General features: G+C 66.6%; 204 protein-coding genes, 3 rRNA genes, 1 pseudogene and 1 riboswitch (2 of these 209 cut by a window edge). Of the genes and pseudogenes, 118 read left to right on the forward strand and 90 right to left on the reverse strand.

What is annotated here, in order from left to right:
• The 3 genes from NSQ78_RS01895 to rrf (NSQ78_RS01905) all read left to right on the forward strand — a co-directional run.
• A 23S ribosomal RNA gene (locus NSQ78_RS01895) occupies nucleotides 1-908 on the forward strand (it extends 1,972 nt beyond the left edge of the window).
• A 126-nt stretch (nucleotides 909-1,034) separates the two neighbouring features.
• Nucleotides 1,035-1,149, forward strand: a 5S ribosomal RNA gene (gene rrf / locus NSQ78_RS01900).
• A 133-nt stretch (nucleotides 1,150-1,282) separates the two neighbouring features.
• A 5S ribosomal RNA gene (rrf, locus tag NSQ78_RS01905) occupies nucleotides 1,283-1,397 on the forward strand.
• Between the two features lie 317 nt (nucleotides 1,398-1,714).
• Here rrf (NSQ78_RS01905) and NSQ78_RS01910 read toward each other — a convergent pair.
• A complete protein-coding gene (locus tag NSQ78_RS01910; protein WP_064237502.1) occupies nucleotides 1,715-3,424 on the reverse strand; it encodes a M28 family metallopeptidase in 1,710 nt (569 codons plus the stop codon).
• An 85-nt stretch (nucleotides 3,425-3,509) separates the two neighbouring features.
• On the reverse strand, nucleotides 3,510-4,172 hold the full coding sequence (locus NSQ78_RS01915) for a hypothetical protein (RefSeq protein ID WP_049471493.1): 663 nt from the start codon (nucleotides 4,170-4,172) through the stop codon (nucleotides 3,510-3,512).
• 176 nt (nucleotides 4,173-4,348) lie between these two features.
• Here NSQ78_RS01915 and NSQ78_RS01920 point away from each other — a divergent pair, with 176 nt between their 5' ends.
• Both NSQ78_RS01920 and NSQ78_RS01925 read left to right on the forward strand, forming a co-directional pair.
• The gene (locus NSQ78_RS01920) at nucleotides 4,349-5,569 is read left to right on the forward strand and encodes a peptidoglycan DD-metalloendopeptidase family protein (RefSeq protein ID WP_339208629.1); all 1,221 of its coding nucleotides are present in this window, start codon (nucleotides 4,349-4,351) and stop codon (nucleotides 5,567-5,569) included.
• 108 nt (nucleotides 5,570-5,677) lie between these two features.
• Nucleotides 5,678-7,126: a S41 family peptidase gene (locus NSQ78_RS01925; protein WP_064237504.1), complete on the forward strand. Its 1,449-nt coding sequence runs from the start codon at nucleotides 5,678-5,680 to the stop codon at nucleotides 7,124-7,126.
• An 83-nt stretch (nucleotides 7,127-7,209) separates the two neighbouring features.
• On the opposite strand, the gene NSQ78_RS01930 is transcribed toward NSQ78_RS01925, so the two are convergent.
• Entirely contained in the window at nucleotides 7,210-7,902 is a 693-nt protein-coding gene (locus NSQ78_RS01930; RefSeq protein ID WP_049471500.1) for a rhomboid family intramembrane serine protease, read from the reverse strand.
• Between the two features lie 226 nt (nucleotides 7,903-8,128).
• On the opposite strand from NSQ78_RS01930, the gene NSQ78_RS01935 reads away from it, so the two are divergent.
• The 3 genes from NSQ78_RS01935 (at nucleotide 8,129) to NSQ78_RS01945 (ending at nucleotide 11,329) form a co-directional block, all read left to right on the forward strand.
• Nucleotides 8,129-9,556 carry an outer membrane protein transport protein gene (locus NSQ78_RS01935; protein WP_088476392.1) on the forward strand — a complete coding sequence of 476 codons (1,428 nt, stop codon included), beginning with the start codon at nucleotides 8,129-8,131 and terminating at the stop codon, nucleotides 9,554-9,556.
• Nucleotides 9,557-9,669: 113 nt separating this feature from the next.
• Nucleotides 9,670-10,269 carry a nicotinamide riboside transporter PnuC gene (pnuC, locus tag NSQ78_RS01940; protein ID WP_053461970.1) on the forward strand — a complete coding sequence of 200 codons (600 nt, stop codon included), beginning with the start codon at nucleotides 9,670-9,672 and terminating at the stop codon, nucleotides 10,267-10,269.
• Entirely contained in the window at nucleotides 10,256-11,329 is a 1,074-nt protein-coding gene (locus NSQ78_RS01945) for an AAA family ATPase (RefSeq protein WP_064237506.1), read from the forward strand. The genes pnuC and NSQ78_RS01945 overlap by 14 nt, the downstream gene beginning before the upstream one ends.
• Nucleotides 11,330-11,431: 102 nt before the next feature.
• On the opposite strand, the gene putA is transcribed toward NSQ78_RS01945, so the two are convergent.
• A complete protein-coding gene (putA, locus tag NSQ78_RS01950) occupies nucleotides 11,432-14,650 on the reverse strand; it encodes a bifunctional proline dehydrogenase/L-glutamate gamma-semialdehyde dehydrogenase PutA (protein WP_339207720.1) in 3,219 nt (1,072 codons plus the stop codon).
• A gap of 274 nt (nucleotides 14,651-14,924) precedes the next feature.
• Between putA and NSQ78_RS01955 the strand changes: the two genes are divergently transcribed.
• Genes NSQ78_RS01955 through NSQ78_RS01980 form a run of 6 tightly spaced genes read left to right on the forward strand, consistent with a single transcriptional unit; the run spans nucleotide 14,925 to nucleotide 19,754 of the window.
• Nucleotides 14,925-15,401, forward strand: a complete 477-nt coding sequence (locus NSQ78_RS01955; protein WP_049471508.1) for a DUF2244 domain-containing protein — start codon at nucleotides 14,925-14,927, stop codon at nucleotides 15,399-15,401.
• An 11-nt stretch (nucleotides 15,402-15,412) separates the two neighbouring features.
• Nucleotides 15,413-16,366 (forward strand): cytochrome c oxidase subunit II, encoded by a 954-nt coding sequence (coxB, locus tag NSQ78_RS01960; protein WP_057494747.1) that lies wholly within the window; start codon nucleotides 15,413-15,415, stop codon nucleotides 16,364-16,366.
• Nucleotides 16,367-16,425: 59 nt separating this feature from the next.
• The gene (ctaD, locus tag NSQ78_RS01965) at nucleotides 16,426-18,033 is read left to right on the forward strand and encodes a cytochrome c oxidase subunit I (protein ID WP_049465376.1); all 1,608 of its coding nucleotides are present in this window, start codon (nucleotides 16,426-16,428) and stop codon (nucleotides 18,031-18,033) included.
• 8 nt (nucleotides 18,034-18,041) lie between these two features.
• Entirely contained in the window at nucleotides 18,042-18,278 is a 237-nt protein-coding gene (locus tag NSQ78_RS01970) for a hypothetical protein (protein ID WP_064237508.1), read from the forward strand.
• On the forward strand, nucleotides 18,275-18,865 hold the full coding sequence (locus NSQ78_RS01975; protein WP_049465371.1) for a cytochrome c oxidase assembly protein: 591 nt from the start codon (nucleotides 18,275-18,277) through the stop codon (nucleotides 18,863-18,865). The genes NSQ78_RS01970 and NSQ78_RS01975 overlap by 4 nt, the downstream gene beginning before the upstream one ends.
• Nucleotides 18,866-18,878: 13 nt before the next feature.
• Nucleotides 18,879-19,754, forward strand: coding sequence for a cytochrome c oxidase subunit 3 (locus NSQ78_RS01980; protein ID WP_053505029.1), 876 nt, complete (start codon nucleotides 18,879-18,881; stop codon nucleotides 19,752-19,754).
• 17 nt (nucleotides 19,755-19,771) lie between these two features.
• Here NSQ78_RS01980 and NSQ78_RS01985 read toward each other — a convergent pair whose 3' ends face one another.
• Nucleotides 19,772-19,990 carry a twin transmembrane helix small protein gene (locus NSQ78_RS01985; protein WP_005412025.1) on the reverse strand — a complete coding sequence of 73 codons (219 nt, stop codon included), beginning with the start codon at nucleotides 19,988-19,990 and terminating at the stop codon, nucleotides 19,772-19,774.
• A gap of 57 nt (nucleotides 19,991-20,047) precedes the next feature.
• Between NSQ78_RS01985 and NSQ78_RS01990 the strand changes: the two are divergent.
• The 4 genes and pseudogenes from NSQ78_RS01990 (at nucleotide 20,048) to cyoE (ending at nucleotide 23,512) form a co-directional block, all read left to right on the forward strand.
• Nucleotides 20,048-20,763, forward strand: a pseudogene (locus NSQ78_RS01990) (SURF1 family protein).
• A gap of 107 nt (nucleotides 20,764-20,870) precedes the next feature.
• Complete coding sequence (locus NSQ78_RS01995) at nucleotides 20,871-21,440, forward strand: hypothetical protein (protein ID WP_049465364.1); 570 nt, start codon at nucleotides 20,871-20,873, stop codon at nucleotides 21,438-21,440.
• A gap of 10 nt (nucleotides 21,441-21,450) precedes the next feature.
• A complete protein-coding gene (locus NSQ78_RS02000) occupies nucleotides 21,451-22,614 on the forward strand; it encodes a COX15/CtaA family protein (RefSeq protein WP_053505031.1) in 1,164 nt (387 codons plus the stop codon).
• A gap of 4 nt (nucleotides 22,615-22,618) precedes the next feature.
• Nucleotides 22,619-23,512: a heme o synthase gene (cyoE, locus tag NSQ78_RS02005; RefSeq protein ID WP_049465359.1), complete on the forward strand. Its 894-nt coding sequence runs from the start codon at nucleotides 22,619-22,621 to the stop codon at nucleotides 23,510-23,512.
• 115 nt (nucleotides 23,513-23,627) lie between these two features.
• On the opposite strand, the gene NSQ78_RS02010 is transcribed toward cyoE, so the two are convergent.
• From NSQ78_RS02010 to rpsU, 6 genes are all read right to left on the reverse strand, one after another.
• Nucleotides 23,628-24,599: a bile acid:sodium symporter family protein gene (locus NSQ78_RS02010; RefSeq protein WP_064237510.1), complete on the reverse strand. Its 972-nt coding sequence runs from the start codon at nucleotides 24,597-24,599 to the stop codon at nucleotides 23,628-23,630.
• 28 nt (nucleotides 24,600-24,627) lie between these two features.
• Entirely contained in the window at nucleotides 24,628-25,128 is a 501-nt protein-coding gene (locus NSQ78_RS02015) for a sulfur transferase domain-containing protein (RefSeq protein WP_053461981.1), read from the reverse strand.
• A 27-nt stretch (nucleotides 25,129-25,155) separates the two neighbouring features.
• Nucleotides 25,156-26,895: a DNA primase gene (gene dnaG, locus NSQ78_RS02020; protein WP_049465355.1), complete on the reverse strand. Its 1,740-nt coding sequence runs from the start codon at nucleotides 26,893-26,895 to the stop codon at nucleotides 25,156-25,158.
• A gap of 61 nt (nucleotides 26,896-26,956) precedes the next feature.
• On the reverse strand, nucleotides 26,957-27,877 hold the full coding sequence (locus NSQ78_RS02025) for a YihY/virulence factor BrkB family protein (protein WP_064237511.1): 921 nt from the start codon (nucleotides 27,875-27,877) through the stop codon (nucleotides 26,957-26,959).
• 105 nt (nucleotides 27,878-27,982) lie between these two features.
• Complete coding sequence (locus NSQ78_RS02030) at nucleotides 27,983-28,426, reverse strand: GatB/YqeY domain-containing protein (protein ID WP_005415013.1); 444 nt, start codon at nucleotides 28,424-28,426, stop codon at nucleotides 27,983-27,985.
• Between the two features lie 133 nt (nucleotides 28,427-28,559).
• Nucleotides 28,560-28,775, reverse strand: a complete 216-nt coding sequence (gene rpsU / locus NSQ78_RS02035; protein ID WP_002808376.1) for a 30S ribosomal protein S21 — start codon at nucleotides 28,773-28,775, stop codon at nucleotides 28,560-28,562.
• A 166-nt stretch (nucleotides 28,776-28,941) separates the two neighbouring features.
• Here rpsU and tsaD point away from each other — a divergent pair, with 166 nt between their 5' ends.
• The 5 genes from tsaD (at nucleotide 28,942) to NSQ78_RS02060 (ending at nucleotide 35,100) form a co-directional block, all read left to right on the forward strand.
• Nucleotides 28,942-29,967: a tRNA (adenosine(37)-N6)-threonylcarbamoyltransferase complex transferase subunit TsaD gene (tsaD, locus tag NSQ78_RS02040; protein WP_057494754.1), complete on the forward strand. Its 1,026-nt coding sequence runs from the start codon at nucleotides 28,942-28,944 to the stop codon at nucleotides 29,965-29,967.
• Nucleotides 29,968-30,391: 424 nt separating this feature from the next.
• Nucleotides 30,392-30,745 carry a dihydroneopterin aldolase gene (folB, locus tag NSQ78_RS02045; RefSeq protein WP_049465349.1) on the forward strand — a complete coding sequence of 118 codons (354 nt, stop codon included), beginning with the start codon at nucleotides 30,392-30,394 and terminating at the stop codon, nucleotides 30,743-30,745.
• Between the two features lie 90 nt (nucleotides 30,746-30,835).
• The gene (locus tag NSQ78_RS02050; protein ID WP_064237512.1) at nucleotides 30,836-32,107 is read left to right on the forward strand and encodes a mechanosensitive ion channel domain-containing protein; all 1,272 of its coding nucleotides are present in this window, start codon (nucleotides 30,836-30,838) and stop codon (nucleotides 32,105-32,107) included.
• 128 nt (nucleotides 32,108-32,235) lie between these two features.
• Nucleotides 32,236-34,410 (forward strand): glycoside hydrolase family 3 N-terminal domain-containing protein, encoded by a 2,175-nt coding sequence (locus NSQ78_RS02055; RefSeq protein ID WP_064237513.1) that lies wholly within the window; start codon nucleotides 32,236-32,238, stop codon nucleotides 34,408-34,410.
• A gap of 129 nt (nucleotides 34,411-34,539) precedes the next feature.
• Nucleotides 34,540-35,100, forward strand: coding sequence for a hypothetical protein (locus NSQ78_RS02060; RefSeq protein ID WP_064237514.1), 561 nt, complete (start codon nucleotides 34,540-34,542; stop codon nucleotides 35,098-35,100).
• 1,102 nt (nucleotides 35,101-36,202) lie between these two features.
• On the opposite strand, the gene NSQ78_RS02065 is transcribed toward NSQ78_RS02060, so the two are convergent.
• Nucleotides 36,203-37,372 carry a PQQ-dependent sugar dehydrogenase gene (locus NSQ78_RS02065; protein ID WP_064237515.1) on the reverse strand — a complete coding sequence of 390 codons (1,170 nt, stop codon included), beginning with the start codon at nucleotides 37,370-37,372 and terminating at the stop codon, nucleotides 36,203-36,205.
• 168 nt (nucleotides 37,373-37,540) lie between these two features.
• On the opposite strand from NSQ78_RS02065, the gene yiaA reads away from it, so the two are divergent.
• A complete protein-coding gene (gene yiaA / locus NSQ78_RS02070) occupies nucleotides 37,541-37,993 on the forward strand; it encodes an inner membrane protein YiaA (RefSeq protein WP_064237516.1) in 453 nt (150 codons plus the stop codon).
• Between the two features lie 44 nt (nucleotides 37,994-38,037).
• Here yiaA and NSQ78_RS02075 read toward each other — a convergent pair whose 3' ends face one another.
• From NSQ78_RS02075 to NSQ78_RS02100, 6 genes are all read right to left on the reverse strand, one after another.
• Complete coding sequence (locus NSQ78_RS02075; protein WP_049468574.1) at nucleotides 38,038-38,361, reverse strand: hypothetical protein; 324 nt, start codon at nucleotides 38,359-38,361, stop codon at nucleotides 38,038-38,040.
• 110 nt (nucleotides 38,362-38,471) lie between these two features.
• Nucleotides 38,472-39,773 carry an amino acid permease gene (locus tag NSQ78_RS02080; protein ID WP_049468572.1) on the reverse strand — a complete coding sequence of 434 codons (1,302 nt, stop codon included), beginning with the start codon at nucleotides 39,771-39,773 and terminating at the stop codon, nucleotides 38,472-38,474.
• The gene (locus NSQ78_RS02085; RefSeq protein ID WP_064237517.1) at nucleotides 39,770-40,531 is read right to left on the reverse strand and encodes a L,D-transpeptidase family protein; all 762 of its coding nucleotides are present in this window, start codon (nucleotides 40,529-40,531) and stop codon (nucleotides 39,770-39,772) included. The genes NSQ78_RS02080 and NSQ78_RS02085 overlap by 4 nt, the downstream gene beginning before the upstream one ends.
• A 15-nt stretch (nucleotides 40,532-40,546) precedes the next feature.
• Nucleotides 40,547-41,395: a MurR/RpiR family transcriptional regulator gene (locus NSQ78_RS02090; protein ID WP_053461992.1), complete on the reverse strand. Its 849-nt coding sequence runs from the start codon at nucleotides 41,393-41,395 to the stop codon at nucleotides 40,547-40,549.
• Nucleotides 41,396-42,008: 613 nt separating this feature from the next.
• The gene (locus NSQ78_RS02095; RefSeq protein WP_014645715.1) at nucleotides 42,009-43,103 is read right to left on the reverse strand and encodes a dipeptide epimerase; all 1,095 of its coding nucleotides are present in this window, start codon (nucleotides 43,101-43,103) and stop codon (nucleotides 42,009-42,011) included.
• Nucleotides 43,104-44,540 (reverse strand): SH3 domain-containing protein, encoded by a 1,437-nt coding sequence (locus NSQ78_RS02100; RefSeq protein WP_064239594.1) that lies wholly within the window; start codon nucleotides 44,538-44,540, stop codon nucleotides 43,104-43,106.
• Nucleotides 44,541-44,672: 132 nt separating this feature from the next.
• Here NSQ78_RS02100 and NSQ78_RS02105 point away from each other — a divergent pair, with 132 nt between their 5' ends.
• The 9 genes from NSQ78_RS02105 (at nucleotide 44,673) to NSQ78_RS02145 (ending at nucleotide 55,541) form a co-directional block, all read left to right on the forward strand.
• Nucleotides 44,673-46,145, forward strand: a complete 1,473-nt coding sequence (locus NSQ78_RS02105) for a transglutaminase-like domain-containing protein (protein ID WP_064237518.1) — start codon at nucleotides 44,673-44,675, stop codon at nucleotides 46,143-46,145.
• Nucleotides 46,146-46,196: 51 nt separating this feature from the next.
• Complete coding sequence (locus NSQ78_RS02110) at nucleotides 46,197-49,196, forward strand: TonB-dependent receptor (protein WP_049468634.1); 3,000 nt, start codon at nucleotides 46,197-46,199, stop codon at nucleotides 49,194-49,196.
• A 23-nt stretch (nucleotides 49,197-49,219) separates the two neighbouring features.
• Complete coding sequence (locus NSQ78_RS02115) at nucleotides 49,220-50,770, forward strand: serine hydrolase domain-containing protein (protein ID WP_064239596.1); 1,551 nt, start codon at nucleotides 49,220-49,222, stop codon at nucleotides 50,768-50,770.
• Nucleotides 50,703-51,416: a M15 family metallopeptidase gene (locus NSQ78_RS02120; RefSeq protein WP_223224828.1), complete on the forward strand. Its 714-nt coding sequence runs from the start codon at nucleotides 50,703-50,705 to the stop codon at nucleotides 51,414-51,416. The genes NSQ78_RS02115 and NSQ78_RS02120 overlap by 68 nt, the downstream gene beginning before the upstream one ends.
• Before the next feature lie 225 nt (nucleotides 51,417-51,641).
• Nucleotides 51,642-52,013 carry a hypothetical protein gene (locus NSQ78_RS02125; protein ID WP_049468636.1) on the forward strand — a complete coding sequence of 124 codons (372 nt, stop codon included), beginning with the start codon at nucleotides 51,642-51,644 and terminating at the stop codon, nucleotides 52,011-52,013.
• A 232-nt stretch (nucleotides 52,014-52,245) separates the two neighbouring features.
• Nucleotides 52,246-52,656, forward strand: a complete 411-nt coding sequence (locus tag NSQ78_RS02130) for a calcium-binding protein (RefSeq protein ID WP_064237519.1) — start codon at nucleotides 52,246-52,248, stop codon at nucleotides 52,654-52,656.
• Nucleotides 52,657-52,750: 94 nt separating this feature from the next.
• Nucleotides 52,751-53,503, forward strand: a complete 753-nt coding sequence (locus NSQ78_RS02135) for an HAD family hydrolase (protein ID WP_049468641.1) — start codon at nucleotides 52,751-52,753, stop codon at nucleotides 53,501-53,503.
• A gap of 31 nt (nucleotides 53,504-53,534) precedes the next feature.
• The gene (locus NSQ78_RS02140) at nucleotides 53,535-54,023 is read left to right on the forward strand and encodes a hypothetical protein (RefSeq protein ID WP_064237520.1); all 489 of its coding nucleotides are present in this window, start codon (nucleotides 53,535-53,537) and stop codon (nucleotides 54,021-54,023) included.
• 153 nt (nucleotides 54,024-54,176) lie between these two features.
• A complete protein-coding gene (locus NSQ78_RS02145; RefSeq protein WP_339207742.1) occupies nucleotides 54,177-55,541 on the forward strand; it encodes a VOC family protein in 1,365 nt (454 codons plus the stop codon).
• A gap of 146 nt (nucleotides 55,542-55,687) precedes the next feature.
• Here the strand turns inward: NSQ78_RS02145 and NSQ78_RS02150 are convergent, their stop codons facing one another.
• Nucleotides 55,688-57,202 (reverse strand): acetyl-CoA hydrolase/transferase family protein, encoded by a 1,515-nt coding sequence (locus NSQ78_RS02150; RefSeq protein ID WP_339207745.1) that lies wholly within the window; start codon nucleotides 57,200-57,202, stop codon nucleotides 55,688-55,690.
• A 450-nt stretch (nucleotides 57,203-57,652) separates the two neighbouring features.
• Here NSQ78_RS02150 and glnE point away from each other — a divergent pair, with 450 nt between their 5' ends.
• Entirely contained in the window at nucleotides 57,653-60,448 is a 2,796-nt protein-coding gene (gene glnE / locus NSQ78_RS02155; protein WP_064237522.1) for a bifunctional [glutamate--ammonia ligase]-adenylyl-L-tyrosine phosphorylase/[glutamate--ammonia-ligase] adenylyltransferase, read from the forward strand.
• A 98-nt stretch (nucleotides 60,449-60,546) separates the two neighbouring features.
• Here the strand turns inward: glnE and NSQ78_RS02160 are convergent, their stop codons facing one another.
• From NSQ78_RS02160 to NSQ78_RS02180, 5 genes are all read right to left on the reverse strand, one after another.
• Nucleotides 60,547-61,107: a queuosine precursor transporter gene (locus tag NSQ78_RS02160; protein WP_064237523.1), complete on the reverse strand. Its 561-nt coding sequence runs from the start codon at nucleotides 61,105-61,107 to the stop codon at nucleotides 60,547-60,549.
• A gap of 75 nt (nucleotides 61,108-61,182) precedes the next feature.
• Nucleotides 61,183-61,698 (reverse strand): hypothetical protein, encoded by a 516-nt coding sequence (locus NSQ78_RS02165; RefSeq protein ID WP_053462000.1) that lies wholly within the window; start codon nucleotides 61,696-61,698, stop codon nucleotides 61,183-61,185.
• A 31-nt stretch (nucleotides 61,699-61,729) separates the two neighbouring features.
• Nucleotides 61,730-62,233 carry a hypothetical protein gene (locus NSQ78_RS02170; protein ID WP_064239597.1) on the reverse strand — a complete coding sequence of 168 codons (504 nt, stop codon included), beginning with the start codon at nucleotides 62,231-62,233 and terminating at the stop codon, nucleotides 61,730-61,732.
• Between the two features lie 19 nt (nucleotides 62,234-62,252).
• On the reverse strand, nucleotides 62,253-63,104 hold the full coding sequence (locus NSQ78_RS02175) for a DUF2145 domain-containing protein (protein WP_064237524.1): 852 nt from the start codon (nucleotides 63,102-63,104) through the stop codon (nucleotides 62,253-62,255).
• A gap of 205 nt (nucleotides 63,105-63,309) precedes the next feature.
• The gene (locus NSQ78_RS02180) at nucleotides 63,310-64,269 is read right to left on the reverse strand and encodes a mitochondrial fission ELM1 family protein (RefSeq protein ID WP_064237525.1); all 960 of its coding nucleotides are present in this window, start codon (nucleotides 64,267-64,269) and stop codon (nucleotides 63,310-63,312) included.
• A gap of 126 nt (nucleotides 64,270-64,395) precedes the next feature.
• On the opposite strand from NSQ78_RS02180, the gene NSQ78_RS02185 reads away from it, so the two are divergent.
• Together NSQ78_RS02185 and NSQ78_RS02190 are read left to right on the forward strand one after the other, a co-directional pair.
• Entirely contained in the window at nucleotides 64,396-64,986 is a 591-nt protein-coding gene (locus NSQ78_RS02185; RefSeq protein ID WP_064237526.1) for a malonic semialdehyde reductase, read from the forward strand.
• Between the two features lie 86 nt (nucleotides 64,987-65,072).
• Complete coding sequence (locus NSQ78_RS02190) at nucleotides 65,073-65,780, forward strand: YceI family protein (RefSeq protein WP_005415047.1); 708 nt, start codon at nucleotides 65,073-65,075, stop codon at nucleotides 65,778-65,780.
• Nucleotides 65,781-65,963: 183 nt separating this feature from the next.
• On the opposite strand, the gene NSQ78_RS02195 is transcribed toward NSQ78_RS02190, so the two are convergent.
• Nucleotides 65,964-66,365, reverse strand: coding sequence for a hypothetical protein (locus tag NSQ78_RS02195; protein WP_064237527.1), 402 nt, complete (start codon nucleotides 66,363-66,365; stop codon nucleotides 65,964-65,966).
• 207 nt (nucleotides 66,366-66,572) lie between these two features.
• On the opposite strand from NSQ78_RS02195, the gene NSQ78_RS02200 reads away from it, so the two are divergent.
• Nucleotides 66,573-67,394 carry a hypothetical protein gene (locus NSQ78_RS02200; protein WP_064237528.1) on the forward strand — a complete coding sequence of 274 codons (822 nt, stop codon included), beginning with the start codon at nucleotides 66,573-66,575 and terminating at the stop codon, nucleotides 67,392-67,394.
• A gap of 73 nt (nucleotides 67,395-67,467) precedes the next feature.
• On the opposite strand, the gene NSQ78_RS02205 is transcribed toward NSQ78_RS02200, so the two are convergent.
• Together NSQ78_RS02205 and NSQ78_RS02210 are read right to left on the reverse strand one after the other, a co-directional pair.
• Nucleotides 67,468-68,265 (reverse strand): siderophore-interacting protein, encoded by a 798-nt coding sequence (locus NSQ78_RS02205; protein WP_064237529.1) that lies wholly within the window; start codon nucleotides 68,263-68,265, stop codon nucleotides 67,468-67,470.
• A 58-nt stretch (nucleotides 68,266-68,323) separates the two neighbouring features.
• On the reverse strand, nucleotides 68,324-68,884 hold the full coding sequence (locus NSQ78_RS02210; RefSeq protein ID WP_053505056.1) for a PadR family transcriptional regulator: 561 nt from the start codon (nucleotides 68,882-68,884) through the stop codon (nucleotides 68,324-68,326).
• Nucleotides 68,885-69,372: 488 nt separating this feature from the next.
• Here NSQ78_RS02210 and aceE point away from each other — a divergent pair, with 488 nt between their 5' ends.
• From aceE to NSQ78_RS02230, 4 genes are all read left to right on the forward strand, one after another.
• Nucleotides 69,373-72,060: a pyruvate dehydrogenase (acetyl-transferring), homodimeric type gene (aceE, locus tag NSQ78_RS02215; RefSeq protein WP_308306453.1), complete on the forward strand. Its 2,688-nt coding sequence runs from the start codon at nucleotides 69,373-69,375 to the stop codon at nucleotides 72,058-72,060.
• Nucleotides 72,061-72,810: 750 nt separating this feature from the next.
• The gene (locus tag NSQ78_RS02220) at nucleotides 72,811-73,725 is read left to right on the forward strand and encodes a hypothetical protein (protein WP_339207754.1); all 915 of its coding nucleotides are present in this window, start codon (nucleotides 72,811-72,813) and stop codon (nucleotides 73,723-73,725) included.
• Between the two features lie 3 nt (nucleotides 73,726-73,728).
• Nucleotides 73,729-74,019, forward strand: coding sequence for a hypothetical protein (locus tag NSQ78_RS02225; protein ID WP_149901999.1), 291 nt, complete (start codon nucleotides 73,729-73,731; stop codon nucleotides 74,017-74,019).
• Nucleotides 74,020-74,453: 434 nt separating this feature from the next.
• A complete protein-coding gene (locus tag NSQ78_RS02230; protein ID WP_080473093.1) occupies nucleotides 74,454-75,083 on the forward strand; it encodes a transposase in 630 nt (209 codons plus the stop codon).
• A gap of 151 nt (nucleotides 75,084-75,234) precedes the next feature.
• On the opposite strand, the gene NSQ78_RS02235 is transcribed toward NSQ78_RS02230, so the two are convergent.
• The 7 genes from NSQ78_RS02235 to NSQ78_RS02265 all read right to left on the reverse strand — a co-directional run bounded on the left by NSQ78_RS02235 (nucleotide 75,235) and on the right by NSQ78_RS02265 (nucleotide 81,342).
• A complete protein-coding gene (locus NSQ78_RS02235) occupies nucleotides 75,235-76,101 on the reverse strand; it encodes an NgoMIV family type II restriction endonuclease (protein ID WP_064237530.1) in 867 nt (288 codons plus the stop codon).
• On the reverse strand, nucleotides 76,098-77,054 hold the full coding sequence (locus tag NSQ78_RS02240; protein ID WP_080473094.1) for a DNA cytosine methyltransferase: 957 nt from the start codon (nucleotides 77,052-77,054) through the stop codon (nucleotides 76,098-76,100). The genes NSQ78_RS02235 and NSQ78_RS02240 overlap by 4 nt, the downstream gene beginning before the upstream one ends.
• A 349-nt stretch (nucleotides 77,055-77,403) precedes the next feature.
• Nucleotides 77,404-78,270 (reverse strand): NaeI family type II restriction endonuclease, encoded by an 867-nt coding sequence (locus NSQ78_RS02245; protein WP_064237531.1) that lies wholly within the window; start codon nucleotides 78,268-78,270, stop codon nucleotides 77,404-77,406.
• 94 nt (nucleotides 78,271-78,364) lie between these two features.
• Nucleotides 78,365-78,784, reverse strand: a complete 420-nt coding sequence (vsr, locus tag NSQ78_RS02250; RefSeq protein ID WP_080473095.1) for a DNA mismatch endonuclease Vsr — start codon at nucleotides 78,782-78,784, stop codon at nucleotides 78,365-78,367.
• A 96-nt stretch (nucleotides 78,785-78,880) separates the two neighbouring features.
• Nucleotides 78,881-79,684: an HNH endonuclease gene (locus NSQ78_RS02255; protein WP_064237532.1), complete on the reverse strand. Its 804-nt coding sequence runs from the start codon at nucleotides 79,682-79,684 to the stop codon at nucleotides 78,881-78,883.
• Between the two features lie 574 nt (nucleotides 79,685-80,258).
• Nucleotides 80,259-80,642, reverse strand: coding sequence for a hypothetical protein (locus tag NSQ78_RS02260; RefSeq protein WP_064237533.1), 384 nt, complete (start codon nucleotides 80,640-80,642; stop codon nucleotides 80,259-80,261).
• A 484-nt stretch (nucleotides 80,643-81,126) separates the two neighbouring features.
• A complete protein-coding gene (locus NSQ78_RS02265) occupies nucleotides 81,127-81,342 on the reverse strand; it encodes a hypothetical protein (RefSeq protein WP_188238358.1) in 216 nt (71 codons plus the stop codon).
• 213 nt (nucleotides 81,343-81,555) lie between these two features.
• Here NSQ78_RS02265 and NSQ78_RS02270 point away from each other — a divergent pair, with 213 nt between their 5' ends.
• The 8 genes from NSQ78_RS02270 (at nucleotide 81,556) to NSQ78_RS02305 (ending at nucleotide 89,023) form a co-directional block, all read left to right on the forward strand.
• Nucleotides 81,556-82,155: a hypothetical protein gene (locus NSQ78_RS02270; protein WP_064237535.1), complete on the forward strand. Its 600-nt coding sequence runs from the start codon at nucleotides 81,556-81,558 to the stop codon at nucleotides 82,153-82,155.
• Nucleotides 82,156-82,159: 4 nt separating this feature from the next.
• Nucleotides 82,160-83,134: a lytic enzyme gene (locus NSQ78_RS02275; RefSeq protein ID WP_194434286.1), complete on the forward strand. Its 975-nt coding sequence runs from the start codon at nucleotides 82,160-82,162 to the stop codon at nucleotides 83,132-83,134.
• Between the two features lie 155 nt (nucleotides 83,135-83,289).
• On the forward strand, nucleotides 83,290-84,216 hold the full coding sequence (locus NSQ78_RS02280; protein ID WP_064237536.1) for an XVIPCD domain-containing protein: 927 nt from the start codon (nucleotides 83,290-83,292) through the stop codon (nucleotides 84,214-84,216).
• Nucleotides 84,213-84,848, forward strand: a complete 636-nt coding sequence (locus tag NSQ78_RS02285) for a hypothetical protein (protein ID WP_049470216.1) — start codon at nucleotides 84,213-84,215, stop codon at nucleotides 84,846-84,848. Before NSQ78_RS02280 ends, NSQ78_RS02285 begins: the two co-directional genes overlap by 4 nt.
• 2 nt (nucleotides 84,849-84,850) lie before the next feature.
• Nucleotides 84,851-85,864, forward strand: a complete 1,014-nt coding sequence (locus tag NSQ78_RS02290) for an XVIPCD domain-containing protein (protein WP_064237537.1) — start codon at nucleotides 84,851-84,853, stop codon at nucleotides 85,862-85,864.
• 184 nt (nucleotides 85,865-86,048) lie between these two features.
• Nucleotides 86,049-87,194: a YncE family protein gene (locus tag NSQ78_RS02295; RefSeq protein WP_049470210.1), complete on the forward strand. Its 1,146-nt coding sequence runs from the start codon at nucleotides 86,049-86,051 to the stop codon at nucleotides 87,192-87,194.
• Between the two features lie 145 nt (nucleotides 87,195-87,339).
• Nucleotides 87,340-87,915: a hypothetical protein gene (locus NSQ78_RS02300; protein ID WP_064237538.1), complete on the forward strand. Its 576-nt coding sequence runs from the start codon at nucleotides 87,340-87,342 to the stop codon at nucleotides 87,913-87,915.
• A 37-nt stretch (nucleotides 87,916-87,952) separates the two neighbouring features.
• Entirely contained in the window at nucleotides 87,953-89,023 is a 1,071-nt protein-coding gene (locus tag NSQ78_RS02305; protein WP_049470205.1) for an XVIPCD domain-containing protein, read from the forward strand.
• A gap of 63 nt (nucleotides 89,024-89,086) precedes the next feature.
• On the opposite strand, the gene NSQ78_RS02310 is transcribed toward NSQ78_RS02305, so the two are convergent.
• Nucleotides 89,087-89,503, reverse strand: a complete 417-nt coding sequence (locus NSQ78_RS02310; RefSeq protein ID WP_049470202.1) for an XVIPCD domain-containing protein — start codon at nucleotides 89,501-89,503, stop codon at nucleotides 89,087-89,089.
• A gap of 75 nt (nucleotides 89,504-89,578) precedes the next feature.
• Nucleotides 89,579-90,058 (reverse strand): nuclear transport factor 2 family protein, encoded by a 480-nt coding sequence (locus tag NSQ78_RS02315; protein ID WP_049438956.1) that lies wholly within the window; start codon nucleotides 90,056-90,058, stop codon nucleotides 89,579-89,581.
• A 227-nt stretch (nucleotides 90,059-90,285) separates the two neighbouring features.
• Here NSQ78_RS02315 and NSQ78_RS02320 point away from each other — a divergent pair, with 227 nt between their 5' ends.
• Entirely contained in the window at nucleotides 90,286-91,098 is an 813-nt protein-coding gene (locus NSQ78_RS02320; RefSeq protein ID WP_064237539.1) for an alpha/beta hydrolase, read from the forward strand.
• 9 nt (nucleotides 91,099-91,107) lie between these two features.
• Nucleotides 91,108-91,281, forward strand: coding sequence for a hypothetical protein (locus NSQ78_RS02325; RefSeq protein ID WP_005415066.1), 174 nt, complete (start codon nucleotides 91,108-91,110; stop codon nucleotides 91,279-91,281).
• 110 nt (nucleotides 91,282-91,391) lie between these two features.
• On the opposite strand, the gene NSQ78_RS02330 is transcribed toward NSQ78_RS02325, so the two are convergent.
• Nucleotides 91,392-92,072, reverse strand: a complete 681-nt coding sequence (locus NSQ78_RS02330) for a hypothetical protein (RefSeq protein WP_064237540.1) — start codon at nucleotides 92,070-92,072, stop codon at nucleotides 91,392-91,394.
• Between the two features lie 133 nt (nucleotides 92,073-92,205).
• On the opposite strand from NSQ78_RS02330, the gene NSQ78_RS02335 reads away from it, so the two are divergent.
• A complete protein-coding gene (locus NSQ78_RS02335) occupies nucleotides 92,206-92,850 on the forward strand; it encodes a hypothetical protein (protein ID WP_149901996.1) in 645 nt (214 codons plus the stop codon).
• 71 nt (nucleotides 92,851-92,921) lie between these two features.
• Nucleotides 92,922-93,890 (forward strand): polysaccharide deacetylase family protein, encoded by a 969-nt coding sequence (locus NSQ78_RS02340; protein ID WP_057494957.1) that lies wholly within the window; start codon nucleotides 92,922-92,924, stop codon nucleotides 93,888-93,890.
• Nucleotides 93,891-93,893: 3 nt separating this feature from the next.
• On the opposite strand, the gene NSQ78_RS02345 is transcribed toward NSQ78_RS02340, so the two are convergent.
• The 3 genes from NSQ78_RS02345 to NSQ78_RS02355 form a co-directional block, all read right to left on the reverse strand.
• Nucleotides 93,894-94,736 carry an MnmC family methyltransferase gene (locus NSQ78_RS02345; protein WP_064237542.1) on the reverse strand — a complete coding sequence of 281 codons (843 nt, stop codon included), beginning with the start codon at nucleotides 94,734-94,736 and terminating at the stop codon, nucleotides 93,894-93,896.
• Nucleotides 94,737-94,860: 124 nt separating this feature from the next.
• Entirely contained in the window at nucleotides 94,861-95,184 is a 324-nt protein-coding gene (locus NSQ78_RS02350) for a hypothetical protein (RefSeq protein ID WP_064239599.1), read from the reverse strand.
• A gap of 69 nt (nucleotides 95,185-95,253) precedes the next feature.
• Nucleotides 95,254-95,670 carry a hypothetical protein gene (locus tag NSQ78_RS02355; RefSeq protein WP_064237543.1) on the reverse strand — a complete coding sequence of 139 codons (417 nt, stop codon included), beginning with the start codon at nucleotides 95,668-95,670 and terminating at the stop codon, nucleotides 95,254-95,256.
• A 90-nt stretch (nucleotides 95,671-95,760) separates the two neighbouring features.
• Here NSQ78_RS02355 and NSQ78_RS02360 point away from each other — a divergent pair, with 90 nt between their 5' ends.
• Entirely contained in the window at nucleotides 95,761-96,045 is a 285-nt protein-coding gene (locus NSQ78_RS02360) for a hypothetical protein (protein ID WP_064237544.1), read from the forward strand.
• A 37-nt stretch (nucleotides 96,046-96,082) separates the two neighbouring features.
• Here NSQ78_RS02360 and dmeF read toward each other — a convergent pair whose 3' ends face one another.
• Entirely contained in the window at nucleotides 96,083-97,063 is a 981-nt protein-coding gene (dmeF, locus tag NSQ78_RS02365) for a CDF family Co(II)/Ni(II) efflux transporter DmeF (protein ID WP_064237545.1), read from the reverse strand.
• Between the two features lie 55 nt (nucleotides 97,064-97,118).
• Here dmeF and NSQ78_RS02370 point away from each other — a divergent pair, with 55 nt between their 5' ends.
• The gene (locus NSQ78_RS02370; protein WP_049466065.1) at nucleotides 97,119-97,403 is read left to right on the forward strand and encodes a metal/formaldehyde-sensitive transcriptional repressor; all 285 of its coding nucleotides are present in this window, start codon (nucleotides 97,119-97,121) and stop codon (nucleotides 97,401-97,403) included.
• Nucleotides 97,404-97,485: 82 nt separating this feature from the next.
• Here NSQ78_RS02370 and NSQ78_RS02375 read toward each other — a convergent pair whose 3' ends face one another.
• Entirely contained in the window at nucleotides 97,486-97,872 is a 387-nt protein-coding gene (locus NSQ78_RS02375; protein WP_064237546.1) for a MerC domain-containing protein, read from the reverse strand.
• A gap of 68 nt (nucleotides 97,873-97,940) precedes the next feature.
• Here NSQ78_RS02375 and NSQ78_RS02380 point away from each other — a divergent pair, with 68 nt between their 5' ends.
• Nucleotides 97,941-99,266 (forward strand): GTP-binding protein, encoded by a 1,326-nt coding sequence (locus NSQ78_RS02380; RefSeq protein WP_064237547.1) that lies wholly within the window; start codon nucleotides 97,941-97,943, stop codon nucleotides 99,264-99,266.
• An 80-nt stretch (nucleotides 99,267-99,346) separates the two neighbouring features.
• Here the strand turns inward: NSQ78_RS02380 and NSQ78_RS02385 are convergent, their stop codons facing one another.
• Both NSQ78_RS02385 and NSQ78_RS02390 read right to left on the reverse strand, forming a co-directional pair.
• Entirely contained in the window at nucleotides 99,347-100,954 is a 1,608-nt protein-coding gene (locus tag NSQ78_RS02385) for an ATP-binding cassette domain-containing protein (RefSeq protein WP_064237548.1), read from the reverse strand.
• A gap of 211 nt (nucleotides 100,955-101,165) precedes the next feature.
• Nucleotides 101,166-102,065, reverse strand: coding sequence for a LysR family transcriptional regulator (locus NSQ78_RS02390; protein WP_053462037.1), 900 nt, complete (start codon nucleotides 102,063-102,065; stop codon nucleotides 101,166-101,168).
• A gap of 228 nt (nucleotides 102,066-102,293) precedes the next feature.
• On the opposite strand from NSQ78_RS02390, the gene NSQ78_RS02395 reads away from it, so the two are divergent.
• Nucleotides 102,294-103,472: a serine hydrolase domain-containing protein gene (locus NSQ78_RS02395; protein ID WP_064237549.1), complete on the forward strand. Its 1,179-nt coding sequence runs from the start codon at nucleotides 102,294-102,296 to the stop codon at nucleotides 103,470-103,472.
• On the forward strand, nucleotides 103,469-104,653 hold the full coding sequence (locus NSQ78_RS02400) for an MFS transporter (RefSeq protein WP_064237550.1): 1,185 nt from the start codon (nucleotides 103,469-103,471) through the stop codon (nucleotides 104,651-104,653). Before NSQ78_RS02395 ends, NSQ78_RS02400 begins: the two co-directional genes overlap by 4 nt.
• A 54-nt stretch (nucleotides 104,654-104,707) precedes the next feature.
• Here the strand turns inward: NSQ78_RS02400 and NSQ78_RS02405 are convergent, their stop codons facing one another.
• Nucleotides 104,708-106,324: an EAL domain-containing protein gene (locus tag NSQ78_RS02405; RefSeq protein WP_049466080.1), complete on the reverse strand. Its 1,617-nt coding sequence runs from the start codon at nucleotides 106,322-106,324 to the stop codon at nucleotides 104,708-104,710.
• 230 nt (nucleotides 106,325-106,554) lie between these two features.
• Here NSQ78_RS02405 and cycA point away from each other — a divergent pair, with 230 nt between their 5' ends.
• Both cycA and NSQ78_RS02415 read left to right on the forward strand, forming a co-directional pair.
• Nucleotides 106,555-107,928 carry a D-serine/D-alanine/glycine transporter gene (cycA, locus tag NSQ78_RS02410; RefSeq protein WP_064237551.1) on the forward strand — a complete coding sequence of 458 codons (1,374 nt, stop codon included), beginning with the start codon at nucleotides 106,555-106,557 and terminating at the stop codon, nucleotides 107,926-107,928.
• Between the two features lie 203 nt (nucleotides 107,929-108,131).
• A complete protein-coding gene (locus NSQ78_RS02415) occupies nucleotides 108,132-108,908 on the forward strand; it encodes a lytic transglycosylase domain-containing protein (protein ID WP_049467499.1) in 777 nt (258 codons plus the stop codon).
• Nucleotides 108,909-108,986: 78 nt separating this feature from the next.
• Here NSQ78_RS02415 and NSQ78_RS02420 read toward each other — a convergent pair whose 3' ends face one another.
• Nucleotides 108,987-110,507, reverse strand: a complete 1,521-nt coding sequence (locus NSQ78_RS02420; RefSeq protein WP_064237552.1) for a hypothetical protein — start codon at nucleotides 110,505-110,507, stop codon at nucleotides 108,987-108,989.
• A gap of 167 nt (nucleotides 110,508-110,674) precedes the next feature.
• Here NSQ78_RS02420 and NSQ78_RS02425 point away from each other — a divergent pair, with 167 nt between their 5' ends.
• A complete protein-coding gene (locus tag NSQ78_RS02425) occupies nucleotides 110,675-112,756 on the forward strand; it encodes a gluconolaconase (RefSeq protein ID WP_149901993.1) in 2,082 nt (693 codons plus the stop codon).
• Here the strand turns inward: NSQ78_RS02425 and NSQ78_RS02430 are convergent.
• Nucleotides 112,734-113,141 (reverse strand): YciI family protein, encoded by a 408-nt coding sequence (locus NSQ78_RS02430; protein ID WP_049467505.1) that lies wholly within the window; start codon nucleotides 113,139-113,141, stop codon nucleotides 112,734-112,736. The two genes, NSQ78_RS02425 and NSQ78_RS02430, sit on opposite strands and share 23 nt — an antisense overlap.
• 704 nt (nucleotides 113,142-113,845) lie before the next feature.
• On the opposite strand from NSQ78_RS02430, the gene NSQ78_RS02435 reads away from it, so the two are divergent.
• From NSQ78_RS02435 to NSQ78_RS02495, 13 genes are all read left to right on the forward strand, one after another.
• Nucleotides 113,846-114,259 carry a YciI family protein gene (locus tag NSQ78_RS02435; RefSeq protein WP_064237554.1) on the forward strand — a complete coding sequence of 138 codons (414 nt, stop codon included), beginning with the start codon at nucleotides 113,846-113,848 and terminating at the stop codon, nucleotides 114,257-114,259.
• Between the two features lie 66 nt (nucleotides 114,260-114,325).
• A complete protein-coding gene (locus tag NSQ78_RS02440) occupies nucleotides 114,326-114,748 on the forward strand; it encodes a VOC family protein (RefSeq protein WP_064237555.1) in 423 nt (140 codons plus the stop codon).
• Between the two features lie 34 nt (nucleotides 114,749-114,782).
• Nucleotides 114,783-115,193, forward strand: a complete 411-nt coding sequence (locus NSQ78_RS02445) for a VOC family protein (protein WP_053462047.1) — start codon at nucleotides 114,783-114,785, stop codon at nucleotides 115,191-115,193.
• Between the two features lie 24 nt (nucleotides 115,194-115,217).
• Nucleotides 115,218-115,574: a DUF1428 domain-containing protein gene (locus tag NSQ78_RS02450; protein WP_053462048.1), complete on the forward strand. Its 357-nt coding sequence runs from the start codon at nucleotides 115,218-115,220 to the stop codon at nucleotides 115,572-115,574.
• Nucleotides 115,575-115,619: 45 nt separating this feature from the next.
• A complete protein-coding gene (locus tag NSQ78_RS02455) occupies nucleotides 115,620-116,882 on the forward strand; it encodes a sigma-70 family RNA polymerase sigma factor (RefSeq protein WP_064237556.1) in 1,263 nt (420 codons plus the stop codon).
• A gap of 106 nt (nucleotides 116,883-116,988) precedes the next feature.
• Nucleotides 116,989-118,185 carry a hypothetical protein gene (locus NSQ78_RS02460; protein ID WP_053462049.1) on the forward strand — a complete coding sequence of 399 codons (1,197 nt, stop codon included), beginning with the start codon at nucleotides 116,989-116,991 and terminating at the stop codon, nucleotides 118,183-118,185.
• On the forward strand, nucleotides 118,176-119,276 hold the full coding sequence (locus NSQ78_RS02465) for a hypothetical protein (RefSeq protein ID WP_049464579.1): 1,101 nt from the start codon (nucleotides 118,176-118,178) through the stop codon (nucleotides 119,274-119,276). Before NSQ78_RS02460 ends, NSQ78_RS02465 begins: the two co-directional genes overlap by 10 nt.
• 101 nt (nucleotides 119,277-119,377) lie before the next feature.
• A complete protein-coding gene (locus tag NSQ78_RS02470) occupies nucleotides 119,378-120,055 on the forward strand; it encodes a hypothetical protein (RefSeq protein ID WP_049464577.1) in 678 nt (225 codons plus the stop codon).
• Between the two features lie 16 nt (nucleotides 120,056-120,071).
• On the forward strand, nucleotides 120,072-121,724 hold the full coding sequence (locus tag NSQ78_RS02475; protein WP_064237557.1) for a CsgG/HfaB family protein: 1,653 nt from the start codon (nucleotides 120,072-120,074) through the stop codon (nucleotides 121,722-121,724).
• A 262-nt stretch (nucleotides 121,725-121,986) separates the two neighbouring features.
• Complete coding sequence (locus NSQ78_RS02480; protein WP_057494261.1) at nucleotides 121,987-123,636, forward strand: M28 family metallopeptidase; 1,650 nt, start codon at nucleotides 121,987-121,989, stop codon at nucleotides 123,634-123,636.
• A 175-nt stretch (nucleotides 123,637-123,811) separates the two neighbouring features.
• On the forward strand, nucleotides 123,812-125,071 hold the full coding sequence (locus tag NSQ78_RS02485; RefSeq protein WP_049439164.1) for a histidine kinase: 1,260 nt from the start codon (nucleotides 123,812-123,814) through the stop codon (nucleotides 125,069-125,071).
• The gene (locus tag NSQ78_RS02490) at nucleotides 125,061-125,831 is read left to right on the forward strand and encodes a LytTR family DNA-binding domain-containing protein (RefSeq protein ID WP_049464569.1); all 771 of its coding nucleotides are present in this window, start codon (nucleotides 125,061-125,063) and stop codon (nucleotides 125,829-125,831) included. Before NSQ78_RS02485 ends, NSQ78_RS02490 begins: the two co-directional genes overlap by 11 nt.
• A gap of 35 nt (nucleotides 125,832-125,866) precedes the next feature.
• Nucleotides 125,867-126,211 (forward strand): hypothetical protein, encoded by a 345-nt coding sequence (locus NSQ78_RS02495; protein WP_057494263.1) that lies wholly within the window; start codon nucleotides 125,867-125,869, stop codon nucleotides 126,209-126,211.
• Between the two features lie 39 nt (nucleotides 126,212-126,250).
• Here NSQ78_RS02495 and NSQ78_RS02500 read toward each other — a convergent pair whose 3' ends face one another.
• Entirely contained in the window at nucleotides 126,251-126,865 is a 615-nt protein-coding gene (locus NSQ78_RS02500; RefSeq protein ID WP_049464567.1) for a hypothetical protein, read from the reverse strand.
• A 309-nt stretch (nucleotides 126,866-127,174) separates the two neighbouring features.
• Here NSQ78_RS02500 and NSQ78_RS02505 point away from each other — a divergent pair, with 309 nt between their 5' ends.
• Nucleotides 127,175-128,104: an oxygenase MpaB family protein gene (locus NSQ78_RS02505; protein WP_064237558.1), complete on the forward strand. Its 930-nt coding sequence runs from the start codon at nucleotides 127,175-127,177 to the stop codon at nucleotides 128,102-128,104.
• Nucleotides 128,105-128,275: 171 nt separating this feature from the next.
• Here NSQ78_RS02505 and NSQ78_RS02510 read toward each other — a convergent pair whose 3' ends face one another.
• Entirely contained in the window at nucleotides 128,276-130,387 is a 2,112-nt protein-coding gene (locus tag NSQ78_RS02510; protein WP_064237559.1) for a M13 family metallopeptidase, read from the reverse strand.
• A 176-nt stretch (nucleotides 130,388-130,563) separates the two neighbouring features.
• On the opposite strand from NSQ78_RS02510, the gene NSQ78_RS02515 reads away from it, so the two are divergent.
• Nucleotides 130,564-133,626, forward strand: coding sequence for an EAL domain-containing protein (locus tag NSQ78_RS02515; RefSeq protein ID WP_064237560.1), 3,063 nt, complete (start codon nucleotides 130,564-130,566; stop codon nucleotides 133,624-133,626).
• Nucleotides 133,627-133,720: 94 nt separating this feature from the next.
• On the opposite strand, the gene NSQ78_RS02520 is transcribed toward NSQ78_RS02515, so the two are convergent.
• On the reverse strand, nucleotides 133,721-134,602 hold the full coding sequence (locus tag NSQ78_RS02520; protein WP_064237561.1) for a LysR family transcriptional regulator: 882 nt from the start codon (nucleotides 134,600-134,602) through the stop codon (nucleotides 133,721-133,723).
• 96 nt (nucleotides 134,603-134,698) lie between these two features.
• Here NSQ78_RS02520 and NSQ78_RS02525 point away from each other — a divergent pair, with 96 nt between their 5' ends.
• From NSQ78_RS02525 to NSQ78_RS02535, 3 genes are all read left to right on the forward strand, one after another.
• Nucleotides 134,699-135,109: a DoxX family protein gene (locus tag NSQ78_RS02525; protein ID WP_064237562.1), complete on the forward strand. Its 411-nt coding sequence runs from the start codon at nucleotides 134,699-134,701 to the stop codon at nucleotides 135,107-135,109.
• Between the two features lie 31 nt (nucleotides 135,110-135,140).
• Nucleotides 135,141-135,929 carry a class III extradiol ring-cleavage dioxygenase gene (locus NSQ78_RS02530; RefSeq protein ID WP_064237563.1) on the forward strand — a complete coding sequence of 263 codons (789 nt, stop codon included), beginning with the start codon at nucleotides 135,141-135,143 and terminating at the stop codon, nucleotides 135,927-135,929.
• Between the two features lie 117 nt (nucleotides 135,930-136,046).
• Entirely contained in the window at nucleotides 136,047-137,696 is a 1,650-nt protein-coding gene (locus NSQ78_RS02535) for a Na+/H+ antiporter (RefSeq protein ID WP_005415111.1), read from the forward strand.
• Between the two features lie 49 nt (nucleotides 137,697-137,745).
• On the opposite strand, the gene NSQ78_RS02540 is transcribed toward NSQ78_RS02535, so the two are convergent.
• Nucleotides 137,746-137,994 carry a DUF3297 family protein gene (locus NSQ78_RS02540; RefSeq protein ID WP_005415112.1) on the reverse strand — a complete coding sequence of 83 codons (249 nt, stop codon included), beginning with the start codon at nucleotides 137,992-137,994 and terminating at the stop codon, nucleotides 137,746-137,748.
• A 90-nt stretch (nucleotides 137,995-138,084) separates the two neighbouring features.
• On the opposite strand from NSQ78_RS02540, the gene NSQ78_RS02545 reads away from it, so the two are divergent.
• On the forward strand, nucleotides 138,085-138,627 hold the full coding sequence (locus tag NSQ78_RS02545; protein WP_032959249.1) for a hypothetical protein: 543 nt from the start codon (nucleotides 138,085-138,087) through the stop codon (nucleotides 138,625-138,627).
• Between the two features lie 181 nt (nucleotides 138,628-138,808).
• Here NSQ78_RS02545 and NSQ78_RS02550 read toward each other — a convergent pair whose 3' ends face one another.
• From NSQ78_RS02550 to msrB (NSQ78_RS02570), 5 genes are all read right to left on the reverse strand, one after another.
• Nucleotides 138,809-139,084, reverse strand: coding sequence for a DUF4031 domain-containing protein (locus tag NSQ78_RS02550; protein WP_064237564.1), 276 nt, complete (start codon nucleotides 139,082-139,084; stop codon nucleotides 138,809-138,811).
• Between the two features lie 13 nt (nucleotides 139,085-139,097).
• Nucleotides 139,098-139,592: a hypothetical protein gene (locus NSQ78_RS02555; RefSeq protein WP_064237565.1), complete on the reverse strand. Its 495-nt coding sequence runs from the start codon at nucleotides 139,590-139,592 to the stop codon at nucleotides 139,098-139,100.
• Nucleotides 139,593-139,688: 96 nt separating this feature from the next.
• Nucleotides 139,689-140,627, reverse strand: coding sequence for a flagellar motor protein MotB (gene motB / locus NSQ78_RS02560; RefSeq protein ID WP_064237566.1), 939 nt, complete (start codon nucleotides 140,625-140,627; stop codon nucleotides 139,689-139,691).
• Between the two features lie 3 nt (nucleotides 140,628-140,630).
• Nucleotides 140,631-141,485 carry a flagellar motor stator protein MotA gene (gene motA, locus NSQ78_RS02565; RefSeq protein ID WP_014645799.1) on the reverse strand — a complete coding sequence of 285 codons (855 nt, stop codon included), beginning with the start codon at nucleotides 141,483-141,485 and terminating at the stop codon, nucleotides 140,631-140,633.
• 91 nt (nucleotides 141,486-141,576) lie between these two features.
• On the reverse strand, nucleotides 141,577-142,044 hold the full coding sequence (gene msrB, locus NSQ78_RS02570; RefSeq protein WP_064237567.1) for a peptide-methionine (R)-S-oxide reductase MsrB: 468 nt from the start codon (nucleotides 142,042-142,044) through the stop codon (nucleotides 141,577-141,579).
• Between the two features lie 139 nt (nucleotides 142,045-142,183).
• Here msrB (NSQ78_RS02570) and NSQ78_RS02575 point away from each other — a divergent pair, with 139 nt between their 5' ends.
• Together NSQ78_RS02575 and NSQ78_RS02580 are read left to right on the forward strand one after the other, a co-directional pair.
• Nucleotides 142,184-142,558, forward strand: a complete 375-nt coding sequence (locus NSQ78_RS02575; RefSeq protein ID WP_064237568.1) for a hypothetical protein — start codon at nucleotides 142,184-142,186, stop codon at nucleotides 142,556-142,558.
• A 133-nt stretch (nucleotides 142,559-142,691) separates the two neighbouring features.
• Nucleotides 142,692-142,871, forward strand: a complete 180-nt coding sequence (locus NSQ78_RS02580) for a hypothetical protein (RefSeq protein ID WP_053462060.1) — start codon at nucleotides 142,692-142,694, stop codon at nucleotides 142,869-142,871.
• Nucleotides 142,872-142,982: 111 nt separating this feature from the next.
• Here the strand turns inward: NSQ78_RS02580 and NSQ78_RS02585 are convergent, their stop codons facing one another.
• On the reverse strand, nucleotides 142,983-143,462 hold the full coding sequence (locus NSQ78_RS02585; RefSeq protein ID WP_049464533.1) for a winged helix-turn-helix transcriptional regulator: 480 nt from the start codon (nucleotides 143,460-143,462) through the stop codon (nucleotides 142,983-142,985).
• A 149-nt stretch (nucleotides 143,463-143,611) separates the two neighbouring features.
• On the opposite strand from NSQ78_RS02585, the gene NSQ78_RS02590 reads away from it, so the two are divergent.
• Together NSQ78_RS02590 and alr are read left to right on the forward strand one after the other, a co-directional pair.
• Nucleotides 143,612-144,916 carry a D-amino acid dehydrogenase gene (locus NSQ78_RS02590; RefSeq protein ID WP_064237569.1) on the forward strand — a complete coding sequence of 435 codons (1,305 nt, stop codon included), beginning with the start codon at nucleotides 143,612-143,614 and terminating at the stop codon, nucleotides 144,914-144,916.
• Entirely contained in the window at nucleotides 144,895-145,965 is a 1,071-nt protein-coding gene (gene alr / locus NSQ78_RS02595; RefSeq protein ID WP_064237570.1) for an alanine racemase, read from the forward strand. Before NSQ78_RS02590 ends, alr begins: the two co-directional genes overlap by 22 nt.
• Nucleotides 145,966-146,035: 70 nt before the next feature.
• On the opposite strand, the gene NSQ78_RS02600 is transcribed toward alr, so the two are convergent.
• On the reverse strand, nucleotides 146,036-146,602 hold the full coding sequence (locus tag NSQ78_RS02600) for a DUF3016 domain-containing protein (protein WP_064237571.1): 567 nt from the start codon (nucleotides 146,600-146,602) through the stop codon (nucleotides 146,036-146,038).
• A 244-nt stretch (nucleotides 146,603-146,846) separates the two neighbouring features.
• Here NSQ78_RS02600 and NSQ78_RS02605 point away from each other — a divergent pair, with 244 nt between their 5' ends.
• Together NSQ78_RS02605 and NSQ78_RS02610 are read left to right on the forward strand one after the other, a co-directional pair.
• Nucleotides 146,847-148,835, forward strand: coding sequence for an ATP-binding protein (locus tag NSQ78_RS02605; RefSeq protein ID WP_057494275.1), 1,989 nt, complete (start codon nucleotides 146,847-146,849; stop codon nucleotides 148,833-148,835).
• A 43-nt stretch (nucleotides 148,836-148,878) separates the two neighbouring features.
• Entirely contained in the window at nucleotides 148,879-149,169 is a 291-nt protein-coding gene (locus NSQ78_RS02610; RefSeq protein WP_053462065.1) for a DUF3247 family protein, read from the forward strand.
• Between the two features lie 82 nt (nucleotides 149,170-149,251).
• Here the strand turns inward: NSQ78_RS02610 and NSQ78_RS02615 are convergent, their stop codons facing one another.
• Nucleotides 149,252-149,515 carry a hypothetical protein gene (locus tag NSQ78_RS02615; protein WP_005407925.1) on the reverse strand — a complete coding sequence of 88 codons (264 nt, stop codon included), beginning with the start codon at nucleotides 149,513-149,515 and terminating at the stop codon, nucleotides 149,252-149,254.
• Nucleotides 149,516-149,672: 157 nt separating this feature from the next.
• Here NSQ78_RS02615 and NSQ78_RS02620 point away from each other — a divergent pair, with 157 nt between their 5' ends.
• The 3 genes from NSQ78_RS02620 to NSQ78_RS02630 are packed head-to-tail and all read left to right on the forward strand — an operon-like array spanning nucleotide 149,673 to nucleotide 152,115.
• Nucleotides 149,673-150,737 carry a class I SAM-dependent methyltransferase gene (locus NSQ78_RS02620; RefSeq protein ID WP_064237572.1) on the forward strand — a complete coding sequence of 355 codons (1,065 nt, stop codon included), beginning with the start codon at nucleotides 149,673-149,675 and terminating at the stop codon, nucleotides 150,735-150,737.
• Nucleotides 150,734-151,435 carry a pseudouridine synthase gene (locus NSQ78_RS02625; RefSeq protein WP_049464521.1) on the forward strand — a complete coding sequence of 234 codons (702 nt, stop codon included), beginning with the start codon at nucleotides 150,734-150,736 and terminating at the stop codon, nucleotides 151,433-151,435. The genes NSQ78_RS02620 and NSQ78_RS02625 overlap by 4 nt, the downstream gene beginning before the upstream one ends.
• Entirely contained in the window at nucleotides 151,432-152,115 is a 684-nt protein-coding gene (locus NSQ78_RS02630; protein WP_064237573.1) for an HAD family phosphatase, read from the forward strand. Before NSQ78_RS02625 ends, NSQ78_RS02630 begins: the two co-directional genes overlap by 4 nt.
• Before the next feature lie 60 nt (nucleotides 152,116-152,175).
• Here the strand turns inward: NSQ78_RS02630 and fabB are convergent, their stop codons facing one another.
• Complete coding sequence (fabB, locus tag NSQ78_RS02635) at nucleotides 152,176-153,384, reverse strand: beta-ketoacyl-ACP synthase I (protein ID WP_064237574.1); 1,209 nt, start codon at nucleotides 153,382-153,384, stop codon at nucleotides 152,176-152,178.
• Nucleotides 153,384-153,899 (reverse strand): 3-hydroxyacyl-[acyl-carrier-protein] dehydratase FabA, encoded by a 516-nt coding sequence (gene fabA, locus NSQ78_RS02640; protein ID WP_049464516.1) that lies wholly within the window; start codon nucleotides 153,897-153,899, stop codon nucleotides 153,384-153,386. The genes fabB and fabA overlap by 1 nt, the downstream gene beginning before the upstream one ends.
• Nucleotides 153,900-154,090: 191 nt before the next feature.
• On the opposite strand from fabA, the gene dinB reads away from it, so the two are divergent.
• Entirely contained in the window at nucleotides 154,091-155,188 is a 1,098-nt protein-coding gene (dinB, locus tag NSQ78_RS02645; RefSeq protein ID WP_064237575.1) for a DNA polymerase IV, read from the forward strand.
• Nucleotides 155,189-155,367: 179 nt separating this feature from the next.
• Here the strand turns inward: dinB and NSQ78_RS02650 are convergent, their stop codons facing one another.
• The 3 genes from NSQ78_RS02650 to NSQ78_RS02660 all read right to left on the reverse strand — a co-directional run bounded on the left by NSQ78_RS02650 (nucleotide 155,368) and on the right by NSQ78_RS02660 (nucleotide 158,512).
• On the reverse strand, nucleotides 155,368-156,615 hold the full coding sequence (locus NSQ78_RS02650; protein ID WP_339207800.1) for a hypothetical protein: 1,248 nt from the start codon (nucleotides 156,613-156,615) through the stop codon (nucleotides 155,368-155,370).
• Between the two features lie 255 nt (nucleotides 156,616-156,870).
• On the reverse strand, nucleotides 156,871-157,782 hold the full coding sequence (locus NSQ78_RS02655) for an MBL fold metallo-hydrolase (RefSeq protein ID WP_064237576.1): 912 nt from the start codon (nucleotides 157,780-157,782) through the stop codon (nucleotides 156,871-156,873).
• A 91-nt stretch (nucleotides 157,783-157,873) separates the two neighbouring features.
• Nucleotides 157,874-158,512 (reverse strand): NAD(P)H-binding protein, encoded by a 639-nt coding sequence (locus NSQ78_RS02660; protein ID WP_043398852.1) that lies wholly within the window; start codon nucleotides 158,510-158,512, stop codon nucleotides 157,874-157,876.
• Between the two features lie 108 nt (nucleotides 158,513-158,620).
• Between NSQ78_RS02660 and NSQ78_RS02665 the strand changes: the two genes are divergently transcribed.
• The 3 genes from NSQ78_RS02665 (at nucleotide 158,621) to gph (ending at nucleotide 161,065) form a co-directional block, all read left to right on the forward strand.
• On the forward strand, nucleotides 158,621-159,550 hold the full coding sequence (locus tag NSQ78_RS02665) for a LysR family transcriptional regulator (RefSeq protein ID WP_049465043.1): 930 nt from the start codon (nucleotides 158,621-158,623) through the stop codon (nucleotides 159,548-159,550).
• Complete coding sequence (locus tag NSQ78_RS02670) at nucleotides 159,547-160,338, forward strand: class I SAM-dependent methyltransferase (protein ID WP_049465045.1); 792 nt, start codon at nucleotides 159,547-159,549, stop codon at nucleotides 160,336-160,338. The genes NSQ78_RS02665 and NSQ78_RS02670 overlap by 4 nt, the downstream gene beginning before the upstream one ends.
• 64 nt (nucleotides 160,339-160,402) lie before the next feature.
• On the forward strand, nucleotides 160,403-161,065 hold the full coding sequence (gene gph / locus NSQ78_RS02675; RefSeq protein WP_064237577.1) for a phosphoglycolate phosphatase: 663 nt from the start codon (nucleotides 160,403-160,405) through the stop codon (nucleotides 161,063-161,065).
• A 151-nt stretch (nucleotides 161,066-161,216) separates the two neighbouring features.
• On the opposite strand, the gene btuB is transcribed toward gph, so the two are convergent.
• Nucleotides 161,217-163,058, reverse strand: a complete 1,842-nt coding sequence (gene btuB / locus NSQ78_RS02680; protein ID WP_064237578.1) for a TonB-dependent vitamin B12 receptor — start codon at nucleotides 163,056-163,058, stop codon at nucleotides 161,217-161,219.
• A 114-nt stretch (nucleotides 163,059-163,172) separates the two neighbouring features.
• Nucleotides 163,173-163,397: riboswitch (cobalamin riboswitch) on the reverse strand.
• A 142-nt stretch (nucleotides 163,398-163,539) separates the two neighbouring features.
• Here btuB and NSQ78_RS02685 point away from each other — a divergent pair.
• Nucleotides 163,540-164,118, forward strand: a complete 579-nt coding sequence (locus tag NSQ78_RS02685) for a histidine phosphatase family protein (protein ID WP_049465051.1) — start codon at nucleotides 163,540-163,542, stop codon at nucleotides 164,116-164,118.
• A 90-nt stretch (nucleotides 164,119-164,208) separates the two neighbouring features.
• Here NSQ78_RS02685 and NSQ78_RS02690 read toward each other — a convergent pair whose 3' ends face one another.
• Nucleotides 164,209-164,571 (reverse strand): TfoX/Sxy family protein, encoded by a 363-nt coding sequence (locus NSQ78_RS02690; protein WP_049410464.1) that lies wholly within the window; start codon nucleotides 164,569-164,571, stop codon nucleotides 164,209-164,211.
• Nucleotides 164,568-165,050, reverse strand: a complete 483-nt coding sequence (locus NSQ78_RS02695) for a GAF domain-containing protein (RefSeq protein ID WP_032959222.1) — start codon at nucleotides 165,048-165,050, stop codon at nucleotides 164,568-164,570. The genes NSQ78_RS02690 and NSQ78_RS02695 overlap by 4 nt, the downstream gene beginning before the upstream one ends.
• A 68-nt stretch (nucleotides 165,051-165,118) precedes the next feature.
• Here NSQ78_RS02695 and bioD point away from each other — a divergent pair, with 68 nt between their 5' ends.
• Nucleotides 165,119-165,802, forward strand: a complete 684-nt coding sequence (gene bioD, locus NSQ78_RS02700) for a dethiobiotin synthase (protein ID WP_064237579.1) — start codon at nucleotides 165,119-165,121, stop codon at nucleotides 165,800-165,802.
• A gap of 75 nt (nucleotides 165,803-165,877) precedes the next feature.
• On the opposite strand, the gene NSQ78_RS02705 is transcribed toward bioD, so the two are convergent.
• The 4 genes from NSQ78_RS02705 to msrB (NSQ78_RS02720) form a co-directional block, all read right to left on the reverse strand.
• Nucleotides 165,878-167,326, reverse strand: a complete 1,449-nt coding sequence (locus tag NSQ78_RS02705; RefSeq protein WP_049465057.1) for a PLP-dependent aminotransferase family protein — start codon at nucleotides 167,324-167,326, stop codon at nucleotides 165,878-165,880.
• 210 nt (nucleotides 167,327-167,536) lie between these two features.
• Complete coding sequence (msrA, locus tag NSQ78_RS02710) at nucleotides 167,537-168,274, reverse strand: peptide-methionine (S)-S-oxide reductase MsrA (protein WP_064239600.1); 738 nt, start codon at nucleotides 168,272-168,274, stop codon at nucleotides 167,537-167,539.
• Between the two features lie 14 nt (nucleotides 168,275-168,288).
• The gene (locus tag NSQ78_RS02715; RefSeq protein ID WP_064237580.1) at nucleotides 168,289-170,058 is read right to left on the reverse strand and encodes a cytochrome c biogenesis protein DipZ; all 1,770 of its coding nucleotides are present in this window, start codon (nucleotides 170,056-170,058) and stop codon (nucleotides 168,289-168,291) included.
• Between the two features lie 2 nt (nucleotides 170,059-170,060).
• Nucleotides 170,061-170,633, reverse strand: coding sequence for a peptide-methionine (R)-S-oxide reductase MsrB (gene msrB / locus NSQ78_RS02720; protein WP_064237581.1), 573 nt, complete (start codon nucleotides 170,631-170,633; stop codon nucleotides 170,061-170,063).
• A gap of 144 nt (nucleotides 170,634-170,777) precedes the next feature.
• Between msrB (NSQ78_RS02720) and NSQ78_RS02725 the strand changes: the two genes are divergently transcribed.
• Both NSQ78_RS02725 and NSQ78_RS02730 read left to right on the forward strand, forming a co-directional pair.
• A complete protein-coding gene (locus NSQ78_RS02725; protein WP_053462082.1) occupies nucleotides 170,778-171,497 on the forward strand; it encodes a response regulator transcription factor in 720 nt (239 codons plus the stop codon).
• Nucleotides 171,494-172,963, forward strand: a complete 1,470-nt coding sequence (locus NSQ78_RS02730; RefSeq protein ID WP_053506601.1) for a HAMP domain-containing sensor histidine kinase — start codon at nucleotides 171,494-171,496, stop codon at nucleotides 172,961-172,963. Before NSQ78_RS02725 ends, NSQ78_RS02730 begins: the two co-directional genes overlap by 4 nt.
• Here NSQ78_RS02730 and NSQ78_RS02735 read toward each other — a convergent pair.
• The gene (locus NSQ78_RS02735; protein ID WP_064239601.1) at nucleotides 172,960-174,306 is read right to left on the reverse strand and encodes an ATP-binding protein; all 1,347 of its coding nucleotides are present in this window, start codon (nucleotides 174,304-174,306) and stop codon (nucleotides 172,960-172,962) included. The genes NSQ78_RS02730 and NSQ78_RS02735 overlap by 4 nt on opposite strands.
• The gene (locus tag NSQ78_RS02740) at nucleotides 174,303-174,992 is read right to left on the reverse strand and encodes a winged helix-turn-helix domain-containing protein (RefSeq protein WP_010484092.1); all 690 of its coding nucleotides are present in this window, start codon (nucleotides 174,990-174,992) and stop codon (nucleotides 174,303-174,305) included. The genes NSQ78_RS02735 and NSQ78_RS02740 overlap by 4 nt, the downstream gene beginning before the upstream one ends.
• A gap of 349 nt (nucleotides 174,993-175,341) precedes the next feature.
• Between NSQ78_RS02740 and asnB the strand changes: the two genes are divergently transcribed.
• Nucleotides 175,342-177,243: an asparagine synthase (glutamine-hydrolyzing) gene (gene asnB, locus NSQ78_RS02745; protein WP_149901989.1), complete on the forward strand. Its 1,902-nt coding sequence runs from the start codon at nucleotides 175,342-175,344 to the stop codon at nucleotides 177,241-177,243.
• A 996-nt stretch (nucleotides 177,244-178,239) separates the two neighbouring features.
• Here the strand turns inward: asnB and NSQ78_RS02750 are convergent.
• The gene (locus NSQ78_RS02750) at nucleotides 178,240-178,587 is read right to left on the reverse strand and encodes a phasin family protein (RefSeq protein WP_049466358.1); all 348 of its coding nucleotides are present in this window, start codon (nucleotides 178,585-178,587) and stop codon (nucleotides 178,240-178,242) included.
• Between the two features lie 116 nt (nucleotides 178,588-178,703).
• Entirely contained in the window at nucleotides 178,704-179,066 is a 363-nt protein-coding gene (gene queD, locus NSQ78_RS02755; RefSeq protein WP_053462085.1) for a 6-carboxytetrahydropterin synthase QueD, read from the reverse strand.
• 191 nt (nucleotides 179,067-179,257) lie between these two features.
• Between queD and NSQ78_RS02760 the strand changes: the two genes are divergently transcribed.
• Together NSQ78_RS02760 and NSQ78_RS02765 are read left to right on the forward strand one after the other, a co-directional pair.
• On the forward strand, nucleotides 179,258-181,897 hold the full coding sequence (locus NSQ78_RS02760; RefSeq protein WP_064237582.1) for a TonB-dependent receptor: 2,640 nt from the start codon (nucleotides 179,258-179,260) through the stop codon (nucleotides 181,895-181,897).
• Nucleotides 181,898-181,970: 73 nt separating this feature from the next.
• Nucleotides 181,971-184,565, forward strand: a complete 2,595-nt coding sequence (locus NSQ78_RS02765; RefSeq protein ID WP_064239602.1) for a M14 family zinc carboxypeptidase — start codon at nucleotides 181,971-181,973, stop codon at nucleotides 184,563-184,565.
• A 197-nt stretch (nucleotides 184,566-184,762) separates the two neighbouring features.
• Here the strand turns inward: NSQ78_RS02765 and NSQ78_RS02770 are convergent, their stop codons facing one another.
• On the reverse strand, nucleotides 184,763-186,181 hold the full coding sequence (locus tag NSQ78_RS02770; RefSeq protein WP_057494090.1) for a DEAD/DEAH box helicase: 1,419 nt from the start codon (nucleotides 186,179-186,181) through the stop codon (nucleotides 184,763-184,765).
• A gap of 893 nt (nucleotides 186,182-187,074) precedes the next feature.
• Here NSQ78_RS02770 and NSQ78_RS02775 point away from each other — a divergent pair.
• Together NSQ78_RS02775 and maiA are read left to right on the forward strand one after the other, a co-directional pair.
• Nucleotides 187,075-188,064: a fumarylacetoacetate hydrolase family protein gene (locus tag NSQ78_RS02775; protein ID WP_057494091.1), complete on the forward strand. Its 990-nt coding sequence runs from the start codon at nucleotides 187,075-187,077 to the stop codon at nucleotides 188,062-188,064.
• 14 nt (nucleotides 188,065-188,078) lie between these two features.
• Nucleotides 188,079-188,747, forward strand: a complete 669-nt coding sequence (maiA, locus tag NSQ78_RS02780; RefSeq protein WP_064237583.1) for a maleylacetoacetate isomerase — start codon at nucleotides 188,079-188,081, stop codon at nucleotides 188,745-188,747.
• Between the two features lie 44 nt (nucleotides 188,748-188,791).
• On the opposite strand, the gene NSQ78_RS02785 is transcribed toward maiA, so the two are convergent.
• The 3 genes from NSQ78_RS02785 to NSQ78_RS02795 form a co-directional block, all read right to left on the reverse strand.
• Nucleotides 188,792-190,252, reverse strand: a complete 1,461-nt coding sequence (locus NSQ78_RS02785) for a UdgX family uracil-DNA binding protein (RefSeq protein ID WP_064237584.1) — start codon at nucleotides 190,250-190,252, stop codon at nucleotides 188,792-188,794.
• Nucleotides 190,233-191,516 (reverse strand): putative DNA modification/repair radical SAM protein, encoded by a 1,284-nt coding sequence (locus tag NSQ78_RS02790; RefSeq protein ID WP_064237585.1) that lies wholly within the window; start codon nucleotides 191,514-191,516, stop codon nucleotides 190,233-190,235. The genes NSQ78_RS02785 and NSQ78_RS02790 overlap by 20 nt, the downstream gene beginning before the upstream one ends.
• A gap of 130 nt (nucleotides 191,517-191,646) precedes the next feature.
• Nucleotides 191,647-192,774: a PilT/PilU family type 4a pilus ATPase gene (locus tag NSQ78_RS02795; protein ID WP_049416904.1), complete on the reverse strand. Its 1,128-nt coding sequence runs from the start codon at nucleotides 192,772-192,774 to the stop codon at nucleotides 191,647-191,649.
• A 121-nt stretch (nucleotides 192,775-192,895) separates the two neighbouring features.
• Here NSQ78_RS02795 and NSQ78_RS02800 point away from each other — a divergent pair, with 121 nt between their 5' ends.
• The 12 genes from NSQ78_RS02800 to NSQ78_RS02855 all read left to right on the forward strand — a co-directional run bounded on the left by NSQ78_RS02800 (nucleotide 192,896) and on the right by NSQ78_RS02855 (nucleotide 207,048).
• Nucleotides 192,896-193,261, forward strand: coding sequence for a DUF4398 domain-containing protein (locus NSQ78_RS02800; RefSeq protein ID WP_019660954.1), 366 nt, complete (start codon nucleotides 192,896-192,898; stop codon nucleotides 193,259-193,261).
• On the forward strand, nucleotides 193,258-194,142 hold the full coding sequence (locus NSQ78_RS02805; RefSeq protein ID WP_080473096.1) for an OmpA family protein: 885 nt from the start codon (nucleotides 193,258-193,260) through the stop codon (nucleotides 194,140-194,142). Before NSQ78_RS02800 ends, NSQ78_RS02805 begins: the two co-directional genes overlap by 4 nt.
• A 324-nt stretch (nucleotides 194,143-194,466) precedes the next feature.
• On the forward strand, nucleotides 194,467-194,703 hold the full coding sequence (locus NSQ78_RS02810; RefSeq protein ID WP_005407964.1) for a YdcH family protein: 237 nt from the start codon (nucleotides 194,467-194,469) through the stop codon (nucleotides 194,701-194,703).
• Between the two features lie 301 nt (nucleotides 194,704-195,004).
• Entirely contained in the window at nucleotides 195,005-196,375 is a 1,371-nt protein-coding gene (locus tag NSQ78_RS02815; protein ID WP_049416902.1) for a pyridoxal-phosphate dependent enzyme, read from the forward strand.
• A 123-nt stretch (nucleotides 196,376-196,498) separates the two neighbouring features.
• Nucleotides 196,499-197,671 (forward strand): cystathionine gamma-synthase, encoded by a 1,173-nt coding sequence (locus NSQ78_RS02820; protein WP_064237586.1) that lies wholly within the window; start codon nucleotides 196,499-196,501, stop codon nucleotides 197,669-197,671.
• Between the two features lie 73 nt (nucleotides 197,672-197,744).
• Nucleotides 197,745-198,575 carry an ABC transporter permease gene (locus NSQ78_RS02825; RefSeq protein WP_064237587.1) on the forward strand — a complete coding sequence of 277 codons (831 nt, stop codon included), beginning with the start codon at nucleotides 197,745-197,747 and terminating at the stop codon, nucleotides 198,573-198,575.
• Nucleotides 198,565-199,971 (forward strand): ABC transporter ATP-binding protein, encoded by a 1,407-nt coding sequence (locus tag NSQ78_RS02830; RefSeq protein WP_064237588.1) that lies wholly within the window; start codon nucleotides 198,565-198,567, stop codon nucleotides 199,969-199,971. Before NSQ78_RS02825 ends, NSQ78_RS02830 begins: the two co-directional genes overlap by 11 nt.
• On the forward strand, nucleotides 199,968-200,546 hold the full coding sequence (locus NSQ78_RS02835) for a CatB-related O-acetyltransferase (RefSeq protein WP_064237589.1): 579 nt from the start codon (nucleotides 199,968-199,970) through the stop codon (nucleotides 200,544-200,546). Before NSQ78_RS02830 ends, NSQ78_RS02835 begins: the two co-directional genes overlap by 4 nt.
• Entirely contained in the window at nucleotides 200,543-203,674 is a 3,132-nt protein-coding gene (locus NSQ78_RS02840; protein WP_149901988.1) for a class I SAM-dependent methyltransferase, read from the forward strand. The genes NSQ78_RS02835 and NSQ78_RS02840 overlap by 4 nt, the downstream gene beginning before the upstream one ends.
• On the forward strand, nucleotides 203,671-204,972 hold the full coding sequence (locus tag NSQ78_RS02845) for a glycosyltransferase (protein WP_149901987.1): 1,302 nt from the start codon (nucleotides 203,671-203,673) through the stop codon (nucleotides 204,970-204,972). The genes NSQ78_RS02840 and NSQ78_RS02845 overlap by 4 nt, the downstream gene beginning before the upstream one ends.
• A gap of 44 nt (nucleotides 204,973-205,016) precedes the next feature.
• The gene (locus NSQ78_RS02850) at nucleotides 205,017-205,400 is read left to right on the forward strand and encodes a hypothetical protein (protein WP_149901986.1); all 384 of its coding nucleotides are present in this window, start codon (nucleotides 205,017-205,019) and stop codon (nucleotides 205,398-205,400) included.
• Nucleotides 205,401-205,425: 25 nt separating this feature from the next.
• The gene (locus NSQ78_RS02855) at nucleotides 205,426-207,048 is read left to right on the forward strand and encodes a hypothetical protein (RefSeq protein ID WP_149901985.1); all 1,623 of its coding nucleotides are present in this window, start codon (nucleotides 205,426-205,428) and stop codon (nucleotides 207,046-207,048) included.
• A 161-nt stretch (nucleotides 207,049-207,209) separates the two neighbouring features.
• Here NSQ78_RS02855 and NSQ78_RS02860 read toward each other — a convergent pair whose 3' ends face one another.
• From NSQ78_RS02860 to NSQ78_RS02900, 9 genes are all read right to left on the reverse strand, one after another.
• Complete coding sequence (locus NSQ78_RS02860) at nucleotides 207,210-207,608, reverse strand: GtrA family protein (protein WP_339207816.1); 399 nt, start codon at nucleotides 207,606-207,608, stop codon at nucleotides 207,210-207,212.
• Nucleotides 207,605-208,912 (reverse strand): NAD(P)/FAD-dependent oxidoreductase, encoded by a 1,308-nt coding sequence (locus NSQ78_RS02865; protein WP_064237594.1) that lies wholly within the window; start codon nucleotides 208,910-208,912, stop codon nucleotides 207,605-207,607. The genes NSQ78_RS02860 and NSQ78_RS02865 overlap by 4 nt, the downstream gene beginning before the upstream one ends.
• Nucleotides 208,913-208,940: 28 nt before the next feature.
• On the reverse strand, nucleotides 208,941-209,885 hold the full coding sequence (locus NSQ78_RS02870) for an NAD-dependent epimerase/dehydratase family protein (RefSeq protein WP_064237595.1): 945 nt from the start codon (nucleotides 209,883-209,885) through the stop codon (nucleotides 208,941-208,943).
• Nucleotide 209,886: 1 nt separating this feature from the next.
• On the reverse strand, nucleotides 209,887-210,618 hold the full coding sequence (locus NSQ78_RS02875; protein ID WP_064237596.1) for an SDR family oxidoreductase: 732 nt from the start codon (nucleotides 210,616-210,618) through the stop codon (nucleotides 209,887-209,889).
• Between the two features lie 2 nt (nucleotides 210,619-210,620).
• Nucleotides 210,621-211,934: an FAD-binding oxidoreductase gene (locus NSQ78_RS02880; RefSeq protein ID WP_064237597.1), complete on the reverse strand. Its 1,314-nt coding sequence runs from the start codon at nucleotides 211,932-211,934 to the stop codon at nucleotides 210,621-210,623.
• Nucleotides 211,931-213,349 (reverse strand): UbiA family prenyltransferase, encoded by a 1,419-nt coding sequence (locus tag NSQ78_RS02885; RefSeq protein ID WP_064237598.1) that lies wholly within the window; start codon nucleotides 213,347-213,349, stop codon nucleotides 211,931-211,933. The genes NSQ78_RS02880 and NSQ78_RS02885 overlap by 4 nt, the downstream gene beginning before the upstream one ends.
• Nucleotides 213,350-213,462: 113 nt before the next feature.
• Entirely contained in the window at nucleotides 213,463-214,446 is a 984-nt protein-coding gene (locus NSQ78_RS02890; protein WP_064237599.1) for a lysylphosphatidylglycerol synthase transmembrane domain-containing protein, read from the reverse strand.
• Nucleotides 214,447-215,385 (reverse strand): electron transfer flavoprotein subunit alpha/FixB family protein, encoded by a 939-nt coding sequence (locus tag NSQ78_RS02895; RefSeq protein ID WP_064237600.1) that lies wholly within the window; start codon nucleotides 215,383-215,385, stop codon nucleotides 214,447-214,449. It lies immediately after the preceding gene.
• A complete protein-coding gene (locus NSQ78_RS02900; RefSeq protein WP_064237601.1) occupies nucleotides 215,385-216,131 on the reverse strand; it encodes an electron transfer flavoprotein subunit beta/FixA family protein in 747 nt (248 codons plus the stop codon). The genes NSQ78_RS02895 and NSQ78_RS02900 overlap by 1 nt, the downstream gene beginning before the upstream one ends.
• 295 nt (nucleotides 216,132-216,426) lie before the next feature.
• On the opposite strand from NSQ78_RS02900, the gene rfbB reads away from it, so the two are divergent.
• The 4 genes from rfbB to rfbD are packed head-to-tail and all read left to right on the forward strand — an operon-like array spanning nucleotide 216,427 to nucleotide 219,828.
• Nucleotides 216,427-217,482 carry a dTDP-glucose 4,6-dehydratase gene (rfbB, locus tag NSQ78_RS02905; protein ID WP_064237602.1) on the forward strand — a complete coding sequence of 352 codons (1,056 nt, stop codon included), beginning with the start codon at nucleotides 216,427-216,429 and terminating at the stop codon, nucleotides 217,480-217,482.
• A gap of 14 nt (nucleotides 217,483-217,496) precedes the next feature.
• Nucleotides 217,497-218,384, forward strand: a complete 888-nt coding sequence (rfbA, locus tag NSQ78_RS02910; RefSeq protein ID WP_064237603.1) for a glucose-1-phosphate thymidylyltransferase RfbA — start codon at nucleotides 217,497-217,499, stop codon at nucleotides 218,382-218,384.
• Complete coding sequence (rfbC, locus tag NSQ78_RS02915) at nucleotides 218,381-218,938, forward strand: dTDP-4-dehydrorhamnose 3,5-epimerase (RefSeq protein WP_004141806.1); 558 nt, start codon at nucleotides 218,381-218,383, stop codon at nucleotides 218,936-218,938. Before rfbA ends, rfbC begins: the two co-directional genes overlap by 4 nt.
• Nucleotides 218,935-219,828, forward strand: a complete 894-nt coding sequence (rfbD, locus tag NSQ78_RS02920) for a dTDP-4-dehydrorhamnose reductase (RefSeq protein ID WP_064237604.1) — start codon at nucleotides 218,935-218,937, stop codon at nucleotides 219,826-219,828. Before rfbC ends, rfbD begins: the two co-directional genes overlap by 4 nt.
• 103 nt (nucleotides 219,829-219,931) lie before the next feature.
• Here rfbD and NSQ78_RS02925 read toward each other — a convergent pair whose 3' ends face one another.
• Nucleotides 219,932-221,335 carry a mannose-1-phosphate guanylyltransferase/mannose-6-phosphate isomerase gene (locus NSQ78_RS02925; RefSeq protein ID WP_049465337.1) on the reverse strand — a complete coding sequence of 468 codons (1,404 nt, stop codon included), beginning with the start codon at nucleotides 221,333-221,335 and terminating at the stop codon, nucleotides 219,932-219,934.
• Nucleotides 221,336-221,346: 11 nt separating this feature from the next.
• A protein-coding gene (locus NSQ78_RS02930) for a phosphomannomutase/phosphoglucomutase (protein ID WP_064237605.1) crosses the window boundary here: on the reverse strand, nucleotides 221,347-222,600 show its 3' portion. It continues 93 nt past the right edge of the window; 1,254 of the gene's 1,347 nt are visible here — the last part of the coding sequence; its start codon lies beyond the right edge, outside the window — the gene reads right to left on this strand; the stop codon is at nucleotides 221,347-221,349.

A 222,600-nucleotide genomic window follows, 5' to 3' on the forward strand; every position in this document is an offset into this window, starting at 1 on the left:
TCCACCCGAGACTCAGTGAAATTGAAATCGCTGTGAAGATGCAGCGTTCCCGTGGCAAGACGGAAAGACCCCGTGAACCTTTACTATAGCTTTACACTGAACGTTGAGTTCGTCTGTGTAGGATAGGTGGGAGGCTATGAAACCATGGCGCTAGCTGTGGTGGAGCCATCCTTGAAATACCACCCTGTCGTGCTTGACGTTCTAACCTAGGCCCATTATCTGGGTCGGGGACCGTGTATGGTGGGTAGTTTGACTGGGGCGGTCTCCTCCTAAAGAGTAACGGAGGAGCTCGAAGGTACGCTCAGCGCGGTCGGACATCGCGCACTGTGTGCAAAGGCATAAGCGTGCTTGACTGCAAGATCGACGGATCAAGCAGGTAGGAAACTAGGACTTAGTGATCCGGTGGTTCTGTATGGAAGGGCCATCGCTCAACGGATAAAAGGTACTCCGGGGATAACAGGCTGATACCGCCCAAGAGTTCATATCGACGGCGGTGTTTGGCACCTCGATGTCGGCTCATCACATCCTGGGGCTGTAGTCGGTCCCAAGGGTATGGCTGTTCGCCATTTAAAGTGGTACGCGAGCTGGGTTCAGAACGTCGTGAGACAGTTCGGTCCCTATCTGCCATGGGCGTTGGAGATTTGAGAGGGGCTGCTCCTAGTACGAGAGGACCGGAGTGGACGAACCTCTGGTGTTCCGGTTGTCACGCCAGTGGCATTGCCGGGTAGCTATGTTCGGAAGCGATAACCGCTGAAAGCATCTAAGCGGGAAGCGCGCCTCAAGATGAGATCTCCCGGGGCACAAGCCCCCTGAAGGAACCATGTAGACTACGTGGTTGATAGGTCAGGTGTGTAAGTACAGCAATGTATTGAGCTAACTGATACTAATGATCCGTGCGGCTTGACCATATAACCTCAAGTTGCCTTGGCTTTACGACAACGTCGTAAGAGCATCCAAGTGCACGCTACGTCACAAGAACTATGCGAGGCTGGCGCCTTGTCCCCTAGGGACGAGTGCGACTCTCCAAAAGCCTCCCTGGTGAAATTAGCGCTGTGGAACCACCCGATCCCATCCCGAACTCGGAAGTGAAACGCAGCTGCGCCGATGGTAGTGTGGCTCAAGCCATGCGAGAGTAGGTCATCGCCAGGGTTTATACCCAAAACCCCGCTGCTCACGCAGCGGGGTTTTTCTTATTAAGTGAAGGCACCGCATTTTCCGGGTCTCTTCCGCCCCACGGGCAAGATCGCGAAGCTGGCGCTGCAAGCGCTGCTGCAACCGTCTCCCTGGTGAAATTAGCGCTGTGGAACCACCCGATCCCATCCCGAACTCGGAAGTGAAACGCAGCTGCGCCGATGGTAGTGTGGCTCAAGCCATGCGAGAGTAGGTCATCGCCAGGGTTTACACCCAAAACCCCGCTGCTCACGCAGCGGGGTTTTTCTTTGTGCGCAGAACAGCGGGTAGTGCCGGCCGCTGGCCGGCAACCCCATGGCCCAGCATCGTCCCGGGAGGTTCACGCCATGCGTGGATGCCCTCCGCGAGGAAGCATGGCGCCAACCAAGGTTGGCCGCTACCAATCGATTGCCGGCCAGCGGCCGGCACTACCGGCAGATCCACACCAACCGTGGATGAGCCGCCGACGGTACGCAAAAGAAAAGCGGCGCCCCGTGGGGCGCCGCTCAGGCTTGAATCATGTTCAGTCGAGCAAGGCCCGCTGTTACTTGGCCGGGGCCTTGTCCTTCATCATCGCGTCGCGGGCGGCCTTGAACGGATTGCCTGCATACCAGTTCGGCCAACGATCGCCCGCGGCCAGTTCCTTGCCCACGCCATACATCAGCTGCAGGTCCTCGACGGTGCCGTCCAGCTTCCAGGTGGCCGCGTCGAACTCGTCCTTCGGGCCGTGGTAACGGTTGGCGCCGTAGTCCGCCGCGGCCTTGCGGCCGGCCTCCACGCCACCCTCGCGCAGGTCCTCGCCACCATCGGCGTACAGGGCCGGCACGCCGGCCTTGGCGAAGTTGAAGTGGTCCGAGCGGAAGTAGAAGCCGCTCTGCACCGAGGTCTCACCATGCAGCGTGCGGTCCTGGGCAGCAGCCAGCGGCTTGAGGATGTCCTCCAGTTCCGAGCTGCCGAAGCCGGTGACGGTCACGTCCTTGGCACGGCCGGCCACCGACATCGCATCGATGTTGATCACACCGGCGATCTTGTCCAGCGGGAAGGTCGGGTGGGAGACGTAGTACTTCGAACCCAGCAGGCCGGACTCTTCCAGGGTCACCGCCAGGAACACCACCGAGCGCTCCGGCTTCGGATCCTGGTGGGCCATGGCTTCGGCCACTTCGAGGATGCCGGCCACGCCGGTCGCGTTGTCGACCGCGCCGTTGTAGATGTTGTCGCCGGTTTCACCCTCGTGCTTGCCCAGGTGGTCCCAGTGCGCCATGTACAGCACGGCCTCGTCGGCACGCTTGCCGCCCGGCAGCACGCCCACCACGTTGCGCGACTGCTTCTGCGCGATCTGGCTCTTCAGGTCGACCGCAGCGGTGGCCTTCAGCGGCACCGGCTTGAAGCCGCGCTTGCTCGCATCCTTGTAAGCCTGCGCCAGGTCCAGGCCGGCACCGGCAAACAGCGCCTTGGCGGCGTCGGCGCTCAGCCAGCCCTGTACAGGGATGCGGGCTTCCGGGTCATCCTTGGCCGGCAGGTCGTACTGCGGACCGGCCCAGGAGTTCTTCACCACGTCCCAGCCATAGGATGCGCCGGCGGTGTCGTGCACGATCAGTGCCGCGGCGGCGCCCTTGCGCGCGGCCTCCTCGAACTTGTAGGTCCAGCGGCCGTAGTAGGTCATGCGCTTGCCGTCGAACAGCTTCGCGTCGTCAACATGGAAGCCCGGATCGTTGACGAACATCACGACCGTCTTGCCCTTCCAGTCCTGGCCGGCGTAGTCGTTCCACTTCTGTTCCGGTGCGTCGACGCCGTAGCCGACGAACACCAGGTCGCTGGCATCGATCTTGACCTCCGCCTGGCCGGTCCGGGTACCCACCACCATGTCGGTGCCGAACTTCAGTTCGGTGGTCTTGCCGCCCTGGGTGATCTTCAGCACGGTCGATTCGTCGGCCGTGGTCTCAGTCATCGGCACGTCCTGGAACCAGCTGTCACCGTTGCCGGGCTGCAGACCGATGCGCTGCATCTGGTCGCGGATGTAGTTGACCGTCAGTTCTTCGCCCTTGCTGCCCGGGGCGCGGCCCTCGAACTCATCCGAGGCCAGGGTCTTGACCATCTCGGCGAAGTCGCCGGCATTGATTTCCGGCGAGAACTGGTGGGCGGCGGACTTCGCCGCAGCGGTATCGGTGGCCGGCGCGGTGGCCGGCGTGTCTTCGCCTTTGCAGGCGCTGAGCGCGGCCGCAGCGGCCAGGCACAGGAGGAGTTTGCGGGGCATCGTCGATTCCTGGAAAACAAAGGGCGGCCGCACCCAGGCGCGGCCGGTACACGCGAGTATCACCGAAGCGGCGGTTCCGGCGGGTTCAGTCGGCCGGGGCGGTTTCGCTGTCGAATGGGATCGGCTCGGCACCGGTGACTGGCCCGATGCGCGCGGTGCGATGCACGTACAGCACAACTTCGCGCTCGAACTGCAGCGGGCCACGGACCACCGCGTTGGGGCCGATGATCACGCGGGGCTTGCGGCTGGCGGTCAGCGAGATGCTGAAGTTCGGCTTGCGCACATGCACGCCGCCGTTGACCTGCGAACCGATACCGACGGTGATGTCACCATTGACGGTCTCCACATCCTTGCCGACGCGGCTCTCGACCAGGCCGATGCCGCCGTTGACGGTCTCGACGCCGCCTTCGATCTGGCTGCCGCGATCGCTGAAGATGCTGCCGTTGACGGTGCTGACACCGCCGCTGGCAATCACTTCGCGCCCCAGGCGCACACCGCCGTTGACCGTTTCGATCTTGCCGGTGCGGGCGCGGTCGGCAACCTTCACCCCACCGTTGACGGTGTCGATGCTGCCGGTCTCGACGCCTTCGCCGATGCGGATGCCGCCGTTGACGGTGTCCAGCTTGCCGTAGCGTTGACCCGGTTCGGCGCTGATGCTGCCGTTGACCTTGCTGATGTTCTCCTGGGCACAGACCGGCCCGGTGGCCAGCAGTACGCCCAACAGCAGCGGAATGGAAAGAGTTTTCATGGAGACCTCGAGAGATGTGCGGCTGGCAGGCCGCGTGCGGAGATGTCACCATTCCCCGGTAGCCCCCGCAACTGCCTGAAGTCACTGGAAAGCCCTTGCGCGACAACGTCTTCCCATCACGCCGACATCACATCGCCGCTGCCCGCGGCGGTCGCTGCCTGCTGCTGGGGCTGGCCATGGCGCTGGCCCTGCCGTTGCCGGGTGCTGCGCAGACCACCCGCGAGACCGAGCGCAAGCTGCAGAAGCTGCGTACCGAACTGAAGGGCGTGGCGCAGGAGCGACGGCAGATCGAGGGCCAGCGCGGGCAGGCGTCGCAGCAGCTGCGCGAGGCCGACGAGAAGGTGGCACGCACCGGGCGCGCGCTTGCGCAGACCGAAGCGGCACTGCGCGAGCAGGCCCAGGCCCTGGCCCAGGCCGAGCAGCGCCGCAGCACCCTGCAGAGCAACCTCGCCCAGCAGCGCCGCGAACTGGCCGGGCTGCTGCGCGCGGCCTATCAGCTGGGCAACCACGCACCGCTGAAACTGCTGCTGTCGCAGGACACCGTGGCCGATGCGAATCGTGCCCTGGCCTACCATCGTTACCTGCAACGCGAGCGGGCACAGCGCATCACCGCGTTGACCGCTGACCTGAAGGAGCTGGAAGCGCTGCAGGCGCAGATCGCCGAGCGCAAGCAGAAGCTGCAGGGCGCGCACCAGGACCAGAAGCAGCAGGCTGCGGCGCTGGAAGCCGACCGCCGCGATCGCGCCAGGACCGTGGCCTCGCTGGACGAGCGCTTCAAGGACCAGCGCGAGAAGGAACAGGCGCTGGGCCAGGACGCCAAGGCGCTGGAAACACTGCTGGCCAACCTGCGTGCTGCTGCGGCCCGTGCGGAGGCCGAGCGCCGGGCCGCTGCGCGCCGCGCGGCCGCGGAGAAGGCCGCCGCCGAGCGTGCCGCGCGCCAGGCTGCGGCACAGGGCCTACCACCGCCGCCGCCGACCAAGGTGCCGCCTGCGGTGGCATCGGCACCGGCGCCGAAGGTCGGTGGCCTGGGCTGGCCGTTGTCCGGCAACCTGCTGGCGCGCTACGGCGGCAAGCTGCCCGACGGCCGCACCAGCAGCGGCGTGCTGATCGGCGCGCCAGCCGGCAGCACGGTCACGGCCGTGGCCGATGGCACCGTCGTGTTCTCCGACTGGATGACCGGCTACGGCATGATCCTGATCGTCGACCACGGCAACGGCTACATGAGCCTGTACGCGCACAACGACACCCTGCTGAAGGATGCCGGCGCGCGGGTCAGCCGTGGCGATGCGGTGGCCAAGGTCGGCAATTCCGGCGGCCAGGGCGTGACCGCGCTGTACTTCGAGCTGCGCCGTGGCGGGCAGCCGGTCAATCCGGACAGCTGGCTGCAGCGGCGCTGAACCCGGGCTCGCCGCATGCACGGCGGATTCAACGGGAATTTAGCCGTGCTTCGCGCATAATCGGCCCATGTGCCTCGAGCACGATGCCAACGTCGACAGGAGTGCTCCATGCGCGCAGCCCGTACCGCCACCCTCTTGCTGGCCCTGTTGCCAGCGCTGTCCTGGGCGCAGCAGACCGCGCCCGCTCCGAGCCAGGAAACCGGCGGGCAGGCAGCGAACAGCGAGGAGGCGGTGACCTCGAAGGTGCCGCTGGAGGAAATCCGCCGCTTCGTGGCCGTCTACAACGCGGTGCGTGCGGCCTATGTCGATCCGGTCGATGACAAGAAGCTGATGCAGTCGGCCGTGCGTGGCCTGCTGCTCGACCTCGATCCGCACAGCACCTACTTCAACAAGGAAGATGCGCAGGCCTTCGACGAGCAGGCCAATGGCGCCTACGAAGGCATCGGTGTCGAGCTGCAGCAGCAGCCGGACAACGCCAGCATGAAGGTGATCGCGCCGATCGACGACACGCCGGCGGCCAAGGCCGGCATCCTTGCCGGTGACCTGATCATCGCCATCGACGGCAAGCCGATCAGTGCGATCGATGCCAGCGAGCCGTTGCGCGGCCCGGCCGGCAGCAAGGTGGTGCTGACCATCGTGCGCGAAGGCAGGCCCAAGCCGTTCGATGTCAGCCTCACCCGTCAGACCATCCGTGTGACCAGCGTGCGCAGCCGCCTGCTCGAGCCGGGCTATGGCTATATCCGCCTGAGCACGTTCCAGGCCGATACCGGTTCGGACTTCCAGAAGCACGTGCAGCAGCTGCAGAAGCAGTCGGGTGGCCAGCTCAAGGGCCTGGTGCTGGATCTGCGCAGCAACCCGGGTGGCCTGCTGACGGCCGCCGTGCAGGTGGCCGACGATCTGCTCGACAAGGGCAACATCGTCAGCACCCGTGGCCGGATCAGCATCAGCGACGCCCGTTTCGACGCGACCCCGGGCGACCTGCTGAAGGGCGCGCCGGTCGTGGTGCTGGCCGATGCCGGCTCGGCCAGTGCATCGGAAGTGCTGGCCGGTGCGCTGCGCGACAACAAGCGCGCGCGCGTGGTCGGCAGCCGCACCTTCGGCAAGGGCTCGGTGCAGACGGTGCTGCCGCTGGACAATGGCGATTCGGTGAAGCTGACCACCGCGCGCTATTACACGCCCAGCGGCAAATCGATCCAGGCCACCGGCATCGTGCCGGACGTCGAGCTGAAACCGGCCGCCACGCCGGCCGAGGATGCACTGCCGGCCAGCCTGAGCGACTACAGCGAAGCCACCCTGCCGGGCCATCTGCGCGGCGATGACGAAGGCACCGAGGGCTACCACGCCGGTGCGGTGCTGCCGGGCGACGGCCCGATCAACGACGCGCTGGCCGAGCTGAAGAACCCCGGTTCGGTGGCCGCACGGTTGAAGGCCGAAGCCGCGAAGGCGGATGCGGCCAAGGCGGCGAAGGCCGCTGCGGCGAAGCCGGAAGCGAAGGTCGAACCTAAGCCGGAAGCAAAGCCGGAAGCAAAGCCCGCTCCGGTCCCAGCCAAGCCCTGATTCTGTAGAGTCGAGCCATGCTCGACTGATCTACGAACGGGCGGGTGAGCGTGGAGCCGGCCAGCGGCCGGCACTACCAGGGGTCAGAACCCGTGCCGCTTGCGCAGGCGGCGCGCGATCGCAGCCCGCACGTAGACTCCGTACACGACGCCGAACACGAAACCGCCGATGTGCGCCCACCACGCCACCATGCCGAAGCTGGGACCGATGTGGGCGAACACCACCTGCAGCGCGGCCCAGACACCGATCAACAGGTAGGCCGGGGCCCGTACGAACTCCAGGAACAGCCCGAGCGGAATCACCACGCCCAGCCGCGCACCCGGGAACAGGGCCAGATACGCGCCGATCAGCGCCGACACCGCGCCGCTGGCGCCGATGATGATCTGGTCCGGGCTGCCCATGGTGTAGATCGCCACCAGGTTCGACACCGCGCCGCCCACCAGGAACAGCAGCAGCAGCCGCCACGGCCCCAGCACCCGCTCGGCCGGCAGGCCGAAGATCAGCAGGAACACCAGGTTGCCCAGCAGGTGCGACCAGTCGGCGTGCAGGAACAGGGCGGTGAACAGGCGCAGCACGCTGCCGTCCTGCAGGGTCGCCCACCAGTCCAGCGGGTGGGTCAGGCCGGTGGACAGGGCGCCCCAGTCCAGCCAGAGGCTGTTGCGGGCGTCGTCCGGGCGCGAGATCGACCACAGGAACGCCAGCCACAGTGACGCGAACAGCACGGGCGTGGCCCAGCGCAGGGCCGCCTTCTTGCGGGACGGGAGCGAGACGAACATGCCAATAGCCTAGCGTGCGCCGCTTTCGGCGGGGACGGTCCTGTTCAGCTTTTGAGACGGGAAAACCGCCTGCGCTGTTATTGTTTCATTAACGGCTCTGGGTAATACTCGCATACGGCGTCGTATGTCGGGAGGGGAATCCGGCGCGCTCCGAAGGGCTTCAGGGCCGGTCGGGCGCAGGCGCACTCAGAGCACCATCACCGCTTACCGGAGAGAGAGAACTACGATGCAAACCGCTTCCACCATTGCCCGACTGACCCTGCTGGCCGTCGGCGTTGCCGGTGCGCTGGCCGCCGCCGATGCCAATGCTGCCGCCTTCCAGCTGAAGGAAAACAGCGCCAAGGGCCTGGGCCGCGCGTTCGCCGGCTCCACCTCGACCGAAGGTGACGCCTCGGTCATCGCCACCAACCCGGCGTCCATGCGCCTGCTCGACGGCACCCTGGTCCAGGGCGACGTCAGCGCCATCAGCTTCGGCGCCAAGTTCCGCGGCCAGGGCCAGTACGCCAACGGCGCGCCGATTTCCGGTGGCAACGGCGGCGACGCCGGCATGATCGCCCCGGTTCCGGCCGCGTACTTCCACGTGCCGTTCGGCGAGAACGACAACATGCACTTCGGTGCTTCGCTGACCGTGCCGTTCGGTTTCAAGACCGAATACGACCGCGACTGGGTCGGCCGCTACAACGGCGTCAAGACCGAGCTGCAGGCCATCGACCTGGGCGTGGCGTTCTCCTATGACGTCAACCCGTACCTGTCGTTCGGTGCTTCGGTGTTCGCCGAGCGCCTGAACGTCGACCTGACCAGCGCTGTCGACACCGGCACCGCGATCAACGCCACTGCCCAGCGCACCGCTGCGGCGCGTGTGCTGGCTGCCGGCGGCACCGCGGCCCAGGCTGCGGCGGCGTCGCAGGCGGCTGCACGCCAGGCCGCCCAGCTCGGCTTCTCGCCGGGCACCGCCGATGGCTACCTGCGCATCAAGGGCGATGAAGTGTCGGTCGGCTACACCCTGGGCATGACCGTCACCCCGGTGGAAGGCACCAACATCGCCTTCAGCTACCGCTCGAAGGTCGAGCACAAGATCACCGACGGCAAGGCGGACTTCACCATTCCGCAGAATGCGGCGGCCTTCCTGGCCACGGCTGCCCCGGGTACCTTCATCGACAGCAACGGTCGCGCGACCATCACCCTGCCGGCCAGCGCCACCGTGGGCTTCACCCACCGCGTGAACGACCAGTGGCAGATCATGGCTGAAGTCACGCGCACCGCGTGGAGCAAGTTCGACCAGGTCGTCGTCGATTACGACTCCAACCAGCCGGACAGCGTGCTGCCGTTCCACTACCGTGACACCACCTTCGCGTCGATCGGTACCGATTTCCGCGTGAACGACAAGCTGACCCTGCGCGGCGGCCTGGCCTATGACCAGACCCCGACCACCGATGCCCACCGCGACGTGCGCGTGCCGGACACCACCCGCAAGTGGCTGTCGCTGGGCATGACCTACGCCGCTTCGGACAAGATGGAATACAGCGTGGGCTACACCCACCTGTTCACCAAGGATCCGAACATCACCTCGACCTCGGCCACCGGCAACACCGTGACCGGCAAGTACAAGGTCAGCGGCGACGTGCTGGCGGCTTCGCTGCAGTACAAGTTCTGATTCGGGCGATGGCCTGACGCAGCACACGGAGGGCCCCGCGCAAGCGGGGCTTTCCTTTTGCGGGGAGCGCCGCAGCATCCACGGCGGGCGTGGATCTACGCGACAATGGCGCGATGAACCTGTCCGATCCGAACTTCCAGCTGGAGCTGGTGGCCAACATCGCCGTTGCCGGCTCGATCCTGCTGGCCGGCCGCAACAACGTGCATACCTGGTGGCTGGGCATCGTTGGCTGCGCACTGTTCGCCGCCGTGTTCGAACGCTCGCACCTGTACGCGGACATGGTGCTGCAGTTCTTCTTCATCGCCATCAGCGTGCTGGGCTGGTGGCAATGGCTGCGCGGTGACCACGGTGCGCCGTTGCCGATCACTTCATTGCGGCCGCGCGCCTGGGCCTGGCTGGCGCCGCTGGCGGTAGTGGCCACCTTCGGCTACGGCTGGATGCTGACCCGACTGACCAACGCCTATGCGCCCTACATCGATTCGGCGGTGCTGGTGCTGAGCGTGATCGCGCAGATCCTGATGATGCGGCGCAAGCTGGAATCGTGGTGGGTGTGGCTGCTGGTGAACACGGTGGCGGTGCCGCTGTATTACAGCCGCGGCCTGCATCTGACCTCGATCCTGTATGTGGGCTTCTGGATCAACGCGCTGGTGGCGCTGCGCCATTGGCGGCAGCTGATGCGCGATGCGTCCAGGGCGGCCGATGCCGTTGCCTGAGCGCGTTGCCCGCGGCCTGGTGGTGGGCAAGTTCTGCCCGCTGCACCTTGGCCACGAGCGCCTGATCGAATTCGCTTCCACCCGTTGCCAGCAGCTGCTGGTGATCGGGTGGTCGCAGCCGGGCTTCCCCGGCTACAGCGCTGTGCGCCGCGAGCGTTGGCTGCGCGCCCGGTTTCCGCAGGCCACGGTGGCGGTGCTTGACGATGTTCGACTGGCGGCATTGTGCGTGCAGCGGGGCGCAGCGGTCCGCACGTTGCCGCAGGACAGCGACGATGAGCACGTGCAGCGCGAGTTCACCGCCTGGCTGTGCCTGAGCCTGTTCGGTGGGCCGGTGCAGGCGGTGTACACCGGTGAGGACTACGGCGACGGCTTCGCGCAGGCGCTGGCCATGCACTTCGATGCGCCGGTACGTCATGAACGGCTGGAGCGCACGCTGGATGTCGGCCAAGCCAGCGGCACCCAGCTGCGTGCCGATCCACATGCGCATCGGCGCAGCCTTTCTGCCGAGGTGTATGAGGACTACGTGCAGCGCGTGGCCTTCATTGGTGGCGAGTCCAGTGGCAAGACCACGCTGGCGCGGGTGATGGCCGAGCGCCTGCAGACCGCGTGGGTGCCGGAGTATGGCCGCACGCTCTGGGAGCAGCAGGGCGGCGACCTGGTGCCGGACGATCTGCTTCGCATCGCCATGACCCAGCCACAGCACGAAGAAGAAGCTGTGCGGCGTGCGCATCGCTGGCTGTTCTGCGATACCACGCCGCTGGTGACGCTGGGCTACAGCGGCTGGATGTTTGGCACGGCGCCGGAGGCACTGCGGCAGGCTGCAATGCGGCCGTATGACCTGCTGTTCGTGTGCGCGCCGGATATTCCGTTCGACCAGGACGGCACCCGGGTAGGGGCGGCATTCCGTGCGCAGCAGCATGCCTGGTACGTGCGCGAGCTGCAGGCGCGGGGAGTCGACTATGTGCTGCTGGAGGGCGACCTGGAAACGCGCATCGCATGCGTGCAGCGCGAGCTGGCGACGCGGGCGGACAATCGGTTCAGTGTGGCCCAGCCTCTGTAGAGTCGAGCCCACGCTCGGCCGCGCCGGGAAAGCCGAGCAGGAAGCAAGGCACAAAAAACCCCGCGTTCGCGGGGTTTCTTGTTTGCCGCATCAAGCCGGCGATCAGTCGCCCAGGGTCAGCAGCGAGGCGTTGCCGCCGGCGGCGGTGGTGTTCACCGTCACCGTCTTTTCGGTGGCAAAGCGCAGCAGGTAATGCGGGCCGCCGGCCTTCGGGCCGGTGCCGGACAGGCCCTGGCCGCCGAACGGCTGCACGCCGACCACCGCACCGATCTGGTTGCGGTTGACGTAGACGTTGCCGACATGGACGCCATTGCTGATGCGGTCCACGGTCTCGTCGATGCGCGAGTGCACGCCCAGGGTCAGGCCGTAGCCGGTGGCGTTGATCTGGTCGATCACCGCATCGAGCTGGTCGCCCTTCCAGCGGATCACGTGCAGGACCGGACCAAACACTTCCTTCTGCAGCTGGCCCAGGTCCTTCAGTTCGTAAGCGCGCGGCGCGAAGAAGGTGCCGTGGGCGGTGTCGGCCGACAGCTCGGCAGCGGCGATCAGGCGTGCTTCGCGGTCCATGCGCTCGGCGTGGTCCTGCAGGATCTTCAGCGCATCGGCGTCGATCACCGGGCCGACGTCGGTGGACAGCAGGCCCGGGTTGCCGACCTTCAGTTCCTTCATCGCGCCGGCCAGCATGGTCATCACCTTGTCGGCGATGTCGTCCTGCACGAACAGCACGCGCGCGGCCGAGCAACGCTGGCCGGCGGAGGTGAAGGCCGAACCGATCGCGTCCTTGACCAGCTGTTCCGGCAGCGCCGAGGAGTCGGCGATGAAGGCGTTCTGGCCACCGGTCTCGGCGATCAGCACGCCGATGGCGGCGTCACGGGCGGCCATCGCGCGGTTGATGGCACGGGCGGTATCGGTGGAGCCGGTGAAGGCCACGCCGGCCACGCGCGGGTCGGCGGTCAGCGCGGCACCGACGGTGGCGCCGTCGCCCGGCAGGAACTGCACCACCTCGGCCGGCACGCCGGCGTCGTGCAGCAGCTTCACCGCGTAGTAGCCGATCAGGTTGGTCTGCTCGGCCGGCTTGGCGATGACGCTGTTACCGGCAGCCAGTGCAGCAGCGACCTGGCCCAGGAAGATCGCCAGCGGGAAGTTCCACGGGCTGATGCAGACGAATACGCCGCGGCCGTGCAGCTGCAGCTCGTTGGACTCACCGGTCGGGCTGGGCAGCTTCTCGGCGTGGCTGAACTGCTCGCGCGCCTGCTTGGCGTAGTAGCGCAGGAAATCCACGGCTTCCCGCACTTCGGCGATGCTGTCGGGCAGGCTCTTGCCGGCTTCCTTCACGCACAGCGCCATGAACTCCGGCATGCGCGCTTCCAGCTGGTCGGCGGCGTGCTCGAGGATGGCGGCGCGGCTGGCGGCCGGGGTGCGGTTCCAGGCCGGCTGCGCAGCCACGGCGTTGGCCAGGGCCTTCTGCACGGTGCCGGCATCGGCGGCCAGCCACTGGCCGACCACCTCGCGGGTGTCGGCCGGATTGGTCACCGGCAGCGCGGCGCCGGCCGGGCTGGCGCCCGGCACCAGCGGGGCAGCCTGCCACGGCTTCACCGCGGCGTTGATCTGCTCGGCCAGGGCGCGCAGTTCGTTGTCGTTGGCGAGGTTGACGCCCATGGAATTCTTCCTGTCGTGGTTCTGGCTGCGCAGCAGGTCAACCGGCAGCGGGATCTTGGGATGCGGAATCGAAGCGAACGAGGCGACCATCTCGACCGGATCGCGGATCAGGTCGGCGATCGGCACGCGCTCGTCGGTGATGCGGTTGACGAAGCTGGAGTTGGCGCCGTTTTCCAGCAGGCGGCGCACCAGGTACGGCAGCAGGTCTTCGTGCGAACCGACCGGCGCATATACGCGGCACGGCAGGCCCAGGCGGTCGGCCGGCACCACTTCGGCGTACAGGTCGTCGCCCATGCCGTGCAGCTTCTGGTGCTCGTACACGCCGCCGTTGGCGATGCTGCGCACCGCGGCGATGGTGTGCGCGTTGTGCGTGGCGAACATCGGGTAGATCGCGTCGGCATGGGTGAACAGCCGCTTGGCGCAGGCCAGGTAGGACACGTCGGTGTTCTGCTTGCGGGTGAACACCGGGTAGCCCGGATAACCTTCGATCTGCGCGCGCTTGATCTCGGCATCCCAGTAGGCGCCCTTGACCAGGCGCACCTGAAGGCGGCGACCGGCGCGGCGCGCCATGTCGGCCAGGTGGTCGATCGTGTACGGCGTGCGCTTCTGGTAGGCCTGCACGACCACGCCGAAGCCATCCCAGCCGGACAGCGAGGCGTCGGAGAACACCTGCTCGATGATGTCCAGCGACAGTTCCAGGCGGTCGGACTCTTCGGCGTCGACGGTGCAGCCGATACCGTAGCTCTTGGCCAGCTGTGCCAGTTCCAGCACGCCCGGCACCAGGTCCTTCAGCACGCGCTCGCGCTTGGCGTGCTCGTAGCGCGGGTACAGCGCCGAGAGCTTGATCGAGATGCCCGGCGCGTTGTTGACGTCGCCGTCCGGGCGGCCGCCGCGCGCCTTGTGATCGCCGCCGATGGCGTGGATCGCACGACGGTAGTCTGCCAGGTAGCGCAGCGCGTCCTTCATGGTCAGCGCGCCTTCGCCCAGCATGTCGAAGGAATAGCGGTAGCTGGCGTTGTCGCCCTTGTGCGAGCGCGCCAGGGCTTCGCTGATGGTGCGGCCCATGACGAACTGGTGGCCCATGATCTTCATCGCCTGGCGCACGGCCAGGCGCACCACCGGCTCGCCGACGCGACCGACCAGGCGCTTGAACGCGCTGGGCGCATCGGCGCGGGTGGCGTCGTTCATCTGCACCAGCTTGCCGGTCAGCATCAGGCCCCAGGTGGAGGCGTTGACCAGCACCGAGTCGCTGCCGCCGAGGTGTTTTTCCCAGTCGGCATCAGCCAGCTTGTCGCGGATCAGCTTGTCGGCGGTGTCCTGGTCCGGAATGCGCAGCAGTGCCTCGGCCACGCACATCAGCAGCACGCCTTCCTCGCTGCCCAGGTCGTACTGGCGCATGAAGGCTTCGATGGCGCCCTGGTCCTTGGCGCGCACGCGCACGCGGCCGACCAGGTCGGCGGCCAGCGCCTGCACCCGGGCCTGTTCCTCGGCGGGCAGGCGGGCCTGCGCCAGCAGGTCGCGGACGTGGCTGGCCTCGTCCTTCAACCAGGCGTCGGTGATGGCCTGGCGGAACGGGTTGGGGGACGCCGGCAGTTCCGGCGACAGCAGCGCGCCCGGACGCGGAGCGTCGCTGGCGGCAGGGGAGGAGGAAGGTGCGTTCATGCCGGTCCGGCCAATGGAAAACTTGGCGATTTTAATCATTTTTGCGGGTTCCGGAAGTGCCCCGAAGCGCCCTTCGTGAAGGGCTCATAGCCCGTAGCGGTGGTGGATTCAGCGTGTTCAGCATGCCCGTCAACTTTTGTGCTGAATTCGTCATTCGCGCCGCCGACCTCATGCTGTGTTGCAGCATCGGAAAAAGTGTGAATGCACCCTTGCTACCGGCGAGAGGGCGGGGCTACCATCGAGACGTTTCCCGCGGCAGGAACGCGGTTGCGACATGATCGAGGTGCTTCCAGCTCCGGATGGGTCAGGTACGCAGCTGCGGCTGCGTCCCCCACGGGCGCTCGATGCCCGGCAGTTCGTCCTGTTGTTCACCGTGTTGTCGGGTGCGATGTGGCTGGTGTCCGCCCTCGGGTGGTGGGCCGGCAATGCATTCGCCCCCCTGTTCGCGCTGCTGTACAGCCTGGTGCTGGCGGCCGCGTTGCGTGCCTTGTGGCGCAGCGGTGAACGGCAGGAGGAGATCCGGGTAGTGCCGGCGTACGTGGAGGTCATCCCCGTACCCGGTGGATCGCCGGTGTTCCGGGCCCACCCGCACTGGGTGCGCCTGCTCACCGACGATGAGAGGGTCCGGCTGGCATCCAGCGGCCGGCAGGTGGAGGTGGGGAGTTTCCTCGCGCCGGCCGAACGCCAGACGCTCGCAGAGACACTTGAAAGCTTGCTCGCCGCCAGCGATGGCGGCCACCGACGACGCTAAGGGTCTAGGCAATGAAGCAAAGCAGCAGGTGGGGCACGAAGTGCGTTGCAGCGGTCGCCGCCATGGTGGCCGGGGGATGGGTTCCGGCGTTGGCCTGGGCCCAGGCGGCCGATCCCAAGCCGTGGCAGCTGAACATGGGCAAGGGGGTGACCCAGACCTCGCGCCTGGCCTGGGAATCGAACAACCTCTCGTTGATCATCTGCACGGTGATCGGCGTCATCGTGTTCGGGGCGATGGCCTACGCCATCTTCAAGTTCCGCAAATCCAAGGGCGCGGTCGCCGCCACCTTCAGCCACAACACCAAGGCAGAAGTGATCTGGACGGTGATCCCGGTGATCATCCTGATCGTGATGGCATGGCCGGCCACGGCCAACCTGATCAAGATGTACGACACCCGCGATGCCGAGATGACGGTGAAGGTCACCGGCTACCAGTGGATGTGGAAGTACGAATACCTCGGCGAGAACGTCACCTTCACCAGCCGCCTGGACCGCGAGTCCGACCGCGTACGGCAGAGCGGTATCGTGCCGACCCGCGAAAGCCATCCGCATTACCTGCTGGATGTGGACAACCGGCTGGTGCTGCCGGTCGATACCAAGGTCCGCTTCGTCATCACTTCCGACGACGTGATCCACGCCTGGTGGGTGCCGGCGCTGGGCTGGAAGCAGGACGCCATCCCCGGCTTCATCAACGAAGCCTGGACCCGCATCGAGCAGCCCGGCGTCTACCGCGGCCAGTGCGCCGAGCTGTGTGGCAAGGACCACGGCTTCATGCCGATCGTGGTCGAGGCGGTGTCCAAGGAGGACTTCAAGCAGTGGCTGGCGCAGCGCAAGCCGGCGCCGGCTGCCGAGCCGGCCACGCCTGCGGCACCTGCCGAACCGGCTGCACCGGCGGGCGAGGCACCGGCTGCGCCTGCTGCTGCAGCAGCGGGCAGCGCACCTGCCACCGCAGCCAGCGGCGCGTGATGTAAAGCCTGCGGCCGCCCGCGGCCGTGGTGACAACCGATTCTGAGAGGTGTTTTGCAATGGCGCACTCGGCAGTTGGGCACGACGATCACCATCACCAGCAGAGTTTCTTCGAGCGTTGGTTCTTCTCGACCAACCACAAGGACATCGGCACGCTGTACCTGGGTTTCAGCTTCATCATGTTCATCATCGGTGCGGCGATGAGCGTGGTGATCCGCGCCGAGCTGGCACAGCCGGGCCTGCAGTTCGTCAAGCCCGAGTTCTTCAACCAGATGACCACCGTGCATGCACTGGTGATGATCTTCGGCGGCGTGATGCCGGCTTTCGTCGGCCTCGCCAACTGGATGATCCCGCTGCAGATCGGCGCGCCGGACATGGCGCTGCCGCGCATGAACAACTGGTCGTTCTGGTTGCTGCCGGTGGCCTTCAGCCTGCTGCTGCTGACCCTGTTCCTGCCCGGTGGCGCGCCGGCCGGTGGCTGGACGCTGTATCCGCCGCTGTCGCTGCAGGGTGGCTACAACGTTGCCTTCAGTGTGTTCGCCATCCACGTGGCCGGCATCAGCTCGATCATGGGCGCGATCAACATCATCGCCACCGTGCTCAACATGCGTGCGCCGGGCATCGACCTGCTGAAGATGCCGATCTTCTGCTGGGCCTGGCTGATCACCGCCTTCCTGCTGATCGCGGTGATGCCGGTGCTGGCCGGTGCGGTGACCATGCTGCTGACCGACAAGTTCTTCGGCACCAGCTTCTTCAACGCCGCCGGTGGCGGTGACCCGGTGATGTACCAGCACATCTTCTGGTTCTTCGGGCACCCCGAGGTCTACATCATGATCCTGCCCGCCTTCGGCGTGGTCAGCGAGATCATCCCGACCTTCAGCCGCAAGCCGCTGTTCGGCTACCAGGCGATGGTGTACGCCACCGCCGCGATCGCGTTCCTGTCGTTCATCGTCTGGGCCCATCACATGTTCACCGTGGGCATGCCGCTGGGCGGCGAGATCTATTTCATGTTCGCCACCATGCTGATCTCGATCCCGACCGGGGTGAAGGTGTTCAACTGGGTCAGCACGATGTGGCGCGGCTCGCTGACGTTCGAGGCGCCGATGCTGTGGTCGGTGGCCTTCGTCATCCTGTTCACCATCGGTGGCTTCTCCGGCCTGATGCTGGCGATCGTCGCCGCCGACTTCCAGTACCACGACACCTACTTCGTGGTCGCCCACTTCCACTACGTGCTGGTGACCGGCGCGGTGTTCGCGCTGATCGCCGCGGTGTACTACTGGTGGCCGAAGTGGACCGGGCGCATGTACAGCGAGAAGTGGGCCAAGGTGCACTTCTGGTGGTCGATCGTGTTCGTCAACCTGCTGTTCTTCCCGCAGCATTTCCTCGGCCTTGCCGGCATGCCGCGCCGCATTCCCGATTACAGCGTGGCCTTTGCCGACTGGAACCTGATCAGTTCGATCGGCGCGTTCGGCATGTTCGTCACTCCGTTCATGATGGCCGCGATCCTGCTGTCCTCGCTGCGCAACGGTGAGAAGGCCGAGGCCCGTTCCTGGGAAGGCGCGCGCGGGCTGGAGTGGACGCTGCCGTCGCCGGCACCGGCGCACACCTTCACCACGCCGCCGACCCTCCGCCCGGGGGACCTGGCGCATGACGACATCACGCATTGAGGTGGGGCATGCATAACGAGAGCCCGCTCCCGATCGGTAGAGTCGAGCCATGTTCGGCGGATGAGAAGCAGCCGACCAGCGGTCGGCTCTACAACAATGAAGAGCAGCCGACCAGCGGTCGGCTCTACCAGGGCGGAAGCATCGAGCAGCAGCGCCAGCGTGCGAAGCGCACGGCGATGTGGGTCGGCGCCATCGCCGTACTGGTCTATGTCGGCTTCATCCTCAGCGGGGTGATCGGGCGATGAGCGAGGCACCGGCCAGCACGCCCTCACCCAGTGCCGGGCTGCCGCGCCTGATCGGCGTGGCGGTGGCGGTGTTCCTGCTGACGTTCTCGCTGGTGCCGCTGTACCGCATTGCCTGTGAAAAGGTGTTCGGCGTGCGCCTGGAGCGCGGTCCCGGAGGGGAAGCCAGTGCAGGCGCGGCGGCGGGCAAGCGCACCGTGCGCGTGGAGTTCGACGGCGGCGTCAATTCGCGCCTGCCGTGGTCGTTCCATCCTGAGCAGCTGACCATGGACGTGGTGCCCGGCGAACTCAACGAGGCGCTGTACTTCGCCCGCAATGACAGCGCAGCTGCCGTGGTCGGCAGCGCGGTGCCATCGGTGGCGCCTGCGCGTGCCTCGGGCTTCTTCAGCAAGACCGAATGTTTCTGTTTCACCGCGCAGACGCTGCAGGCCGGCGAGAAGCGCGACATGCCGGTGCGTTTCATCGTCGATCCGGACCTGCCGCCGGAGATCAAGACGATCACCTTGTCCTACACCTTCTACCGCAACGACGCGTTGTCCGATCGGCTGGCCCCGGCCGCCACCTCGGACGGCGCGCACGCCGCACCCTGACCCGGATACCGACATGGCCCAGACACCGACCGACGCCAACGTGTACTTCGTCCCGGCCCAGAGCAAATGGCCTTTCGTGGGGTCCATCGCGATGATGGTGACCATGGTGGGCGTGGCCAGCTGGCTCAACGATGCCGGCTGGGGGCGCTGGACGTTCTACGTCGGCATCGCGATGCTGGTGCTGACCCTGTTCTGGTGGTTCAGCGACGTGGTGCGCGAGTCACAGGCGGGCAGCTACAACCACCAGGTCGATGGTTCGTTCCGGATGGGGATGATCTGGTTCATCTTCTCCGAAGTGATGTTCTTCGGTGCCTTCTTCGGCGCGCTGTTCTACACCCGCAACCTGGGCCTGTCGTGGCTCAGTGGCGAAGGCCGCGGGGTGATGACCAACGAGCTGCTCTGGCAGGGTTATTCCGCTGGATGGCCGACCAATGGCCCGGCGGCGATCGGCGGTGCGTTCCAGACCATCCCGGCCTGGGGGCTGCCGCTGATCAACACGCTGATCCTGCTGACCTCCGGCGTGACCCTGACCATCGCCCATCACGCGCTGAAGGCCGGCAACCGCCGCCAGCTGCTGGTCTGGCTGGGCCTGACCGTGGTGCTCGGCCTGGGCTTCCTGACCCTGCAGGCAGAGGAGTACCTCCACGCCTACAAGGAACTGAACCTGACGCTGGGCTCGGGCATCTACGGTTCGACGTTCTTCATGCTGACCGGTTTCCACGGCGCGCACGTGCTGCTGGGCACGATCATGCTGGTGGTGATGTGGCTGCGTTCGGCCAAGGGGCACTTCACCCGCGACAACCATTTCGGTTTCGAAGCCGCTGCGTGGTACTGGCACTTCGTCGACGTGGTGTGGCTGATGCTCTTCATGTTCGTCTACGTGCTTTGATCCCGGCGGCTGCGGCGTCAGCCGCCGATGCCGTGCGGTTTGATCCAGCCCATGTAGATGCTCACGATCACCAGCAGGATCAACGCGACCGACACCGCGATGCGACGTGTCAGCGCGTTGACCGTGCGCTTGGTCTGGCCTCGGTCGACCAGCAGGTAATACAGGCCGGCGCCCAGATTCCAGACGATGACGATCAGAAACGCGATTACCAGCAGGGTCTTCAGCGAATCACTCATGCGCGGCTCGAGGGCAGGGTGGATGCGCCTATCTGACCGCGTTTGCGCGGACTTGTCATGATGCGCCAGCACACGCGCGTGATCGGGTGGCTTCTGGCCGTGCTGGCGATGGCCGGATTCACCGCATTGGGGCTGTGGCAGCTGCAGCGCATGCATGCCAAACAGGCGCTGTTGGATGCGCAGGGGCCAGCGGTGGCTCAGGCGCTGTCGCTGGCCCAGGCGCTGGCCGCACCGGGCGCGTTGCATGGCGTGGCCGACCATGGCCGCTTCCTGCCCGGCGTGGTGCTGCTGGACAACCAGACCCGGCACGGCCGCGCCGGGGTAAAGATCTACCGCCCGTTCCGCAGTGACGAAGGCCGCGTGCTGCTGGTCGACCTCGGCTGGCGCGCGCTGCCGCCGGACCGCACCCTGCCGGAGGTGCCGTCGCCGCCTTCGCCGGTGGCCGTGCGCGGGCTGTTGGCGCCGCCGCCGTCGGCCGGGCTGGCGCTGGGGCCGGCGTTCTCTGCCACCGGTGAGCCCGGGCGCTGGCTGGCCAGCCGGTTGCCGCGGAGGGCCTGGCGGCGGCGCTGGGCCTGCCGGCCTTGCCCGAGCGCGTGCTGCGCCTGCATCCGGCGCTGCCCTTCGGCGACGAACGCGACCTGGACCTGCTGCCCAACACGCTGCCGCCGCAGCGCCACCTGGGTTACGCCGTGCAGTGGTTCGGCCTGGCGCTGACCGTGCTGGTGGTGGCGCTGGTGCTGGAGTGGCGCAGGCGACGTGCCGTGGCCCGGTAGTGCCGGCCGCTGGCCTACATCCCCCGCAATCCTGGATGTTACCAGCGGCCGGCACTACCGGGGTACCGCACCCGCATCCCTTGCCCAACCATGAGAAAATGCCCCGCATGAACACTGCTACGTCCCCGCAGGCGCGCGGTTCCGGCCGCCGGACCCTGGTGCTGCTGTTTGCCGTGTTCTTCGGGGCGATGGCACTGGCGGCGGTGCTGCGCTTCTCCGGCTGGCAGCCGACCGGGCACCGCAACGCCGGCCAGCTGCTGCAGCCGCCGGTGGACCTGCGCCAGCAGGCACCGACCCTGGCCAATGGCCAGCCGTACCCGTGGAACCCCGAAGCCCGTACCTGGCGCCTGCTGGTGGCCCCGCCCGGTGCCTGCGACGCGCAGTGCGTCACTTTGTCGCAGGGACTGGGCAAGGTGTGGCAGCTGTTCGGCCATAACGCCGATAATGTCGAGATCCTGTGGCTGGGAACGCCACCGGCGTCGATCGCCTCGCTGCCCGCGCTGCGGCCGCTGGCTCCGTCGCCAGCCCTGCGCGCGGCGCTGCCCGGCGTCGATGATCCGGCTGGACTGCCGGTCTACGTGATCGATCCGAACGGCTTCGTGATCATGCGCCATGCCCCCGGCACCGACCTGGGTGGCCTGCGCAAGGACATGGCCACGTTGCTGAAACTGAAGTGAGTCCCGTTTGATGAGCCTTTCCGCGCGTCCGGCGCTGCACCGCAATTTCCACCGCCTGGCGTGGTTCGCCATGATCATGACGGCGAGCACGATCATGTTCGGCGCCTTCGTGCGCCTGTCCGATGCCGGCCTGAGCTGCCCGGACTGGCCGACCTGTTACGGGCAGGCCACCTGGCCGCAGCACGTGGAAGAGACCATCGGCCACCCGGCGGCGGAGATCCGCCCGCTGGAGACCCACAAGGCCTGGCGTGAGCAGGTGCACCGCTTCCTGGCCGGCGCGCTGGGCATCGAGATCCTGACCCTGGCCCTGCTGGCCACGCGCAAGCGCCGCTTTGGAACCACGGCGGTGGTGACCGCCTGCGTGCTGGTGGCCGCCGGCATACCGCTGTACATGATGGGCTGGCATGGAACGGCCAGCGCGCTGGCCCTGATCGGCGAGGCGATCCTGCTGATCGCCGCGCTGCGCTGGAGCAACATCGACCTGGCGCGCGCCGCACTGCTGACCCTGGCGGTGGTGATCTTCCAGGCCCTGCTGGGCATGTGGACGGTGACCCTGCTGCTCAAGCCGATCGTGGTGATGGGCCATCTGCTGGGCGGCATGCTGATGTTCGCGCTGCTGGCCTGGATGGCGTGGCGTGCCACGCACATGCCGATCACCCTGGCCGAGGCGCCGAAGCTGAAGTGGCTGCTGCGCATCGGCCTGGCCGTGCTGGTCACCCAGATCGCCCTGGGCGGCTGGGTCAGCGCCAACTACGCGGCGCTGGCCTGCGGCGGTGGCAGCGCCTCGCTGGACAACTTCCCGCGCTGCGCCAACCAGTGGTGGCCGCAGCACAACTTCGTCGAGGGCTTCACGCTGTGGCGTGGCATCGGCGTGGATTACGAAGGCGGCGTGCTCGATGGCGCCTCGCGTATCGCCATCCAGATGGCCCACCGCCTGTTCGCCGTGGTGGTGGCCGTCTACCTGCTGTGGCTGGGCGTGCGCCTGTTCCGTTTGCCGAGCATGCGTGGCTGGGCCAGTGCGCTGATCGCGCTGCTGGTGCTGCAGGTCACGCTCGGCATCCTCAATGTGAAGCTGGCACTGCCGCTGGAAGTGGCCGTGGCCCATAACGGCGTGGCCGTTGCCCTGTTGTTCGTGCTGGTCAGCCTGCTGGCCCGCCTGCGTGCCCCGGACTGATTCCATGTTTTCCAATTACCGCCAGTACTGGGACCTGACCAAGCCCAAGGTCGTCGCCCTGATCGTGTTCACCGCGCTGGTCGGCATGGTCCTGGCCATTCCGGGCGTGCCCAGCTGGGAGCAGGTGCGCGCCGGCCTGCTCGGCTTCCTCGGCATCTGGCTGGCGGCCTCGGCCGCGGCCGCGATCAACCAGCTGCTGGACGCGCACATCGATGCGCAGATGGCGCGCACCTCGTGGCGGCCGCTGGTGGTGGGCAAGGTCAAGCCATGGCAGGTGCTGGTGTTCGCCGGCGTGCTCATCGTGCTGTCGATGACCCTTCTGGTGCTGTGGGTCAACCTGATCACCGCGGTGCTGACCTTCGCCTCGCTGATCGGCTACGCGGTGATCTACACCGTGTACCTCAAGCGTGCGACGTCGCAGAACATCGTCATCGGTGGCCTGGCCGGGGCGATGCCACCGATGCTGGGCTGGGCCGCGGTGACCGGCATGCAGGGTTCGTCGGACTGGGCGTACTCGTCGCTGCTGGTGCTGATCATCTTCATCTGGACCCCGCCGCATTTCTGGGCGCTGGCGATCTTCCGCCGCGAGGATTACGCCAAGGCCGAGATCCCGATGCTGCCGGTGACCCACGGCGTGGTGCACACCCGCAGGCAGATCATGGTGTATTCGGTGGTGCTGGCGCTGGTCTGCCTGCTGCCCTACCTGGTGGGCATGAGCGGTGCGTTCTACCTGGGCGGCGCGATCGTGCTCAATGCCGTGTTCCTCTGGTACGCCTGGCGCATGCTGGACCCGCCGGACGAGCTGTTCTCGATGAAGATGTTCTATTACTCCATCGTCTACCTGATGGCGCTGTTCGCCTTCCTGCTGGTGGACCACTGGATCCTGCCCTGGCTGTGAGGGGCTGATGCATCCACGCAGGGCGTGGATCCACCGGCGCCGTTCAACCATCAGCCGAGCATGGGCCCGGCTCTACAGTAGATCCACGCCATGCGTGGATGTCTTCCCGGTCGGGTCAGGGCTTGCGCCGCGCATAACGCTGCGCGATCACGCCGCAGACGATCAGCTGGATCTGGTGGTAGATCATCACCGGCAGCACGATGGCGCCGAGACTGCCGCCGGCGAACAGGACCTTGGCAATCGGCACGCCGGTGGCCAGGCTCTTCTTCGAGCCGCAGAACACGATGGCGATCCCGTCCTCGCGGTTGAAACGCAGGCGGCGGGCGATGAAGGTGATCAGCGGCATGGCGATGCCGAGCAGCACGGCGGCGACCACCGCCACCGCCAGCAGCGACAGCAGCGGCGTCTTGCTCCACAGGCCTTCGGTGACGGCTTCGCCGAACGCCGAATACACCACCAGCAGGATCGTGCCCTGGTCGGTGTAGCGCAGCAGCGCGCGCTGCTTTTCCACCCAGCCGGCGATCCACGGCCGCAGCAGGTGGCCCGCCACGAACGGCACCAGCAGCTGCAGCATGATGCCGCCGATCGCATGCAGCGGGTCATGCACGCCGCCGGAAGTACCGGCCAGCGCGGTCAGCAGCAGCGGGGTCAGGAACACGCCGAGGATGCTCGACAGCGAAGCGCTGCACACCGCCGCTGGCACGTTGCCGCGCGCCATCGAGGTGAACGCGATGGACGACTGCACGGTGGAGGGCAGGGTGCACAGGAACAGCACGCCGAGGTACAGCTCCGGGGTCAGCAACCAGCCTGACAGCGGCTTGAACATCAGCCCCAGCAGCGGGAACAGGAGGAAGGTGCAGGCCAGGATGGTCAGGTGCAGCCGCCAGTGCAGCATGCCGCCGATGATCGACTCGCGCGGCAGGCGCGCGCCGTGCAGGAAGAACAGCGCGGCGATGGCGACGGTGGTGACATCGTCGAGCACGATGGCGGCGGCGCCCTTCATCGGCAGCAGCGAGGCCAGGCCGACGGTGCACAGCAGGGCGAGGGTGAAATTGTCCGGTCGCAGGCGCGACCACCAGCGGGTCATGGTGGGCAGTGTCCTTGGTGCGGAGGGTTCAGGGCGAAGTGACCGGCGTGGCCAGGCGCTGGCGGGTGGCGGTTTCCAGCGACTTCAGGCCGGCGCGCTGGCCAAGCTGCAGGGCCTGTTCGGGGCTGGCGTGTTCGTAGCGTGCGTTGACCAGGCCGAGCACGGCGCCAGCGCGGTTGCCGGACGCGCAGTGCAGCAGTACCGGCCCCTGGCTCTGCTGCAGGGCCTGGTGCACGGCGCGCACGTTGGCAGCATCGAGCCCGTCGGCGCCGGCCACCGGGATGCGCACATAACGCAGGCCGAGTGATTCGGCGGCACGGGTTTCGTCGAAACCGCGATCCTCGCCAGGCTGGCGCAGGTCGATCACGGTGCGCACCCCCTGCGCGGCCAGGGCCCGCAGCTGTGCAGCGCTGGGCTGGCCGCCGGCATACAGGCCAGGCCGGACCTCGTTGAGGGATGCCTCTTCGGCCAGGGCCGCCAGTGGCAGGCAGAGCGACAACAACAGCAGGCAGGTCAGGCGCAGCAGCATGGTCTTCTCCGTGGGAACGGTCTGCCGCTACAGGCGCAGTCCGGCGCGCGCCTTCAGCAGCTCGCGCAGCTCGTACTTGTCAGTATCGTCCAGACCCTGCTGGCGCTGCTTTGCCAACAACTCCTCCAGACGTTGCACCAGCAGCTGTTTCTCCAGCTGGGCCACCGCGTCGTGCAGCTCCTGGGTCCAGCTGGCTTCGGTGCCGGGCAGTGTCTGTGCCGCCAGCGTATGCAGCGAAGCCTGTTCCTCACGCCCGTCGAAGTGTTCCAGCAGGGCGCCGGTGCTGATGTCCGGGCGCTGTTCGACCAGCCCCAGCAGCTCCAGCAGCAGCTCCACGCCCGGCAGGCGCAGGCCCTGGAAGTGATGCTGGCCACCCAGGGTCAGCGCCAGCGACGGTTGCTGCAGCAGCACGGCGATCGCGCCGCGCACCAGGCTGCGCTTGGCCACCGGCTGGATCGTCCGCTGTGGCTGGCGTTGCGGCATCGGCGCGCGCGCAGACTGCGCGTTGCCGCCGAGCCCGGTCAGCTGCGCCAGCTGCTGCTTCATCAGGTCGCCGAAGGCACCATCGGGAATCTGTGCCAGCATCGGCTTTGCCCGCTCGGCCAGGCGCGCCTTGCCATCGAGCGTGCCCAGATTGATCTCGCGGGTGAGCTCGTCGAAGAAGAACTGCGACAGCGGTGTGGCCTGCTTCAGGCGTTCGTTGAAGGCCTCGGCGCCTTCCTTGCGCACGATGGTGTCCGGGTCCTCGCCATCGGGCAGGAACAGGAAGAAGGCCTGGCGGCCGTCCTTCATGCGCGGCAGCACCGACTCCAGCGCCTTCCAGCCGGCGCGGCGGCCAGCGGCGTCGCCGTCGAAGCAGAAAAACACGTCCGGCGCGTTGCGGAACAGCAGCTCGGCATGGTCCGGCGTGGTGGCGGTACCCAGCGTGGCCACCGCCTGGGTGACGCCGAACTGGAACAGCGAGACCACGTCCATGTAGCCCTCGACCACGATCAGCCGCTCGATCTTCTGGTTGGCCTGGCGCACCTGCCACAGGCCGTACAGCTCCCGGCCCTTGTGGAACAGCGCGGTCTCGGGCGAGTTGAGGTACTTGGGGCCGTCGTCCTTCTCGAACACGCGGCCGCCGAAGGCGATCACCCGGCCACGACGATCGAAGATCGGGAACATCACCCGGTCGCGGAACTTGTCGTAGACATGGCCGCGATCGTTCTTGGAGAACAGGCCGGCACGGTCGAGCAGCTTCATGCGCCGCTCGTCCTTGCCCAGCGCATCGCGCAGGCCGCTGTACCCGTCCGGGGCGTAGCCGATCTGGAAGCGCGCGCGGTTCTCTTCGTCCACGCCACGCCCATCGAGGTAACTGCGTGCCTTGTCGCTGCTTTCCAGGTTCTTCTGGAAGAACCGGGCGGCGGCATCCAGTGCCGAATACAGCTCGCGGCTGTCGTCCTGCTGCTGGGGGCTGCGCGGGTTCTCGTTGCGCGGCACCTCCATGCCGGCACGCTTGGCCAGCTCATCCACCGCATCGAGGAACTCGAGGCGGTCGTAGTTCATCAGGAAGCTGATCGCGGTGCCGTGCGCGCCGCAGCCGAAGCAGTGATAGAACTGCTTGGTGGGCGAGACCGTGAACGAGGCCGAGCGCTCGTCATGGAACGGGCAGCGCGCGGCGTATTCCTTGCCCTGTCGCTTCAACGGCACGCGGCTGCCCACCACCTCGACGATGTCGGTGCGGGCCAGCAGGTCGTCGATGAAAGCGTCGGGGATACGGGCCATGGGCAACAGGGCAGGGCGCGGTGCAGGACCACGCGACGGAACCGGGGGCGGTCGCCCTAGTTTACCCCCTGTCGGGCACCTGGCTGGCGGTTGCCGGATCAATGCCGGCTGCGGCCAGGTGGTGGCGCGCGCGCAGGCGCTCGTCGATCACCGCCGTCATCAGGGCGCCCACGAAGAACACGACGGTGGCGTAATAGATCCAGACCAGCGAGATCACCAGCGCACCCATCGAGCCGTAGGCGCTGCCCGGTGCCACGGTGGCGATGTAGACGCCGATGCCGTAGCGGCCCAGTGCGAACAACGCCGAGGTGATGGCACCGCCGATGAAGGCCTGGCGCCACGCCACGCGACGGTCGGGCAGGTAGTGGTACATGAAAGCGAACCCCACCGCGTACAGCAGCAGGCTGGTGGCGTAGCCCAGCGCCGGCAGGATCGAAGGCAGCTGTGCGAAGGCCACCTGCAGCACCGTGGTGGCAGTCATCGACAGGATCAGCAGGAAGCCCAGGGCCAGCACCACGCCGAACGAGAACACGCGCTTGCGCAGCCAGGCCTTGATGCCCTCCAGGCGCTCGCCACTGGTGCGGAAGATCAGGTTGAGCGCGTTCTGCAGCTGCGCGAACACGGCCGTGGCGCCCACGAACAGCAGCAGCGTGCTCCACAGGCCCGCCAACGAGCCGACGTCCGGTTGGTTGTCGGCATTCTTCAGGACGGTTTCGGCCACGGTCGCGGCACTGCTGCCGGCCACCGAGCCGATCTGCTCGATCAGCGCCTGCTGTGCCGGCGGGTACAGCGAGGCGGTCAGCCACAGCAGCAGCACCAGCAGCGGTGCCATCGACAGCAGGGCGTAGAACGAGACGGAGGCTGCCTGGGTCAGCACGTCGACGTCGATGAAGCGCTTGGCCACCGCCATCGGAAAGCTGTCCTGCAGGCGCTTGAGGTACTTGTGCAGGGACACGGCAACGTTGGGCTCGGGTTCAACCATGTGTGCGGTTGTAGCAGGCGACCGACGAAGGTGCGGTGAAGCGGGTGCATCAATGGGGTCAGAGCCCTTCCGCGCTGCGGAAGGGATCCGACCCCGCGTGCCGGGTTACGCCAGCTGCTGCTTGACCAGCTTGGACACCAGACCCATGTCGGCCTGGCCGGCGAGCTTGGGCTTCAGGGCGCCCATCAGCTTGCCCATATCGGCCGGGCCGGACGCACCGGTCTCGGCGATGGCGGCCTGGATGGCGGCCACGATCTCGGCCTCGCCCATCTTGGCCGGCAGGTAGGCTTCGATGACCACGATCTCGGCGCGTTCGATCTCGGCGAGGTCTTCGCGGTTGGCGGCTTCGTACTGGCTGACCGAGTCCTTGCGCTGCTTGACCATCTTGTCGAGCACGGCGATCACGGCGGTGTCGTCCAGCTCGATGCGCTCGTCGACTTCGCGCTGCTTGATGGCAGCGTTGATCAGGCGGATCACGCCGAGCTTGTGCTTCTCGCCCGCCTTCATGGCGGCCTTCATGTCTTCGGTGAGCTGCTGCTTCATGCTCATGAGGAACCTCGTGGTGGTAGGTGGGGCGGGGCGGCTGCCCGAACCCGGAAACGCAAAAAGCCGGCGACGCTCGCGCGTGCCGGCTTCGGCTCCATCGCGACAGGCAGGCCCGCCGCAATGAAGATGCGTCCGATCAGTACAGGCGCTGACGCTTGGTGACGTCGCGCGACGAGCGGCGCAGCTGACGCTTCACAGCAGCGGCGGCCTTGCGCTTGCGCTCCTGGGTCGGCTTTTCGTAGAACTCGCGCTTGCGGGTTTCGGCCAGCACACCGGCCTTTTCGCAAGTGCGCTTGAAGCGGCGAAGAGCAAACTCGAAGGGCTCGTTCTCGCGGACTTTGACGCTGGGCATGGAATCTCCGGGACACAGTAGAACCGGGTCACGCCCGGCGAGCCGCACATTATAGCGGCGAATAGACAAACTGCAAGCGGCCAACCCTGAATACGGGCCGGAGGTTCGAAAGCAGTGAGATCTGCACGTCCCCCGAGGGGGCGGCAGGGGCGTCATAATAGCAGGCATGCGAGTCCTTGGCATCGAATCTTCCTGTGATGAGACCGGCGTGGCGGTGTATGACACCGACCTGTCCGGCAGCGCGGCCCTGCGCGCCCACGCGGTCTACAGCCAGATCGCCCTGCACGCCGAATATGGGGGTGTGGTGCCTGAGCTGGCCAGCCGCGACCACGTCCGCAAACTGCTGCCACTGGTGCGCCAGACCCTGGCCGAGGCCGGCCTCGGCGTGGGCGATATCGATGGCGTGGCCTACACGGCCGGTCCCGGCCTGGTCGGGGCGCTGCTGGTCGGCGCGGGCGTGGCCCGCTCGCTGGCCTGGGCGCTGGAGGTGCCGGCAGTGGGCGTACACCATATGGAAGGCCACCTGCTGGCGCCGCTGATGGAAGACGACCCGCCGGAAGCGCCGTTCGTGGCCCTGCTGGTGTCCGGTGGCCATACCCAGCTGGTGGCGGTGGACGCCATCGGCCAGTACCGGCTGCTGGGCGAGACCCTGGACGACGCGGCCGGCGAGGCCTTCGACAAGACCGCCAAGCTGATGGGCCTGCCGTACCCGGGCGGCCCGCAGCTGGCCAGGCTGGCCGAGCAGGGCACGCCGGGCGCGTACCGCTTCGCGCGGCCGATGACCGACCGCCCGGGGCTGGATTTCAGCTTCTCCGGCCTGAAGACCCAGGTCCTGATGGCCTGGCGCGACAGTGACCAGAGCGAGCAGACCCGCGCCGACATCGCCCGCGGCTTTGAAGACGCCGTGGTCGAGACCCTGTCGATCAAGTGCGAGCGCGCGCTGGAAGCGGCTGGAACCAATGTGATCGTGGTGGCCGGCGGCGTCGGCGCGAACAAGCGCCTGCGTGCGCGCCTGCAGCAGATGGCCGAGCGCCTCGGCGGCCGTGCCTGCTTCCCGCGGCCGGCGCTGTGCACCGACAACGGCGCGATGATCGCCTTCGCCGGTGCGCTGCGGCTGCAGGCCGGCCAGCACAGCCCGCCGAAGGTGGACGTGACCCCGCGCTGGGACATGGCGACGCTGCCGGCGGTATGAGCCGGTCGCGCCGGGCCTCGCCCGGCGGACGCATTACGCACGCCCTGCCCATGGCGATGCCGCCAACACCGTCGTCGCCCGCTCATGGTGCTGCAGCCAGCCCAGGGTGTGCGGGCAGCGCGCGTGGATCAGCTGCGGTAACGCAATCTTCAAGCCCCGCGTCCAGATGGCTCCCTCGAAGCGGCGGGTGAAAAGCTGCGGGCAACGCCGCCGCGTCAGGCAGCCACAATCTGCATCGTGTGCTTTGGGACTCGCGGCTGGATTCCAGCTCCCGCCGGGGACGTTGAGAGGTACCAAAGGGCCCCGCCCAGCAGGGCCCTTTGTCTTTTCCGGGCCGGCCCGCGCCGGCTGCCCACCGCCCGTTCCGGGCAGGCTCACCGCCGTGCCGTTACCATGGCCGCCTGTATTCGTGCCGGTACGCGCAATGGACAAGGTTTTCATCGAAGGGCTGACGATCGACGCCCTGATCGGTATCTACGATTGGGAACGACGGATCCGCCAGGACCTGGTGTTCGACCTGGAAATGGGCTTCGACAACCGACGCCCCGCGGCCACCGATGACATCGCCCACACCCTGAACTACAAGGCAGTGAGCAAGCGCCTGGAACAGTTCGTGCGCGAGTCGGAATTCGGCCTGGTCGAAACCCTGGCCGAGCGCTGCGCGCAGATCGTGCTGGACGAGTTCGAGGTGAAGTGGCTTCGCCTGAAGCTGAGCAAGCCCGGTGCGGTGCGCGGCGCGCGCGCGGTGGGCGTGATCATCGAGCGCACGCGCGACTGACCCGGCAAACCGGTCACCGGCCGGAAACCCCGGTAGTGCCGGCCGCTGACCGGCAATCTTGGTAACAACGAAACAGACAGGAGACAACGGATGGTGGACGCGGTGGTGGCGGTACAGTGGCTGGAACGACTGCAGAACACACTGGAACCCTATCCTGGCGCCTACCTGGCGTTGATGATCTCGGCGCTGCTGGTCGCTGCGGGCCTGGCTAACTGGGTGACCAAGCGCATCCTGTTGCGCGGCCTGCGGCGCCTGCTCAGCCGCCTTCCCGGCGCCGATACCGGCCGCGGCAGCCACCTGATGCGGGTGATCTCGCGGCTGTCGAACGTGGTCCCCAGCCAGGTGATCGCCTCGGGTATCCGCATCGTGCCGGACCTGCCGCCGGGGCTGGTCAGCTTCATCATCGGCGCCTGCCAGGCGTGGGCGATCCTGACCGTGGTGCTGGCCCTCTCGCATGCGCTGGATGCGGCCAATGATCTCTACGAGCGCCGCCCCGAGGCACGCAACAAGCCGATCAAGGGCTACCTGCAGGTCGCCAAGATCGTCATCTTCGTGATCGCGGGCCTGTCGATCGTCGCGACCCTGGCGGGGGTCGATCTGCGCTACCTGGTCACCGGCCTGGGCGCGGCCACGGCGGTGCTGATGCTGATCTTCCAGGACACCATCCTGTCGCTGGTGGCCAGCGTGCAGATCAGTGGCGATGGCCGCGTGCGCATCGGCGACTGGATCGAGATGCCCAGCCAGAATGCCGACGGTGACGTCATCGACATCGCGCTGCACACCGTCACCGTGCAGAACTTCGACAAGACCATCACCACCATCCCGACCAAGAAGCTGGTGACCGAGTCGTTCAAGAACTGGCGCGGCATGCAGGAGGCCGGCGGGCGCCGGATCAAGCGCGCGCTGTACCTGGACCAGCACAGCGTCGGCTTCCTGGACGAGGGTGACCTGGCCTTCCTCGGCGAGTTCGCGCTGCTGCGCGACTACCTGCGCGAGAAAGCGCAGGAGCTGGGGCAATGGAACGGACGCCTGCGCGAGCAGGGCGTGGCCGAGGTCAACAGCCGCCGGGTGACCAACCTGGGTACCTTCCGCGCGTATGTGGAGCGCTACCTGCGCAGCCATCCGGGCATCAATACCGACATGACCCTGCTGGTGCGGCAGCTGCAGCCGACCACCGAGGGCCTGCCGCTGGAGCTGTACTGCTTCACCCGCAGCACCGCCTGGGGCGAGTACGAGGCCGTGCAGTCGGACATCTTCGACCACCTGCTGGCGATCCTGCCGGCCTTCGGGCTGCGGGTGTTCCAGGCGTCCAGCGACGCCATGTTGATGGCCGGGCAGCGCCAGCTGGCCGGGTCGGAGTAAGCTGCGGTGCCCCTGGCGGGCGCCTGCGGGTCCCGCCGGGGGAGGAAGCTGAATGACGAAACCTCTCGCAAAATCGCCCGGGATCGCTAGAATGCCGGGCTTGTAAACGTTTTCATCAAGGACTGCCGGTGGCCTCCGATCGCATCGAATCCCTCATTGCCCAGATGACCGTCGAGGAAAAGGTCGGCCAGCTGGGTGTCTTCGCGGACATGGTCCGCCCGTTCGCCCCGGACGTGAACCCGGAAGCCAACGTGCGCAATGCCGACCAGGTGCTGCAGCAGGTGCGCGAGGGCAAGGTCGGCTCGCTGTTCAATGGTGTGGGCGCCGAACTGGGCCGCCGCATCCAGCAGGTCGCGACCGAAGAGAGCCGCCTGGGCATCCCGGTGATCCTCGCCGCCGACGTGATCCACGGCATGCGTACCGTGTTCCCGATTCCGCTGGGCGAGGCCGCCAGCTTCGAGCCGGACCTGGCCGAGCGCACCGCGCGCGCCACTGCGATCGAAGCCACCGCTGCCGGCCTGCACTGGACCTATGCGCCGGCCGTGGACATCGCCCGCGACCAGCGCTGGGGCCGTGGCGCCGAAGGTGCCGGCGAGGACGTGGTGCTGGGCTGTGCGTTCGCCGCCGCCCGCGTGCGTGGCTTCCAGGGCAGCGACCTGCGTGCGGCCGATTCGCTGCTGGCCACGCCGAAGCACTTCGCCGCCTATGGCGCGGTGATGGCCGGCATGGAGTACAACATGGTGGACATCTCGCCGCAGACCCTGCGCGATGTGCACCTGCCGCCGTTCAAGGCCGCCTTCGATGCCGGCGCGATCACCGTGATGTCCTCGTTCAATGACATCAATGGCGTGCCGGCCAGTGCCAATGCCGAACTGCTGACCGACATCCTGCGTGGCGAATGGAAGTTCCCGGGCGTGGTGATCTCCGACTACACCGCCGACATGGAACTGGTCGCGCACGGCTATGCCGCCGATGACCGCGATGCCACGGCCAAGGCGTTCACCGCCGGCCTGGACCTGAGCATGCAGAGCGGCTTCTACGCCGAGCACCTGCCGGGCCTGGTCGAGAGCGGCGAGGTGCCGATGGCGGTGCTGGATGAGGGCGTGCGCCGCATCCTGTGGCTGAAGGAGACCATCGGCCTGTTCGACGACCCGTACCGGTCGCTGGACCCGGCGCGTGAAGCGGATACCTCGCACCTTGCCGCGCATGATGAACTGTCGCGCGATGCGGCGCGGCGTTCGATCGTGCTGCTGAACAACCGTGACAACGTGCTGCCGCTGCAGAAGACCGGGCAGAAGATCGCGCTGATCGGCCCGTTCGTGCAGGACCGCGAGAACATCGAAGGCTGCTGGACGCTGTTCGGCGACAAGCAGCGATACGTGGATCTGGAAACCGGCGTGCGTGCCGCCATCGGCGACGAAGCGCTGCTGGAAATCGTGCCGGGTTGCGAACTGGAAGCCGCGATTCCCGGCGGCACAGAAGCCGCTGTGGCTGCCGCACTGCGCGCCGACGTGGTGGTGCTGGCGCTGGGCGAACCGCAGCGCTACAGCGGTGAAGCGCAGTCGCGCGTGGAAATCACCCTGCCGCCGGCACAGCAGGCGCTGGCCGAGGCCGTGGCGATGACCGGCAAGCCGCTGGTGGTGCTGCTGCGCAATGGCCGCGCGCTGGCATTGCAGGGCGCGGTGCGCAATGCGCAGGCCGTGGCGGTGACCTGGTACCTGGGCACGCAGACCGGCCATGCCGTGGCCGATGTGCTGTTCGGCGACTACAGCCCGTCCGGCCGCCTGCCGGTCAGTTTCCCGCAGGTGTCCGGCCAGCAGCCGTACTTCTACAACCACCCGCGCACCGGCCGCCCGGAACTGCCGACCATGTCGGAGTTCAAGGCGCGCTGGCGCGAGATTCCCAACGAACCGCTGTACCCGTTCGGCCATGGCATCGGCTACACCACCTTCGCCTACGGCGTGCCGCAGCTGAGCACGGCACAGCTCGGCTGGGACGACACCCTGACCATCACCACCGTGCTGACCAACACCGGCCGCGTAGCGGGCGAGGAAGTGGTGCAGCTGTACATCCACGATCGCGTGGCCAGCCGCGTGCGTCCAGTGCGTGAACTGAAGGACTTCCGCAAGGTGGCGCTGCAGCCGGGCGAGTCGGCCGAAGTGGTGTTCACTTTGACCCGCGAGCAGCTGGCCTTTACCGGCCGCGATGGCGTGCTGCGTGCCGAGCCGGGCCAGTTCGACCTGTGGGTCTGTGCCTCGTCGGCCGCTGGCGAAGCGGTGCAGTTCGAACTGCTGAAGGCCTGATCAAGAAAAAGGGGACGGAGGGGATTAAGTCGTTTGTGCCACTAACGACTTAATCCCCTCCGTCCCCTTTTTGTTGTCCTCACTGTGGCGGCGCTACCATCGGGCTTCCTGTTTTGATGGAGTGCGCGCATGCGCCGGATGGCCTACCTGATTCCCGTCCTGCTGCTGGCGGCCTGTTCGCAGCCTGAGCCGCCGGCGCAGCCTGCGGTGGATGCGCCGCCGCCGATGGAAGCGAACGCGGCAGCGGCGCCTGCCGCTGAACCGCCGGCGCCGGCTGCCGAACCCGCCGCTGCACCTGCTGCACCTGCTGCACCGGCAGCCGAGGCGCCCGCCGAGGATGCGCGTGCGCGCATCGAGTCGTTGCTTGGCGATGCCGCGCAGTTCGAAAAGGTCTTCAATGCGTTCAAGGCCGCCGTGGTTGGCGGAGATCGCGCTGCGGTGGTCGAGGAAGTGCGATTCCCCTTGAACATCAGCGGCGGAAAGAAGATCTCCGGCCCCGGAGAGTTCCAGCGCAACTACGAGAAGATCATCACGCCGGAGGTGGTCAAGGCGGTGTCCGAGCAGGACTTCGGCAAGGTGTTCGTCAACCAGCAGGGCGTGATGATCGGCAGCGGCCAGGTGTGGTTGAGTGGCCAGTGCCTGGACCAGGCCTGCACGAAGACCGAGGTGAGGGTCATCACCATCCAGTGACTGCAGACGGCCCCGCGTGCGGGGTCGTCTGGCAAGGGTAGTGCTGGCCGATGGCCGGCCACCGCAGGATGCTGGAAGGATCCAGGGTGCCGGCCAGCGGCCGGCACTACCTGCCGTCTTCCAGCAGCCACAGCGCACCGTCGGGTGCGCTCGCCCATCACGAAGAACGAGGTGAAGGTCCCCCGCGTGCGAGGCCGTCTGGCAAGGGTAGTGCTGCCCGCTGGTAGAGCACAAGCGCAGGGTGCTGGAAGGATCCAGGGTGCCGGCGGCCTACACTACCTGCCGTCTTCCGGCAGCCACAGCGCACCGTCGGATGCGCTCGCCCATCACGAAGACCGAGGTGAAGGTCCCCGCGTGCGGGGTCGTCTGGCAAGGGTAGTGTAGGCCGCTGGTACAACCGCAGGATGCTGGAAGGATCCAAGATGTAGCCAGCGGCCGGCACTACCTGCCGTCTTCCAGCAGCCACAGCGCACCGTCGGGTGCGCGCCGATCACGAAGACCGAGGTAAAGGTCCCCCGCGTGCGGGGCCGTCTGGCAAGGGTAGTGCCGGCCGCTGGCTACAACCGCGGGATGCCGGAAGGATCCAGGGTGCCGGCCAGCGGCCGGCACTACCTGCCGTCTTCCAGCAGCCACAGCGCACCGTCGGGTGCGCTCGCCCATCGAAGACCGAGGTGAAGGTCCCCGCGTGCGGGGTCGTCTGGCAAGGGTAGTGCCGGCCGCTGGTAGAGCAACCGCAGGGTGCCGGAAGGATCCAGGTTGTAGGCCAGCGGCCGGCTACCTGCCGTCTTCCAGCAGCCACAGCGCACCGTCGGGTGCGCTCGCCCATCGAAGACCGAGGTGAAGGTCCCCCGCGTGCGGGGTCGTCTGGCAAGGGTAGTGCCGCCGCTGGTACAACCGCAGGGTGCCGGAAGGATCCAGGTTGCTTACCAGCGGCTGCGGTCTTCCAGCAGCCACAGCGCACCGTCGGGTGCGCTCGCCCATCGAAGACCGAGGTGAAGGTCCCCCGCGTGCGGGGCCGTCTGGCAAGGGTAGTGCCGGCCGCTGGCCGGCAACCGCAGGATGCTGGAAGGATCCAGGGTGCCGGCCGGCGGTCGGCACTACCTCAGGTCTTCGGCGTGAGCTTCAGCAGGCGTGCCTTGCTGCCGTCTTCCAGCAGCCACAGCGCGCCGTCCGGGCCCTGTTCCACTTCGCGGATGCGCTCGCCCATGTTGAAGCGCTCGGCTTCGCGTGCACTGTCGCCGTCAAAGGCCACGCGCACCAGCGAGGTGGACGACAGGCCGCCGATGAAGCCGCTGCCCTTCCACTGCGGGAACAGGCTGCCGCTGTAGATCACGAAGCCGGCCGGCGAGATCACCGGCGTCCAGGTCACCTTCGGCGCGGCGAATTCCGGGCGCGTGTCGTGGTCGGGAATCGGGCGGCCATCGTAATGGTCACCATTGGAAACGATCGGGTAGCCGTAGTTGGCGCCGCGCACGACCAGGTTCAGTTCGTCACCGCCGGCCGGGCCCATCTCGTGAGCCCACAGCTTGCCGCTGGCATCGAAGGCCATGCCGAGGATGTTGCGGTGGCCCAGCGACCACACCTGTGCGGCCACCCCGCCCTGCGAAGCGAACGGGTTGTCGGCGGGCAGGCTGCCATCGTCGTTCAGGCGGATGATCTTGCCGAGGTTGCTGCCCATGTCCTGGGCCGGATCGAACTTCTGCCGCTCGCTGGAACTGATCCACAGCTTGCCGTCCGGGCCGAAGGCAAGACGATGGCCGTAGTGGCCTTCGCCGCTGACCTTGGGGCTCTGCCGCCAGATCACCTTCAGGTCCTTCAGCTGGCCACCGCCGTTGGCATCCAGCGCCAGGGTGGCCCGGGCCACCGCAGCACCGCGGGTATCCAGCGTGCCTTCCTCGGCATAGCTGAGGTAGATAACGTGGTTGCGGGCGAAATCCGGGTGCAGGATCACGTCGCCGAAACCGCCCTGGCCACCATAGGCGACCTTCGGAACACCGGTGATCTCGTGCTTCTGGCCGCTGTCCAGGTCCAGGTGCTGCAGTTTGCCGCGCTTCTCGGTGACCAGCAGGCTGCCATCAGGCAGGAAGGTCATCGCCCATGGCTGGTCGAAGCGGCTGACTTCGGTGGCGGTGAACGGGCGCTGGTCGGCAGCGGTGGAAGCTGCGGGCGCTGCGGTCTGGGCGCCGTTGGCGGCCGGGTCGGCGGCGTTGCAGGCGGAAGTGGCAAGGATCGGCACCAGGCCGAGGGCGAGCAGCAGGGGCGTGCGGGTCATGGGTATCTCCAGGGCGGGGATGCGGATGGCCGGGCGTTCCCTTGTATACCACCGGTGCCGTGAGCGTCGTGGCCCGAAGGTCCTGCGACCCCTGTGCGAGCGCAGCGGGATCGTCTAGGGTGGGCACGCCCGGGCAAAGCGTGCCCGCCTGCCTGCCAAGGACCTGCAATGAACACTGCAATACCCCACAAGCCGTCCACCGCCTTCATCGCCGCCTCGTGGGTGGCGCTGCTGCTGGGGGCGGCGGCGTACCTGATCGGCCTGTTCAACGCCACGATGGCGCTCAACGAGAAGGGCTACTACCTGACCCTGCTGCTGTTCGGCCTGTTCGCGGCGGTCTCGCTGCAGAAGAGCGTGCGCGATCGCGTGGAAGGCATTCCGGTGAGCGGCCTGTACTACGCGCTGTGCTGGTTCGCGCTGCTGTCGGCGCTGACGCTGCTGCTGGTCGGCCTGTGGAATGCCACGCTGGCACCCAGTGAAAAAGGCTTCTACGGCATGGCGTATGCGCTGTCGCTGTTCGGTGCGGTGGCGGTGCAGAAGAATACCCGCGACCTGATCGCCGCTGGTGGTGGCGAGAGCAAGCGCAGCGCGATCGTGCCGCCGCTGCCGGAACAGGAGTGAATGTGTAGAGCCGAGCCCATGTTCGGCTCTACAGCAGCAGGGCGCTATCGCTTCAATTGCGGATCCGCCAGCTGTGCATCCTCCCAGCCACGACGCACCGCATTGCGTGCCTGCGCCCATTCCAGGCGGCTGCGGCCGCGTTCGTTGGCCCAGCGTGATTCGAGCTCGGCCTCGACCTGTTCATAGGCGCGGATGATGTCCTGTGCACGCGCGGCGTGGCCGATGCGGTAAGCCGGCTCGTAGTCCTCGAAGAACAGCTGGTCGTCGTAGTACGGTTCGGCGGTGTAGCGCTCGCGCCAGTAGTTGCTGATCGCATCACGCGGGGTGCTGTCGTCCGGCACGCGGCCGGGAATCTGGTACTCGGTCATGGAGGGCTCCGTGGTGGACGAAACCCGATCATGCCGGCCCGATGGTTAATGGCCCGGTCCAGCGACGTGATTGCCGGATCAATCCGACCGGCACGGCATGATGCGGCCGGTCACCCGGTGCTGGCATCCTTGCGCGGCAGCGTGTAGATCACTGCGCCGATGGCAAACGCGACCAGTGCGGCGGCAATGTTCTGCCAGCTGGCGCTGGCAAACAGGGCCAGGCACAGCAGCAGTGCCAGCACCGGAATCAGCGGTCCACCGGGCAGCTTCAACGCGCCCGGGCGGTCGGCGTAGCGCTTGGCCAGGACCAGTACCGCCGCGGCGGTGCCGATGTAGGCGAACAGGCGCGTGGTCATCGACAGCAGGGCCAGCTGCACGAACGACCCGGACAGGGCCAGGCCGAGCGCGATCAAGCCCTGGCACAGGATCGACGCGGCCGGGGTATGGAAGCGCGGATGCACCTGGGCCAGGATCTTCGGCCCATAGCCATCGCGTGCCAGCGCGAACAGGAAACGCGGGCCCATCATCATCGTGTTGCTGTTGGTGCCGAGGATGGAGATGGTGGCACCGACGGTCAGGATCAGCGCCAGTGCTTCGCCACCGAATCCAGCGGCGGCATCGGCCAGCGGCGTGGCCGAGCTGGCCAGGCCGGCCAGCGTGCCCTGTGCCACCACCTGCACCGCGCCGTAGATGACGGTGACGGTGATGATCATGGTGATCAGCGCGAACGGAATGTCGCGGCGCGGATTGCGGTACTCGCCGGCGGCGGCGGGAATGTTCTCGAAACCGGCGTAGGCGTATAGCAGCAACAACGCGGCCTCGCCCATGCGTTGCAGGTCGTGCGGGTCCGGGCGCTGGCCGGAGAAGGCCAGCTTCGGGTCGATGTAGAACGCACCGATGGCCACGAACAGCAGCAGCGGCAGCATCTTGCCGATCACCAGCACCACGCCGGTGCGCGCGGCCGAACGCACGCCGATGATGTTGATGCCGGTGAGGAAGCCCAGCGACACCACGATCACCGCGATGCGGCCCAGGCCGGCACCGGCCCACGGCCAGAAGCGCGCGACCGCATCGGCCAGCGCATTGCTGAGTGCGGCCGCCGAACTGATGCGGGTCAGCCAGATCATCCAGCCGATCTCGAAACCGGCGAAGCGGCCAAAGGCCTCGCGTGCATACAGGTAGCTGCCGCCGGGTTCATCGAAGTAGCTGGCGGCCTGCGCATAGCACAGCACCAGCAAGGCCACGACGATGCCGGCGGCGACCACGCCCCACAGGCTGAAGGGGCCGAGCAGGGCGACGGTGGCGGCCGGCAGCAGGTAGATGCCGCTGCCGATCACATCGTTGATCGACAGGCCGACGATCTGCCAGCGGCTGACCGCGCGCTGCAGCTGCGGCTCGTCCTGCGCGCTCAACGGCCGTCTCCCTTCAGTGCAGGCAGCTGCCACTGCGCCTGCAGTCGCTTGTACTCCGCGCGCGGCAGCAGCACGAAACGCGGCGCGTCCTGCGGCCGCAGCCAGTCCAGCAGTGCCTGCATGCGTTCCTGCGGCATCGCCGTGCAGCCGGCGGTGGCCTCGCCGGGCTGGCGCCACAGATGGGCGAAGATGCAGCTGCCCTTGCCGGGCTGGTTGTCCGGGTTGTGGGCAATCACGAAGCCTTCCCGGTAGCGCACGTCGCCCTTGTTGTGCAGGTCCAGCCGCATCGGCTCGGTGGAGCCCTTGACCGCTGCGCTGCCGACCTTCTTCTCATCCACGATGCGGTTGTAGAACGGCGAGGCGGGCACGTCCATGCAGTAGCTGCTGTCCAGCATCGGCTGGTAGGGCAGGGCGGTGCCGGGCCGGGTGACCGCATAGCCGAACGCGCTGCCGAGCGCGAATATGCCGGCCGGGCTGCGGCCATCGCCTTCCTGCTTCTGCGGGCCATCGGCCTGTGCCGGATGCAGGCCCAGGCCCCATGCGCTGCCGGTGCGGCCAAGCGCCACCGGGAACGCCTGGCCATGCGGGTGCCAGCCCTTACCGTCGCGCACATAGGCCTGCAGTTGCCCCTGGGTGCTGTCCCAGCCATCGCTGGTGACCACGATCAGCTGGCGCGCGCCATCCAGCGGCGCAGCGTGAACGGACACCACTGCGGCAAGCAGCAGTGTAGTGATGACAAGGCGGACCAGCGATCTCATCAACATGCGCTCCGGTCAGGAATCCAGCAGGTGGTCGATCCGCTCCAGGTTCACCGCAAGCTGCTGCTGGCGATCCGGATTGGCATGGCAGAGCAGCACGAACAGGAAATCGAGCAGGGCGTGCATGGCGCTACGGTACAGCAGCTGCGCGACCTGCGGCGTGCGGTCGTGGGCGCAGACCGCCAGGGCCGCATCCGCATGCGCGCGCAGCGGGTTGGCGGTGTGGCGGGTGATGGAAATCACCTTGCCCCCCATGTCCTGGAACTGCCGCGACAGCTGCGAGAGCTGGGGCAGGTTGCCGAACTCGGAGAACACCAGCAGCGCGTCACCGGGCCGTGCGGCCGAGAGGTTGGCCAGCATCAGGATCGGGTCGGTGTGGGGTACCACCAGCAGCCCGAGCAGCGACAGCCGCATGGCAAACTCGCGGGCGAACAGGCCGTCGTCTCCCAGGCCGTACACGAACAGCTTGGGCGCACCGTCGAGCAGCTGCACGATGCGCTCGATCTCCGCGCGTGGATTGGCCTGGCGTGTTTCCTCTTCGGCCTGCGCCTTGCTGCGGCGCAGCGCCTCGCCCAGGCGCAGGTAGTCATCGCCGCTGTCGGGTTCGTCGGGCGCCTGCTGCGGATCAGCACCGGCGCGGGCGACGTCCTGGCCGATGGAGTACTTCAGGTCCGGGTAGCCCTTGAAGCCGAGCTTCTGGCTGAACTTCACCACGCTGGACTGGCTGATGCCCAACGCGCTGGCCAGCTGCTGGGACGAGTAGTCGCGCAGCAGGTGGGCGTTGTCGAGGATGAAGTCGGCGATGCGGCGCTCGATGGCCGACATCTGCCCACGCTCGGTGCGGATCTTCAGCAGGGGCGGCATGCGGGGCGTCCGAGGGGCGTGCGTTGGAGCATAGGGGAACGCGTTGCGGTTGGCAGCGTAGAGCAGGTCATGGAGTGGGTCGGGCGGGTGGGGTTTGCAGGGGACGCCGTGAATCCGTCCACGGAGGCTTGGCCGCGCTTGCTCGTTTGCGCTGTCCTGCGCAAACGGCAAGACCTGGGTTGGGCGTCCTGCCCAACCCGCCCGAGGCATGCCTCGGGCCCATGGCGCGGACACCCCTGCAAGCCCCACCCGCCCGACCCCGGACAGATCGCGCGCGTGCCAGCCGCGAAGGGGATACGGGGTAGAGCAGAAGCAAGAGCAAAAGCATCCACGCATGGCGTGGATCCACGGGATGCAGTTGTTGCCTTTGTCGTTGAGTCCGCCTTCAAGCGAGCCGAGCACCGCAGGTCCGGCGAGGGCGAAGAGGCGCGGGTGTCTGAGCGTAGCGAGTTCCCGCGCCGTCCCTCCACTGGCCGAGGAGCGCAGGGAACCGGTGCGTAGCACCGGCTCGCGGCCGGCGGAGCGTTTCTTTTGGTTACTTTTCTTTTCGCGAAAAGAAAAGTAACGCGCGACCCAACGTCAGTGGCACGCAACGTCAGCCGCAAGGCAGAAATCAACCCAGCATCTCCAGCCCACGCACTTCAGTAATGCCCAGCCCCGGCACGTCGCTGATGCTGATCTCCGATTCGTTGAAATGCACGCCGCCGCTGACCGGGTCGAACTGGCCCAGCGAGGGGCCGTCCAGATCGACCTTGGTGATCACATCGCTCTTGGCCACGGCCAGGTGCACGGCGGCAGCCACGCTGATGCTCGATTCGATCATGCAGCCGATCATGCACGGCACGCCGTAGATGCCGGCAATGTCGGCGATGCGGATCGCGTTGGACAGGCCGCCGGTCTTCATCAGCTTGATGTTGATGATGTCGGCCGCACGCTGCTGGATCAGGTCCATCACCTGGCTCGGGCTGAACACGCTCTCGTCGGCCATCACCGGCGTGTTGACGCGGTCGGTGACGTACTTCAGCCCGCTGATGTCGGCGGCTTTCACCGGCTGCTCCAGCAGTTCAAGCACCACGCCGGCGTCTTCCAGCGTACGCATCGCATGCACCGCCTGCTTGGCAGTCCAGCCCTGGTTGGCATCCAGGCGCAGCAGGGCACGGCCTTCCACGGCGGCATGGATCGCCTTGACCCGTTCGATGTCCAGGCCGATGTCCTTGCCGACCTTGATCTTCAGCGACTCGAAGCCGCGTTCGATTGCCGACAGCGAGTCGGCCACCATCTTGTCGATGTAGTCCACGCTGATGGTGATGTCGGTGGTGATCACCGGGTCGCCGCCACCAAGCATCTGGTACAGCGGGGCACCGTGCAGCTGCGCCCACAGGTCGTACAGTGCGATCTCCACCGCCGCCTTGGCGCTGGTGTTGCGCTCCATCGCGGTCTGCACCAGCGTGCACAGGTGGTTGAGGTTGACCACGTCCTGGCCGATCAGGCGCGGGGCGATAAAGTGGCGGATCGCTTCGATGATCGAGCCGTGCGTATCGCCGGTGATCACGGCGGTGGCCGGGGCTTCGCCGTAACCGGTGTTGCCGGTATCGGTACGGATCAGGACGACCACGTCCTCGACGGTTTCCACCGTGCGCAGGGCCGTCTTGAACGGTGTCTTCAACGGCACGCGCAGCATGCCCAGTTCGATGGCAGTGATCTTCATTCAGGGGGTCTTGGCCCGCAGGCGCTGGATGTTGGTGATGCGGTCGATGTAGCGGACGGTATCGCTGGCCATCATCGGCTCCAGCGGCGTGACCGAAACACCATTGAGATGGGCCTGCACACGTCTGCCGTCGGCACCGAACCAGCTGCCGCCTGCCGTATCGTGGATCACCCAGGTGCGGCCGTCGACGTGGCCGATGGCCATCATCACGTGGCCGGGAATGTAGACCAGGTCGCCAACACGGAGGTCGGTGACGGCGCGGTCGCGCACCGCCTTGCCGTCCTTGCCGGTGAACGGTAGTCGATCCAGCGCGGGGCTGACCGCCTGCGCGCTGGTATTGCGCGGCAGCAGTACGCCGAAGCTGCGGTAGATCTCGGACACAAAGCCGCTGCAGTCGCGGGTGTCGTAGTCGTGGCCCCAGCCGTAGCGTTCGCCAAGGAACTTGAACGCCTGCTGCAGCAGCAGGCGCGGGGTCAGCGGCAGGTAGTCGGCGGCAGTGTCCTGCGAGCGTGGCAGCAGCGCCGGCACCAGCTTCAGGCGGCCGTCGGCTTCCCGCACGGGCAACTGCACCACCCACGATGCGTGCGCCTGCTGGCCGTTCACCGGATCGGCAGCCGGCCAGTCGGCCAACACCGGCAGGCGCACGCCCATGTCCAGCTGCAGGCGCGAGACACGCGGCTCTTCCGGGGTGTAGGCGGTCTGCGCGGTGGCACCGGTGACGATCCGGTACGGGCCCTTCGTGCCGTAACCGAGCACGGTGGCCTTGTCGCCGCTGGCGATGGCCTCGGCCTCGATCCACGCGCTGTAGCGCTCGCTGTGGACGAACAGCCAGCGGCCGTCGGCGCTGCGATGGACCACGGCGACCTTGTCGCCGGGGAACAGTGCCGATTCCTGGAAACGGTCGATATCGGTGTCACCGACGCTGCTGAAGACGCGCTCGCGGGTGGGGAAGGTACGCAGTGCCGCGCGCTTCACCACCAGCCCGTAGGCCGGTGCCACCTCGGCCGGGATCGCATCCAGGCCGAGGTTGGCTTCGATCACGCTGCGCAGCGCCGGCGCGATCGGCTGGCCCTTGTCGCTGTAGAGGGCGCGTGCGGGCCAGCGCGACAGCGCGGTGATGCTGGCACGCACCGTCGCCGCGTCAAGCTGCGCCGGCAACGCCGCGATGTCCTGGAGGTGGCTGTCCTGCGCCCGCATCCGCGCGTTCTGCGCCTCGATCTGCGCGCGGTCCAGGATCGGCGCATCGGCGTTGTCCAGACGCGCGGCCCAGTACTGCGGCGTCAGGTAGGCCTCGTGCAGGCCGATCACATACGGCAGCGGCGCACCCGGGTCGGGTGGTGGTGCCGCCGGTGCAAAGGCCGGTGCGGCCAGCAGGCACAGCGCCAGGGACACGCGGCGCGGCCAACGCCGGTGCCGTTCGCGGGAAGCCAGGATCATGCGCAGCACACCCTCCTCGAATGCCTGTTGGAATATTTATTCCTTTCGGCGGCGAAAGCAAGAATAAATTATTGACCGGCATCCCGGCCCGTGTTACACAGCCGTTACCACCCGCGCTGGGGAAGTGTCGCTGTGGATCCTGCCGTTCGCAAACCACGTCTGCCTGCTGCTGCCGGCCTGTGTGCCGCGCTGCTGCTGTGGGCGTCTGCCGCGCAGGCCACGGATGGGGATAGCCACCAGCAGCGGGCGCGCCAGGCGCAGGTGATCGACCTGATCGACAGCGGTCGCTTCAGCGATGCCCAAGCGCTGCTGGCAACGGCAGGCGATACCGCCGACGGGGCCTTCCAGCGCGAGCGCATGCGCCGCATCCGCTTGGATTTCAGCCTCGACCACGCTGCCGCCAAGGCCGCCGTACGCCGCTGGATTCCCGACCTGACCGACGAGGAATTCGCGCGCTGGGACCAGCTTGGCCTGATCGAGCATCTCGATATCGACGGCGAGCGTTGGTACTTCAAGCGCGCGCCGTCGAATCTGTTCCTGCTCAGCGCCGAAGCACGCGCGCGCCGCCGCGCCGATGCGCCGATGCCCGCTCCGGGCCCGAACGAAGTGCTCAACGCACACCACGCGCGCGTGGTGGCCGCGTCCGAGCAGCGAGGCCAGGCGTCGGTGCTGCCGCAGCGCATCGAATTCACCCAGTCGCTGACGGTGAAGGCCGATGCGGTGCCGGCCGGCGAGACCGTGCGTGCCTGGATTCCGTACCCGCGCGAGATCCCCGGCCAGCAGGAGCAGGTGCAGTGGCTGGGCAGCACCCCGGGCAAGGCGCGCGTGGCTCCGGCCCACACCCAGCAACGCACCGCCTACCTCGAAGCCAACGCGGTGGCCGGGCAGCCGACCCGCTTCGAGATCCGCTACGCGGTCACGATCTTCGCCCGGCATACCGCGATCGACCCGGCCGTGGTGCAACCGACCCCGGCCGATCCGGCCCTGAAGCCCTATCTGGCCGAACAGCTGCCCCATGTGCGCTTCACCCCGGCGCTGAAGCTGTTCTCCGACCAGGTACTGCAGGGCGAGACGCGCCCGTATGAAGTGGTGCGCAGGCTGTTTGCCGCGGTCGACCGCATTCCGTGGGCCGGTGCGCGCGAATATTCCACGCTCAGCAACATCAGCGATTACGCGCTCCGTGCCGGCCATGCCGACTGCGGGCAGCAGACGTTGCTGCTGATCGCACTGCTGCGCCTGAACGGCATCCCCGCACGCTGGCAGTCGGGCATGGTGTTCTCCGACGATGGCAGTGGTTACAACAATCTGCATGACTGGGGACAGGTCTACCTGGCGCCGTATGGCTGGCTGCCGATGGACGTGACCACTGGCGCACTGGCCAGCGATGTACCGGCGCTGCGCGACTTCTATCTGGGTGGCCTCGATGGCTACCGCATCGCCTTCAACGGTGATTTCGGCCAGCCCTTTGTGCCGGCCAGACAGCATTACCGCTCGGAAACGGTCGACTCGCAGCGTGGCGAGGCCGAGTGGGCAGGCGGCAACCTGTACTTCGACCAATGGAGCTACGACTTCCAGTGGCGGGCACTGCCAGCCAGGCAACGCTAGCGCGACACCTCGCATTCCACACCATTCAATTCTTGCAGGAGAGAGCAGGGGATGAAGGCTTACAGCATCAAGCGGGCGGCGTTGTGCGTCGCTCTCGGGGCGTGTCTGGGCGTGATCGCGCCCAGCGCATTCGCACAGGATGGTTCAGTGGTCGGCCGGCTGGTCAGCGATGCCGGCCAGGTCCCGGCCGGTGCCACGGTGACCGTACGCAACCCGGCAACGGGCTTCGTCCGCTCCGTGCAGGCCGACGCCAACGGCAGCTACCGCATTCCGCTGCTGCCGGTCGGCACCTATGACATGGAGGTGAGCCTGCCCGGCGGAGGGGCCAGCCGCGTCGGCCAGGTGACGGTCAGCCTCGGCAGTGCCACCACGGTCAACGTGCCGCTGGGTGCGGTCAGTACCCTGGGCACGGTCGAAGTGCGGGCGCCGCAGGTGGTGTCGATGGTGGACGTGAAGTCCACCGAGTCGGCCACCAACATCACCCGCGAGGAGCTGTCGCGCCTGCCGGTGGACCGTGACATCACCGCCGTAGCGCTGCTCGCGCCGGGAGCCGTGAAGGGCAAGGGGTCGCTCGGCGGGCAGGGCATTTCCTTCGGCGGTTCGTCGGTGGCCGAGAACACCGTCTACATCAATGGCCTGAACGTCACCGACTTCTACAACCGGGTCGGCTTCTCGTCGGTGCCGTTCTCGTTCTACCAGGAATTCCAGGTCAAGACCGGCGGCTACTCGGTCGAGTTCGGGCGCAGCACCGGTGGTGTCATCAACGCGGTGACCCGCTCGGGCAGCAACGATTTCAAGGCCGGCGCCGAGCTGGTGTTCGAGCCGCGGGCATGGCAATCGCAGGCACGTGATCGCTACGACGGCAGCGGCAGCCGCTACATCACCGCCAGCCGCGACGACTACAGCCGCAGCGCGCTGAATGTGTTCGCCTCCGGTGCGCTGGTGCAGGATCGCCTGTTCTTCTTCGGCATGTACGAGGCGCGCGACTACCGCCCCACCTCGACCAATGACGCCGGCACGCGCCTGAGCCAGGGCAAGGCCGATGATCCGTTCTGGGGCGGCAAGATCGACTGGCAGATCACCGACAACCAGATGCTGTCGCTGTTCGGCTTCTCGGACAAGAGCAAGACCCTCACCGACGTCTACGCCTACGATTACGCCACGGGGCAGACCGTGGGCGAGCGCAGCAACCAGATCTACAACACGGTGGGTGGCAAGAACTGGTCCGGTACCTACAGCTGGCAGGTCAACAACGACCTGACCATGAAGCTGATGTACGGCGAGAACAAGCGCAACCGTGTGCAGAGCTCGTTGATGGACGAGAACTGCAACCGCGTGTTCGACAATCGCACCGCCAGCCAGGGCGTGCCGCCATCGCTGCAGGGTGACCGCGGCTGCACCAGCAGCTCGCAGCTGGAATCCGCGCTGGACACCCGCAAGGCTGCACGCGCCGATTTCGAATGGACGCTGGGCAACCACCTGCTGCGCTTCGGCCTGGACCGCGAAGAGAACACCTCCGACTACAGCCGTGCCTACCCCGGGCCCGGCGGCCTGCGCTATGACATCTATGCCCGCACACCCGGCAGTCCGCTCAATGGTGGCGTGGTGCCGGCCAGCGGCCTGGTCGCGCGCACCCGTCGCTATGAAGTGGAAGGGGCCTTCGAGACGATCAACTCGGCCTACTACCTGGAAGACAACTGGCAGGTGACGCCGAATCTGCTGCTGAACATGGGCCTGCGCCTGGAAGCCTTCGACAACAAGGGCGGCGACGGCAGCAGCTACATCAAGATCGACGACATGCTGGCCCCGCGCCTGGGCTTCTCCTGGGACGTGCGCGGCGATGGCACGACCAAGGTGTTCGGCAACCTGGGCCGATACTTCCTGCCGGTGGCCAACGTCATCAACATCAAGCAGGCCGGTGGCTTCCTCGACGAGCGGACCTGGTATGAGTTCCTCGGCTACAGCGGCGCGGCCAACAACATCCCCAACCTGGGCGCACAGATCGGGCCGGTGGACAACTCGCAGGGCGACGGCAGCGTGCCGGACCTGCGTGCCGAAGTGAACCGGGACATGGACCCGGTCTACCAGGACGAAGCGATCCTCGGCTTCCAGCAGATGATCAACGAAGCCTGGTCGGTGGGGGCGAGCGTGACCTATCGCCGCCTGCACAATGCCATCGATGACATGAACATCACCGCGACCGGCCAGTGTGGTGCCATCGACGGGGTGTGGATCATGGGCAACCCCGGGCGCACCAATACCGTCTGGGGCGACACCGACTGCGATGGCCGCAACGACGGCTGGATCAGCATCGATACGTCGAAGGAAGGCTGGGCACTGTACGACGACAACGGCAACTACGTCGGCCAGCGCGGCTGGGTGAAGCCCAAGCGTGACTACAAGGCGCTGGAACTGCAGGTCGACCGCGCCTGGGACGGCAAGTGGGGCTTCAACGCCTCCTACACCCTTGCATACGGTCGCGGCAACGCAGAAGGCCCGGTCAACTCCGATACCGACTTCGCCGACGCAGGGCGCACCGAGAACTTCGACAACCCCTGGGTCAACTACCGCGGCTACGGCTATCTGGCCAACGACCGCCGCCACCAGTTCAAGTTCCGTGGCAGCTACGCATTGACCGAGAACCTCAGCGTGGCGGCCACGCTGGGCGTGCAGTCGGGCAGCCCGATTACCCGCTTCGGCGCCGGTAATCCGTTCGACGACACCGACTTCCACAGCTACTACGTGTGCGTGTCCAACTGCCAGTCGACGGTTCCGTCCCAGCGCGTGTTCGTGCATTCGCCACGCGGTGGCGACGGCCGCACGCCCTGGACCTATGACCTGGACGTGAGCGTCTCGTACAAGGTGCCGATTCCCACCGATCTGCGCCTGAAGCTGGCGGTGTACAACGTGCTCAACCAGCAGCGCGTGGTGACCGTGGACCAGGACTACGAGCCGCAGGACAGCATCGGCACGCCGAACCCGCTCTACCGCTACGGCACCGGCTTCCAGTCGCCGCGCTACGCGCAGCTGACCGTCACCTGGGCCTACTGAGGCCCGGTGCCGGGACCATGCGCATGCAGGCACTGTGGATGCTGGCCGCGCTGGTGGCTTTTCCGGCGGCGGCGGTCGATACCGCCTCTGTCGAGGCCGATGTCGCCGCCGTGGTCCGGCACGAGCACCTGCCCGGGCTGGCCATGGCGGTGGTCGACAACGGGCAGGTGGTCTATCGCCACGCCGAGGGCGCGCGTGGCGATGGCGGCCGCATCGACCAGGACACGCTGTTCAAGATCGCCTCCAACAGCAAGGCGATGACTGCCGCGCTGCTGGCGCGGCTGGTGCAGCAGGGCAGGCTGCGCTGGGATGATCCGGTGCAGCGGCATCTGCCGGGCTTCCGCATGCACGATGCCTGGGTGGGCCAGCAGATGCAGGTGCGCGACCTGCTGATCCACAACAGCGGCCTGGGCCTGGGCGCCGGGGACCTGATGCTGTGGCCGGAACCGAACGCATTCACCCGCACCGACATCATCGCCGGATTGGCGCACCTGACGCCGGTCAGCAGCTTCCGCAGCCACTATGCCTACGACAACCTGATGTACGTGGTGGCTGGCGAAGTGGCCGCTGCGGCGGGCGGCAAGCCGTACGACCAGTTGATGCGCGAGCAGGTGTTCGAACCACTGGGCCTGTCGCGCTGCCAGGTGGGGGCGTGGTCGGTGAAGCGCGTGGGCAACGTGGCGCAGCCGCATGCCTGGCGCGGTGATCGCAACGCGGTAGTGAATGAGGATGGAGCGATCAGCCCGGACCTGCCGTCGATGGCCGCTGGCGGCATCCGGTGTTCGCTGCGCGACATGACGCGGTGGATGCAGGTGCTGCTCGATCCCACCGTGGCGCCCGGCTGGCTGGATGCGGAGCAGCGCCGCACGCTGTGGACCCTGCACATGCCGATGCCGCTGGGCGAGCGCCAGCGGCGCTGGGACAACGCGCATTTCTACGGCTACGGCTATGGCTGGCGCGTGTCCGACATGGACGGCCAGTGGAAGGTGGCGCACACCGGCACGCTGTCCGGCATGTATTCGTCGCTGGCGCTGCTGCCCGACCGCAAGGTGGGCGTGGTCATGCTGATCAACGGTGATGGAGAGGATGCGCGTACCGCATTGATGCAGGCCGCGCTGAAGCGCTTTACGGCGCCGGACGATGCGCGTCCGGCGCTGGAGTACCTGGCCGAACTGAAGGCGGACCAGGCGGCGCGCGCGGCAAGCGGCCATCAGCGGCCGGCGACGTCGGAGGCACGGCCGACATCGGACGCCGATCTGCCGCGCTGGCAGGGTCGCTACACCGACCCGTGGCTGGGGCCGGCCTCGCTGTGCCCGGGCAAGGACGGCCTGCGTTTCAGCGTGGACAAGTCGCCCCGGCTGCAGGCGGCTGTGCTGCAGCTGCAGGGGCGCTGGCTGCTGCGCTGGGATACGCTGGGCGACGACGCACAGGCCTGGCTGCAACCCGGGGACGGTGCGTCGCCCACGCTGGACCTGCGCGCCATCGATCCGGACATCGACTTCAGCTATGACTTCCAGGACCTGCATTTCACTCGTACTGGCGACTGCGCTGGCGGCGACCACCGGCGCCGCTGAGCCACCGCGCGTTTCACCGGCCACCGACGCGGCCAGTGCCGGACTGGTGGAGATCCGCACGGTGTCGCCGCGCATCGACCTGGATATCCGCTATGCCGGCGCCAACAACTTCACCGGCGCGCGCGTGCCCGGCTACGAGGCGCCTTCGTGCTACCTGCTGGCGCCGGTGGCGAAGGCACTGGCACAGGTGGAACAGGACCTGCGCGCCGATGGCTTCGGCCTGCGCCTCTACGACTGTTACCGGCCGGTGCGTTCGGTGCAGGCCTTCATGGCCTGGGTGAACGATCCACACGAACGCTCGCGCAAGGCCCTGCAATACCCTGACCTGGACAAACCGCGCCTGCTGGCCGACGGCTACATCGCCGAGCGCTCCGGCCACAGCCGCGGTGCCACGGTGGATCTGGGCCTGCTGGATTGCCGCAGCGGGACGTGCACGCCGTTGGACATGGGCACGGACTTCGATTTCTTTGGCCGGCGTGCGCATACCCAGACCCTCGGGCTGAGCGCTGCACAGCAGGCGAACCGCCGTCAGCTGGTGCAGGCGATGGCGCGCCACGGCTTCGTCAACTATCCGCAGGAGTGGTGGCACTACACCCTGCAGCCCGAACCGGATCCCGGCACCGCATACGACGTGCCTGTGCTTTAGGGTTTGTTGGCAGGGGCGCCCTCGACAATTTCCCGCTGCTCTTGGTAGCTGTCGACCTTGGTCGACACGGTAGATCCACGCCATGCGTGGGTGCTTTCCGTCCAACCCCGGAGAAGTCGATCTCGATGGAGATTCATCCACGCATGGCGTGGATCTACCGGGGCCAGCGGATTGGGTCCGGGGCAGATCCCTTACACTGGCCGCCATCCCACTGTTGCCCACCCGATGAACCTTCCCCTGCACTTCGGCCTGCTCGGCACCCTGGAAGCGGGCGCCATCGCCCTGCTGGTCGGCCTGCTGGTGTACCTGCTGTGGTCGCGGCTGTGCCGGCTGCTGCACTGGTCGATGGGCCATGCGATCGGCTGGGCCTGCGTCATCTCGGTGGTGATCTCCGCCGGCATCGATGCGTGGAAGCTGTTCTACATGGGCATCGTGCGGCTGGAATCACCGCTGTATGCGCGCCTGTTCCTGGCCACCATCCACGATCCGAACGAACTCGGCAGCCGGGTGGTGCTGGAAATCGCCGGCGCGCTGGCCGGGGTCGCACTGGGCTGGGTGATGTTCAGTTCGCGGTCATCGGAAAAAACCGTCGACTGACGCAGGTTTTTCGTTGCCTCGCGGTTAAACGCGAAGGCGTTGAATGCCGGGCTTATGAGCCACTCACTTCCTGCTAACCACCGCGCTAACGCATGCGCGCTGGCCAGTGGTTAATCATGCGTGTGGGCGCCGGTTGCGGGGCAAAATCGATTCAGAAACGCGGTGGCAGGGTAGGTGCCGTGCGGAAACAACAGGCCGCGCAACACCACCCAACAGGTAGGAGACACCCCTGATGACTATTCGCAACCGCAAGCCCCTGATCGCCCTGATCGCCGCCGCCGCCAGCGTGCTGGCCCTCCCGGCGATGGCCCAGTCGGCCAAGCAGCAGGCCGCGCATGCGCAGAATGAAGCGGCGCAGGCCCAGCAGGCGGCGGCACAGGCGGGCCAAGCGGCCGACCAGGCCTCCAACGCGGCTGCAGCGGCCTCGGCGCAGGCCAACGGCGGTGGCCAGACCTGGGCCAGCATCGATACCGATGGCAACGGCACCATCAGCAAGTCCGAGGCCCAGGTGAACGCGGGCCTGGCCCAGGTATTCGACCAGGCCGACAGCAACAAGGACGGCGAGCTGAGCGCCGACGAGTACAAGGCCTACGTGGCCGCCCAGCAGGCCGGCGCGGGTGCCGGTGCGGCGCAGGGCCGTTGATCCAGACTAGATTCGGGAAGACCGGTGCATGGAACCCGGGCGGCGGTGGCCGCCCGGGTTTTTCCCGTCATCGCGGCCCCTGTATCCTTGCCCGATGAACACCTCCATGCCTGCGCCGTCGCGCGCCATCGGCCTGGTCGGTTTTGACGGTGACGATACGCTGTGGAAGAGCGAGGACTACTACCGCAAGGCCGAGCAGGATTACCTTGACCTGTTGTCGCGCTATGTCGACGTGCACGACACCCAGACCGCGCGCCACCTGCTGGAAGTGCAGCAGCGCCACCTGGGCACCTTCGGCTACGGCGTCAAGAGCATGACCCTGTCGATGATCGAAGCGGCCATCGACATCACCGGCCAGCGCATCGAGGCCAGGGACATCCAGCGCATCCTCGACATCGGCCACGACACCCTGCGTCACCCGGTGGAGCTGATCGACGGAGTGCGCGACGCGGTGGCGGCCATTGCCGAGCACTACCCGGTGGTGCTGATCACCAAGGGTGACCTGTTCCACCAGGAGGCGAAGATCAAGGTCGCCAACCTGGGCGAGCTGTTCCCGCGCATCGAGATCGTCTCCGAGAAGGACCCGGAAACCTACGCTCGCGTGCTGGCCGAGTTCGACCTGCCGATGGAGCGCTTCGTGATGGTCGGCAACTCGCTGCGTTCGGATATCGAGCCGGTGGTCACCCTCGGTGGCTGGGGCGTGCATACCCCCTACGCGGTGACCTGGGCCCACGAGACCCAGCACGGCGTGGCCGATGACGAGCCGCGCATGGTGACCGCCGATACCGCGCGCGACTGGCCGGCTGCGCTGGCGGCGATCGAGGCCAAGGCCGCCGCGGCGGCCTGACAGGGCGCGGCGGCTGCGGCAGAATCGGGGCATGAACTACCGACTGCGCGCGCTGTTGCTGTCCCTGCTGCTGGTGCCGGCCACCGTGCTGGCCCAGCAGACCGCCGAGCGTTCGGCGGACTACACGGTGGCAACCGGTGACCGCTGGATCGATGCCCAGCTGCAGGACATCAACCACTACGCCGAACGCTACCCCGACGCCTTCCTCGATGAAGTGTCGCGCTACGCCGATGTCCCCCGCGGCTACCTCAATGCGCTGTTCACCACCCATGGCTGGCAGGCCGGGGATATCTATTTCGCCTGTTTCTGGGCCAAGGCCAGCGCACAGACCTGCCGCGACAGCGTGCGCGCCTTCAGCCAGAACCCGGAGGGGGGCTGGGAGGCCGTGGTGAAGCGCATGCCCACCAGGCCGGAGAACCTGCATTACCGTGCCGTGCGCCACGCCATCGTGGCCAGCTACCGGCACTGGGACCGGCCGGTTACCCTGGATGCCACGCTGAAGCGCCAGTTGAAGCGGTAGTGCCGCCGCCGCTGGTACAACTGCATCCTTTCCAGGCGTTGCTTACCAGCGGCCGCGATTACCCGGTCATGTTGCTCTGCATATCGCCGCCGCACCGCGCTCCGGCGACAATACGGGTCCGAGCTGTTCCCTGTTCCCGTGATCGAGTGACTGATGAGCGCCTCTTTCGTTTCGCCTGATGTGATCCGCCGCCTGTTCGCGCAGGCCATGTCCCGCATGTACCGCACCGAAGTGCCGCTGTACGGCACGCTGGTGGAACTGGTGGAGCGGATCAACGCGCAGGTGCTTGCCCAGGACCCGGCACTGGCCGCGCAGCTGCAACGCAACGACGAGCGTGCGCGCCTGGACGAGGAGCGCCACGGCGCGATCCGCGTCGGCACCGCCGAAGAGCTGGCCACGTTGCGCCGCCTGTTTGCAGTGATGGGCATGTACCCGGTCGGCTACTACGACCTGTCGGTGGTAAGCGTACCGGTGCACTCCACCGCGTTCCGGCCGCTGACCGGCGCGGCGCTGGCGCAGAATCCGTTCCGCGTGTTCACCTCGCTGCTGCGCCTGGAGCTGATCGAAGACCAAGCCCTGCGTGCCGAATCGGCGAAGATTCTGGCACGCCGCCGCATCTTCACCGACGGTGCGCTGGCGCTGATCGACCAGGCCGAGCGTGACGGTGGGCTGTCGCAGGCCGACGCCGAGCGCTTCGTCGATGAAGCCCTGGAGACCTTCCGCTGGCACGGCGATGCCACGGTCGACCTGCCGACCTACCACGCGCTGCACAACGCGCACCGGCTGGTGGCCGACGTGGTCAGTTTCCGCGGCCCGCACATCAACCACCTGACCCCGCGCACGCTGGACATCGATGCCGCGCAGGCGGCGATGATCGAGCACGGCATGGCGGCCAAGGCGGTGATCGAAGGCCCGCCGCGCCGCGCCTGCCCGATCCTGCTGCGCCAGACCAGCTTCAAGGCGCTGGAAGAGGCCGTGCATTTCCCGGATGCGGACGGTGGCGATGCCGGCACCCACACCGCGCGCTTCGGCGAGATCGAACAGCGCGGCCTTGCGCTGACCCCGAAGGGCCGCGCGCTGTACGACCAGCTGCTGTCGCAGGCACGTGATGCCGGCGGCGAAGGCAGTACCGGTGGCGACTACGGCCAGCGCCTGCAGGCGGTGTTCGCCAGCTTCCCGGATGACCATGACACGCTGCGCCAGGAAGGATTGGGCTACTACCGCTACCAGCTGACCGACGCCGGCCGCGCCGCGCCGGAGCGCGTGGCCGATCTGCTTACCGAAGTGCTGGTGGCCGCGGGCCTGGCCACGGCTGACCCGATCGTCTACGAGGATTTCCTGCCGGTCAGTGCCGCGGGCATCTTCCAGTCGAACCTGGGTGGCGAAGAACAACGCGCGTATGCCGCACATGCCAACCGCGAGGCGTTCGAGCAGGCACTGGGCGTGGCGGTGAATGACGAGTTCGAGATCTACGAGCGGCTGCAGGCCGAATCGCTGGCGGCGTTGCGCACCGCGTAAAGGCAGAGCCGGCCGCTGGCCGGGCGCCGCGTAAAGGCAGAGCCGGCCGCTGGCCGGGCACCGCGTGAAGGTAGAGCTTACGCTGGTAGCTGTAGGGGGGGGAAGCCGGCCAGCGGCTAGGCTCTACCCGATGTCCGGACCTGGGGTCAGCCCTTCATCGTGCCGGTATCCAGCCAGCGCTGGTGCCACGACAGCGCTTCCGGCAGCAGGTGCGGGGTGTGCTTGCCGTAGCTCTCGCGGCTGGCACGGTCGAAGTAATCCTGCAGCTGCGGGCGGAAATCCGGATGCGCGCAGTTGTCGATCAGCACCTGCGCGCGCTTGCGCGGGGTCAGGCCGCGCAGGTCGGCCAGGCCCTGTTCGGTGACGATCACCGACACGTCGTGCTCGGTGTGGTCGACATGGCTGGCCATCGGCACGATCGCCGAGATGGTGCCGTTCTTGGCAGTGGACGGGCTCAGGAACGCCGACAGGAAACCGTTGCGGGCAAAGTCACCGGAACCGCCGATGCCGTTCATGATCCGCGTGCCCATCACGTGCGTCGAATTGACGTTGCCGTAGATGTCCACCTCGATCATGCCGTTCATGCCGATGCAGCCGAGGCGGCGCACCAGTTCGGGATGGTTGGAGATCTCCTGCGTGCGCATGATGATGCGCTCGCGGTAGAAATCGATGTTCTCCTTGAACGTCTCGTTGGCCTGCGGGCTCAGTGCGAAGCCGGTGCACGAGGCGTAGCTCAGCACGCCGTCGCGCAGCAGGTCGAGCATGCCGTCCTGGATCACTTCGGTGAACGCAGCCAGGTCGCGGAAACCGCTCTTGGCCAGGCCTACCAGCACGGCGTTGGGGATGTTGCCCACGCCCGACTGCAGCGGCAGCAGGTTCGGCGGCAGGCGGCCCTTCTTCACTTCGTGCTTGAGGAACTCGATCAGGTGCGAAGCGATCTGCTCGCTGGTCGCATCGATCGGGCTGAACGGGCTGTTGCGGTCCGGGCCGTTGGTGCGCACCACGGCCACGATCTTGTCCGGGTCGCAGCGCAGCGCGGTGTCGCCGATGCGGTCGTTGGCGTTCACCAGCGGAATCGGCTTGCGGTGCGGCGGCAGCGCGGTGCCGTAGTAGATGTCATGCATGCCGTCGACGCCGGCCGGCTGCCATTCGTTGACCTCGACGATCACCTTCTTCGCCAGGTCCAGCCAGGTCTTGTTGTTGCCGACCGAGGTGGAGGGTACCAGCGAGCCATCCTCGCGGATGGCCGAGACTTCGATCACGGCGGTATCGATCTCGCCATAGAAGCCGAACCACACATGCTGGGCGACGTGGCTGAGGTGGATGTCGATGTAATCCAGCTTGCCCTCGTTGATGCGGTTGCGCGCATCCGGATCGCTCTGGAACGGCATGCGCATGGCGATGCCATCGGCCTTGGCCAGCGCGCCATCCAGTTCCGGCGCAGTGGAGGCGCCGGTCATCAGCTTGATCTGGAAGGGCTGGCCCTGGGCGTGCACCGCTTCGATGCGGCGGGCCAGTTCGACGGGGACGGCCTTGGGATACCCGGAGCCGGTAAAGCCGCTCATGGCCACGGTTTCACCGGGCTGGATCAGCGCGGCTGCGGCCTCGGCGGAGACCACGCGGTCACGAAGACGCGCGTTGGCGATGCGATCAACAGACATGACGACAGTTCTGGGGGGAAACCCGATTATCGGCCATCCTCATCCGTACGGGGGTTCTACCTTCGTGGAATGGCTTTTCCCCCAGGGGCTCACCCATACCCACCGGTTCTGTTTTGCAGTGCAGCGTGCAAACTGCTTTCGCAGCCCGCACGATGGCCCTGCATCCCGACGTGGGGGAGGGAGCAGAGCCCGCTGGCAGTTCGCTGCAAGCGGGCTTTTTTATTGCCTGTCGCCCCGTATGAATGCGCGGTGCCCATTATCGGTAGTGCCGCCGCTGGTAAGCGCAACCCCATCAACCTTCGGCGGGATCATCGGATCTGTAGAAGCCAGCGGCCGGCACTACCGGATCATCGGATCTGTAAGCCGGCACTACCAGGTCATCGGATCTGCCGGCCAGCGGCCGGCACTACCGGGTCCGTCGCGTCCCGGCCGGGTCGATACAATCCGCCCATGACTCTTGCTCCCGCAGACCTGCCCGCCGCCCTGCAGCCCCTTGTCGACCGCGCCCTGGCGCGCCTGGCGCAGGTCCTGCCCGGGCCCATCCCCACGGAATGGCTGCCGTTGCTGACCCGGCTGGCGGTAGCCAGCGACTTCGCACTGGACACCCTGGTGCGGCAACCGGCGTTGCTGACGCAGCTGGCCGCGCCCGGCTGCCCGCCGATCCCGGCCCCGGTGCTCGATCCGCTGCAACCCAGCGACTGGCCGGCACAGCTGCGGCGCTGGCGCACCGCCATGTCCACGCGACTGATCTGGCGTGACCTGGCCGGGCTGGACGACGTGGCGCAGACCCTGGCCGGCGCCACCACCCTGGCCGAGGATTGCCTGCGGCTGGCGCTGGATGCCCTGCAGCAGGAATTCGCACAGCGCCACGGCGTGGTCCGCGATGGCGACGGTGCCGCGCAGCAGCTGGTGGTGTTCGGCCTCGGCAAGCTGGGCGGCGGCGAGCTCAACTTCAGTTCCGATATCGATCTGGTCTATGCGTATCCGCAGGGCGGCGAATCCGACGGTCCGCGTGCGCTGGCCGCCGAAGAGTATTTCGCACGCCTCGGCCAGCGCCTGGCCAAGCTGCTGGACGAAACCACCGTCGATGGCTTCAGCCACCGCGTCGACCTGCGCCTGCGCCCGTTCGGCAGCGCCGGTCGCGTGGCGCTTTCGTTCGCGGCGATGGACCAGTACTTCCAGCGCGAAGGCCGCGACTGGGAACGCTATGCGTGGCTGAAGGCGCGCGCGGTCGCCGGCGATATCCAGGCGGGTGAGGCGTGGCTGCAGACCCTGCGCCCGTTCGTGTACCGCCGCTACCTGGATTTCACCGCGCTCGACGGCCTGCGTGAGATGAAAGCGGCAATCACCGCCGAAGTCGCGCGCCGCGAGCTGCACGAAGACATCAAGCGCGGCGCCGGTGGCATCCGCGAAATCGAGTTCCTGTGCCAGGCGCTGCAGCTGATCCGCGGTGGCCGTGAGCCGGCGCTGCGCGAGCGCCGCCTGCTGGTGGCGCTGGACGCGCTGGTGGCTGGCGGGCAGATCGCGCCCGAGGATGGCGCTGCGCTGCGCGAGGCCTACCTGTTCCTGCGCCGCCTGGAAAACCGCCTGCAGATGCTGCGCGACGCACAGACCCACGTGCTGCCCAGCGACGCGCTGGACCGCGCGCGCATCGCCGTCGGCCTCGGCTACCCGGACTGGGACGTGCTGCGCGCGGCATTGGCTGTGCAGCAGCAGCGGGTCAGTACTGAATTCGCCGCGCTGCTGGCCCCGCGCAAGGGTCAGGCCGCGCCCGACGCGCTGGCCAACTACTGGCGCAGCCTGCCCGAAGGCAGCAACGCACCGCTGCTGGCCGAGGCGGGTTTCCTCGACGCCAATGGTGCCGACCAGTCGCTGCGCGATTTCGCCCAGGGCACCGGCGTGAAGTCCTTGTCCGACGCCGCGCGTGCACGGCTGGATCGCGTACTGCCGGCGCTGCTGCATGCGGCCACGCGTTCGCCGCAACCCGACGCCGCGCTCAAGCGCGTGCTTGGCCTGCTGCAGGCCGTGTTGCGCCGGACCAGTTATCTGGCGCTGCTGGACGAACAGCCCAGCGCGCTGGCGCGTCTGGTCGATGTGCTGGCGCGCAGCGCGCTGTTGGCCGAGCGCCTGGCTGCGTATCCGCTGCTGCTGGACGAACTGCTGGATGTGCGCGTGTCCGGTCCGATGCCCGATGCCGCCGGCATGCTGGCCGAATGCCAGCAGGTGCTGGCGGTCGAAGATCCCGAATCGGCACTGCGCTGGCTCAACGAGACGCGGCTGGCGCTCAGTTTCCGCATGGCGATGGCCACGCTGGACGGTCGCCAGGGCGCGGTGGACAGTACGCGGCAACTGGCCGAGCTGGCACAGGCGGTGGTGGTCACCGTGCTGGCGATGGCCGAGGCGGACATGCGCGCCGCGCACGGCGCGATTCCCGGTGGCCGCTTCGCGATCATCGGCTACGGCAGCCTCGGTGGCCTCGAGCTGGGCTTCGGTTCCGACCTGGACCTGGTGTTCCTGCATGACCACCCGGCCGGCGTCGACGCCAGCGACGGTGTGCGTCCGCTGGAGCCGGGGCGCTGGTATGCGCGGCTCGCGCAGAAGGTGATGGCGCTGCTCGGTGCGGTCACCGCCGCCGGCCGCCTGTACGACATCGATGTGCGCCTGCGCCCCGATGGCGGCAAGGGGTCGCTGGTGTCTTCGTTGGCCAGTTACACCGAGTACCAGCGCGAGCGGGCGTGGACCTGGGAACACCAGGCGCTGGTGCGTGCGCGGGGCGTGGCCGGCGATGCCAGCCTGCTGGCCGACTTCGAACAGGTGCGTGCACAGACGCTGGGGCGCGAGCGCGACATGGCCACGCTGTATGCCGACGTGCTGAAAATGCGTGGCCGCATGCGCACCGAACTGGACCGCAGCGACGCCGCGCGCCTGGACCTGAAGCAGGGTGCCGGTGGCGTGGTGGACCTGGAATTCCTGCTGCAGACCGGGGTACTCGCGCGCAGCGCGCAGGTGCCGGCGCTGCTGCAGCCGCGCGACACGCCGTCGTTGATCGATGCGCTGGCGGTCGCCGGTTTCCTGCCCGATGCCACCGCGCAGGCGCTGCATGGTGCGCACGCCACGCTGTTGGACGTGGGCCTGGCCTGCACGCTGGACCGCCGCCCGCGACTGGCCCCGACCACGCCGGCGATTGAACAGGCGTGTGCAGCGATTACGGCGGCGTGCAGAGCGGCAGAGCTGCCGTTCGCCTGAGTGCCGGATGGCGGAGGACTACAGTTGGTAGATGCCAACCTTGGTTGGCATGAATGCAAAGCGCCAACCAAGGTTGGCGCCTGCCAGCGCAATGGCGGTCAGCTGGCCGCGCGCAGCGGCGCCATCTTCCACAACAACGCGCGGAACGGGGCCAGCAGGCAGACGCCGATCGCCAGCTTCACTGCCAGGTCGCCGGCGGCCCAGCTCACCCACGGCAAGGTGGAACCGGCAAACGCGATCGACCAGAAAATGGTGGTGTCCACCGTCGCGCTGCAGGTGGTGGCCACCATCGGTGCGCGCCACCAGCTGCCACGGCGCAGGCGGTCGAACACGGTGATGTCCAGCAGCTGGGCCACGATGAAGGCCGAGCACGAGGCAATGGCGATGCGCGGGGTGGCCACCCAGATCGACAGCAGCACCGCCACCGCGAAGCCGATCCACGCCACCCGGCGCGCCGGGCCCGGGCCGAAGCGACGGTTGATCAGGTTGCTGACCAGGAACGCGACCGGATAGCTGAAGGCGCCCCAGGTCAGCCAGTCGTTGATCGGGTACTGCACCAGTACGTTGGACAGCAGCACCACCGCACCCATGGCCAGTACCGCCAGCACCAGGGCGCGCGGGGTCAGCGGGGCAAACAGAGGGGCAGGACGCACGGACATGGCGAGCCAGGGGGACAAAGGGGCTCGCCCATTATCCGCCCGGCCTGCGGCAAAGCCAAAACCGGTCGTTCAGCTTTACAGCGCTTCACTCATCACGTCACCGGCGGCATAGGCCGTCGGCACATAGGCCAGGGTCTGGCCCTGCGCGCTCTTCACGTTCCAGCCGGCACCGGCCTCCGTGGGGTCGAAATGCACCCGTTGCCCGACCACGAAGGCCGCCGCCGGGTTCTCGCCCTGCGGCTGCACCGGCCAGCGCAGGGTGGCGGTGTGGTCGGCCTTGTCCGGTACCTGCAGCTGCACCTGGCGCTCGCCCGTGGGCGTGGTCTCCACCTTCTTCACTTCCATCGGCGGCAGCGGCACCGCCTTGGTGCGGGTCGCCCTGGCGTTGCGCTCGCTGGCCTTGAACGGTGCCTTGGACAGTTCGGACAGGCCCATCGACGCCGCCAGCGGCAGCGACAGCACCACGAACGAGGTCACGATCACGCTGGCCTCGCTGCTGTTCAACTGCGGCGCGGCGCCGGCATGGACGGTGGGCACCAGCAGCGCCGAGAGCAGCAATGCAGTGGTGGGAACGCGCAGGCAACGGAGCATGGAGACCTCCTGGTCAGCGTGGGGCGGCGGCTCAGCGCCGGTTGTCAAAGATGTCGCGCGGGCCGGTGGCCTCGGGCAGGTATTCCAGCGGGCGGCCCTGGTTGTCCTTCAGCTGCCAGCCCTGGTCGTTGCCGGTCGGCTCGAAGTTCACGGTCTGGCCCACGGTGAACTGCACAGCAGGATCGCCGATGCCGCGCGGGTACTGCATCGATGCCGTGTTCTGCGGGTCATTGGCATCACGCAGCAGCACTTCGCGGCGGCCGTCGACGGTGGTGGCGATGGCGCTCACCTCCATCTGCGGCAGCTTGATCTGCTGCGGGCGGGCCAGCGGCCGGCCGGCGTCGGCCGCATCCTGGGCTTCCTTCGCGGCGGCGGCGCGGGCCGAGGCCACCATCTGCGTGGACATTTCCAGGCTCGGTCCCTGCGGGCCCGGGTCATGGATGATCACGATGCGGCGTTCGGCGTGGGCGGCCGTGGACCAGGCTAGGCCGGTGACGATCACCGTCGACAGTACAGAGGCAAGCAGCGGACGCATGTCGTTCTCCTCAGGGAAATCAGGGGGCGGCGGCGGTGGCACCGGCCACCGGCACATGGGGGATCACCAGTTCCTGCTGCAGCTGGCTGCGCTGGTGCAGGAAGTCGAACACCGATTCCACCGTCACCACCGAATAGTTGCCAGAGATGCGTTCGCCGGCCGGATGGTCGGTGGTGGTGGCGTTGGCCACGAACAGGCGCGCACCCACGCGCTTGCCGAGGCCGATGTGCAGCACGCTGGGCTGGTATTTCTGCTGGCGCAGCCAATGCTGCGCCTGTTCGCGCTTGACGATGGCCGGTGTGCCTTCGGCCTGCGCCATCGCCGCCGCCAGCACTTCCAGCACCCACTGGTTGGAGTTCTGGTAGTCGGTGGCGAACGGGTAGGCAACCACGTTGTACTTCGTTTCGTGCAGCGCCTTGGGCTGGATCGAGGGCGACACCAGCATCGCGCGCAGGGCCGCACGCAACGGCGCCGACGGCACGCCAATGCGCAGGTCGGTATGGCCGCCACTCTCGCCGACAAAGTTGCCCAGGCCCTCGTGGTACAGCTGCGAACTGTCGGTCTTGCAGCGGTTGAGCAGGTGCATCGCACGCCAGCGGCCGTCGTCCTCGCGCAGCAGGAAGGCCAGGTGGCTGTGGCGCAGGCCGTAGCGGCTCAGGTCCTGGCCACCGCGCGCGGCGACCACCACGTCCACGTCGGGCAGCGCGTCCAGCCGTTCGGCGGTGGTCCAGGCTACGTCCAGCATCGCCGCCTGCGAGGCCATGCTCGGGGAGCGCTCGCGGCAGGCGGTGCTGTTGGCCCAGGCCGGTGCAGCCAGCAGCAGGCTGGCGATCAGCAGCGCGGCGCGGGGCAGGCGGGAAAAACGATCCATGTCGGTACCTTCAACGACGGGCAGGCCCGCGCGCCGATCATACGCTGCTCAGCGCAACGGGCGATCCACGCCCTTGCGCCGCGCAATCGGGTCGTGTAGGCCGCTGGCCGCAACGGCAGGGTTTGGCCATGCGTGCGGCGTTGTAGGCCAGCGGCCGGCACTACCGAGATGCCAGGTACGGCGTTGTAGCAACCAGCGGCCGGCACTACCCCAATGCCAGGCGCTGCTTCACTTCCGCCGCCACCCGCGCGGTTTCGCGCAGCGGTTCGATGCGGTCGTACTGCCAGTCCAGCCAATGCGGCTGCAATCGCCCGCGCGCGCGCAGCTGCTGCTGGAAGCGCGCCAGGCGGCCCTGTGCGGTACTGGCCAGCGCCACCATTACCGGCATGCGCGTGGCGCACGCCTCCGAGAGCAGGTTCACCGAATCGGGCGAGACCACCACGCGGTTGGCCCAGCCGAGCAGGCCACCATAGGGATTGGTGCCGTCGCCGCCATCGCCCCAGATCACGTGCGGCAGGTCGGCGAATTTCGCGCGCAGGACCTCGGCCAGGGCCGGCGGCGTACGGCGCGAGGTCGTTGCCAGCAGGCTGCCGCCTTCGCTGCGGATCTGCTCGGCCAGCTCCTGGAACACGCCGACCATCGCGGTCTCGTCCCACGGCGCCAGCGGCGTCGGCCCACCGACCAGCAGTGCGGTGCGCGGGCCGGGCAGGGTACTGAAGCCGGCGAACGCGGCGCGGCCCCAGGCCAGCCAGTCATCGTCCACCGGGTTGAGGCTGCCGAGCAGGGTCAGCACGTTGCTGCCGCGCAGGGCATCGTGTTCGGGCACCACCACCACGTCCCAATGGCGGGCGCTGATGCGCGGGTCGAGGATCTGCACCACCTGGCTGCCGCGTGCACGCAGCACGCGCAGCGCGCCTGCGGCCTGGCGCCCGCAGCCGATGGCCAGCGCCGGCGCCTCGTTGGCCAGTGACGCAAAGGCCTCGCCGTAGCCGTTGACATCGCCGGGCAGGCGCCGCGGCGACAGCCAGCGCCAGGGCGCGCGCGGTTGCAGGAGCAGCGGTCGGTGGGTGCCCTGGCGCAGTGCCGAGGCCAGCGCGACCGCCTGGCGGACATTGCCCGCGCGGCCGTCAGTGATCGTCCACGGCGCGCTCGATCGTTTCACCATTGGCATTAATTCGTTTCAGCCCTGCTGGGTGTTGCAACAGTCGCGACACTCTACACTGCGGCTCGTCGTTTCGCCCCGCGCCGCCCGCGGGCACTGACTTCCCTTCGCCGCCCTGGAGATCCACCGATGTCCCACGCGCTCGACGCCGCCGCCCTCGACCAGCTGTTCCGCACGGCCCGCACCCAGAACGCCTTCCTCGACAAGCCGGTCCCCGAGAGCCTGCTGAAGGAACTGTACGACCTGGTGAAGTGGGGCCCCACCGCGGCCAACACCACGCCGGCCCGCTTCGTTTTCGTCACCTCGAAGGAGGCCAAGGACAAGCTGGCCCCGGCGCTGTCCGAAGGCAACCTGGCCAAGACCATGGCCGCGCCGGTCACCGTCATCATCGGTTTCGACCTGGACTTCCACGAGAAGCTGCCGTACCTGTTCCCGCACACCGATGCCAAGGCCTGGTTCGACGGCCCGCAGCAAGGCCGCCACGAAGCCGCCATCCGCAACGGCAGCCTGCAGGGCGCCTACCTGATCCTGGCTGCGCGCGCGCTGGGCCTGGATGCCGGCCCGATGTCCGGCTTCGACCCGGCCAAGGTCGACGAAGCCTTCTTCGCCGGCACCTCCATCAAGTCGAATTTCCTGGTCAACCTGGGTTACGGTGACCCGGCGGGCCTGTTCCCGCGCCTGCCGCGCCTGTCGTTCGACGAAGCGGCGCGCATCGCGTAAGACGCTGTATCGGTTTCGGGCCCGCCGTCGTGCGGCGGGCTCTTGCTGCACCGTGTACCCACCCTACGATCCGGAGAGTTCCTCAGATGAGCGCCACCCGTAAACTGCTGCTGCCGCTGGCCCTGACCCTGGCCATCGCCGCCTGCTCCAAGCCGGCCGACACCGCTGCCCCGGCGGCCGATGCTGCCGCCCCGGCCACCACCGAGCAGGCCGCCACCCCGGCGGCTGATGCCGCTGCTGCCGCGCCGGCCGCCGAAGCGATCAAGATCGCCTCGGGCACCTACAAGCTGGACCCGAGCCACACCGACGTGCTGGCGCAGTGGAGCCACTTCGGCTTCTCCAACCCGAGCGCGCACTTCGGCAACGTCGAAGGCACCCTGGTGTACAACGCTGAAGACGTGACCAAGTCCACCGTGGAAGTGAAGCTGCCGCTGAGCGGCCTGAACAGCTTCACCGCCAAGTTCGACGAGCACCTGAAGAGCGCCGACTTCTTCGACGCCGCCAAGTTCGCCGATGCCACCTTCAAGAGCACCAAGGTGGAAGCGGCCGGCACCAACAAGCTGACCGTCACCGGCGACCTGACCATCAAGGGCATCACCAAGCCGGTCACCCTTGACGTCACCGTCAACGGCGGCGGCGAGCACCCGATGGCCAAGGTTCCGGCCGCCGGCTTCGATGCCACCACCACCCTGAAGCGCAGCGATTTCGGCGTCGGCGCCTACGCCCCGAACGTCAGCGATGAAGTGAAGATCCGCATCACCACCGAAGCCACCGGCGAGAAGCCGGCGGCTTGATGTACCCGACTCACTCGTCGTGAGAAGGCAGGAGGCCCGCTGAAAAGCGGGCCTTCTTTTTTGGGCGCGGGTAGAGCCGGCCGCTGGCCGGCTGCTTGCGAGGTGCCCGATGATGAGGGGGCTGCCGGCCAGCGGCCGGCACTACCCTGTCGGTGGGGGCGGCCACCTCCGAAGCAGGGTTGCTCAGCGCAATGCGCCCAACCATGCCACGCACGCTTCGCTCGGGCTCTGCTTGGCCTTTACCGCCAGCCCGCTGGCCCGTGCGAACGTCTGCGCGGCCTGCGCCACCACCTGGCGCGCGATCAGCGCCGCCTGCTTGGTGGCCGCCTGCTGCTTGCGCAGCTGCACGATGTGCACCGACGGCCGGCCTACCGGCGCGTACTTCTGGTCACGGCGCAGCACGTCGGCCACCTGGGCCACTTCGAATTCGGCCTGCAGGTAGCGGTGCTGCGCCGCCACCAGCTCGCGCAGCGGCGCGCGCAGTGCAGCGCTGTCGGCGAACGCGGCCAGCGCCGCATCGCAGGCGGCGTCATCGGCAAAGCGGGTACGCAGCGCATCCACGCCGGCCAGGGTCAGTTCGGCCATGGGGGCCTCGTTGCTGCAGGAAAGGAGCGCGATTGTCGCATTGCCAGCTCGGTAGTGCCGGCCGCTGGCCGGCAATTGCATGGGAGTGTGCGGACCAACGGTCCGCACCCACCAGTCGATGACGGTCCGCACCCACCGACGGCGGCGCAGCCGAGCGTGGGCTCGGCTCTACAATGGCCTGCTGTATCAGCCACGGAAGGAAGACCCATGCAGGACGCGCAGTACTGGTTGAACGAGTTCTGGTCGGGCCTGAGCGTGCTCGATCTGCTGGGCGGCAGCGTGCTCGGTACGCTGCTTGGCTTGGTGCTGGGCATCCTCGGCTGGCGCTGGCTGCACCGCCGGGGTTGGTTGCAGCGGCGCAAGCGCTGGCATCACTGGCTGCTGGCCAGCTACGTGGTGCTGCTGCCGCTGGCCACGGCCTTCTTCGGCCTGCAGCTGGGCTTCACCGCCGGTGCGCACCGCGCGCTGTTCAAGCAGCTTGATCATTTCCAGCCGCACCTGCAGACCCTGGTGGAAGGCTGGAGCGAAGGCTTCACCGACTCGCTGGACGACCCGCGCATGCGCGAGGCATTGCGCAGCCAGGGCACGGTGGGCGATGTGGCCGACACCATCGCCTCGGCCTACCTCAGCGAACATCCGCTGCCCGGCCTGGACCGTCTTGGCAACGGCCCGTTGGCGCGCGGTACCGGCTGGGTGATCGGCAAGGTGCGCGAAGGCCTGCTGCGCGGCATGGTGGAAGACACGCTGGTGGACAAGGCCGGCACGATTGGCCTGGAGCCCAAGGTGGTGCGCGAGGCGCTGACCATGCATGTGGATGAGCTGCTGCACACCCGTGGCGTGCTGCGGCTGGTGAAGGCGCAGATCAACGGCATGATGCCCGGCGTGTACTTCGGGCTGCTGTTGCCGCTGCTGGCCGTCGCACTGCTGGTGGCGCTGGAGATCTGGGCCGCGCAGCGGTTCGGGTGGACGCGGCAGGGGGTAGTGCCGGCCGCTGGCCGGCAATTGCAGGTTCCTGCCGAGGGTTCATGAGGTTGCCGGCCAGCGGCCGGCACTACCCTTCGGAGGGCGTGCGGACCAACGGTCCGCACCTACCGTCCTTTGATCAATCGCCGTCGGCTTCGTCCGGGTGGTCCTTCCAGTAGCCGGTCGAGCGGATCCAGTCGCGCGGCACGCCCAGGTGGCCTTCGATGAACTTGCGCATCATCCGTGCGCGGCGCGATTCGGTGGCGATCCAGTAGAAGACATCACCGTCCGGGGCCTCGAAGTCGGTCAGCATGTCTTCCAGCAGCGTGCTGCTGGCCGCCGGGAAGCCGTTGCGCTCCAGCCAGTGGATGCGCACGTTCTCGTACTGCGGCAGGTCCTGGCGCTCGGCCTCGTCGCTCACTTCGATGAAGGCCTGCACTTCGGCACCGTCCGGCAGCACGTCCAGCCAGCGGGCGATGGCCGGCAGTGCGGTCTCGTCGCCGATCAGCACGTAGGCGTCGTAGGTGTCGGCCACCACGAACGAGCCGCGCGGGCCGCCGATCACCAGCGTGTCGCCCGGCTGCGCGCGCTCGGCCCACGGCCCGGCGACGCCCTGGTCGTGCAGCACGAAGTCGATGGCCAGCTCGCCGGTCTCGTGGTCCCACCAGCGCGGGGTGTAGTCGCGCGACGGCGAGGGCGACTTGCCGTCCGGGTAACTGCGGCCTTCGGCGGTCAGCACCGGCAGCACCATCTCGCCGCTGGCATTGGGGAAGAACAGCTTGATGTGGTCGTCGGCGCCGGGCGAATCGAAGCCGGCCAGGTCGTCGCCGCCCAGCACCACGCGGCGCATGTGCGGGGTGACTTCTTCGGTGCGCAGCACGGTCAGTTCACGGAAGCGCACATCCAGGCGCAGGCGCGTGTTGTTGTGTTCGGTCATGGGGATACCTGTAAAGGAGTCGCGCGGGGCGCGCGGCATGGGGGAGACCTGGCTGGATTCAGTCTGGCTGGGTCGTTGAAAGGGGGGATGCCTCGCTACCGGCGGTACCGTTCAGCAGGGCGGACGCCCGGCTCAGCAGCGCCGCCACCTCGTCCGCCTCGCCTTCGGCCCAGCGGCCGTGGTGATGCACCAGCGCCCGCTTGAACTCGCGCAGGGCAGTGGCCAGCGGCGGCGGCAGCGACGCCTTGGTGATCTCGCGGGCACGGTCGAAGGCTCGCCGTTGCGCGAGGCGTACCTGGGTTCGCTGCACCTTCAGCTCGAACTCGCCGGCGGCGGTGATGCGGAAGATCCGCTTCCCATCCACTTCCTCGGCCTCGATCCAGCCGGCCTGCTCGAAGCTGGCCAGCAGCGGGTACATGGTGCCGGCGCTGGGCGTATAGGCCTGCATGAACTGGTTGCTGATCAGCTGCATCAGCTCGTAGCCATGGCGTGGCTGCTCGCCGATCAGGGCCAGCACCAGCAGGCGCAGGTCGCCCCGGCTGAGCACCCGTGGCTGGCCGTTGCGGCGCGGCACATCCGGATCGGTGGAACGGGCTCTGGGAGAAGACGTACGGCTCATTTCGATATATCGGTAAACGAGTGTACAAACGATATATCGATAGCGCGAGCCCGGCAATCATCGATCCGGCCACAAGCGCGTCTGTTTTGGGCCACGGCCCGCCCGCGCACCGCTCCAGGCGACGCGGCGATCGCCCGCGGCAATCCATGGGGGCGACACGTTGTCGCCGGTCAAGCGCCCGCGCCCGCGGTCGATACCGCAGGGTGCGCGGGCGCCGCACAACCGTCATCGGCCGCAGTAACACTGCGTCCTGCACATGGTGGCTCCGGGCCCAGCGCGACAGCCGGGCACCGGCTCCAAGGTGCCGCAGTACCCGGAAACAAGGGCCTGTCCTGCCGCCGGACAGGCCGGGACAGGCCTTGCGGACACTGGCCGCATGCGTCCATACGCCAGCGTAGCCAAGTGACGAAAGCCCTTGGTGCGCTACACTTTGCGGTCTAGAAATCTATACAACAGTCGCGCGCGTGCGTGCGGTAATGGGAGCGCTAATGAACTGGTTGAACGAGGTGCTGAACAACGACCCGAATCCTGTGGAGACCCAGGAGTGGATCGAGTCGTTGAAGGCCGTTATTGATGTCGAGGGCTCCGAGCGCGCGCATCAGCTGCTGGAAGGCATGGTGGAACTGACCCGTCGTTCGGGCGCCTACCTGCCGTTCTCTCCCACCACCGAATACGTCAACACCATCGAACCGCAGTTCGAGGCCAAGAGCCCGGGCAACGCCGAGCTGGAATGGCGCATCCGTTCGATCATCCGCTGGAACGCGATGGCCACCGTGGTGCGCGCCAACCGCAAGCCGGGTGACCTGGGCGGCCACATCGCCTCCTTCGCCTCCGGCGCCACCCTGTACGACGTGGGCTTCAACCACTTCTGGCGCGCCCCGAGCGAGAACCACCCGGGCGACCTGCTGTTCATCCAGGGCCACAGCGCCCCGGGCATCTACGCGCGTTCCTTCCTGGAAGGCCGCATCAGCGAAGAGCAGCTGGACAAGTTCCGCATGGAAGTGGACGGCGGTGGCCTGTCCTCGTACCCGCACCCGTGGCTGATGCCGGACTACTGGCAGACCCCGACCGTGTCGATGGGCCTGGGCCCGCTGGCCGCCATCTACCAGGCGCAGTTCATGAGCTACCTGGAAAACCGTGGCCTGATCGAGAAGTCCGACCGCAAGGTGTGGTGCTTCATCGGCGACGGCGAGAGCGACGAGCCGGAAACCCTGGGGGCCATCGCGCTGGCCGGCCGTGAAGGCCTGGATAACCTGATCTTCGTGGTGAACTGCAACCTGCAGCGCCTGGACGGTCCGGTGCGCGGCAACGGCAAGATCATCCAGGAACTGGAAGGCGTGTTCCGTGGCGGCGGCTGGAACGTGATCAAGCTGCTGTGGGGCGGTTACTGGGATGCCCTGCTGGCCAAGGACACCAACGGCGTCCTGAAGAAGCTGATGATGGAAACCGTCGACGGCGAGTACCAGAACTGCAAGGCCTTCGGCGGCGCCTATACCCGCGAGCATTTCTTCGGCAAGTACCCGGAAACCGCCGCGATGGTCGCCGGCCTTTCCGACGACGACATCTGGCGCCTAAACCGTGGTGGCCACGACCCGCACAAGGTGTACGCCGCCTACCACCAGGCCGTGAACACCAAGGGCATGCCGACCGTCATCCTGGCCAAGACCGTGAAGGGTTACGGCATGGGCAGCGCCGGTGAAGCGCTGAACCCGACCCACCAGACCAAGAAGCTGGACGACGAGGCGGTGCGCCACTTCCGCGACCGCTTCAACATTCCGGTGACCGATGCGCAGCTGGCCGACGGCCAGGTGCCGTTCTACCACCCGGGCCCGGATTCGCCGGAAGTGCAGTACCTGCAGGAACGCCGTGCCGCGCTCGGCGGTTACCTGCCGCAGCGCCGCCGCAAGGCCGACAAGACCTTCGTGGCGCCGAAGCTGGAAGCGTACGAGCGCCTGCTGAAGAGCAGCGGCGAGCGCAGCTACTCCACCACCATGGCCTTCGTGCAGAGCCTGAACATCACGCTGCGTGACAAGGAACTGGGCCCGCACATCGTGCCGATCGTGGCCGACGAAGCCCGTACCTTCGGCATGGAAGGCCTGTTCCGCCAGATCGGCATCTACGCGCCGTTCGGCCAGAAGTACAAGCCGGTCGACGCCGACCAGCTGATGTTCTACCGCGAAGACCAGAGCGGCCAGGTGCTGCAGCAGGGCATCAGCGAGCCGGGTGCGATCAGCTCGTGGATGGCCGCCGGTACCAGCTACTCGGTCAGCAACGTGCCGATGCTGCCGTTCTACATCTACTACTCGATGTTCGGCTTCCAGCGCGTGGGCGACATCGCCTGGCAGGCCGCCGACATGCGTACCCGCGGCTTCCTGCTGGGTGGCACCGCTGGCCGCACCACGCTGAACGGTGAAGGCCTGCAGCACGAGGATGGCTTCAGCCATCTGGTGGCCGGTGGCATCCCGAACGTGCGCAGCTACGACCCGACCTTCGGCTTCGAAGTGACGGTGATCCTGCAGCACGGCACCAAGCGCATGATGGAAGACCAGGTGGACGAGTATTACTACGTCACCCTGATGAACGAGAACTACACCCACCCGGAAATGCCGGAGGGCGCGGCCGAAGGCATCGTCAAGGGCATGTACCTGCTGACCGACGCCGGCAAGCCGAAGAAGGGCGAGCTGCGCGTGCAGCTGCTGGGTTCGGGCACCATCCTGCGCGAAGCCATTGCCGCCGCCGAGCTGCTGGACAAGGACTTCGGCGTGACCGCTGACATCTGGAGCTGCCCAAGCTTCAACGAACTGCGTCGCGATGGTTTCGACGTGGAACGTGCCAACCGCCTGCATCCGGAAGGTGAGCAGCGCAAGGCCTACGTGACCGAGCTGCTGGAAGGCCGCCAGGGCCCGGCGATTGCCGCCACCGACTACGTGCGTGCGTATGCGGACCAGATCCGTGCGTTCGTGCCGATGAGCTACACGGTGCTGGGTACGGATGGTTTCGGCCGTTCGGATACGCGTGCGAACCTGCGCCGGTTCTTTGAGGTGGATCGGTACTACATCGCGCATGCCGCGATTGCGGCGCTGGCGAAGGAAGGGAAGATGACCGCGAAGGATGTGGCCCGGGCGATCAAGCAGTACAAGATTGATCCGGAGAAGGCTAATCCTGTTGGGGTTTGATTGATACCTCTACGCCCATTTTTCGGGGGGGCAGAATGATCTGCCCCCTTTTTTATGCCGGCACCGGGTGGGTTTTCAGTTCGAATTAGTTAACGGAATAAGCCCAAAATGTATGGACTTCGAGAAATTTACCGGAGCAGTTTCAAGGCTCGACCCGAAAGCGCTCTCCGTTCGCCGCCAGATGTTTTCGCGGTATGTGGTTATTTCGCCAAGGTCAGCGGCTGCTACAGGATCTATGCGCAGCCAGGCGCTATTGATTCAGGGTTCGTAAAAGATGCCGAACTCTCCGGGAAGCGGTGGCGTGAACTGCTCGATACCGGGCGATATCGAATGCGGGCAATGCCAGAAGGTGTGGTTGACGCCTGGGCCTCTATTGGAAGTGAAATTGACGCTCTTCCAGAGGGTGGATAGCTTAGTTCCAAGTTTGAAAGGAATTGTCTCTATCTGATTATTGCCTGCGATGCAGCATCTGCGGGCGTGGGATTACCGGGAAATAGTCTCGGGTTGTTTGAGCTTGTTTCGGAGCTAGGGCTTTCTTCAGGAACTCTTTGCCAAAATGTCCCCGTTGACGCGCTTCGAGTACTGCCGAAGCAGCATACGCCCCGATCTGGGTTTAATGTTCGATCGCTTACTCACCATCTCGCACTGTGCTCCGCGAGCGAAGTCAAGCCGGTTTGGACGCAGCTTCCAACTCTGCCTACAGAAAAGCGAAGCTCTTACAACGTACTGGTAGCCCCTTGGCCGCTTGTGATGAACGCTTCAGATCTGAAAATCTCCGAAGGTAGGCCTTCAAACCTTGATCGGACCTTTGGGTACTTCGACTATCTTCCGTCTCAACCAACGGCAAAGGCAGCCGCCTTGCATTGGCTTAAAAAGATCATTGGTAAGGTTACATCAATTGGCCAGAAGGTTGACCTTGTTGTATTCCCAGAATGTTCTCTCAGTGAGAAAGACTGGAAGGAAATATCTACAGAAGCATCGATCAGCGGCATGGCGGTAGTAGCTGGGGTAAGAGGAAAGTCCCGAGAGTCGGGGTCCTTTACGAATTCTGTTAGGTTCAGCGCACCATACTCTTGGCAGCAATCAGATCCCCAGTACAAGCATCATCGATGGAGGATCGATGAGTCTCAGATATCCGCATATGGTCTCGGTTCAACTCTCGGGGCCTCATGTGATTGGTGGGAGAACATCGAAGTTCAGCCAAGAAGTTTGAACTTTTTTGCGATGAGCGAGAATATGGTCATCTGCCCTTTGATCTGTGAAGATCTGGCAAGGCAGGACCCCGTCGCCGAACTGGTTCGCTGCGTTGGGCCAAATATGGTGGTTGCATTGTTAATGGATGGCCCTCAGCTCGCCGAGCGCTGGTCCGCACGCTATGCTTCGGTTCTTGCTGATGACCCAGGTAGCTCTGTTTTGACAGTAACAAGCCTGGGCATGGTTAAGCTCTCTAAGCCCAATGGTATGCCTGTCCGGCGCATTATCGCCTCATGGCGAGACGCATTTGGTCAATTTGTGCCATTAGAGCTGGGTGATGCAGATGAAGCGGTTGTATTGAATCTTCAGTTTCGGAAAAAGGCCGAGGCTACCATCGACGGACGGGTTGATGGTGGTGTCGCCTCATATCCAGTTCTGTGTGGCATTCATCCAGTATCCACTAGGGAGTAAGAAATGAGCAAGAATGATATTCCTTCCGGTTTGGATAAACAGGGCCAAGTGATTCTAAGTAACAGGGATATAAATCTTATTTCTGCTATTTCTCAGAATAGGTCGATATCTGCGAAGGATTCTGAAAAATATGCTTTGAAGTTTGAGGCGTCGGAGGCCGCCAAGGTTGTTCTGAGGTATTTGTTGGATCCTGGTTTGGTTGCAAGTAATCCATACGACGTTGAGGCGAAGAGAATTGCCGATTTCTTTAGGGAATGGTCATCGAGAGGAGGTGGTTCGGCGAAAAAGGATTGAGTCACTGATGAATAGCCATGCCGGAGCGTTGAAGCAATGGTCGGCTTATCATCTGAATTTGTTTGCGTGAAACTCGGTCTTGTACTCTGTTGCTCTTGCTCAACATTTGTTCTTGGCTTTGGTGGCGCGGTGCCTGCGCTGCAATTGGTTCGCAATTTCTGGCGTACTCCCAATATAAGGCGGGCGCTAAGATGGGATGGGAATGGGTGGTGGCATGGCAACATTGCAGTTTAGGGTGCTTAATCCGAATGGGCTCGGGTTCAAGAATATATGATGGCAATTCGTCCATTGAAGGGCGCACGAATTTAGAGATTCTCCTTCGTGAGACTCTGCAAAATTCTTTGGATGCTTGTGTGCTCCCTTGAAGAGCCGGGGCAAAGTAAAGTAGAGAATTAGCAACCTCGTGGTCCCCGTGGATCACGAAGAATCAGGCAATGAAGAGCTCCTGTTTTGCAGAGGAGCAGATTGCCTACGCGCTCTGGCAGGTCGAGCCGAGGACAGCGGTTGGTGAAAAGGGCGTTGCGGAGGCGACGTTCTATATGTGGCGCAAGAAGTACAGCGGGCTGAGTCCGTTCGAGCTCAAGCAGCTGCGATTGCTGGAGAAGGAGAACTGCGAGCTCAAGCAGTTGGTGGCCGATCTGAGCCTAGACAAGGCGATACTGCAGGAAGTTGTTACAAAAAGCTCTGAGGCAAGCCCAGTAGCGTGTCTGGGGGGGGGCGGGCTGCAGAAGCGATTTGGTAGCAGCGAGCGGCGTGCGCTGCGGATCGTGTCGATGTCGCGCTCGGCTTTTTCCTACGCGCCCAAGGTGCATGACGGTAGTGCCATCCGCTGGCGGATGCATGAGGTGACTTGGGCGCGGATTCACTACGGCGGTGAGCGCGTGCTGGTGATGCTGCGCTGGGAAGGCTGGCGGGATAATCACAAGCGCGTGCATCGCATCTACAAGGAAGAGGCCTGTCTTTGCGGTAAGCCGGTCGCGCAGCAGTCGGAGCAGTCGGCGCCGGCAGCCGATCAAGATGGCCACGGCTCCCTATGCCCTGTTGGGCATGGACTCTGTCAGTGACGCCCTTTTTCGATGGACGTCGTTTCCGGTTGCTACCGGTGCTGGATCAATTCACGCACGAGTGCCTGGAGATCGTTGTGGGTCAGATTCCCTGGCGCCAAAGATAGCGAAAGCTCTACCCACTATCCCCCTGCTATTGGCGGTGGGTCAGTTAGATCGCCAGGTCCAATGGTAAGTCGCTAATATCTTTGAGCCGCTGGCCATCGACGAGAATGGCCAGCATCTCTTTGGCCTCTTCCAGGCCAAGTTCATCGACTGCTCTCTGCAACTCATATAGGGCAAAATGGTAGGTACAGTCGATATCACCTGTGCCCAGAGCGATGGAGGCGAGTCGGCTGGGCAGTGGCTCCGCGGTTACCACTACTGCGTGCGGCAGGCGGCCCTTCCGGTTTCTAATTAGATTGAGCGCTTCAGAGCGAGCATTCTGAGCGCGATCGCTGCGTATCGTCCACTTGCATGAAATGCTGGCATGCAGCAAGTCCAAACCTCCATTCGCCTTTCGGATAGAGGCGCGATTCGCTATGCTGTTATCTACCAATTCATCTGCTGCATTTATGACGTCATCCCCAATTGGGCTTTGGTAAATGATGATGTCCGGCGTGATGGTGTAATCACTCCCCAGTGCGGCCGCAAGTTCTTTGTTCCCTTTCGTGGCCTTGTCGAGCGCGACCAAGTGCGCATACTGTTGGAAGCTCGCGATTGTTCGACGATTGCGTCCCCCGACCTGTTTGATCAGCCAGTTCCCGGGGCGAATATGATTCAGCGATACGAAAGTGGAGCGAATGAAGTCAGTACAAGCGCTCTCAAAACTTGCTCCCGAGATCTGTCCTGGGGCCCGTTTCGCTTTTGTCTCAACCCTTAGCTGTTTAGCGATATGTTTACTGATTTTCTTGCTCGGGCCGCTGGCGCTATCAGAATTAGAAGGATTGCCATCCTCATCTAGGGTAAGAATCTTGTTAAGGATTGCTGCATGGAAGGCCAATCGCTCAGCTGCGAATTTTGCTTTCACTTTCTTCATGCCGCCTTCGAGGAGCGCTCGCGCAGAAGCGCCTTCTTAATCTGGATTGCTACCGATGCTGCAACAGGGGGGGGGAATGCGTTGCCGATCTGCCGGTACGCGGCCGTCTTTCGACCTGCAAATCCCCAACTATCAGGAAATCCTTGGATCCTTGCCGCCATCCTGGGTGTCAAGCGGGGCATACCAACGAAGTCTGCCTCGGGAGCTTGGTCCCAAAGCCCCATACCATCGACACCTAGAGCTGCCCATGCTTTCTTGGCGCGGGTTGGCCCAAGGTCAGGGCCGCCATGCTTCTTGGATCCACCGACGAGAGTCGGCGCAATCGCGTTGGCGCCTTCCCTCCATGCATCAACTTGATCCCAGCCTCGCGCGCCCATCAAGTCGTGCAGGAGCTGACCTACCGTCTTCGGGGGCTCTTTCAGTGCTTCTGGCCATGAAAATGAAGGAGCAAGCTCCTTCTTCAGACCAACAAATATGACACGGGGCCGAAGCTGAGAGACGCCGTAATCCGACGCGTGAAGAAGTCGCCAGTCACCCCAGTATCCCAGCTTCTTAAGTTCGTTCTCGACGCCCTTCCTATAATCATCGAATTTAGGGTCGAGTAGTCCTCGGACATTTTCAAGCATGATTGCCTGGGGCCTAACCTGATCAACAATCCGAATGGCTTCAGGGAAAAGGTCGCGCTCGTCGTCGGCACCAAGTTGCTTTCCTGCCTTAGAGAAAGGAGGGCAGGGCACGCCACCCGCTACGAGATCTACGCCCTTGTACGGAGATGCATCGAATTCGCGGAGGTCACCCTCAATCACGTTCCAGTTCGGGCGGTTCAAGCGTAGCGTTTGGCATGCAGCCGACTCCCATTCCACGAGCGCTGAGTGGTCGAAGCCGGCCATCTCCAGGCCAAGGCCTTGTCCGCCAGCACCAGCGCACATCTCAAGGGAGGTGAATTGACTCATGTATATCTCGGATCAGAAAGGAGCCCGGCAGGAGGGTGTAGCGGTAGCTACAGCGCGAACTCCTTCGAGCACCAGGTGTTGGGTGGGGGTAGTAGGGGGAGCAAGTACACGCCGGCGCCGTATCAGATGCTGAGACTAGGGTGACCCTAAACCGCATGACAGGCTATGGCAGGCCCAGATGCCTGGACTCCTCCTTCTCTGGCAGCTGTCAGCGTACCAAGCCTGATCGCTAGTGCAAGTGTTTGGAATTCAGCGCGCTCGGAGCGCCATCCCAGCAGGTCGAATCCGCCAAACAGCTTCCGAGATCGTCGAAATGTCAAGGCCTCAGCGGGCACATTGTGCAGCGCAGTCAGCCGATTCCTGGAAGTTGCTGGATGGGAGCCGCGAAGGTAGAGCCCTGCTGGTCATCAGAGGATCTGAGACTCAGCCATTCATCTCTGCCTACGGGTTTGAATCCACGGGCAATCATGACCTCGCGGTCTGCGAGATAGGTGGCACAAAGGACCTGGTAGCCCTCTCTTCCCAGAGTTTCCTTCATCTCGCGAGCCCGCTTCACCGCATCCCTCTGTTGTGCCAACTGTTCGATGACGTCCCGTGGGATGAGAAGGCCCGTGGCCATGGTGAAGAGCGCGCGCACTCGCTGCCGCCCACTAGGCTGGGCCAAGATTGCCGAGCGCACCACTTCAGGGAGATCCAGCATGAAGTTCCTGGGCATCGGACCTTCTACAAGCCATCGAATCTGCGCCTTACCGGCAGCGGAGATGGACTTCTTCCCGTCTCTGTTCTGGCCATTGGTCAGTACTGCCGGGGTCATTCTCAACAGGCCGAGCCAGCAAAGCCCCTTCACATCGTCCGCACGGACAAGCATGCAAAGCTGCCCAACCGCCTCCTGCGGGATCATCCAATCGTTCTTGACTGTGAATTTGGTATCAACCTCGTGGCCGGCAATTAGATTGTCCAATAAGACTCCCCGCTCCAGGGCCAAGGCTTTGCGAAGCAGGATCTCGACCTTTGTACCGATGTAGGTCTTTTCAGTCTTCTCTAGCTGATCAATGCAAAATCGCCCCGTCCGGGGCGCATCAATCACTTCGTCGAACGCTGTGCGGAGCGCTTGCCCCACTTTGCTCAGCAGAGCAGGGTCGCGTGAGAGCGCAGCGGCAACCTGCTCTAGAGCGGGGTCATCCAGCTGAGGAACTTGTGAAAAAAGGCCATTCATTGAGCCCTTCTATCACAATGTGGGCAATTTACGTAAGGTTATGCCGTGTCCCGCCCATAGTTAGCCGCTGCCCAATTCTCGTGATCCTGAGGTGTCAGTCGGGCCGCAACAATCTGACTATGCGACCGATCTCTCGGGCTCGATCCGCTTCCCGCTTGATCTTGCACTCCCAAACAGTAATCACCTTCCAGCCTGCGGCCCTTAGGCGGCGCGCCGACCTACGGTCGCGCCGCACATTCGCGTCCAGCTTGGGTGACCAGTAGCGCGCGTTGCTTCCCGGCCTTCTTCCGTTCAAGCAACTGTGCAGATGCCAAAAGCAGCCATGCACGAAGATGACGGTTCTGTACTTCGGCAGCACGATATCTGGTCGTCCAGGAAGCCCCCTTCCCCCCAACACATACCGAAAACCCCGAGCATGCATAGCTTTGCGCAACCACAGTTCAGGTTTGGTGTCTGAGCCGCGAATCCTGGACATCCGCTCGCTTCGTGCTTCAGGACTAAGAATGTCGGGCATCGTCCTGCCTCAGGTCTTCTCGGGTGAAGCATACTCTTGCCAAATTCAGCTCTCGGTAGATAGCCAGTGAACGTTTCATAGTTCCCCTGCCGCTTCCTACCACTGGCACTGCGAACGATGCCAAGTGAGTGATTCCTGGTAGGCGGACAGCTCAGACGGCATGGGAGTGCTTAGCTGACGGCCATCCAATTCGACGTAGGTGGAGTGCTGGAGAGCAGGCGCCACGGCGATCCTCAGAGAGCCGGGGTTGATGGTTATCAGATACAGATCGAACAGAGTGTGCACATCGGCACGGAGCAAAAGACCGTTCCTGACATCGTTGCTCTTTAGGCCTGAGTAGGGCTGGATGTGGGCCGCCTCAAGCGCATCGACCACATCGCACCCCGTCATAGCACAGCAACTGCCGTACGCGTCCAGCAGTGCCTTACGGAACGCGGGCTGCCCGCGGCGCCGAACGATAGCTGCCAACACGCGTTGCCTCTCGTCCACCTCATCTGCTGGGGAGAAACTACCAGATGCCTCCGCCGCTCTGGCCTCCTGCTCCAACAGTCCCCTTGTAGGACCAGAGATCGATGTGAGCGTCTCACAAGAAAGCCCGAGGAGCTTTGCAAGTTTCGGCTCAACCCTCGCACCCACGTTCGATGCTGGGAGAAGCCCGGGTAGCCAAGGTTTGCCTGTCTGATCTAGAACATGGGAGATGTTCTGCATGCGGTACTCCCACGCCTTGGGCGTGCGTCCGTGGCGGGTTGCCAGGTCTCGATAGATCCTGGCCTTTTCAGGGATCAATCCATCGGCAAGACGCGCCTCCATTTGGCGATACGCCTCGACGGCAGCAGCCAATTCGTCATCAGTCCACCTGCTCACAGCCTTCCCCTGTCCTCGACCGCGCGTGGCGTTCATGGGGAAAGTATGCCGTAAACGACACAATGAGCCGCTAATAGCTTGAGGCTAAGGAGCGCGGTGTGTCGGCGCAAATCGCGGCCTGTTCAGGCCCGTCGACGCGTCTCGTATGTGGAGTTCAGTTGCAAAGCCCTAATTGGCTGGAAGTAGTCGGCTACTCCAGCGCTGGAGTAGAGGTTGAACGCAAGGCCTCTCATTGGCTTGGCCTATGAAGCCAAGTATGAGCAACCGTGATGAGGAGTTGTCCACCAGCAGAGTGGGCTCACCTCGGCAAGTGAGCTCGAAGTACCTTGATTCAAAGCGTCCAGCACCGACGGTTGCATCTTCAGACGCTAGGCTTAGGGCCTCTTCGCGCATGACAGCAAACTCGGCAGCCGAGACTTTGGGGTAGGTCTTCAGCTCCAAGTCGCCTGTGGGCAGGTGGAAGTGTGCGAGCGCGGAACCAATCAGCGCTGCCAAGCAAAGTAATGCGTACATCAGCGACTTCATTGGAAGTCCTGCAGATCGGAGGCGAACAGAGAATGGGCCGCGACGATGGCCCGCAGCCTGTTGTTTGAGGTTCAAGCCTTGGGCGCTACTCCCGCACCTGCAACCGCTCAGTCACCTGTGCCGTCAGCGCTACACACGCCATCTTCAACCCCTCCATCACCCGATCCCCCAGGTACTCCTCGGGCGCGCCATTCTGCCGGGTCCGCTCCGCGGCCAACATCAGCTCCGCCACCACACGCAGCCCCGCCAATGCGCAATCCGCATCAGCCAGCTGTAGACAGCGCCCAGGCAGTTGATGCCGTTCCGGCCAAGGCTGGCCATCCGCAGCCGCACCGGTCCCGATGCGGCGTAGCGTGGCGACGAAGGCGTTGGGATCGACGGATCGTTCGCGCGCGGGTCGTTCGCGCGCGGGTTCGGCGTTGTCCGGATCGTATTGCGCGTGCAGGGAACGGAAGTCCGATGTGTTCATGGCAATGCTCCGTACAGGACAGACAGCAGCGCCACTGATAAAGGTGGCGGACGGTGCGGGCTCGAAAACCGGTATGTACCAGACCGGCGGATCCGAAGATCCCCACGCACCGCCCGCCATGGAACGCGAACGGATTGCCAGCCGGCGCCACACAAAAGGTGACGCCGGCCGGCAAGCGCATACATCTGGTACAGAGACGGGTTTTCGAGTCCCGCGCCACCCTTTTCCGGTGGCACGCCAAGGTGTACTCGCATGGTTGCGAGATGCCAAGAAACCGCAGGCCGCAGAGGCCGCAAATGCTGACGCTTACGGCATTGTTGCATGGGTCGCGCGTGGCAGAACCGTTGCGGTGCAGTGGTTTCGGCCGGTGTTAAGCTACCGCCCGAATGCGCATTGAAAAGCACGATTTGCAGAGGGTCGGGGTCTCAAAAGCGAAAATCCGCCCCCATGGCTGAGGTCCGAAGTTAGCCGATTGCGACACGGCTTAACTTTGCACCGCTACTCGCAGCCGAGGCCACAGCGCATCGTCGCGCTCCAGGTCGTAGTCGCTGCCGAACGCCAGCGCCGCCTCGCGCGGCGTGAGGTCTGCGTAGCAGCCCAGCAGGTGCTCATCCATGCCGGCGTCGCTATGGTCGATGGCGAACAGGTGGAGGAGCTCCTTGTCGAACGCTTCCAGCCATGCGGTGTCTATCGTGGTCATGGTCATCCTCCTGACTGCAGGAATAGTGCCTGCACCATCGCGTGCCTGCTAACACCAGAACTGGCCCACGCAATGTTCACCGGCAGGATTCCCCATCCCGCCCCTGGGCAATGTGAAGCAAGTTCAGGTCCTGCCGGCCGGTGCGGTGTATAAACTGCCGACAAGTGAGTGCTCGAATGTGAGGAACGGATGCGACACCTACTGAGGCCATGGATGGTACTGCTGCCCCTGCTTATGGGCGGCTGTGGTACGCAGGCACCCCAGATGTATGGCGATGGTTTCCCCGTCGCCAAGCCGATGGACCTGGTCCATGCGGGTGCGACGGTAGAGGCGCGTTTTGAATTGCCGCCGCCTTGGGAGAAAGATCCCAAACCTCGCACGTTCCTGATCGGATTCCGTACCGGTGGGCCTGCCAAGCGCCCGGACATGAAACCGGGCGATGTCGACTTCCTTGAAGACGCCCGGATTCCCCTGAAGGTGCAGCTGTGGAAGCTGGATGGGGACACCGAAACGCCCATAGCACTACAGGTATTGAATCGCGATCTGCCTGCTGTCTGGCAGGGCAGCCGATATCAACCGGCCAAGGGCGATGTGTACGAATACAGGAGCGCCGTCGGCGCGGATTCGAACAGTCTGGTCAACGCAGGAAAGTACGACATTTCCCTGGCCTACAGGGAATACGAGGTGGCCCGTGCCGATTCCGGGGATCTGACGGCCGGTAAGTACCGGCTGAAAGTGACCAATCTTCAGGCCAACCCGGACGTTGCGCATCTCAACTTCGAGCTTCTCGTCGCCAACTACAACGTGAAATAGGACTATGGACAGTCAATCGAATAGTGCAGCCGCATCCCAGGAAGGCAAGAAAGGGCCTTACACCGTCACGGTCTACCTTGCTGCCCCGGGGACACCTGTTGCAGGCAAGGATGGCACGACCCACTCATCTTCGGCGGGCCATGCCTACTTCATGGTTGCCGATGGTGACAAGAAAGACGGATATGGGTTTTCACCGATAAAAACGGGGATCACCGGGCCTGGGCACGTGGTCAAGGGGGAATTCGAGACCTATCAGAACCCTCGGTTCTCCTACACGCTCGAGATCGCCAAGGATCAGTACGAAAAACTGAAGGCGTACGGCGAGGCGAGCGTCAATCGCGATCAGGACCGTTTCAATCTCAACTACAACGGTTTGTCGAACAGCTGTGTCGACTACGTGTGGACAGGCCTTGGTCAGGCCGGTCTGCGACCCAAGCTGGAGAAGCCCAATCCCGGCTTCGAAGGGACGATGAAGGTGCTTCCGAACATCGATGCGCTGAAGAGCATTCCCAAGCCGTTCCCTGATAGCAAGCTCAATTCGACGCACGAGAATCCCCTTCCCAAGAAGCAAACTACGTTGCAGAAGCTGTTGACTGAGGTGGAGGGCGAACTGCCGCCGCACGAACGGGTAGCCGCACTGTCTCCGGAATCGCAGCAGCTGTTTGATCGCATGCGATCGGACCTGCCTGAGAAGGTGAGCGATGCGCAGGTGATGTCAGCGATGATTGCTGCGCGGGAGAACGGCATTCACCAGCCGCAACAGCTGCGCGATGTGGTGCTGCAGGAAGAGAAGATCTTCGTGATGGGCACGACGCCTGGCTTCAGGGCCATGGTGGATCTGAACCAGCCCCAGCAAAGCCTTGAGGAGGGGCTGGCCCGCAGTCAGCAGATCGACACGCGAGTGACTGAGCAGACCCGTCAGGAAGCGCAGCAGCGCGAGGCGGCGGCCCAGACGTCCGGCGGCATGCAGATGGGCTAATGCCGCCACCCGCGACCTTTCGGAGCGCTGGTACTGCAAGCTGGCTCACATATTCAGCAAGTCGCGATCGGCGTCCTCAATTCCTCCACCTGCCCCCCATCCCACCTATGCCATCATCCAGCCAGGACCGCAGTACCCATCAAGGCTGAACAGGCATGGAGCAGGCAACACGCTACACCGTAACCCTTTATCTGGCCGCGCCCGGCACCCCGCTGAAAAGTGGGGGCATCTCGCCGCGCGGCCACATGTACCTGCAGGTCGCTGCGGGCGACGAGGCCCACAGCTACGGCTTCGCACCTCCGCGCCAGGCGCCGGGCGAAACCCGCACCGGCGTGCAGTACGCGCAGGTGCGCCACGACGATGCCGACGAGCATCTGGACCCGTACTACAGCCGCACCCTGGAAATCACCGAGGAGCACTACGGCTGCCTGCGTGATTTCGCCGAGGAGCCTGCCGAGTTCGAATTCGATGTGGATCGCCCGGCCACCGTCAACCGTTGCAGCGATTTCGTCTGGGCGGCGCTGCACTATGCCGGCCTGCATCCGCTGCCGGCGCCGCTGGACGGCGGCAGCAACCTGGGCGAGTTCGCGGTGCTGTTCAACCTGCCGGAAATCCAGTGCATTGCCGCGCCGTTCCCGGGCAGCGATCTGAATGCCGAAGCCCACCACGCGATGCCCGAGCGCGAGGCCGAGCATCATCGCCAGGGCGACCGCGCCAGCGATGAGCCGCCGCCGACGCCGATTGAAGTGGCCGGCACGCTGCTGGACCCTTCGCACCCAGACCATCGCCTGTTCTCGCAGCTGATCCAGAAGGTAGCGGAGCTGGACGCCGCGCATGGCCGCCCGTTCGATGCGGCCAGCCAGCGCATCAGCGCCAGCCTGCTGGTGCTGGCCAAGCAGAACAACCTCTCGCGCGTGGACCACGTGCTGCTCAGCAGGCCAACCCAGAACAGCCATGCCGCCGAAAGCATCTTCATCGTGCAGGGTGACCGCAACGACCCGGGGCACCGCCGCGCCAGCATCGCCACCGAGGTGGCGGCCAAGACCGATGTGGCCGATTCGCTGCGGTTGAAGGAGCAATGACGCGACCACTGCGGCGGGGGCTGGTGGTGCTGGCGGTGCTGGGCGCGCTGGCGGCATGCCGTGCGTCACCAGCGCCTGAGGTTGCGCCGCCCCTGCTGACGCGTGCACAGGCCGAGGCCCGCACGGTTGTGCCGATCACGCGGGCCGTGCAGTTGCAGAAGGCCGGTCGGATTGCCGAGGTCACGTTTGATTTGCCGGCACCCCAGAAGCCGGCCATTCCGATCCTGAACATTGGGTTGCGGCTGCAGGATACCGACGCGCGACGGCTGCTGGATGCTTCGGAGAAGATCACTCTCGGACGTTTGCCAACGCGGCTGCGCCTGGAACGAATTGATGGCAGCGCGCCTCGTCATGTACAGCTCTGGCAGCGTACCCGCGATGGACGCGACTCGCAGAAGATCGGGGATGATGGCGTGGTCACAGACCTGACGACGGGGAGCGTGGACATCAACAGCTTGGCCGAGGCCGGGTTGTACTCTGAAGACGTGCTCTATCGCACGCTGCAGCTGGCCCAGGTCGGAGGCGTTGCACCCGGGCGCTACGTTCTGCGGGTCGACCTTGTGGAGGATCGACCCCAGCTGGATGGCCTGGACGCAGAACTGATCGTTGGCTACCAATCACTAGGAAAGTAGACATGCACAAGGACGATGCCGAACGCTACAGCGTAACCATCCATCTGGCGGCCCCCGGCACGCCGCGCTACGGCCGTGATGCCGAGGGAAACAGGTTTCTGCTGGAGCCCTCGTTCGCGGGGCACATGTTCCTGTCGCTGCGCCGTTCGGGTGAACCCTTGCCGGAGAGCATTGGTTTCACCCACGCAGGCACCAAGGACGAGCCGAACAGGGGCAAAGTCGATGACATGGACGTGTCGGTCTACGACAAGCCCCGCTTCGAGCGCACGATCGAGATCAGCAAGGAGCAGTACGACCGCCTCCTCGAGTTTTCCGCAGACCCGAAGAAGCACGGCTTCGACATGAACTATGACTTCTTCTCCAACGCCTGCACCGATTTTGCATGGGGTGCCCTGAACCACGCAGGCCTGCGACCGGTCGGGCTGGCCGGGGAGATCACCAACTACGAGGGCGCTACCAAGATCCTGGACAACATCCGCGCCGTCAATGCCATTCCGCAGCAGGTGAAGGGCAGCGAGCTGGACAGGGTGCAGTGGAACCCGATGCCGAAGCAGACCTTCCGCGAGTGGATGTTCACCGAGAACGGCGAGCAGTGGCGCGGCAACAGCACCCTCGCGGCAAGCGGCACGCCCGCAGACTCGGCGCACGATGATCATGCCCGCCTCAACCAGATCCACCAGCAGGTGGCCGACCTCGGTGCCTTCGGTGCACGCAACGGCAATGTCAGTGCCAGCCTGCTCGCGCTGTCGAAGGAGCAGCAGTTCTCGCGTGTGGACGAAGTGGTGCTGGGCGAGCCGCGCGGTGATACCGCGCCGAAGCTGTTCATCGTGCAGGGGGACCGCAGTGACCCGGCGCACCAGCGCGCCAGCATGCCGGCGGAGCTGGCAGCGCAGGCACCGGTAGAGGCCTCGTTCGAACGGGTGGCGCAGTTGCCGCAGAACCTGCCGCAGCGCGATGTGCAGCGCCTGCAGGAAGAGCAGCAGCTGCAACAGAGCCACGGCCCACGGATGGCATAGCCGGAGGGCAGCGCCAAGGTCGAGCGTGTGCCATGCCTGCACCGGCGCACGCCACGCCCCCCCACCTGCTACCATTCCCCGGCAACCCCAGCCAGCCCACCCGCGCAGACAGATGCAGGTCGGGCCGTCGCAGTACGGCCCAGCGAGCCAGGACACCTTCCCGTGCCCATTCAAGGACGCTCGCATGTTCCGTACTCCTCTCTTCCGCTCGGCCGCCCTGGCCGTTGCCGTTTCGCTCAGCCTCGGCGCGCCTTCTGCATTCGCCGACAACGCGCCCGCCGTCAGCGCCACCGCCGCCGTGCAGCGCCAGACCGTGGCCAAGGGCCTGTACGAGCTGGCCTACAGCCCGAAGCAGAACGCCGTGTTCGTGGCCTCCTCCGGCGGTTTCGGCGAAGACGCCGGCCCGGCCCAGGTGCTGCGCCTGAACCCGGCCACGCTGGCCGTGGAAACCCACATCCCGCTGGAGCGCAAAGCCTTCGGCGTGGTGCTGGATGACGCCCACAACCGCCTGTACGTGGGCAATACCGTGGACCTGTCGGTGACCGTGGTCGACACCGCGCAGAGCAAGGCCGTCGGCACCATCCAGCTGATGGAGAAAAAGATCGGCAAGGACGGCAAGGCCGCCTACACCCACGACCTGCGCGAGCTGGTGGTCGACAGCGCGGCCAACCGACTGTACGTGACCGGCCACAGCAGCCAGCCGGACGTGAGCAGCGTGCTGTTCGTGATCGATACGAGCACGCTGAAGGTGATTAACACCATCGACGGCCTGGGCAATGCCAAGGCGCCGGGCCTGGCGCTGGATGCGGCCAACAAGCGCGTCTACACCAGCAACCTGCTGGCCGAGCTGGTGGTGGTGGGCACCGATTCGAACAAGGTGGTGGCGCAGCACAAGATCGCCGCCGAGCAGCCGATGAACATCGCGCTGGACCCGGCCAGCAAGCGTCTGTTCGTGACCGACCAGGGCTCGGAGATGCTGCGTGATTACCAGGCCAAGAGCAGTGGCCTGGTCAGCAGGCACCCGGGCCAGCGCGTGCTGGTGCTCGACCGCGGCACCGGCAAGGAACTGGCCAGCATCCCGACCGATGCCGGCCCGCTGGGCATCCTGCTGGATGCACCGCGCAAGCGCCTGTACGTGACCAACCGCGAAGCCGGTACCGTGACCGCCTACAACAGTGACAGCTACCAGAAGGTGGCCACCTACACCGTGCCGACCCACCCGAACAGCCTGGCGCTGGATGCGAAGAACAACGTGCTGTTCGTGAGCATCAAGAACGGCGAGAAGGATGACAAGGGCGCTGACGAGAGCGTGGCGCGCATCCAGCTGTAAGGCGAAGACGCCGGGCTACGCCCGGTGGTTTCCCGCGTGAAGAAGGCAGGGTGCAGACCCTGCCTTTCTCGTTGCCGGGTTGCAGTGCCGAGCGCCAACCCGCTAGGGTTGAAACCCTAGGGCAGGGAGCCAAAGGATCTGAATCATGCTGGGTAATCACCGCTGGCTGCGCGCCGGCCTGTTGATCATGTTGAGCGCTGTGCTGGGCGCCTGCTCCGGCCGTGATCCTGTCCCACCCGAGCCACTGGACCTGGCCCAGCCGATCGCGGTGGATCAGCCAGGTCAAGGGGTGAGTTTCGAGTTCGAGATGAACGCGCGAAATTACATCCCACACCGCACCTACGCCGTGGAGCTGGAGTTGCAGCGCCAAGCGACGCGCAAGCCCGACGAGCCTGACGTGGGCACAATGAGGATTCCGTTCGAGGTGACCCTGCAGCAATGGGGCGCTGATGCCTGGAAAGATGTTCCCACCTACGACAGCTACCAGGCGGGGGCACTCAACGCGGGAGAGCCGCTTCCGGAATGGCATGCATCCAGCGAATGGCGGTATACGTCGCCGCACATGGGCAGTGACGGCCAGTACACGCTGAGCCTGGTTGCTCTGCCAGTGGAGCCTGATACCCGCTATCGCGTACAGGTTCGCACGGTAAAGGCCACGCCGGAATTGCAGCATTACTCGGCCCAGTTGCGGGTACACGCCGCCCGACCGCCAGGAAAGTAATCAACCTCACCACCGGAAGGAACGAAGGAATCACCTTATGGACAAGCCACGCTACACCGTAGAGATCGTTATCGCTGCACCTGGCACGCCGCTGATCGACCCCAGGACGCACAAGCAGGCCGTCGACGCGGAGGGCATTCCGCAGACGTCCGCCCCCGGCCACATGTTCTACGTCCTGCATGCACCCGGCGTGCCTGCGAAGAGCTTCGGATTTGCTCCCAAGGAGCACGGAAGCATGAATGGTCCTGGCGCCATCATGGAGGATGATGCAACGGTCTATAAAGACCCGCGCTACACGCGCACCCTGGAGATCAGTGAAGATCAGTACAGGAAGCTCCAGCAGTTCGGCTCGGACCCGGAGAAATTCGGCTTCAGCAAGCATTATCAGGACGTGCGCAACAACTGCGTGGACTTCACCTGGGAAGCCTTGAACCACGCAGGCATCGAGCGGAAAAGAAGTATCGACGTGAACGCGCTGGGAGGTCCTGCTGGGCAGCTTCTTCCGGATGTCCGCATTCCCCTGGACATCAAGGGGGCAGGCAAGGATGGATTCCGACCGCTGCGCAACATCCATGGCGTGGACAGCATTGATCCGCCGTTTCCGGACAGCGAGCTCAATCAGAGGAAAACCAATCCCATGCCGGAGCGTAGTTTCAAGCAACACATGTTGAGTGACGCTGAGGGCATGGGCGAACGAAGCGGTGATCGTCTGGCCCGGCACGGTAACGATCCGCTGCTCTCGCAGATCCACCGAGGCGTGGCGCTGCTGGATGCAGAGCGGGGCCGCGACTTCGACGCCACCAGCGAGAACATCAGCGCCAGCCTGTACGTCCTGGCCAAGGCGAACGGCCTGACCCAGGTCGACCATGTGTTGCTGAGCGATCGCACCGCGCAGGCCGACGCTGCGCAGAACATCTTCATCGTGCAGGGCGAGCGCAACGATCCGGCACAGCTGCGCGCCAGCATGCCAACAGCGGCGGCTGCGCAGACACCGGCAGAAACTTCGTTCGAGCGTGCCGAGCAGCTGTCGCAGTCTGCACAGGTGCGCACGCAGGATGAACTGCAGCAGCGCCAGGTGCAGGAGCAGTCCGGTCCGCGCATGGCCTAGCGCAGCAAGCGCCACGGCGAGCCGACGTACTCGCGCTGGGCCGCCAACAACGCTGGAGGCGGCTCAGCCCAGACGGTGTGCCGGGTTCTGCTGCTGCTCCTGCTCACGGGCCTGCTGTTCGGGCACTAACCCCACGGCCGGCTGCTGCGGGGCCAACCCCAATTTCTGCATCGACTGCTCCACCGGCGTCTGCGCCGCCACGGCCGTCGGCATCATCGCGCGCAGGTGCGCCGGGTTGGCCGGGTCGCCCTGCACCACGAAGATGTTGTGCCCGGCCGGGTGCTGGGCCGTGGCGTTGCTGACCAGCACGTGGTCGACCTGCTGCAGGCCCTGCTCGCGGGCGAGTACGGTCAGGCTGGCGGTCAGGCGCTCACTGGTCTGGTCGAACGCACGGCCATGCTGGGCATCCAGAGCGGACACGCCCTGGCGGACCTGCTGATGGAGGCCATAGTCGGGGTGGTTGGGGGTGAGTTCTGCCATGGCGATCGAACGGTAGCGGTGGGTCGGGGTGAACCGCGCCAGTATAGATCCGGCCGGTGAAGGACGCCGGAAAGGTCAATCCGCCGGCCGGTGGTCATAGCTGATCACCCGTTCGGCCAGCCAGTGCCCGTCCACGCGGCGCCAGACCTGGATGAAACGGGCCTGGCCGACCCAGCGTTCCACCCCGTCCTTGCCGCGCTCGTAAAAACGGTGGTCGCCGATTTCCAGGGCTCGCTCATCATGCAGCGGGAACACCTGCAGCGAGGGCTCGACCCGCTCGCGGCGAAGGCGCCAGCCGCCCTTGCGCGTGCTGTCACACAGGCTGGCCACGCTGCGGCGGAAGTCCTCGCGGTTGCTGGCCGATTTGCCATCCTTGTCATGGAAGAACTCCATGTCTTCGGTGGTCATCGCGGCGGCCTTGTCGGCATCGCAGGCCTCGAAGGCGGCGGCGAACAGCTGGGTGTCGGCCTGGCGGATCTGCGCGCGCAGGGTGTCGGCGGGCGCTGGCGCGGCAACGAGGCCGGCGGCCAGCAAGGGCAGGGTGAGCAGCAGCATGGTGAGGCTCCAGGGAGGGTTCACGCAGGCTGGCATGGCGTTTGGGCCGCTGCAGCCGGCTTCCGACGAAACGGCCTCGCCACGGAATGAATGCCCATATTGGCGTCCCGGTTCCAGCCTTGAGGCCGTTGCCTGTGCAGGGGATGTCATGAGCGGCAGGGATTCCCTCACAGCCGCCACAGGTGACGGCCACTAGCCTGAAATCCTCCCCTTCCACAGGAGCGCCCATGCCTGCTTCCCGCATCCGCCTGCACGTTGAAGACACTGGTGGCGACGGCCGCCCGGTCATCCTGATCCATGGCTGGCCGCTGTCCGCCGATGCCTGGAAGACCCAGGTGGCGATCCTGCGCGATGCCCAGTATCGGGTCATCAGCTACGACCGGCGCGGCTTTGGCCGCTCTGACAAGCCGGCCGAGGGCTATGACTACGACACACTGGCGGCGGACCTGGCGGGGTTGATCGAGGAACGTGACCTGCGCGATGCCACCCTGGTCGGTTTCTCGATGGGCGGTGGCGAGGTGGCGCGCTACGTGGCCAACCACGGCCAGGATCGCCTGCGCAGTGTGGTGTTCGCTGCGGCGGTGCCGCCGTTCCTGCTGCGCAGTGACGACAACCCGGAGGGGCCGCTGACCCAGGACAAGGCCGATGAAATGCGCAGCGGATTGGAGAAGGACCGCGAGGCGTTCTTCGACGGCTTCACCCGCGGCTTCTTCAGCGCCAACGGCCAGCTGATGGTGACCGAAGAAACGCGCCAGGCGGCGATCGCGCTGTGCCATCAATCCGACCAGGCCGCGGCACTGGGTTGCATGCACGCGTTTGCCACCACTGATTTCCGGGATGACCTGAAAAAGATCACGGTGCCGACCCTGATCCTGCACGGTGACAGCGATGCCATCGTGCCGTTCGAGGGCTCCGGCCAGCGTACCCACGAGGCCATCAAGGGCAGCGAAGTGGTGATCCTGGAAGGCGCGCCGCATGGCTGCAACACCAGCCACGCCGACCGCTTCAATCTGGCCCTGCTGAACTTCCTGAAGCGCTAAGCTGCGGCCATGCGCCAGACCAGAACCCCCCCGTGGAAGAAGCCCAACCCCAAGGGCCAGACGTCGCAACCGCTGTCGGATGCGCAGAAGGCGGCGGCACGGCAACGTGCCGAGGAGAACGGGCGGCGCTATCCCAACCTGGTCGACAACATGTGGGCGGCGAAGCTGCCGCGTGGGTCGTGATTCATAGGCTGGGTGTGGCCCTGGTGTAGGGCCGGGCCGATGCTCGGCTGGCGCGCGCAGCGCGTGCCGTCCGGGAAAGGGGCAAAGGTCCGCCGAGCATGGGCTGAGCGCTACGGGCCGGGCAGTGGCTGCCAGCCCGACTCCCACCACGGTGCAACGTCGCGTTGCTGCACGTTGATCGTCTCGATCGGCAACCCGGCCAGCCGTGCCAGTTCCGCACGCAGCATTTCGGTGTCCACCGGCAGGGCGATGGCCACCTGCAGCCGGTCGGGCTGCTGGCGGACCTGCACGGGCACGACCGCATGGGCTTCATGCTCGCCACCGGTGCGGGCGATCGGGTAGCGCATCACTGTGGGTTGCCCCAGTTTTGCGAGTGTGGGCCGCCATGCCTGCAGCACCACCGGCTGTGCGGCCACGGGAGCCCGCACCTCGATGAGGGCACTCGGGTAGCCGATCAGGTTCCCCATCATCACCTGGAAGCGCGCGCCGTCGGGGATGGCCAGCACGGTGGCGATCAGCACCAGCAGCGAGAGGATGGCCGCAGCGACGTGCCAGCTGCGGGGTGCGGTGGCGGCGCGGGTTGCCGTACGCAGGCCCGGCCTGCGCCGCAGCGTGCGCGCGTAGATGCGCCGATCCTTCCTGCGCGGGCTGCTGCTGTGCGCCGGCAGATTCAACGGGACACGTGGCAGCCGAGCGGCGCGCGCATTGATCAGGCGTGCCAGCCACCACCACGCGAGCACGAACGCCAGCAGTGGCAGCAGCGCTCGTACGACCAGGTACAGCATCACCATCGGGAACACCTTGGGACTTGCGGACTCGGACAGCCCGCCATCGTAGCCGTGCCATGCGCTGCATGTCGCATCCGCCAGCCGACACGTGCGAAGCGCTTGGTTAGGATGGTTGTTTGCTGTCATGGATGAACCGATGAGCCCTGCCACGTCCCGAATCCGCCGCATCTGTGGGCAGGGGCCGATCCTGCTGATGCTGCAGCTGGTCGCACTGTTGTCCGTGGCACTGGCGTCCGGGTTCTTCCATTGTCGCGTCGATCTGCTGCTGGAACCGATCACCGAGGCCTGTGGTGGTCCGGATGCGCACGCGCGGCTGCAGATGGCCGAACAGGTGATGGCACGCGCCGGTGCGTTGGACGACTGGCAGCCGCTGAGCTGGATCCCGGTCGCGGGCATTGCATTGGCGCTGCTGGGTGCGATGGCCGTGTGTGCCAGCCGCGCGCTGTGGCTGCGTGACCGGCTGCGCACGGCGAACGTGGCACTGCTGGTGCTGCATGGCGCAGCGCTGGGCCTGGCCGGATGGACGCTGTATCTGTACGAGACTGCATGGAACAGCGTGGCACGGCTGTCACCCACGGCGTGCCTGATGGACCTGGTGGCGGAGGGCGATACCCCGCTGGCGCAGGCGCAACACGTGGTGTTCCATATCCTGGCGCGCGAGAACGCGACGTTGATGCGCAATCCGGATGACCTGGCGCTGGTGCTGGCGATGTTGCTGTTGGCGACGATGATGGGGGGCATCGGCCTGTGGCGGGGGATCGCGCGAGCCCGGGCGGGCTGATCCGAGCGCACGCTCGGCGGCGCACGCCAATCGCGTTACAGTCGACGCCTCGCCACTCCAGGGAAGACCCGATGCGCTTGTTGCTGCGAGCGTTGCCGTTGTTGCTGCTGTCGCTGGCGGTGCACGCCGCCGAGGTGGACCGCCGCATCGCGGTGACCATCGATGATCTGCCATGGGCACGGTTGGACCAGATCGTGCCGCCGGACCTGCAGGCGCGGCATGAGGCGTTGATGGCCCAGCTGCGTCAGGCAGGCGTGCCGGTGGTCGGCTTCGTCAACGAGAACAAGCTTGAGGTGGATGGACAGGTGCAGCCGGCGCGGGTGCAGATGCTGCGCGACTGGCGCGATGCCGGCTACGTGCTGGGAAATCACACCTTTTCGCACATGGATCTGAATGCGAAGGGCGTGGCGGCTTTCCAGCAGGATTTCCTGCGCGGCGAGACGGTGCTGCGGCCGTTGCTGGCCGAGAAGGGGCAGGCCCCACAGTGGATGCGCCACCCCTACCTGCGCGCTGGCCGTACTGCGGATGAGCGCATGCAGATGGATGGGTTCTTCAAGCAGCATGGCTACCGCGTGGCGCCGGTGACGGTGGACAACGGTGAGTGGGTGTGGGCGTTCGCCTATGCCAACGTGATGAACGAGCAGGCGGACTCGCCCGCGCGCGCAGCGACACTGGCGCAGCTGCGCAAGGGCTACGTGCCGTACATGCTGAACAAGCTGGACTATTACGAGAAGCAGTCGCAGGCGCTGCTGGGGTACGCGCTGCCGCAGGTGTGGCTGATGCACGCCAATGAGCTCAACGCGGCGACGTTTGCCGAACTGGTGGCGGCCACGAAGCGGCGCGGCTATCGCTTCATTTCACTGGACGAGGCGATGCGTGACCCGGCCTACGCGCGGGGTGCCGAGGGCTACAACGGCCGCTATGGCCCGAGCTGGCTGCACCGCTGGGCGATGGCGGAGAACAAGCCGAAGGACTTCTACGCCGGCGAACCCGAGGTGCCGGCGTGGGTGATGAAGCTGGCCAAGGTCGATTCGGAGTGACGCTCAGCGCTTGACGGCCAGCACGCCGTCCAGCGCCAGTTCGGCCTTGAAACCCGCCTTTTCCAGGCGCTTGGCCACTTCACGCGGCACGTCGCGGCCGCTGGTCAGCTTGTTCGGCGCGCCGGTGTAATGGAACAGTCGGCCGCCCTTGCGGATGACGCGGGCGAGGTGGTCATAGAACACCTGGGAGTACAGCTCGCCGGCGATGCCGAAGCGCGGTGGGTCGTGCAGGATCGCATCGACACTGTTGCTGGCCACCTGTTCGATCTGCTGCGAGACATCGCCGTGGCTGAACTGCAGGCGGCCACCGGCGGCAGCCGAGTCCGGATCCGGCGACCACGGGTTGAGCGTGCGCAGCCACATCACATCGGCGTTCTTCTCGAACGAACGGATCTGGCCGACACCGGCTTCCAGCGCACAGGCGGCGAAGTAGCCGAGGCCACCGCAGGTATCGAGGATGACCTTGCCGGCCGGAGCGACCAGCTCCACCTTGCGGCGCGCATCCTCGAACGGCGACAGCTTCGAGGTCGGCAGCATCTTGATGCCGTCGATCTCGAAGGTCGGTGCGCCCCATTCGGTCGGCACCAGCTTGATCAGCGAGCCGCTGTAGCGCGAGACCGGTGCGAATTCCTCGCCATCCCAGTAGTACAGCGTGCGGTCCTTCAGCTTGCCCGGCCAGGGGTAGGGCTGGCCCCGGAAGTGGAAGCCGTCCGCATCGAGCGCCACGCTGTCCTGGCTGCGGCCGAGATCGAGCGAGCCCTGCCAGTCGGCGGCGCCCTTGTCATGGGCACGGCGCAGGGTGTCGGCGCTGTCGCGGGTCAGCAGGGGGCCGGTGTAATGGGGCACGGCGGGTACCGGGGCGGTTCGGGGGAGGGCATGGTACCGCAGCTGTTGTAGAGCTGAGCCGATGTCAAAGCTGATCTACGCCCTGCGTGGAGGCAGACGGGAGCAGCCGGACGTGGGCTCGACGCTAGCGCTGGCTGGTGCAGCTGTAACCGTGCGTGCTTCCTTCCCCCGCGATCATGTTCACGCCACGCGACGGCTGCATGCCCTGCCGCGCGCACGATCGACGATGGACCTCCTGGGTTTCCGGCGGCTGCCGATCGAAGTCGTAGCGCATGCGGCCGTCCTCCTGCAGTAGCCAGTGCACGGTGACGCGCTCTTTCGTTCCGTCGCCGAGGTCCCAATCCAGAGTGCGCATGATCAGGATCTGGCCGTCGGGCAGCTCCCGGACTTCGTCATAGGCGCCCTGGGTCTTGGGGGCGCTCACCGCAAGCAGCAGGAACAGCAGCATCCGCATCGATCCTCAAAGAACACAGGATGTGCCCACGCCGCTCCAGGCAGCTATCAGAATCGTTGCGGATTACGGGCACTTCACCGCATACACCGGCCCGGCCCCGATCAGCATCAGCGCCATGTAGTCGCTGTCGCTGGCTTTTCCTTTCAGCGTCGCGCCCTTGTTGAAGTGGAAGATGCCGAAGCCGCCGGACATGCGGATCAGGGCACTGTCGATCTGGTCGGCGTCGTCGCGGAAGTAACGGCTGATCTCGCTGCGGGTGGCCTTGTGCAGGGCGTTCGGTTCGCGCTGCCACTGCTCGCCACGGATGAAGGAAACGAAGTACTGGCTGCCTTCCTTGTCGATGCGGAAGTCGGCGGGCTTGCGCGCGGCGGTGGCGAAGCAGCCCTGCAATGGGTCGGCGGAGAAGGGCAGCCGCGCATCGTCGCCGCAGGCAGTGAGCAGCAGGAGGGCACCGGGCAGCAGCAGGCGGCGCGCGCGCATGGGATGTCCCTACAGGGCAGGTGCGGCTAGTGTAGGCAGCACGCGGGCGTGGCCCGTACAGAAATTCGGCAAGGACACAGGGGTTTTCGGATGGCACAGGGCAAGGCACCGTGGTGCGGCGTGGCCAGTTGGCTGGGGATTGCTGCGGGCTGGGGCGCGGGCACCGTGGCGGCGCAGGCGGCAGTCGCCGCCGGTGGCAATGGCATGGCCGCTGGGCTGGGGGTGGGCGTGCTGGGCGCGGCCTTGGTGGGCGGCGGCCTGGCAGTGGCCTCGCGCGTGCGTGGCGAGCGCTGGCCATGGATCGGCATCGGCGGTGCGGTGCTGAGTGCGCTGCCGCTGCTGATGTACCTGCTGCGGATGATGCTGAAGCTCTAGCGATGGTGCCGGCCGCTGGCCGGCAATACCTGGCGGCTCACTCGCTGCGGTGGATCTCCACCGTCACATGCACCAGCTCTTCATGGATCGCCAGCGCGTTGCGCACGGTATCGGCATCCAGCGTGGCGTCGCTGGTGACCACGCTGGCGCTGACCGCGTACTTGCCGCGACCGACCTGCCAGACGTGCAGGTCGGCCAGGCGTGCCGGCCACGGGCCCTGTTCGATCACTTCGCGCACTTCGGCCACCACCGGCGCGTCCATCTGCGCGTCGAGCAGGATGCGGCCGCTGTCGCGCAGCAGGCCGACCGCCCACACCGTGACCAGCACGGCGCCGACCAGGCCCATCACCGGGTCCAGCCAGGTCAGGCCGAGCAGCTTGCCGCCGAGCAGGGCGACGATGGCCAGCACCGAGGTGGCGGCGTCGGCCAGCACATGGACGTAGGCCGAGCGCAGATTGAGGTCGTGACCGTGCGCATGGCCGTGGTCGTGGTGGTCGTGGCCATGCCCATGCCCGTGGTCATGGTGATGGGCATGACTGTGGTGATGATGCGCGTGGCCCGGGCTGTCGTGCAGCCACCAGGCGCACAGCAGGTTCACGCCCAGCCCGACGGCCGCAATGGCGATGGCTTCGTTGTAGTGGATCGGCGCCGGTACCCACAGCCGCTCCAGCGATTGCACGGCCATCAGCGCGGCCACGCCGAGCAGGGCGATGGCGCTGGTATAGCCGGCCAGGATCTCGATCTTCCAGGTGCCGAAGGCGAAGCGCGGGTCGTGCGCGTAGCGGCGTGCGCAGCGGTACGCAAACACTGAAAGCCCGAGCGCCAGCGCATGCGAACTCATGTGCCAGCCATCGGCGAGCACGGCCATGGAGTTGAACCACCAGCCGCCGACGATCTCCACGACCATCATGCTGACGGTGAGCCACAGGGCGCGGCGGGTATTGCGTTCGGCCAGCGGATTGCCGTCGTCGAAGCGGTGTTCGTGGCGACGGGCGGCGGCGAGGGCGTCCAGGTGCATGGAGGGTGACCAACGGAGGTGGAGTGGATACCCCCATAGGGTATATGATCCAGCCATGGCCCATGTACACAGGAATCGAAAGCAGCTGCTGACCCGGGTGCGCCGCATCGCCGGCCAGGTCGCGGCACTGGAGCAGGCACTGGACACGCCCGAGGGCGAGGCCGGCGACTGTGCGGACGTGCTGGTGCAGGTTGCCGCCGTGCGCGGCGCCGCCCACAGCCTGCTGATGGAGCTGCTGCACGAGCACCTGCAGGAACACGTGGTGGGCGCCGAAGACCCGCAGCAGCGGGCGGCCGAGGCCGAGGTGCTGGTCGAGCTGCTGCGGCGCTACGGCAAATAGGCCGAGGGCGGGTAGAGTCGACTGTTAGTCGACTGCTCTTCGCTCAGGCGGCATGAGATTCCGCGCTTCGCGCGATAGTCGACTAACAGTCGACTCTACCCCCGTGGCGGTGCCGCGCGTTCCAGATATGCGTGGCGGCCAGCAGCAGGCTGCCGGTGACCGTCATCGGTGTTTCCCAGTCGTGCGAGGGCAGCGCCAGTGCACCGGCCAGCAGCAGGCCGAGCCCGGTGCCGGCGGTGGCCCAGGCCAGCACCGGCAGCGGGTGACGGCGTTCGGCGCGCCATAGCGCGTAGCCGGTCAACGGCAAGGCGATGGCCACGAACAGCAGGTGGACCCATTCCGCTTCGGCCCAGGTGCCGAACAGGGGCAGCGCGGCGGCAAGCAGGGGCAGCGCCAGGCAGTGCAGCAGGCACAGGCTGGACAGGGCGACCGCGCCGGCATCAAGCAGGGCGGCTGACGGGGACTTCATCGGGGAGGCTCCTTGCGCAACAAGTGTTATACAGTAACATTTCCGTTCCGCAGCCAACCCGCTCCGACATGAACACTGCTTCCCGCGCCGACCGTCGCCTTCCGGTCACCGTGCTTTCCGGCTTCCTGGGGGCCGGCAAGACCACCCTGCTCAACCAGATCCTGCGCAACCGCGAGGGCCTGCGCGTGGCGGTCATCGTCAACGACACGAGCGAGGTCAACATCGATGCGCAGCTGCTGCGCGAGGGCGGCGCCGAACTGCGCCGCACCGAAGAGACGCTGGTGGAATTCAGCAATGGCTGCATCTGCTGCACGCTGCGCGACGACCTGCTGCAGGAAGTGCGGCGGCTGGCCGACGCCGGGCGCTATGACTATCTGCTGATCGAGTCGACCGGGATCGGTGAGCCGATGCCGGTGGCGGCCACCTTCGCGGTACGCGACGAGCAGGGCTTCAGCCTGAGTGACATCGCGCGCCTGGACACGATGGTGACGGTGGTGGATGGCAGCGCGTTCCTCGCCGACTTCGGCTCGACGCTGCGCCTGGCCGAGCGTGGCCAGCAGGCCGGGCCAGACGACGATCGCGGCGTGGTCGACCTGTTGTGCGAGCAGGTCGAGTTTGCCGACGTGATCGTGGTCAGCAAGGTCGACCAGACCGATGACGAAGTGCTGCAGGACACGCTGGCCGTGCTGCGCGGCCTGAACCGCGACGCGAAGCTGCTGCTGTCCCGCTTCGGTGACGTGCCCCTGGCCGAGCTGCTGGACACCGGTCGCTTCGACTTCGAGCGTGCGCAACGCGCGCCGGGCTGGGTGAAGGAACTGCGTGGCGAGCACACGCCGGAAACCGAGGAGTACGGCATCGGCAGTTTCGTCTACCGCTCGCGGCGACCGTTCCATCCCGCCCGCTTCGCCCGCGCGCTGCAGTCGGGCATGCCGGGCGTGATCCGCAGCAAGGGCTGGTTCTGGCTGGCCAACCGCATGGACTGGGTGGGTGAGCTGAGCAGCGTCGGCGTCGCGACACGCACGCAGGCCGCAGGGTTCTGGTATGCCGCGCGCGATCGCGTACGCGCAGGGCTGGAGGACACGCCGCCGTTGCTGCCACCTACGCCGCTGCCGTACAGCGACCTCGGCTGGGCGCGGCAGCAGGCCGATTGCTGGAGCGCACCGTTGCCGGGGCCGGAGCACTTCCCGGATGCGGCCGCGCATCTGGCGATGCAGCGCCTGTGGCACCCGTTGTGGGGGGATCGCCGCCAGGAACTGGTGGTGATCGGCGTGCACATGGATGAGCGTGCGGTTCGTGCGGAACTGGATGCCTGCCTGCTCAACGACCAGGAACTGCGTGCCGGACCGCTGCTGTGGCAGCAGATGCCGCAGGCGTTCCCGGTGTGGAAGCGGTGACGGTGCACTGAGGATCCATGGGTGCCGGCCAGCGGCCGGCACTACCCCTGGTCGATACGCCATCCACGCATGGCATGGATCTACAAGGCGTCGCGCCACTGCCAACCCTCGGCGCTCACCTGCAACACCTGCGTCGGCTGCAACGCCTGCAGCAGGTGCCGGTCGTGGCTGGCCATCACCAGTGCTCCCGGCCAGGCCGCCAGCAGTGCTTCCAGCGCCTGCACGGCACCCAGATCCAGCGCATTGCCGGGCTCGTCCAGCAGCAATAGCTGCGGTGCCGGATCGGCATACAGCACGCTGGCCAGCGCGCCTTTCACCCGCTCGCCGTCGCTGAGGTGGTGGGCGGCACGCTGGATGCGCTGGGCGTCCAACCCCAGCAGGGCCAGCCGTGTGCGCAGTTCAGCGGTATCGGTCGCCGGGTTGGCAGCCTGCACGGTGTCGAGAATGCTGCGTTCGCCGGAGAGTCCCAGCAGCTGCTGGTCGAGCAGCGCCAGCGGCGCATGCCGTTGCACGGTGCCACTGCGTGCAGGCAGCTGGCCGGCCAACACGCGCAACAGCGTGGACTTGCCACTGCCGTTGTCGCCGACCACGGCGATGCGCTGGCCGCGGCGGATCTCCAGCTGCAACGGCGCGCGGCAGCCATGCGGCAGCACCAGCGACTCGGCCTGCAGCAGTCGTGCGCTGCCTCGCTCGCCCTCACTGGTGAACAGTGCCAGCTCCGGTGCGGTGTGAACCGCCGAGGCCGCTGCGCGCAGCTGCTCTGCGCTGGCCTGCAGGCGCTCGGCCTGTACCTGCTGCGCGCGGCCATGGCTGGCCTCGGCACGCTGCTTCTGCCGGCCGAGCAGGATCGGTGCCTGGTTGGCCTGCTTCGCATCACGATTGCCGCGCGCCTGGCGTTGCTGTTGCCGTTCGTGCTGTTCGCGCGCACTGCGCTGCTGCTGCCGGTGCTGGGCGCGGGCGTGGTCGAGCTGCGCAGCGGCCGCTTCGCGCTCGGCGGCCCGCGCGTCGGCGTAGTGCTGCCACGGCCCGCCATAGCGATGCAGTCCGCGCGCGTCGAGCTCGACGATCTGCTGCATGTGCGCCAGCAGTTCGCGATCATGGCTGATCACCAGCAGGCCGCCGCGCCACTGCTGCAACCGTTCGTACAACTGCTGGCGATGACGGGCATCGAGGTGGTTGCTGGGTTCGTCCAGGATCAGCCAATCGGCGCCGCTGGCCCAGGCGCCGGACAGCGCCACCTGCATGGCCTGCCCGCCACTGAGGCGCGCAGCGGGTTGGGCGGGATCGAGATCGCCGGGCAGCCCGAGCACCTGCCATTGCTGCCGCAGGCGCTCGCGCAGATCCCAGCGCTCGCCGACGCAGGCGAAATCGGCTTCGTCCACGCCGCCGGCTTCGATGCGTTGCAGCGCGGCCAGTGCCTCGCCGACGCCGGCCAGTTCGCCGACCGTGCCGGCGGGCGGATAGCCGGGTGTCGGCAACAGGAACATGCGGCCGCTGCCGCGGATCTGCCCGCTGTCGGGCAGCAGCCGGCCGGCGAGCAGGCGTGCGAGCACGCTCTTGCCGGTGCCATTGGCACCGACCAGACCGGTGGCGACGGGTTCGAAGGAAAACGTCAGATCGGCGAGCAGCGGGCGGCCGTCTGCCAATCGATACGACACGCGATCGAGCGTGAGGGAATGCGGGGTCATGCGACCTCCATGGATGCCGGGTTCTCCCCTGCGCGCAGGGGCGGGAAGAGTCAGGCCGTCTAATGGGAAGACGGCGGCATCAATGGCGCATCGGTCGCGAGCCTCTTGGAGGAATGAGAGGCCAGTATAGCGGGGCTGGCTGAATGGCTGCGTGCAGCCGCAGAGCCAAGCCATGCTCGGCTGACCTTGAGCATCCACGCATGGCGTGGATCTACGGCACGGTACCCAGCCGGGCGCCGACGAAGTCGATGAACACCCTCAGCTTCGGCAGCACGTGGCGGCCCGAGGGCCACAACAAGTGGAAGGTGCCGCAGGAGTGCACATGATCTTCCAGCACGGTGACCAGGCGGCCGTCGGCCAGCGCCTCGCGCACCGAGTGCACCGGCACGAAGGCCAGGCCGGTATCGCGTAGCGCCAGCGCCACCCGTGCTTCGATGGTGTTGGCCACCATGTGCACCGGAAGTTCCTGTGGCGTTTGATCGTCGGGCCAGTGGATCGGCCACGGCTCCAGCTTGCCGGTGGTGGGGAAGCGATAGTGCAGCAGCGTGTGCTGCATCAGTTCCGCCGGCGTGCGCGGAACCCCGCGGCGCTGCAGGTAGCCCGGCGAGGCGATGACACGGCGCGGGAACACCCCCAGCCGGCGTGCGTTCATCCGCGAGTCACTGGGTTCACCCACGCGCAGCACCGCATCGAAGCCTTCCTCGATGACATCGACCAGGCGATCGCTGAAGTCGAGATCCAGGCGGATATCCGGGTACGCCGCCATGAACTCGGCCATCAACGGCAGGGTGAGGTCGCCGACCAGCGGCAGGCTGATGCGCAGCGTGCCGCTGGGCGTGGCGTGCGGTTGTGCCAGCTCGGTGCGGGCCGCATCGCGTTCGTCGAGGATGCGCCGGCAGCGCGCCAGGAACAGCTGGCCTTCGGCGGTGAGGGTGATGCTGCGCGTGCTGCGGTGGAACAGGCGCACGCCGAGCGCATGCTCCAGCCGCGCAACGCACTTGCCGGCGGCGGAAGCAGAGATACCCTGCAGGCGCCCGGTCTCGACGAAGCTGCGGGTGTCGGCGGCGTGGACGAAGGTCTGCAGGTTGGCGAGGTTGTCCAGGACTGACATCGGCGTAGGGGCAATGAAAGCGGCAGGGTAGGGGCGGGTGTTCGCGGCGGGCGGCGGCGCCACCGCAACACTGTGGTGCGGGACGGGCGGTGGCCCTTGCGGCCTTGGAGTTCCGGCCATCATGCCGATTGCGGACTGCACGGTCCATGATGCCCGGAGCCGCAACCGGCTTTTTGCGCCGCGCCGTGCTGCCTAACGTGGCGGGCCTCTCCCCCACGGATCACCGCGATGAATGCCGCTCTTTCCCTTGAACGCGCACCGACGCTGCCTTCGGTGCAGCGCGTGCTGCAGCAGGTCCACCCGACGCGCCTGGTGGGTGCGGTGGTGCTGGTGCGCGAACATGGCGTGCTGCGCCACGCCAGCGCGACCGGGCTGGCCGAGCGGGAGTCGGGCATGCCGATGCAGCGCGACCAGCTGTTCCGGCTGGCCTCGGTCAGCAAGCCACTGCTGAGCACGGTGATCCTGCGCCTGGTGGCCGAAGGCGTGCTCGACCTCGATACGCCGGTGCAGCGCTGGCTGCCGGACTTCCGGCCGGCGCTGGCCGATGGCCGCAGGCCGCCGATCAGCTTGCGCCAGCTGCTCAGCCACAGCAGCGGGCTGGGCTACCGCTTCCTGGAAGCCGATGCGCACGGACCGTACGCCCGGGCCGGCGTCAGCGATGGCATGGACGCCAGCCCGGTGTCCCTGGCCGAGAACGTGCGCCGTATCGCACAGGCGCCGCTGCTGTTCGAACCGGGCAGCCAGTGGCTGTACTCGCTGGGTGTGGACGTGGCCGGTGCGGTGGCCGAAGCGGCGACCGGTGAAACGTTGCAGGCGCTGTTCGAGCGTCTGCTGGCTGCCCCGTTGGGCCTGCGCGATACGGCGTTCGCCACGCGCGCTGCCGAGCGCCTGGCAACGCCCTACGTGAGCGACACGCCGCAGCCGCATCGCCTGCAGGAAGGCGAGATGGTCGCCCCGTTCGAGGGCACGGTCGGCATCGAGTACAGCCTTGCGCGCGCCACCGATGCCAGCCGCTTCGCCTCGGCCGGTGCGGGCCTGGTCGGCACCGCCGAGGAGGTGATGGCAGTGCTGGAGGCGCTGCGAGACGTGCGCACATCCGACCTGCTGCCGCCCGCGCTGGCGGCAGAGATGGCCAGCCCGCAGGTGGGCGAACAGGGGCCGCCGGAGCCTGCCGGCTGGGGCTTCGGGCTGGGCTTTGCGGTGCTGCGTGATGCCGCCGCCAGTGGTACCCCGCAGGGCATGGGCAGCTGGCGCTGGGGCGGTGCGTACGGGCACAGCTGGTTCGTCGATCCGGCGCGCGGGCTGAGCGTGGTGGCGCTGACCAACACGCTGTACGAAGGCATGGATGGCGCCTTTGTCGATGAACTGCGCGACGCGGTCTATGCCGACCTGGAGACCACGCGATGAGCGGCCATGCCATCGATGCCGCCAGTCCGGCGGGCGAGGCCACGCGCCTGCCGTGGGCGGGCCTGCTGGCGCTGGCCGGCGGCGGCTTCATCACCCTGCTGACCGAGACCCTGCCGGCCGGCGTGCTGCGGCCGATGGGCGAGAGCCTGGGCGTGAGTGATGCCGCCGTGGGCCAGCTGGTCAGTGTGTATGCGCTGGGCTCGGTGATGGCGGCACTGCCGATGACCGCGTTGACCCAGCGCCTGCCACGACGCCCGCTGCTGCTGGCGGCCATCGCCGGCTTCGTGGTGGTCAACACGCTGACCGCGTTGAGCAGCAGCTATGCACTGATCCTCGCTGCGCGCTTCCTGGCCGGGGTGAGTGGTGGCCTGCTGTGGTCGCTGGTGGCCGGCTACGCCGCGCGCATGGTGGTGCCGTCGCTGCAGGGACGGGCCATCGCGGTCGCGATGGTCGGCTCGCCGCTGGCGCTGTCGCTGGGGGTGCCGGCGGGGACACTGCTGGGCCAGCAGATCGGCTGGCGCTGGGCGTTCGCGCTGATGAGCGTGCTGGGCCTGCTGCTGCTGGCCTACGCGCGCTGGGCGTTGCCTGCGCTGCCGGCCGCCGGGGCCGGGCAACGCACTTCGCTGGCGACCGTGTGGCGCCTGCCCGGTGTACGCAGTGCGCTGTTGGTGATGGCGCTGTACGTGCTGGCGCACAACGTGCTCTACACCTACATCGAGCCGCTGGCGGTCGATGCGGGCGCCGGTGCATGGCTGGACCGGCTGCTGCTCGCCTTCGGCGTGGCAGCCATCGCCGGCATCGGCATTGCCGGCTGGGGCGTGGATCGCCACCTGTACGCACTGGTGTGGGCAGCGGTGATCGGCTTCATCGTGCCGGTGCTGGCGTTGCTGGTGTGGCCCGGCGTGGCAGCGGCACTGCTGCTGGCGACGATCCTGTGGGGCGTGGCATTCGGCGCGGTGCCGACCCTGTTCCAGGCCGCATTGGCCCGGCGTGCCGGGTCTGCGGCCGATCTGGCGCAGTCGATGCTGGTGACCGGCTGGAACCTGGCCATCGCCGGCGGGGGCGTAGCGGGCGGCGTGCTGCTGCAGGCCAGCGGCCCCCGCCAGCTGGGATGGCTGCCGTTGCTGTTGCTGGCAGTGACCGCCGCGTGGCTGTTGGCACGCCCGAAGGCGTGGGCGTAGGTGGCGATCACGGGTCAGGCGGTGCCGGCCAGCGGCCGGCACCGCCGGGTTGCCTCACTCCAGCGGTACCTGCTCGATCGGCACGCTGCGCGGGTTCTGCATGTGCTCGCGTGCAGGACCGTACTGCTGCTGCCGCTTGTGATGGAAGGCAATGAATTCATCGCGTGGCAGTGGCCGCGAGAACAGCCAGCCCTGGCCGAATTCCACATGCCGGCTGTGCAGGTAGGCCAGCTGCGCTTCGGTTTCCACGCCCTCGGCCACCACCCACAGGCCCAGCTCCTTGGCCATGTCGATGATGTGCGGGGTGACCGGGCTGGTCGCGCTTTCGGTGCCGATCGCATCGATGAACGACTTGTCGATCTTCAGCGCATCCAGTGGCAGCTGTTCCAGGTACTGCAGGCTGGAGAAGCCGACGCCGAAATCGTCGATGGCCACGCTGTGGCCTGCACGGCGGGCGGCGGCGAGCATGGTGCGCGCGCGGTCCAGGTCGAGGAAGCCACGTTCGGTGGCCTCCATCCAGATCTGCTGCGGCAGGATGCCGCTGCCGGCCATGTGCCGGGAGATCATCTTCAGGGCACGGCCGCTGCTGATGTCTTCGGCGGCGAGGTTGATCGCGATGTGGGCGCTGCGATCGGCCACCAGCAGCTCGCGCATGTCGCGCACCACGTTCTCGATCACCAGGTCGGTGACGTCGGCGATCATGCCCGCCTCTTCGGCCAGCGGAATGAACAGGTCCGGGCGCACCTGGGTGCCATCCGGGCGCTGCCAGCGGACCAGGGCCTCGGCGCCGACGCAGATGCCGGTGTCCAGTTCGATGATCGGCTGGTAATGCAGGTACAGCTCGCGGCGGCGGATGGCGGTGGCCAGTTCACCGCGCAGTGACAGGCGGCGGCGCGAGAGCCAGATCACCAGCCCGGCGCCGGCGGCGGCCAGCAGCAGGCCCACCGGCACGTACAGCCACGCCTGCTGGCGGAACGCGGCGGCCAGCGCGGTGCGCGGGGTGGTGGCGATCGCCAGCCATTCCTCGTTGCGCGCGGTGGCGAACAAGGTGGTGTGGTCCAGGCCCTCGCCGGGGTCGCGCAGCAGCGTCTGCAGCAGCTCCGGATCCAGGCCCGACTGCTTGGCCAGCAGGCGTCCATCGGGGCTGGCCAGTGCCAGCCGCACGTTCGGGTCGGCGATGACATCGACGAAGCGGCGCGGGTCCACCAGGGCGTCGTAGGACCCATACAGGACCGCCAGCACCTGGCGACGCCCGCTGACCTCCGGGCGCACGTCCACCACGATGCCGGCGCCGTCGCTGGTGACGTGGTCCGGCGTGGGTTGGTCGACGTCGGACAGGAAAGGCCCCCAGGACGTGCAGCGCAGCTTGCCGCCTTCGAAGTAGCCCATCTGGTCGATCGACGGGGTGGTCATCACCAGGGTCTGCATGCGCCGGATGTGCTCCGGACCGCAGGGCACGTAGGCACCGGCCTCGGCCGATTTCAGCGCGGCCAGCGCCTCCTGGTAGGACAGGTCGGAGCGGCGCAGGGTGCGGTCGGCGATGTCGCGCAGGCGCTGCTGTTCGACGCTGACCGCGCGGTCCCAGGTGGCGTAGGCCATGACCGCGATCGGTACCGCAGCGGCCAGCAGGGCCAGCGCGGTGGCGCCGATGATGACGCGCAGGCGGCTCATGGCCGGGGCTCCGGCGGGGCGGGCGGGGCAGGGCGCATGGTCGGGCCGGTCCTTGGGCAGGTGCGGCTATCTGAGCATGGCGCCGGGCCCGGCGGAATGGGATCAATACGGTATTCGGTCACATTGTGGTGAAAGCGGCCAGCTTTGACGTAATGGGCCGGTCTGGTGCTGGCGCTCGGCGCCGTGGAGGACTACCGTCGAACGCTTCGCCCACCCCTGTGCCCGCGCCCATGACCGAGCCCGCAACGCCCCCCGAGCACCTGCGCCGCAGCCTGTCCAACCGCCACCTGCAACTGATCGCCATCGGCGGTGCCATCGGCACCGGCCTGTTCATGGGCTCGGGCAAGACGATCAGCCTGGCCGGCCCCTCCATCATCTTCGTCTACCTGATCATCGGCGCGATGCTGTTCTTCGTGATGCGCGCGATGGGCGAACTGCTGCTGTCCAACCTGCAGTACAAGTCCTTCATCGACTTCTCCACCGACCTGCTCGGCCCGTGGGCCGGGTTTTTCTGTGGATGGACGTACTGGTTCTGCTGGATCGTCACTGCGATCGCGGACGTGATCGCGATCGCTGCCTACGCACAGTTCTGGTTCCCCGGGCTTGACGCCTGGATACCGGCGCTGGCCTGCGTGCTGCTGTTGCTGGCGCTGAACCTGGTGACGGTGAAGCTGTTCGGCGAAATGGAATTCTGGTTCGCGCTGATCAAGATCGTGGCGATCTGCGCGCTGATCATCACCGGTGCGGGGCTGGTGGCCTGGGGCTTCACCTCGCCGAGCGGCCACACCGCGTCGCTGTCGAACCTGTGGAATGACGGCGGACTGTTCCCGATGGGGCTGGTCGGCTTCTTCGCCGGCTTCCAGATTGCCGTGTTCGCCTTCGTCGGCATCGAGCTGGTCGGCACCACCGCCGCCGAGACTGCCGACCCCGAGCGCAACCTGCCCAAGGCGATCAACTCGATCCCGGTACGCATCATCATCTTCTACGTACTGGCGCTGGTCGCGATCATGGCCGTCACGCCGTGGCGCCAGGTGGTGCCGGACAAGAGCCCGTTCGTGCAGCTGTTCGTGCTGGCCGGCATTCCGGCCGCTGCCAGCCTGATCAACTTCGTGGTGCTGACCTCGGCCACGTCCTCGGCCAACAGCGGCATCTTCTCCACCAGCCGCATGCTGTACGGCCTGGCCGAAGAGGGCCATGCCCCGCGCGGGCTGTCGAAGCTGTCGCGCGCGGCGGTGCCGGCCCGCGGCCTGTTGTTCTCCTGCCTGTGCCTGCTGGGCGGCACCCTGCTGATCTACCTGATCCCGAACCTGGTGACCGCCTTCACCCTGGTGACGACGCTGGCCACCGTGCTCTTCATCTTCGTCTGGTCGCTGATCCTGGTGGCCTACATGGTCTACCGCCGCCGCTACCCGGAGCGCCACGCCGCCTCGATCTTCAAGATGCCCGGCGGCATCGCCATGTGCTGGGCCTGCCTGGTGTTCTTCGCCGGCGTGCTGGTGCTGCTGAGCCTGCAGGGCGACACCCGCCAGGCACTGATCGCCAGCCCGGCGTGGTTCGTGCTGCTGGGTGTGGGCTATTGGGTGCGGCGGAGGACCGCGAAGTGATCCGGAGTGGGGTCAGAGCCCGTTGCCCGGCAACGGGATCTGACCCCGGCAGGTCGCGGGACCGACCCCGCCTCCACGCAGGAAATCGGCTGTTGCCGTTGAGGTTGCCGGCCAGCGGCCGGCACTACCCCAGGTGCAGGGCGCAGCCCTGCCGGCCCCCATTCACCCAACATTAGCGGGCACGGCCGGATCATCCGGCCGCCATGTCCCGTCGCCCGCTCCTGCTCGCGCTGTTGCTGCTGCCCAGCCTGTGGCCCGGGCCAGCCGCTGCGCGCACCGTCTACCGCTGCGTGCAGGGCAACACGGTCAGCCTGGCCACCGCCCCGGAGCCCGGATCGCGGTGCACGCCGAAGGAGATCGACGACAACGCCGTCCAGACCCCCAACCTGTGGGGCAACATGGGCGTGTTCAGCGGCGTGCTGTACGAGCGCGAACAGGACGGGGCGCTGGTCTACTCCACGCGCAACCTGCCCGGCTCGCGGGTGTTCCTGAAGTTCACCGTGGCCACGCCGCCGGGCGAGCCGGCGCATGAAGGGCTGGGCAAGGTCGGCAAGCCGCAGCTGGCGCAGCATGCGCGGCAGTTCAAGGCGGCGGCCAAGGCGACCGGCGTCGATGACGCCTGGCTGCGCGCGATCGCCCATGCCGAAAGCAATTTCGATCCGTTGGCGGTATCCAGCAAGGGCGCACAGGGGGTGATGCAGTTGATGCCCGATACCGCGCAGGAGTACGGGGTGCGCGATCCGTTCTCGCCACAGCAGTCGATCGAGGGCGGCGCGCGCTACATGCGCGCGCTGCTGCGCCGCTACAACGGCGACCGTCCGTTGGCGGCGGCCGCCTACAACGCCGGCATCGGTGCAGTCACCCGCTACAAGGGCGTGCCGCCCTACGCCGAAACCCTGGCCTACGTGGACAAGGTGATGGCGCTGTACGCACGCTACCGCGAAGCCATGGGCATCCGCAGCGAGGTGCCGGCGCGCTAGCGGGAGGTGTGGGGCCGAGCGCACGCTCGGCTACGGATGAAGCAGCCGAGCGTGGGCTCGGCGCTACAGGCAATCGGCTCAGCGCGAGGTGGAGGTGCTGACCAGATCGTAGCGCTCGATGCGGCCGACGCGTGCCACCTCGGCCTGCACGTCGGCACGCTGCTTGAGTGCACGCCATGCGGCATCGATGCGCACGTCGCCCGGCCATGATGCATAGGTGCGCATGTCCTGCAGGCTGGCCAGGGTTTCACCGCGTTCAACCGGCGAACGCAGCTGTTCGATCAGGACGGCGGCGGCCCCGTCCAGGTCGCCCTCCTCCAGCAGCATTTCACGATGGAACAGGCGTGCGTCATCGCGCTGGGCCAGGATCACCGCGCGCGCCGCGTCGCGCGCCGCGGCGTCGCCGCGCTCGCGGGCGGCGGCGAACTGCAGCAGCGCCTGCGCGGCCTTGCCGTAGCCGGCGAGGCCTGGCATGTCATTCACTGCCTGCGCAGCATCCTGCATGCGTCCCATCGAACTGAGCACGAAGCCGACATTCATCTGGTGCTCGATGCCATCGGGGCCGAGCGCGCCGATGCGGGCGGCCTGCCTGGCCGTGGCCAGTGCCTCGTCCGTGCGGCCCAACCGGCGCAGCGCGGTGAGCCGGCTGTTGAGCAACCAGGCCACCCATTCCGCTTCCGCCGCCGTCGGCGACTCACCGTCGTTCGCGGCGCGGGCCATGCCCTCGGTCAGCGACAGCACTTCCTCATTGCGGTCCAGCATCAGCAGGGTGGTGCCGAACTCGGCCATGCGCGCGTCCAGTGCGCGGTCGAGCAGGCCGGAGACACGCAGTTCATCAAGGTGCCGCTGCGCCGCCTGCACCGGATCGAAACGCGCATCGCCGCGATCGACGTAGCGGTCGAAGCGCTTGTCGCTGCGCAGGCGGATGATCTCGGCCGGGCTGTCGATGCGTGCCAGCGTGGCTGCAACACTGCCGCTGCGGCCGTGGTCGGCCTGCAGCGTGGCCAGCGCCAGCCACAGCCCGGTCGGCTCCAGGCCGCCGCTCTTCCAGCCGTTGTCGAACAGTGCCTGCAGCAGGTCCATGCGCTGCTGCGGCTGGTCACGCAGGCGGTATTGCAGGTAGTTGATGGCATGGTGATCGACCGGCAGCGGTGCCTCGGCATGCTTCAGCGCCGTCACCAAGAACCTCGTCGCTGCAGCCGGCTGGTTGTCCGACAGCTCCACCGACACCTGGGTGAGCAGGACCTGCGCGTCTTCCGGCAACGCCTCCTGCGCCCGCTGCAGGTAACGGCGGGCCAGCGCCGGCTTCTTCTGCATCAGTGCAGTCCAGCCGGCGACCTGCGCGGCGCGGCCGCGATGCTCGGCATCGAAGTCGTCCAGCAGCGGATCCTCCATCAGCCGCTCCATGCTGATCAGCGCGCCGAGCGTATTGCCACTGCGTGCCTGCTGGATCGCTTCATCCCAGCGTGTGGCGTACGCCGCGTGTACGGCATCGGCGGTGGCCGATGGCTTCTGCGGGACCACCGTGATCGAGGCGGCGGCGGGCGCGCTGGCCAATGCGGCCAGCAGCAGGGCGGTGAGCGGGAGAAGGCGGGGCATGGAGGATCTCCATCCGTGGGAACCGCATTGAACCTGCTGCCGCCAGCGAGGACAAGCGCGGGAAAGCGAATTCTGGCGTTCAGGCGCAGGATCGTTCGTGGCGGAACGCCTGCGCAGCGTCTATTGTCGGTGCCTCTTCAAACAGCAGGCAGAGGCGGCGCAACGCGATGGCACGGTGGCAATGGATGGCGGCAGGGGTGGCATTGGCAACAGCGGTGGGCTTGGCTGCAACGTGGTGGGATACACCGCTGAATACGCTGGCCGGCCCCACGGGCCCGGCGCCCACGCCGTTGGCCTGGACCGCGCAGATCGAGCCGCTGGCCGGCGATGGCCACCCGGGTGACCGCGATGGTGCGTCTGCACAGGCCCGCTTCGCCGACCCGTATGCACTGCTGCGCACCGCCGATGGCAGCGTCTACTTCACCGATGCCGGGGACAACAACCGGATCCGCCGCCGCCTGCCCGATGGCCGTGTTGAAACGGTGGCCGGGCAGGGCGAGGGCCGCGTTGATGGCCCGGCGCTGCAGGCCAGCTTCAATACGCCCTCGGGCATCGCCGCTGATGCGCAGGGCAACCTGTACGTGGCCGACACGGGCAACCATGCGATCCGCCGCATCGGTGCCGATGGCCAGGTGACCACCCTGGCCGGTGGCGAGCAGGGCGTTGCCGATGGCCCTGCGGCGCAGGCCCGCTTCGATGCGCCGATGGGCATCGCGGTGGACGCACAGGGGCAGGTCTACGTGGCCGATACGTTCAACGATCGCATCCGGGTGATCGGTACCGATGGCAGCGTGCGTACCCTGGCCGGGGGTGACCGGCCGGGCTTTGCCGATGGCGCGGGCGCCGCCGCGCGCTTCGACACGCCGGTGGCGCTGGCCTTCGACGCGCAGGGCGCGTTGCTGGTGGCCGACCTGTTCAACAATGCGGTGCGCCGCGTAGGCGCCGACGGCACGGTCAGCACCCTGGTCGCCGCCGGCGGCGTGATCAATGGGCCGCTGTCGCTGGCCACCACGCACGACGGCGTGCTGTACGTGGGTGACCTCGATGGCCGCATCGTGCAGGTGACGGCGCAGGGCCATCAGATCGCCCTGGTCGGCAATGGCCGCTTGCCGCGGCTGGCCCGCCCCAGCGGGCTGGCCATGGATGCCGATGGCAGCGTGCTGGTGGCCGACGCCGCCAGCTATCGCCTGCATCGCCTTCGCCCGCTGCCGGTCGGCGACCTGCCGGCGCCGGCACTGGTCGGCCCGGCTGCCGATGCCGCGCTGCCGGAGACCGGGGGCCGTTGGCCGCTGGCACCGCAGGACGGCTGGCACGAAGTGGTCGGCACGCTGGGCGAGGTGCGTGGCAACTTCACCGGTGAGAGCCGCCACCACCTGCATGGCGGCTTCGACGTGCGGGGCGATGTCGGCCAGACCGTGCTGGCGATCGCCGATGGCAAGATCAGCAGCCCGGTGGCGGCCTGGAACCTGGGCGAGCAGGCCGAGGGCCTGGCCGTGGATCGCCTCAAGTACATCCACATGCGGGTCGGCCGCACTCCGCGCGATGAACCCTATGACGCGCGCTGGCAGGCGCTGTACGACGAGCAGGGCAAACTGGAGCGGATGCGCGTGCGCCGCGGCATGCGCATCCACGTCGGTGATCGCCTGGGCAGCATCAACAACCAGGCGCACGTGCACCTGGCGGTGGGTACCGGTGGCTTCGAGACCAACGCGGTGGCGCTGGGCTTCCAGGGCTACGCCGACCACTTCGCACCGCGCATCACCGATGTGGCCCTGCTGGACGACAACGACCAGCCGATGGCCGCCGGCAGCGATGGCGTGGTGATGGTGGCGCGCCAGGGCCGCGGCGTGCAGATCGTGGTCGAGGCCTGGGACCAGGTCGACAACAACCTGCCGCGCCGCCGCCTGGGCATGTACCAGGTGGGCTACCAGATCCTCGACGCCGGTGGCCGGGCGCTGCAGGGCTATGAACAGCCACGCTGGAACATCGTGTTCAACCGCATGCCGCCGCAGAAGGAAGCGGTGCGGGTGGCCTACGCCCCCGACAGTGGCATCACCGTGCACGGCAGCGCGGTGACCCGGTTCCGCTACCTGGCCACCAACACCGTGCGCGACGGCCTGATGGAAACCGGGCGCTGGCAGCCGGCGGCGCTGCCGCCGGGCGAGTACATCGTGCGCGCCAGCGTGCGCGACTACAGCGGCAACGAAGGCATCGGCCCGCGCGAGATCAGGGTGCGGCTGCTGCCATAGCCGCAGCCGGGGCGCCGCAGCGTTCGCGCTCGGCGTCCATGTCTTCCAGCGGCCGCACCTCGATGCTGCCGAAGCGTGCCCACGGGAAGTCGCGGGCGATGCGCATGGCTTCGTCGCGGTCGCGCGCGACGATCAGGTTGAAGCCGGCCAGCAGCTCGCGGGTTTCGGCGAACGGGCCATCGAGCACGCGGCTGTGTCCATCGCGCACGCGCAGGGTCTGTGCGGTATCGACTGGCTGCAGCTTCTGGGCGGCCAGCAGCGTGCCTTCGGCCTGCAGCTGGTCGGCGTGCGCCAGGCAGTCGCGCATCAGCGCGTTGAATTCTTCGGTGGGCAGCGCCTGCAGCAGGGCAGGCTCGATATAGATCAGAAGCAGGTACTGCTGCATGGCACGGTCCTGGCGGGGCGGGTGTCCATGATCGCGCAGGATTGCGCATGGGCATGTTGCAGCGCAGAAGCGCGCCTTCGGCGGAGATCGGCGAACGGCAGAGCCCCTCCGTGGTGGCGCTACAGCGTGATGCTTGGGCTTGGCCGGGTGGGTAGGCGGGTCGGGGGACGCCGTAAACCCATCCATGGGGGCTTGGCCGCGGCATCCATGCCGCGGACACCCCCGCCCCGCCTACCCACCCGGCCTTGGACAGTTTCCTGCGGCGTCCACCCCGGAAAATCACAAACAAGAGCAAGAGCGGGTCGCTTCGCTCGCAAAGCTGAGGCCGCCAGCCAACCGCCGTTGCTGCTGCTTTTGCTTTTGCCTTTTCTCTTGATTTTCCCGTGGGGGGGGCGGCCGCAGAGATCTGTCTGGGGCCGGGCGGGTGGGGTTGGCGGGGTATCCGCGCCATGGATGGCGCGGCTAAGCCCCCACGGATGGGTTCACGGCGTCCCCGCCAACCCCACCCGCCCGGCCCACTCCCAGAAAACCAGCTTTCAGCGACCCACCCAACCCACCACGGAGGGGCTCCGCCGTTCGCCGACCTCCGCCGAAGGCGCGCTTTCCGCGCAAGAAAAAATTTCCAACCGACCTGTCGATTCCCCGCCCCCTGGTTCGTTGTACCCAGTGAAGGGCACGCACCACGCGTCCCACGGGAGACCGCAATGAAAGTGATGGTGATCGTGAAGGCCAACGCCGACTCCGAAGCCGGCCGCATGCCCAGCGAACAGGAATTGTCCGAAATGGGCGCCTTCAACGAGCAACTGGTCGCGGCCGGCATCATGCTGGCCGGCGAAGGCCTGCACGCCACCCAGCGCGGCCGCCGCATCCATTTCGGTGGCACCGCCCCCCGGGTCGAGGCCGGTCCGTTCGGCCCGGCCAGCGAACAGATCGCCGGCTTCTGGCTGTGGGAGGTGCGCTCGCTGGAGGAGGCGGTCGAATGGGCCAGCCGTGCGCCGTTCGGCAGCGGCGGCACGCTTGAACTGCGCCCGCTGATGTCCGCGGAAGACTTCGGTGAGGCCTTCACCCCCGAATTACAGCAGCAGGAACAGCGTCTGCGTGCACAGCTGGAAGGTTGACCCGATTCATCTCCATGCCGGGCACGATCCGGCGCCATCCCCTTGAACCACACACGGAGCATTGCGATGAAACTGATTCCCTTCCTCGGCTTCAGCGGCCAGGCCCACGAGGCGATGGCGTTCTACGCCAAGGCACTCGGTGGCCAGGTCACTTCGGAAATGAAATACCGCGACATGCCGCCGTCCGATGGCTCGCCGGGCTGCAACGAGATGCCGCCGGAAACCCTGGACCACGTCGCCCACAGCCAGCTGGAGATCGGCAGCGCCATCGTGATGGCGGCCGACGGCCCCGGCGGCGGCGAGGGCAGCTCGACCACCATCAATGTCGACGTCGACAGCGTCGAAGAAGCCGAACGCGTGTTCGCGGCACTGGCCGAAGGCGGGCAGGTGCAGATGCCGATCGCCGAAACGTTCTGGGCGCACCGCTGGGGCATGCTGATCGACCGCTACGGCAAGCCGTGGATGGTCAACTGCATGAAGCAGCCCTGATACCGCCCTCTCCATCCACCCAGGAGCTTTACCGATGAGTGCACCACAACCGCAGATGATCTTCGTCAACCTGCCCGTGCAGGACCTGAACGCGTCCAAGGCCTTCTTCGCCGCGCTGGGCTACAGCTTCAACCCGGCCTTCACCAACGACGATGCCGCCTGCATGGTCATCAGTGAAAGCATCTTCGTGATGCTGCTGACCCAGCCGTTCTTCAAGCAGTTCACCACCAAGCCGATCGCCGACGCGCGCAGCCAGACCGAGGTGATCACCTGCCTGTCGGCGGACAGCCGCAAGGCGGTGGACGCGATGGTGGACAAGGCACTGGCCGCCGGTGCCAGCGAACCGCAGCCGGCGCGCGATTACGGCTTCATGTACCAGCGTGGCTTCCAGGACCTGGATGGCCATCTCTGGGAAATCGCACACATGGACGGCGAGCCGGGCTGACCGCCGCCGCAAGGGAGAACCCTCATGGCTTACGTGGATGCTTACGTGCTGCCGTGCCCACAGGACAAGGTGGCGGCTTACCGTCGCCTTGCCCGCAAGGCCGGCGCGGTGTGGAAGGACCATGGCGCGCTGCAGTACATGGAATGCGTGGCTGACGATGTGGAACCGGGCAAGCGCACCTCGTTCCCGCGCGCGGTCAAGGCAAAGCCCGGCGAAACGGTGATCGTTGCGTTCGTGGTGTTCCGTTCGCGCGCGGCACGCGACCGCATCAATGCCAGGGTGATGGCCGACCCGCGGCTGGCGTCGCTCGGCCCGAAGGACATGCCGTTCGATACCAAACGCATGTTCTGGGGCGGCTTCAAGCCCATCGTCGAAGCGTGAGCCATGGCGCTTGTGCGGGCCGGGCGTGCGTGCTGTGATCGGCGCATGCTCGATCCCGCACTGACGCAGCGTCTGGAAACCCTCTGGCGGATGGAGTCGCCAGTGTTGATCGCGCGCCTGGCGCGGCTGCTCGGCGGCGATGTCGGCCGTGCCGAGGAGCTGGCCCAGGACACCTGGCTGGCCGCGCTGGAGCGCTGGCCGGAGCAGGGCATCCCGGACAACCCCGGAGCCTGGCTGATGACCACTGCGCGCAACCGCGCCATCGATGTGCTGCGCCAGCACCAGCGGGTGGCACAGCAGCATGCGCAGTGGGGCGAGGAACTGCATCCGGCGGCACTGCCGGCGCCGGATGACAGCCAGGCACTGGAGGACGACCTGGGCGATGACCTGCTGCGGCTGATGTTCGTGGCCTGCCATCCGGTGCTGCCGGCCGATGCGCGGGTGGCACTGACCCTGCGCCTGCTCGGTGGCCTGACCACCGTCGAGATCGCGCGTGCGTTCCTGCAGCCGGAGCCGACCATCGCCCAGCGCATCGTGCGCGCCAAGCGCACGCTGGCGCAGAAGCAGGTGCCCTATGAAGTGCCGCGCGCAGACGCGATGCCGGAGCGGTTGGCCTCGGTGCTGGAGGCGGTCTACCTGGTGTTCAACGAAGGCTATGCGGCCAGCGCCGGTGACGACTGGATGCGTCCGGCGTTGTGCGAGGAGGCGCTGCGGCTGGCGCGCATCCTGGCCCATCGCCTGCCGGTGCCGCCGGTACTGGGCCTGCTGGCGCTGATGGAACTGCAGGCCTCGCGCGCGGCGGCACGCATGGATGCACGGGGCGCGCCGGTGCTGCTGGACCAGCAGAACCGCGCGCGCTGGGACTGGTTGCAGATCGAACGCGGCCAGCAGGTGCTGGCGCGCGCGCTGGCGGCCGGTGGTGGCGACGATCCCTATGTCCTGCAGGCGCGCATCGCCGCCTGCCATGCGGCTGCGCGGCGCGCCGACGCTACCGACTGGCCGCGTATCGCCGCGCTCTATGCACAGCTGCTGCAGGTGCAACCTTCGCCGGTGGTGGCATTGAACCGGGTGGTGGCGATCCTGCGCAGCGAAGGCCCGTTCGCCGCGTGGGCGCAGCTGCAACCCCTGCTGGTCGACGCGCGCCTGCGCGACTATGCGCCGCTGCAGGTGGTTCGTGGCGAGCTGTTGCAGGCACTGGGGCGTGAGCAGGATGCGCGTGACGCTTTTGCCGCGGCCGCCGAACTCAGCCAGAACCGCGCCGAGCGCGGACTGTTGCGGCGACGGGCGGGACTACCGCCCACGGACTGAGCCGACAAGGACAGCACTTGTCGCCGGGCGCCTGAGCGGCTATGTTTCGCGCCCAGCGGACGCATCAGCGTCCGCATTCCATGCGTATTGACCGAGGAGCGGTTGGATGTATTCAAGGACGAAGAGCGCATCGCGCGCTTTTGCGCGCCTGCTTGCCTGTGCCCTGTGCCTGGCCGTATGGCCGATGGCCGTGCAGGCCGCCGACAAATCACAGCAGGCTTACTGGGCCGGGTTTGCCTACACCGCCGACGCCGCTGCCGTGCAGGCGACCACGCCGCATGCGCACGCCGTGCTGGAAAAGCGCGGCTTGATCCCGCTCAACCAGGCGCTGGCACAGTCGCTCAAGCGCCGAGCCCCGGCCCACCTGGAGCTGATCGACCAGCCGGTGGCGATGCTGGACGGCACCACCAGCGCGACCGTGCTGGCCGCCGCGCTGGACCGCGAACTGGTGTCGGTCGAGCCGATCGGCGACCAGTACAAGGTGCTGGTGGAAGTGGCGCTGCAGGCGCTGTTCTTCGACTTCCGCGAGCGCCAGGTGATTGCCTCCTATCCGCTCACCCTGCAGCGCATCGACGTGCAGGACTACCGTCCTGACAACGATGATATCGACGCGATCGTCGCCGATCTGCTGTACGGCAGCGCCGAGACCAGCCTGTCGCAGGTACTCGCGGCGAGCCTGGCACAGGCCCGGCTGCCCGACGCCGCCGTGCGCCGCCTGCAGGTGGGCGGGGTGACCCTGTCCGATGCGGTGCGCGCCAAGCTGCCCGACCCGAAATGGGAAGCGACGCTGCGCGCGACGCTGGCGCACGAGTTGTCCAAGACGCTGTCGTCCAACACCGGCGTCGGCCTGCTGCCACCGGCCTCGGGCCAGGCGATCGGCGGTGCGATGGCCGCCCGCTTTGCCGATGGCAAGGTCTACCAGCTGAAGATTCCCGAGCCCGACTACGTCATCACCCTGCAGGTCGACGCGCTGAAGAACGGCGTGATCCAGGAAACCCCGGCGATGAAGACGATGCTGTTCGGTGCGTTCTTCACCGCCAAGGTGACCGAGCCGTTCTCGGGCAAGGTCTATTTCGAACAGCCGCTGCGCAAGGGGGCCACCAAGGTGGTGCCGGTCACGCAGTGGCAGGTCGACCAGTGGTCGGCCAGCTACGAAACCCTGCTGGCCGGGCTCGACGCCTTCGCCGGCGCCGCTGCCAGGCGCGCCGATTCGCGCGCGTGGCTGGACGAACAGAAGCCGGGCGGCCGCCCGTTGCAGCAGCAGACCCAAGCCCTCCAGGAGTTGATCAAGTCATGTCGTTGATGCGTACCATCCTGCTCATCCTCATCGCGCTGGTGGTGGCCTCTCCGGTCGCTGCACAGACCGCCAGCTCGCGCGGCACCGGCTCGGCCAGCTACGGCCTGCGCCTGAGCGCCGATACCCGCGCCCAGGCCCTGAACAAGGCCAAGGTCAACGCACTGGAGGCATACATCGCCGAAACCGGTGCGGCCAAGCTGCGCCTGTTCGAAGCTCGTCGCGCCGAGTTCATCGGCGAGATCGACCGCTACGTGCTCAGCGCCGTGCAGCTGTCGGACACCGAAGACAAGAAGGCCAAGACCTACACCGTCACCGTCCGCGCCGAGATCAACACCACCCTGCTGCAGACCAAGCTGGATGCGGGTTCGGCCGTGGCCGGCGCCACCGCCGCACAGCGCTCGCTGCTGACTTTCCTGTTCATGGCGCGCTCGCAGGACACCGTGCAGTCGTTCCAGGACAAGGAATACCGCCGCGTCGACGCCAGCAGCAGCTACAGCGAGAACACCCGCGAAGGCGACAGCTTCCGCGGCAACTCGGTCAGCACCAACGGCAGCATCAACCAGAACGGTTCGGTGTCGGTCACCAGCGGCGGCAGCACCACCGCGCGCGCCGACAACATCACCTGGAAGGTGGCCAACGCCGCCGAAGTCAACACCGCGATGACCGGTGCCTTCAGTGCTGCCGGCTACGAAGTGGTGGAAGCGGAGTACGTGGAAGGCGAGTCGCGCGGCCTGCTCAGCATCGAGCGCATCCGCAAGGACTTCAGCACCGGCAACGACCTGGCCCCGGCCACCCTGCGTGACACCGCCAACGGCATCCGCGCGGCCAACATCCCCTACATCGCCGTCGGCACGCTCGACGTCGGCATGCGCGACCGCGATCCGGCCAGTGGCAACACCCGCGTGTTCGTCACCGTCACCGGCAAGGTGCTGGATGTGACCGGCCGCTTCCCGCGCACCGTGTCGTCGGTGGGCCCGGTGCAGTTCTCCGGTACCGGCCCGAACGAAACCGTGGCCCGTACCAATGCCCTGCAGCTGGCTGCCGAAAAGGCGGCCCAGCAGATGATCAACGAACTGAACGTCAAGGCGGTCCGCTGATCCGCCGCCCGCGGCAGGTGCCGAGCTCGCTCGGCATCGCCCCAGGGTTCACCGATTCCCCGCGTGCCGCACCGCGGCCGTCTCTCCCAAAGGACATCCTCATGATCCGCAATACCGCTCTTGTCGTGGCCATCGCCGCCGCTACCCTGTCGATGCCGGCGCACGCCGGCCTGGGCAAGCTGAAGGACCTGGCCGGTGCCGCCACCGGTTCCTCCACCAGCAGCGCCTCCAGCGCCGCCGCTCCGGACGAAGCCGCGCAGGAAGCGCTGGTGCGCCGTTTCGTCAGCTCGCAGTCGCACTCGCTGCAGGCCCAGACCTCGTTCGCCCGCGCCTTCGGCCTGGCCGAGCAGGTGCAGCTGCTGGAAGCCGAGCGCCAGGCGCTGTCGTCGGGTTCGGTCAGCGTCGATGCGATGAAGAAGTCGGTGTCGGTCAGTGAAGCCGCCCAGGCCGCGATCAACGAGCGCCAGGCCGCGCAGCCGGAACTGAACGCTGAATCCAAGCAGCACTACGCCGAAGGCCTTGTCTCGCTGCTGGCGTCGGCCGCCGAAGCGCAGAAGCTCGGTGGCGAGGCGAGCAACTTCACTGCCGGCATGAAGAACCTGGGCGCGACCCAGATGGCGACCGTTGGCCGCAAGCTGGCGGCAGGTGCCTGGGTTGCCAAGGAATCGCCGGGCTTCATCCAGGGCCTGTACGGCTCGACCAAGTCGGCCGTGACCTTCGCCAAGAAGAGCAAGGTGAAGGTCCCGTCGAACGCCGATTCGATGCTCGACTCGATCTGATCCGAGGTTCAACCCCATGCGTACGACCTTCCGCCTGATCGGCCTGGGCCTGGCCACGGTGCTGCTTGCAGCCTGTGGCAAGCAGGACACCCCGGCCGCCGATGCGCCCGCACCCGCCAAGGAAAAGGCAACCAGTGCACTGGCCAGCAATGCGCCAGTGGAAGCAGCGCCCCTGCGTGGCACGCCGGATTTCGGCGGCACCACCCAGGTCGCGCGCGAGGCCGACGGTATCGGCAGCACCCCGGAACTGGCGGTGCTGGCGGCACTGCAGTCGGCGGTGGCGCAGGTCAACGGCGTACGCGTGGCCAGCCAGATGCAGAGCCTGCGCGCAGGCCTGCATGTGGACGTGGATGACGAACACGTCGGCGATATCCGCGCCGACGCGTTCACCCAGCAGATGATCGCCGGCTCGCAGGGCGCAGTGCTGGGCTATGAAATCCTGTCGCAGGACGAAGTGCGGCAGCTGGATGAAGAAACCATCGCCCGCGTGCGCGCCAGCGACGAAGGCTGGAGCTTCAAGGGTTCGGCCTCTGCCAGCGCGTCCGGCGAGGCCACGGCCAAGGGCGGCGGTGCCTCGGCCAGCGTCAAGGAGAGCTACGACGAGAAGGTCAGCGTCGATGCCCAGCGTGGCGCACGCTCGTTCGATTCGGACGTGACCCACCGCAGCATGCGCAGCTACTGGAAGGTGCGCGTGCGTGCACAGATTGCCCAGTACCGCGCACCGGACGAGCAGGGCAAGCCGAAGATCGTGGTCGCGCTGCCGCGCACCAGGGCCGGCAGCTATGCCGTGGGCGATGGCCGCGTGAGTGCCGATGAAGTGGCCGACGCGATCCGCGCGCGCCTGTCCGACACGCTGACCCAGACCCAGCGCTTCATCGTGCTGGACCGCGAATTCGGCGACGAACTGCAGGCCGAGATCGACCACATCAACAGTGGCAACGTGCGTTTGCAGGACACGGCCCGCGTCGGCCAGCAGCTGGCGACCGACCTGATCCTGATCCCGACCATCGAACGCTTCGAGTACCCGCGCAGCGTGCGCAACCTGCGCATGTCCGACCGCCAGGTGACCTCGTATTCCGGTGGCGGCCGCATCACCCTGCGCCTGATCAACGCCACCACCGGCCAGGTGGTGATGTCCGACAGCTTCGACCACCAGCTGGCCTCGACCGGCCCCAGCACCCTGCCGCGCGTGGTCAACGGCCGCAACATGGCTGCTGCGATGATGGAGTCGTTGTCCGGCCAGATCGGTACCACCATCGTCACCACGCTGTTCCCGGTATCGGTGGTATCGGTGGACGGTGACCAGGTGGTGCTGAGCCAGGGCGGCGAAACCCTGCAGGCCGGCCAGCGCTGGCAGGCCGTGCGCCTGGGCGAGGAACTGAAGGACCCGCAGACCGGCCGCTCGCTGGGCCGCAGCGAACACCCGTGCTGCACCATCCGCATCGACCGCGTGGCTGCACAGACCTCGTACGGCACCCTCGAAGACGGCGTCGACGCGATGCGCGGCGGTTTCCGTCCGGGCCAGATCGAACTGCGCCAGAAGCTGGGCAGCAAGCCCGCTGCCGCCGCCAGCGCGACCGCTTCGGCGGCCCCGGCTGCCGCCGCCCGCCCGGCCGCCAAGCCGAAGCCCAAGCCTGCTGCCGCCCCGGCCGAAGACCCGAACTGGTAACACGCCCAAGCAACACACAGATGGGGTCAGAGCCCTTTCCCGCCGGGAAAGGGATCTGACCCCTTCGTGTTTTCGTCCGTGTCGACCCGGGTCGACAGCCAGCAACAGCAGCGGGACCGACCGGCCATCCCACGGAATGCCGGTGTTGCTTCGGCTGTTGCCCCCGACGTTGCCGGCCAGCGGCCGGCACTACCGCAGGTGCAGGGCGCAGCCCTGCCGAATCCCATTACACTCCAGAAGGATTTTCCTGCTGGAGAGAGCAATGAAACGAGCGGTACTGGGCGTGCTGGCCCTGTCGGTGTCGAGCGCACTGATGGCGGCCACCCCGAAATTCGATGGCGCGCGGATCTCCGCCGACGTCAAGGAACTGGCCTCCGATGCCTACGAAGGCCGCTCGCCGGCCACCGCTGGCGAAGCGAAGACCATCGCCTATCTCAGCAAGCAGTTCGCCGATGCCGGGCTGCAGCCCGGCGGCGACCTGAAGGACGGCAAGCGCCTGTGGACCCAGGCCGTACCGCTGCGCAAGGGCGACATCGTCGGCACGCCGCAGCTGGCGCTGCACCAGGGCGGAAAGACCGTTGCACTGGAGCAGGGCAAGCAGATCGCCGTGCGCGCGGCCATGAACGGCGCCAGCAGCGTCGACATCAGCAAGGCCCCGCTGGTGTTCCTCGGCTACGGCGTGAAGGCACCGGAGCGCAACTGGGACGACTTCAAGGGCGTGGACCTGAAGGGCAAGATCGCCGTGGTGCTGATCAACGACCCGGACTTCGAAACCGGCCAGGGTGATTTCGACGGCAAGGGCATGACCTATTACGGCCGTTGGACCTACAAGTACGAGGAGGGCGCCCGCCAGGGGGCGCTGGGCGTGCTGATCGTGCACGAGACCGCACCGGCGTCGTACGGCTGGGCCACCGTGGCCGGTTCCAACACCAACACCATGTTCGACGTGGTGCGTGACAACCCGGCAGAAAGCCACCCGCTGCTGGAAGGCTGGATCCAGCGCGACCTTGCCGTGGAGCTGTTCCGTTCGGCCGGGCAGGATTTCGAGGCACTGAAGAAGAAGGCGCAGCAGCGCGACTTCACCCCGGTGCCGCTGACCGGCGCCAGCCTGGACGCGAAGTACGCGGTGAAGACCGAAGTGATCACCTCGCACAACGTGGCCGCGCGCCTGGAAGGCAGCCGCCATCCGGACGAGACCATCATCTACAGCGCGCACTGGGACCACATCGGCGTGGGTGAGCCGGATGCACGGGGTGACCGCATCTTCAACGGCGCGCTGGACAACGCCAGCGGCACCGCCTCGCTGGTCGAGCTGGCCCGTGGCTTCGCCAAGGAGAAGCGCCCGCAGCGCTCGCTGCTGTTCCTGGCGGTCACCGCCGAGGAAAAGGGCCTGCTGGGTTCGGAGTACTACGCCACCCATCCGCTGTACCCGCTGGAAAAGACCGTGGCGGTGATCAACATGGACGGCATGGCGCCGTTTGGCCCGTCGCGTGACTTCGGCATCTACGGTGCCGCGCGCTTCGAGCTGCTGGACCAGCTGAAGGACGTGGCCAAGGGCTGGGACATCCGCTACACGCCGGACCCGAAGCCGGAAGCGGGCCTGTTCTTCCGCTCCGACCACTTCCCGTTCGCCAAGCGTGGCGTGCCGGCGCTGTCCTGGTCGGCCGGCCAGGACTGGGTGGACGGTGGCGTGGCCGCAGGCAAGAAGGCCTCCGAGGACTACACCGCCAAGCGTTATCACCAGCAGGGCGACGAATGGCAGCCGGACTGGGTGTTCGCCGGTGCCGCCCGCGACCTGGAAGTGCTGTACACGCTGGGCAACCAGCTGGCCAATTCCCGCGATTGGCCGAACTGGAGCAAGGACGAGGCGTTCCGCGCCGTGCGTGACGCCAGCGCCGGCCAGCGCAAATAACGGCGTCCGGTAGTGCCGGCCGCTGGCCGGCATTGCCGCCCCCGGAAACGCCGGGCCGTGCCCGGCGTTTCCATAACGGCTTCCATCCCCGCTTTCCCGGCCTTCGTCGCAGCCTGCTTGCTTGCCCGGCGGGCCGCCCTATGCTCGGCTCACCCTCTTCCTCCAAGGCGCCGCCGTGTTCGCCAGCCTTTCACTCCTGTTCCGTCACCTGCTGGCCTGGGCTGCGGCGCTGTTCGTCGCGGGCATGGTCTGGAGCGGCATCTTCAGTGGCATGAACGATGGCCCGGGCTGGATCTTCGGGCTGCTGGCGATGTTCCTGATCATTTCCGCGCTCGGCAGTGCCATCACCCACATCCGCCGGGTCTGGCTGGTGGCCGGTCGCCTGGATGCCACCACCCTGTCCGGCCGCCAGCGCCGCCAGATCGAACTGCCGATGGACGCCGGCCACGCCTTCTCGGTGGTGGAGGCGGCGATCTCCGAACTGCCCCGCGTGGAAGACGTGGAAAGTTCGGCCGGCAGCCTGCAGGTGCGTGCCTATGTCCGCCGGGTCGACCTCTGGAACGGTCGCCAGCCCTCGCGCTGGAACCTGCCGGCGCGGCTGGCGATCAAGCGCAACAGCGTGCTGGCCACGGTGACACCGGGGCAGGGCACCAGCACCGTGACCCTGCTGTTCGAACCCGACGCGGGTTGGTGGGCCGACCTGCTGGCGCTGGATGAAGGCAGCAACTACGAGAATGCCGAAGCGGTCACCCGCGCGATCAGCCGCCGCGTCGGTGACCAGCGCCGCGACGAGCAGGCCGCGGCCGAACAGACGCAGGTGGAAAAGGAACTGTCGGTGGCGCGGCTGAACCTGCTGCACGCGCAGGTGGAACCGCACTTCCTGTACAACACGCTGGCCAACGCGCAGGTCCTGACCCGCACCGATCCGGCGCGTGCCGAGCAGATGCTCGGCCACCTGATCCAGTACCTGCGCAGCTCGCTGCCGCAGGTGGACGAGTCGGTATCCACGCTGGGCGTGGAGCTGGAACGCACCCGCGCCTACCTGGAGATCCTGCGCATCCGCATGGGGGCACGCCTGGCGGTGGAAGTGCAGGTGCCCAACGAACTGCACAGCGTCCACCTGCCGGCGATGGCGCTGCAGACACTGGTGGAGAACGCGATCAAGCACGGCCTGGAACCCAAGCCCGGCGGCGGTACGATCTGGATCCTGGCGCGCGGCTTCGACGACCACGTGACCGTGACCGTGGCCGATGATGGCCTCGGCTTCGGCCACGGTACCAGCGGTACCGGCATCGGCCTGAAGAACCTGCGCGAGCGCCTGCGCCTGACCTGCGGCGAGCAGGCCGGCGTGGCGATCGTGGCCAACTTCCCCAGCGGCGTGGCCGCGACCATGACCCTGCCGCAGTCGCCCAAGGAGCGCAGCCATGCCGCTTGAAGCCCTGATAGCCGAAGACGAAGAGCTGCTGCGGCAGTCACTGGTGGAGCAGCTGGGCCGGCTGTGGCCGGAGCTGAAGCTGGTGGCCGAGTGCGAGGACGGTGCCAGCGCGCTGGAGCAGCTGGCCGAGAAACAGCCGGACATCGCCTTCCTCGACATCCGCATGCCCGGCATCAGTGGCATCGAGGTGGCACGTTCGCTGTCCGAGCTGAGCCCGCGTACCCAGGTGGTGTTTGTCACCGCCTACGACCAGTACGCCATCGACGCGTTCGAGCAGGGCGCGATGGATTACCTGTTGAAGCCGGTCAGCGACGAACGCCTGTTGGCGACCCGCGAGCGCATCCTGTCGCGGCTGCCTTCGACGCGGCAGGACGATGCCGTGCTCGAGCGCCTGCTGCAGCGGTTGGGCACCCCGCAGGGCGCGGCGGAGCGCCCGCCGCTGGCCTGGATCACCGCCAGCAACGGGCGCGAGACGCAGCTGATCATGCTCGAGGACGTGGCCTACTTCCGCGCCGACAACAAGTACACCACCGTGGTCACCGCTGCTGGCGAGAGCCTGTTGCGCACGCCGTTGCGCGAGTTGCTGGAAGTGCTCGATGCGCAGCATTTCCGCCAGATCCACCGTTCGACCATCGTCAACATGAAGGCGGTGGCGGCGGTCAGCCGCGACGATACCGGGCGCGGCGTACTGCGCCTGCGCGGGCGCACGGAGACGCTGGTGGTCAGCCAGCCGTTCATGAGCCTGTTCCGCGGCATGTAGCCGCACCGTCACTGCCCCTGCACCGAGGAGCGAACATGTCCCGTCTACTGATTGCGTGCGTGGCCGTGCTGGCACTGGCCGGCTGCGAAAAATCCCGCAACACCTCGATCACCCGGACCCAGGCCAACGGCGTGGATACGCTGTACAGCAAGAGCACGGTGGTCGAGGGCGAAGCCCGCTTCCAGTGCATCGCCAGCAGCAGTGGCGCCTGTCACTACCTGGTGCTTGATCCGGCCTGCAGCCCCGATGCCGCGTGTACCACGCCGCCGCTGCGCCGGTTCACTGTTGCAGTGGGCAAGACCGAGGCCATGCGTGACCTGCCCGACGGCTTCCGCCAGTGCGTCAGCCAGGACCCGATGGAACACTGCCACCATGAGTGATCACGGTGGCAGTGTGGATCCCCCCGCTACCCTGACGGGTCAGTAGGCAGGCTGCAGCGTCAGCTCGTGATGGTGTTCGGTTTCGCCGACGTGGTTCAGGCGCCCGACCAGTTCCGAGTGCTGCTTCATCCGCCCGATCTCGGTCATGATGCGGATGTCCTCGTGGCGCAGTTCGCGCTTGGCGGTGACCGCCTGCTTGTAGTCCAGCACTTCCGGGTAGTGCTCGGCCAGGTCCAGCGCCTCGGCCACGTGCTCGACGCTGTCGGCCTTGGAACTGATGCGGGCGCGGCTGTTGAAGGCCTTCATCCAGCGCTCGAAGCCGGCCTGCTGATCGAACATGTTGGCCATGAACCAGATCACGAACAGGATCGAGACCCAGGAGCCGAAGACGATCACCACGCGGGTGAAGGTGATATGGAAATCGTCGCGCCACAGGTAGTTGGCGATCAGGCCGAGGATCAGCAGCGAGGCCGCCTGCCAGCCAACGATCGACGCGATCAGCCACTGGCACTTCGCCTGGGCCAGCACCGCCACTTCATCGCGGATCTGCTGCTCGCTCAGGTTGCGCCAGTGCGCCACCTGTTTGTCGAACGGGCTGCTGTAGAGCTCGTTGTCGCGAAGCAGAATTCCCAAACCCTTGAACAAAGCAATCATGGCTGGCTCCTTGTGGAACGTGCGTCGATCAGCATTGGACGGTGTGGCAGGTCCAGTTCTAGCACTTCCAGCTGGCGGTGCAACGGGGGCAATGCCAAGCGGCGCAAGGGTTTGCCCGGCGAGGGTGAAAATTGATGCATTGCATCATCGCAGTCGCAGCCTGCGACAGGATGTCGCAGGGTGAAACGTGCTGCGGCCGCACATGAAACCCTGGCTGAGTGCGAAGACTCGCCGTCGGCGCCGTGATCGCCGAGAATCGGGGCCGACCGCGCAAGATGCGACCGTTCCTCCGCCTTCCCTGGACCTGTGATGCCGGCCTTGCTGCAGCGACTCTCCCGCCCCGTGACCGCGCCGATCCGGCGCTGGGTACTGGAGGCCTTCCCGCGCGGGCAGAGCGGCATCGATTACGACCATCCGCAGGGTGATCCGGGCTGGTTCGGCCCGGACAGCGTGACCTGGCGCGTGCATGCCGAGCTGCCGTCGATGCTTGCCGGCGGCCTGTGCGCATTGATGCTGCAGACCCTGCACCCACGCGCGCTGGCCGGGGTCTACGACCATTCCAACTTCCGCCAGGACCTGGTGGGCCGGCTGCGCCGCACTACGGCCTTCGTGGCCGGCACCAGCTATGCGCCCACCGGCGAGGTGGAAGCGCTGGTGGCCAGGGTGCGCCGCATCCACGCGCAGATCCGCGGGCGCACCGCGCAGGGCGAGCCCTATGCCGCCGACGATCCGCAACTGCTGACCTGGGTGCACGTGACCGAAGCCTTCGGGTTCCTGCAGGGCTTCCGGCGCTATGGGCGCGAGGTCCCCGCGCCCATAGCCGACCGCTACTACGATGAGTACCGCTGCGTGGCCGAGGCGCTGGGTGCGGTGGATGTCCCGCGCAGCGAAGCGGAGGTGGCGGCGTATTTCTGCGCGCGGCAGCCGGAACTGCGCGTGGATGAGCGCTCGCGCGAGGTGCTGGAGGTGCTGTCCGGCGTGCGCCTGCCGGTCCCGGTGCCGGGGCTGTCGCGCGACGTGTTCCTGGGGGCGGGCGCGGCGTTGCTGCCGGACTGGGCCGCAGGCATGCTCGAGCGCAGCGGCCGCCAGCGTGCGCAGGCGGCGGCATCGGCGAAGCTGATGCAGGGCATGGCACCGCTGTTCCGTCGCGCGCTGCCCGATGGCCTGGCCAGCCATGCCTGCGCGCGCATGGGCGTGCCGGTGGAGATCCTGCGGGCGTGGCCCGCCGTTCCCAGGTAGGTGCCAACCGTGGTTGGTACGGGTTGCGCGATAGAGCTTCATCCGCGCCATGCGTGGATTCCCACCCTGTGCCGACCAAGGTTGGCACCCACCAGAGCGATGCATGTGCCGACCAAGGCTGGCCGCCACCTGAAATGAAACGGGCGCCTTGCGGCGCCCGTTCCGGTTACATCACCACACCTTGACCCGCTTGTCCGGGGCCAGGTACAGCTTCTGGCCTTCCTTCACCTCGAACGCCGGATACCAGGCGTCGATGTTGCGCACGGTCAGCGCGCGGAACTGGCCCGGTGCATGCACGTCGGTCAGCAGCGAATTGCGCAGCGCCTGCTCGCGGCTCTTGCTGCGCCACGCCTGGGCGAAGCCGAGGAAGAAGCGCTGGTCCGGGCTGAAGCCTTCCAGGGTCTGGCCCGGCTTGCCCTGCAGCGACAGCTGGTAGGCATCGTAGGCGGTACCCAGTCCGGCCACGTCGGCGATGTTCTCGCCCAGGGTCAGCTTGCCGTTCACATGCACGCCGGGGAACGGCTCGTAGCTGCTGAACTGCGCGGCGAGTGCATCACCGGCCGCGTTGAACTGCTTCAGGTCTTCGTCGGTCCACCAGTTGTGCAGCTTGCCGGTCTCGTCGAACAGCGCACCGGCGTTGTCGAAGCCGTGGCTGATCTCGTGGCCGATCACCGCGCCGATCGCACCGTAGTTCACCGCGTCGTCGGCGGCGCCGTCGAAGAACGGCGGCTGCAGGATCGCGGCCGGGAACACCAGGCGGTTTTCCAGCGGCACGTTCATCGCATTGATGGTCTGCGGCAGCATCGCCCACTCGCTGTGGTCGACCGGCTTGCCCAGCTTGGCGATGTTGCGCTGGTACTCGAACAGCTCGGCGCGCTGTGCATTGCCCAGCGGGTCATCACGACGGATCTCCAGGCCGGTGTAGTCGCGCCACTTTTCCGGATAGCCCATGCCCACGGTCAAGCCGGCCACCTTGGCTTTGGCATGTGCCTTGGTCTGCGGTGACATCCACGCCAGTGCGTCGATGCGCTTGCTGAAGGCGGCGATGATGTTCTTCGCCATCTCGTCCGCGCGTTCCTTGGTCCTGGCGTCGAAGTGCTTCTCGACGTAGCGCTTGCCGATGGCCTCGCCGACCGCATGGTTGGCATCGTCCACCGCGCGCTTCCAGCGATCGCTCTGCTGTGGCGTGCCGCTCAGCGCGGTGCCATGGAAGGCGAAGCGGGCGTCGGCGAACTTCTTCGGCAGGTAAGCGGCGGCACGGTCCAGCGCGTGGAACGCCAGGTAGTCCTTCCACGCGTCCAGCGGCTCGGTGGCGACCAGCCGGGACAGGCCGGCCACGGCCTTGGGCTGCCACACGATGAAGTCCTGCTGGTTGCCCAGTGCGGCTGCATCGAGGAAGGCGTTCCAGTCCAGGCCCGGCGCCTTGGCATTGAAGTCGGCCTGGGTCCAGGGATTGGCGCCCTTGGTCACGTCGTTGGTTTCTTCCTGGGTGGCATGCGCCTGCGCGATCTTGGTTTCCAGCGCGAGGATGCGCTGCGCCTTGCCGGCCGGGTCGGCGACGCCGGCCAGCTGCAGCATCTGCGCGATGTAGGCCTGGTACTGCTTGCGCAGCTCGGCCATGCGGCCATCGCCCAGGTAGAAGTCGCGGTCGGGCATGCCCAGGCCGCCCTGCACCAGGTACGGCGCGGTGCGGTCCGGTTGCAGCATGTCCACCGACACCCACAGGCCGAACAGGCGGTCGGTGTAGAAGTTGGTGGCATTGAGCAGGTCGACGTCGGCGCGCAGGTCGCCGCCGAGGGCCCGCGCCAGCCCGGCCTTGTCGGCGATCGCATCGATGGCCTTCAGCTGCGGCTGCACCGGCGCCAGACCGTGCTGCTCGATGCCGGCTTCGTCCATGTAGGCGGCGTAGTAGTCGCCGATCAGCTTGTCGTCGCCGCTGGCCTGGGTGTTGCCGGCAGCCCCTTCCAGGATGGCGCGGGTGTCGGCCAGGGTCTTCTCGGCAATGACATTGAAGCTGCCGAAGCGCGAGCGGTCGGCCGGAATCTCGGTGTTCTTCACCCAGGTGCCGTTGGCGAAGCCGAAGAAGTCGTCGCCGACGGCGATGCTGCGGTCCATGCCGCTGGCATCGAAGCCGAAACTGCCCAGCATCGGCTTGGCCGCAGCGGGGGCGGCGTCGGCCGGGGCGGTGGCCGTGGCGGCCGGGTCGGCCGGGCGGTCACAGGCGGCCAGGGACAGGCTGGCGACGATGGCCAGCGCCAGGGTGGGACGGCGCAGCTTGGACATGGACTTCTCTTGCGGCGGAAAACACCAAGTCTAATCCGCTCCAGCGCCGCTGGCCGCTCCCCTGCGGCGCCTGCCCTGTGCAGGATCTGGCTGAACGCGCAGCGGCGATCTTCACGCCGTCACCGGGGTGGTGCATGCTGGACCCTCGAGCCCTGCGCGGACACGGGGAGGTGGCCATGCAGGACGGGGTCAGGCGTCAAGAATGGCGTCCGCCGGCCGTTGAGGTCGGGGACGTGGAGGATTCGTTCGCGCATGAAGCCAGCCGACTGCACAAGGAACATCAACCGATGCCCGCGCTGAAGCGGGCGTTGGCCCGGCCTTTGCGCGCCATTACCTGGGGCGGCGTGCTGCTGGGCGTGCTGCTGGTGGCCGGCCTGACCCTGATGCTGGTCAACGACCACCACCGCCGCCTGGAAGCGGCGCAGCGGCAGAGCCGCGCGCTGGCGGTGGGCAGCGAGCGCCTGCTGGCCCTGGAGCTGCGCAACCTGGAGCGGGCCATGTCCGGTATCGCCGCCGATGCCGCGGAACTGTTCCGCAGTGTGCCGGCGCAGGCGCCGGCCCTGCTTGATGCGTCCATCGGCGGTGTGCTGCGCCGGCACGCCGAACTGCACAGCATCGTGGTGCTCGACAGCTATGGCCGCGCATTGACGGCCGGCCAGGGCGACCTGCAGTTGCCGCTGTGGACCGATCCGCAACGGCGCGGCCCGGGCAGCGCGCTGTACATCGGCCCGCCGCAGCGCGCCAGCGACGGGGGCTGGGTGGTCCCGCTGGCGCTGCCGATGGCCGATGGGCGCTGGCTGCTGGCACGGCTGCGCTGTGGCGAACTGCAGCGCATCGTCGGCGGCCTGGATGTCGGCCCAAACGGATTGGTCTCGATCAGCGACGCCCAGGGCTACATGCTGGCCCGCGTACCCGATCCGCATGGCACGGTGGGCCGCCGCTATGACCTGCCGCGCCGGGACCTGCTCGGCACGCAGGCAGTGGTCGAGCTGGGCAGCATGCCCGGCGTCGTCGACGGCGTGCCACGCATCCTCACCATCAGCACGCTCGAACGCAGTCCGCTGGCGGTACAGGTCGGGTTGGCCGACGAGGACGTGCTGGCACCCTGGTGGCCGTACCTGCAGGCCTCGGTGGCGATCGTGCTGGCCTACATCGTGGTGTTGCTGGTGCTGCTGTACGCCGTCCGCCGCAGTACCCGCAGCCAGCAGGCGATGGCCGAGGAGCTGAAGGCCGGCCATGCCGAGCTGCGCCTGGCGCACCAGGTCGGGCGTGTCTGCACGTGGTACGTGGATGAGGACGCCGCGCTGCTGCGCTGGTCGCCGCTGGCCCGCGAGATCTTTGGGGTACAGACCGACGCCTTGCCGGTTGCGGATTTCTTCGCGCGCGTGCATCGCGATGATGCCGCGCGCCTGCAGCAGGCGTTCGACCAGGCCTTCGCCGGCGGCGCGGTGCTCGACCAGGTGTTCCGCCTGGTGCTGCCCGGAGGCGAGGTGCGCTGGGTCGGCGCGCGTGGGCAGCGGGTGGAAGTGGCCGACAGCGAGCGGCGCATGATCGGTGCCCTGACCGACCTGAGCGAACGCTATCAGGCGCGCGAGCAGATGAGCGAAGTGGAGCGCCGCTTCCGCCTGCTGTTCGACCGCAATCCGGCGCCGTTCTGGGTGTTCGACCCGGATACGCTGCGCTTCATCGAGGTCAACGACGCTGCGGTGCGCCAGTACGGCTACAGCCGCGACGAGTTCCTGGCGATGAGCATCCTCGACATCCGCCCGCGCGAAGGCTGGGACGAAGTGCGTGGTGCCATCCAGCGGGCGCAGGTGGGCGATCCGCCCGACGCGACCGTGCGCCTGCACCGGCGCAAGGACGGCAGTGTGTTCGAGGTGCGCGCGCACCTGTCCAAGCTCGATTTCGACGGACAGCCCGCGTGCCTGGTGCTGGCCGAGGATGTCAGCGAGCGGCTGGCCTACGAGCGCGACCTGGCCTACCAGGCACGGCACAACCCGGCCACCGGCCTGCTCAATGTGCGCGCCCTGACCGAGCAGCTGGACGAGCAGGACGCCGGCTATACCATCGCCTTCGTGCAGCTGCGCGGCCTGCAGCTGGTGGCCGACACGCTCGGTCGCGAGATCGGTGATGCGGTGCTGCAGTCGATGGCGACCCGGCTCGGGGGCCTGGGCGCGCGCTGTGGCACGCTGGCGTTCCAGCCGGCCGAGGACTTCGTGTTCGCCATCGGTGCCGAGCACGATACCCAGCGCGTGCTGGACGACCTGCTGCAGATCGTGTCGGCGCCGATGCGCGGCAAGGACTCGCTGCACCAGTTCGAGCCGCGTATCGGCGTGGCCGTGCACATCGCCGGTGACGGGCACACGGCCGAGCAGGTGATCGGCATGGCCGCGCAGGCCGCGCATGCGGCGCGCGCCGAGGGCAACGTGGTGGTCTGGTTCGACGCGGCCGTGACCACGCGCCTGGCTGACCGCCTGCGCCTGGCCGGGCGCATCCATGCCGCCATCGACAACGAATTCCAGCTGTATTTCCAGCCGATCCGGCATGCCAGCGACGGCAGCCCGGCAGCGCTGGAGGCACTGCTGCGCTGGCCGCAGGCCGATGGCAGCTTCATCCCGCCCAACGAGTTCATCCAGCTGTGCGAGGACACCGGGTTGATCCTGGCGCTGGGCCGCTGGGTGATCCGCGCGGCGGCGAAGGCGCAGCGCCGTCTGGTCGACGCCGGGTGGGGCGAGCTGCCGATCGCGGTCAACGTGTCTGCGGTGCAGTTCTTCAACAGCGATCTGGTGGCCGAATTCACCCGTGCCCAGCAGGATTTCGGCCTGGCCCGTGGCGCGCTGCACGTGGAGCTGACCGAGAGCAGCCTGATGCGCAAGCCGGCGCAGGCGATGCAGACCATGCAGCGCCTGCATGAGCAGGGCATCCGCGTGTCGCTGGATGATTTCGGCACCGGCTATTCCAGCATGTCCTACCTGCAGCACCTGCCGCTGGACATCCTGAAGATCGACCGCAGCTTCGTCGCCGACGTGGAAACCAACCCACGCAATGCCTCGATCTGCCGCGCGCTGTTGTCGCTGGGGCACAGCATGGGCCTGACCATCATCGCCGAGGGCGTGGAAACGCCGGGGCAGCTGGACTGGCTGGCCGCGCACGGCTGTGACCAGGTGCAGGGCTATCTGCTGGGGCGGCCGGCGCCGCTGGAGCGGATCATCGACGCGCTGGATGAAGTCGCCGCCTAAGTGGTAGTGCGGGCCGGCGGCCGACATTCGCCCAGGACCGGGAGGTGTCTGATTGCCGGCCAGCGGCCGGCCTACCGGCAAACGCCAGCCTCGGCTACACCCCGCTTTCCACCAGATGGTCGATGAAACTGCGCACCTTCGGTGCGAGGTGGCTGCGGCTGGTATAGACGGCGAAAATGCCGATCGGCGAGGCCTCCCATTCGGGCAGCACGCGCACCAGGCGGCCATCGGCCAGCGCGTCTTCCAGCAGGAAATCCGGTTGCAGGATCACGCCCATGCCGGCGATCGCCGCTTCGCGCAGCACGTCGCCGTTGTTGGCGTGCAGCAGGCTGTTCACCGCCACCTTGACCTCGCCGCCAGGTCCCTGCAGCGGCCAGTGGTCACCGGCGGCCCAGTAGCGGTAGCTCAGGCAGGCGTGGGCCTGCAGCTCCTGCGGATGCTGCGGGGTGCCGCGCGCGGCCAGGTAGGCCGGCGCCGCGCACAGGCTCACCCGTGACTCGCCCAGGCGGCGCGCAATCAGCGCCGGGCTCGGTTCGCGGGTGATGCGGATGGCCACGTCGTAGCCTTCCTCGACCATGTCGACCAGGCGGTCGGACAGGGCCAGGTCCAGTTCCACCTGCGGGAAGCGCTCGCGGTAGCGGGCCAGCAGCGGGCCGAGGCGGGCGATGCCCCAGCTGACGGGGGCGTTGATGCGCAGCGTCCCGGAAGGCTCCAGTGCCTGCGCGCCGATGCTGGCCTCCAGCGCATCGAACTCGGCCAGCAGGCGCACGCACTGCGCGTAGTAGGCGGCGCCGGCACTGGTCGGGCTGACCCGGCGCGTGGTGCGGTGGAGCAGGCGGGTGGACAGGCGTTTTTCCAGCGCAGCGACCTGGCGGGTGACGCCGGCGGTGGACAGCTCCAGGGCCTGGGCGGCGGCGCTGAAGCCATTGCGTTCGACCACCGCCACGAACACGCGCATCGCCTCGAGAGTGTCCATTGTTGCGCCTTTTGAAATAAATACGGTCAAACGATCCTATTTATCGGTCCACGAACGCGCAATAACCTGTCTCCACCCCCCTCAAGGTGCTTTGCCATGCACACCACGACCGCTCCTGTCTCGTCGCTGGCCCCGTACGGTGCCACCCTGCTGCGCCTGGCCCTGGGCGTGCTGTTCCTGGTCCACGCCCTGACCAAGCTGCTGGTGTTCACCCCGGCCGGTACTGCCGCGTTCTTCGAATCGCTGGGCCTGCCTGGGGTACTCGGCTATCTCACCCTCGGCGTCGAACTGGCGATCAGCGCCGCGCTGCTGCTGGGCATCTACGCGCGCTGGGTGGGCCTGATCGGCGTGCCGCTGCTGCTGGGCACCATCGTCACCGTGCACGGCGCCAACGGCTTCGGCTTCGCCAATGCCGGCGGCGGCTGGGAATACCCGGCGTTCTGGGCGCTGGCGCTGGTGGTGCTGTTCCTGATCGGCGATGGCAAGTGGACCCTGCGTTCGCGCTGATCGCCGCCCGACCCTGCAACTGGAGCCTTCCATGTCCCGCCTGCCTTCGCTGTACATCTCCCACGGTTCGCCGATGACCGCCCTGCATCCGGGCCAGGTCGGCGTGCGCCTGGCCGAGCTGGCGCGCGACCTGCCGACGCCGCGTGCCATCGTGATGGCCTCGGCGCACTGGCTGGGCCGGCAGCCGCTGGTCGGTGCGCACCCGCAGCCGCCGACGATCCACGACTTCGGCGGCTTCCCGTGCGCGCTGTTTGAACTGCAGTACCCGGCGCCCGGCGATCCGGCGCTGGCCGAAGAGGTGGCCGGCCGCATCGCCGCCGCCGGGCTGCCGGTGGCGCTCGACCCGCAGCGTGGCCTCGACCACGGTGCCTGGGTGCCGCTGCGGCTGCTGCGCCCGCAGGCCGACATCCCGGTGGTGCCGGTATCGATCCAGCCGCTGCTCGGCCCCGAGCATCAGTTCGCGCTGGGCCGCGCGCTGGCGCCGCTGCGCGAACAGGGCGTGCTGCTGGTCGGTTCGGGCAGCATCACCCACAACCTGCACGACTGGGGCGATTACCAGGACGGCAAGGAAGCACCGTATGTGCGGCCCTTCATCGAGTGGGTGGAGCAGCGGCTGGCCACCGATGACCGCCAGGCGCTGTTCGATTACCGCCGGCAGGCCCCGTTCGCCGAGCGTGCGCACCCGACCGACGAGCACCTGCTGCCGCTGTTCTTCGCGATGGGTGCAGCTGGCGAGGGCGGTTTCGGTGCGCGTCGCATCGACGCCGGCATCGATGCCGGCTTCCTGGCCATGGATCTGTACCGCTTCGACGGGGCATGAGCCGGGGCTGACGCGCGGCGGCTGCGGCCGTCGCGGCCAGGGCCGCATGTGGTAGTTTTTTCCGGGTTTCCGGCGCTGGCCCTCGTGCCTCCCCACGCGCCGCTTCCTGGAAGAAGCATGCATACCATCGAAGTCGTCCTGGCGATGCTGGTGGCCGTTGTCGCCAGCGGCTACCTGGTTCGCGTCCTCCCGTTCTCGCTGCCGCTGCCGTTGGTGCAGATCGGCCTGGGGGCGGTGATCGCCGGCGTATTCAACCGCGGCCACGCGCTGGAGCCGGAAGTGTTCTTCCTGCTGTTCCTGCCGCCGCTGCTGTTCCTGGATGGCTGGCGCATTCCCAAGCAGGGCCTGTTCCGCGACAAGGGGGCGATCCTCGAACTGGCGTTCGGCCTGGTGGTGTTCACCGTGATCGGTGCCGGCCTGCTGATCCACTGGATGATCCCGGTGATGCCGCTGGCGGTGTGCTTCGCGCTGGCGGCCATCGTCTCGCCGACCGACCCGGTGGCGGTCGGCGCGATTGCTTCGAAGGCACCGATTCCCAAGCGCCTGATGCACATCCTGGAAGGCGAATCGCTGCTCAACGATGCCTCCGGCCTGGTCTGCTTCCGCTTCGCGGTGGCGGCGGTGATGACCGGTTCCTTCTCGCTGGCCACGGCCTCGCTGACCTTCCTGTGGGTGGCGGTGGCCGGCCTGGCCGTGGGCGTGGCGGTTACCCTCGGCGTGTCCACGTTCCAGCGTTGGCTGTGGCGCCGCTTCGGCGAGGAGCCGGGTGCGGCGATGCTGGTCAACCTGCTGATTCCGTTCGCGGCCTACCTGCTGGCCGAAGAAATCCATGCCTCGGGCATCCTCGCCGCGGTCGCCGCCGGCATCGCGATGAGCTACGTCGAGCTGACCGGCCGTGTCTCCGGCAGCATGCGCGTGCAGCGCGCGGGTGTCTGGAACATGCTGCAGTTCAGCTTCAACGGCATCATGTTCGTGCTGCTGGGCGAGCAGTTGCCGGGCATCGTCGAGCGCGCCACCACCACCATGAACGAGTCCGGCCACCAGAGTGCATGGTGGCTGCTGGTCTACGTGGTGGTGATCAACCTGGCGCTGATCCTGCTGCGCCTGCTGTGGGTATGGCTGTCGCTGCGCTGGAACCTGCTGCGTGCGCGCCGTCGTGGCCTGGAGCGGGGCGAGGCGCCGAACTGGCGCATCGTGGTGGCGACCTCGGTGGCCGGCGTGCGCGGCGCGATCACCCTGGCCGGTGTGTTGACCCTGCCGCTGTTCCTGCCCGATGGCAGCGCGTTCCCGGCGCGCGACCTGGTGATCTTCCTGGCCGCGGCGGTGATCCTGTTCTCGCTGGTCGGCGCCAGCGTGGCGCTGCCGCAGCTGCTGAAGGGCCTGCAGCTGCCGGCCGATTCGGGCGAGCGCAAGGAAGAGGACCTGGCACGCCGGCTGTCGTCCAAGGCCGCGCTGGCCGGGGTCGAGCGCATGCGCCAGCAGCTGGTGATGAACCAGAACACCGAGAACGTGCAGCTGTACAACGACGCTGCCTCGCGCGTGAGCCTGCTGTACCAGCGGCACCTGGAGAAGGACAACGACGGGCCCGACGTGGACCCGGAGAAGGTGAGGCGCATGGAGCTGGGTTACCGCCAGCTGCGCAGCGCCGGCCTCAATGCCGAGCGTGAGGAACTGTTCCGTTTGACCCGGCGCGGGGTGATCTCCGATGAGATCTCGCGGCGCCTGATCCGCAACCTGGACCTGCTGGAATCGCGCAAGCGCGAATGACCGTGTATCCCGGGTGGGTGCGGACCTTGGTCCGCACACCGTTCAGGCCTTACTCCGGCTTCTGGTCCAGGAAATACACCTCGACCTTGCCCTTGACCTTGATGGTCATCGGGTTGCCACGGCGGTCGCGGGCCTTGCCGGCCTGCACGCGGATCCAGCCTTCGCTGACCGAGTATTCCTCGACGTTGTCGCGCTCGACGTCGTTGAAACGCACGCCGACGCCGCGCTCCAGCGCCTGCGCATCATGGAAGGGGCTGGCCGGGTTGATGGCCAGGTGGTCGGGAGGGGTATCGCTCATCGCTTCATTCACAGTGACGGCCACCAAGGCCGGCTTCAGCGGCACAGGATAAACCGTAGAATGCCGACCTGCCCCAGAGGACGTTCCACCATGCCCGACAACAGCGACTATTTCGACTTCGAGGAAGACATCCACGACTTCGACGAGGAGGGCTTCGAGGCGCGGGTCTGGAACCTGCTGGTGCTGATCAACCCGGGCGACGAAGAGCTGGCCCTGCAGCAGTTCAACCGCTGGCGCGAGCACCTGTCCGAGGACGGGCAGCCGCTGGAAGCGGACAGCGACTGGCTGCCGGCGCTGTTCACCGCCATTGCCTGGCAGTCCGGTTTCGATGTGGAGCGGGATGACCTGGAATCGCTGCAGTCGGCGGTCAACGAGCTGTCGGCGCGCTTCAACCTGCAGCTGGACTGGGGCGGGGACCTGGACGACGAGGACTTCGCCGAGGGCCTGGACGGCGTGCAGCTGATGTCCACCGCCTTCGACCGCCTGCGCGAGCACAACTACACGCTGTGGAGCGTGGATGCCGGCAGTGACGGCTTCACCGGGGTGATGGCATTGACCCGCGACGACGACGCGATGCTGGCGCTGTGCTCGCTGCTGAACGTGGAAATCCGGCTGGGCAGCGACCCGTTCTGAGCGATGGGCCGATCCGCCGGGCGCGGCCTGACGGGTTGATCCGCTGAGGACGACCCGACGGGGTAGAGTCGACTGTTAGTCGACTGCTCTCCCATCCGGCCGCGAGACCCCCGCGCTGCGCGCGATAGTCGACTCTACCCCCGCCGGTGCCGGTTGGTGTCCGGCGAACCCGCGGCGCGGCCTACGGCCGGTACTGCGCCCGGGCGTTGGCGATCACCGCTTTGACCAGCTCGCGGTCGGCATGCCGCGAAATCGCTTGCGCGCCGAGCGCGATCGCCTGTGCGCGCAGCTCGGCAGTGACATCGTAATGGGCACCGCTGGCCTTGTTCTGGAAGGCCCGCGGTGGAATGCCGAGCTGCGCCGCCATGGCGTGCAGCTCGGCCAGGGTGTCGGCCATCAGGTGCGCCCAGCGCTGTCCGCGCCAGGAATGCACCGCGTCATCGACGTAGACCGTCACCGCCGCGGCCGGTTCAGGCCTGCGGCTTGCTGTCGCTGTCAGCGGCCGGGGCGGCCTCGGCGTCGGCAGCAGCTTCAACCACGTCGCCTTCGGCAGCCGCGGCGGCTTCTTCGCCTTCGTCGGCTTCCACGGTCTCGAACTCGGCGACCAGCTTGTCCAGGTACTCGTCAGCGGTCTGATCGGATTCGGCGGCCAGGGTGTCCAGCAGCGACTTCAGCAGTTCGGAATATTCCAGGTTGACCTTGCGGCCTTCCTTTTCCTGCACGTTGGACAGGTGCTTGAGCATGGCCAGCATCGGCACCGGGTTCTCGGCATTGCCCATGGTCTGGCCGCCGATGGCCAGCAGCCACTCACGGCCCTGCAGGCCGATGGCCGCCACCACCTGGCCGTCTTCGTTGGTCAGCACGGCATGGTTCTGCACCTGCTGCTGGGCGTTCAGGCGGAGGAACGGGCGCTTGCCCTGCTGCTTCTTGCGCTTGTCGCGCTTGGCCTTGGAATTCTGGGACATGGGGGTGGAATCACCTGGAAACGGAAAGACCGCCATTGTAGCGGGTGCGCCGGGGGATGCCCCTGGTGGGTGCGGACCAAGGTCCGCACCCACCGTCTACTTTGCCTTACCCTGCGCGGCCTGCACGTCCGGGTCGGCGGTCGGCGCCGACAGCCCCACCTGCGGCCCGGCGCCGGCCAGCGCGGCCGCTTCGGCGGCCTGGGTCATCACCACGATGCTGATACGGCGGTTGATCGGGTTCTGCGGGTCGGCCTTGTCGAACAGCACTGACGAGGACAGGCCGACCACGCGGGTGATCTTGCTGTCCTCCAGGCCCCCGTCCACCAGTGCACGGCGTGCAGCGTTGGCGCGGTCGGCGCTCAGTTCCCAGTTGCCGTAGCCGCGTGCGGCCGAATAGGCGGTGATGTCGGTGTGGCCGGTCAGGCTGATCCGGTTCGGCACGTGGTTCAGGTAGTTGGCCAGCTCGTGCAGGATCTGTTGCGTGTACGGCTTCAGCGTAGCGCTGCCGAGGTCGAACATCGGCCGGTTCTGCTTGTCCACGATCTGGATGCGCAGGCCTTCCGGGGTCAGGTCCAGCAGCAGCTGGTCCTTGAACGGTTCCAGTGCCTGGCTCCTGCTGATCGCTTCCTGCAGTTCCTTCATCAGCGCTTCCAGCTGCTGCTTGTCGCGCTGCTGCTGGTCCACCGGCTGCGGCACCGCTTCCTTCTGGTTCTGGAAGGGATCGTTGCTGCTGCCGCGCGAGATGTCGGTGGCGCCGCCCAGCTTGATCATCGAGGTGCTGGCGCCGCCCGGGCCGGCCATGCCGGGCGCCGGCGTGGCGTTCTGCCCGCTCAGCGGGCTGGGGTTGCGGAAGTACTCCGAAATCGCCGCACGGTCGTTCTTGTTGGTGGTGGCCATCAGCCACAGCACCAGGAAGAAGGCCATCATCGCGGTCACGAAGTCGGCATAGGCCACCTTCCACGACCCGCCGTGGTGAGCGGCGTGGCCGGCTTTCTTGACCCGGCGGACGATGACGGTGGGCTTGTTCTCGGCCATGGCTTACTTGACCGTCTTCAGGTGCTGCTCGAAATCGGAGAAGGCCGGGCGCACGTTCGACGGCAGCGTCTTGCGGGCGAATTCCAGCGCGATCTTCGGGTTGTAACCGCGCAGGCAGGCCAGCAGGGCAGTCTTGACCGATTCGTAGATGCGACTGTCCTGCTCGGCGCGTGCCTCCATGGCGGCGGCCATCGGGCCGACGAAGCCGTAGCCGAGCAGGATGCCGAGGAAGGTGCCGACCAGTGCACCGGCCACGTGGCCACCGACCTCGACGATGTCGCCGCCGATCGAGCCCATGGTGATGACGATGCCCAGCACCGCCGCGACGATGCCGAAACCGGGCAGTCCGTCGGCGACCTTGGTCAGCACCTGCGACGGTGCCATGGCCTCGGCGTGGTGCTTCTCCAGTTCCAGCTCCAGCAGCGGCTCGAGCTCGTGCGGCTCGATGTTGCTGCCGATCATCAGGCGCAGGCAGTCGGTGATGAAGTCGATCAGGTGGTGGTCGGCCTGCACCTTGGGGTAGTTGGCGAACAGGGCGCTCTCGGCCGGCCGCTCGACATGGTCTTCCAGGGCCATGAAGCCTTCGCGGCGGGCCTTGTTGAGCAGTTCATAAAGCAGGCTGAGGACATCGATGTAGTCCTGCTGCTTGTAGCGCGGGCCCTTGAACACGCCGACCATGGCCTGCAGGGTCTGCTTGACCGTCTTGGCCGGGGTGCCGACCAGGAACGCGCCCAGTGCGGCGCCGCCGATGATGACCAGCTCGTAGGGCTGCCAGAGGGCACCCAGGCGGCCGTGGGCACCGAGGTAGCCCCCGATCACGCTGATGATGACGACCAGGAATCCAACGATGATGAGCATGGGGCGACGCAGGGAGGGGGGATATCTCCTTGTCGGCCCGTCGCCCGGTTTTCTGAAGAGGGAATTCTGTGAAATCGGTCAGCGGGGTGTTTCAGCCCGCCACACCGGCTTCGGCACCGCCACGCTGCAGCGGATCGGGCCAGGACTCGCCCGTGCCGACGAACGAAAGTGAGACGGAGTTCAGGCAGTGGCGCTCGTAGGTGGGCGGCGGACCGTCCGGGAACACGTGGCCCAGGTGGCTGCCGCAGCGGGCGCAGGTGATCTCGGTGCGCACCATGCCATGGCTGGTATCGCGGATCTCGCGCACGTGCGCCGGGTCGAACGGGGCGAAGAAGCTGGGCCAGCCGGTGCCGGAATCGAACTTGGTGCTGGAGCGGAACAGCGGCAGCGCACACAGCCGGCAGCAGTAGACGCCCTCGCGCTTGTTGTCGAGGAACACGCCGCAGAAGGGCGCCTCGGTACCGTGCTGCAGCAGCACGCGGCGCTCTTCGCTGCTGAGGCCGGCGACCAGCGCCTCGGTCTGGGTGGCAGTAGGGGGCGTCAGGTCGAAGGCAGTCATGCCGGCTCTCCGTGGGGTCGATGGCCTGGGATGCCGGACAACGTGGGGGTCGTGGCGCGCGCTTGCAAGTGTGATGGCCGTTCATGGGCGGCACACAGGCGCGGGCGCAAGGTGACTGCGATCCACGCCGGAGCGTGCCATGAAACCGACCCTTCCCCTGCTGTTGATCGCCCTGATGCCGGCACTGGCGCAGGCCCAGGTGCCCACGGCCGACCCGACCGCCACCCGCAGCGCGACCCGCGTGGCCCCGCCGCCGGTGGCGCCCCCGCCACAAGCGGCCCGGCCGCAGCCGCAGGTGCTGCCGTCGCCGCAGCCCACGCAGCCGATCAAGTCCACCGGTCCGGCCCATGTCGCGCCTGCCCCGGCGCCGAAGCCGGTCGACAAGGTCTATGACCGCAACGGCCGCATCGTGCCCGGGGTCCGCCCCGCGGGCCCGAACCGCGTGTTCGATTCGCGCACCGGTCGTTATTACGACAGCGTGCCGGCCGGCGATGGCCAGCAGATCAAGCGCTGACGCGGCCGCAGGCCCGGCGGGCGGACGCGGTGGCCTGAACGCACGAAAACAACGGTCTGCCAATCACTGCTTTTTCGCCTGCGATTAACCGCTGCCGGACCACCGTGGCCGTGCGCCGGCATTCCGCCGACGCATGTCCTTCGTCCACTGGATCGCGATCATGAAAAACCAGCAGAACCGTCATCCCGGCAAGGAACCGCAGGGCCGCAACCCGCAGCAGCAACAGCAGCAGCAACAGCAGATGGAGCCGCAGCAGCACAAGGGCGGCAAGCCGCAGGAACAGCGCTCGCAGAAGCATCCGCAGCAGCGCTGACTGTCGCCATGACCGGGGTCAGGGCCCGCTGCGCGGGATCCGACCCCTTGCCAGCTGACGACCGGGGTCGGATCCCGCGCAGCGGGCTCTGACCCCATCCGGTTCCCAGCTTCAATCCGGAATCGGCAGGCTCAGCGTCTCTTTCACTTCTTCCATCACGATGTAGCTCTTCGATTCCCGTACATGCGGCAGCGTCAGCAACGTGCTGCCCAGCAGCTTGCGGTAGGAGGCCATCTCGCTGATCCGCGCCTTCAGCAGGTAATCGAAGTCGCCCGACACCAGGTGGCACTCCAGCACGTTGGGAAGCTTCAGCGCCGCGCGCCGGAACTCCTCGAAGATGTCCCCGGACTTGTAGGCCAGGCTGATCTCCACGAACACCAGCAGGCTGGCCTTCACTGCCGCCGGGTCGAGGTGGGCGTGGTAGCCGGTGATCACCCCTTCGCGCTCGAGCCGGCGCACGCGCTCGGTGCACGGGGTGGTCGACAGGCCGACCCGTTCACCCAGTTCGGTGAAGGAAATACGGCCCTCGGCCTGCAGGATGCGCAGGATCTTGCGGTCGATCTTGTCCAGTTCGCGGGTCCGGGGGGCCATGGCCGTCAACCTCGGGGAATGAATTGCAGGAGAACATCCTGCCGGTTGATTGTAAATCAGGCAAATCGACTGGTATTGCCTGTCTATACTTCCCCAATTATGATCCCCGCGCGCTCTGGTGCAGGGAATGATCGGGTTGGAGAATTCCCATGCGAGTCCTAGTTCTCGGCAGCGGCGTGATCGGCACCACCAGTGCCTGGTACCTGCGACAGGCCGGGTTTGAAGTCACGGTGATCGACCGCCAGCCCGGCCCGGCGCTGGAGACCAGCTTTGCCAATGCCGGCCAGCTGTCGTTCGGCTACACCTCGCCCTGGGCGGCCCCCGGCGTGCCGAAGAAGGCGATCGGCTGGCTGTTCGAGAAGCACGCGCCGCTGGCGATCAAGCCGGGCATGGACCTGGCCCAGTACCGCTGGCTGTTGCAGATGCTGCGCAACTGCACGCATGAGCGCTATGCGATCAACAAGGCGCGCATGGTGCGCATGTCCGAATACAGCCGCGACTGCCTGAACGAACTGCGCGCGCAGATCGGCATCGAATTCGAAGGCCGCGACCTGGGTACCACCCAGCTGTTCCGTACCCAGCAGCAGCTGGACGCGTCGGCGCAGGACATCGAGATCCTGGCCCAGTACGGCGTGCCGTACGAGGTGCTGGACCGCGCCGGCATCATCCAGGCCGAACCGGCCCTGGCCCATGTCGACGGCCTGGTCGGCGCACTGCGCCTGCCACGTGACCAGACCGGCGACTGCCAGCTGTTCACCCGCCGCCTGGCGCAGATGTGCGTGGATGCCGGCGTCGAATTCCGCTTCGACCAGGACATCACCGGCCTGGAGTTTGAGGGCGACCGCATCATCGGCGTGCGCATCGACGGCAAGCGGGAAACCGCCGACCGCTTCGTGGTCGCGCTCGGCAGCTACTCGCCGGCGCTGGTGGCACCGCTGGGCATGCGCCTGCCGGTGTACCCGCTGAAGGGCTATTCGCTGACCCTGCCGATCACCGACCCGGCGATGGCGCCGACCTCGACCATCCTCGACGAGAGTTACAAGGTGGCGGTGACCCGCTTCGACGACCGCATCCGCGTCGGTGGCATGGCCGAAGTGGCCGGTTTCGACCTGTCGCTGTCGCAGCGCCGCCGCGAAACCCTGGAGCTGGTGGTCAGCGACCTCTACCCGAAGGGCGGTGACCTGTCGCGCGCGCAGTTCTGGACCGGCCTGCGCCCGGCCACGCCCGATGGCACGCCGGTGATCGGCGCCACGCCGTTCCGCAATCTCTACCTCAACACCGGCCACGGCACGCTGGGCTGGACCATGGCCTGTGGCTCGGGCCGCTACCTGGCCGACCTGATGAGCGCGCGCCAGCCGCAGATCAGCACCGAAGGTCTGGATATTTTCCGCTACGGCCAGTACGGTCACGCGCCGCAACACGAGAACCGCACATGCGTCCTGCCCGCGCGCTGATCGATCTGGGCGCCCTGCGCAGCAACTACCGGTTTGCCCGTGAACTGGGAGGTGGCAAGGCGCTGGCGATCATCAAGGCTGATGCTTATGGGCATGGCGCAGTGCGCTGTGCGCAGGCGCTGGAAGGCGAGGCCGATGGCTTCGGCGTGGCCACCATCGAAGAAGCGCTGGAGCTGCGCCAGGCCGGCATCCGAGCACCGATCCTGCTGCTGGAAGGCATCTTCGAGCCCAGCGACATGGCATTGGTGGCCGAACACGATTTCTGGTTCGCCGTCGGTTCGCCGTGGCAGGTGGAGGCGCTGGCCGCCTTCGCCAGCCCGCGCCCGCTGACGGTGTGGCTGAAGCTGGACAGCGGCATGCATCGCCTGGGCCTGGACGTGGACAGCTTCCGCGCCGCGCATGCACGCCTGTCGACGCTGCCGCAGGTCGAACGCATCGTGTTGATGACCCACCTGGCGCGCGCCGACGAGCTGGACAGCGAACGCACCCATGAACAGGCCGCGACCTTCGCCCGCGCCATCGATGGCCTACCTGGCGAGACCAGCGTATGCAATTCGCCGGCACTGCTGGGCTGGCCGGATATACGCAGCGACTGGGTGCGCCCGGGCCTGATGCTGTACGGCGCCAACCCGCTGCCGGACGACACCGCGTTGACCGAGCGCCTGCGCCCGGTGATGACGATGCAGTCGAAGGTGATTGCCGAACGCTGGATCGAAGCCGGCGAGCCGGTGGGGTATGGCGCGCGCTTCGTGGCCAAGGCGCGCACCCGCGTGGGTGTGGTCGCGCTCGGCTATGCCGACGGTTATCCGCAGTTCGCCCCGAATGGCACCCCGGTGCTGATCGACGGCCAGCCCGGTGTGCTGATCGGGCGCGTGTCGATGGACATGCTGACGGTGGACCTGACCGCGCACGCGCAGGCCGGCGTCGGCAGCGTGGTGGAACTGTGGGGCGCTGCGCCGACGCTGTCGGAACTGGCGCCGCGCTGTGGCGTGAGTGCCTACCAGCTGCCGTGCGCGGTCAAGCGTGTGGCGCGGGTGTACCAGGAGTGACGTAATGCCGGCCAGCGGCCGGCACGACCAAGACCAGGGCTGGCGCCGGGCCATGCCCGGCGGTTGCCCATCATCGTGCAGCGGTAGCCCGCGTGCTCAGCTCGCGCTTCACCCAGTCGTCGATCAGGCGCTTCTCGTAGCGCAGCGGATCGCTGTCGCTCTTCAGCCCCAGGTTGTGCAGGTAGCCGGTGTCGCTGAGCTTGGCTTCGCCCTCATCGACGATGCGGCCGCTGGCGTCCTTCAGCGTGTACTGCAGGGTGATCCGCGGCGGATAGATGTCGCGCATGATCCGGATGTCGCTGCCCCGCGGGCCGTGCCAGGGCTCGTAGTCGCCCGCGCGCTTGATGTCGACCAGGGTCACGTCCAGGGTCTGCCCAGGCTGCAGCGGCTTGGCTGCAGTGGCCTGCACGTAGCTGGCCAGCTGCTGCACCCAGTTGCCGCGTTCGGCTTCGAAGCGGTTGGTGCTCTGGCGGATCTCGGTGAATGTGGCCGGATCGTCCCATTTCACGCTGACCGGGCCGTTGGCCTGCAGCGCACGGGGCGCGTCCGGATCGGTGACGGCGCGCGGCGCGGCGTTCGCGCTGCCGGCCATGAGGGCGCCTGCCAGCAGCAGGGCAGTGGCCAATGAGCAGTTCATGACGGTCTCCTGCGTCCCATCAATGGGGACGATGCGGTTCTCGGAGCGAGTGTGATCCCGCATTCCGGTGGCCGCAACGGCCGATTGCGACATACGCAAGAGCGGTTGCCGCCAATTCATCGTCGTCAACCATGACTGACGGCGCTTGACGCTGTGAATACGCCCTTTGGAAGATGCTGTGTCTCCAACCCGGCCCGTCCAGACGCCCTTGTCCACACTGCCGCCCCTAGTGGAGCGCCCACCGATGATGGTGCCGGCGCCCGAACCCGACCTGCATCATGGCGTGCTTGAACGCATCAACGCCGGTTTCTGCGTGATCCAGGTGCTGTTCGAGGGCGACCGTGCGGTCGACTATCGCTTCATCGAGGTCAACGACGCGTTCGAACGCCACACCGGCCTGAAGGACGCGCGTGGCCAGCGCATGACTGCGCTGGAACCCAACCATGAGCAGGACTGGTTCCGCATCTATGGCGAGGTCGCACGCAGCGGCCGCCCCGCCCAGTTCGAGATGGAAGCGCGTGCGCTGGGTCGTTCGTTCGCGGTCGACGCGGTGCGCGTGGGCCGGCCGGGCGAGGACAAGGTCGGCATCCTGTTCTTCGACATCACCGCGCGCAAGCAGATGGAAGTGGAGCTGGGCGAGAGCGAAGCGCGCTTCAGCGCGCTGGCCGACGGCCTGCCGATGCCGGTGTGGGTGCTCGATGAGCGTGGGCACGCCCGTTTCGTCAACAGCGCTTTCAGCGAGTTCTTCGGCGGCGACGAGACGCGCGTTCCGGAAGACGTCTGGCGTGGCCTGGTGCATCCGGACGACGCCTCGGTGTTCGAATACGAACTCCAGGAGGCGTTGAAGGCGCAGCGCTCGATGCACGCGCTGGTGCGTGCGCGGCGTGCCGATGGCCAATGGCGCTGGCTGGAGATGAACGCCCGCCCGCGCTTCTCGCGCATGGGCCGCTTCATCGGCCTGGCCGGCAGCAGCCCGGACGTGACCGAACGCCGCGAGATCGAGCTGGCCCGCGAGGAGCTGTTGCAGTCCGAGCGGGCCGCACGCAGTGCTGCGGAAAACATGGCGCGGCTGAAGGATGAGTTCCTGGCCACGCTGTCGCATGAACTGCGTACGCCGCTGACCACCATTCTTGGCTGGAGCGAACTGCTGCTGCAGCGCGTGGACGACACCAGTCCGCTGTACAAGGGCCTGAACGTGATCGCCAACAGCGCCGGCGCGCAGAAGCGGCTGATCTCGGACATGCTCGACCTCAGCAGCATGCTGCTGGGCAAGGTGCAGCTGGAGGTGGAAGTGCTGGACCTGCGCACCGTGCTTGGCGAAGCCATTGGTGCGCAGGAACTGGTCGCCGAAGGCAAGGCACTGGACGTGCACCTGCAGCTGCCCGAGCAGCCCAGCCTGGTGCTGGGTGATGCCACGCGCCTGCAGCAGGTGTTCTGGAACCTGCTCTCCAACGCCATCAAGTTCACCCCGGCCGAAGGCCGCATCGACCTGCAGCTGCAGGCCGACGGCAATCACTGGGTGATCACCGTGCGCGACACCGGCGACGGCATCGCGCCTGAGTTCCTCAATCATCTGTTCAGCCGCTTCCGCCAGGCCGACGGCACCACCACGCGCCGCCACGGCGGGCTGGGGCTGGGCCTGGCGATCGTGCAGCAGCTGGTGGAACTGCACGGCGGCACGGTCACGGCGGCCAGCGAAGGGCATGGCCTCGGTGCCACGTTCACCGTGCGCCTGCCACAGCACCTTCCCGATGCCGAGCGGCGGCCACTGCGCGAAGTCATCAGCGGGCCGATCCTGGAGCCGGTGATCGTCGAACCGTATCCGCTGCGCGGCATGCACGTGCTGGCGGTGGAAGACCAGCCGGAAGTGCTGGAATACCTGCGCCGCATGCTGGAAGAGCAGGGCGCCAGCGTGTCCGCGGCCAGCTCGGCCGGCGAGGCGTTGGCGCTGCTGGCCGACACCGGCCATCTGCAGTACCACGTGCTGCTGACCGACATCGGCATGCCGGGCATGGATGGCTATGGCCTGGTGCGCACGCTGCGCGAGGACATGGGCGTGGATGCGGCGACCTTGCCTGCGGTGGCGGTGACTGCACTGGCGCGTGCCGACGACCGCCGCCGCGCGCTGGCATCGGGCTTCCAGGAGCATGTGGCCAAGCCGTACTCGGTAGCGCAGCTGGTGGCTGCCGTGCGCAAGGTGCAGGTGCCACGCGCGGACAACGCGCTGCACTGAGCATTCACGGACGATCGGCGATCCTGCAGCCAGGAGGTCGCCGATGTCCCGCATAGCTCCCCGTATCCATACCGATCCGGCGCAGATCGCGCGCCTGGAAGCCCTGCTGCCGCAGCTCGACGGCGAGACGCAGGTGGAACTGATCCTGCAGGACGGCCGTCGCCTGCTCGGCACCGTCGCGGTGAGGCCGACGGTGCAGCAGTATCGCAACGAAGCCGGCGATGAAGGCAGCAACGGACAGTTGCGCCTGGATGACTACGACACGCCGGTGCAGCAGCACCATGTGTGGCTGGACGAGATTGCCAGCATCCGCAGGTTGCCGCCGAGGGTCTGACGGCCGCCTGCCGGGCCCATCCACGCATGGCGTGGATCTACCAGAGGTTGCAGTAGAGCCACGCCATGCGTGGCTGCTGGGCTCAGTGCTCGAACAAGGTCGGCGTCGCTTCGAACCGGCGCGCGTAGGCGCGTTCTTCCGCCACCCGGGCTACCTCGTCATCGGCCAGGTCCGGCGCGCCATACACCGCATAGGCCACGCTGCCGTCGGCCCCATGGCCGACCTGGTGCAGGCGGTAGCGCGAGTGGCCGCCGCCGGTGTCTTCGGGGTAATGCACGGGCGGATGGCTGCCTTCCAGGTCCATTTCACTGTTGTCGACCACGCCACCGACGAACAAGGCTCGCATGCAGGTTCTCCTGGGTTCCGGGGGAGCCTCTACCCTGAACGTTTCAATGTTGCTGGCAGATCAAGGCCCCGTTCGGGTTTCGCAAAGCGCCCTGGGCGGGGCTGCCTGGCCGAGCCGGTACAATGGTCGGCCCTCACGCTTGAAGTACCCCGCGCCGATGGCCTCCAGCGACGACGCCCCCCTGCAGACCCTGCTCCTGCCGTTCTCCCAAGGCGCCCTGCGCTGGCCGGAGGGCCCGGTGGCCTTCCTGCGTGCCCGCGACGGCTGGCCGCTGCGCGAAGTGGCCGGCCACCGCGAGCTGCACTGCGAACAGAGCTTTGCCCCGTTCGCGCAGCCGCTGCAGCAGGCCGCCGGCTGGACCGTCAGTGGCCAGCTGGAGGATGGGGCCGGCAAGGGCCGCTACCCGCTGGTGCTGGTGCTGCCGCCGCGCCAGCGCGAAGAAGCCCGTGCGCTGTTCGCCCGCGCGCTGGCGCTGGTCGCCGAAGGGGGCCGCATCGTCGCCTGCCAGTCCAACAACGAAGGCGCACGCTCCGGCGAGGGTGACCTCAAGCAGCTGACCGGCCTCGGCGGCAGCCTGACCAAGAACCATTGCCGCGTGTACTGGACCGCCCCGATGCAGGGCCAGCACGATGCCGACCTGGCCAAGCGCTGGTCGGCGCTGGATGCGGTGCGCCCGATCGTCGGTGGCCGTTTCCTCAGCCGCCCGGGCGTGTTCGCCTGGGATCGCATCGACCCGGCGTCCGCGCTGTTGGCCGAGCACCTGCCGGCCGACCTGGCCGGGCGTGCTGCCGACCTCGGCGCGGGCTATGGCTACCTGTCGCGCGAGCTGCTGGAGCGTTGCCCGAAGATCACCGCGCTGGACCTGTACGAGGCCGAGCAGCGCGCGCTGGCGCTGGGCGAACTGAACCTGGCGCCGCCACCGCGCGCGCTGCCGCTGCGCTTCCTGTGGCGCGACGTCACCGTCGGCATCGAGCCGGGCTACGACGTCATCATCAGCAATCCACCGTTCCATACGCCCTCGCGTGCCGACCGCCCGGACATCGGCCAGCGCTTCATCGCCGTGGCCGCGCAGGCGCTGCGCCCGGGTGGGCGCCTGTACGTGGTAGCCAACCGCCACCTGCCGTACGAGCACACCCTCAACGACAGTTTCGGTGCGGTGCGCGTGTTCGCCGAGCGCGACGGGTTCAAGCTGGTCGAAGCGGTGAAGGGGAAGGGCAAGTGAAGCTGGTCAAGCACATCGCCAACCTGGGCTATGGCAGCCGCAAGCAGGTGCAGTGGCTGTTCCGCGAAGGCCGCATCACCGACGCCGACGGCGAGGTGTTGTACGCCGACGACCAGGTGCCGCATGAGGCCATCCGGGTCGATGGCGAGCCGCTGGATCCGCCCGTGGGCCTGTCGATCGCGCTGCACAAGCCGGCCGGCTACACCTGCTCGACCAAGGACACCGGTCGCCTGATCTACGACCTGCTGCCGCCGCGCTTCCGCGACCGCGACCCGGTGCTGTCCACGGTGGGCCGCCTCGACCGCGAGACCAGTGGCCTGCTGCTGCTGACCGATGATGGTGGCCTGCTGCACCGGATCATCTCGCCGAAATCGAAGCTGCCCAAGGTCTACGAGGTTGAGTTGAGCGACGACCTGCGCGGTGATGAAGTGGCGCTGTTCGCCAGCGGCACGCTGATGCTGGAGTCCGAGAAGACGCCCCTGCTGCCGGCTGAACTCGAAGTTCTGGATGTGCGTCGCGCGCGCCTGGTGCTGCACGAAGGTCGTTACCATCAGGTACGCCGCATGTTCGCCGCCACCGGCAACCACGTGCAGGCCCTGCACCGCAGCCGCGTCGGCGGGCTGGACCTGCAGGGGCTGGACGAAGGGCAATGGCGGCAGCTCACCCCTACCGACCTGGATACGCTGTTCGCTCCATGACCCCCATCGCTGCGCTGCCGTTTCTTCCCGACGCCGTCATCTTCGACATGGACGGCCTGATGATCGACAGCGAGCGTGTCTCGCTGGCCTGCTGGGGCCAGGCCGCCGATGAATTCGGGCTGGGCCTGGACGAGGCAGTGTTCCTGCGCATGGTCGGCCTCGGCGACCGCGATTCGCACGCGCTGCTGCGCGCGCAGGGCATCGAGGACAGCGTGATCGATGCGGTGGCCGCACGTTGCCACGACCTGTATGAGGCACGTACGCAGACCGGGTTGCCGCTGCGTCCGGGTATCCTGGAACTGCTGGAGCTGCTGAAGGCACATGCGATCCCGAGTGCGGTGGCCACCACCACGCGGCAGCCGCGGGCCGGCCGCAAGCTGGCCGCTGCCGGCCTGCTGCCGTATTTCGATGCGGTGATCACCAGTGGCGACGTGGCGCGGCCGAAGCCGGCGCCGGACATCTACCTGCTGGCCGCGCAGCGGCTGGGCCAGGCGCCCGAACGTTGCCTGGCGCTGGAAGATTCACCGGCCGGCACGCGCGCTGCACTGGCGGCGGGAATGACCGTGATCCAGGTGCCGGACCTGGTACACCCGGATGAAGATCTGCGCGCACTGGGCCACCGCATCGTCGGCTCGCTGGTGGATGCGCACGCGTTGCTGCTGCCGTTGCTGCCGAGGTAACGGTGGGTGCCGTCCGCCTCTGACGGTGGGTGCCGACCGCTGGTCGGCACGCCTGCCCCATCACACCCGACCGAACACCAGCGCCGCGTTGGTGCCACCAAAGCCGAAGCTGTTGGACATCACCGTGTCCAGCTTCTGTGCGCGGCTCTCGCGCAGGATCGGGAAATCCACCACCTTCGGGTCCAGCTCGGCGATGTTGGCCGAACCGGCCACGAAGCCGTCGCGCATCATCAGCAGGCAGTAGATCGCCTCGTGCACGCTGGCCGCACCCAGTGAATGGCCGGACAGCGCCTTGGTCGAGGACAGCGGCGGCACCGCCTCGCCGAATACTTCGCGGATCGCGTTGAGCTCGGTGACATCGCCCAGCGGGGTCGAGGTGCCGTGGGTGTTGAGGTAGTCCAGCGGGCGGTCGACGCCCTGCAGTGCCATCTTCATGCAGCGCACGGCGCCTTCACCGGAGGGCGCCACCATGTCGGCGCCATCGGAGGTCACGCCATAGCCGATCAGCTCGGCATGGATGCGCGCGCCGCGTGCGACGGCGTGGTCGTAGTCCTCCAGCACCAGCATGCCGCCGCCACCGGCGATGACGAAGCCGTCGCGGTCCTTGTCGTACGGGCGCGAGGCGCTGGCCGGAGCGTCGTTGAAGCTGGTCGACAGCGCGCCCATCGCGTCGAACATCACGCTCATGGACCAGTGCAGGTCTTCGCCACCACCGGCGAACATGATGTCCTGCGCACCGTGGCGGATCATGTCCGCGGCGGCGCCGATGCAGTGCGCCGAGGTCGCGCAGGCGGCCGACAGCGAGTAGCTGACGCCCTTGATCTGGTAGGCCGTGGCCAGGCAGGCCGAGACCGTCGAGCACATCGTGCGCGGCACCATGTACGGGCCGACCTTGCGCACGCCCCGTTCGCGCAGCAGGTCGACGGCACCGATCTGCCATTCGCTGGAGCCGCCACCGGAGCCGGCAATCAGGCCGGTACGCAGGTGGCTGACCTGCTCGGCGCTGAGCCCGGCGTCGGCGATGGCATCGCGCATGGACAGGTAGGCGAAGGCCGCCGCATCGCTCATGAAGCGCTTCTGCTTGCGGTCGATCAGTGCGTCCAGGTCGAGGTCGACACGGCCGCCGACCTGGCTGCGCAGCCCGGCCTCGGCGTGGTCGGCCAGTTGGGTGATACCCGAGCGCCCTTCGCGCAGCGCGGACGATACGGTATCCAGATCATTGCCGAGGCAGGACGTGATGCCCATGCCGGTGATGACGACGCGACGCATCAGAAGCTCCCGGTTTCAGTGAACAGGCCGACGCGCAGGTCGCGCGCGCTGTAGATTTCGCGGTCATCCACGTACATGCGGGCGTCCGACTGGGCCATCACCAGCTTGCGGTTGATGACCCGGCTGATGTCGATCTCGTAGCGCACCCGCTTGGCGTCCGGCAGTACCTGGCCGGTGAACTTCACTTCGCCGCAGCCCAGTGCGCGGCCCTTGCCGGGGGCACCCAGCCAGGTCAGGAAGAAGCCGGTCAGCTGCCACATGGCATCCAGGCCGAGGCAGCCGGGCATCACCGGGTCGCCGATGAAGTGGCAGCCGAAGAACCACAGGTCCGGGCGGATATCCAGCTCGGCGCGTACCATGCCCTTGCCGTGCGGTCCGCCGTCCTCGTGGATGTCGGTGATGCGGTCGAACATCAGCATCGGATCGTTGGGCAAACGGCCGGCGGCGGTGCCGAACAGTTCACCGCGTGCGCTGGCCAGCAGCTGTTCGCGGTTGAACGCGTGGAGACGGGTCATGAAGCACAATCCTGGAAGCGGGGAAACGGGGAAACAAGTTCTCGAGGATGCCCGTGGAAACTGTGCCGATCAAACATTTCAACCGTACGCAACCGTAGAGTTTTCAAGGGAATACGCGCATCCTGTTGATGTGCAACGACCATACTTCGGCGTGTGGCCTGCCTGGCCCGCCCCCGCCTTTTCCGCCCGACATGACCCGACTGCGCAAGATCATCCACGTTGACATGGACGCGTTCTACGCGTCGGTGGAGCAGCGCGACGATCCGTCACTGCGCGGCAAGCCGGTGGTTGTGGCATGGCGCGGCGCGCGTTCGGTGGTGTGTGCGGCCTCGTACGAGGCACGCGTGTTCGGCGTGCGTTCGGCGATGCCCGCGGTGCGCGCCGAGCGCCTGTGCCCGGACGCGATTTTCGTACCGCCGGATTTCGCGCGTTACAAGGCGGTGTCACAGCAGGTACGCGCGATCTTCCTGCGGCATACCGACCTGGTCGAACCGCTGTCGCTGGACGAGGCCTACCTGGACGTGACCGAGCCGAAGAGTGGCATCGAGCTGGCCACCGACATCGCGCGCACCATCCGCGCTCAGATCCGCGAGGAAACCCACCTGACTGCTTCAGCCGGGATCGCCCCGAACAAGTTCCTGGCCAAGATCGCGTCAGACTGGCGCAAGCCGGATGGCCAGTTCGTGATTCCACCGCAGCGGGTGGATGCGTTCCTGTTGCCGCTGCCGGTGAAACGGGTGCCTGGCGTGGGCAAGGTGATGGAGGGCAAGCTGGCCGCGCGCGGCATCGTCACCTGCGGCGACCTGCGGCAATGGGCATTGACCGATCTGGAAGAGGCGTTCGGCAGTTTCGGGCGCAGCCTGTACAACCGGGCGCGCGGCATCGACGAGCGGCCGGTGGAGCCGGACCAGCAGGTGCAGTCGATTTCCTCGGAGGACACCTTCGCCGAAGACCTGCTGCTGGAAGACCTGACCGAGGCAATCGTGCAGTTGGCGGAGAAGACCTGGAAGGCCACCCGCAAGACCGAGCGTGTCGGCCATACCGTGGTGCTGAAGCTGAAGACCGCGCAGTTCCGCATCCTCACCCGCAGCTTCACCCCGGAGCGCCCGCCGGAATCGATGGAAGAACTGCGCGACATCGCGCTGGCCCTGCGCGCCCGCGTCGACCTGCCGGCGGAGACCCGTTACCGCCTGGTTGGCGTCGGGCTCGGCGGCTTCCGCGAGAAGGAGGCGGTGGTGCAGGGCGAGTTGTTCGAGCACGGACCGAACGATTCCGCAGGCAATCGTTGATGGGGCTAAGAAGGGTCTTGATTCTGGCCGGTCAAGCGGGCCTGCACAAATCTCCCAGCTCAATCAGTTGCAGATCTCTCGAAGGCCCTGCGCAACAAGATTGCCAGGGCATTTAATGGGACAAGCCCAGCTCAGCGATGATGGCTGGTACAGGTCTGCGCGTGAAGGTTCTCTCGCGATCAACGAACAGTCACACCTATGGCGGAGTGAACCTTCGCAAGAGACATCCCTATCAGATAGTCGCAATCTCCGATTTCGCTGCCGTTGGTCTTTGCAGACGTCACTATCGCCACAGCATCAAGATCCACCGAAACCAGAGGTCCGCCGCTGTCACCTGCATCACATAGCAAATCGTAAGGGCCGGCTAGGTCCTCCACCTTAATCCAATCGCTCGTGCAGCTTTGGAAATTGCAGGTATTTGATTCAGGCTCTGCGTTCACGGAGGTGAGAGTGCCGCAGCTGTAGCCTGTCCGTGTTCCTGCATGGCAGAGCACTAGGAGTCCTTCCAGAGTTTCCCGCAGTAGATCGGGTCTGACCTTTCCCAGGTAACCAATCGTGTTAAATCCATTCAATTTGGTGAAGGTCGTCCAAGACGCTTCAAAACCGCTCGAGGCAGGGACGGGATGCCATTGCACGTCGTGACCTGCATCAAAGCGTCGTCGGTCAGGATCTACATCAAGTACGACGGTGGCAGTGTCGCCAGAACCCGGGATCGGTTCGCACCGCAGGGTTGGTAGGCAATGTGCGGCAGTAATCAACCCAGGCTTTTCATCAGAATCATAGGCCCGAAATCCAAACGTGCAGTACGAGTTGTTGGAAACAGCTCTCCCACCCGCACGAGTCTGTGGCGCTGACAGCAACTTGGAACGCCCTGAGGACTTCTTTAGTTCAATGGGGGCGGATAGAACGCGTCGCGCATTCTTTTCCTCGTCGACATAGATTCTTTCGAAATCTGTGCTGGGCAGCTCCACAACAATCACACCGCGCTGTCCGTCGATCATGATCCCCTGATGCTCCGGGAAAAGTTCTGCCACCTTTCCTGACTTCACTATCTGCTTCAATTGCGTCAGAGAGTGAGTTGCACCGACCGTGAAGCGGTAGGTGATGGTGCCATAGACAGTGCTCATAGTTCGGGATGGCACTGGCTCGGTCCCGGTCAAACGGACCGTCACGATCATCGGGTTCTCAGTGAAGCTCTTGCCAGCGAAGCGATCAGGCATTCCATCCAGAATGCGCGCAAGCTCTTCACCTGCCGCAATTCGAAGTCTGAGCCGCCTGTCGGCTTCTTGCGTGGTCAATCCCTCATGCTGCGCAAAGGCTTGAACAACGGGGTCGGTGGAGGGCGTCACTTGTTGAGAGAACGCGGGGGGCGCGGCCAGTGCGGCGGTGGATAGCAGCAGTTTGACCAAAGCGTGTCTGATTTTCATCGTGAATTCTCCGTTCCATCGGTTTAATCAACTACGCAATCCATCGTACAGCTGTTGACGTTCAGGTCTGTGATGTTGATCCCGGCTTGACGTTTGGAAAGGAGTGGCAAATGGGTGATTACCTGCGCGTCGTCGATCTGGTGAGTTGAATGTGGTCGCCTTCTATCAAGCAAGCTTTGGATATTGAGGGTGCCGGCCAGCGGCCGGCACTACCGCAGGTGCAGGGCGCAGCCCTGCAAAAGAAAACGCCCCACCTCATGGCCACTGCATCTCGCCCTTGGCCACCTTTGCACTCAGCTCCAGCGACGCCACGCCGGCCAGCGTCGGATAGCGGGCCTGCATCGCCTTCACCAGCGCCGCACTGTCCTTGGCCTTTGCCGTTTCGGCATCGAACGTGCGGATGTAGTCCGCAGTGAAGCGCAGTGCACTGGCATCCAGCGTCGCACCCGGCGCGTAGTGCCCGGGCACCACCACCGTCGGCTTCAATGCCTGCAGTCGCTGCAGCGTCTGCAGCCAGTCGGCATGTGACTTCGGCGTCTGCGTGTCGGCCATCCACACGTGCTCGCCGGCCACCACCGGAATGCCACCAACGATCGCGCGCAGCGACGGCACCCACAGCACGGTGCGGTCCGGGGTCGGGCCGTCCAGGCCGATCAGCGGCAGGCGCTGGCCTTCCAGCTTCAGGGCATCGCCGTCCAGTACCTGCGGCACCACGATGCGTGCCGGCGCATCGGCTCCCATCTTCGGTCCCCAGTAGACCAGCTTGCCGGCCTGCGTCTGCCGGATATGCGCAACGGTCTGCGCGGTGGCGACGATGCGTGCCTGCGGGAAGGCGTCCTGCACGGTGGCCAGGCCGAAGTAGTAGTCCGGATCGCCGTGGCTGATGTAGATCGTGGTCAACCGCTTGCCGCTGGCGCGGATCCGTTCGACCAGTTTGCGCGCGTCGCTGGCACCGAACTGCGCGTCGACCAGGATTGCGTCGTGGCGGCCTTCGATCAGCACCGAGGAGACCGAGAACATCGCCTGCGGGCCGGGATGGAAGGTCTGCAGGTGCAGCTGGGATTTCGACGCCGCCGCCGGCGCCGGGGTGGCCGGTGCGGCGAGCAGCGGTGCACTGGTGAAGCTGGCGGCCAGGGCGAGGGGGAGCAGCAGGGCAGCGGTACGCATGGGAATTCCTTGTGTAGAGCCGGGCCAATGCCCGGCTGCATGTTCGCGTAGAGCCGAGCGCGGGCTCTGCTCTACAAGGGACGTGCGTGGATCAATACGCGGCCGTGATGATCTGCTTCGGGTACTGGTGTGCTTCCAGCTCGGCGACGAACGCTGCACCGTAGTCGGCGTAGCTGATGCGGCTGTGGCCGCTGGCATCGGCGAGGAAGGCCTTGGGCTGCACGCGGTACTGGCCGCGTTCTTCGCCCGGGCCGATTTCGGCGGCCGGCGAGAAGAAGGTCCAGTCCAGGTCGTCCACCGCCTGCAGGCGGTTGAACGCCTCGCGGTGGGCCAGCGCGTACGGCTTGTAGGCCTCCGGGAAGTCGGGGGTATCGACCAGCTGCACGCCGGGCGCGACTTCCAGGCTGCCGGCACCACCGACCACCACCAGGCGCGGCACGCCGGCCTTGCGTGCGGCGGCGGCCAGCTGCGCGGCGACCTCGCCCACACGGCCGATGTCATCGCCGGGGCGCGGGCCGTAGGCACTGGCCAGCACGTCGTGGCCGGCAATGGCGGCGACCAGCGCATCCAGGTCGTCCAGCGAGGCGACCACTGGATGCGCACCGGCCAGTTCAGCCGGGAGGTCCTGCGCGCTGCGCACGATGACGGTGAGTTCGTGGCCGCGGGCCAGCGCGTGGCGGGCGATCTGGCGGCCGATGTTGCCGGTGGAACCAACGAGGGCGATCTTCATGGCAGGACTCCGTGGGGCGGTGTGGGGTGGGAATGGGGCCACTCTAGGCCCCTGCAGTCGGCCGAAAAACAGCGTATAACGCGCTTGTTTGTTGCATGGATCGAGCATATGGACCGATTGACCGCCATGACCGTGTTCGTCGAAGTGGCCGAGCGTGGCAGCCTGACCGCGGCCGCCGAGGTGCTGGACATGTCGCGGGCGATGGTCAGCCGCTACCTGGCCGAGGTCGAGGCCTGGCTGGGCGCGCGCCTGCTGCACCGGACCACGCGCCGGGTCAGCCTGACCGGCCCGGGCGAGGCGGCGCTGGCGCGCTTCCGCCAGATGCTGGCGATCGGCGAGGAACTGCAGGGCGAGCTGGCCAGCGACGATCCCGAGCCACACGGCACGCTGCGGGTCACCGCCAGCGTGTCGTTCGGGCAGAGCCACCTGGCACGGGCCGTTGCCGGCTTTGTTGCGCGCCATCCTGCCGCGCGCATCGAGCTGCTGCTGGTCGACCGCATGGTGAACTTGGTGGAGGAGCGGGTGGACCTGGCGGTGCGCATCGCGCGCCAGATCGACCCCAGCCTGATCGCGCGGCGGTTGGCCACCTGCCGCTCGGTACTGTGCGCAACACCGTCGTACCTGCAGGCACGCGGCACGCCCACCGCCCCCGAGCACCTGGCCGCGCACAACTGCCTGACCCACCATTACGTCGGCAAGAGCCTGTGGCAGCTGCACCGCGATGGCCGTTCGCTGTCGGTGGCAGTGGGCGGCAACATCAGTGCCAATGAGGCGTCGCTGCTGCTGGAGGCGGTGCGGGCCGGTGCCGGCATCGCCATGCTGCCGACCTACCAGGTGGCACCGTTGCTGCGCAGCGGTGAACTGATCGAACTGCTGCCTGCGTTCAGTCTGGACGAACTCGGTATTCATGCCGTGTACGCATCACGCCGCCAGCAGCCCGCTATCATGCGGCGATTCCTGGACTACCTGGCCGAGTGCTTCGCCAGCCCGGCCTTCCAGGATCTGGATTGGCGCCCACCGGGCAAGGAGAACACATGAACCATGGACAGGCCTTGATCGACCACAACCGTGCTGCCTGGGACCGCCAGGCCAGCGAAGTGCGCGAATGGTCGCGCCCGGTGGAGAGTTCAACGATTGCCGCCGCGCGCGAAGGGCGTTGGCAGGTGCACCTGACGCCCCGCGCCCTGCCGCTGGACTGGCTGGGCGATGTGCGCGGCCGCCGGGTGCTGTGCCTGGCCTCGGGCGGTGGCCAGCAGGCACCGGTGCTGGCGGCGGCCGGGGCCGACGTCACCGTGTTCGACCTGTCCGACGGGCAGCTGGAACAGGACCGCAGCGTGGCGGCGCGCGACGGCCTGCGGCTGCGCACGGTGCAGGGCGACATGCGCGACCTGCACGTATTTGCCAATGACAGCTTCGATGTGGTGTTCCACCCCATTTCCAATCTGTACGTGCCCGACGTGCGCCCGGTCTGGACCGAATGCCGGCGCGTGCTCGCGCGCGATGGCATGTTGATGGCCAGCTTCTACAACCCGGTGCTGTTCGTCGGTGCGCGCGATCCGCAGCTCGATGCGCAGGGCCTGATCCGGCCGCAGTACGCCATTCCCTATTCGGACCTGGAAGACCTGCCCGCCGCCGAACGTGAGGCGAAACTCGCCCGCGGCGATGCGCTGACCTTTGGCCACAGCCTGACCGAACTGATCGGCGGCCAGCTGGATGCGGGGTTCGTCATCGATCGCTTCATGGAAGACTGGCAGCCACAGCCGCGCTTCCTGATCGACCGCTACCTGCCCACGTTCCTGGCCACCCGCGCGCGCCGGATCGGCTGAGGCGGATCGGCGCAGAAACCAGCGGCGTACAATGGGCGGCCCCACGTCGTGCAGGTGCCGTCCCTTGTCGTATCCCTATCCGCTGGTCGTGTTCGACCTTGATGGCACGCTGGTCGACAGCGCAGCTGATATCGCCGAAGCACTGAACCGCACGCTGGAAGACATCGGCATGGCACGCGTGCCGGAAGCCACCGTGCTCGGCTGGATCGGCGACGGCGTGCGCCGCCTGGTCGAACAGGCCGTGCACGCCGCCGGTCGTGAGGTCGACCTGGCCGAGGTGATGCCGGTCTTCATGGTGCACTACCGCGAGTGCCTGCTGCGCAGCCCGCGCCTGTTCGATGGCGTGGCCGACGCACTGGCGCAGCTGCGCGCGCGCGACGTGCCACTGGCGATCTGCACCAACAAGCCCGAAGCACTGGTGCCGCCCCTGCTGCAGCACCTGGGCATTGGTGATGCGTTCGCGCTGGTACTGGGGGGCGATTCGCTGCCGCAGCGCAAGCCCAGTGGCGAACCGCTGCGGCACATCGCTGCGCATTTCGCGCTGCCGGTGGACGCCTGCCTGATGGTGGGAGATTCGTTGACCGACTACCGCGCCGCCGAAGAGGCCGGCATGCCGATCGCGCTGGTGCGCTACGGCTACCCGCGCGGCCTGGATCTGGCCAGCGCGGATGCGGTGGCAGTGATCGACGACCTGCGTGAGTTGCCGGGGTTGGCCGCAGGCCGGTAACCCAGCCAACGCAACAGGTAGTGCCGGCCGCTGGCCGGCAACCCAGGGCCAACGCAACGGGTAGTGCCGGCCGCTGGCCGGCAACCCCGAGGACTTCGCCGAAGGTCATGATGTTGCCGCCCGCTGGCCGGCACCACCATGACCGTCGCGGTCATTTCGGCTGGTAACGCACGCTCAGCTGGTATTCGCGACCGGGCTGGTTGAACCACGCCACTGTTTCATAGCGGCGGTCGAACACGTTGGCAGCGCGCGCCAGCAGCGACCACTCCGGCGTCAACGCGTACTCGGCGCGCAGGTCCAGCGTACCGTAGCCGCCCACCTTCACCGCATTCGAGGCGTCGTCATAGCGCTTGCCCGCACCCTGCACGGTCAGGCCGGCACGGAAGTCCCCGAAGCGGCGATCGATGTCCAGGCGCGCAGTCTGCTGTGCACGACGCGGCAGCCAGTTGTCGAACTGGCTGCTGCCGCGGGTGCGGTTGCGCGGGTCGGTGTAGCTCAGCTGCGCGTTGAGGTCGAAGCCGGCCAGCAGCATGCCACCGGTCAGTTCGGCGCCGCGGATGCGCGCCTTCTCCACCTGCTGCATCCTGAACGTCGACGCATCGTAGGTGATCAGGTCATCGATGCGGGTCTCGTACACATCCAGGCCCCAATGCCAGCCCTGGCCCTGCTGCGAAACCCCCAGGTTGGCACTCTTGGACTTCTCCGGCTTCAACGTCGGCACGCCGCTCCACGGGTCGTACAGGTCGCTGAAGGTCGGCGCCTTGAACGCGGTGCCGTAGCTGGCATTGACGCGCAGGCCGTGGCCCAGTTCCATCGCCCAGCCGACACTGCCGGTGGCATGGTTGCCGAACTGCTGGTTGTCGTCGTTGCGCGCACTGGCCTGCAGCTGGTGGCGACCGAAGCGGCCCTGGTACTGCACGAACACGCCGGTGTTGCGACGGCTGTCGACCAGATAGCCGGCACTGCTGCCATCCAGGTTGTCCTGGCTCCAGTCCACACCGGTGCTCAGCAGCTGGCCCTCGGCCAAGCCGATGTCACCCTGCAGCGAGGCGCTGTCGCGGTGGGTCTGCGCACTGCCATGCGCACCGAAGTCGCCGACGTTGTCCGACTCGTTGTCGCTGCGGCCGACATTGGCGGTCAATGCCAGGCGCTCGGACGGGGTGTAGCGCACCTTGCCGGCCAGCACCTGCTGACGGGTTTCCGAGTAGTTGTAGTAACCGTCGTAGTGGTTCCTGCCGTCGGCACGCAGTGCGCTGCCTTCCACGCTCCACTGGTCGTTGAAGGTGTAGCCGCCGCGCAGGCTCTTGGACAGGTTGCGGTAGCCGTCGCGGTCATGTTCGTCGGCAAAGCAACCGGTGAACAGCGTTGCCGAGCCGCGGCAGGCATCGATGCCATCGGAATGCTGGTAGGCGATGTCGGCGCCGAACCAGCCGCGCTCGGTACCGCCGCCGATGCCGCCGCTGGCCTCGCGCAGGCCGTTGCTGCCACCGCCGAGCTGGAAGTGCGGTGCGAAGTCGCCCGGGTTACGGCGGGTGAAGATCTGGATCACGCCGCCGATGGCGTCGGCACCGTACAGGCTGGACTGCGGGCCACGCACGATCTCCACGCGCTCGATCTGCGCCAGCGGCAGGTCCTGGTACATCGCCAGGCCGAGGTCGGCGCTGTTGATGCGCACGCCATCGACCAGCACCACGGTGTGGCCCGAGTTGGTGCCGCGCAGGAACAGCGAGCTCTGCTTGCCCAGCCCGCCGGCATTGGTCAGGTTGATGCCGGCGCGGCCGCGCAGCAGTTCCTGCAGTGAAGTGGCCTGGCTGGATTCGATCTGGGCGCGGTCGATCACCTGCGCCGGCGCAATGCTGTCCTGCAGGGCGATCGGGGTGCGGGTGGCGGTGACCAGGATCTGGTCGAGCGCGGTGGTGTCATCGGCGGCCTGGACCAGCGCGGGCAGGGCGGCCAGCACGGCCAGGGACAGCATTCGGGACTGCAGCTTCATGGGGAACTCCAGGTGCCACGCACGCCCGCGTGGCGAAGGGGAGGAGCCGCGAAGGCAGGCATGCGCCGACGCCGCAGCGCAGGCTGCGGTCATCCAGCGCCATGCCCACCGCATCGCGACCTGAGGCTTCCGGGCCGGTCTCCGGGCTTGCCGCCGGGTGGCCGGGGGGCCACCGTCCAGGCGCCTTCCCATGCACAGGGCACAGTGGCGTTGTTGCCTGGAACTGACGTGCTTACCGTTGCGGGGGCAGCGCCGGCATGGCGTGGAATCACGCGTCACCGGCTTCCCGTTTCAACCTGCCGGCCGTGGCCGCAGGTCACCTGGAAGTGCGCGCAGTCTACGGCATCGCAGGCGGCCCGTAGCGCCGCGCTTGCTCGACTGCCTTTGCCATGCCTTTAGAATGGCCTCTTGATCCCGTGGTGCCGTTGCCGATGTCCGCCTGTTTTCCGCTGTTCCCGCGTTGCCTGTACAGGACGCGCGCATGATCCTCGACCTGGTCCGCCATGCCGGCAACGGTCGCGATGAGTTCCTCGATGGCCGCAGCGATCCACCGCAGCTGGCCCGCCTGCCGCAGGAACTGGTCGATGCCTACGCCGCGCAGCCCTGGGAGCGGGTGATCAGTTCGCCGCGGCTGCGCTCGCTGCACACGGCGATGGCCCTGGCCACCCCGCGCGGGCTGGACGTGGAAGCAGACGAGGAATGGGAAGAGCTGGATTTCGGCGATTGGGACGGGCAGTCGCTGTTCGACCTGCCGGAGGATGCACTCGCTGCCTTCCACGCCGATCCGCATGCGTTCCCACCGCCGAACGGCGAAAGCTGGGGCCACTTCGAGCGGCGCATCGCGCGCGCGCTCGACCGCCTGCTGGACGAGGATGATCCGGTGCCGACGCTGGTGGTTAGCCATGGTGGCCCGCTGCGCATGGTGCTGTCGCAGGTCTGCGGCCTGCCGATGTCGCTGTGCTGGGCGCTGCGCATCGACCACGGCACGCGCCTGCGGGTATGGCTGGAACGTGGCGAAGCCGGGCTGGCAGGCGAGCTGCTGGAACTGCAGCAGCCGTAACCCCTCGCTAGTGCCGGCCGCTGGCCGCCAGCCCGAGGAACGTTGAAAGACCATGCAGTTGCCGGCCAGCGGCCGGCACTACCGGTGCTATCAATCCTCGTCCGCACCCTCGGCAACGCTGTCTTCAGCGTCATCGTCCGCATCGAAGCGCTGTTCGTGCACCGGGCCCGAGGCGGGGCCGGCCGCCTTCAGCGGATGCGCGGCGATGCGTGCTTCGTAATCCTGCACCAGCGCCTCACGCTGCGGCTCGCTGAGTTCCTGCCAGTGGCAGTCCAGCAACGCGCCTTCCAGCGAGTACAGCAGGTTCAGGCTGGGCTTGAAGCCGGCGCGCTTGACCTTGACGAAGGCGCCCACCGCACCGATCGCGACCAGATCCTCGCGGCTGCGCAGGCCGACCTGGCGCAGCCATGCCGCGCTCTTGGGGCCGATGTTGCGCAGCTTGGGTGCGCTCATCCCAGCGCCTCGACAAATACCCGGGCGATGGCTTCCAGGCCGGCCTGGTCATCGGCGTCGAAGCGGCCGATCTTCGGGCTGTCGATGTCGAACACGCCGATCAGTTCATCACCGCGCAGCAGCGGAACCACCAGTTCCGAGCGCGAGGCCGAATCGCAGGCGATGTGGCCGGGGAAGGCATCGACGTCGTCCACGCGCTGGGTCACGCGCTGGCTGGCGGCGGCACCGCACACGCCCTTGTCCAGCGGGATGCGCACGCAGGCCGGCAGGCCCTGGAACGGGCCGACCACCAGTTCCTTGCCGTCGTACAGGTAGAAGCCCACCCAGTTCAGGTCTGGCAGGGCGTGGTAGACCAGTGCGGAGAGGTTGGCCGCGTTGGCGATGCGGTCGGACTCGGCGTAGACCAGGCCACGGGCCTGTTCCAGCAGCTGGGCGTATTGTTCCGGCTTGCTGCCGGTGAGCGAGGCATTGGCGAACATGCCCGCAGTCTAGCAAGCGCGCCGGGCCGGCGATAATGCACGCTCTGTTGCCCTGTTGGAGCCCATCGATGCCGTTGCCCGCTACGCTGCCGCCCGCCCTGTTCATCACCGGCACCGACACCGAAATCGGCAAGACCGCGGCCAGCACCGCGCTGCTGCATGCGCTGCGCCGGCGCGGCCTGCGCGCGGTGGGCATGAAGCCGGTGGCCAGTGGCAGCGAAGACCTGGGGCAGGGCCTGCGCAACGAGGACGCGTTGGCCCTGCAGGCGGCCAGCTGGCCGGTGCCGGACTATGCCGATCTGAACCCGTATGCGCTGCGGCAGCCGCTGGCACCGGAGCTGGCCGCTGCCGAGGACGGCGTGCAGGTGCAACTGGCGCCGATCGTGGCCGCGTTCGCGCGACTGCGCGCGCAGGCCGACATCGTGGTGGTGGAGGGCGTCGGTGGGTGGCTGGCACCGGTCTCGGCCACGCTGGACCAGCTCGACCTGGTGCGAGCACTGCAGTTGCCGGTGCTGCTGGTGGTGGGCATGCGGCTGGGCTGCGTGAACCATGCGCGCCTGACCGCGCAGTCGCTGCAGGCCAGTGGCGTGGAGTGCCTGGGCTGGATCGGCAACCACATCGACCCGGCCATGCAGCGCCAGGACGAGAACATCGCCACGCTGCGGCAGCGGCTGCCGATGCCGTGCTGGGGACGGCTGCCCCATCTGCCGGGGGCCGACGGCGAAGCGCTGAGCGCGCACTTGCTCGATTGATCCTGGGTAGTGCCGGCCGCTGGCCGGCAACTGCATCCACCCGGTGATCCCGATGGTGCCGGCCAGCGGCCAGCACTACCGTGCTGCAGCCGCCAGCTCCCGTGCGATCGCACCCAGCCGCTCCACCGCACCGGTGAAGCGCGCATCCAGCGTCTGGCAGCATGACAGGCGCAGGCAGTGGCGATAGCGCGCACCGCGCGAGTACACCTGGCCGGGCATGAACACGATGTCCTCCTGCAGCGCTCGCTCGAACAGCTCGCGCGTGTCCACGCCCGGCAGTTCCAGCCAGAGCAGGAAGCCGCCCTGCGGTTCGGTCGCGCGGGTACCGGCCGGGAAGTGTTCGGCCACCAGCTGGCGCAGCCGTCCCACCTGTTCGCGGTACAGCCGGCGCATGCGGTGCAGGTGGTGCTCGTAGCTGCCCGCCTCCAGATACGCCGCGACCGCATCGCCGAGCAGTTGCGGCTCGCCGCCGGTGGACTGGAATTTCAGCAGCGCGATGCGTTCGGCGAAGCGGCCGCCATCCAGCCAGCCGATGCGGTAATCCGGCGCCAGTGTCTTGGAAAAGCCTCCCACGACCATCACCCAGCCGTCGCGATCGAAGGCTTTCAGCAACGGGGCCGGTGGCTCGCAGAACTGCAGCTCGGCATACACCGCATCCTCGATCAGCGGCAGCTGGCGTGCATTGACCAGCTCGGCCAGGCGCTGCTTGGCGGCGGTCGGCATGGTACAGCCCAGCGGATTGTGCACGGTGGGCATCACCACCAGTGCGGCCAGCGGCGTGTGCTCCAGCATCGCCTCCAGCGCATCGACCTCCAGGCCGTGCTGCGGATGGGTGGGCAGCTCGATGGCCTGCAGGCCGAGGTTGGCCAGCAACGGGTACAGGTTGAAGTAGGAGGGCGCCTCGATGCCCACCGCGTCGCCCGGTTCGGTCACCGCGCGCAGGGCCAGCTGCAGGGCCTCCATCGCACCATGGGTCAACAGCAGGCGCTCGCTGTGGGTATGCAGCCCCATGCGCGGGCCACGCCGCACGATCTGCGCCAGCAGGCGTGGCGAGCCGTTCGGGCGCGCGTAGGTCTCCACCGTCTGCTGGCCATGGCGCAGCACCTGCGCGGTGTGACGGGCCAGCTGCGCGCCCGGGTAGAACTGCCGACCGCGCGGGCCGGCGAAGGCCAGGTCGACCACGCCCGGGCGGCGCTGTGCCTCCAGCACCCGCGCCATGAGTACCTGCTGCAGCGGTGCGGTCGGGGCCGAGGGCACATCGCGCAGTGACCGTTCCGGTACCGACAACCGCGGCGCCACCTCGAAGCCGGCCTTGGGCCGCGGAATCACCAGGCCGGCATCTTCCAGCTGGCGGTAGGCGGCAATCACGGTGTTCAGGCTGAGCCTGCGCTGCGAGGCCATCTGCCGCAGCGAGGGCAGGCGGCTGCCGACCGGAAGACGCCCGCCATGGATGGCCTCGGCCAGTTCATCGGACAGCCGCTGGTAGCGGGGAGGAATCATCGTGGCCTGGTCATCTGTATCCATCGAAGTTCCCGCCATCTGGTGCTGTACCCGTGATGATGGCGAGCCTAGCATGTCGTCGTCGGCCGGGCCTGATCGGGGCGTGGCCGGTATTTTCCAAGCGCACGGCTGGATGGCCGTGCGTCTTTTTTTGGGTAGTGCCGGCCGCTGGCCGGCAATCCCTGGATCCGGAACAGTGCGGTTGCCGGCCAGCGGCCGGCGCTAACCAGCTCGCTACCGCATCGGCACCAGCACCGCCTCGCGCCGGTACAGCGCCGGGAACTGCTTGGCCAGGGCCGCCAGCTTCGGTGCGTCGTAGTAGCGGATGTAGGCCGCCTGCGGGTAGCTGGTCATGTAGTTCTGGTGGTAACTCTCGGCCGGGTAGAAGCGCTGGCCGCTGACCAGCTGGGTGACGATCGGTGCGCGGTAGCTGCCGGCCTGGTCGAGCTGGGCGATGTAGGCGCGGCTGGCGGCCTGCTGGCGGGCGTCATCGCTGAAGATCGCCGAGCGGTACTGGCTGCCGTGGTCGGGCCCCTGGCGGTTGAGCTGGGTCGGGTCGTGCGCGACCGAGAAGAACACCTGCATCAGCTGCCCGTAGCTGACCTGGCGCGGGTCGTAGTCGATCTTCACTGCTTCGGCATGGCCGGTCTGGCCACCGCTGACGTGCTCATAACGCGCATTGGCCGCACTGCCACCGATATAGCCGGAGACCGCGTTGCTCACGCCCTTGACGTGCTGGAACACGCCCTGCACGCCCCAGAAGCAACCACCGGCGAACACCACGCTGGCGTGGGTCGCGTCATCGCGGAACGCCGCATCGCCGGTGGGGGCCGGCAGTGCCTGGATCTGCGCGCTGGCTTCGACCGGTGCCGCAGCCGCGCCGTGGTCGACCAGCAGCACGCCGGCAATCAAGGCCGTGGCCACCAGGCCGGCCACACCGGCGGCGATGCCCTGTTCAAAGGAGAGTTTCATCATGTCCTCCCGGTTCAACCGAAGGTGAAGGCATAGGCCTGCACGCCCGCATCGAGGAACTCGATCTCGAAGCGGTGCGGGCCGACCGTGCCGCGCTGGCGCACCAGCTGGTACAGGCGGTGCTCGTCGACCATGCCACTGCCATCGGCACCGACATCACTGCCGGCGTCGGCGGCGGGCAGCGGCTTGCCATCCAGCCAGACGCGGAAGCGCACCGGCGTTCCTTCCTGGCCCGGTGCCAGCACCAGGTGCAGGTCGCGGGCATGGAACTGGAAGGCGATGCGGCCGCCGGCCTGCTGCAGCTGCGCGGCTTCGTCGGTGATGGTCCAGCGCCCGGACAGTCCCCACTGGTTCAACGCCAGGCTGGCCGGCAGCGTGTAGTCGAACGCGGCGTCGCTGCGCTGCCCGCCGGGCGAGGCGAACTGCTCGGCACGGGCGTGGCCCAGGTAGGTTTCCGGCGAACGCAGGTTGCTCATGTCGGCCTGCGCGGCCACGCCCTTCAGCTCGGCGGCAGCGGGATCGGCGGGCGGCGGCAGGTTCGTCTGCCCGGCGTCGGCCAGCAGGCGACGGATCATCTGTTCCGAGCGCGCGTAGTTGCCTTCACCGAACTGGTGGCCGCGGATGTTGCCCTGTGCGTCGACGAAGTACTGCGCCGGCCAGTAGCGGTTGTTGAACGCGCGCCAGATCGTGTACTGGTTGTCCAGCGCCACCGGGTACTCAACCTTCAGCTGCTGCACCGCCTTCATCACGTTGCGCGGGTCACGCTCGAAGGCGAACTCCGGCGTGTGCACGCCGATCACCACCAGGCCGTGGTCGCGGTAGCGGCGCTCCCATTCGTGCACGAACGGCATCGCGCGCAGGCAGTTGATGCAGGAGTAGGTCCAGAAATCGATCAGCACGACCTTGCCGCGCAGCTGCTGGGCTGCCAGCGGGGGGCTGTTGAGCCAGCCGGTGGCACCGTCCAGCGCGGGCAGGGTGCCTTCCACCGGCAGCGGTGCATCGGCAGCGGCGTTGGCACCGGCCATCATCATCATCGGCGGTGCCGACGGCTGCGCGCCGGGTACCGCATCCAGCAGGCCCTGCTCGATGCGGGCGGTGCTGACCGTGGAAAGACGGGTCAGCAGGCCGGTATCCCAGCCCAGGCCGATCGCCACCACCGCCAGCAGGGCGGCCACGCCCAGCCCCTTGCGCAGCGCATCGCCGAGGCCAAGCCGCGCCTGCAGCGCACGGAACACGCGGCCGCCGACCCACACCGCCAGCGCCAGCGCAGTGATCGCGCCCAGCGCATACGCCAGCAGCAGGGTGCTGGTCCCCACGCTGGCGCCATGCAGGGCGGCACCGGTCAGCACCAGGCCAAGGATCGGCCCCGCGCAGGGCGCCCACAGCAGGCCGGTGGCGATGCCGATCAGCAGCGATGTCCATGCACCGCCCCGTCCCGCCGCGTCGGCGGCATCGGCACGCGCGCTCAGGCGGGCGCCCACGCGCTGGAACGGTGCCAGCAGGTGGTCGGCCAGTCGCGGCCACAGCAGCGCCAGCGCGAACAGCGCCATCAGCAGCAGGGCGATCCAGCGTCCGACCTGGTTGGCCTGCGCCACCCACTGGCTGCCCACCGCGGCCAGGCTGGCAACCACGGTGAAGGTGAGCGCCATGCCCAGCAGCAGCGGCAGCGTGCTGCGCAGGAACGGTCGGTCGGCACGCGCGAACACGAACGGCAGCACCGGCAGGATGCACGGGCTGAGCAGGGTCAGCGCGCCCCCCAGGTAGGCAAGCAGCAACAGCAGCATGGTCAGGCTCCGGAAACAGGAGAAGAACCGACCGGCACCCGCCAGCCGTCGGCGGTGCCATCCGTGGCGCCGGGAACGAACACCATCGCCGCACCGTTCATGCAGTAGCGCAGCCCGGTCGGGCGCGGGCCGTCGTTGAACACGTGGCCCAGGTGGCCACCGCAGCGGCGGCAGTGCACTTCCACCCTCAGCATCCCGAAGGTCACGTCGCGGTCTTCGCCGATGGCGTTGTGCAGCGGTGCCCAGAAGCTGGGCCAGCCGGTGCCGCTCTCGAATTTGGTGGACGAGGAGAACAGCGGCAGCGCGCAGCCGGCGCAGGCGAAGGTGCCCTGCCGGTGTTCCTTGTTGAGCGGGCTGCTGTAGGGGCGCTCGGTCGCCTGCTGGCGCAGCACCGCGTACTGCGCTGGGGTCAGGCGCTGGCGCCACTCGGCATCGCTGTGCATGACCTCGAACTGTCGCGACGGACGCGCTTCGGCGGCGGCCGTGGCGGCGCGGCTGCAGGCCCCCAGGCCGAGCAGGCCGGCGGCGGTGGCAACACCGCCCAGGCCCAGCAGATGGCGGCGGGACAGGGACATGGCGGACTCCGGGAAGGGGCGACGGGGCCATGCTGCGCCCGCCCGGGTCAACGAATCCTCACGCAGGATTCAATTTTTCGTGAGGTATCGGCGGCCGTCCCGCGCCACAATGCAGCCAGCCTCCCCGCTGGCCCCGAGTTGCCGATGTCGACCAAACGCGTGCTGATCGTTGAAGACGATGCCCACATCGCCGACCTGCTGCGCATGCACTTGGGCGATGAAGGCTACGAGGTCGCCCATGCCGCCAGCGGCGACGCCGGCCTGCGCCTGCTGGAGCAGGACGGCCCGTGGGACGCACTGGTGCTGGACGTGATGCTGCCCGGCGTGGATGGCCTGCAGGTCTGCCAGCGTGCACGCGCGATGGCGCGTTACGTGCCGATCATCATCATCAGCGCGCGGGGCAGCGAAACGCAGCGCATCGTCGGCCTGGAGCTGGGCGCGGACGATTATCTGGCCAAGCCGTTCTCGATGCCGGAGCTGGTGGCGCGGGTGCGTGCGCTGTTGCGCCGCGCCGAGGCGATGGCACAGAGCGCGCGCATCGATGCCGGTGCGATCGAGCTGGGCGGGTTGCAGCTGGACCCGGTCGCGCGCACCGCCTCGGTCGATGGCAACACGCTGGAGCTGACCCCGCGCGAATTCGACCTGCTGCTGTTCTTCGCCCGTCACCCAGACCAGGTGTTCGCGCGCATGGAGCTGCTCAACCAGGTCTGGGGCTACCAGCACGACGGCTACGAGCACACGGTCAACACCCATATCAATCGCCTGCGCAGCAAGATCGAGCCCGACCCGGCCAACCCGCGGCGGTTGCTGACGGTGTGGGGCCGTGGCTACAAGCTGGTCGACCCGGCCGGGGCGGCCGCATGATCAAGCCGAACCTGTGGCAGAAGCTGGCGGTGGTGACCGCTGCGCTGATGCTGGCGTGCTGCATGGCGCTGCTGGCGCTGCAGATGCGGGCCAACACCCGCCACGAGCAGGAAGTCGTGCAGCGGCTGTCGCTGGGCCTGGCCGAACATATCGCCCAGCGCAGCGAGCTGATGGATACCAGCGGCATGCGCGATGCCGCGGTGCGCGCGCTGTTCGGCCAGCTGATGGCGGTCAACCCCAGCGTCGAGGTCTACCTGCTGGACGACCAGGGCCGCATCCTTGGCCACGATGCGCCCAGTGGGCACCTGGTGCGCACCCGGGTGGACGTGGCGCCGCTGCGCCGCCTGCTGGCGGGAGCACCGTTGCCGATCCTCGGCGATGACCCGCGCAGCGCCGATGGCCGCAAGGTGTTCAGTGCTGCACCGTTGATCGTTCAGGGCCGCCAGGCCGGTTATGTGTACGTGGTGCTGGTGGGCGAGCACCGGCAGATGCTGGCCGACGACCTCGCCGCCGGCAGCCAGTGGAACACCACGCTGTGGTCGGTGGCACTCGTTGGTGGCCTCGGCCTGCTGGCCGGGCTGGTGGCGTTCTACTGGGTGACACGCCCGCTGCGGCGGCTGACCCGGCGCATCCAGGCCTTCGACATCGATGCACCCACGCCACTGCCGCCGGCGGAGCCGCTGCGCCCGGGTGAGCGCGATGAACTGGTGATCCTCGAACATGCGCATGCGCAGATGGCGCAGCGGCTGGGCGAGCAGTGGCAGCAGCTGCGCCAGCAGGACCTGCAGCGCCGCGAGCTGGTGGCCAACATCTCGCACGACCTGCGCACGCCGTTGTCATCGCTGCACGGCTACCTGGAAACGCTGGCATTGAAGGATGCCACGCTGTCGCCGGACGAGCGGCGCCGTTATCTCGGCATCGCCCTGGCACAGAGTGCCAAGGTCGGCCGGCTGGCGCGCGCGCTGTTCGAGCTGGCGCGGCTGGAGCATGGCGAAGTGCGGCTGGAGTGGGAGGTGTTCGCACTGCCGGAGCTGCTGCAGGACGTGCTGCAGAAGTTCGAACTGGCGGCGCAGGCGCGTGGCCAGCAACTGCACGCGGCATTCCCGCCCGGCCTGCCGCCGGTGCGCGCCGACCTTGGCCTGGTCGAGCGGGTGTTGACCAACCTGCTCGACAACGCGCTGCGGCATGCACCCGAGGGCGGGCAGATCGAGGTGCGCCTGCGCGCAACCGATGACAGCGTGGAGGTGAGCGTGGCCGATGACGGCCCCGGGGTGGCGCCGGCACTGCGCACGCAGCTGTTCCAGGCACCGGCCGCGCTGGGTGCCCGGCGCGGCGAGAACGGCGGATTGGGCCTGTTGATCGTGCAGCGCATCGTGCAGCTGCATGGCCGGCGCATCGAACTGCGTGACAGTGCGCGCGGCGCGCTGTTCGTGTTTGCCTTGCCGCGCGCGGAACCGGCGGCCTAGCAGGCCGCTTCGCCCTCTGCGCTGCCGCCGCTCTCCAATGGCAGGTGCAGGCGGATGCAGGCCCCACCCAGCTCCGAATCGGTCACCTCGACGTGGCCACCGTGCTTGTCGGCCACCACCTGCACCAGTGCCAGGCCGAGGCCGAACCCGGGACTGCCCGGGTCCAGCCGCACGTAGGGTTGCAGCACCTGGCCGCGGAGCTCCGGTGCGATGCCGGAGCCGTCGTCCTCCACCTGTACGCACAGCCAGGCGTCGTTGACGGTGCTGGCAATGCGGATCTGCCGCCGCGCGTACCGCAGGGCATTGCCGAGCAGGTTGCGCAGCGCCAGTTCCAGCATGTGCCGGTTGACGTTGACCAGACCCACCGGCGACAGCGCCTGCTGCACCGGCATCGGCAACGGTGCGAACTGGGCGACCACGCCACGCACCAGTGCCGCCAGCTGCAGGCGCTGGCGGGTCAGCTGATGGCAGCGGCCCAGTGCGGCGTACTCCACGCCTGCATCGGTCAGGTGCTGCAGCCGGTCAACGTCGGTGCGCAGGCCGCCCAGCGCATCGCGCTGCACGTCGTCAAGTGCGCTGTCTTCCAGCTCGGCCAGGCCGAAACGCATCCGTGCCAGCGGCGTGCGCACCTCGTGCGCCACCGCCTGGGCCAGCACCCGCTGGCTTTCCAGCAGTTGCTGCAGCTGCTCGGCCATGTGGTTGAAGGCATTGGCCAGCGGCCGCACCAGTGCGGTGCCGGCGCGCGGCGCACGCGTGTCCAGCTGGCCGTCGCGCATGCGCCGCGCCGCCTGGGCCAGCTGCGATACGTCGCGCCACAGCCGGTAGACCATCACGTACATCGGCAGCGCCACCGCCACCATCAGGATCAGCAGCAGGATCGCCACGCCGGACACTTCGCTGTCCTGCCACCCCTCATCGGGCAGTGCTTCGTCCAGCGGCCCCAGCATCACCGCGTAGTCGCTGTCACCGATGCGCTGCAGGCTGCGCATGTGCTCCAGGTCGATCTGCACGCGGCCGTTGTTGAACGGAGGGCGCTGGCTGGCCGGCAGCGCCTTCGCCGCCTCGGCCAGCGGCACCAGGCGCAGGGCATAGGCGAAATCAGCGTCGAGTTCGCGGGCCAGCGCCGGCCATTGCTCACGCGGGGTTTCGGCGAAGCGATGCTGCAGCAGCGCGTGCGTGCCGCGCATCTCGGCCTGCAGGCCCGCTTCGGTGCGATCTTCCAGCAGGGCATCCCAGGCCCACAGGCCCAGCACGATCAGCAACAGGTGGGCGAGCAGGAAGCCGATGCCGTAGCGCAGGAAGTGGAAGGCGTGGCCGCGCATCGCCGACGGCGTGCGCGTCATCCCCATGCCGAGCGGCTGAACAGGTAGCCGCGGCCGCGGACGGTCTTGATCCGTTCCGGTTGCTCGGGGTTGTCGCCCAGCTTGCGGCGCAGGCGCGAGATGCGGGCATCGATCGAGCGGTCCAGGCCGTCGAAGGCGATCCCGCGCAGGCCGCGCAGCAGCGCATCGCGGTCGAGGATCTGGCCGGCGTTGCTGGCCAGCAGGAACAGCAGGTCGAACTCGGCCGTGGTCAGCTCCAGCAGGCCGCCCTGCAGGTGCACGTTGCGGGTGGAAGGGTCGATGTTCAGCTCGCCGAAGCGCAGGCTGCCGTCACGCGGCTCGACCCGGCGGTGGCGGCGCAGGTGGGCACGCAACCGGGCCAGCAGCACCCGAGGCTCGATCGGTTTGCCGATGTAATCGTCGGCCCCCAGTTCCAGGCCCAGCACCTGGTCGATGTTGTCGGTGCGGGCGGTCAGCACGCAGATGATGCCGTCATAGTGGGGCCGGATCTGCCGACACACTTCGAAACCATCCTGGTCGGGCAGGCCGACATCGAGCAGCACCAGCGCCGGCTTTTCGGCCAGGATCCGGGCCACTGCCCGCTCGCCGCTGCGTTCATGGGCGACCTGGTAGCCATGCCGCTGCAGGTAGTCACTGACCATCGTTCCCAGGCGGGCATCGTCTTCGACCAGTACGATATCCAGCATTTCCAAGGCCTCCGTGGACGCAAACGTACCGCCACGGCACGAGCGCGGCGATGCTATCCCAGCCGTCGGGCCGCCCGGGTCCCGGGGGCGGGCGCCATTCAGCCGGGGTTGCTGGCGCTCCGGCCGGTTCTCAGTCCCGGCAACGACTTGCCGCTCAGCATAGCCTGCCGCTGTTACAAAACGTTACCTTCGTGATACGGCTGGTGACGATCGCTGACAGCAAAGCGACTGACGCAGCGGGGCTTGCGGCCGAGCATGGAGTCTCCTCCGCTCCGCGTGCCGTCCTCATGTCGCCCGCCGCCCGCTGCCTGTTCAACCCACCCCGCCGCTGCCACTGCCGAGGCGCCCGATGAGCGGCGTGGTCGGGGCCTGGCTGCCGCCCGCCGAGGACGAGCAGCTGCTGCAGCAGCTGGCACCGATGCTGCGTGCCCTGCAGCAGCGTGGCCGTGGCCGCATCGGCTACTGGACCGACGCCGAGGCCGGCCTCGCGCTGGGCCACTGCCGGGCGCCGGCCGATACGCCGTTGCAGCCGCTCAGCTCGGACTGCGGTCGCTACGTGCTGTGCCTGGACGGCCGCCTGTACAACCGCGGTGACCTGCAGGCGCAGTTGCGCGACCTGCCACGTAGTTGCAGCGATGCGCGGCTGCTGCTGCAGGCGATCGTCGAATGGGGCGTGCAGCGGGCGCTGTCGCGCATCGAGGGCGCCTTCGGCTTCAGCGTCTGGGACCGGGAGGCGCGCGTGCTGTGGCTGGCCCGTGATCCGGTGGGCGAGCGGCCGCTGTATTACGGCTGGTACCAGGGCCAGTTCCTGTTCGCCTCGGAGTTGAAGGCGCTGCAGGCCTTCGCCGGTTTCGCGCCGAGCATCGATCAGGACGCGCTGAGCCTGTTGCTGCGCCATGACTACGTGCCGGCACCGCATACCATCTACCGCGGCATCCACAAGCTGGTGGCCGGCGCGATGCTGCGCATCGATCTCAGTGACCACACCACAGGTCGCTCCAGCCATGCCGCGCAGGGTGGCGCGCGTTACTGGTGCGCGCGCGACGCGATGCAGAGCGCGCTGCAGCAGCCGCTGCAGCCGGCGCCGAGCCTGGAACAGGCCACCGACCAGCTGGAAGCAGCACTGCAGAAGGCGATCGCGGCGCGCATGCACTCGCCACTGGCTTGTGGCGCGTTCCTGTCCGGCGGCACCGACTCTTCGCTGGTGACGGCGATGATGCAGGCGCAATCGACCCTGCCGATCGAGGCCTGGACCGTCGGTTTCGACGATCCGGGGCATGACGAGAGCGACTGGGCGTCGCAGGTCGCGCGTCACCTGGGGGTGCAGCACCACCTGCACCGCATGGATGCGCGCCAGGGCCTGGACCTGCTGCAGCGCCTGCCGCAGGTCTGGTGCGAACCCTTTGCCGACGCTTCACAGCTGCCGACGTTGCTGGCCAGTGAACTGCTGGGGGCGCGCAAGCCGGTCGCGCTGACCGGTGACGGTGGCGATGAGCTGTTCTTCGGCCACCCCAGCTATGGCCGCGCGCTGCGCAATGCGCGCCTGTGCGGCGGCCTGCCGGACTGGGTACGCGACCTCGCGCGGCGCAGCGGCAATCGCTTGAACGCCGAGCGCGGTCGCCTCGGTGGCTGGCGTGCGCTGGTGGCCGAGGTCGCTGCCAACGATGTGGAGGGGCATTACCTGCAGCGGGTGACCCGCTGGCGACAGCCGGCCCAGGTCGTGCTGGGTGCGCGTGAGCCGCTGACGATCTTCCAGCAGCAGGACACGGCGCTGCCGGCCGAGGCGCGCATCCAGCTGCTGGATTTCCGCATGGACCTGGCCGAGGGCATCCTGGCCAAGGTCGACCGTGCGGGCATGGCGGCGGGTGTCGAGACCCGTGCGCCACTACTGGACATGGAGGTCGTGCGCCTGGCGTGGCGCCTGCCGCAGCACCTGAAGTACCACGATGGGGAACACAAGCGGATCCTCAAGCACCTGCTGGCGCGCTATCTGCCGGAACCGCTGGTGTATCGCCCCAAGCGCGGCTTCGGCCCGCCGATGGCGCGCTGGCTGGCGGGGCCGTTGCGTGACTGGGCGGAGGCACTGCTGGACCCGCAGCTGCTGCGCAACCAGGGCTGCTTCGATGCGGTGCGCGTGCGCGGCATCTGGGAGGCGTTCCTGCGCGGCGAGCGCAAGTGGCACACGCACTTGTGGAACGTGTTGATGTTCCAGGCGTGGCACCAGCATTGGCATGGTGGTCGCGGGCGCTGAGGCTCCTTCGCGGATTGTTCTGCGTGGCGCCGGACGGATGCCCTTGCGTACGAATGTCCTCCGGCGCCGGCCGTTGGCCGTCGCCTCCCCCTTTACTTCGTACGCAAGGGCATCCGCCCTGCGTTCGGAGTTCGTCGGCGCTTCCTTGAAAGGCGGCTGCGCGTGCTGCGCTCTCCTCACCGCACACCGAGCCTTGTCGGGGCCCTTCAGCCGCAGAGACGTCGGTTGAAGACACGCGTGTGGCGGATGCACTCTGCGCGGCGCCGGACGGATGCCCTTGCGTACGAATGTCCTCCGGCGCCGGCCGTTGGCCGTCACCTCCCCCTTTACTTCGTACGCAAGGGCATCCGCCCGGCGTTCGGAGTTCGTCGGCGCTTCCTTGAAGGGCGGCCGCGCGTGCTGCGCTCTCCTCACCGCATGCCGAGCCTCGTCGGGGCGGGCAGGGGTTTGGGCAAAGTAAAGGAGGAGGTGACGGCCAACGGCCGGCGCCGGGGGACATTTGCCCAGGCCCCTGCCTGTCCCGGCGGGGCCCTTCAGCCGCAGAGACGTCGGACGAAGACACGCGTGTGGCGGATGCATTCTGCGCGGCGCCGGACGGAGGCCCTTGCGTACGAATGTCCTCCGGCGCCGGCCGTTGGCCGTCACCTCCCCCTTTACTTCGTACGCAAGGGCATCCGCCCTGCGTTCGGAGTTCGTCGGCGCTTCCTTGAAGGGCGGCCGCGCGTGCTGCGCTCTCCTCACCGCACGCCGAGCCTCGTCGGGGCGGGCAGGGGTTTGGGCAAAGTAAAGGAGGAGGTGACGGCCAACGGCCGGCGCCGGGGGACATTTGCCCAGGCCCCTGCCTGTCCCGGCGGGGCCCCTCAGTTCGCAGAGACATCGGACGAAGACGCACTCCGGAATCCGGACGCCAGGCAAAAAAAGACCCGGCAGAGGGAGGGATCTGCCGGGTCCGGATTGCGTGGGGGGAGGGACCCACGCAATGAGCGTTGCGTCGCGTCAGTGGTTGTTCGCGTCCGCCGTTGATTCGTTGTAGCCCTGCACCAGTTCGGACCAGGCCTTGCTGGCCTGCAGGCCGAGACCGACCACGTCCTGCTGTGCCTGCCCCAGTCGCTGCAGGTTGTCCTGCCACAGCTGTGCACCTCTGGAGAGCGTCCCGGCCGCATCCTCGCCGCGGGCCAGTTCGCCGAGCCAGCCGCCGGTCGCGGTCAGGTTGCGCTCCATCACCTTCAGCTGCACGCCGAACACGCTTTCTGCGTTCTCCAACGCCAACCGATTCGCCCGCGTTGCGGCGGCGGCGAGCTGGCGGGTGGCATCACTGAAGCGATCGCTGAAGGCGGCGGCCATGGGGCATCAGGGAGTGGCTTGATGCAATGCAGCATACGCCGTTGATGCGGCAATGCAACAAAAATTACAAAGGCGCCCGAGGCGCCTTTGAAAACCCTTTCAGATCAGTGAGTTGATCAGCGGGTGGGCCCGCGGTAGCGACAGCCGGACGTGCAGGTTTCGTGCACGGTGATCTCGCTCAGCGCCGGCAGGCTGGGTTTGAGTTCGTTCCAGATCCACACCGCCAGGTTCTCGCTGGTCGGGTTCTCCAGGCCGGGGATGTCGTTGAGGTAGTGATGGTCCAGGCGGTCGTAGATCGGCTGGAAAGCCGCCTTCACGTCGCCGAAGTCCATGATCCAGCCGGTCTGCGCACCGGGTTCGCCCTCGACCTTCAGTTCCACCCGGAACGAGTGGCCGTGCAGGCGCGCGCACTTGTGCCCCGGCGGCACGTTGGGGAGGCGGTGCGCCGCCTCGAGCATGAAGACTTTGAAGATTTCCATGACGCGATTGTACGCCGCGGGCTGCCGGGCAGCCCGGGTGTGCCCCGGTCTTTCGTGAATAAATTCTTTTCATCCGGATGAAGAGATGATAGCTTCCCTTATATCCGTATGAAGAGATGTTATTGGCCGGGCCCGGCCAGGCATGGACTACTGCGGAACTTCGTCGCCCTTACCACCTCCCCCACATCGTCATGCCCAAGCACACCCTGCTCGTGGCGGCCCTGGCCGTCGCTCTGGCCGCGCCTTTGTCCGCCGCCGCCGAAACCTCCGCCGACGCCGTTGGCGACGCCAATACCCTGGCCGCCGTGCGCGTCACCGGTTCCAACATCAAGCGCACCGACACCGAGGCCTCCAACCCGGTGCAGGTGATCGGCCGCCAGCAGCTGGAACAGACCGGCAAGGCCACCGTGGCCGACATGCTGCGCTCGATCTCGGCCAATACCGGCAACGCTGCCAACGAAACCACCAACAACGGCTGGGCGTCCGGCTCGGCCGGCATCGGCCTGCGTGGCCTGTCGCAGAAGAACACGCTGGTGCTGCTCAACGGCCGTCGCCTGGCCAACTACGGTTTCCCGGCCGGTGGCCTGTCCGACACCTTCGTCGATCTCAACGCGCTGCCGCTGGTCGCGGTCGAGCGCATCGAAGTGCTCAAGGACGGCGCCTCCGCGGTGTACGGTTCCGACGCCGTGGCCGGCGTGGTCAACATCATCACCCGGCAGAACTTCGAAGGCGCCGAGATCGGCGGCAGCTTCGGCGGTGCCGACCAGGGCGGCCTGCACGAGCAGAACCTGAAGTTCGTCGGTGGCCTCGGTGATCTGGACACCGACGGCTACAACATCCTCTTCAGCCTGCAGGGCTACAACCGCGAGCGCCTGGACCAGGACGAACGCAATCTGACCAAGAGCGGCATCTACACCGACAAGCCCGGTGGCCGCTGGAACGGCTGGTCGGCCAAGGGCGCGCGCTACCTGGTCAACGGCGTGTCGGTGCCGATGCTCGATGCCAACGGCAACTGCCCGGCCGGCACCACCCGCGTTGCCAGCGCGCCGATCGATGGCCTGTCCGGTGATACCTGCGGCTTCAACCAGGCGCCGTTCACCACGCTGATTCCCTCGACCAAGCGCTACCAGGCCTATGCCAACGGCACCTTCCGCCTGAACGACAACGTCGAGGCCTTTGGCGAAGTGCTGTACAGCCAGATCAAGAGCGCCGCCTGGTTCGGCAGCAGCCCGTTCTTTACCCTGGAAAGCGGCCGCTTCGCGTTGAACGCCAACAGCGGCCTGGCCGAGCCGGTGTCGTCGCTGCTGCCGGCCAACAACCCGTACAACCCGTACGGCCGCGCGATTCCGATCGAATACACCTTCTTCGACCTCGGTGGCACCATCAAGACCAACCGCTCCACGGCCTACCGCGGTGTGTTCGGCCTGCGCGGCACCGCCGCAAACTGGGACTGGGAAGTGGCCGCGTTCGGTGCACGCAGCAGCGAGCGAGAGAGCGTGTCCGGCGGCTTTGCCAATCGCTGGGCGCTGGCCGATGCGCTGGCCACGGGCAGCTACAACCTGTTGAACCCGGCGGCCACGCCGCAGTCGGTGCGTGATTCGATCAACATCGCCACGCTGCGCCCGGCCGAATCCAAACTGCAGGGCGTCGACGCGAAGATCTCCGGCAGCCTGGGCCACACCTGGGCGGGTGAGATCGGCTTCGCGGCCGGTGCCGAATGGCGCCGCGAGAAGCTCGATTCCAACAACCCGTGGCAGATCGATGCCGGCCTGCAGGTGCGCCCGGCCATCGCCGAGGTGCATGGCCAGCGCCAGGTCACTGCCGCCTACGCCGAAGTGAATGTGCCGCTGGCCTCGACGCTGGAGCTGTCGGCCGCCGCGCGCGCCGACCACTACGACGATTTCGGCGATGCGTTCTCGCCGAAGATCGGCCTGCGCTGGCAGCCGCTGGATGTCCTGCTGGTGCGCGCCTCGGCGTCGAAGGGCTTCCGCGCGCCGTCGCTGTCGGAGAACTCCAACAGCACCAGCATCGCCTATGGCAGCGTGGTCGATCCGCGTGATCCGGACGTGCCGGGCTCGCGCCAGAGCCCGACCTTCTTCACCGTCGGCAACAACGCACTGAAGCCGGAGCGAACCAAGAGCGTGAACTTCGGCGTGGTGCTGTCGCCGTGGGCCAACACCAACCTCAGCGTGGACTACTACCGGATCCAGCTGGACAACCTGGTCGGCACCAACAACACCCAGACCCTGGTCAACGACAACGTGGCCGGCGCCGTGCAGCGCGACGAGCGCGGCAAGCTGCAGGCGGTCTACAACCGCTACCAGAACCTGAGCGAGCTGAAGACCTCGGGCATCGATGTCGAGCTGCGCCAGCGCATCCCGACCGCTGCACTGGGCGACTTCACCGTGTCCTCGGCCTACACCCACGTGCGCGACTACCGTCGCCCGACCGTGGTCGGCGGCCCGCTGGTCGATTACGCCGGCAGCAACCTCGGCGCGACCCTGCCCAAGGACAAGGCCACCACCACGCTGGACTGGAAGTACGGCGACTTCAACGCCGCGGTGACCTGGTACTACACCAGCAGCTACCGGCAGGAGGCCAGCACCGCCGCCAAGGCCGTGCAGCAGCGCGTCGGCAGCTACAGCCAGTACGACCTGTACCTGGGCTACACCGGCATCGACAAGCTGACGCTGTACGCCAAGGTGCAGAACCTGGCCGACAAGACGCCGCCGTACGACGCCTCGTTCCCGGGCATCCGCGCGCCCTACGACTTCAGCCAGTACGACCTGCGCGGCCGCTACTTCACGCTGGGCTTCGATTACCGCTTCTGATCCATCCGCTGCGGCCGGACTCTTCAGGGAGCCGGCCGCGCGACCGTCTGCCGTTGTGTCCTGGGGAGTCACCGTGTCCTTGCATCGTCGTGCCGTTCTTCCGTTGCTGATCGCCGCCGCCACCGCACTGTCCTCGCCACCGCCGGCGCAGGCACAGAGCGCCTACTTCTTCCCGCAGGCCACCGAGGCAGCGGCATTTGATGCGGCCATTCCCACGCCGGAGCAGTTCCTCGGTTACCCGATCGGCAGCCGTTACACCCGGCACGACCAGCTGGTGGCGTACTTCCAGGAACTGGCCAAGCGCTCGGACAAGATCAGCGTGCGCGAGATCGGCCGCAGCTATGAAGGTCGCCCGCTGTTGATCGCCACGGTGACCGCCGCCAGCAACCACGCACGCCTGGAACAGCTGCGCCAGCAGCACGCGACCCTGGCCGACCCGGCGCAGCCGCGCAGCGCTGCAGGGGACAGCCCGGTGGTGGTGTGGCTGGGTTACAGCGTGCATGGCAACGAGACCTCCAGCGCCGAGGCGGCGATGCTGACGGCGTACTACCTGGTGGCCAACCGCAGTGCCGAGACCCAGCAGTGGCTGCAGCAGGCGGTGGTGCTGTTCGACCCGGCACAGAATCCGGATGGCCGCGATCGCGCCGCCAACTGGCACAACGCCTGGGCCTCCGATCCAGCCTCTGCCGACCCGGCTGACAAGGAGCACGTCGAGCCGTTCCCGCAGGGCCGCACCAACCACTACTTCACCGATCTCAACCGCGACTGGCTGGCGCTGACCCAGCAGGACTCGCGGCCGAAGGTGGAGGTATTCCACCAGTGGTACCCGAACGTGCAGATCGACTTCCACGAGATGGGCAAGGACAGCACCTACTATTTCGAGCCCTCGCCGAAGAGCATGCATAGCCCGCTGATCCCGGCGGCCTCGTATGAATTCAACAAGACCCTGGCCAGGTACCACGCGCAGGCTTTGGATGCGCTGGGTTCGCTGTACTACACCGGCGAGAACTTCGACAACTTCTCGCCGGTGTACGGCTCTACCTATCCGGACTTCCATGGCGCCGTCGGCGTGACCGTCGAACAGGCCAGCTCGCGTGGCCGCGTGCAGGAATCGGTGAACGGCCTGCTGACCTTCCCGTTCACCATCCGCAACCAGGTCGCCACCGGGCTGGGCACCGTGCGCGGCGCGGTGGCCGAGCGCAGCGGCCTGTTCGACCTGCAGAAGCAGTTCTTCCAGAGCGCGCTGAAGCAGGCCGCACAGCAGCCGGTGAAGAGCTTCGTGTTCGGTGATGCGCATGATCCGGCCCTGACCCGCCGCCTGCTGGAACTGTTGTTGCTGCATCACATCGACGTGCGCGCGCTGGATCGTGCAGTCACTGTCGATGGGCAGCGCTTCGAGGCCGGCAGCGCCTACGTGGTGCCGGTGCAACAGGCGCAGTTCCGCCTGGTGCATTCGATCTTTGCCGAGACGCCGCCGATCAAGGGGGATGTGTTCTACGGCAGCACCAGCTATGCAATCGCACCGGCCTACGGCGTGGCCTTCGCCGGCAGTCGCAGCCGCGTCGACGGTGGCGCACGCGTGACCGCGCTGCCGGCGGAGCAGGGCGCGGTGCTGGGTGGCCAGGCCGGATTCGCCTATGCGATCGACTGGCGCGACTACAACGCCGGGCGCGTGCTGGCCGCATTGCAGGACAAGGGGGTGAACGCACGCGCCGCGTTCCAGCCGTTCACCACCGCCACCGCGCAGGGAGACGTCAGCTTCGCCGCCGGCAGCCTGGTGATTCCGGTGGCCGGACAGGCACTGCAGGGCGCGGCGTTGCTTGAGGCGGTGACCTCCGCCGCGCGCGCTGCCGGCGTGCAGGTGCATGCATTGTCCAGCGGACGCAGCCGCGAGGGCATCGACCTCGGCAGTGACGGCGTGAAAGCGCTGCGCAAGCCTGCGGTCGCGCTGGTGATGGGCGAGGGCGTGGCCGCCACCGAGATCGGATCGGCGTGGTTCCTGCTCGACCAGCAGCTGCGCCTGCCGGCCAGCAAGCTGGACCCCCAGCAGCTGGGCAAGGTGCCGCTGGATCGCTACACCACGATCGTGCTGTCCGGTGGCACCTACACAGGCATCGATGCCACGGCGGTGGCTGCCCTGAAGCGCTGGGTCCAGGCCGGTGGTTCACTGGTGACCTACGGCAGTGCCTCGAAGTGGGCGATCGAGCAGAAGCTGGCCGATGGCGAGACGCTTGGCAAGGAAGAAGACGCGGCTGATGCAAGCCGCCGCGCGTTCGGTGACCAGCGTGACATCGCCGCGATCGAACGGGTCAGCGGCAACATCCTCAGCGCCGATGTGGATACCAGCCATCCGCTGGCGTTCGGCGTGCCGCGCCGGCAACTGGCGGTCAACAAGGAAAACACGGTGACGTTGCAGCCGAGTACGAATCCGTTCTCGACGGTGGTGCGCATCGACACGCCCCCACGGGTGAACGGCTATCTGTCCGAGCGCAACCGCACGCGCGTGGCAGGCAGTGCGTGGTTGCTGGTATCGGCGCAGGGGCAGGGCAACGTGGTGCTGTTTGCCGATGACCCGGCGCATCGCAAGTACTGGCATGGCACGGATCGCCTGCTGATCAACGCGATCTTCTTCGGGAATCTGGTGAATCCGAGCAAGGCGCGGGGTTGAGGGGCTGCGCGCCTTGTTGACACGTGTGGGGAGGCCGGGCGGGCTGCGCGTGTTTTGCACCCACTGCCCTGCGCCGCCCCAAGCCAAACCATCCGCGTGCTTTCGCCCACGGTAGCCGGCAAAAAAAAGGACGGCGCGTCAGCGCCGTCCCTTGATAGCCCCCGCGCAGCGGGAAGCACCCTCCCTGTCAGCCGGGATCAGCCGGCGCGACCGCCGCCGCCACCCTGGCCGCGGCCACGGCCGCCACCGTTACCACCACCGCCCCGGCGCTGGCCCTGGCCGGCGCCTGCGCCTGCACGCTGCTGGCCGTTGCCACCGCCTTCGCGACGGCCGCCACCGGCCTTCTTCGGCCCGGCATGTGCATGGCGCGGCGCATCGCCGTGCGGACGGCGCGCGTGGCTCTTGCGCGGTGCACGCTCGCCGGTATCGTGCTCGGCCTTGCCCGGTGCACTGTTGCCCCAGCGGATCGGCGTCTGCAGCTCGAAGCCCGGCACATCGCGGATATCCATGTCGCGGCCCAGCAGGCGCACGATCGCGCGCAGCAGCTTCACCTCATCCTGCGCCACCAGCGAGATCGCCTGGCCGGTCGCGCCATTGCGGCCGGTACGGCCGATGCGGTGCACGTAGTCCTCGGCCACCATCGGCAGGTCGAAGTTGATCACCTTCGGCAGCTCGTTGATGTCGATGCCACGCGCGGCGATGTCGGTCGCCACCAGCACCGTCACGCGGCCGGCCTTGAAGTCGCCCAGCGCACGCAGGCGCTGGCCCTGGCTCTTGTTGCCGTGGATGGCCGCCGTCTTGATGCCCGACTTTTCCAGGAAGGTGGCCAGCTTGTCACTGCCGTGCTTGGTGCGGGCGAACACCAGGGTCTGCTCGCGGCTGTCCTGCGCCAGCAGGTGCAGCAGCAGGTCGCGCTTGCGGCCGGCATCGACCGGATGCACGCGGTGGGTGATGGTTTCGGCCACGGTGTTCTTCGGCGTTACCTGGATCTGCTCCGGGTTGCGCATGAACTCCAGCGCCAGCTGGCGGATGTTGTCCTCGAAGGTGGCCGAGAACAGCAGGGTCTGGCGGTTCTGCTTCGGCAGCTTGGCCAGGATGCGCTTGATCGACGGCAGGAAGCCCATGTCGAGCATGCGGTCGGCTTCGTCCAGCACCAGCAGTTCGATGCCGGACAGGTCGACGCTGCGACGCTCCAGGTGGTCGATCAGGCGGCCCGGGCAGGCCACCAGCAGGTCCACGCCACGGCGCAGGATGTCCAGCTGGTTGCCCATGCCGACGCCGCCATAGATGCAGGCGCTGGGGATGCGCAGGTACTTGCTGTAGCCGCGCAGGCTGTCATGCACCTGGGTGGCCAGTTCGCGGGTCGGGGCCAGGATCAGCGCGCGCGGCTTGCGCGGGCCGCTGCGCACTTCCTGCGAGGCGGTGCCCAGGTGCTGCAGCAGCGGCAGGCCGAAAGCGGCGGTCTTGCCGGTGCCGGTCTGTGCGCCGGCCAGCAGGTCGCGACCGGCCAGCGCCAGCGGGATCGCCTGCTGCTGGATCGGGGTCGGGTTTTCGTAACCCTGCTCGGCAAGCGCACGCAGCAGGAAGGGCGCCAGGCCCAGCGATTCAAAAGACATTGAGATTGCTCCAGGTACAAGAAACGCCTGACCGAACGGACAGGCGGGGGCAGATCAAACTGATCGGCTGACTCGGAGCGTTCCCGTGAACCGCGCTGCGAGAATTGGGTGCAGCCGGCACGAAGCGCAGGCTGGAATGCGTGACGAACGGCGTCGGAGTGGGGGCGGGCGAAGAGGGCGGACCCTGGTCGCCGGCGGTCCCGGAGGGAAACGGACGGCCGCTGCAGACCCTGCAAGTCTAAACGATGTTTGAGACTTCACGCAAAAAGGCCTGTTCAGGTAGGGGGTCTCTGCAGGGCTGCGCCCTGCACCTGCAGAGGCCAGGGCAACGGCAAAAGCTGATTTCCTGTGGGATGGCGGGGTGGGTCCGGTGGCAGGGGACGCTGCAAGTACGTCCATGTAAGCTCGGTCGCCGCATCCATGCGGCTCACGCCCCTGCCACCGGACCCACCCCGCCTTCGACAGTTTCCTGCGATCTGTCGGAATGGCATGGGGTCAGATCCGTTTCCCGCAGGAAAACGGATCTGACCGCGGAATTTCATTCGACATCTGACAGGTTTCATCCACGCATGGCGTGCATCTACTGGCCACCGGCCCACTGTCGAAGGCGGGGTACTGTGGGTTTGCGAGGTGTGAGCGGCATGGATGCCGCGACCAAGCCCCCACGGATGGGTTTACGGCGTCCCCGCAAACCCACAGTGCCTCGCCATTCCACGGAATGTCCGCTGTTGCTGTTGCATCGGCCGTTGCCTTGGCTTGAAGCAGGTGCAGGGCTGCAAGCCCTGCCGAACCCCTACCTACGGTAGGGTGGGCCGATGCCGCGCTGCAGCTTGGCGTCGCCGCAGATTTGATTACACTTGAAACTTGTTTGCCCACGACTCCGGACACCCACCATGAAGCTTGGTTCCTTGAAGGAAGGCGGCCGCGACGGCACCCTGATCGTTGTCTCGCGCGACCTGCGCCACGGCGTGCGCGCCACCGGCATTGCCGCCACCCTGCAGCAGGCTTTGGAGGACTGGAGCCACATCGCGCCGCGCCTGAACGCCCTGTACGAATCGCTCAACGCCGGTGACGCCGATGGCGTGTTCGACCTTGATCCGCAGGCGCTGGCTGCGCCGATGCCGCGCGCTTATGAATTCGTCGACGGCAGCGCCTACCTGCCGCACGTCGAGCGCGTGCGCCGTGCCCGTGGCGCCGAGGTGCCGGAGAGCTTCTACACCGATCCGCTGATGTACCAGGCCACCAGCGCCGGCTTCTACGGCCCGCGTGACGCGGTCAAGGTGGTCAGCGAGGACTACGGTATCGACCTGGAAGCGGAGATCGTGGTGATCACCGACGACGTGCCGATGGCGGCGACCCCGGAACAGGCCGCCGGCCACATCCAGTTGATCGGCCTGGTCAACGATGTCTCGCTGCGCAACCTGATCCCGGGCGAGCTGGCCAAGGGCTTCGGCTTCCTGCAGTCCAAGCCGCGCTCGGCGCTGTCGCCGGTGTTCGTCACCCCTGACGAGCTGGGCGCTGCGTGGCAGGACAGCAAGGTACACCTCCCGCTGCTGACCCACATCAACGGCCAGTGGTTCGGTGCGCCGGAAGCGGGCGTGGACATGCAGTTCAATTTCGCCCAGCTGGTTTCGCATGCGGCCAAGACCCGTCCGCTGGGCGCTGGCACCATCGTCGGCTCCGGCACCATCGCCAACGAGGACACCAGCAAGGGCGCCTCGTGCTTCGCCGAGCAGCGCGTGGTGGAGACCCTGCGCGATGGCAAGCCGAGCACGCCGTTCATGTCCTTCGGCGACGTGGTCCGCATCGAGATGCTCGATGGCGCGGGCGACAGCATCTTCGGTGCGATCGAGCAGCGCATCGAACAGGCGGCCAGGCCCTGAGCATGGAGGCGGCGATGGAGATCCCGGTCGACGACGGCATCGTGCTGTACACCTACTGGCGATCCAGCGCCGCCTACCGCGTGCGCATCGGCCTGGAGCTGAAGGGCCTGGCCTGGGAGGCCCGGCCGGTGCATCTGGTGCGCGACGGTGGCGAGCAGCACAGGGATGCCTATCGGGCGCTCAACCCGCAGCAGCAGGTGCCGACCCTGCTGCATGAGGGGCATGTGCTGACCCAGTCGCTGGCGATCCTCGAATACCTGGACGAGCGCTTTCCGCAGGTACCGCTGCTGCCGGCCGACGCCGCCGGCCGCGCGCGGGTGCGGGCGCTGGCCCAGCTGGTGGCCTGCGACATCCACCCGATCAACAACCTGCGGGTGATGCAGTACCAGGAACGCAGTCTGCAGCTGCCGGCCGATGCACGCACGCAGTGGACGCTGCACTGGATCGCCGAGGGCTTTGCGGCGATGGAAGCGCTGTTGGCCAACAGCCGTGACACCGGCGCCTTCTGTCATGGCGACCGCCCCGGCCTGGCCGACATCTGCCTGTTGCCGCAGCTGTACAACGCCCACCGCTTCGGCCTGGACCTGGCACCGTACCCGACCCTGCGCCGCATCGAAGCGGCCTGCCAAGCGCTGGACGCATTCGACCGCGCGCGCCCGGAACACCAGCTCGACGCCGCCTGAAAAAAAGGGGACGGAGGGGATTAAGTCGTATATGCACTTACGACTTAATCCCCTCCGTCCCCTTTCTGCCGCAAACGGGCCAAGTCATCGCGGAACACCCGGTAGGCGTCCTCGCGGCGCGCATCGTCGGCCTGCCGTAACACCCACGCCGGGTGCACGGTGGCGTAGCCGCGCGTGCCGTCTTCGAGGGTGCGCCAGCGTCCGCGGTCGCGCGAGAGGTCGAAGTCACGACCGAATACCGAGGCTGCCGCTGTCGCGCCCAGGCACACGATCACCCGGGGCCGCACACGCGCGATCTCCCCCATCAGCCAGGGGCGGCAGGCCTGGATGTGGCGGCTTTCCGGTCGCTTGTGCAGCCGCACCTTGCCGCGCCGCTCATGGTGGAAGTGCTTCACCGCGTTGGTGAGGTACAGCTGGGCGCGATCGATTCCCAGCTCCGCCAGTGCGCGGTCCAGCACCTGGCCGGCGGGTCCTGCGAACGGCTGCCCGCGCAGATCCTCGGTGTCGCCGGGTTGTTCTCCGACCAGCATCACCTCGGCCCCTGCCGGCCCCTGCCCGAATACGGTCTGCGTGGCCTGCTCCCACAACGGGCACTGGCGGCAGGCGCTGGCCTGTCCGCGCAGATTCTCCAGACTGCTGGCATCGGTTGCCGGCGCCGCAGCGTTCGCACGTGGGGGAATCCTGCGTTGCGGCGCCTGCGCCGGCCGGTCATGCATCTCCTGCACGCGGTCGGCTGCATCGCGCACCAGGCGCGGCAGCAACTGTGCTTCAGGCAGATGGCGCCAGTACTTGGCCGGCATCTCCTGCATCATCATCCGAGTGTTGAGTCGCGCCGGATTGAAGATGCTGGCGTAGTAGGTCTGCCACAGCGACTCGCGTGCATCCTCGGCCGGGGCATCCTCGCGCCGTGCACCGGGGCCGAAGGCAAGCGCCTGCCCATCCCAGGCGACGCTGCGCGAAGGAGTGAGGATGGCCCAGCGCATGCCGGTGAAACGACGCGCGAAGAACGGCGCGACCCGGTCGACGATGTGGTGCTGTGGCTCGAACCAGGCGATGAACGCATCAGGCTGGCCAGGCACCTCGCGGAAGCGCACGAATGCCTTCATCTTGTGCGTGTCACGGCGGACGGCCTGGGCAAGGGCCGTCGCGCGCAGGACATCGGCGTCGGCGGGGTTGCTCAGCACTGATCGCTCGCCATGGGCGATGCGCCACAGCAGGCGATACAGCAAGGCCAGGCGCTGGGGATCGCGATGGCACAGGCAGGTGGCCGCCAGTTCCAGGAAGTCACGTGGAACGTTGGGTGCTCCGGCATCGGCACGTATCGGCGCCTGCTGCACGGCCGGCGCATCCAGCAGCGAGGTGTCGCTCCCTTCCAGCCAGTCCAGTTGAGGCGGGGCCACGCCGCGCAGCAACGCTTCGCGCGCAGCATCGCGCCAGGCCTGCAGCGACCACGGCGGATCCACCCGCAGCGACCAGCGCTGCGCGTCAGGATGCAGACGGGGCATCGAACAGCGAACCCTGGCGCGGAGGCGGGGCCAGCTGCGCGCGCAGCGCCGCCGGATCGTCCAGTGCTTTGCGCGGGTGATGGTCGGCCAGCAGCACGAACGGCAGCAGCTTGCTCATCGATGCTTTCAGGCGCGCGATGTCGGCCACGCGCAGCCGCCCGTGGCGGCGTGCCATCAGCACGCGCTTGACGTTGCGCACGCCAAGGCCTGGCACGCGCAGCAGCATTTCCTTCGGTGCCCGGTTCAGATCGACCGGAAAGCGCTCGGGATGGCGGATCGCCCAGGCCATCTTGGGGTCGATATCCAGGTCGAGCATGCCGTCCTGGGTGGTATCGGTAATCTCATCCACGCCGTAGCCGTAGAAGCGCAGCAGCCAGTCAGCCTGGTAAAGGCGATGTTCGCGCTGCAGCGGTGGCGGCTGCAGTGGCAGCTGCCGGCTGGCGTCCGGAATCGGGCTGAACGCGGAGTAGTAGACCCGGCGCATGCGGTAGTTGCCGTACAGGCTGTCGGCGCTGGCCAGGATCTGCTGGTCGTTTGCCCCGTCCGCGCCGACGATCATCTGGGTGCTCTGCCCGGCCGGTGCGAAACGGGGAGGGCGCGGGCGAGCGCTGCGGCTGGCCGTCGGTGCCACCGCTGCAGGGGCCTTGCGAGCTTCCTTGGCTTCGTCGATGCGCCAGCGCAGTTCGCCCATCGCGCCTCGGATCGAATGCACCGTCTTCTCCGGCGCCAAGGCGCTCAGGCCGGCTTCGGTGGGCAGTTCCACGTTGATGGACAGGCGGTCGGCATAGCGCCCGGCGCTGGCCAGCAGTTCCGGCGAGGCCTCGGGAATGGTCTTGAGATGGATGTAGCCGGCGTAGCGGTGTTTTTCGCGCAGCTGCCGGGCCACTTCCACCATCTGTTCCATGGTGTAGTCCGCATTGCGGATGATGCCGCTGGACAGGAACAGGCCCTCGATGTAGTTGCGCTTGTAGAAGTCCAGGGTGAGCGTGACCACCTCGTCCACGCTGAAACGCGCGCGGGCCACGTTGCTGGAGACCCGGTTCACGCAATAGGCGCAGTCGTAAATGCAGAAGTTGGTCAGCAGGATCTTCAGCAATGACACGCAGCGGCCATCGGGCGTGTAGCTGTGGCAGATGCCCATGCCCTCGGTGCTGCCGATACCGCCACTGGCGCGCGAATCGCGCTTGCCCGAGCCGCTGGAGGCGCAGGAGGCATCGTACTTGGCGGCATCGGCCAGAATGGCCAGCTTGCGGATGGTTTCCATTGAAGAAACCTACGGATGACGGGTCTCATTGGATGAGACCGCCCCTGAATTCTTCAGAAAAAGGGGACGGAGGGGATTAAGTCGCAAGTGCACAAACGACTTAATCCCCTCCGTCCCCTTTTTCGTGGGATCAGAAGCCGTGGGTGATGCTGGGCGCGCCTGCCGAGAAGTCCGCGTACGGGTCGTGCTCGCCGCTGCTGCCTTCGGACAGGCGGAACTTCAGGGCCAGGCCATCGCGCGAGTCGGCCGCGCGCAGCGCTTCCTCCTGCTCGATGGTGCCGGCCTTGGCCAGCCGGAACAGGCACTGGTCGAAGCTCTCCATGCCTTCTTCCAGCGAGGCTTCCATCGCGGCCTTGATTTCGTGCACCTGGCCGCGGCGCAGCAGGTCGCGGATCATCGGCGTGTTGATCAGCACCTCGGTGGCCGGCAGGCGTCGGCCCTCCTTGTTCTTCACCAGGCGCTGGCTGATCACTGCGCGCAGGTTCAGCGCCAGGTTCATCAGCACGTTCTTGTGCGCGCTTTCCGGGAAGAAGTTGAGGATGCGCTCGATGGTCTGGTCGGCGTTGTTGGAGTGCAGGGTCGCCAGGCACAGGTGGCCGGTCTCGGCGAAGGCGATCGCCGCCTCCATCGTTTCCGCATCCAGGATCTCGCCGATCAGGATCACGTCCGGCGCTTCGCGCATCGCGTTCTTCAGCGCGTTGTGGAAGGCATGGGTGTCCAGGCCGACCTCGCGCTGGTTGACGATCGACATCTTGTGCTTGTGCAGGTACTCGATCGGGTCCTCGATGGTGAGGATGTGACCGGTGGTGGTGCTGTTGCGGTGGTCGATCATCGACGCCAGCGAGGTGGACTTGCCGGAGCCGGTGGACCCCACCACCAGCACCAGCCCGCGCGGGGTCATGATGACGTCCTTCAGCACCTGTGGAAGGTTCAGCTCCTCGATGCTCGGGATCCGGCTGCGGATGGCGCGGATGACCATGCCGACCTCGCCCCGCTGCTTGAACACGTTGACGCGGAAGCGCCCGGCGTCGGGCAGGGCGATGGCCATGTTGAGCTCGAGCTCTCGCTCGAACTGCGGCACCTGGCCCTCGTCCATCAGCGAGTAGGCAATCTTCTTCACCATGCCTGGCGGCAGGCCGGTGTTGCCCAGCGGATAGAGCTTCCCCTCGATCTTGATGTAGACCGGTGCCCCGGTGGTCAAAAACATGTCCGAAGCGTTCTTTTCGGTCATCAGCTTCAGGAAGTAGCCGATATCCATTGCGAATTTTCCCCAACGAAACGGCCGACGCCCGTTGCCAGCACGGTGTCGGCTTGACGACAATGGCCGCGAACCGACAACCGGTACGGCCTCCCCAATGAAACGACTTAGCTTCGCACGAATGCGCCATGGCCTGTATGTGATGGCGTTTGCATTCGCACTGTCTGCCCCCGCCTGGGCGCAGGACGCCGCCCTTGAACTGGCGCAGGCCCGGCAGGCGGTCGACAAGGCCACCCAGGCCGATGCCGACCAGTACGCCCCGGACCTGATCGGACTGGCCCGGCAGGGGCTGGAGCAGGCCCAGCGCGCCGCGGGCGACCGCCGCGAGCGCAAGAATGCGCCGGCAATGGCCCTGCGCGCCGCCGCCGATGCCGACCTGGCCCGCGTCCGCAGCGAGGAAGCCACCGTCAGCGCGCAGCTGCAGCTGCGCCGCAACGAGGTCAACCAGCTGCAACGCCAGCTGTCGACCGGGGAGGACCGCCGGTGAAGCCGATGACCGCCGCAACCCTGGCCGCGCTGCTGGCGCTGCCGACCCTGGCCGTGGCCGCCGACAACCCGATGGTGGCGCAGCTGAGCCAGCGCCTGATGGCCATCCAGGCCAACCCGGATACCGCTGAGCTGGGCGCCTTCGAGCGCATGCAGGCGCAGCAGGCCATCGCGAACCTGGACAAGGCCAAGCGCCGTGACCAGGAGCTGGCCACCTACCTGGCCGAGCGCCGGGTGGAGATTGCCGAGACCGCAGTGCGCACTGCGCTGGCCGCCCGCGAGGTCGACCGCCTGGAGCGCACCCGCAGCGACCTGCTGATCGAGGCCAGCCGCCGCGATGCCGCCCGTGCCCGCCAGGAAGCCGAACAGCTGCGCATGCAGGCGCAGATGCAGGCCGAGGAAGCTGAACGCCTGCGCCAGGCCGCCGAGGCCGAAACCCTGGCCCGCCAGGACGCCGAAAACGCCCTGACCAGCGTGGCCGGCAAGCAGCAGCAGCGCCTCAGCGCCGCCCAGCAGAACGCCGCCAAGCTGGCCCGCGAGGAGGCCGAGCTGGTGTCGGGCCAGAAGCTGCCGGGTTCGAAGTTCGATGCGCGCGGTGAGGTCTTCACCTTCGGGGGCGACGCGTTCGCTGCAGGTGCGTCCAGCCTGTCTGGCGGCGCCCGCAACCAGGCCAAGGCGCTCGCCGAGTACCTGAACATCGGCAAGAAGGGCCGCCTGCGCATCGAGGCCTACGACAGTGCCAACGGCGTGGGCCAGAAGCGTGCCGAAGCGTTGCGCGACGCCCTGGTCGCGGCCGGTGTCGCCAGCAACCGCATCCAGGTCAGCGGCAAGAAGGCTGCGTCCACCCGGGCGCGCTCGGCCGAGGTCATCATCGCGCCGTAATGCATTGATATTGTTTGTTTTTCGTTGCAATGAGCATTCAGCCTGAACCCCGCCCCGGCGGGGTTCGGTCTTTTTGTCGCAGGGGTCTTGTACCCCGCCCTGAGCAGGCGTAGGGTCAATCGTCCGGGACGCAATGCCGCGGACCGGACGATGGGAGGGCCGGGCCGATGCAAGCAGGGCGCGAACCGCAGCAGATCGACGTGCGCAGGCCAGTGCCGCAGGTCGTTGCAGGCGTCCAGGTGGCCATCGACCGGCACTCCTCCATGAACAACGCCCCGTGCCTTGCGGCCGGGGCGTTCGTGTATCTGTCGAAGGAGGTCCATCATGTTTGAAGATCAGCCCCAGAGCGAGATCGACGCCCGTCGCGCGCGTGATCCGGAGTTCAGGGCACTCCATGACCAGCACCGCAAGTTGAACAAGAAGTGCATGGACGCGGAGTTGGGTGTACTCCCGATCGATGATGTCACCCTGGGTCGCATGAAGCGTGAGAAGCTGCTGGCCAAGCAACGTCTTCTGCGAATGTACGAAACACCGCTCCCAACGACGTCCCCCACGCTTTGACGCACTCCGTCGCGCCCGGAACGGCGTGACCCGGCCATCGATGGCCCCGCCGGGCGCTTCTGCCCCGGCATCGCGGCACCGCCGATGAGGCGGCCGCGCCAAGGCACCACAGGCGGTGGTGCCTTGGTCTCCAGGCACCACTCACCGATGCGGGCGGTACCGGTCTCCTCGTCGATCCGGGGCCGCCCGCATCCCTTTACGGGGCCGGCGGGCGGCATCTCCGCGCCGACCTGACATTCAGCGCCATCCGTCGGATAATCATCGGTCCGGCCCTGCGTGGCGCGAATCGAAAGTCCTCCGAATGCCCATCCATTCTTCCGTCCTCGAACTCATCGGCCAGACCCCGATCGTCAAGGCCCAGCGCCTGGACACCGGTGTCTGCGAGCTCTACCTGAAGCTGGAGAGCGCCAATCCGGGCGGATCGATCAAGGATCGCATCGGCCTGTCGATGATCGAGGCGGCGGAGCAGCGGGGTGACCTGAAGCCGGGCGCGACCCTGGTCGAGGGGACCGCCGGCAACACCGGCCTGGGCCTGGCACTGGTGGCCCAGCAGAAGGGCTACAAGCTCATCCTAGTTGTTCCCGACAAGATGAGCCGGGAAAAGATCTTCAACCTGAAGGCGATGGGCGCCGAAGTGCGCCTGACCCGTTCGGACGTCGCCAAGGGCCACCCGGAGTACTACCAGGATCTGGCCAAGACCATCGCCGAGCAGACCCCGGGCGCCTACTTCATCAACCAGTTCGGCAACCCGGACAACCCGGCCGCGCATGAGTTCGGCACCGGCCCGGAGATCCTCGAGCAGATGGGCGGCGACCTCGACGCCATCGTGTTCGGCTGCGGCAGCTCCGGCACCATGACCGGCCTGTCGCGCGCGTTCGCCAGGCTGTCGCCGAAGACCGAGCTGGTGCTGGCCGATCCGGTCGGCTCAATCCTGGCCGAATACATCAACGATGGCGTGCTCAACGACAAGTCGGGCAGCTGGCTGGTGGAAGGCATCGGCGAGGACTTCCTGCCGTCGATTTCCGACTTCAGCCGCGTCAAGAAGGCTTATGCGATCAGCGATGCCGAGAGCTTCCATACTGCGCGCGAGCTGCTGGGCAAGGAAGGCATCCTCGGCGGTTCGTCCACCGGCACCCTGCTGGCCGCGGCACTGAAGTACTGCAAGGAGCAGACCACCCCGAAGAAGGTGCTGGTGCTGGTCTGCGATACCGGCAACAAGTACCTGTCGAAGATGTACAACGACTACTGGATGCTGGACAACGGCTTCCTGCAGCGCCCGCAGCACGGCGACCTGCGCGACCTGATCCTGCGCCCGTACGGCCAGCGCGACACCGTGGTGATCGGCCCGAACGACCTGCTGACCACCGCCTACCAGCGCATGAAGCTGTACGACGTGTCGCAGCTGCCGGTGATGGACGGTGACCAGCTGGTCGGCATCGTCGACGAAAGCGACGTGCTGCTGCATGTCTATGGCGATGAAGCGCGCTTCCGAGACACCGTGGCCACCGCGATGGTCAGCAAGCTGGACCGGCTGGACGTGAAGTCGCCGATCGAGGCCCTGCTGCCGGTGTTCGACCGCGGCCAGGTGGCGATCGTGATGGACGGTGACGCCTTCCTCGGCCTGATCACCCGCATCGACCTGCTGAACTATCTGCGCCGTCGCGTGCAGTAAGGCGCGGATCGCTGCAGATCGCCACTGAATTCCGGTTTATTTGCGTCAAAGCTTGTTAAGGCTGCGCTGATAGACTCCCGATCCTTTGACGGCGCCGCACGTCGGCGCCATTCAGGAAACGACATGTCCAACTCCTCTTCGCCCGACCGCGCGCTGGCCCTGGCCACGCTGGCCATCCACGGTGGCCAGTCGCCCGATCCCAGCACCGGTGCGGTGATGCCGCCGATCTACGCCACCTCGACCTATGCCCAGTCCAGCCCGGGCGAGCACCAGGGCTTCGAGTACTCGCGTACCCACAACCCGACCCGCTTCGCCTATGAGCGCTGCGTGGCCTCGCTGGAAGGCGGTACCCGCGGCTTCGCCTTTGCTTCCGGCATGGCGGCCAGCTCGACCGTGATCGAGCTGCTGGACGCCGGCAGCCACGTGGTGGCGATGGACGATATCTACGGCGGCAGTTTCCGCCTGTTCGAGCGCGTGCGCCGCCGCACCGCCGGGCTGGACTTCAGCTTCGTCGACCTGACCGATCTGGCGGTATTTGAAGCTGCCATCACGCCGAAGACGAAGATGGTGTGGATCGAGACCCCGACCAACCCGATGCTGAAGATCGTCGACATCGCTGCGGTGGCCGCCATCGCCAAGCGCCACGGCCTGATCGTGGTGGTCGACAACACCTTTGCCTCGCCGATGCTGCAGCGCCCGCTGGAGCTGGGCGCGGACCTGGTCCTGCATTCGGCCACCAAGTACCTCAACGGTCACTCGGACATGGTCGGCGGCATGGTCGTGGTCGGTGATGATGCCGACCTGGCCGAGCAGATGGCGTTCCTGCAGAACTCGGTGGGTGGCGTGCAGGGACCGTTCGACAGCTTCCTGGCCCTGCGCGGCCTGAAGACCCTGCCGCTGCGGATGAAGGCACACTGCGCCAACGCGCTGGCGCTGGCGCAGTGGCTGGAAAAGCACCCGGCGGTGGAAAAAGTGATCTACCCGGGCCTGCCCTCGCACCCGCAGCATGAGCTGGCCGGCAAGCAGATGGCCGGCTTCGGTGGCATCGTCTCGATCGTGCTGAAGGGCGGGTTCGAGGCGGCCAAGCGCTTCTGCGAGAAGACCGAACTGTTCACCCTGGCCGAGTCGCTGGGCGGCGTGGAAAGCCTGGTGAACCATCCGGCGGTGATGACGCATGCCTCGATCCCGGTCGCGCGCCGGGAGCAGCTGGGGATCAGCGATGCGCTGGTGCGGCTGAGCGTGGGTGTGGAGGAGCTGGGGGATCTGCAGGTGGATCTGGAGAGGGCGCTGGCGTGAGTGCGCCTATCCTGGCAATTGCAGCGGGCAGAGGTTGTGTTCACGTTTGCCGCCCAAACCCTAAGACGAATTCATGACTGACTTGCATACCCACTCAGCAGGGCCCGCCGCTCTTCTGCACTCTTTGTTGAAACACGGCTCGTTGATCTATCAATTGGCCAAGCGGGAAGTTGCCGCCCGATATCGTGGCTCTTTGGCTGGCGTAGCTTGGTCGTTCTTTACGCCGCTGCTGATGCTTGCTGTCTATACTCTGGTGTTTTCTTCGATCTTCAAGGTGCGGTGGGGAAGCGGAGCGGCTCAATCAACCGGTGAATTCGCGCTGATTCTATTCGTTGGCTTGATGATCCACGGGTTTTTTGCCGATTGCATCAATCGCGCCCCGGGCTTGATCCTGTCCAACGTCAGCTACGTCAAGAAGGTCGTATTCCCGTTGGAAATCCTTCCATGGGTTTCCGTCGCATCTGCACTTTTCCACCTTTCCATCAGTGTCATCGTGCTGCTGGTTGTGCAGTTTGCCATGGTCCAATACCTGCCTTGGACCGCGATGCTGCTGCCGCTGCTGCTGCTGCCGCTTATGCTGATGACAGTGGCATTCACGTATCTCTTTGCTGCCATCGGCGTCTATCTTCGGGATATCGGCCAAATGACGGTGATGATCACCACAGTGCTGTTCTTCCTGTCGCCCATTGTCTACCCCACGTCCAGCTTGCCGGAACAGTTTCGTGGCTGGATCCGGTTCAGTCCCATCACCTACCCGGTGGAGCAGGCCCGCAAGATACTGATCTTCGGCGAAATGCCGGAACTCTCCGGATGGTTCGTGTCCATGGCGGTCGCGCTGGTGCTGCTCAGCCTGACTTTCTATTTCTATCAGAAAACCCGCCGAGGATTCGCCGATGTCCTCTGACGCCACTGTAAACGTCGCAATTAATGAGGCCGCAGTGAAAGAACGACCTGTTGCTATCCAGGTCGAGTCGCTGTCCAAGCTTTACCAGATCTACGAGCAGCCGCGCGACCGCCTCAAGCAGTTTGTCCTGCCACGCCTGTCTACGCTGCTAGGTCGGCCGCGACGCGATTACTTCCGCGAGTACTGGGCGCTGCAGGATGTCAGCTTTGATGTGCGGAGAGGCGAGGCCGTCGGTATCGTCGGGCGCAATGGTGCCGGCAAGTCAACGCTTCTGCAGCTCATATGCGGTACGCTGACGCCGACGACGGGCAGTGCGCACATCCATGGCAGGGTAGCGGCCCTGCTCGAGCTTGGCGCCGGTTTCAATCCAGAGTTCACCGGCCGAGAAAATGTCTACATGAGTGCCACGTTACTGGGCCTCACGCGCCAGGAAATCGATGAGCGTTACGATGACATCGTCGCGTTCGCCGATATCGGTGATTTTGTCAATCAGCCGGTAAAGGTCTATTCCAGCGGCATGTATGTTCGGCTGGCATTCGCCGTGATTGCTCATGTCGACGCGGACATCATGATTGTTGATGAGGCACTGGCGGTTGGTGACAGTGTTTTTGTGCAGAAGTGCATGCGTTTCCTTCGAGGCTTCCGGGAGCGTGGAACACTGCTGTTCGTAAGTCATGACACCGGATCTGTCTTGAACTTCTGCGACAGGGCAATCTGGCTGGACAATGGGCATGTCCGCAAGCACGCGTCTGCGCAGGAGGTGGTCACCGATTACATTGAGTATTGTGCTCAGGAAGTGTACGGCGAGGCGGTAAGGCTCAAGACCATCAAGGGTGAGCGACGCAGCGATGCGGTGCCGAAGAAATTGGAGCTGGCAAAGGTTGAAGAAGAGACCAAGCTTACGCTCTTCTCAAACATTCATAATTCTGATGGTTGGACATCCGAAGCGGCACATATCGATTCGGTCGAGTTGTTGGATCGAGGGCTGAATCCCTTGAGCGTATTCCGGGGTGGGGAACAGGTTACGCTGCGTATTCGAGCGTCGGCTGCGCGCGCCCTCAAGAGCACGATCATTGGTTTCTTCGTCAAGGATCGCCTTGGCCAGTCTCTGTTCGGCGAGCACACCTATACCTACGTCCCCCAGCCGTGCTCGATGGCAGCGGGGGAAACGCTGGAGGCTGAGTTTGATTTCACCATCCCGCTTCTGCCCGATGGCGACTACTCGATGACGGTATCGATTGCCGAAGGCACTCCCTGGGACAACGTCCAGCACCACTGGCTGCATGACGCTGTGCTTATCAAGGTGGCGTCCACAAAGCTGCGTTATGGGCTGGTTGGCGTTCCATTCGAGCGCGTCGCAGTCAAGTCGGTGGGTACCAGCGGAGAGTCCGCATGACCGGTTCCCTGATTCCAGAAACAGTGGTAAACGACCCGCGCATCCAGGTCGGTCGGTTCACTTATGGCAACCCGAATTTCCGTATATGGGCCGAGCATGAATCGATCATCATCGGTGCGTTCTGCTCAATCGCTGACGAGGTCGCGATCTTCGGCGGCGGCGAGCACAACGCGCAATGGGTCACCACGTTCCCCTTGCGGATCGCGCTGGGGCATCCCGACGCACACGCCGACGGCCATCCCGCCACGCGCGGCCCGACCCGCATCGGAAACGACGTATGGATAGGCCATGGTGCCACGATCATGTCAGGGGTCACCGTGGGAAACGGAGCCATCATTGGCGCGAGGGCCGTTGTGGCCAAGGACGTTCCACCATTTGCAGTTGTGGTGGGAAATCCTGCGCGGATCGTTCGCTATCGATTCACCGATGCGCAGATCCAAGCCCTGCAGCAGATCCAGTGGTGGAACTGGCCGCTTGAGAAAATCTCCGAGATGACCCCATTGCTTTGCGGTGGATCGGTAGAGCAGTTCATTGCCAGCGCGCAGACCAAAGAACAACAGGAAAACGGACGATGATCGAACTGAACAATTCTGCCTTCATCAGGCCGTTGAAGCTGCCGCCGAGCGCTTGGCACGGCCATATTCCATTTGCCGGCTGGATTACCGAGGCGCTGCGCCCGGCGATGCTCGTTGAGCTGGGCACCCACTACGGCGCGTCCTATCTCAGTTTCTGTCAGACGATCCAGGAACTGGGCCTCGGCACACGCGCCTATGCCGTGGATACGTGGGAGGGCGATGAACATGCTGCCTTCTACGGAAATTCGGTCCATGCCGGACTGAGTGAGTATCATGATGGAAAGTACGACGATTTTTCCAAGCTGTTGCGCTGTACGTTTGATCAGGCGCTGGGGAAGTTCGAAGATGGCAGTATCGATCTTCTGCATATCGACGGCCTGCACACCTATGAAGCGGTGCGTCACGACTTTGAAAGCTGGAAGCCGAAGCTCTCGGACCGCGCAGTGGTCCTGTTCCATGACACGCAGGAGCGTCAGGGGGATTTCGGAGTCTGGCGTTTGTGGGCCGAGGTTTCTTCCCAGTACCCGTCCTTTGAATTCAGCCACTCCCATGGTCTTGGTGTTCTGGTGGTGGGTGAGAATGCTCCGGATGCGGTGAAGGCGCTCGGAACGCTTGATGGTGATCAGAGCAACCTTGTTGCCCATCTGTTCGCTGCGCTGGGCCACGCGGTCGCGCTGGCCTACGCACGGGACTGGTGGCAGAACGAAGTGCATGCGCTCGGCGGCAAGGTCGCCAGCCTTGAGGGTGAGCTGGCCTATGTGCGCGCGGAACACGAGCGCAGCATCGCCACCGTAAACGAAACAGCTCAGCAGCTGCGACACGCCAGTGAGCAGTTGGTGGCATTTCAGAGCGCCTCAGAGGACTCTCACGGACGGCATGAGCTGGCAACGGCCATAGCCGCGCTGGAAGCGGAACTGGAGGGCGCCGAATCAGAGCGGGATGCGCTGCGGCTGAAGGTGGATGAGATTTCGCACAGACTGGCCGAGGAGCAGGAGCGGACTATCGCCGTCCAGGTCGAGTGCCGCGCGGCGGCGGCGGCATTGGCCGCTATGGAAGCAGAGATTGTTGTCGAGCGCGAGGCGCGCGCTGCTGCCGTCGCCGGCCTTGAGGCAGAGCAGGCTGCGCATCAGCGTTTGATAGCCGCTCACGAGAGGGAGTCCGCGTTGCGCTTGCAGGAGCGCGAACAGGGACTGCATGAGGTGGGCATTCGTAGCCAGCGACTGCTCAGCGATATCAAGGACCGTGATGATCTCATCGCGTCGCTCACGCGGGATCTTCACCAGGCACAACAGCGGTCCGAGACGATTGGCGCCAAAGTGGGGCGTTCCTTCGAGCGCCTCCATCAGCGTTGGAACGCTCAGGGCGGCTTGCGCGCACGCGCGCTGAACTGGGGCATCCGCATGGCAGAGGCACGTCATGCCCGTGCGTTGGGTCGCCAGCGGCACTCCGCAGAAGGCGTTGCATTGACCAGGCCACAGGCAGGATTCAACCCTGCATTGCGTGCGGATTGTCAGGATCTTGCCGATTATATCGCGGCTACAGAACTGTCTCCGCAGGCGTTGGCCGAGCAGGTCTCTGCCGCGCAGGCGTTCACCTATCGCCCGCGGGTATCGCTTATCATTCCGATCTACAAGGTGCCGCGCCAGGTACTGGAGGAGACACTGAAGAGTGTCGAACTGCAGACTTACGGCGAGTGGGAAACCTGCTTGGCTTGGGCCGATGTTGACGACCTGGAAGGCTGGGAGTGGTTGAAGCAGCGCTGCGCCTCCGACCAGCGGCACAGAGTGATATTGTTGGCCGCGAACGGCGGCATCTCAGAGAACTCCAATGCTGCTCTCGAACACGCAGAAGGTGAGTTTGTAGCGTTGCTCGATCATGACGACACGATCGCGCCCTGGGCACTGTTCGACATGATAGCGGCGATGCAGGAGGGCGGCGCTGACGTCGATTTCCTGTACTCGGACAAGGACTCCATCAATGCTGATGGTACGTGCCGCATGAATGCACTGTACAAGCCGCAGTGGAGTCCGGAGATGCTGCATTCAGTCAATTATCTGACCCACCTGAATCTGATGCGTACCTCCGTGGTCCGTCAGGTAGGTGCCTGGAACAAGGAAACTGATGGTGCCCAGGATTGGGACATCTTCTTCCGCGTCACCTCTGCAGCGCGCAGGATCGTGCATGTCCCGTCCATCCATTACCATTGGCGCATCCTGCCGACGTCCACCGCGACTGGGCTGCAGACTAAACCGTACGCGATCATGGGCCAGTTGCGCACGCAGAAGAACTATTTCGCCAGCCGCGGCCTGCCCGCGCAGGTGAAGCGGACCGATCAAGGGTTGTTCCACATCTCCTGGCCGCGGCTTGCATCAGTCTCCGAAGTAGTCGTCATCCAGACCGGCAGCATGCAGCAGCTTGTGCATACGCTGAATCTTCTTCTGGTTTCCGACCTTTCCAGCATCAAGCGCATTCACGCTGTTCACGTGGGTGAGGCCAGTGCCGAACTGCAGGCATTTGCTGATCTAGCCGACCGTCGCTTCGTACTTCGTCGACAGGATGTGTTTGCGTGGTCGGCCGTAGCCGATTGGCTGGACGCTGGATCGGCGGGGGTTGTGCTGATTGATGGTAGGGCTCTGGGCCTGTCGGAAGGATTGCTGAACGAACTGCTGGGTTGGGTCCACCATCACCCGGATATCGTCTGGACCTCCGCGTTGGCAGTCAGCGAGAACGGGAGAGTAGAAGAAGCAGGGCGCGTTGTTGCTGCTGACGGCACCAGTGCGCCGTTGTTCCATGGCGCACATCCACACGAATATGGCTGGTTTGGCGGAGCGCAGTGGTACCGGAATGTGCGAGCCGCGTCGCCGTTTGCGATTGCGTTTAAGATGACGAAGTTCCAAACTGTGTCACGTTTTCCGTACGCAGACGTGGAGATGCAGCAAGCATTCACGCGGATCTGCACCGGGAGTATCGAATCGGGCGGCGGAAGAGGCTTGATCGATCCCTTTGCTGTCGTCTATATGCCTTCGGGCACGCAGGCTACCTGGTCCAACGACGGCGAAAAGTATCGAGATGACCCCTATTTCAACCCGGCGTTCCGACAAGTCAGTCCGCTGAGGCTCAATAAATGAAGAAAAGGATTCTTTCGGCCGTTCGCGCACTGCGTGGTGATCGAGTCGTTCCTGTAAATACGTCCATCTGGGCGGGATATACCAGCGATGCGTTGGCTCTGGCACAGATCATCGATCTGGACGTTGCCAGCCTGTCCCAGCAGCAGCAGCACCCGGAACGCGTACATGCGGACCCGTCCAGGCGTGTGTGTGCTTGGTATCTGCCCTACTTCGATAATCCGTTCTATGGCGGGGTGATGACCATTCTACGCCTTGCCGAGAGCCTTAGCCGGCGCTCGGGAATGAAGCAGCGCTTCCTCATCTGTGGTCAGGCCGATCCTTTGGAAATGCAGGAGAGCCTTGGCAAGGCGTTCCCTGGCTTGGCGGACTGTGAAGTTATCGTGCTGGACAGTGCCGAGAAGATCCGGCAGATTCCGCCGTCGGATTATTCGGTTGCTACGCTCTGGACCACAGCCTATGTGTTGGTCGGGGTGCAAAACACGGGTCTGAAGTTCTACATGATGCAGGACTTCGAGCCCGCGTTCTATCCAGCCGGAAGTACCTACGCGCAGGCAGAATTCACCTACAGCTTTGGGTTCCTGGGGATCTGCAATACGCAAACGCTCAAGGAAATCTACGAGCAGCAGTACGGCGGATCTGCAGTGCTGCTGCAGCCCAGCGTTGACACCACGGTGTTCTACCCTGGCAGCGGCGAGCGTGACGACCAGGCGCCGGTCAAGCGCTTGTTCTACTACGCTCGGCCGGGTACGCCGCGTAATGCGTTCGAGCTGGCTGCAGCCGCACTGCGCAAGGTCAAGGCTCGGATGGGCGATCGCGTGGAGATTATCTGCGCCGGAACTGGCTGGGATCCGGCGGAATTCGACCTGGACGGAGTGGTCGAAAGCGTAGGGCTGTTGCCGTATCGAGAGACGGGCAACCTCTACCGGAGCTGCCATGCTGGCTTTGTCATGATGATGACGAAGCACCCCTCGTACCTGCCGTTCGAGCTGATGGCGTGTGGCACCACGGTGGTGACCAACCACAATGAAGCAAATACCTGGCTGCTGCGCGATGGTAGCAACTGCCTGCTTTCGCCGCCTACGGCCAATTGTCTGGCGCAGACGCTGGTCTATGCGCTCGAGAACCACGTCGGGCTGGAGGGTGTGCGCCAGACTGCGGCGGAGGAAATGAAACAGCGTTCGGGCTGGGAAGAGAGCCTTTCCCGCGTCGCCGCCTTCATGGATGCTCCGGTGTTCGCGCCACCGACCGCCTCGATTGGTGCCCGTTTCCATGCTTTGGCCAATCGCGAAGTCGGTTGATCCAAGCACATTGCAAAATCACTACTCAAAAGGGGATTAGTTTGATGAACCACGTCAGGAATGGAGCTGTTATTCTGATTGCTGCGCTGGGTCTTGCTGCGTGCGGCAAGTCGCCGGACGAACGCGCGGCTGATGCGAGCCAGCAGGCTTCGGCAACCGAAGCTCCGACTGCTGCGCCTGCTCCGGCCGCGTCCGTAGCCAAAAAGTATGACGGCAAGGTTGTGCGCCGTCCTGCAAGCGACGGCGGCAAGGAAGATGGATGGTTCTATGTCGAGCAAGGTCAGCGCCACTGGATTGTCGACGCCAACTGGCTGCAGACCAAGAACATGAAGGCTGAGGACGTCATCGAGATTCCTGCTGAGGAACTTAGCCAGATTCCGGAATCACCGGAAGTGCTGGGTGCTGCCGCGGGTAATCCGTCGAACTGAAGCAAAGTCCTCTCTCCAACAGAACGTGTCCACAAACGTGCAACGATCTATTTCGGCCATTGCTGAGCGCGCGTCATACCATGCACGCAGCGGCATTGGCCTGGCCGCTCTTGCGTTCTTTGCTGCGATTGCTGTCGCTCTTTTCCGAATCACGGAGTGGAATGGTGTTGCAGGACGAATGCTGTGGGCGGAGGACGGTCATGTATTCATCCGCGGAGCAATTGAGGGGGGCTGGCGTACGCTAGCCTCGCCTTACGCGGGTTATTTGCATGTCTATCCACGGGCAGTCTCGCTGATTGCCATAGCATTTGGTGCTCATTGGCTGGCGCCGATCATGGCTGTTGGTTGGCTCCTTGCCTACGGGACTGCGGCGGTTGTTTGCGTTCAGCGGCTAAGGACGGTGAACGTTTGTCTGCTTTCTGCGCTTTGCTTCGTGGTGCTGTTGGGAATATTGCCAACTACTTCGGAGACTCTTTTCACTGTAACCAACGCACAGTGGTACTTGGCTATAGGGTTGGCGGCGTGTGCGCTGCTCCCCCCCCCAGAAAGAGACAGTTGGCCACATCTGGCATTTGCTGCGATTGCCTCTTTGACTGGACCTTTCTGCATTATTGTTCTTCCTGTGGCGCTCCTGCAGGCCATCTTTACGAGGCAACTGGAACGTCGGCAGTGGATGCTGCTCATCCTGCTAGTCGCCTCTCTTGTTCAACTTTCTTTCTTTGTTGATTCGGACAGGCTCGCCGCATCTGCGAGCAATGATGCGAGCGCTTGGCTGCATGGTCTGAAGTCGTTCTTTGTATTCGGCTCGCTGTCTCCGACAGCAGGTGTTGCTGCTCTTGTCTTCTGGCTTTGCCTAGTGGTGGCGCTGTCAACTGTCGGACGCCAACGAGGATGGCTGGAGCGTGATTTTCTGACCACGCTCTCGCTGCTTGGCGGTGCCGGCATGTTTGCGCTGGCCGGCTTCTATGCAATGCGTGATCAGCCAGGCAATGCGTCCCCACTGGGTTTTGGTGCTCGCTACTTCGTAATTCCGTACGGCGTTGTGCTGATGGCATTGGTTACCACGGTTCCATACGCGCGCAGGGCCGCTTGGGCGGCAATTGCCGCCTATCTGGTCATTGCTTGCATGAACTATCGCACCTTTGACCGTCCCGATCTTGGTTACCAACGTTATCTCAGGTTTTCTGAGTCCTATGAGAATGTGTTTGTTCCGATCAATCCACAGTTTGAGAATTTCCGTGGCGGCTTCTGGCTGAACGCGAATGTCCATTCTGGGCAGGCCGTTTCACCCAAAGAGATTGATCTGACGGGTGCGCTGAATACATCCAGAACCCCGGCGGGTGTCCTGGTCAAGTCTTACGTCATAGAAGCAAAGGCGTCGCACTGCGGGCCAGGAGTCGATGTTCTCGGGGTCAACCTTATGCTGGACGGGAACACAGGCCCTGCACAGGTTGCTGCAGCATGGGGTGGTGAAGAGAGCGGGCCCTCGCCGCCTGCAGGTCAATACCTTGCCGTCTATCCCGGTGAGAAGCAATTGCAGTTGGCTTTGCCGGCTTCTACTGCCACAAACGATCGACTGCGCATTTCCCTTCAATCCGCCGAGCAGGCGGAAGTGAAGAGGATATCGCTTTACTGCATCGGTAGCTGAGAGGCGGGAGCATTGCGCTCCCGCCATCTGGCGCGACGGCGGCACGCTTGAAGTTGCCGCGGACGGCTGGGTTTTCCCCGACGTGGAGGCGCCGCCGCAAGGCATGCGGTAGCCTTTTTCCCGCAGAGACTGGAGCTGCATCGAACGCAGCACATTTGATTTCAGTTTTTTTGACGAAACGAAAGGTACTTGTGGCCAAAGTAGCTGGTCAGCACCGGAACGGCGACGCCGACCGCGTGCGCGAGGGTTTCGTTGTGGAAATCGATACCCAGCTGAGGCAATAGCCAGCGTGCCAGCAACAGGCTGATGGCCAGCGTCTGAAGCACTGCCGCAAGATTGACTACGATGAACCAGAACGCCTGACTGCGCATGCGGTTCGCTGCCGATCGGAAAACAAACGCACGGTTTAGAAGGAACGCGGTGGTCATGCCCAGGCAGTAGGCGATGATGATCGCTGGCGTGTAGTGGAGCCACTGGCTGAGGGCAATCCTGGAGCCGAAGTTGACGCAAGCGGCAAGACCGCCTGCGATCAGGAACAGCAGGAACTGGCGGGAAATCACCTGTGGAGCGCTCCATTGCCGGCAACGCGCGCAAGCTCGCTACCTACAGCGATACTCTCATTGATCGAACGGTCTTCAGGGTAGTAGTACGCCGTGTCGGCCATGTAGAAGCCTTCGACTGGTGTCTTCATTGGCGGCAGCATGCCTTGGAAACCGGGCGGGCAGATGGTCTGGGCAAACTCATAGCGATGGCAATGCGTGGCTCGGATCCACTCAGGCTTGAATTCAGGGTTGATCATTGGGAGGTAGCTGACGACTTCGTCGATCAACTGCTGATTGCTCCACTGCCACTTAGGGTGTGTCTTGGGCATGTAGTAGGGCGCGTATACGATGTGTTCGCCTGGGCCTTTGCCTGGGTTGAGGTTGCTGTATTCGATCAGGCCGGGAATGGTGATGCGGTCGTCACTGATGTTCATCCAGAAGTTTTCGCTGATAGGCTGCGACAACTTTAGGATCACACAGGCCACTGGAATGTTCTCGATGGCCCCAACCTTGTCGGCGAATGCCTTCGGCAGGCCTGGAACCATGCTGGGCACGTATTGGATGGGGGCGGTGGAGACCACTGCCTCATATGCATGGTGCCCGTTAGGCGTGCGGATGCCGGTAACGGTCCCTTCCAGGGAGGTGACTTCTTCGATGGGCTCTGAGAGCAGGATCCGCCCGCCAAGGCGAACGATTTCCTTGGCCATTTTGTCCAGCAGTACGGCCGAGCCTCCTTCCAGGTAGCCCATGCTTTCATTGAACAAATTGCGGCGGGAGAGGGCCACGCGCTTGATGCGGGTGCCGATCCAGGACGCGGAGAGGTCGTTCTGATACTCGAAGAACTTCAACGCGAACGCTTTTTCCCACATCACCTTGTAGGCCTTGGGGCCAATCCAGCGGGTAATCCAGTCGCGTGCGTTCTCCTTGTCCAGCGCGGTCCAGTCCTGGATGCCCTTGGTGTGCATCACATGCAGGGCATAGCGCACTTTGTCCACAAGCCCCAGATGTGGGAAGCCGAGCAGCGCAAACGGCGTGCCCCATTGGTGCAGCTTGCCTTGGTAGTAATAGCCCATCTTGGTGTCCGTCCAGTGCAGGCGATCGGACATCTTCAGCTCGTCAAGCAGCTTGAACAGTGGATAGTCGGTCTTGCAGATGAAGTGGTAGTAGCGCTCGATACGCAGGCCGTCGAAATCGAAATCGGCCGACATGCCGCCGATACGGTCGTCGCGCTCATAGATGTCGACCCTGTAACCCTGCTTGAGCAGCTCCAGAGCTGCCATGAGGCCCATGGGGCCACTGCCGATTATGGCGAAATTGCGCATATGAGGAGTCTTCTTCTGTTCGTGTGGATCAGCGCTGCAGCACGATGTGGCTGTAGCGCGGGTCGGTATAGCTCTCACGGATGGCTTCTTCAAACGGCGTCTGCCTCACCCCAAAAATGGCTTCAGTATCAATTCCCTTGAAGTCATCGCCGGCACTCAGAGCCTTTAGCTGGTCCGCAGTAAAAGGCGGCTTGCTGCTGAACAGGCTGTAGACCTTCAACAGGAAGCCGAAGAAGCCGATCGGAATGTGCACGATCACCGTATGCAGCTTCTTTACCCGCTTGATGGTGCGGATGATGTCCACGTAATCCACGCGCGTATCGCCGACGATGTCGAAGACCTCGCCGTCCGGTTCGGTCTCGATGCACTTGGCGATGCAGCGGCAGAAGTCGCGTTCATACAGCGGTTGGCGCATGAACCTGCCGTCGCCGGGGATGGGGAATACCGGCGTGCGTGCCATGAAGCGGGACAGCCAACCGAGGTGCTTGGGGTCGAACCAGCCGAACATCAGTGTCGGGCGCAGCACGCAGTGGCGCTGGCCGCTGGCAACCACCATCTCCTCCTGTTCGCGCTTCGTATTGGTGTAATCGTCCTTGGCGACCGAATTCACCACCGACGAGCTGATGTGCACCATGTAGGGCACAGCGGCATCCTGGGTCGCCTTCAACACATGGCCGGTGGCCGTGATGTTGTTGCGGACGAACAGGTCGGTGGTCTTGCCGGTGATCTGCGCGTGCAGCTGCACCACGCAGGCGGCACCGTTGAATTCACCGGCCCACGCGCCAGGTTCAGCCAGGTCAGCTTTCACCACGCGCACATCCGGATGCAGGCCGTGCAGGATATCCAGGTTGTGGGCATGCTTGTCGATGGCAACCAGCTGGGTGTAACCCTGCTGCTTGAGCTCGACGATCAGGTTCTGCCCCACCAGGCCGGCAGCACCGGTGATGACGATCTTGGCGTGCTTGTCGGTCATGTCAGAGCTTGATCCTGCGGAAGACGAATTCGGGGATGTTCTTGATGATCATCATGATGGCCCACCAGAAGCCGGGCAGGTAGGTAACGGCCTTGCGCTTGCCGATCGCCTTGAGGATGCCGGCGGCGACCTTGTCCGGTGTCGCCCACAGGGCGCCCTTCTTGAACGCGGCGGTCATCGGCGTATCGACGAAGCCGGGCTTGATGATCAGCACGTTGATGCCAGCCGGACGCAGGCGCTGGCCCAGGCCGCTCAAGTAGGCGGTGACCGCTGCCTTGGCGCTGCCGTACAGGTAATTGCTGGCGCGGCCGCGATCACCGGCCACCGAGGAAATGACGGCCATGCTCGCACCGGACTGCAGGCGCTGGGCCAGGGCCGCTGCAAGGGCGATGGTGGAGGTGCCGTTGGTGGCGAACTCGCGCAGCGACAGGTCCACCGAGGCATCGCAGGCAGCCTGGTCGGGCAGGGTACCGTGGGCGATCAGGACGGTATCGATGCCGCCAAGCGCGGCCCAGGCGTTGTCCAGGAGGGCGCCGTGGGCGGCCACATCGTTCACGTCCAGCACGCCGCTGTGCACGTGCGGGGCACCGCGCACGCGCAGGTCGGCGGCAATGGCATCCAGCTTGCCGGCACTGCGACCCGCCAGGTAGAGCGCGGCGCCGCGTGCGGCGTACAGGCGGGCAACCGATTCGGCGATGGCCGAGGTCGCGCCGATGATCAGGATCTTCTGCATGCTTACTCCATCACCCGGCGCCAGAAGCCGGATGAGAATCGGGGGTCGATGAAGCGGGAGAATGCTTCCCAGGCCGGGTAGGCCTGGCGGAACAGGGGGCCGGACATGCGTGCGTCCTTGGCCGCGTACACCGCACCGCCCGCTTCGCTGACTATCCGGTCCAGGCGGTCGAGCATCTTCAACAGCTCGGGACCGTCATTGGGGAAATCCAGCGCCAGGGTGGTACCCGGGCGCGGGAAGGAGAGCAGGCCCGGCGAGGGACGCTCGCCGAATTCCTTCAGCACGGCCAGGAACGAGCCGCGCTTGCTGCGGGCGATCTCGGCCAGCAGGGCCGCGGTCGCATCGCGGGCAGTCTCTGGAGGCAGCACGCACTGGTGCTGCAGGAAGCCGCGTGGGCCGTACATGCGGTTCCAGTGGTTGATGCCATCCAGGGGGTAGAAGTAGCTCTGGTAGTGCGACAGGTGTCGCGCACGCCGCGCCGGCTGGCGCCAGTAGTACAGCGTATTGAACGGGCGCAGGGTCAGCCGGTTGACCAGCGATACCGGCGGTACCACCGGCATGCTGCGGCGAGGCGCGGAACTGGGGGTTGCCGCCTGTGCATTGCCCGGCGCGTGGTCGCCGCGCAGGAAGTGGCCACGGCCCAGGCGGCTGCCACTGGCCAGGCAGTCGATCCAGGCCACGGTGTACTCGAAATCGTTGGCCGACGCGCGCGACAGCGCGAAGAACTCGTCCAGATTGTCGAAGCGGATCGATTCGGTTTCGATCCACGGTCCCGGCACGCGTCGCAGCTGCAACTCGGCCCAGGTGATGAAGCCGGTCAGGCCCAGGCCGCCCACGGTGGCTTCAAACAGCCCACTGGAATCGCCAGGCGCTAGTTCGCGCCGCACGCCATCGCTGCGCAGCAGTTCCAGACGGCGCACGTGGTGCCCGAACGTGCCTGCGCGATGGTGGTTCTTGCCGTGTACGTCATTGCCGATCCCACCGCCCACGGTGGCATAACGGGTGCCCGGGGTGACCGCCAGAAACCAGCCGCGCGGCAGGGCGATATCCAGGATATCGGCCAGGGTCACGCCGGCTTCGCAGCGCACGACGCCGGTGGATGGGTCGAAGTCGATGAAGCGGTCCAAGGCGCGGCTGGTCAGCAGCGTCGCTGCTGGATTCAGGCAGCTGTCGCCATAGCTGCGGCCATTGCCATGCGGCAGCACCGTGCCGCCATCGGACGGCAGCGGCAGCTGCGCATTGCGGTCGAGCACCGGAACAATCCGCTGCTGCACACGCGGGTAGCGGCCCCAGGATTGGCCCAGCGCTGCACTCATATGGCGATCAGTACGATCAGCACGCACAGTGCAATGACGATCTGGCTGCCGCGGTCCGTCGCCGCGAACACGATCGGGTCGTCATGCATGTCGCCCCGGTGCGAGACGATCCACATCCGGCTGATCCAGTACAGCAGGATCGGGCACAGCAGCCACAGCAGCTTGGGACTGGTATACAGCTCCAGGCTTTCCGGGCTGTTGATGTACAGCGCGAAGACCGCGACGCCGATGTAGCCGGCGGCCGCGCCCAGCGACTGCACCAGCGGCAGGTCGGCCACCGAGTAGCCTCGGCCGATCGCCATTTCCTTGCCGCTGGCCAGTGCCGAGGCCAGTTCGGTATAGCGCTTGAGCATGGCCAGGCTGAGGAACACGAACATCGAGAACGCCAGCAGCCAGAACGACAGTTCAGAGTTGATCGCCACCGCGCCGCCGATGATGCGGACCGTGTACAGCGCCGCCAGCATCACCACGTCGATCATCACCACGCGCTTGAGCTTGAGCGAGTAGCTCAGGGTCATCACGTAGTAGCAGAGCAGTACTGCGGCAAATGCCGGGCTGCAGGCCAGCGCCAGCGCAAAGCCGGCCAGGGTGATCAACGGCGCGACCAGCAGGCCATGCAGCAACGGAAGCGTGCCGGCGGCGAAGGGACGCTTGCGCTTGCGCGGATGCATGCGGTCCGGGGTCAGGTCCAGCAGGTCGTTGAGCAGGTACACGCCGGACGCGCACAGGCCGAAGGACAGGAAGGCTACGCCGGCGTCGATGACCGCTGCCGGGTCGAGGAAGCGGTGCGCGGTCAGCAGCGGTACCAGCACCAGCAGGTTCTTCAGCCACTGGTAGACACGCAGCGCCTTGATCCAGGTCAGCAGGTTGCCATTCTGCGCGGGCAGATGGGCCAGGACCTCGGTCTGACGGGCAGCATCGCGGGCCAGAGACGCGTTGTTGTTGACCACGATCGCGCCACCGGCATGTGCCCAGACCTTGACGTCGACCCGGCCGTTGCCCATGTAGTCGAAACCGCGCTCGCCAAAGCGCGCCGCCAGGGCCTGGCCCTTGTTGCTGCCGGACAGGTTGGTATGGCCGTCACTGGCCATGACTTCTTCGAACAACCCCAGGTGATCGGCGATGGGTTGCACCAGCAGTCGGTCCGAGGCGGTACACAGCACGCGCGGGCGTTGCGTGGTGGTGCGCAGGATTTCCAGCACGCGCTCGTCGTAGGGCAGCGTCTCAGCCGGCAGCTGCACGCGCGAGGCCAGCTGTCGCTTCACATGCGCCTTGCCCTTCAGCAGCCAGAAGGGAAGGAGGAAGACGTAAAGCGGATTGTGGGCAAGCAAGGCCAGCAGTGACTCGTACAGGATGTCCGAGCGCAGTAGGGTGCCGTCGAGATCAACGCAGAGCGGGCGATTGGAAACCGTCACAGTGCGCCGGCTCCATACCTGGGTGCATCCAATTTTCGCATTGCAGTGCTCTTCAAGTCCCTGATAACCCGACGATGATAAGTGATCGAGGCCTCAGGGACAGCAATAGCGCTTCAGTGGCCTTGCCGGGGCGACGAACCGGCAGACTCCAGCGCGACCATTGCCAGCACGCCAACCAGCACTGCCAGCCATAGACTGACCAGGCGAATGCCGATGGCGATTGCCAGCGCCGCGTCGGTGTCGACACCACTCGCATTCAGCATCATCACGATGGACGCTTCGGTGGTGCCTACCCCGCCGGGTACGAAGGACAGCGCGCCGACCAGCATTGCCAACGGGTAGATGCCAAGCGCGAGTTGCCACGGCAGGTCAATGCCGGAGGCATGGCACAGCCATGCGAAGGCAATTGCGGTGAGCCCCCAGGCACCGGCGCCCCAGCTGGAGCTGCTGGCCAGCAGGCCGGGACGCATCAATGGACCGAGAGCGCCAGCACCGTCCACCAGGAAGTGACCCAGTTGGCGCAGCAGCCTTCCCGGCACCAGGTCAATCGCATGGCGTGAGGCGCGCGCCAGAGGCGACCAGCAGGCAAATGCAACCAGCGCAAACAGGATCAACAGAATGATCACGGTCAGCAGACCGAATACGGGCACCAGAGTGGCCGCCCCGATCGCCAGCAGGGTGATGACCAGCAGGTCGATGGCGCGCTCGAAGATGAAAGTGCCGAGGGTGGTCCTGGCGGGAATATGCAGCCATCCGAAGTAGCGGATTCGCAGCAGTTCGCCTGCCTTGCCGGGTGAGGCCGTGAAGGCAAAGCCTGCCAGATAGGCCAGGAACCCCTGTCTCCATTGCGGCAGCGGGTAGCCCTGGACGCGCAGAATGCTGCGCCATCGCAGGTAGCGCAAGAGATAGCTCAGAAGTACCAGCAGGGCGCAGGCACCGAGAGGCGCCGCCATGTCGGTGAGGCGGGACAGAATATTCCGGTCCCGATCGACGTAGTACAGAGCGGCGATATAGACCGCTGCGATGATGATGACCCAGCGGGCCGCCCGCCCCCGGCGGTCCGGCAACGCCGGTGCCGGGGACGCGCTTCCACTCATTTACAGCGCCTTTTCCAGCTCCGGCAGGATCGCAAACAGATCCCCCACCAGGCCGATATCGGCAATTTCAAAGATCGGCGAATCCGGATCCTTGTTGATCGCCACGATCGTACCGGCGTCCTTGATGCCGGTCAGATGCTGGATCGCACCGCTGATGCCCACCGCCACATACAGCTCCGGGGCGATGATTTTGCCGGTCTGGCCGACCTGCAGGTCGCTGGGCACGTAGCCGGCATCGACCGCGGCACGCGAGGCACCCACGGCGGCAGCGAGCTTGTCGGCCAGCTGGAAGATCACCTTGAAGTTCTCTTCCGAACCGACGCCACGGCCACCGGAGACCACGCGCTTGGCGCTCTGCAGGTCCGGACGGTCGCTGGCACCCGCGGCGAGGCCGACGAAGCGGGTGTGGGTCGGCAGGGCAGCATCGACGCTGGCCGCTTCGATGGCGGCGCTGCCGCCCTGGGCGGCTTCCGGCCACGAGGCGGCACGCACGGTGGCGACCACGATCTGGTCGGCCGGGACTTCCACGGTGATGATCGCGTTGCCGGCGTAGATCGGGCGCTTGAAGGTATGGCTGCCTTCAACGGTCATCAGGTCGGAGACCTGGTTGACGCCCAGCCGCGCGGCCACGCACGGCATCAGGTCCTTGCCGAAAGTGGTCGATGGGCCGAACACGTGGGTGTAGCCCTTGGCCAGCTGCGCGATCTGCGGCGCCAGCACCTGGGCGATGGCCTGCGCGTTGGCGGCGTTGGCCACGGTCAGGACCTTGGCGACGCCACTGATCTTCGCGGCCTCGGCGGCAACGGCGGCCGGATCGGCGGCCAGCACCACGACATCGATGCTGGCACCGCTGATGGCGGCGGCGGCGCTGACAGTCTTGGCGGTGGCGGCGTTGAGCTTGCCGTCGTGGTGTTCGGCGATGACGAGAATCTTGCTCATTACAGCAGCCCCTTCTGCTTGAGTGCGGCCACCAGTTCGGCCGCGTCCTTGACCATCACACCCCTGCTGCGCTTGGACGGTGCGGCGTACTGGGTGGTCTTGAAGGTGTCGGCAGCTTCAACGCCGAGGTCGGCCAGCTGCAGGGTCTCCAGCGGCTTGGCCTTGGCCTTCATGATGTCCGGCAGCTTGATGAAGCGCGGCTCGTTCAGGCGCAGGTCGGTGGTGACCACGGCTGGCAGGTCCACTTCCAGCGTTTCCAGGCCGGCGTCGACTTCGCGGGTCACCGTGGCCTTGCCGTCGGCAATGTCCAGCTTGCTGGCGAAGGTCGCCTGCGGCCGGCCCCACAGCGTGGCCAGCATCTGGCCGGTCTGGTTCGCGTCGTCGTCGATGGCCTGCTTGCCCAGTATCACCAGGTCCGGCTGTTCCTTCTCGATCAGCTTGAGCAGGGTGCGGGCGGCGGTCAGCGGCTGGATGGCCTGGTCGGTGACCACATGGACCGCGCGGTTGGCGCCCATGGCCAGGCCGTTGCGCAGGTGCGCCTGGGCGTCGGCCGGGGCGATGGTGGCGACCACGACCTCGCTGGCGATGCCCTTGTCGCGCAGGCGCAGGGCTTCTTCCAGGGCGATTTCATCGAAGGGATTGGGGGACAGCTTGACGCCGTCGGTGACCACGCCGGAACCGTCCGGCTTGACCTGAATGCGGACGTTGTAGTCCACCACGCGCTTGTACGCGACGAGGATTTTCATCTGGTACGGGGTCCTTGTAGCGCCGGCCGCTGGCCGGCTCACGTTTGCTGGGGAACATCCGGTCCTGCAGCAGCGACCGGCTCGGGGGTGGGATCCCGATTCTAGCTGGCTTGGAGCAACCATGCGAATGCGTATGGTAGTGTTGCATCGCCGCATGGCTTCGCGTGAAGGCAGCATTCTGGTGTCATGTTCACGTCATGCAGGCAGTCGTGAAGGTCCCCCCGATGTATCCTGTCCCGCTATGTCGGGCACCGTGGGTGCCTGTGGACGTCATCATTGAACAGGAGATCAGGTAGTGCCCACATGGCTTGTCACCGGCGGTGCCGGCTTTATCGGCGGAAATTTCGTTCTCGAGGCCGTCGCACGCGGCGTCAAGGTCATCAACCTCGACGCGCTGACCTACGCCGGCAACCTGAAGACCCTGTCCAGCCTGGACGGCAACCCGAACCACGTGTTCGTGCAGGGTGACATCGGCGACAGCGCCCTGGTAGCCCGCCTTCTGGCCGAGCACCAGCCGGACGCAGTGCTGAATTTCGCCGCCGAGAGCCACGTCGATCGCTCCATCGATGGCCCGGGTGCCTTCATCCAGACCAATGTGGTGGGCACTCTGGGCCTGCTGGAAGCCGTGCGTGATTACTGGAAGGCGCTGCCGGCCGAGCAGGGCGCGGCCTTCCGCTTCCTGCACGTTTCGACCGACGAGGTGTACGGCACCCTGGGCGAGACCGGCAAGTTCAGCGAAACCACGCCGTACGCTCCGAATTCCCCCTATTCGGCGTCAAAGGCCGCTTCGGACCACCTGGTGCGTGCGTTCCACCACACCTACGGGTTGCCGGTGCTGACCACCAATTGCTCCAACAACTACGGCCCGTACCACTTCCCGGAGAAGCTCATTCCGCTGGTGATCGCCAAGGCGCTGGCCGGCGAGCCGCTGCCGGTGTACGGCGATGGCAAGCAGGTGCGCGACTGGCTGTTCGTGTCCGACCACTGCGAAGCGATCCGCACCGTGCTGGCCAAGGGCCAGGTCGGTGAGACCTACAACGTCGGTGGCAATTCGGAAAAGCAGAACATCGAAGTGGTGCAGGCCATCTGCGCGCTGCTGGACCAGCGCCGCCCGCGTGCGGATGGCCAGCCGCGCAGCAGCCAGATCACCTATGTCACTGACCGCCCCGGCCACGACCGTCGCTATGCGATCGACGCGTCCAAGCTGAAAAACGATCTGGGCTGGGAACCGGCCTACACCTTCGAGCAGGGCATCGCCTTCACCGTCGACTGGTACCTGGACAACCAGGAGTGGGTCAACGGCGTGCTGGACGGCAGCTACCGTCTGCAGCGCATCGGCACTGCGGCCTGAACCCTGGAGACGACATGACGCAGCGTAAAGGCATCATCCTCGCCGGCGGCTCCGGCACCCGGCTGTATCCGATCACCAAGGGCGTCAGCAAGCAGCTGCTGCCGGTGTACGACAAGCCGATGATCTATTACCCGCTCAGCGTGCTGATGCTGGCGGGCATCCGCGAGGTGCTGATCATCAACACCCCGCACGAGCAGGCGCTGTTCCAGCAGCTGCTGGGCGACGGCTCGCAGTGGGGCATGGACATCCAGTACGCGGTGCAGCCGAGCCCCGACGGCCTGGCCCAGGCCTACCTGATTGGCCGTGATTTCGTCGCCGGCAAGCCGAGTTGCTTGGTGCTGGGCGACAACATCTTCCATGGTCATGGTTTGAGCGATGTCCTGCATAACGCGGACCAGCGGGACAACGGCGCGACCGTGTTCGGTTACTGGGTCAACGACCCGGAACGCTACGGCGTGGCCGAGTTTGACAAGGACGGCAAGGTCATCGACCTGGTCGAGAAGCCGGAGAATCCGCGATCGAACTATGCGGTCACCGGCCTGTATTTCTACGATGGCAATGCCAGCGACCATGCGGCCGAGCTCAAGCCGTCGCCGCGTGGCGAGCTGGAAATCACCGATCTGAACCAGCGCTACCTGCGTGAGGGCCACCTGCACCTGGAAGCGCTCGGCCGTGGTTATGCCTGGCTCGATACCGGCACCCACCAGTCGCTGCTGGAGGCGTCCAACTTCATCGAGACCATCCAGACCCGCCAGGGCCTGCAGGTCTGCTGTCCGGAGGAAATCGCGTTCGGCCAGGGCTGGATCACTGCCGAACAACTGGAAGCACTGGCTGCACCGCTGATCAAGAATGGCTACGGCCAGTACCTGCACAAGCTCGCCCTGCGTGGAGTCGTACCGTGAAAGTGATTGAAACCAAGTTGCCCGGCTGCGTGGTGATCGAGCCGGCCGTGTTCGGCGATGCGCGCGGCTATTTCTTCGAGACCTGGAATGCCGAGCGCTTTGCCGCGCTGGGCCTGCCGGATCGCTTCGTGCAGAGCAACGTGTCGACGTCCGCGCAGGGCGTGCTGCGCGGCCTGCATTACCAGTGGCCGCGCCCGCAGGGCAAGCTGGTCAGCGTGCTCGAAGGCGAGGTCTACGATGTGGCCGTCGACATCCGCCGCGGCTCGCCGACCTTCGGCCAGTGGGAAGCGGTGGTGCTGAGCGCGGAGAACAAGAAGCAGTTTTGGATTCCGGAGGGCTTCGCGCACGGCTTTGCCGTGTTGTCCGAGCGCGCGGTGTTCAGCTACCTGTGCACCGAGGTCTACCTGAAGGACTTTGATGCCGGCGTGCGCTGGAACGATGCGGACATCGCCGTGGACTGGCCGGTCAGTGCCCCGACGTTGTCGGCCAAGGACGAGAACGCGCCGTTCCTGAAGGACATTGCTGAAGACCGCCTGCCGGTCTACGTGCCATGACCGTGCTGGTGTTGGGTGGCAACGGCCAGGTTGGCCAGGAGCTGCTGCGCGCGCTGGTGCCGCTGGGCAAGGTGGTCGCGACCACCCGCAGCGGCCAGCTGCCGGACGGCAGTGCGTGCGAAACGGCCGACTTCGGCCAGCCCGACAGCCTGCCGGCACTGCTGGATCGCGTGCAGCCGTCGCTGGTGGTCAATGCCGCGGCCTACACGGCGGTGGATCGTGCCGAACAGGATGCGGAGGCTGCGTTCGCCGCCAACGCGCAGGCACCGGGCGTGATCGCGCGCTGGTGTGCGGCGCACGGCGTGCCGTTCGTGCATTACTCCACCGACTACGTGTTCGATGGCCAGGGCAGCGCACCCTACCGCGAGGACGAGCCGACCGCCCCGCTGGGCGTATATGGCATCAGCAAGCGCGATGGCGAGGACGCGGTGCGTGCGGCCGGTGGCCGCCATCTGATTTTCCGCACGGCGTGGGTGTATGCCTCGCACGGCGCGAACTTCCTGCGCACCATGCTGCGCGTGGGCGCCGAGCGCGATGCGTTGCGGGTGGTGGCCGACCAGATCGGCACGCCGACGCCGGCCGCGCTGATCGCTGATGTCACCTTGCAGGCGCTGCAGCACCCGGGGCAGTTGTCGGGTACCTGGCACCTGACCGCCAGCGGCCAGACCAGCTGGCATGGGTTCGCCGAAGCGATCTTCGCCGAGGCATTGGCCACCGGCGTGTTGGCCAAGGTGCCGACGGTCGAGGCGATTCCCAGTTCCGAGTATCCGACCCCGGCCAAGCGCCCGGCCTGGTCGGTGCTGGACAACCGCAAGCTGCAGCAGGATTTCGGCATCGTGCTGCCGACCTGGCAGGATGGCCTGAAGCGGGTGATGGCGGAGATTGCCTGATGGCCGTAGCGCCGGGCCATGCCCGGCGATGCAGCGCGGCCGGGCCGATCAGGAACGGGTCAGAGCCCGCTGCGCAGCAACGGGATCCGACCCCGGGCAAACCTCAGCTGCGCCCGTAGGTATCCTCGAAGCGCACGATGTCATCCTCGCCGAGGTAGCTGCCGGACTGCACTTCGATCAGTTCCAGCGGCAGCTTGCCCGGGTTGCGCAGGCGGTGGGTCACGCCCAGCGGAATGTAGGTGCTCTGGTTCTCGCTGAGCAGGATCACTTCATCGCCACGGGTCACCTCGGCGGTGCCGCTGACCACGATCCAGTGCTCGGCGCGATGGTGGTGCATCTGCAGGCTCAGCGTGCCGCCGGGCTTGACCGTGATCCGCTTGACCTGGAAGCGCTCGCCGTTGTCGATCGAATCGTAGGCGCCCCACGGCCGATAGACCTTGCGGTGCCAGGTGGCCTCGCTGCGGCCTTCGGCCTTCAGCTGCGCAACCACGGTCTTGACCTCCTGCATGCGGTCGGCCTTGCCCACCAGCACCGCATCGTCGGTCTCGACCACGATCACGTCATCGAGGCCGACCATGGCCACCAGGCGCTGGCCGTAGGCATAGGTATTGCGGCAGTCGATGGCGATCACGTCGCCCTGGTGGGCATTACCATCGCCGTCCTGCTGCGAGACATCGCGCAGGGCAGTCCACGAACCGACATCGTTCCAGCCCGCATCCAGTGGAATCACCACCGCGTCGGCGGTCTTCTCCATCACCGCGTAGTCGATCGAATCGGACGGAACGGCAGTGAAGGCGTCCTTGTCCAGGCGGGTGAAGTCGGCATCTCGGCGCGCCTGCTGCCAGGCCTGGCGGCTGCCAGCCAACATCGCGGGCTGGAAGCGTTCCAGTTCCTGCAGGTAGCGCGAGGCCTTGAACAGGAACATGCCACTGTTCCAGTAGTACTGGCCGCTGCTGACGTAGCCGGTGGCGGTATCCAGGTCCGGCTTCTCGACGAAGCGCTCGACCGCACGCAGGCCCTGGCCATCGGCGGCCTTGATGTAGCCGTAGCCGGTTTCCGGCCCCGTTGGCACGATGCCGAAGGTCACCAGCTTGCCGGCCTCGGCAGCGCCGGCCGCCGCCTGCACGGCGCTGCGGAACGCGGCCTCGTCGGTGATCACGTGATCGGAGGGCAGCACCAGCAGCAGGGCGTCGGCACCGTCGCGGGTGGCCTCCAGCGCGGCCACCGCGATCGCCGGGGCCGTGTTGCGGCCGACCGGCTCGAGGATGATCGCGGCCGGCTCGGCGCCAACCTGCTGCAGCTGCTCGGCGGCGACGAAGCGATGCTCTTCGTTGGCGATCACCAGCGGTCCGCGCGCGGCGATCGGCGCCACGCGCTTCCAGGTGGCCTGCAGCATCGTCAGTTCGCCCGCCAGCGGCAGGAACTGCTTCGGGTACGCCTCGCGCGACAGCGGCCACAGGCGGGTACCGGATCCACCGGACAGGATGACGGGCTGGATGCTGCTCATGCGTTCCTCGGTTACTGCTGGATCAGGCGGGAGATGTCGTCGGTGCGCGCCTGCATCAGCGCGGCATCACCACGGGCTTCAACATTCAGGCGCAGCAGTGGCTCGGTGTTGGAGCTGCGCAGGTTGAAGCGCCAGTCGCCGAAGTCGGCACTGATGCCGTCGGTGTGGTCCAGCGTGGGCGACTGCGCCGCGAAGTGCTCCATCACGCGTGCGACGGCCGCCTTGGCATCGCTGACCTTGAAATTGATTTCGCCGCTGCACGGGTAGGCCGCCATGCGGTCTTCGACCCAGTCGGCCAGCGAGCGCCCGCTTTCAGAGACCAGCTGGGCGATCAGCAGCCACGGGATCATGCCCGAGTCGGCATAGGCGAACTCGCGGAAATAGTGGTGGGCGCTCATCTCGCCGCCGTACACCGCGTCTTCGGCGCGCATCTTTTCCTTGATGAAGGCGTGGCCGCTCTTGCACTGCACCGGTACGCCGCCGGCCTGTTCGACCATGTCCACGGTGTTCCAGACCAGGCGCGGGTCGTGCACGACCTTGCCGCCGGGGTTGCGCGCCAGGATTGCCTTGGCCAGCAGGCCGACCAGGTAGTAGCCCTCGATGAAGCGGCCGGTGTGGTCGAAGAAGAAGCAGCGGTCGAAGTCGCCGTCCCAGGCAATGCCGAAATCGGCACCGTGTTCGCGCACGGCGTCGGCGGTGGCGGCGCGGTTCTCCGGCAGCAGCGGGTTGGGAATGCCGTTGGGGAAACGGCCGTCCGGCTCGTGGCAGATGCGGATGAACTCGAACGGCAGGTGTGGTGCCAGCAGATCGACGATGGCACCGGCACCGCCGTTGCCGGCGTTGACCACCAGCTTCAGCGGTCGCAGCTTGCCGGCGTCGACATAGCTCAGCAGGTGCTGGATGTACGCGCTCTTGTCGTGCTGGGCGCTCTGCGCGGCACCCGGCGGTTGCGCCGCGGACGTATCGGCGGCAACCGCATCGGAAATCGCGAACAGGCCAGTATCGGAGCTGATCGGCCGTGCGTTCTCCTTGACCAGCTTCATGCCGTTGTAGTCCATCGGGTTGTGGCTGGCGGTGACCATCACGCCGCCGGCCGCGCCCAGGTGGTCGGTCTGGAAATAGACTTCTTCCGTGCCACACAGGCCGATGTCGATCACCTCGCGCCCGGTACCGCGCAGGCCTGCGGCCAGTGCATCCTGCAGCGCGGGGCTGGTCAGGCGCACGTCGTGGCCCAGTACCACCGGGCCCGGTGCAAGCTGCGCCGC

The organism is Stenotrophomonas sp. FSL W7-1447, assembly GCF_037966425.1.
Classification (GTDB): domain Bacteria; phylum Pseudomonadota; class Gammaproteobacteria; order Xanthomonadales; family Xanthomonadaceae; genus Stenotrophomonas; species Stenotrophomonas pavanii.

Excerpts from the sequence above, each read along its gene's own strand:
- NSQ78_RS02800 (WP_019660954.1), top strand. The coding sequence starts at position 192,896 with ATGCGCCATGGCCTGTATGTGATGGCGTTTGCATTCGCACTGTCTGCC.
- rfbD (WP_064237604.1), top strand. The coding sequence starts at position 218,935 with ATGACCGTGCTGGTGTTGGGTGGCAACGGCCAGGTTGGCCAGGAGCTG.
- fabB (WP_064237574.1), bottom strand. The coding sequence starts at position 153,384 with ATGCGTCGCGTCGTCATCACCGGCATGGGCATCACGTCCTGCCTCGGC.
- NSQ78_RS01915 (WP_049471493.1), bottom strand. The coding sequence starts at position 4,172 with ATGAAAACTCTTTCCATTCCGCTGCTGTTGGGCGTACTGCTGGCCACC.
- NSQ78_RS02305 (WP_049470205.1), top strand. The coding sequence starts at position 87,953 with ATGGACAAGCCACGCTACACCGTAGAGATCGTTATCGCTGCACCTGGC.
- NSQ78_RS02480 (WP_057494261.1), top strand. The coding sequence starts at position 121,987 with ATGAAACGAGCGGTACTGGGCGTGCTGGCCCTGTCGGTGTCGAGCGCA.
- NSQ78_RS02815 (WP_049416902.1), top strand. The coding sequence starts at position 195,005 with ATGCCCATCCATTCTTCCGTCCTCGAACTCATCGGCCAGACCCCGATC.
- NSQ78_RS02295 (WP_049470210.1), top strand. The coding sequence starts at position 86,049 with ATGTTCCGTACTCCTCTCTTCCGCTCGGCCGCCCTGGCCGTTGCCGTT.
- NSQ78_RS02355 (WP_064237543.1), bottom strand. The coding sequence starts at position 95,670 with ATGCGCGCGCGCCGCCTGCTGCTGCCCGGTGCCCTCCTGCTGCTCACT.
- dnaG (WP_049465355.1), bottom strand. The coding sequence starts at position 26,895 with ATGGCCCGTATCCCCGACGCTTTCATCGACGACCTGCTGGCCCGCACC.
- NSQ78_RS02630 (WP_064237573.1), top strand. The coding sequence starts at position 151,432 with ATGACCCCCATCGCTGCGCTGCCGTTTCTTCCCGACGCCGTCATCTTC.
- glnE (WP_064237522.1), top strand. The coding sequence starts at position 57,653 with ATGACTCTTGCTCCCGCAGACCTGCCCGCCGCCCTGCAGCCCCTTGTC.
- NSQ78_RS02260 (WP_064237533.1), bottom strand. The coding sequence starts at position 80,642 with ATGAACACATCGGACTTCCGTTCCCTGCACGCGCAATACGATCCGGAC.
- NSQ78_RS02275 (WP_194434286.1), top strand. The coding sequence starts at position 82,160 with ATGGACAGTCAATCGAATAGTGCAGCCGCATCCCAGGAAGGCAAGAAA.
- asnB (WP_149901989.1), top strand. The coding sequence starts at position 175,342 with ATGAGCGGCGTGGTCGGGGCCTGGCTGCCGCCCGCCGAGGACGAGCAG.
- yiaA (WP_064237516.1), top strand. The coding sequence starts at position 37,541 with ATGAACACTGCAATACCCCACAAGCCGTCCACCGCCTTCATCGCCGCC.
- NSQ78_RS02395 (WP_064237549.1), top strand. The coding sequence starts at position 102,294 with ATGAATGCCGCTCTTTCCCTTGAACGCGCACCGACGCTGCCTTCGGTG.
- coxB (WP_057494747.1), top strand. The coding sequence starts at position 15,413 with ATGAAGCAAAGCAGCAGGTGGGGCACGAAGTGCGTTGCAGCGGTCGCC.
- NSQ78_RS02420 (WP_064237552.1), bottom strand. The coding sequence starts at position 110,507 with ATGCCCCGCCTTCTCCCGCTCACCGCCCTGCTGCTGGCCGCATTGGCC.
- NSQ78_RS02350 (WP_064239599.1), bottom strand. The coding sequence starts at position 95,184 with ATGCTGCTGTTCCTGCTGCTTGCGGTGAGCGCCCCCAAGACCCAGGGC.
- NSQ78_RS02475 (WP_064237557.1), top strand. The coding sequence starts at position 120,072 with ATGCGTACGACCTTCCGCCTGATCGGCCTGGGCCTGGCCACGGTGCTG.
- cyoE (WP_049465359.1), top strand. The coding sequence starts at position 22,619 with ATGTTTTCCAATTACCGCCAGTACTGGGACCTGACCAAGCCCAAGGTC.
- NSQ78_RS02495 (WP_057494263.1), top strand. The coding sequence starts at position 125,867 with ATGTCCCGTCTACTGATTGCGTGCGTGGCCGTGCTGGCACTGGCCGGC.
- NSQ78_RS02505 (WP_064237558.1), top strand. The coding sequence starts at position 127,175 with ATGCCGGCCTTGCTGCAGCGACTCTCCCGCCCCGTGACCGCGCCGATC.
- NSQ78_RS02775 (WP_057494091.1), top strand. The coding sequence starts at position 187,075 with ATGAAGCTTGGTTCCTTGAAGGAAGGCGGCCGCGACGGCACCCTGATC.
- NSQ78_RS02600 (WP_064237571.1), bottom strand. The coding sequence starts at position 146,602 with ATGAACTGCTCATTGGCCACTGCCCTGCTGCTGGCAGGCGCCCTCATG.
- NSQ78_RS02340 (WP_057494957.1), top strand. The coding sequence starts at position 92,922 with ATGCGCTTGTTGCTGCGAGCGTTGCCGTTGTTGCTGCTGTCGCTGGCG.
- ctaD (WP_049465376.1), top strand. The coding sequence starts at position 16,426 with ATGGCGCACTCGGCAGTTGGGCACGACGATCACCATCACCAGCAGAGT.
- NSQ78_RS02415 (WP_049467499.1), top strand. The coding sequence starts at position 108,132 with ATGTCCCGTCGCCCGCTCCTGCTCGCGCTGTTGCTGCTGCCCAGCCTG.
- dmeF (WP_064237545.1), bottom strand. The coding sequence starts at position 97,063 with ATGCACCTGGACGCCCTCGCCGCCGCCCGTCGCCACGAACACCGCTTC.
- NSQ78_RS02000 (WP_053505031.1), top strand. The coding sequence starts at position 21,451 with ATGAGCCTTTCCGCGCGTCCGGCGCTGCACCGCAATTTCCACCGCCTG.
- NSQ78_RS02185 (WP_064237526.1), top strand. The coding sequence starts at position 64,396 with ATGTCCCACGCGCTCGACGCCGCCGCCCTCGACCAGCTGTTCCGCACG.
- NSQ78_RS02540 (WP_005415112.1), bottom strand. The coding sequence starts at position 137,994 with ATGAGCGATACCCCTCCCGACCACCTGGCCATCAACCCGGCCAGCCCC.
- NSQ78_RS02435 (WP_064237554.1), top strand. The coding sequence starts at position 113,846 with ATGAAAGTGATGGTGATCGTGAAGGCCAACGCCGACTCCGAAGCCGGC.
- NSQ78_RS02265 (WP_188238358.1), bottom strand. The coding sequence starts at position 81,342 with ATGACCACGATAGACACCGCATGGCTGGAAGCGTTCGACAAGGAGCTC.
- NSQ78_RS02900 (WP_064237601.1), bottom strand. The coding sequence starts at position 216,131 with ATGAAAATCCTCGTCGCGTACAAGCGCGTGGTGGACTACAACGTCCGC.
- NSQ78_RS02120 (WP_223224828.1), top strand. The coding sequence starts at position 50,703 with ATGACTTCCAGGACCTGCATTTCACTCGTACTGGCGACTGCGCTGGCG.
- NSQ78_RS02130 (WP_064237519.1), top strand. The coding sequence starts at position 52,246 with ATGACTATTCGCAACCGCAAGCCCCTGATCGCCCTGATCGCCGCCGCC.
- NSQ78_RS02180 (WP_064237525.1), bottom strand. The coding sequence starts at position 64,269 with ATGGTGAAACGATCGAGCGCGCCGTGGACGATCACTGACGGCCGCGCG.
- NSQ78_RS02840 (WP_149901988.1), top strand. The coding sequence starts at position 200,543 with ATGATCGAACTGAACAATTCTGCCTTCATCAGGCCGTTGAAGCTGCCG.
- NSQ78_RS02760 (WP_064237582.1), top strand. The coding sequence starts at position 179,258 with ATGCCCAAGCACACCCTGCTCGTGGCGGCCCTGGCCGTCGCTCTGGCC.
- NSQ78_RS02530 (WP_064237563.1), top strand. The coding sequence starts at position 135,141 with ATGTCCCGCCTGCCTTCGCTGTACATCTCCCACGGTTCGCCGATGACC.
- NSQ78_RS02535 (WP_005415111.1), top strand. The coding sequence starts at position 136,047 with ATGCATACCATCGAAGTCGTCCTGGCGATGCTGGTGGCCGTTGTCGCC.
- NSQ78_RS02075 (WP_049468574.1), bottom strand. The coding sequence starts at position 38,361 with ATGACCGAGTACCAGATTCCCGGCCGCGTGCCGGACGACAGCACCCCG.
- NSQ78_RS02285 (WP_049470216.1), top strand. The coding sequence starts at position 84,213 with ATGACGCGACCACTGCGGCGGGGGCTGGTGGTGCTGGCGGTGCTGGGC.
- NSQ78_RS02060 (WP_064237514.1), top strand. The coding sequence starts at position 34,540 with ATGCGCCGGATGGCCTACCTGATTCCCGTCCTGCTGCTGGCGGCCTGT.
- NSQ78_RS02325 (WP_005415066.1), top strand. The coding sequence starts at position 91,108 with ATGCGCCAGACCAGAACCCCCCCGTGGAAGAAGCCCAACCCCAAGGGC.
- NSQ78_RS02145 (WP_339207742.1), top strand. The coding sequence starts at position 54,177 with ATGAGCGCCTCTTTCGTTTCGCCTGATGTGATCCGCCGCCTGTTCGCG.
- NSQ78_RS02555 (WP_064237565.1), bottom strand. The coding sequence starts at position 139,592 with ATGTCCCAGAATTCCAAGGCCAAGCGCGACAAGCGCAAGAAGCAGCAG.
- NSQ78_RS02615 (WP_005407925.1), bottom strand. The coding sequence starts at position 149,515 with ATGCGAGCCTTGTTCGTCGGTGGCGTGGTCGACAACAGTGAAATGGAC.
- msrA (WP_064239600.1), bottom strand. The coding sequence starts at position 168,274 with ATGAAACTCTCCTTTGAACAGGGCATCGCCGCCGGTGTGGCCGGCCTG.
- NSQ78_RS02725 (WP_053462082.1), top strand. The coding sequence starts at position 170,778 with ATGTCGACCAAACGCGTGCTGATCGTTGAAGACGATGCCCACATCGCC.
- NSQ78_RS01980 (WP_053505029.1), top strand. The coding sequence starts at position 18,879 with ATGGCCCAGACACCGACCGACGCCAACGTGTACTTCGTCCCGGCCCAG.
- NSQ78_RS02620 (WP_064237572.1), top strand. The coding sequence starts at position 149,673 with ATGGCCTCCAGCGACGACGCCCCCCTGCAGACCCTGCTCCTGCCGTTC.
- tsaD (WP_057494754.1), top strand. The coding sequence starts at position 28,942 with ATGCGAGTCCTTGGCATCGAATCTTCCTGTGATGAGACCGGCGTGGCG.
- NSQ78_RS02445 (WP_053462047.1), top strand. The coding sequence starts at position 114,783 with ATGAGTGCACCACAACCGCAGATGATCTTCGTCAACCTGCCCGTGCAG.
- NSQ78_RS02575 (WP_064237568.1), top strand. The coding sequence starts at position 142,184 with ATGAAACCGACCCTTCCCCTGCTGTTGATCGCCCTGATGCCGGCACTG.
- NSQ78_RS02515 (WP_064237560.1), top strand. The coding sequence starts at position 130,564 with ATGCAGGACGGGGTCAGGCGTCAAGAATGGCGTCCGCCGGCCGTTGAG.
- NSQ78_RS02380 (WP_064237547.1), top strand. The coding sequence starts at position 97,941 with ATGAACACTGCTTCCCGCGCCGACCGTCGCCTTCCGGTCACCGTGCTT.
- NSQ78_RS02255 (WP_064237532.1), bottom strand. The coding sequence starts at position 79,684 with ATGAACGCCACGCGCGGTCGAGGACAGGGGAAGGCTGTGAGCAGGTGG.
- NSQ78_RS02835 (WP_064237589.1), top strand. The coding sequence starts at position 199,968 with ATGACCGGTTCCCTGATTCCAGAAACAGTGGTAAACGACCCGCGCATC.
- NSQ78_RS02770 (WP_057494090.1), bottom strand. The coding sequence starts at position 186,181 with ATGTCTTTTGAATCGCTGGGCCTGGCGCCCTTCCTGCTGCGTGCGCTT.
- fabA (WP_049464516.1), bottom strand. The coding sequence starts at position 153,899 with ATGACCCGTCTCCACGCGTTCAACCGCGAACAGCTGCTGGCCAGCGCA.
- aceE (WP_308306453.1), top strand. The coding sequence starts at position 69,373 with ATGAACTGGTTGAACGAGGTGCTGAACAACGACCCGAATCCTGTGGAG.
- NSQ78_RS02845 (WP_149901987.1), top strand. The coding sequence starts at position 203,671 with ATGAAGAAAAGGATTCTTTCGGCCGTTCGCGCACTGCGTGGTGATCGA.
- NSQ78_RS01930 (WP_049471500.1), bottom strand. The coding sequence starts at position 7,902 with ATGTTCGTCTCGCTCCCGTCCCGCAAGAAGGCGGCCCTGCGCTGGGCC.
- NSQ78_RS02605 (WP_057494275.1), top strand. The coding sequence starts at position 146,847 with ATGATGGTGCCGGCGCCCGAACCCGACCTGCATCATGGCGTGCTTGAA.
- NSQ78_RS02375 (WP_064237546.1), bottom strand. The coding sequence starts at position 97,872 with ATGAAGTCCCCGTCAGCCGCCCTGCTTGATGCCGGCGCGGTCGCCCTG.
- vsr (WP_080473095.1), bottom strand. The coding sequence starts at position 78,784 with ATGCCCGACATTCTTAGTCCTGAAGCACGAAGCGAGCGGATGTCCAGG.
- NSQ78_RS02580 (WP_053462060.1), top strand. The coding sequence starts at position 142,692 with ATGTCCTTCGTCCACTGGATCGCGATCATGAAAAACCAGCAGAACCGT.
- NSQ78_RS02525 (WP_064237562.1), top strand. The coding sequence starts at position 134,699 with ATGCACACCACGACCGCTCCTGTCTCGTCGCTGGCCCCGTACGGTGCC.
- pnuC (WP_053461970.1), top strand. The coding sequence starts at position 9,670 with ATGAACCTGTCCGATCCGAACTTCCAGCTGGAGCTGGTGGCCAACATC.
- NSQ78_RS02470 (WP_049464577.1), top strand. The coding sequence starts at position 119,378 with ATGATCCGCAATACCGCTCTTGTCGTGGCCATCGCCGCCGCTACCCTG.
- NSQ78_RS02150 (WP_339207745.1), bottom strand. The coding sequence starts at position 57,202 with ATGTCTGTTGATCGCATCGCCAACGCGCGTCTTCGTGACCGCGTGGTC.
- NSQ78_RS02110 (WP_049468634.1), top strand. The coding sequence starts at position 46,197 with ATGAAGGCTTACAGCATCAAGCGGGCGGCGTTGTGCGTCGCTCTCGGG.
- NSQ78_RS02230 (WP_080473093.1), top strand. The coding sequence starts at position 74,454 with ATGAAGAGCTCCTGTTTTGCAGAGGAGCAGATTGCCTACGCGCTCTGG.
- NSQ78_RS02170 (WP_064239597.1), bottom strand. The coding sequence starts at position 62,233 with ATGCGTCCGCTGCTTGCCTCTGTACTGTCGACGGTGATCGTCACCGGC.
- NSQ78_RS02135 (WP_049468641.1), top strand. The coding sequence starts at position 52,751 with ATGAACACCTCCATGCCTGCGCCGTCGCGCGCCATCGGCCTGGTCGGT.
- NSQ78_RS02125 (WP_049468636.1), top strand. The coding sequence starts at position 51,642 with ATGAACCTTCCCCTGCACTTCGGCCTGCTCGGCACCCTGGAAGCGGGC.
- NSQ78_RS02290 (WP_064237537.1), top strand. The coding sequence starts at position 84,851 with ATGCACAAGGACGATGCCGAACGCTACAGCGTAACCATCCATCTGGCG.
- NSQ78_RS02450 (WP_053462048.1), top strand. The coding sequence starts at position 115,218 with ATGGCTTACGTGGATGCTTACGTGCTGCCGTGCCCACAGGACAAGGTG.
- NSQ78_RS02405 (WP_049466080.1), bottom strand. The coding sequence starts at position 106,324 with ATGAGCCGCCTGCGCGTCATCATCGGCGCCACCGCGCTGGCCCTGCTG.
- NSQ78_RS02385 (WP_064237548.1), bottom strand. The coding sequence starts at position 100,954 with ATGACCCCGCATTCCCTCACGCTCGATCGCGTGTCGTATCGATTGGCA.
- NSQ78_RS02875 (WP_064237596.1), bottom strand. The coding sequence starts at position 210,618 with ATGCAGAAGATCCTGATCATCGGCGCGACCTCGGCCATCGCCGAATCG.
- NSQ78_RS02825 (WP_064237587.1), top strand. The coding sequence starts at position 197,745 with ATGACTGACTTGCATACCCACTCAGCAGGGCCCGCCGCTCTTCTGCAC.
- NSQ78_RS02460 (WP_053462049.1), top strand. The coding sequence starts at position 116,989 with ATGTATTCAAGGACGAAGAGCGCATCGCGCGCTTTTGCGCGCCTGCTT.
- NSQ78_RS02200 (WP_064237528.1), top strand. The coding sequence starts at position 66,573 with ATGCAGGACGCGCAGTACTGGTTGAACGAGTTCTGGTCGGGCCTGAGC.
- NSQ78_RS02015 (WP_053461981.1), bottom strand. The coding sequence starts at position 25,128 with ATGCTGCTGCGCCTGACCTGCCTGCTGTTGTTGTCGCTCTGCCTGCCA.
- queD (WP_053462085.1), bottom strand. The coding sequence starts at position 179,066 with ATGGAAATCTTCAAAGTCTTCATGCTCGAGGCGGCGCACCGCCTCCCC.
- NSQ78_RS02370 (WP_049466065.1), top strand. The coding sequence starts at position 97,119 with ATGGCCCATGTACACAGGAATCGAAAGCAGCTGCTGACCCGGGTGCGC.
- NSQ78_RS02455 (WP_064237556.1), top strand. The coding sequence starts at position 115,620 with ATGCTCGATCCCGCACTGACGCAGCGTCTGGAAACCCTCTGGCGGATG.
- cycA (WP_064237551.1), top strand. The coding sequence starts at position 106,555 with ATGACCGAGCCCGCAACGCCCCCCGAGCACCTGCGCCGCAGCCTGTCC.
- NSQ78_RS02235 (WP_064237530.1), bottom strand. The coding sequence starts at position 76,101 with ATGAAGAAAGTGAAAGCAAAATTCGCAGCTGAGCGATTGGCCTTCCAT.
- NSQ78_RS02210 (WP_053505056.1), bottom strand. The coding sequence starts at position 68,884 with ATGAGCCGTACGTCTTCTCCCAGAGCCCGTTCCACCGATCCGGATGTG.
- NSQ78_RS02890 (WP_064237599.1), bottom strand. The coding sequence starts at position 214,446 with ATGAGTGGAAGCGCGTCCCCGGCACCGGCGTTGCCGGACCGCCGGGGG.
- NSQ78_RS02740 (WP_010484092.1), bottom strand. The coding sequence starts at position 174,992 with ATGCTGGATATCGTACTGGTCGAAGACGATGCCCGCCTGGGAACGATG.
- maiA (WP_064237583.1), top strand. The coding sequence starts at position 188,079 with ATGGAGATCCCGGTCGACGACGGCATCGTGCTGTACACCTACTGGCGA.
- NSQ78_RS02685 (WP_049465051.1), top strand. The coding sequence starts at position 163,540 with ATGATCCTCGACCTGGTCCGCCATGCCGGCAACGGTCGCGATGAGTTC.
- NSQ78_RS02320 (WP_064237539.1), top strand. The coding sequence starts at position 90,286 with ATGCCTGCTTCCCGCATCCGCCTGCACGTTGAAGACACTGGTGGCGAC.
- NSQ78_RS02705 (WP_049465057.1), bottom strand. The coding sequence starts at position 167,326 with ATGGATACAGATGACCAGGCCACGATGATTCCTCCCCGCTACCAGCGG.
- NSQ78_RS02195 (WP_064237527.1), bottom strand. The coding sequence starts at position 66,365 with ATGGCCGAACTGACCCTGGCCGGCGTGGATGCGCTGCGTACCCGCTTT.
- NSQ78_RS01910 (WP_064237502.1), bottom strand. The coding sequence starts at position 3,424 with ATGCCCCGCAAACTCCTCCTGTGCCTGGCCGCTGCGGCCGCGCTCAGC.
- NSQ78_RS02165 (WP_053462000.1), bottom strand. The coding sequence starts at position 61,698 with ATGCTCCGTTGCCTGCGCGTTCCCACCACTGCATTGCTGCTCTCGGCG.
- dinB (WP_064237575.1), top strand. The coding sequence starts at position 154,091 with ATGACCCGACTGCGCAAGATCATCCACGTTGACATGGACGCGTTCTAC.
- bioD (WP_064237579.1), top strand. The coding sequence starts at position 165,119 with ATGCCGTTGCCCGCTACGCTGCCGCCCGCCCTGTTCATCACCGGCACC.
- NSQ78_RS02220 (WP_339207754.1), top strand. The coding sequence starts at position 72,811 with ATGAACGCTTCAGATCTGAAAATCTCCGAAGGTAGGCCTTCAAACCTT.
- NSQ78_RS02050 (WP_064237512.1), top strand. The coding sequence starts at position 30,836 with ATGGTGGACGCGGTGGTGGCGGTACAGTGGCTGGAACGACTGCAGAAC.
- NSQ78_RS02245 (WP_064237531.1), bottom strand. The coding sequence starts at position 78,270 with ATGAATGGCCTTTTTTCACAAGTTCCTCAGCTGGATGACCCCGCTCTA.
- NSQ78_RS01925 (WP_064237504.1), top strand. The coding sequence starts at position 5,678 with ATGCGCGCAGCCCGTACCGCCACCCTCTTGCTGGCCCTGTTGCCAGCG.
- NSQ78_RS02175 (WP_064237524.1), bottom strand. The coding sequence starts at position 63,104 with ATGGATCGTTTTTCCCGCCTGCCCCGCGCCGCGCTGCTGATCGCCAGC.
- NSQ78_RS02400 (WP_064237550.1), top strand. The coding sequence starts at position 103,469 with ATGAGCGGCCATGCCATCGATGCCGCCAGTCCGGCGGGCGAGGCCACG.
- NSQ78_RS02500 (WP_049464567.1), bottom strand. The coding sequence starts at position 126,865 with ATGATTGCTTTGTTCAAGGGTTTGGGAATTCTGCTTCGCGACAACGAG.
- NSQ78_RS01985 (WP_005412025.1), bottom strand. The coding sequence starts at position 19,990 with ATGAGTGATTCGCTGAAGACCCTGCTGGTAATCGCGTTTCTGATCGTC.
- NSQ78_RS02205 (WP_064237529.1), bottom strand. The coding sequence starts at position 68,265 with ATGACCGAACACAACAACACGCGCCTGCGCCTGGATGTGCGCTTCCGT.
- NSQ78_RS02810 (WP_005407964.1), top strand. The coding sequence starts at position 194,467 with ATGTTTGAAGATCAGCCCCAGAGCGAGATCGACGCCCGTCGCGCGCGT.
- NSQ78_RS02465 (WP_049464579.1), top strand. The coding sequence starts at position 118,176 with ATGTCGTTGATGCGTACCATCCTGCTCATCCTCATCGCGCTGGTGGTG.
- NSQ78_RS02785 (WP_064237584.1), bottom strand. The coding sequence starts at position 190,252 with ATGCCCCGTCTGCATCCTGACGCGCAGCGCTGGTCGCTGCGGGTGGAT.
- NSQ78_RS02585 (WP_049464533.1), bottom strand. The coding sequence starts at position 143,462 with ATGGCCCCCCGGACCCGCGAACTGGACAAGATCGACCGCAAGATCCTG.
- NSQ78_RS02865 (WP_064237594.1), bottom strand. The coding sequence starts at position 208,912 with ATGCGCAATTTCGCCATAATCGGCAGTGGCCCCATGGGCCTCATGGCA.
- NSQ78_RS02300 (WP_064237538.1), top strand. The coding sequence starts at position 87,340 with ATGCTGGGTAATCACCGCTGGCTGCGCGCCGGCCTGTTGATCATGTTG.
- NSQ78_RS01955 (WP_049471508.1), top strand. The coding sequence starts at position 14,925 with ATGATCGAGGTGCTTCCAGCTCCGGATGGGTCAGGTACGCAGCTGCGG.
- NSQ78_RS01945 (WP_064237506.1), top strand. The coding sequence starts at position 10,256 with ATGCCGTTGCCTGAGCGCGTTGCCCGCGGCCTGGTGGTGGGCAAGTTC.
- NSQ78_RS02715 (WP_064237580.1), bottom strand. The coding sequence starts at position 170,058 with ATGCTGCTGTTGCTGCTTGCCTACCTGGGGGGCGCGCTGACCCTGCTC.
- NSQ78_RS02545 (WP_032959249.1), top strand. The coding sequence starts at position 138,085 with ATGCCCGACAACAGCGACTATTTCGACTTCGAGGAAGACATCCACGAC.
- NSQ78_RS02085 (WP_064237517.1), bottom strand. The coding sequence starts at position 40,531 with ATGAGATCGCTGGTCCGCCTTGTCATCACTACACTGCTGCTTGCCGCA.
- NSQ78_RS02490 (WP_049464569.1), top strand. The coding sequence starts at position 125,061 with ATGCCGCTTGAAGCCCTGATAGCCGAAGACGAAGAGCTGCTGCGGCAG.
- NSQ78_RS02820 (WP_064237586.1), top strand. The coding sequence starts at position 196,499 with ATGTCCAACTCCTCTTCGCCCGACCGCGCGCTGGCCCTGGCCACGCTG.
- NSQ78_RS02590 (WP_064237569.1), top strand. The coding sequence starts at position 143,612 with ATGCGAGTCCTAGTTCTCGGCAGCGGCGTGATCGGCACCACCAGTGCC.
- NSQ78_RS02335 (WP_149901996.1), top strand. The coding sequence starts at position 92,206 with ATGAGCCCTGCCACGTCCCGAATCCGCCGCATCTGTGGGCAGGGGCCG.
- NSQ78_RS02140 (WP_064237520.1), top strand. The coding sequence starts at position 53,535 with ATGAACTACCGACTGCGCGCGCTGTTGCTGTCCCTGCTGCTGGTGCCG.
- NSQ78_RS02360 (WP_064237544.1), top strand. The coding sequence starts at position 95,761 with ATGGCACAGGGCAAGGCACCGTGGTGCGGCGTGGCCAGTTGGCTGGGG.
- NSQ78_RS02030 (WP_005415013.1), bottom strand. The coding sequence starts at position 28,426 with ATGAGCATGAAGCAGCAGCTCACCGAAGACATGAAGGCCGCCATGAAG.
- NSQ78_RS01935 (WP_088476392.1), top strand. The coding sequence starts at position 8,129 with ATGCAAACCGCTTCCACCATTGCCCGACTGACCCTGCTGGCCGTCGGC.
- folB (WP_049465349.1), top strand. The coding sequence starts at position 30,392 with ATGGACAAGGTTTTCATCGAAGGGCTGACGATCGACGCCCTGATCGGT.
- NSQ78_RS02690 (WP_049410464.1), bottom strand. The coding sequence starts at position 164,571 with ATGAGCGCACCCAAGCTGCGCAACATCGGCCCCAAGAGCGCGGCATGG.
- NSQ78_RS02270 (WP_064237535.1), top strand. The coding sequence starts at position 81,556 with ATGGTACTGCTGCCCCTGCTTATGGGCGGCTGTGGTACGCAGGCACCC.
- NSQ78_RS02695 (WP_032959222.1), bottom strand. The coding sequence starts at position 165,050 with ATGTTCGCCAATGCCTCGCTCACCGGCAGCAAGCCGGAACAATACGCC.
- NSQ78_RS02655 (WP_064237576.1), bottom strand. The coding sequence starts at position 157,782 with ATGCGTACCGCTGCCCTGCTGCTCCCCCTCGCCCTGGCCGCCAGCTTC.
- NSQ78_RS01970 (WP_064237508.1), top strand. The coding sequence starts at position 18,042 with ATGCATAACGAGAGCCCGCTCCCGATCGGTAGAGTCGAGCCATGTTCG.
- NSQ78_RS02730 (WP_053506601.1), top strand. The coding sequence starts at position 171,494 with ATGATCAAGCCGAACCTGTGGCAGAAGCTGGCGGTGGTGACCGCTGCG.
- btuB (WP_064237578.1), bottom strand. The coding sequence starts at position 163,058 with ATGAAGCTGCAGTCCCGAATGCTGTCCCTGGCCGTGCTGGCCGCCCTG.
- NSQ78_RS02670 (WP_049465045.1), top strand. The coding sequence starts at position 159,547 with ATGAACCATGGACAGGCCTTGATCGACCACAACCGTGCTGCCTGGGAC.
- NSQ78_RS02095 (WP_014645715.1), bottom strand. The coding sequence starts at position 43,103 with ATGAAGATCACTGCCATCGAACTGGGCATGCTGCGCGTGCCGTTGAAG.
- rfbA (WP_064237603.1), top strand. The coding sequence starts at position 217,497 with ATGACGCAGCGTAAAGGCATCATCCTCGCCGGCGGCTCCGGCACCCGG.
- NSQ78_RS02115 (WP_064239596.1), top strand. The coding sequence starts at position 49,220 with ATGCAGGCACTGTGGATGCTGGCCGCGCTGGTGGCTTTTCCGGCGGCG.
- NSQ78_RS02520 (WP_064237561.1), bottom strand. The coding sequence starts at position 134,602 with ATGGACACTCTCGAGGCGATGCGCGTGTTCGTGGCGGTGGTCGAACGC.
- NSQ78_RS02665 (WP_049465043.1), top strand. The coding sequence starts at position 158,621 with ATGGACCGATTGACCGCCATGACCGTGTTCGTCGAAGTGGCCGAGCGT.
- NSQ78_RS02430 (WP_049467505.1), bottom strand. The coding sequence starts at position 113,141 with ATGCAGCAGTACCTGCTTCTGATCTATATCGAGCCTGCCCTGCTGCAG.
- NSQ78_RS02795 (WP_049416904.1), bottom strand. The coding sequence starts at position 192,774 with ATGGATATCGGCTACTTCCTGAAGCTGATGACCGAAAAGAACGCTTCG.
- NSQ78_RS01920 (WP_339208629.1), top strand. The coding sequence starts at position 4,349 with ATGGCGCTGGCCCTGCCGTTGCCGGGTGCTGCGCAGACCACCCGCGAG.
- NSQ78_RS02425 (WP_149901993.1), top strand. The coding sequence starts at position 110,675 with ATGGCACGGTGGCAATGGATGGCGGCAGGGGTGGCATTGGCAACAGCG.
- NSQ78_RS02090 (WP_053461992.1), bottom strand. The coding sequence starts at position 41,395 with ATGCCGCCCCTGCTGAAGATCCGCACCGAGCGTGGGCAGATGTCGGCC.
- NSQ78_RS02850 (WP_149901986.1), top strand. The coding sequence starts at position 205,017 with ATGAACCACGTCAGGAATGGAGCTGTTATTCTGATTGCTGCGCTGGGT.
- msrB (WP_064237581.1), bottom strand. The coding sequence starts at position 170,633 with ATGTCCCTGTCCCGCCGCCATCTGCTGGGCCTGGGCGGTGTTGCCACC.
- alr (WP_064237570.1), top strand. The coding sequence starts at position 144,895 with ATGCGTCCTGCCCGCGCGCTGATCGATCTGGGCGCCCTGCGCAGCAAC.
- NSQ78_RS02065 (WP_064237515.1), bottom strand. The coding sequence starts at position 37,372 with ATGACCCGCACGCCCCTGCTGCTCGCCCTCGGCCTGGTGCCGATCCTT.
- NSQ78_RS02925 (WP_049465337.1), bottom strand. The coding sequence starts at position 221,335 with ATGAGCAGCATCCAGCCCGTCATCCTGTCCGGTGGATCCGGTACCCGC.
- NSQ78_RS02750 (WP_049466358.1), bottom strand. The coding sequence starts at position 178,587 with ATGGCCGCCGCCTTCAGCGATCGCTTCAGTGATGCCACCCGCCAGCTC.
- NSQ78_RS02830 (WP_064237588.1), top strand. The coding sequence starts at position 198,565 with ATGTCCTCTGACGCCACTGTAAACGTCGCAATTAATGAGGCCGCAGTG.
- NSQ78_RS02790 (WP_064237585.1), bottom strand. The coding sequence starts at position 191,516 with ATGGAAACCATCCGCAAGCTGGCCATTCTGGCCGATGCCGCCAAGTAC.
- motA (WP_014645799.1), bottom strand. The coding sequence starts at position 141,485 with ATGCTCATCATCGTTGGATTCCTGGTCGTCATCATCAGCGTGATCGGG.
- rpsU (WP_002808376.1), bottom strand. The coding sequence starts at position 28,775 with ATGCCCAGCGTCAAAGTCCGCGAGAACGAGCCCTTCGAGTTTGCTCTT.
- NSQ78_RS02895 (WP_064237600.1), bottom strand. The coding sequence starts at position 215,385 with ATGAGCAAGATTCTCGTCATCGCCGAACACCACGACGGCAAGCTCAAC.
- NSQ78_RS02225 (WP_149901999.1), top strand. The coding sequence starts at position 73,729 with ATGAGCAAGAATGATATTCCTTCCGGTTTGGATAAACAGGGCCAAGTG.
- NSQ78_RS02330 (WP_064237540.1), bottom strand. The coding sequence starts at position 92,072 with ATGGTGATGCTGTACCTGGTCGTACGAGCGCTGCTGCCACTGCTGGCG.
- NSQ78_RS02650 (WP_339207800.1), bottom strand. The coding sequence starts at position 156,615 with ATGAAAATCAGACACGCTTTGGTCAAACTGCTGCTATCCACCGCCGCA.
- NSQ78_RS02310 (WP_049470202.1), bottom strand. The coding sequence starts at position 89,503 with ATGGCAGAACTCACCCCCAACCACCCCGACTATGGCCTCCATCAGCAG.
- NSQ78_RS02315 (WP_049438956.1), bottom strand. The coding sequence starts at position 90,058 with ATGCTGCTGCTCACCCTGCCCTTGCTGGCCGCCGGCCTCGTTGCCGCG.
- NSQ78_RS02870 (WP_064237595.1), bottom strand. The coding sequence starts at position 209,885 with ATGACCGACAAGCACGCCAAGATCGTCATCACCGGTGCTGCCGGCCTG.
- NSQ78_RS02510 (WP_064237559.1), bottom strand. The coding sequence starts at position 130,387 with ATGTCCAAGCTGCGCCGTCCCACCCTGGCGCTGGCCATCGTCGCCAGC.
- NSQ78_RS02190 (WP_005415047.1), top strand. The coding sequence starts at position 65,073 with ATGAGCGCCACCCGTAAACTGCTGCTGCCGCTGGCCCTGACCCTGGCC.
- putA (WP_339207720.1), bottom strand. The coding sequence starts at position 14,650 with ATGAACGCACCTTCCTCCTCCCCTGCCGCCAGCGACGCTCCGCGTCCG.
- NSQ78_RS02240 (WP_080473094.1), bottom strand. The coding sequence starts at position 77,054 with ATGAGTCAATTCACCTCCCTTGAGATGTGCGCTGGTGCTGGCGGACAA.
- NSQ78_RS02390 (WP_053462037.1), bottom strand. The coding sequence starts at position 102,065 with ATGTCAGTCCTGGACAACCTCGCCAACCTGCAGACCTTCGTCCACGCC.
- msrB (WP_064237567.1), bottom strand. The coding sequence starts at position 142,044 with ATGACTGCCTTCGACCTGACGCCCCCTACTGCCACCCAGACCGAGGCG.
- NSQ78_RS02880 (WP_064237597.1), bottom strand. The coding sequence starts at position 211,934 with ATGAGTGCAGCGCTGGGCCAATCCTGGGGCCGCTACCCGCGTGTGCAG.
- motB (WP_064237566.1), bottom strand. The coding sequence starts at position 140,627 with ATGGCCGAGAACAAGCCCACCGTCATCGTCCGCCGGGTCAAGAAAGCC.
- NSQ78_RS02010 (WP_064237510.1), bottom strand. The coding sequence starts at position 24,599 with ATGACCCGCTGGTGGTCGCGCCTGCGACCGGACAATTTCACCCTCGCC.
- NSQ78_RS02025 (WP_064237511.1), bottom strand. The coding sequence starts at position 27,877 with ATGGTTGAACCCGAGCCCAACGTTGCCGTGTCCCTGCACAAGTACCTC.
- NSQ78_RS01975 (WP_049465371.1), top strand. The coding sequence starts at position 18,275 with ATGAGCGAGGCACCGGCCAGCACGCCCTCACCCAGTGCCGGGCTGCCG.
- NSQ78_RS02160 (WP_064237523.1), bottom strand. The coding sequence starts at position 61,107 with ATGTCCGTGCGTCCTGCCCCTCTGTTTGCCCCGCTGACCCCGCGCGCC.
- NSQ78_RS02440 (WP_064237555.1), top strand. The coding sequence starts at position 114,326 with ATGAAACTGATTCCCTTCCTCGGCTTCAGCGGCCAGGCCCACGAGGCG.
- NSQ78_RS02610 (WP_053462065.1), top strand. The coding sequence starts at position 148,879 with ATGTCCCGCATAGCTCCCCGTATCCATACCGATCCGGCGCAGATCGCG.
- NSQ78_RS01995 (WP_049465364.1), top strand. The coding sequence starts at position 20,871 with ATGAACACTGCTACGTCCCCGCAGGCGCGCGGTTCCGGCCGCCGGACC.
- NSQ78_RS02735 (WP_064239601.1), bottom strand. The coding sequence starts at position 174,306 with ATGACGCGCACGCCGTCGGCGATGCGCGGCCACGCCTTCCACTTCCTG.
- NSQ78_RS02280 (WP_064237536.1), top strand. The coding sequence starts at position 83,290 with ATGGAGCAGGCAACACGCTACACCGTAACCCTTTATCTGGCCGCGCCC.
- NSQ78_RS02660 (WP_043398852.1), bottom strand. The coding sequence starts at position 158,512 with ATGAAGATCGCCCTCGTTGGTTCCACCGGCAACATCGGCCGCCAGATC.
- NSQ78_RS02100 (WP_064239594.1), bottom strand. The coding sequence starts at position 44,540 with ATGATCCTGGCTTCCCGCGAACGGCACCGGCGTTGGCCGCGCCGCGTG.